At 44.3% G+C, this 230686-nt stretch carries 189 protein-coding genes, 7 tRNA genes, 3 rRNA genes and 1 pseudogene (1 of these 200 cut by a window edge); 59 read left to right on the forward strand and 141 right to left on the reverse strand.

Features of this window, described 5'->3' with window-relative positions:
- Together ACAY30_RS10795 and ACAY30_RS10800 are read left to right on the forward strand one after the other, a co-directional pair.
- Window positions 1-446, forward strand: the 3' end of a protein-coding gene (locus ACAY30_RS10795; RefSeq protein WP_290252018.1) for an oligopeptide/dipeptide ABC transporter ATP-binding protein. Its footprint begins 547 nt before the window's first position; the window shows 446 of its 993 coding nt (coding positions 548-993); the start codon falls outside the window, past its left edge; it ends in the stop codon at window positions 444-446.
- Window positions 443-1243: an ATP-binding cassette domain-containing protein gene (locus ACAY30_RS10800; protein ID WP_290252017.1), complete on the forward strand. Its 801-nt coding sequence runs from the start codon at window positions 443-445 to the stop codon at window positions 1241-1243. The genes ACAY30_RS10795 and ACAY30_RS10800 overlap by 4 nt, the downstream gene beginning before the upstream one ends.
- Before the next feature lie 431 nt (window positions 1244-1674).
- On the opposite strand, the gene purF is transcribed toward ACAY30_RS10800, so the two are convergent.
- From purF to ACAY30_RS10850, 10 genes are all read right to left on the reverse strand, one after another.
- The gene (gene purF, locus ACAY30_RS10805; RefSeq protein WP_290252016.1) at window positions 1675-3192 is read right to left on the reverse strand and encodes an amidophosphoribosyltransferase; all 1518 of its coding nucleotides are present in this window, start codon (window positions 3190-3192) and stop codon (window positions 1675-1677) included.
- A gap of 27 nt (window positions 3193-3219) precedes the next feature.
- Entirely contained in the window at window positions 3220-3702 is a 483-nt protein-coding gene (locus ACAY30_RS10810) for a CvpA family protein (RefSeq protein ID WP_290252122.1), read from the reverse strand.
- Between the two features lie 109 nt (window positions 3703-3811).
- The gene (locus ACAY30_RS10815; protein WP_290252015.1) at window positions 3812-4537 is read right to left on the reverse strand and encodes an SPOR domain-containing protein; all 726 of its coding nucleotides are present in this window, start codon (window positions 4535-4537) and stop codon (window positions 3812-3814) included.
- Between the two features lie 9 nt (window positions 4538-4546).
- Window positions 4547-5821 carry a bifunctional tetrahydrofolate synthase/dihydrofolate synthase gene (gene folC / locus ACAY30_RS10820; protein ID WP_290252014.1) on the reverse strand — a complete coding sequence of 425 codons (1275 nt, stop codon included), beginning with the start codon at window positions 5819-5821 and terminating at the stop codon, window positions 4547-4549.
- Between the two features lie 9 nt (window positions 5822-5830).
- Window positions 5831-6694, reverse strand: coding sequence for an acetyl-CoA carboxylase, carboxyltransferase subunit beta (gene accD, locus ACAY30_RS10825; RefSeq protein ID WP_290252013.1), 864 nt, complete (start codon window positions 6692-6694; stop codon window positions 5831-5833).
- A gap of 232 nt (window positions 6695-6926) precedes the next feature.
- Window positions 6927-7712, reverse strand: coding sequence for a tRNA pseudouridine(38-40) synthase TruA (gene truA, locus ACAY30_RS10830; RefSeq protein WP_290252012.1), 786 nt, complete (start codon window positions 7710-7712; stop codon window positions 6927-6929).
- A gap of 190 nt (window positions 7713-7902) precedes the next feature.
- A complete protein-coding gene (locus ACAY30_RS10835) occupies window positions 7903-8787 on the reverse strand; it encodes a FimV/HubP family polar landmark protein (protein ID WP_371189885.1) in 885 nt (294 codons plus the stop codon).
- A 53-nt stretch (window positions 8788-8840) separates the two neighbouring features.
- Entirely contained in the window at window positions 8841-9920 is a 1080-nt protein-coding gene (locus ACAY30_RS10840; RefSeq protein WP_371189886.1) for a FimV/HubP family polar landmark protein, read from the reverse strand.
- Window positions 9921-10095: 175 nt separating this feature from the next.
- Window positions 10096-11112, reverse strand: coding sequence for an aspartate-semialdehyde dehydrogenase (locus ACAY30_RS10845; RefSeq protein WP_290252010.1), 1017 nt, complete (start codon window positions 11110-11112; stop codon window positions 10096-10098).
- A 37-nt stretch (window positions 11113-11149) separates the two neighbouring features.
- Window positions 11150-12262 carry a 4-phosphoerythronate dehydrogenase gene (locus tag ACAY30_RS10850; protein ID WP_290252009.1) on the reverse strand — a complete coding sequence of 371 codons (1113 nt, stop codon included), beginning with the start codon at window positions 12260-12262 and terminating at the stop codon, window positions 11150-11152.
- Between the two features lie 274 nt (window positions 12263-12536).
- Here ACAY30_RS10850 and ACAY30_RS10855 point away from each other — a divergent pair, with 274 nt between their 5' ends.
- Window positions 12537-13187, forward strand: a complete 651-nt coding sequence (locus ACAY30_RS10855; protein ID WP_290252008.1) for a hypothetical protein — start codon at window positions 12537-12539, stop codon at window positions 13185-13187.
- Window positions 13188-13282: 95 nt separating this feature from the next.
- Window positions 13283-13852, forward strand: a complete 570-nt coding sequence (locus ACAY30_RS10860; RefSeq protein ID WP_290252007.1) for a hypothetical protein — start codon at window positions 13283-13285, stop codon at window positions 13850-13852.
- Window positions 13853-14029: 177 nt separating this feature from the next.
- On the opposite strand, the gene ACAY30_RS10865 is transcribed toward ACAY30_RS10860, so the two are convergent.
- Window positions 14030-15376 carry a sodium-dependent transporter gene (locus ACAY30_RS10865; protein WP_290252006.1) on the reverse strand — a complete coding sequence of 449 codons (1347 nt, stop codon included), beginning with the start codon at window positions 15374-15376 and terminating at the stop codon, window positions 14030-14032.
- A 148-nt stretch (window positions 15377-15524) separates the two neighbouring features.
- On the opposite strand from ACAY30_RS10865, the gene ACAY30_RS10870 reads away from it, so the two are divergent.
- Both ACAY30_RS10870 and ACAY30_RS10875 read left to right on the forward strand, forming a co-directional pair.
- Complete coding sequence (locus ACAY30_RS10870; RefSeq protein ID WP_290252005.1) at window positions 15525-16598, forward strand: sulfotransferase; 1074 nt, start codon at window positions 15525-15527, stop codon at window positions 16596-16598.
- 10 nt (window positions 16599-16608) lie between these two features.
- Window positions 16609-17727 carry an aspartyl/asparaginyl beta-hydroxylase domain-containing protein gene (locus ACAY30_RS10875; RefSeq protein WP_290252004.1) on the forward strand — a complete coding sequence of 373 codons (1119 nt, stop codon included), beginning with the start codon at window positions 16609-16611 and terminating at the stop codon, window positions 17725-17727.
- A 183-nt stretch (window positions 17728-17910) separates the two neighbouring features.
- Here the strand turns inward: ACAY30_RS10875 and ACAY30_RS10880 are convergent, their stop codons facing one another.
- Window positions 17911-19479, reverse strand: a complete 1569-nt coding sequence (locus ACAY30_RS10880; protein WP_290252003.1) for a tetratricopeptide repeat-containing sulfotransferase family protein — start codon at window positions 19477-19479, stop codon at window positions 17911-17913.
- 62 nt (window positions 19480-19541) lie between these two features.
- Window positions 19542-20024, reverse strand: coding sequence for a YajQ family cyclic di-GMP-binding protein (locus tag ACAY30_RS10885; RefSeq protein ID WP_290252002.1), 483 nt, complete (start codon window positions 20022-20024; stop codon window positions 19542-19544).
- A 139-nt stretch (window positions 20025-20163) separates the two neighbouring features.
- On the opposite strand from ACAY30_RS10885, the gene ACAY30_RS10890 reads away from it, so the two are divergent.
- Together ACAY30_RS10890 and ACAY30_RS10895 are read left to right on the forward strand one after the other, a co-directional pair.
- On the forward strand, window positions 20164-20520 hold the full coding sequence (locus ACAY30_RS10890) for a VanZ family protein (RefSeq protein ID WP_290252001.1): 357 nt from the start codon (window positions 20164-20166) through the stop codon (window positions 20518-20520).
- Complete coding sequence (locus tag ACAY30_RS10895; RefSeq protein WP_290252000.1) at window positions 20517-21458, forward strand: ketopantoate reductase family protein; 942 nt, start codon at window positions 20517-20519, stop codon at window positions 21456-21458. Before ACAY30_RS10890 ends, ACAY30_RS10895 begins: the two co-directional genes overlap by 4 nt.
- A gap of 31 nt (window positions 21459-21489) precedes the next feature.
- Here ACAY30_RS10895 and ACAY30_RS10900 read toward each other — a convergent pair whose 3' ends face one another.
- Together ACAY30_RS10900 and ylqF are read right to left on the reverse strand one after the other, a co-directional pair.
- Window positions 21490-21939: an HIT domain-containing protein gene (locus ACAY30_RS10900; RefSeq protein WP_290251999.1), complete on the reverse strand. Its 450-nt coding sequence runs from the start codon at window positions 21937-21939 to the stop codon at window positions 21490-21492.
- A gap of 11 nt (window positions 21940-21950) precedes the next feature.
- Complete coding sequence (gene ylqF / locus ACAY30_RS10905; protein ID WP_290251998.1) at window positions 21951-22898, reverse strand: ribosome biogenesis GTPase YlqF; 948 nt, start codon at window positions 22896-22898, stop codon at window positions 21951-21953.
- Window positions 22899-23265: 367 nt separating this feature from the next.
- Between ylqF and ACAY30_RS10910 the strand changes: the two genes are divergently transcribed.
- Together ACAY30_RS10910 and ACAY30_RS10915 are read left to right on the forward strand one after the other, a co-directional pair.
- Window positions 23266-23520, forward strand: coding sequence for a uroporphyrinogen decarboxylase (locus ACAY30_RS10910; RefSeq protein WP_290251997.1), 255 nt, complete (start codon window positions 23266-23268; stop codon window positions 23518-23520).
- 625 nt (window positions 23521-24145) lie between these two features.
- Window positions 24146-25306, forward strand: a complete 1161-nt coding sequence (locus ACAY30_RS10915; protein ID WP_371189889.1) for an IS256 family transposase — start codon at window positions 24146-24148, stop codon at window positions 25304-25306.
- Between the two features lie 196 nt (window positions 25307-25502).
- Here the strand turns inward: ACAY30_RS10915 and rrf are convergent.
- From rrf to rluD, 8 genes are all read right to left on the reverse strand, one after another.
- Window positions 25503-25617: ribosomal RNA gene (rrf, locus tag ACAY30_RS10920) — 5S ribosomal RNA — on the reverse strand.
- 263 nt (window positions 25618-25880) lie between these two features.
- Window positions 25881-28765: ribosomal RNA gene (locus ACAY30_RS10925) — 23S ribosomal RNA — on the reverse strand.
- Window positions 28766-29339: 574 nt separating this feature from the next.
- Window positions 29340-29416: transfer RNA gene (locus ACAY30_RS10930), tRNA-Ile, on the reverse strand.
- A 32-nt stretch (window positions 29417-29448) separates the two neighbouring features.
- Window positions 29449-29524 (reverse strand) — tRNA-Ala (locus ACAY30_RS10935).
- Between the two features lie 76 nt (window positions 29525-29600).
- Window positions 29601-31140: ribosomal RNA gene (locus ACAY30_RS10940) — 16S ribosomal RNA — on the reverse strand.
- Together the 16S, 23S and 5S rRNA genes with 2 tRNA genes alongside form the textbook arrangement of a ribosomal RNA operon.
- Before the next feature lie 693 nt (window positions 31141-31833).
- Entirely contained in the window at window positions 31834-34407 is a 2574-nt protein-coding gene (gene clpB, locus ACAY30_RS10945) for an ATP-dependent chaperone ClpB (protein WP_290252801.1), read from the reverse strand.
- Window positions 34408-34518: 111 nt separating this feature from the next.
- Window positions 34519-35271, reverse strand: coding sequence for a peptidoglycan editing factor PgeF (gene pgeF / locus ACAY30_RS10950; protein ID WP_290252802.1), 753 nt, complete (start codon window positions 35269-35271; stop codon window positions 34519-34521).
- 70 nt (window positions 35272-35341) lie between these two features.
- The gene (rluD, locus tag ACAY30_RS10955; RefSeq protein ID WP_290252803.1) at window positions 35342-36316 is read right to left on the reverse strand and encodes a 23S rRNA pseudouridine(1911/1915/1917) synthase RluD; all 975 of its coding nucleotides are present in this window, start codon (window positions 36314-36316) and stop codon (window positions 35342-35344) included.
- 130 nt (window positions 36317-36446) lie between these two features.
- Between rluD and ACAY30_RS10960 the strand changes: the two genes are divergently transcribed.
- Window positions 36447-37211, forward strand: coding sequence for an outer membrane protein assembly factor BamD (locus tag ACAY30_RS10960; protein WP_290252804.1), 765 nt, complete (start codon window positions 36447-36449; stop codon window positions 37209-37211).
- Window positions 37212-37376: 165 nt separating this feature from the next.
- On the opposite strand, the gene ACAY30_RS10965 is transcribed toward ACAY30_RS10960, so the two are convergent.
- The 8 genes from ACAY30_RS10965 to ACAY30_RS11000 form a co-directional block, all read right to left on the reverse strand.
- Window positions 37377-38525 (reverse strand): formate dehydrogenase subunit gamma, encoded by a 1149-nt coding sequence (locus tag ACAY30_RS10965; protein ID WP_290252805.1) that lies wholly within the window; start codon window positions 38523-38525, stop codon window positions 37377-37379.
- 27 nt (window positions 38526-38552) lie between these two features.
- Window positions 38553-39116 (reverse strand): formate dehydrogenase FDH3 subunit beta, encoded by a 564-nt coding sequence (gene fdh3B / locus ACAY30_RS10970; RefSeq protein ID WP_290252806.1) that lies wholly within the window; start codon window positions 39114-39116, stop codon window positions 38553-38555.
- A gap of 25 nt (window positions 39117-39141) precedes the next feature.
- On the reverse strand, window positions 39142-41997 hold the full coding sequence (locus ACAY30_RS10975) for a molybdopterin-dependent oxidoreductase (RefSeq protein ID WP_290252807.1): 2856 nt from the start codon (window positions 41995-41997) through the stop codon (window positions 39142-39144).
- A gap of 12 nt (window positions 41998-42009) precedes the next feature.
- Window positions 42010-42201, reverse strand: coding sequence for a hypothetical protein (locus ACAY30_RS10980; RefSeq protein WP_290252808.1), 192 nt, complete (start codon window positions 42199-42201; stop codon window positions 42010-42012).
- 28 nt (window positions 42202-42229) lie between these two features.
- Window positions 42230-42835 carry a molecular chaperone gene (locus ACAY30_RS10985; RefSeq protein ID WP_290252809.1) on the reverse strand — a complete coding sequence of 202 codons (606 nt, stop codon included), beginning with the start codon at window positions 42833-42835 and terminating at the stop codon, window positions 42230-42232.
- A gap of 59 nt (window positions 42836-42894) precedes the next feature.
- Window positions 42895-44583 (reverse strand): 4Fe-4S binding protein, encoded by a 1689-nt coding sequence (locus tag ACAY30_RS10990; RefSeq protein ID WP_290252810.1) that lies wholly within the window; start codon window positions 44581-44583, stop codon window positions 42895-42897.
- Window positions 44584-44784: 201 nt separating this feature from the next.
- The gene (locus ACAY30_RS10995; RefSeq protein WP_290252811.1) at window positions 44785-45516 is read right to left on the reverse strand and encodes a DUF3306 domain-containing protein; all 732 of its coding nucleotides are present in this window, start codon (window positions 45514-45516) and stop codon (window positions 44785-44787) included.
- Between the two features lie 156 nt (window positions 45517-45672).
- The gene (locus ACAY30_RS11000) at window positions 45673-46113 is read right to left on the reverse strand and encodes a DUF3305 domain-containing protein (protein ID WP_290252812.1); all 441 of its coding nucleotides are present in this window, start codon (window positions 46111-46113) and stop codon (window positions 45673-45675) included.
- 285 nt (window positions 46114-46398) lie between these two features.
- Here ACAY30_RS11000 and ACAY30_RS11005 point away from each other — a divergent pair, with 285 nt between their 5' ends.
- Window positions 46399-46953, forward strand: a complete 555-nt coding sequence (locus tag ACAY30_RS11005; protein ID WP_290252813.1) for a GspH/FimT family pseudopilin — start codon at window positions 46399-46401, stop codon at window positions 46951-46953.
- A gap of 514 nt (window positions 46954-47467) precedes the next feature.
- Here ACAY30_RS11005 and ACAY30_RS11010 read toward each other — a convergent pair.
- The 12 genes from ACAY30_RS11010 to glnB form a co-directional block, all read right to left on the reverse strand.
- Entirely contained in the window at window positions 47468-47806 is a 339-nt protein-coding gene (locus ACAY30_RS11010; protein ID WP_290252814.1) for a TapY2 family type IVa secretion system protein, read from the reverse strand.
- Between the two features lie 2 nt (window positions 47807-47808).
- Window positions 47809-48210 (reverse strand): type IV pilin protein, encoded by a 402-nt coding sequence (locus ACAY30_RS11015; RefSeq protein ID WP_290252815.1) that lies wholly within the window; start codon window positions 48208-48210, stop codon window positions 47809-47811.
- A gap of 2 nt (window positions 48211-48212) precedes the next feature.
- Window positions 48213-51707, reverse strand: coding sequence for a pilus assembly protein (locus ACAY30_RS11020; protein WP_290252816.1), 3495 nt, complete (start codon window positions 51705-51707; stop codon window positions 48213-48215).
- Between the two features lies 1 nt (window position 51708).
- On the reverse strand, window positions 51709-52239 hold the full coding sequence (locus tag ACAY30_RS11025) for a hypothetical protein (protein WP_290252817.1): 531 nt from the start codon (window positions 52237-52239) through the stop codon (window positions 51709-51711).
- Window positions 52233-53198 carry a PilW family protein gene (locus ACAY30_RS11030; RefSeq protein ID WP_290252818.1) on the reverse strand — a complete coding sequence of 322 codons (966 nt, stop codon included), beginning with the start codon at window positions 53196-53198 and terminating at the stop codon, window positions 52233-52235. The genes ACAY30_RS11025 and ACAY30_RS11030 overlap by 7 nt, the downstream gene beginning before the upstream one ends.
- 5 nt (window positions 53199-53203) lie before the next feature.
- Complete coding sequence (pilV, locus tag ACAY30_RS11035; RefSeq protein ID WP_290252819.1) at window positions 53204-53749, reverse strand: type IV pilus modification protein PilV; 546 nt, start codon at window positions 53747-53749, stop codon at window positions 53204-53206.
- 690 nt (window positions 53750-54439) lie between these two features.
- Window positions 54440-56239 carry a bifunctional molybdopterin-guanine dinucleotide biosynthesis adaptor protein MobB/molybdopterin molybdotransferase MoeA gene (locus ACAY30_RS11040; RefSeq protein WP_290252820.1) on the reverse strand — a complete coding sequence of 600 codons (1800 nt, stop codon included), beginning with the start codon at window positions 56237-56239 and terminating at the stop codon, window positions 54440-54442.
- The gene (locus ACAY30_RS11045) at window positions 56232-57038 is read right to left on the reverse strand and encodes an energy-coupling factor ABC transporter ATP-binding protein (RefSeq protein WP_290252821.1); all 807 of its coding nucleotides are present in this window, start codon (window positions 57036-57038) and stop codon (window positions 56232-56234) included. Before ACAY30_RS11045 ends, ACAY30_RS11040 begins: the two co-directional genes overlap by 8 nt.
- A gap of 1 nt (window position 57039) precedes the next feature.
- Window positions 57040-57747: an ABC transporter permease gene (locus ACAY30_RS11050; RefSeq protein WP_290252822.1), complete on the reverse strand. Its 708-nt coding sequence runs from the start codon at window positions 57745-57747 to the stop codon at window positions 57040-57042.
- Entirely contained in the window at window positions 57744-58544 is an 801-nt protein-coding gene (locus tag ACAY30_RS11055) for a substrate-binding domain-containing protein (RefSeq protein ID WP_290252823.1), read from the reverse strand. The genes ACAY30_RS11050 and ACAY30_RS11055 overlap by 4 nt, the downstream gene beginning before the upstream one ends.
- A 222-nt stretch (window positions 58545-58766) precedes the next feature.
- Entirely contained in the window at window positions 58767-59714 is a 948-nt protein-coding gene (fdhD, locus tag ACAY30_RS11060) for a formate dehydrogenase accessory sulfurtransferase FdhD (RefSeq protein ID WP_290252824.1), read from the reverse strand.
- Between the two features lie 264 nt (window positions 59715-59978).
- The gene (gene glnB, locus ACAY30_RS11065; protein WP_290252825.1) at window positions 59979-60317 is read right to left on the reverse strand and encodes a nitrogen regulatory protein P-II; all 339 of its coding nucleotides are present in this window, start codon (window positions 60315-60317) and stop codon (window positions 59979-59981) included.
- A 196-nt stretch (window positions 60318-60513) separates the two neighbouring features.
- Between glnB and nadE the strand changes: the two genes are divergently transcribed.
- Window positions 60514-61344: an ammonia-dependent NAD(+) synthetase gene (gene nadE, locus ACAY30_RS11070; protein WP_290252826.1), complete on the forward strand. Its 831-nt coding sequence runs from the start codon at window positions 60514-60516 to the stop codon at window positions 61342-61344.
- 353 nt (window positions 61345-61697) lie between these two features.
- On the opposite strand, the gene ACAY30_RS11075 is transcribed toward nadE, so the two are convergent.
- Window positions 61698-64505, reverse strand: a complete 2808-nt coding sequence (locus tag ACAY30_RS11075; protein WP_290252827.1) for a pitrilysin family protein — start codon at window positions 64503-64505, stop codon at window positions 61698-61700.
- A 371-nt stretch (window positions 64506-64876) separates the two neighbouring features.
- Here ACAY30_RS11075 and pdxH point away from each other — a divergent pair, with 371 nt between their 5' ends.
- Window positions 64877-65530 (forward strand): pyridoxamine 5'-phosphate oxidase, encoded by a 654-nt coding sequence (gene pdxH / locus ACAY30_RS11080; protein ID WP_290252828.1) that lies wholly within the window; start codon window positions 64877-64879, stop codon window positions 65528-65530.
- Window positions 65531-65691: 161 nt separating this feature from the next.
- Here pdxH and ACAY30_RS11085 read toward each other — a convergent pair whose 3' ends face one another.
- Window positions 65692-67002: an IS4 family transposase gene (locus tag ACAY30_RS11085; protein ID WP_371189897.1), complete on the reverse strand. Its 1311-nt coding sequence runs from the start codon at window positions 67000-67002 to the stop codon at window positions 65692-65694.
- A gap of 135 nt (window positions 67003-67137) precedes the next feature.
- The gene (locus tag ACAY30_RS11090; protein ID WP_290252800.1) at window positions 67138-68772 is read right to left on the reverse strand and encodes an electron transfer flavoprotein-ubiquinone oxidoreductase; all 1635 of its coding nucleotides are present in this window, start codon (window positions 68770-68772) and stop codon (window positions 67138-67140) included.
- Window positions 68773-69121: 349 nt separating this feature from the next.
- Here ACAY30_RS11090 and ACAY30_RS11095 point away from each other — a divergent pair, with 349 nt between their 5' ends.
- From ACAY30_RS11095 to ACAY30_RS11105, 3 genes are all read left to right on the forward strand, one after another.
- A complete protein-coding gene (locus ACAY30_RS11095) occupies window positions 69122-69871 on the forward strand; it encodes an electron transfer flavoprotein subunit beta/FixA family protein (RefSeq protein ID WP_290252792.1) in 750 nt (249 codons plus the stop codon).
- Entirely contained in the window at window positions 69871-70797 is a 927-nt protein-coding gene (locus tag ACAY30_RS11100; RefSeq protein ID WP_290252791.1) for an electron transfer flavoprotein subunit alpha/FixB family protein, read from the forward strand. Before ACAY30_RS11095 ends, ACAY30_RS11100 begins: the two co-directional genes overlap by 1 nt.
- Before the next feature lie 113 nt (window positions 70798-70910).
- Window positions 70911-71246, forward strand: coding sequence for a stress response translation initiation inhibitor YciH (locus ACAY30_RS11105; RefSeq protein ID WP_290252790.1), 336 nt, complete (start codon window positions 70911-70913; stop codon window positions 71244-71246).
- 112 nt (window positions 71247-71358) lie between these two features.
- Here the strand turns inward: ACAY30_RS11105 and ACAY30_RS11110 are convergent, their stop codons facing one another.
- From ACAY30_RS11110 to ACAY30_RS11120, 3 genes are all read right to left on the reverse strand, one after another.
- Entirely contained in the window at window positions 71359-71970 is a 612-nt protein-coding gene (locus ACAY30_RS11110; protein ID WP_290252789.1) for a fumarylacetoacetate hydrolase family protein, read from the reverse strand.
- A gap of 88 nt (window positions 71971-72058) precedes the next feature.
- Window positions 72059-73792 (reverse strand): thiamine pyrophosphate-binding protein, encoded by a 1734-nt coding sequence (locus tag ACAY30_RS11115; RefSeq protein ID WP_290252788.1) that lies wholly within the window; start codon window positions 73790-73792, stop codon window positions 72059-72061.
- A gap of 39 nt (window positions 73793-73831) precedes the next feature.
- Window positions 73832-75373: a sigma 54-interacting transcriptional regulator gene (locus tag ACAY30_RS11120; protein WP_290252787.1), complete on the reverse strand. Its 1542-nt coding sequence runs from the start codon at window positions 75371-75373 to the stop codon at window positions 73832-73834.
- Window positions 75374-76018: 645 nt separating this feature from the next.
- Here ACAY30_RS11120 and ACAY30_RS11125 point away from each other — a divergent pair.
- Window positions 76019-77233: a PLP-dependent aspartate aminotransferase family protein gene (locus ACAY30_RS11125; protein ID WP_290252786.1), complete on the forward strand. Its 1215-nt coding sequence runs from the start codon at window positions 76019-76021 to the stop codon at window positions 77231-77233.
- Between the two features lie 195 nt (window positions 77234-77428).
- Here ACAY30_RS11125 and ACAY30_RS11130 read toward each other — a convergent pair whose 3' ends face one another.
- The 5 genes from ACAY30_RS11130 to ACAY30_RS11150 form a co-directional block, all read right to left on the reverse strand.
- Window positions 77429-78289 carry an RluA family pseudouridine synthase gene (locus ACAY30_RS11130; RefSeq protein ID WP_290252785.1) on the reverse strand — a complete coding sequence of 287 codons (861 nt, stop codon included), beginning with the start codon at window positions 78287-78289 and terminating at the stop codon, window positions 77429-77431.
- A 47-nt stretch (window positions 78290-78336) separates the two neighbouring features.
- Entirely contained in the window at window positions 78337-78990 is a 654-nt protein-coding gene (msrQ, locus tag ACAY30_RS11135; RefSeq protein ID WP_290252784.1) for a protein-methionine-sulfoxide reductase heme-binding subunit MsrQ, read from the reverse strand.
- A complete protein-coding gene (gene msrP / locus ACAY30_RS11140) occupies window positions 78987-79988 on the reverse strand; it encodes a protein-methionine-sulfoxide reductase catalytic subunit MsrP (protein ID WP_290252783.1) in 1002 nt (333 codons plus the stop codon). Before msrP ends, msrQ begins: the two co-directional genes overlap by 4 nt.
- Before the next feature lie 348 nt (window positions 79989-80336).
- Window positions 80337-80705 (reverse strand): glutaredoxin, encoded by a 369-nt coding sequence (locus ACAY30_RS11145; protein ID WP_290252782.1) that lies wholly within the window; start codon window positions 80703-80705, stop codon window positions 80337-80339.
- A gap of 74 nt (window positions 80706-80779) precedes the next feature.
- Window positions 80780-81328 carry a DUF2058 domain-containing protein gene (locus ACAY30_RS11150; protein WP_290252781.1) on the reverse strand — a complete coding sequence of 183 codons (549 nt, stop codon included), beginning with the start codon at window positions 81326-81328 and terminating at the stop codon, window positions 80780-80782.
- A 225-nt stretch (window positions 81329-81553) separates the two neighbouring features.
- Here ACAY30_RS11150 and ACAY30_RS11155 point away from each other — a divergent pair.
- Window positions 81554-82711: pseudogene (locus ACAY30_RS11155) on the forward strand (chorismate mutase); the annotation flags it as partial.
- Window positions 82712-82759: 48 nt separating this feature from the next.
- Here ACAY30_RS11155 and yqfB read toward each other — a convergent pair.
- The 3 genes from yqfB to ACAY30_RS11170 form a co-directional block, all read right to left on the reverse strand.
- The gene (gene yqfB, locus ACAY30_RS11160) at window positions 82760-83074 is read right to left on the reverse strand and encodes a N(4)-acetylcytidine aminohydrolase (protein WP_290252779.1); all 315 of its coding nucleotides are present in this window, start codon (window positions 83072-83074) and stop codon (window positions 82760-82762) included.
- 150 nt (window positions 83075-83224) lie between these two features.
- Window positions 83225-86305, reverse strand: a complete 3081-nt coding sequence (locus ACAY30_RS11165) for an efflux RND transporter permease subunit (RefSeq protein ID WP_290252778.1) — start codon at window positions 86303-86305, stop codon at window positions 83225-83227.
- Window positions 86306-86308: 3 nt separating this feature from the next.
- Window positions 86309-87370, reverse strand: a complete 1062-nt coding sequence (locus ACAY30_RS11170) for an efflux RND transporter periplasmic adaptor subunit (protein WP_290252777.1) — start codon at window positions 87368-87370, stop codon at window positions 86309-86311.
- A gap of 280 nt (window positions 87371-87650) precedes the next feature.
- On the opposite strand from ACAY30_RS11170, the gene ACAY30_RS11175 reads away from it, so the two are divergent.
- Window positions 87651-88472 (forward strand): hypothetical protein, encoded by an 822-nt coding sequence (locus ACAY30_RS11175; RefSeq protein ID WP_290252776.1) that lies wholly within the window; start codon window positions 87651-87653, stop codon window positions 88470-88472.
- Window positions 88473-88545: 73 nt separating this feature from the next.
- Here ACAY30_RS11175 and ACAY30_RS11180 read toward each other — a convergent pair whose 3' ends face one another.
- The 4 genes from ACAY30_RS11180 to acs form a co-directional block, all read right to left on the reverse strand.
- Complete coding sequence (locus ACAY30_RS11180; RefSeq protein ID WP_290252775.1) at window positions 88546-89079, reverse strand: thioredoxin family protein; 534 nt, start codon at window positions 89077-89079, stop codon at window positions 88546-88548.
- Between the two features lie 3 nt (window positions 89080-89082).
- Entirely contained in the window at window positions 89083-90207 is a 1125-nt protein-coding gene (tyrA, locus tag ACAY30_RS11185) for a bifunctional chorismate mutase/prephenate dehydrogenase (protein WP_290252799.1), read from the reverse strand.
- Window positions 90208-90212: 5 nt separating this feature from the next.
- On the reverse strand, window positions 90213-91295 hold the full coding sequence (locus tag ACAY30_RS11190) for a 3-deoxy-7-phosphoheptulonate synthase (RefSeq protein ID WP_290252774.1): 1083 nt from the start codon (window positions 91293-91295) through the stop codon (window positions 90213-90215).
- Between the two features lie 298 nt (window positions 91296-91593).
- Window positions 91594-93534, reverse strand: coding sequence for an acetate--CoA ligase (acs, locus tag ACAY30_RS11195; protein ID WP_290252773.1), 1941 nt, complete (start codon window positions 93532-93534; stop codon window positions 91594-91596).
- Between the two features lie 305 nt (window positions 93535-93839).
- On the opposite strand from acs, the gene ACAY30_RS11200 reads away from it, so the two are divergent.
- Window positions 93840-95018 (forward strand): M14-type cytosolic carboxypeptidase, encoded by a 1179-nt coding sequence (locus ACAY30_RS11200; protein ID WP_290252772.1) that lies wholly within the window; start codon window positions 93840-93842, stop codon window positions 95016-95018.
- A gap of 335 nt (window positions 95019-95353) precedes the next feature.
- Here ACAY30_RS11200 and ACAY30_RS11205 read toward each other — a convergent pair whose 3' ends face one another.
- From ACAY30_RS11205 to rpsP, 9 genes are all read right to left on the reverse strand, one after another.
- Entirely contained in the window at window positions 95354-96838 is a 1485-nt protein-coding gene (locus ACAY30_RS11205) for a DASS family sodium-coupled anion symporter (RefSeq protein WP_290252771.1), read from the reverse strand.
- Window positions 96839-96900: 62 nt separating this feature from the next.
- Entirely contained in the window at window positions 96901-99903 is a 3003-nt protein-coding gene (locus tag ACAY30_RS11210) for a TonB-dependent receptor domain-containing protein (RefSeq protein WP_353958592.1), read from the reverse strand.
- Between the two features lie 146 nt (window positions 99904-100049).
- Window positions 100050-100409 carry a FecR/PupR family sigma factor regulator gene (locus ACAY30_RS11215; protein WP_290252770.1) on the reverse strand — a complete coding sequence of 120 codons (360 nt, stop codon included), beginning with the start codon at window positions 100407-100409 and terminating at the stop codon, window positions 100050-100052.
- On the reverse strand, window positions 100409-100984 hold the full coding sequence (locus tag ACAY30_RS11220; RefSeq protein ID WP_290252769.1) for an RNA polymerase sigma factor: 576 nt from the start codon (window positions 100982-100984) through the stop codon (window positions 100409-100411). The genes ACAY30_RS11215 and ACAY30_RS11220 overlap by 1 nt, the downstream gene beginning before the upstream one ends.
- 86 nt (window positions 100985-101070) lie before the next feature.
- Window positions 101071-102477 carry a lyase family protein gene (locus tag ACAY30_RS11225; protein WP_290252768.1) on the reverse strand — a complete coding sequence of 469 codons (1407 nt, stop codon included), beginning with the start codon at window positions 102475-102477 and terminating at the stop codon, window positions 101071-101073.
- A 173-nt stretch (window positions 102478-102650) separates the two neighbouring features.
- Complete coding sequence (rplS, locus tag ACAY30_RS11230) at window positions 102651-103001, reverse strand: 50S ribosomal protein L19 (protein ID WP_290252767.1); 351 nt, start codon at window positions 102999-103001, stop codon at window positions 102651-102653.
- A gap of 36 nt (window positions 103002-103037) precedes the next feature.
- Window positions 103038-103793, reverse strand: coding sequence for a tRNA (guanosine(37)-N1)-methyltransferase TrmD (gene trmD / locus ACAY30_RS11235; RefSeq protein WP_290252766.1), 756 nt, complete (start codon window positions 103791-103793; stop codon window positions 103038-103040).
- A gap of 4 nt (window positions 103794-103797) precedes the next feature.
- A complete protein-coding gene (rimM, locus tag ACAY30_RS11240; RefSeq protein WP_290252765.1) occupies window positions 103798-104319 on the reverse strand; it encodes a ribosome maturation factor RimM in 522 nt (173 codons plus the stop codon).
- A gap of 34 nt (window positions 104320-104353) precedes the next feature.
- Window positions 104354-104596 (reverse strand): 30S ribosomal protein S16, encoded by a 243-nt coding sequence (rpsP, locus tag ACAY30_RS11245; RefSeq protein WP_290252764.1) that lies wholly within the window; start codon window positions 104594-104596, stop codon window positions 104354-104356.
- Window positions 104597-104844: 248 nt separating this feature from the next.
- On the opposite strand from rpsP, the gene ACAY30_RS11250 reads away from it, so the two are divergent.
- Window positions 104845-105807 (forward strand): DMT family transporter, encoded by a 963-nt coding sequence (locus ACAY30_RS11250; RefSeq protein ID WP_290252763.1) that lies wholly within the window; start codon window positions 104845-104847, stop codon window positions 105805-105807.
- Between the two features lie 294 nt (window positions 105808-106101).
- Here the strand turns inward: ACAY30_RS11250 and ACAY30_RS11255 are convergent, their stop codons facing one another.
- Together ACAY30_RS11255 and ffh are read right to left on the reverse strand one after the other, a co-directional pair.
- Window positions 106102-107214 (reverse strand): hypothetical protein, encoded by a 1113-nt coding sequence (locus ACAY30_RS11255; RefSeq protein WP_290252762.1) that lies wholly within the window; start codon window positions 107212-107214, stop codon window positions 106102-106104.
- Between the two features lie 134 nt (window positions 107215-107348).
- Window positions 107349-108734: a signal recognition particle protein gene (ffh, locus tag ACAY30_RS11260; RefSeq protein WP_290252761.1), complete on the reverse strand. Its 1386-nt coding sequence runs from the start codon at window positions 108732-108734 to the stop codon at window positions 107349-107351.
- A 229-nt stretch (window positions 108735-108963) separates the two neighbouring features.
- Between ffh and ACAY30_RS11265 the strand changes: the two genes are divergently transcribed.
- From ACAY30_RS11265 to ACAY30_RS11275, 3 genes are all read left to right on the forward strand, one after another.
- Window positions 108964-110031 carry an SO_0444 family Cu/Zn efflux transporter gene (locus tag ACAY30_RS11265; RefSeq protein WP_290252760.1) on the forward strand — a complete coding sequence of 356 codons (1068 nt, stop codon included), beginning with the start codon at window positions 108964-108966 and terminating at the stop codon, window positions 110029-110031.
- A 171-nt stretch (window positions 110032-110202) separates the two neighbouring features.
- The gene (locus tag ACAY30_RS11270; RefSeq protein WP_290252759.1) at window positions 110203-111003 is read left to right on the forward strand and encodes an inner membrane protein YpjD; all 801 of its coding nucleotides are present in this window, start codon (window positions 110203-110205) and stop codon (window positions 111001-111003) included.
- Window positions 111004-111054: 51 nt separating this feature from the next.
- The gene (locus ACAY30_RS11275; protein WP_290252758.1) at window positions 111055-112329 is read left to right on the forward strand and encodes an HlyC/CorC family transporter; all 1275 of its coding nucleotides are present in this window, start codon (window positions 111055-111057) and stop codon (window positions 112327-112329) included.
- Window positions 112330-112482: 153 nt separating this feature from the next.
- Here the strand turns inward: ACAY30_RS11275 and ACAY30_RS11280 are convergent, their stop codons facing one another.
- On the reverse strand, window positions 112483-113100 hold the full coding sequence (locus tag ACAY30_RS11280) for a hypothetical protein (protein WP_290252757.1): 618 nt from the start codon (window positions 113098-113100) through the stop codon (window positions 112483-112485).
- A gap of 1014 nt (window positions 113101-114114) precedes the next feature.
- Entirely contained in the window at window positions 114115-115683 is a 1569-nt protein-coding gene (gene gshA, locus ACAY30_RS11285) for a glutamate--cysteine ligase (RefSeq protein ID WP_290252756.1), read from the reverse strand.
- A gap of 359 nt (window positions 115684-116042) precedes the next feature.
- Between gshA and ACAY30_RS11290 the strand changes: the two genes are divergently transcribed.
- Together ACAY30_RS11290 and ACAY30_RS11295 are read left to right on the forward strand one after the other, a co-directional pair.
- Window positions 116043-117389 (forward strand): Na+/H+ antiporter NhaC family protein, encoded by a 1347-nt coding sequence (locus tag ACAY30_RS11290; protein WP_290252755.1) that lies wholly within the window; start codon window positions 116043-116045, stop codon window positions 117387-117389.
- Window positions 117390-117403: 14 nt separating this feature from the next.
- Complete coding sequence (locus tag ACAY30_RS11295) at window positions 117404-118081, forward strand: TIGR01621 family pseudouridine synthase (protein ID WP_290252754.1); 678 nt, start codon at window positions 117404-117406, stop codon at window positions 118079-118081.
- A 363-nt stretch (window positions 118082-118444) separates the two neighbouring features.
- On the opposite strand, the gene fabB is transcribed toward ACAY30_RS11295, so the two are convergent.
- Window positions 118445-119656: a beta-ketoacyl-ACP synthase I gene (gene fabB / locus ACAY30_RS11300; RefSeq protein WP_290252753.1), complete on the reverse strand. Its 1212-nt coding sequence runs from the start codon at window positions 119654-119656 to the stop codon at window positions 118445-118447.
- A gap of 173 nt (window positions 119657-119829) precedes the next feature.
- Here fabB and mnmC point away from each other — a divergent pair, with 173 nt between their 5' ends.
- Window positions 119830-121863: a bifunctional tRNA (5-methylaminomethyl-2-thiouridine)(34)-methyltransferase MnmD/FAD-dependent 5-carboxymethylaminomethyl-2-thiouridine(34) oxidoreductase MnmC gene (mnmC, locus tag ACAY30_RS11305; protein ID WP_290252752.1), complete on the forward strand. Its 2034-nt coding sequence runs from the start codon at window positions 119830-119832 to the stop codon at window positions 121861-121863.
- A 35-nt stretch (window positions 121864-121898) separates the two neighbouring features.
- On the opposite strand, the gene ACAY30_RS11310 is transcribed toward mnmC, so the two are convergent.
- From ACAY30_RS11310 to ACAY30_RS11320, 3 genes are all read right to left on the reverse strand, one after another.
- On the reverse strand, window positions 121899-122177 hold the full coding sequence (locus ACAY30_RS11310; protein ID WP_290252751.1) for a YfcL family protein: 279 nt from the start codon (window positions 122175-122177) through the stop codon (window positions 121899-121901).
- A 65-nt stretch (window positions 122178-122242) separates the two neighbouring features.
- Window positions 122243-123382, reverse strand: a complete 1140-nt coding sequence (locus ACAY30_RS11315) for an ATP-NAD kinase family protein (protein ID WP_290252750.1) — start codon at window positions 123380-123382, stop codon at window positions 122243-122245.
- On the reverse strand, window positions 123366-123953 hold the full coding sequence (locus tag ACAY30_RS11320; RefSeq protein ID WP_290252749.1) for an elongation factor P hydroxylase: 588 nt from the start codon (window positions 123951-123953) through the stop codon (window positions 123366-123368). Before ACAY30_RS11320 ends, ACAY30_RS11315 begins: the two co-directional genes overlap by 17 nt.
- A gap of 166 nt (window positions 123954-124119) precedes the next feature.
- On the opposite strand from ACAY30_RS11320, the gene ACAY30_RS11325 reads away from it, so the two are divergent.
- A complete protein-coding gene (locus ACAY30_RS11325; RefSeq protein WP_290252748.1) occupies window positions 124120-124590 on the forward strand; it encodes an Lrp/AsnC family transcriptional regulator in 471 nt (156 codons plus the stop codon).
- A gap of 79 nt (window positions 124591-124669) precedes the next feature.
- Here the strand turns inward: ACAY30_RS11325 and cysS are convergent, their stop codons facing one another.
- The gene (gene cysS, locus ACAY30_RS11330) at window positions 124670-126049 is read right to left on the reverse strand and encodes a cysteine--tRNA ligase (RefSeq protein WP_290252747.1); all 1380 of its coding nucleotides are present in this window, start codon (window positions 126047-126049) and stop codon (window positions 124670-124672) included.
- 250 nt (window positions 126050-126299) lie between these two features.
- On the opposite strand from cysS, the gene ACAY30_RS11335 reads away from it, so the two are divergent.
- A complete protein-coding gene (locus tag ACAY30_RS11335; protein WP_290252746.1) occupies window positions 126300-126791 on the forward strand; it encodes a peptidylprolyl isomerase in 492 nt (163 codons plus the stop codon).
- Window positions 126792-127523, forward strand: coding sequence for a UDP-2,3-diacylglucosamine diphosphatase (locus tag ACAY30_RS11340; protein WP_290252745.1), 732 nt, complete (start codon window positions 126792-126794; stop codon window positions 127521-127523).
- A 98-nt stretch (window positions 127524-127621) separates the two neighbouring features.
- Here ACAY30_RS11340 and ACAY30_RS11345 read toward each other — a convergent pair whose 3' ends face one another.
- Window positions 127622-129508 carry a DUF885 family protein gene (locus ACAY30_RS11345; RefSeq protein ID WP_290252744.1) on the reverse strand — a complete coding sequence of 629 codons (1887 nt, stop codon included), beginning with the start codon at window positions 129506-129508 and terminating at the stop codon, window positions 127622-127624.
- Between the two features lie 163 nt (window positions 129509-129671).
- Window positions 129672-130436, reverse strand: a complete 765-nt coding sequence (locus ACAY30_RS11350) for a tRNA isopentenyl-2-thiomethyl-A-37 hydroxylase MiaE (protein WP_290252743.1) — start codon at window positions 130434-130436, stop codon at window positions 129672-129674.
- A 222-nt stretch (window positions 130437-130658) separates the two neighbouring features.
- Between ACAY30_RS11350 and ACAY30_RS11355 the strand changes: the two genes are divergently transcribed.
- The 4 genes from ACAY30_RS11355 (at window position 130659) to ACAY30_RS11370 (ending at window position 133979) form a co-directional block, all read left to right on the forward strand.
- A complete protein-coding gene (locus ACAY30_RS11355; RefSeq protein ID WP_290252742.1) occupies window positions 130659-131009 on the forward strand; it encodes a carboxymuconolactone decarboxylase family protein in 351 nt (116 codons plus the stop codon).
- Between the two features lie 232 nt (window positions 131010-131241).
- Window positions 131242-132609, forward strand: a complete 1368-nt coding sequence (locus tag ACAY30_RS11360; protein ID WP_290252741.1) for an aldehyde dehydrogenase family protein — start codon at window positions 131242-131244, stop codon at window positions 132607-132609.
- 96 nt (window positions 132610-132705) lie between these two features.
- Complete coding sequence (locus ACAY30_RS11365; protein WP_290252740.1) at window positions 132706-132975, forward strand: hypothetical protein; 270 nt, start codon at window positions 132706-132708, stop codon at window positions 132973-132975.
- Window positions 132976-133376: 401 nt separating this feature from the next.
- On the forward strand, window positions 133377-133979 hold the full coding sequence (locus ACAY30_RS11370) for a Yip1 family protein (protein WP_290252739.1): 603 nt from the start codon (window positions 133377-133379) through the stop codon (window positions 133977-133979).
- Window positions 133980-134111: 132 nt separating this feature from the next.
- On the opposite strand, the gene ACAY30_RS11375 is transcribed toward ACAY30_RS11370, so the two are convergent.
- From ACAY30_RS11375 to ACAY30_RS11420, 10 genes are all read right to left on the reverse strand, one after another.
- The gene (locus tag ACAY30_RS11375; RefSeq protein ID WP_290252738.1) at window positions 134112-136025 is read right to left on the reverse strand and encodes a SurA N-terminal domain-containing protein; all 1914 of its coding nucleotides are present in this window, start codon (window positions 136023-136025) and stop codon (window positions 134112-134114) included.
- A 172-nt stretch (window positions 136026-136197) separates the two neighbouring features.
- Window positions 136198-136470 (reverse strand): HU family DNA-binding protein, encoded by a 273-nt coding sequence (locus ACAY30_RS11380; RefSeq protein ID WP_290252737.1) that lies wholly within the window; start codon window positions 136468-136470, stop codon window positions 136198-136200.
- 284 nt (window positions 136471-136754) lie between these two features.
- Window positions 136755-139103 carry an endopeptidase La gene (gene lon, locus ACAY30_RS11385; RefSeq protein ID WP_290252736.1) on the reverse strand — a complete coding sequence of 783 codons (2349 nt, stop codon included), beginning with the start codon at window positions 139101-139103 and terminating at the stop codon, window positions 136755-136757.
- Between the two features lie 194 nt (window positions 139104-139297).
- Complete coding sequence (gene clpX / locus ACAY30_RS11390; RefSeq protein WP_290252735.1) at window positions 139298-140575, reverse strand: ATP-dependent protease ATP-binding subunit ClpX; 1278 nt, start codon at window positions 140573-140575, stop codon at window positions 139298-139300.
- A 142-nt stretch (window positions 140576-140717) separates the two neighbouring features.
- The gene (clpP, locus tag ACAY30_RS11395; protein WP_371190277.1) at window positions 140718-141284 is read right to left on the reverse strand and encodes an ATP-dependent Clp endopeptidase proteolytic subunit ClpP; all 567 of its coding nucleotides are present in this window, start codon (window positions 141282-141284) and stop codon (window positions 140718-140720) included.
- 175 nt (window positions 141285-141459) lie between these two features.
- Window positions 141460-142764 (reverse strand): trigger factor, encoded by a 1305-nt coding sequence (tig, locus tag ACAY30_RS11400; protein ID WP_290252734.1) that lies wholly within the window; start codon window positions 142762-142764, stop codon window positions 141460-141462.
- Window positions 142765-143302: 538 nt separating this feature from the next.
- Window positions 143303-143379, reverse strand: a tRNA-Pro gene (locus tag ACAY30_RS11405).
- 12 nt (window positions 143380-143391) lie between these two features.
- Window positions 143392-143467: transfer RNA gene (locus ACAY30_RS11410), tRNA-His, on the reverse strand.
- Between the two features lie 7 nt (window positions 143468-143474).
- A tRNA-Arg gene (locus ACAY30_RS11415) sits at window positions 143475-143551 on the reverse strand.
- A 59-nt stretch (window positions 143552-143610) separates the two neighbouring features.
- Window positions 143611-143687: transfer RNA gene (locus tag ACAY30_RS11420), tRNA-Pro, on the reverse strand.
- A gap of 336 nt (window positions 143688-144023) precedes the next feature.
- Here ACAY30_RS11420 and folD point away from each other — a divergent pair.
- Complete coding sequence (gene folD / locus ACAY30_RS11425) at window positions 144024-144878, forward strand: bifunctional methylenetetrahydrofolate dehydrogenase/methenyltetrahydrofolate cyclohydrolase FolD (protein ID WP_290252733.1); 855 nt, start codon at window positions 144024-144026, stop codon at window positions 144876-144878.
- 298 nt (window positions 144879-145176) lie between these two features.
- Window positions 145177-146109 (forward strand): DUF808 domain-containing protein, encoded by a 933-nt coding sequence (locus ACAY30_RS11430; protein ID WP_290252732.1) that lies wholly within the window; start codon window positions 145177-145179, stop codon window positions 146107-146109.
- A gap of 140 nt (window positions 146110-146249) precedes the next feature.
- Here the strand turns inward: ACAY30_RS11430 and ribBA are convergent, their stop codons facing one another.
- The 14 genes from ribBA to trmJ all read right to left on the reverse strand — a co-directional run bounded on the left by ribBA (window position 146250) and on the right by trmJ (window position 158373).
- Window positions 146250-147359, reverse strand: a complete 1110-nt coding sequence (gene ribBA / locus ACAY30_RS11435) for a bifunctional 3,4-dihydroxy-2-butanone-4-phosphate synthase/GTP cyclohydrolase II (protein WP_290252731.1) — start codon at window positions 147357-147359, stop codon at window positions 146250-146252.
- A 4-nt stretch (window positions 147360-147363) separates the two neighbouring features.
- Window positions 147364-148026: a riboflavin synthase gene (locus ACAY30_RS11440; RefSeq protein ID WP_290252730.1), complete on the reverse strand. Its 663-nt coding sequence runs from the start codon at window positions 148024-148026 to the stop codon at window positions 147364-147366.
- A gap of 38 nt (window positions 148027-148064) precedes the next feature.
- Entirely contained in the window at window positions 148065-149177 is a 1113-nt protein-coding gene (ribD, locus tag ACAY30_RS11445; RefSeq protein WP_290252729.1) for a bifunctional diaminohydroxyphosphoribosylaminopyrimidine deaminase/5-amino-6-(5-phosphoribosylamino)uracil reductase RibD, read from the reverse strand.
- A gap of 17 nt (window positions 149178-149194) precedes the next feature.
- Entirely contained in the window at window positions 149195-149653 is a 459-nt protein-coding gene (gene nrdR, locus ACAY30_RS11450) for a transcriptional regulator NrdR (protein WP_290252728.1), read from the reverse strand.
- Between the two features lie 128 nt (window positions 149654-149781).
- The gene (glyA, locus tag ACAY30_RS11455; protein ID WP_290252727.1) at window positions 149782-151038 is read right to left on the reverse strand and encodes a serine hydroxymethyltransferase; all 1257 of its coding nucleotides are present in this window, start codon (window positions 151036-151038) and stop codon (window positions 149782-149784) included.
- 204 nt (window positions 151039-151242) lie between these two features.
- The gene (gene fdx / locus ACAY30_RS11460) at window positions 151243-151581 is read right to left on the reverse strand and encodes an ISC system 2Fe-2S type ferredoxin (protein ID WP_290252726.1); all 339 of its coding nucleotides are present in this window, start codon (window positions 151579-151581) and stop codon (window positions 151243-151245) included.
- A 2-nt stretch (window positions 151582-151583) separates the two neighbouring features.
- Entirely contained in the window at window positions 151584-153449 is a 1866-nt protein-coding gene (gene hscA / locus ACAY30_RS11465; protein WP_290252725.1) for a Fe-S protein assembly chaperone HscA, read from the reverse strand.
- A 25-nt stretch (window positions 153450-153474) separates the two neighbouring features.
- Window positions 153475-153999 carry a co-chaperone HscB gene (gene hscB / locus ACAY30_RS11470; protein WP_290252724.1) on the reverse strand — a complete coding sequence of 175 codons (525 nt, stop codon included), beginning with the start codon at window positions 153997-153999 and terminating at the stop codon, window positions 153475-153477.
- A gap of 46 nt (window positions 154000-154045) precedes the next feature.
- Window positions 154046-154369 (reverse strand): iron-sulfur cluster assembly protein IscA, encoded by a 324-nt coding sequence (gene iscA / locus ACAY30_RS11475; protein ID WP_290252723.1) that lies wholly within the window; start codon window positions 154367-154369, stop codon window positions 154046-154048.
- A 3-nt stretch (window positions 154370-154372) separates the two neighbouring features.
- Window positions 154373-154756: a Fe-S cluster assembly scaffold IscU gene (gene iscU, locus ACAY30_RS11480; protein WP_290252722.1), complete on the reverse strand. Its 384-nt coding sequence runs from the start codon at window positions 154754-154756 to the stop codon at window positions 154373-154375.
- A gap of 30 nt (window positions 154757-154786) precedes the next feature.
- Window positions 154787-156001 carry an IscS subfamily cysteine desulfurase gene (locus ACAY30_RS11485; RefSeq protein WP_290252721.1) on the reverse strand — a complete coding sequence of 405 codons (1215 nt, stop codon included), beginning with the start codon at window positions 155999-156001 and terminating at the stop codon, window positions 154787-154789.
- 31 nt (window positions 156002-156032) lie between these two features.
- The gene (gene iscR, locus ACAY30_RS11490; protein WP_290252720.1) at window positions 156033-156539 is read right to left on the reverse strand and encodes a Fe-S cluster assembly transcriptional regulator IscR; all 507 of its coding nucleotides are present in this window, start codon (window positions 156537-156539) and stop codon (window positions 156033-156035) included.
- Window positions 156540-156748: 209 nt separating this feature from the next.
- Complete coding sequence (cysE, locus tag ACAY30_RS11495) at window positions 156749-157555, reverse strand: serine O-acetyltransferase (protein WP_290252719.1); 807 nt, start codon at window positions 157553-157555, stop codon at window positions 156749-156751.
- 65 nt (window positions 157556-157620) lie between these two features.
- Window positions 157621-158373 (reverse strand): tRNA (cytosine(32)/uridine(32)-2'-O)-methyltransferase TrmJ, encoded by a 753-nt coding sequence (trmJ, locus tag ACAY30_RS11500; RefSeq protein WP_290252718.1) that lies wholly within the window; start codon window positions 158371-158373, stop codon window positions 157621-157623.
- Between the two features lie 352 nt (window positions 158374-158725).
- Here trmJ and suhB point away from each other — a divergent pair, with 352 nt between their 5' ends.
- Window positions 158726-159532 (forward strand): inositol-1-monophosphatase, encoded by an 807-nt coding sequence (gene suhB, locus ACAY30_RS11505; protein WP_290252717.1) that lies wholly within the window; start codon window positions 158726-158728, stop codon window positions 159530-159532.
- A 1027-nt stretch (window positions 159533-160559) separates the two neighbouring features.
- Here suhB and ACAY30_RS11510 read toward each other — a convergent pair.
- The 3 genes from ACAY30_RS11510 to ACAY30_RS11520 form a co-directional block, all read right to left on the reverse strand.
- Entirely contained in the window at window positions 160560-161513 is a 954-nt protein-coding gene (locus ACAY30_RS11510) for a hypothetical protein (protein WP_290252716.1), read from the reverse strand.
- A 25-nt stretch (window positions 161514-161538) separates the two neighbouring features.
- Window positions 161539-162339: a hypothetical protein gene (locus ACAY30_RS11515; RefSeq protein ID WP_143579692.1), complete on the reverse strand. Its 801-nt coding sequence runs from the start codon at window positions 162337-162339 to the stop codon at window positions 161539-161541.
- A gap of 450 nt (window positions 162340-162789) precedes the next feature.
- Window positions 162790-164820 (reverse strand): winged helix-turn-helix domain-containing protein, encoded by a 2031-nt coding sequence (locus ACAY30_RS11520; protein WP_290252715.1) that lies wholly within the window; start codon window positions 164818-164820, stop codon window positions 162790-162792.
- 786 nt (window positions 164821-165606) lie between these two features.
- Here ACAY30_RS11520 and ACAY30_RS11525 point away from each other — a divergent pair.
- Entirely contained in the window at window positions 165607-167511 is a 1905-nt protein-coding gene (locus ACAY30_RS11525) for a hypothetical protein (protein WP_371189916.1), read from the forward strand.
- A 128-nt stretch (window positions 167512-167639) separates the two neighbouring features.
- Here ACAY30_RS11525 and ACAY30_RS11530 read toward each other — a convergent pair whose 3' ends face one another.
- On the reverse strand, window positions 167640-168986 hold the full coding sequence (locus ACAY30_RS11530; RefSeq protein WP_290252713.1) for a M24 family metallopeptidase: 1347 nt from the start codon (window positions 168984-168986) through the stop codon (window positions 167640-167642).
- A 115-nt stretch (window positions 168987-169101) separates the two neighbouring features.
- Here ACAY30_RS11530 and cobA point away from each other — a divergent pair, with 115 nt between their 5' ends.
- Window positions 169102-169947 carry a uroporphyrinogen-III C-methyltransferase gene (gene cobA / locus ACAY30_RS11535; RefSeq protein WP_290252712.1) on the forward strand — a complete coding sequence of 282 codons (846 nt, stop codon included), beginning with the start codon at window positions 169102-169104 and terminating at the stop codon, window positions 169945-169947.
- Between the two features lie 82 nt (window positions 169948-170029).
- Here the strand turns inward: cobA and secF are convergent, their stop codons facing one another.
- The 6 genes from secF to ACAY30_RS11565 all read right to left on the reverse strand — a co-directional run bounded on the left by secF (window position 170030) and on the right by ACAY30_RS11565 (window position 176327).
- Entirely contained in the window at window positions 170030-170977 is a 948-nt protein-coding gene (gene secF / locus ACAY30_RS11540; protein WP_290252711.1) for a protein translocase subunit SecF, read from the reverse strand.
- A 16-nt stretch (window positions 170978-170993) separates the two neighbouring features.
- Window positions 170994-172841: a protein translocase subunit SecD gene (secD, locus tag ACAY30_RS11545; protein WP_290252710.1), complete on the reverse strand. Its 1848-nt coding sequence runs from the start codon at window positions 172839-172841 to the stop codon at window positions 170994-170996.
- A 9-nt stretch (window positions 172842-172850) separates the two neighbouring features.
- Entirely contained in the window at window positions 172851-173183 is a 333-nt protein-coding gene (gene yajC / locus ACAY30_RS11550) for a preprotein translocase subunit YajC (RefSeq protein WP_290252709.1), read from the reverse strand.
- A gap of 55 nt (window positions 173184-173238) precedes the next feature.
- A complete protein-coding gene (gene tgt / locus ACAY30_RS11555; RefSeq protein ID WP_290252708.1) occupies window positions 173239-174372 on the reverse strand; it encodes a tRNA guanosine(34) transglycosylase Tgt in 1134 nt (377 codons plus the stop codon).
- A 118-nt stretch (window positions 174373-174490) separates the two neighbouring features.
- Window positions 174491-175552, reverse strand: coding sequence for a tRNA preQ1(34) S-adenosylmethionine ribosyltransferase-isomerase QueA (gene queA / locus ACAY30_RS11560; protein WP_290252795.1), 1062 nt, complete (start codon window positions 175550-175552; stop codon window positions 174491-174493).
- Between the two features lie 595 nt (window positions 175553-176147).
- Window positions 176148-176327: a hypothetical protein gene (locus tag ACAY30_RS11565; RefSeq protein ID WP_290252707.1), complete on the reverse strand. Its 180-nt coding sequence runs from the start codon at window positions 176325-176327 to the stop codon at window positions 176148-176150.
- Between the two features lie 594 nt (window positions 176328-176921).
- On the opposite strand from ACAY30_RS11565, the gene ACAY30_RS11570 reads away from it, so the two are divergent.
- The 7 genes from ACAY30_RS11570 (at window position 176922) to ACAY30_RS11600 (ending at window position 183376) form a co-directional block, all read left to right on the forward strand.
- Window positions 176922-176998: transfer RNA gene (locus ACAY30_RS11570), tRNA-Trp, on the forward strand.
- A 346-nt stretch (window positions 176999-177344) separates the two neighbouring features.
- A complete protein-coding gene (locus tag ACAY30_RS11575; RefSeq protein WP_290252706.1) occupies window positions 177345-177815 on the forward strand; it encodes a DNA polymerase III subunit psi in 471 nt (156 codons plus the stop codon).
- Between the two features lie 9 nt (window positions 177816-177824).
- Window positions 177825-178271, forward strand: a complete 447-nt coding sequence (gene rimI / locus ACAY30_RS11580; protein ID WP_290252705.1) for a ribosomal protein S18-alanine N-acetyltransferase — start codon at window positions 177825-177827, stop codon at window positions 178269-178271.
- Between the two features lie 257 nt (window positions 178272-178528).
- Entirely contained in the window at window positions 178529-180109 is a 1581-nt protein-coding gene (gene prfC, locus ACAY30_RS11585; protein ID WP_290252704.1) for a peptide chain release factor 3, read from the forward strand.
- A gap of 41 nt (window positions 180110-180150) precedes the next feature.
- Window positions 180151-181890, forward strand: coding sequence for an arginine--tRNA ligase (gene argS, locus ACAY30_RS11590; RefSeq protein ID WP_290252703.1), 1740 nt, complete (start codon window positions 180151-180153; stop codon window positions 181888-181890).
- Window positions 181891-182086: 196 nt separating this feature from the next.
- Window positions 182087-182329 (forward strand): YdcH family protein, encoded by a 243-nt coding sequence (locus ACAY30_RS11595; protein WP_290252702.1) that lies wholly within the window; start codon window positions 182087-182089, stop codon window positions 182327-182329.
- Window positions 182330-182620: 291 nt separating this feature from the next.
- Window positions 182621-183376 carry a TatD family hydrolase gene (locus ACAY30_RS11600; protein WP_290252701.1) on the forward strand — a complete coding sequence of 252 codons (756 nt, stop codon included), beginning with the start codon at window positions 182621-182623 and terminating at the stop codon, window positions 183374-183376.
- On the opposite strand, the gene ACAY30_RS11605 is transcribed toward ACAY30_RS11600, so the two are convergent.
- Together ACAY30_RS11605 and ACAY30_RS11610 are read right to left on the reverse strand one after the other, a co-directional pair.
- Entirely contained in the window at window positions 183354-184223 is an 870-nt protein-coding gene (locus ACAY30_RS11605; protein ID WP_290252700.1) for a polyphosphate kinase 2 family protein, read from the reverse strand. The genes ACAY30_RS11600 and ACAY30_RS11605 overlap by 23 nt on opposite strands.
- Before the next feature lie 26 nt (window positions 184224-184249).
- On the reverse strand, window positions 184250-184873 hold the full coding sequence (locus ACAY30_RS11610; RefSeq protein WP_290252699.1) for an AhpA/YtjB family protein: 624 nt from the start codon (window positions 184871-184873) through the stop codon (window positions 184250-184252).
- A gap of 112 nt (window positions 184874-184985) precedes the next feature.
- On the opposite strand from ACAY30_RS11610, the gene serB reads away from it, so the two are divergent.
- From serB to ACAY30_RS11625, 3 genes are all read left to right on the forward strand, one after another.
- Window positions 184986-186002, forward strand: coding sequence for a phosphoserine phosphatase SerB (gene serB / locus ACAY30_RS11615; RefSeq protein WP_290252698.1), 1017 nt, complete (start codon window positions 184986-184988; stop codon window positions 186000-186002).
- Window positions 186003-186122: 120 nt separating this feature from the next.
- A complete protein-coding gene (gene radA, locus ACAY30_RS11620; protein ID WP_290252697.1) occupies window positions 186123-187484 on the forward strand; it encodes a DNA repair protein RadA in 1362 nt (453 codons plus the stop codon).
- A 231-nt stretch (window positions 187485-187715) separates the two neighbouring features.
- Window positions 187716-189974 (forward strand): S9 family peptidase, encoded by a 2259-nt coding sequence (locus tag ACAY30_RS11625; RefSeq protein ID WP_290252794.1) that lies wholly within the window; start codon window positions 187716-187718, stop codon window positions 189972-189974.
- A 92-nt stretch (window positions 189975-190066) separates the two neighbouring features.
- Here ACAY30_RS11625 and ACAY30_RS11630 read toward each other — a convergent pair whose 3' ends face one another.
- Window positions 190067-190924: an MBL fold metallo-hydrolase gene (locus tag ACAY30_RS11630; protein WP_290252696.1), complete on the reverse strand. Its 858-nt coding sequence runs from the start codon at window positions 190922-190924 to the stop codon at window positions 190067-190069.
- A gap of 161 nt (window positions 190925-191085) precedes the next feature.
- Window positions 191086-192147 (reverse strand): DNA polymerase IV, encoded by a 1062-nt coding sequence (gene dinB, locus ACAY30_RS11635; protein ID WP_290252695.1) that lies wholly within the window; start codon window positions 192145-192147, stop codon window positions 191086-191088.
- A gap of 239 nt (window positions 192148-192386) precedes the next feature.
- Between dinB and ACAY30_RS11640 the strand changes: the two genes are divergently transcribed.
- Window positions 192387-193178: a MaoC/PaaZ C-terminal domain-containing protein gene (locus ACAY30_RS11640; RefSeq protein WP_290252694.1), complete on the forward strand. Its 792-nt coding sequence runs from the start codon at window positions 192387-192389 to the stop codon at window positions 193176-193178.
- A gap of 186 nt (window positions 193179-193364) precedes the next feature.
- Window positions 193365-193718, forward strand: coding sequence for a hypothetical protein (locus ACAY30_RS11645; RefSeq protein ID WP_290252693.1), 354 nt, complete (start codon window positions 193365-193367; stop codon window positions 193716-193718).
- A gap of 104 nt (window positions 193719-193822) precedes the next feature.
- Here ACAY30_RS11645 and ACAY30_RS11650 read toward each other — a convergent pair whose 3' ends face one another.
- The 3 genes from ACAY30_RS11650 to ACAY30_RS11660 form a co-directional block, all read right to left on the reverse strand.
- Window positions 193823-195271 (reverse strand): aldehyde dehydrogenase family protein, encoded by a 1449-nt coding sequence (locus ACAY30_RS11650; RefSeq protein ID WP_290252692.1) that lies wholly within the window; start codon window positions 195269-195271, stop codon window positions 193823-193825.
- A 63-nt stretch (window positions 195272-195334) separates the two neighbouring features.
- Entirely contained in the window at window positions 195335-196297 is a 963-nt protein-coding gene (gene ltaE, locus ACAY30_RS11655; RefSeq protein ID WP_371190279.1) for a low-specificity L-threonine aldolase, read from the reverse strand.
- A 41-nt stretch (window positions 196298-196338) separates the two neighbouring features.
- A complete protein-coding gene (locus ACAY30_RS11660; RefSeq protein WP_290252690.1) occupies window positions 196339-197454 on the reverse strand; it encodes a trimethyllysine dioxygenase in 1116 nt (371 codons plus the stop codon).
- A gap of 516 nt (window positions 197455-197970) precedes the next feature.
- Between ACAY30_RS11660 and ACAY30_RS11665 the strand changes: the two genes are divergently transcribed.
- A complete protein-coding gene (locus tag ACAY30_RS11665) occupies window positions 197971-199506 on the forward strand; it encodes an alkaline phosphatase (protein ID WP_290252689.1) in 1536 nt (511 codons plus the stop codon).
- A gap of 138 nt (window positions 199507-199644) precedes the next feature.
- Here the strand turns inward: ACAY30_RS11665 and ACAY30_RS11670 are convergent, their stop codons facing one another.
- Window positions 199645-200790 (reverse strand): alcohol dehydrogenase family protein, encoded by a 1146-nt coding sequence (locus tag ACAY30_RS11670; RefSeq protein WP_290252688.1) that lies wholly within the window; start codon window positions 200788-200790, stop codon window positions 199645-199647.
- Between the two features lie 342 nt (window positions 200791-201132).
- Here ACAY30_RS11670 and ACAY30_RS11675 point away from each other — a divergent pair, with 342 nt between their 5' ends.
- On the forward strand, window positions 201133-203010 hold the full coding sequence (locus ACAY30_RS11675) for a BCCT family transporter (protein WP_290252687.1): 1878 nt from the start codon (window positions 201133-201135) through the stop codon (window positions 203008-203010).
- Window positions 203011-203535: 525 nt separating this feature from the next.
- Window positions 203536-205569, forward strand: coding sequence for a polysaccharide lyase family 1 protein (locus tag ACAY30_RS11680; RefSeq protein ID WP_290252686.1), 2034 nt, complete (start codon window positions 203536-203538; stop codon window positions 205567-205569).
- 378 nt (window positions 205570-205947) lie between these two features.
- Here ACAY30_RS11680 and ACAY30_RS11685 read toward each other — a convergent pair whose 3' ends face one another.
- The 3 genes from ACAY30_RS11685 to ACAY30_RS11695 all read right to left on the reverse strand — a co-directional run bounded on the left by ACAY30_RS11685 (window position 205948) and on the right by ACAY30_RS11695 (window position 210702).
- A complete protein-coding gene (locus ACAY30_RS11685) occupies window positions 205948-206313 on the reverse strand; it encodes a diacylglycerol kinase (RefSeq protein ID WP_290252685.1) in 366 nt (121 codons plus the stop codon).
- Between the two features lie 541 nt (window positions 206314-206854).
- On the reverse strand, window positions 206855-209308 hold the full coding sequence (locus ACAY30_RS11690; protein WP_290252684.1) for a TonB-dependent receptor: 2454 nt from the start codon (window positions 209306-209308) through the stop codon (window positions 206855-206857).
- Window positions 209309-210453: 1145 nt separating this feature from the next.
- Window positions 210454-210702 carry a hypothetical protein gene (locus ACAY30_RS11695; protein ID WP_290252683.1) on the reverse strand — a complete coding sequence of 83 codons (249 nt, stop codon included), beginning with the start codon at window positions 210700-210702 and terminating at the stop codon, window positions 210454-210456.
- Between the two features lie 329 nt (window positions 210703-211031).
- Here ACAY30_RS11695 and ACAY30_RS11700 point away from each other — a divergent pair, with 329 nt between their 5' ends.
- Window positions 211032-212417 carry a lyase family protein gene (locus ACAY30_RS11700; RefSeq protein WP_371189920.1) on the forward strand — a complete coding sequence of 462 codons (1386 nt, stop codon included), beginning with the start codon at window positions 211032-211034 and terminating at the stop codon, window positions 212415-212417.
- Window positions 212418-212611: 194 nt separating this feature from the next.
- Here ACAY30_RS11700 and nhaA read toward each other — a convergent pair whose 3' ends face one another.
- Window positions 212612-213946 (reverse strand): Na+/H+ antiporter NhaA, encoded by a 1335-nt coding sequence (gene nhaA, locus ACAY30_RS11705; RefSeq protein ID WP_290251620.1) that lies wholly within the window; start codon window positions 213944-213946, stop codon window positions 212612-212614.
- Between the two features lie 461 nt (window positions 213947-214407).
- Here nhaA and ACAY30_RS11710 point away from each other — a divergent pair, with 461 nt between their 5' ends.
- Window positions 214408-214800, forward strand: coding sequence for a hypothetical protein (locus ACAY30_RS11710; RefSeq protein ID WP_290251619.1), 393 nt, complete (start codon window positions 214408-214410; stop codon window positions 214798-214800).
- Between the two features lie 265 nt (window positions 214801-215065).
- On the opposite strand, the gene ACAY30_RS11715 is transcribed toward ACAY30_RS11710, so the two are convergent.
- Genes ACAY30_RS11715 through csm6 form a run of 6 tightly spaced genes read right to left on the reverse strand, consistent with a single transcriptional unit; the run spans window position 215066 to window position 223013 of the window.
- Window positions 215066-216910 carry a hypothetical protein gene (locus ACAY30_RS11715; protein ID WP_290251618.1) on the reverse strand — a complete coding sequence of 615 codons (1845 nt, stop codon included), beginning with the start codon at window positions 216908-216910 and terminating at the stop codon, window positions 215066-215068.
- 3 nt (window positions 216911-216913) lie between these two features.
- Window positions 216914-218758, reverse strand: coding sequence for a hypothetical protein (locus ACAY30_RS11720; RefSeq protein WP_290251617.1), 1845 nt, complete (start codon window positions 218756-218758; stop codon window positions 216914-216916).
- Between the two features lie 7 nt (window positions 218759-218765).
- Window positions 218766-219410 carry an OmpA family protein gene (locus ACAY30_RS11725; RefSeq protein ID WP_290251616.1) on the reverse strand — a complete coding sequence of 215 codons (645 nt, stop codon included), beginning with the start codon at window positions 219408-219410 and terminating at the stop codon, window positions 218766-218768.
- On the reverse strand, window positions 219400-221328 hold the full coding sequence (locus ACAY30_RS11730) for a MotA/TolQ/ExbB proton channel family protein (protein WP_290251615.1): 1929 nt from the start codon (window positions 221326-221328) through the stop codon (window positions 219400-219402). The genes ACAY30_RS11725 and ACAY30_RS11730 overlap by 11 nt, the downstream gene beginning before the upstream one ends.
- Window positions 221328-221771, reverse strand: a complete 444-nt coding sequence (locus tag ACAY30_RS11735; RefSeq protein WP_290251614.1) for a hypothetical protein — start codon at window positions 221769-221771, stop codon at window positions 221328-221330. The genes ACAY30_RS11730 and ACAY30_RS11735 overlap by 1 nt, the downstream gene beginning before the upstream one ends.
- A 39-nt stretch (window positions 221772-221810) precedes the next feature.
- Window positions 221811-223013, reverse strand: coding sequence for a CRISPR-associated ring nuclease Csm6 (gene csm6, locus ACAY30_RS11740; protein ID WP_290251613.1), 1203 nt, complete (start codon window positions 223011-223013; stop codon window positions 221811-221813).
- A 205-nt stretch (window positions 223014-223218) separates the two neighbouring features.
- On the opposite strand from csm6, the gene ACAY30_RS11745 reads away from it, so the two are divergent.
- Window positions 223219-224367, forward strand: coding sequence for a Card1-like endonuclease domain-containing protein (locus ACAY30_RS11745; protein WP_290251612.1), 1149 nt, complete (start codon window positions 223219-223221; stop codon window positions 224365-224367).
- Between the two features lie 230 nt (window positions 224368-224597).
- On the opposite strand, the gene ACAY30_RS11750 is transcribed toward ACAY30_RS11745, so the two are convergent.
- Window positions 224598-225137, reverse strand: coding sequence for a hypothetical protein (locus ACAY30_RS11750; protein WP_290251611.1), 540 nt, complete (start codon window positions 225135-225137; stop codon window positions 224598-224600).
- A 995-nt stretch (window positions 225138-226132) separates the two neighbouring features.
- Between ACAY30_RS11750 and ACAY30_RS11755 the strand changes: the two genes are divergently transcribed.
- On the forward strand, window positions 226133-226705 hold the full coding sequence (locus ACAY30_RS11755) for a recombinase family protein (RefSeq protein WP_290251610.1): 573 nt from the start codon (window positions 226133-226135) through the stop codon (window positions 226703-226705).
- A 253-nt stretch (window positions 226706-226958) separates the two neighbouring features.
- Here ACAY30_RS11755 and ACAY30_RS11760 read toward each other — a convergent pair whose 3' ends face one another.
- From ACAY30_RS11760 to ACAY30_RS11790, 7 genes are all read right to left on the reverse strand, one after another.
- Window positions 226959-227282, reverse strand: a complete 324-nt coding sequence (locus ACAY30_RS11760; protein WP_290251609.1) for a hypothetical protein — start codon at window positions 227280-227282, stop codon at window positions 226959-226961.
- 110 nt (window positions 227283-227392) lie between these two features.
- The gene (locus tag ACAY30_RS11765) at window positions 227393-227764 is read right to left on the reverse strand and encodes a hypothetical protein (RefSeq protein ID WP_290251608.1); all 372 of its coding nucleotides are present in this window, start codon (window positions 227762-227764) and stop codon (window positions 227393-227395) included.
- Between the two features lie 55 nt (window positions 227765-227819).
- Window positions 227820-228413, reverse strand: coding sequence for a hypothetical protein (locus tag ACAY30_RS11770; RefSeq protein WP_290251607.1), 594 nt, complete (start codon window positions 228411-228413; stop codon window positions 227820-227822).
- A 173-nt stretch (window positions 228414-228586) separates the two neighbouring features.
- A complete protein-coding gene (locus ACAY30_RS11775; RefSeq protein WP_290251606.1) occupies window positions 228587-229159 on the reverse strand; it encodes a hypothetical protein in 573 nt (190 codons plus the stop codon).
- A gap of 80 nt (window positions 229160-229239) precedes the next feature.
- Window positions 229240-229557 (reverse strand): hypothetical protein, encoded by a 318-nt coding sequence (locus tag ACAY30_RS11780; RefSeq protein ID WP_290251605.1) that lies wholly within the window; start codon window positions 229555-229557, stop codon window positions 229240-229242.
- A 71-nt stretch (window positions 229558-229628) separates the two neighbouring features.
- On the reverse strand, window positions 229629-229928 hold the full coding sequence (locus tag ACAY30_RS11785; protein ID WP_371189822.1) for a hypothetical protein: 300 nt from the start codon (window positions 229926-229928) through the stop codon (window positions 229629-229631).
- Window positions 229929-230085: 157 nt separating this feature from the next.
- On the reverse strand, window positions 230086-230379 hold the full coding sequence (locus tag ACAY30_RS11790; RefSeq protein WP_290252680.1) for a hypothetical protein: 294 nt from the start codon (window positions 230377-230379) through the stop codon (window positions 230086-230088).
- Window positions 230380-230686 lie beyond the last annotated feature (307 nt).

The following is a 230686-nucleotide window of genomic DNA, read 5'->3' on the forward strand; positions in this document are numbered from 1 at the left end:
ACGAGCCGACCGCATCGATGGAAGCGGTAAATCAAAATCAAATATTCCGTTTACTGGCCAGTTTAAACCAGCTCAAAAATATGTCGATATTACTGATCAGCCACGAGCTAGAAAAACTGAGCTACTGGACCAAGCATTTGACGGTTATGTACTCGGGGCAATTTGTTGAGGCCGGCACAACTGAGCAAATTCTAAGCAACCCTTTTCACCCCTATACCCGCGCATTGGTGGCAAGTAGCCCCAGTGGCGGTGAAGGTTATTTACCAAAACAACCGTTGGAAACGCTACCAGGTAGTATCCCCAGCTTAAGTCATTTACCCATTGGCTGTCGGCTCGGACCGAGATGTCCCAATGCGCAGAAAAAGTGCGTCAAAGCACCGAGCTTAAAGTCGTACAAAGGTCACCAAGTCAGTTGCCATTTTCCATACACAGGTAAACAACCATGAGCAACCTACTTGAAGTCAAAAATCTTAGTAAACAATACAAAGTTAAGACTGGTTGGTTCAAGCGTGATAAGAAAACCGTTTTAGAGCCTCTATCGTTTTCGTTAGATAGCAATGAAACGCTGGCCATTGCAGGCGAAATTGGCTCGGGTAAGTCGACCTTAGCGAAATTATTGGTTGGCGCGGCAAGACCGACAACCGGCGACATTTTTCTCAATGGGCAGCTGCTTGAAACTGGCAATTTTAAACAGCGTTGCCAACATGTGCGGATGATCTTTCAAAATGCCGGATCAACATTGAACCCAAGCTTAACGATCCGCCAACAATTAGAAGAGCCTTTAAAACTCAATACCAAATGGGATGAAGCGGAACGACTTGAGGTGATCAGTTCAACCCTAGAAAAAGTAGGTTTGTTAGCTGACCATATGCACTTTTACCCACACATGTTCTCAGGTGGCCAAAAACAGCGTATATCGCTTGCTAGGGCGATTATTTTACAACCTCAAGTCGTTATTCTTGATGAAGCGTTAACTGCGCTGGATTTGTCGCTGAGAGCGCAGCTAATTAACTTGCTGCTAGAGCTGCAACAGGCGATGGGCTTAACGTATATTCTGATATCTCATGATCTTGATGTTATTCAACATTTTAGCGATAAAATTATGATTTTACGCAAAGGTAAAGTAGTTGAATATGGCACCACTGCTGAGGTACTGGCCAACCCCAAAAACTCCTTTACCCGAAACTTGATGCAAGCTCAGCGCAAAGGGCCGTCTAAAAAATCTAAAAAACACTCGCATTAAACAAGGTGAGTTCCGCTCCCTAGTTAGCGAGTTTAACCTTATTGGTTGCTGCTCTTACTCGGCACTAAATAAGATATTTTATTAGCGCCTGACATAAGCCAACGCTTTAGTCCGGGCTCCACGCGCTTTGATATCAAATGGGCCAGTCCATGATAAAACCAACCGAGATTATCGGTAATACACGGTTTAATGACAGGCTAAATTAGCGGGTATTGCTCAATCGCTGGTGTGGCAAAAAAAGGGGTGCATCGCTAATAACTACAGAAACCAATATGATTTCTATTTACCAGCAACAAGTACAGCCGTTGATGCAGCTTAGCATCGCAGCAATGGCAGTTATCGAAAAATCAAAAAAGGACCCACAAACGAGGTCCTTTTTTATTTTATTTACGCTTGCTACAAGCTGCGTTGACGCGGTTTACAGCAGGCGATTATTCAGCGCCTTCGTTGTGTAAATCGAGAATCGAATCGGCTTCTTTATCCGATTTTTCTTTACTCTCGTTATTTCTCAATGCATCGAGTTGTACAAGGTATTCGTTATCAATATCGTTGGTAATATATTGACCGTCAAATACTGAGGTCTCGAAGGTTTTGATATCAGGATTTGCTTTGCCTACCGAACTGATTAGATCAGGTAAATCTTGATAAATGAGTTTATCGGCGCCAATTAGTTCACAAATATCTTCTAACTCGCGGCCGTGAGCAATAAGCTCTGTGGCGCTCGGCATGTCAATACCGTATACGTTAGGGAAACGAACTTCTGGTGCCGCCGATGCAAAATAGACTTTCTTGGCGCCGGCTTGTCGGGCCATTTCAATAATTTGTCCAGACGTTGTTCCGCGAACAATAGAGTCGTCAACAAGCAATACATTCTTGCCCTTAAACTCTTGGTGAATTGCGTTTAACTTGCGACGCACAGACTTCTTGCGCTCGGCTTGGCCCGGCATAATGAACGTTCGGCCAACGTAGCGGTTTTTAACAAAACCTTGGCGGTATGGCAATTCGAGTTCATGTGCTATTTGCAGCGCTATATCACATGACGTTTCAGGAATTGGAATAACAACATCAATATCGAGGTCATCCCATTGACGAGCAATTTTCTTACCCAAAGCGACGCCCATTTCAACCCGACTTGCGTATACTGACATCTTGTCAATGGTCGAATCAGGACGAGCAAAATAGACAAATTCAAAAATACACGGGTTGTAACTTGGATTTTCTGCACATTGGAACGAATGCAATTGTCCTTGTTCGGTAATGTAAATTGCTTCACCAGGTGCGACATCGCGAATGAATTCAAAATCACACGCATCAAGGGCTACCGACTCTGAGGCGACCATGTACTCTGTGCCCTGTTCAGTCTCACGCTTGCCAAATACCAACGGACGAATGCCATTTGGATCTCGAAATGCAACCATACCATGGCCAACAATCAACGCCACACTCGCGTAAGCGCCACGTACCAGTTTGTGAACTTTGGCAACGGCAGTAAAAATATCTTCAGGGGTTAACTGCAGATTGTCACTTTGACTTAATTGATGGGCAAACACATTCAATAACAGCTCTGAATCAGAGGTGGTATTTACGTGGCGGCGCGCTTCTTTAAACAACCAAGAGGCCAATTCGTCGGCATTGGTTAAGTTACCATTGTGCGCTAGAGAAATACCAAATGGAGAGTTAGAGAAAAACGGTTGAGCTTCTGATGAGCTCGAGGTACCCGCTGTAGGGTAGCGAACATGGCCGATGCCAATATTGCCTTGTAGACGCAGCATATGACGCGTATGGAAAACGTCCTTTACCAAGCCATTGGCTTTTCTAAGACGAAATTTGTTGTCACTGATAGTAACAATACCAGCAGCGTCTTGGCCGCGGTGTTGAATAACTGTTAAACCATCATATAAAGCTTGGCCTACCGGTGACGTACCTACGATGCCAACTATACCACACATGAATTTTCTCTCCGCAAGAATACCCGTTTAGCTTAGAAAGCTTGAAGAGTTTTTCAAATATTCAAAAAACCATTCAATTACAACTCTAAACTCCGGAATTAATAGCGCTTGCTGCCACCAAACGGTTGTCGGAGCTGGCGTAAAGGCATCCATAAAAAATAGTATTGCACTGACAATCAGTGCGCCACGTAATGCGCCAAATGCCAACCCCAGTACTCGGTCGGTACCAGACAGCCCTGTTTTTGAAACGAGTTGCCCGATTAAATAGTTAATCAAAGCACCAAATACTAAGGTCACTACAAACAATATCGCTATTGATGCGGCATTTCTTAACATCGTATCGTTAATATTGGTTAAATACGCTGATAATTCTTGATAAAACGTACTGGCGACAAAAAACGCACAGATCCAAATTGCAAGAGATACAGCTTCTTTAACGAAACCACGTACTAAACTGATTAAGGTTGAAATGCCTATTATGGTTAAAATAGCGTAGTCAATCCAAACCATCATTTGTGTTCCCTATTTTATGGCGCGCATTCTAACAGAATCGACGTCCTAGTTACTACTGATTTATTATTTTTATCTGCACTTGTAAGGAGTGTTTTGCTCGAGCCTTTTAGTTGCTAATTGGCTCAAATTTAGCCAGTTTACCTTGAACACCGGTAAGTGCTTTTAATTTACCAATTTTTGCTTCGAGCGATTTGGAATTTAGCTCTGGACCGATAAACACTTTGGTCAAATTTCCCGCTTTGGTTTTGATCGGGCGAGTGAAGGCGGTATAGCCTGCTTGCTTTAGTTTAGACATCAGGGTATTGACATTGTTTTTGTTGGCAAAGCTGCCAAGCTGAATCACGTACGCCTGAGCGGATTGGCTAGCATTGCTCACAGCCGAGGTCACTTCTGATGCCATCGCAACGTTCTGAGCGCCAAACGCGGTGGCAGTGGTCACAGTACTCGTGGTCGCTGTCGTCTTGGGCTCAGTCTCTGGCACATCGCTTTGCTTGTTCTGTTTGTTCGCTTGCTCTGTAATCGCTGCCGACTTTGCCACAACTTCAACCTGTTCACCCTGCTCTGTAGCAACGCTTTTCTCGACAGAAGTGAGTTGGTCATCCGCCGGCTCATCGGTACTCAACGTCTCAGGCTTATTCAGCTCTGCCGCAAAATCTTGATGATCAAAATCTTTAATTTCAAGTGCGTTGACCGCACCGCTATGAGTAGGTATCGACTCAAACTGTGCTTGATAAGCCTTTTTTTCGCCGTCAAAAAAACTGGGTAAGAAAATGACCGCGGCGGCGGCAACAATAACCGTTCCAACTAAGCGATTTTGCAAAGGTGTAGACAAGATGACTCCTTAAGTATCCAACAAAGGCAAGTTTTTATTAATTTCGGCCACCGTGAAAAAGGATCCAAAAATTAGAACCATATCGTTTTTACGAGCGTCTTTTAAAGCCATTTTAAAGGCATCTTTGACATTGTCAAAGCTATTCACTAACTGACTGTCTTGAGTTAACACGGCAGACAGTCGCTGAGCACTTTCACCCCGAGCTCCAGGTAGCGAAGCAACGTACCATTGATCTACTTCACTGTACATAGCTTTTAAGGTGTTTTCGATATCCTTATCTTTGAGCATGGCCGTCACCGCCAGCACTCGCGCCTGTCGGTTGGCATGCACAAATGAGGCTAAATAGCGCGCAGCATGAGGATTATGAGCAACATCAACGATGACGTGTGGTGCCTTGCTCAGTGTTTGTAGTCGGCCTTCGAGTTGGCACTCACTCAGCCACTGATTTACCTTGTCGATGTCAAATCCGACATTGAGTAAGGTTAATACCTGCAGTGCAGTAGCCACGTTATCTCGTGGAATTTTGGCCATGCCAAGACCTGACAGCGTCTGCGTGCTACTCACCCAAGTCCACGGTTGCTGCAACGATTGTCCGACAATATCAAAATCAATGCCGCGTAGATAACAACGGGCATTGATCGACGCTGCGAACTGCCGAACACTTTCTGGGCAATTGCCGTCGCCGATGACCAAAGGCGTATCGGCACGGGCGATACCGGCTTTTTCATAGCCAATGGCATCACGTGTATCACCGAGAAACGCTTGATGGTCAAGGTCAATACTGGTGATCACAGCAATATCGGCATCAATGATGTTAGTAGCATCTAAACGCCCACCCAAGCCAACTTCCAATAAGATATAATCGGGTCGTTGTTGCTGACAAATCATTAACGCCGCTAACGTTGTATATTCGTAATAGGTTAATGAAATATCACCGCGCGTAGCCTCTATCGTCTTAAACGCGTCAATAAGCGGTGCATCGTCAACCAAGGATTTGTTTATGCGCAAGCGTTCGTTAAATCGCTCAATATGGGGGGAACTGTAAACCGCCACGCTGTGACCGATGTCGAGCAGAGCGTGTTCTAAGAAGGCGCACGTGGTGCCTTTGCCATTGGTGCCTGAGACGGTGATAACGTTCGATTTAGACAAGTCAATTTGGAGCTTGCTTGCCACCTTTGATATTCTGTCCAAGCCCATATCAATCTCAGTGCTATGGATAGACTCCAAATAAAAAAGCCATTCATCTAGGGTGACCAAGGATGAATGACTATTTTGATTATTCATAGTGAATTCTTAAATGCTCGGTTCTGGGTGTCCCATAAATTTAGCAATTTGTCTGGCTAAGGTCGAGCGCATTTGTCGACGATCGACGATCATGTCAATCGCACCATGCTCAAGTAAGAACTCTGAACGCTGAAATCCTTCAGGTAACTTTTCCCGTACCGTTTGCTCGATAACTCGAGGACCAGCAAAGCCAATTAATGCCTTTGGTTCGCCGACGTTGATATCGCCTAACATCGCTAAACTCGCCGATACACCGCCCATCGTCGGGTCGGTTAATACCGAAATAAACGGCAAACCACGCTCACTCATTTTCGCTAACGCAGCACTGGTTTTGGCCATTTGCATCAGTGACATTAGCGCTTCTTGCATGCGTGCGCCACCACTTGCCGAAAAGCACACAAGTGGCAAGTTGTGTTCTAGACAATGCTCAGCTGCTTTGACAAATCGAGCACCAACCACAGATGCCATTGAACCACCTAAGAACGAGAACTCAAAAGCGACTGCGACGATCGGCATGCCAGCTAATTCACCGCGCATAGCGACCAACGCGTCTTTTTCACCGGTGGCTTTTTGGGCAGCTGCAATGCGATCTTTGTAGCGTTTCGAATCTTTGAATTTGAGCTTATCTTGTGGTTCTAGCTCGCCGCCGATTTCCGTTCTTTCACCTTGATCTAAAAACGAGTCAAGGCGCTTTCTTGCAGACAAGCGCATATGATGATCACATTTTGGACAAACGCCGATCAAACGCTCGAGTTCTGCTTTATACAAAACCGCACTACACGACGTACACTTCGTCCAAACGCCTTCTGGAATATTGCGCTTACTCGACGATGATTGTTTCGGTTTTGGGAGAATCTTTTCAATCCAGCTCATAGTTTTGCTATACCTACGTTATTGGTAATAGGTGACCGCTCAGCTTTAGGCCATCACCTTCTTTAGTTATTCGGTAAATTTATAGCATTGTAAACAGACACACTATAAATGTAAAAATTAGCGTCAATTTAACCACATTTCACTAGACCATTTACAGCAAAAACTGGTCTGTTTTGTCGATGTTTTCCACCTATCGATGCCAATTTGTCTATTTTCGCTACATCATTATTGGCTAAACAGTTAAGAACAATGGCCCTGGTTCGGGTTTGGGGATGTTAAACTGCTCTGGGTAATCAACGTCAACAAAATAAAGTCCCCCGGCAGGCGCTGTCATGCCCGCTTGACAGCGATCGCGTACCGCCAGCACTTTTGCAATCCAATCAACGGGTTCCAAACGTCGCCCTACCCGCATTAAGCTGCCGACGATATTGCGTACCATGTGATGTAAGAACGCATTGGCCTTTATATCGACAATTACATACGGTCCGACTCGGCTGACATTGCAATGTAACACGGTGCGCAATGGCGAGTTAGCTTGGCAATGCACGGTGCGATATGAGGTAAAGTCGTGGGTACCAACCAAGTGCTGAGCAGCTTGATGCATAAGCGTTTCATCAAGTGGGTAATAGCAGAAGCTCAAGCCTTTGTGGAATATCGCCGGGCGATAAGGGCCGTTGTAGATAATGTATTTATATCGACGCGCGGTGGCACTAAATCGGGCGTGAAAATCATCGTCAACTTGCTTGCCCCACTTAACCACGATGTCTTTAGGTAGCTTGCTATTGACCCCTAAAGTCCAACCTCGCTCTTGGCGATCGACCGGTGAATCAAAATGGACCACCTGCCCAGTGCCGTGTACACCGGTGTCGGTACGTCCTGCACAAATCACTTCGGTAGGTTGATTAACAACTTTAGAGACTGCTTGCTCTAACTCTTGTTGGACACTGTTGACATGGTTTTGGCGTTGCCATCCACAGTAGTTGCTACCATCATACTCAATGCCTAATGCAAAACGCATAGAAATTCCTCTGTAAAATAAACGCGCGTACTATAGCAAGTAAGTTTATCAAATACCATTTGTCTGCTTGTATACGCGTTGGCCGTGTTGCCGATCAGGTAATTTAGTATAGAGCAAGGTAAGGCGACTGTTTCAAAGCGGGCTGAGGGGGTAAAAAAAATGCCAGCGTTCGCTGGCATTTTTCAATGGTTTACTTAATCGAATATAGCAACTGTTGGGCTTGTTGTTGCTGCGCCGAGTTACCGAGCTTCATCACACTCTTTAGAATTACCGCCGCATTATCTAAATCGCCAATATCGATATATACCTGAGCGAGGTCTAACTTGGCATTGACGCCGTGTCGGTCATCGTCAACATCTATGTTATTAACATTGCCGGTAAATTCTTCAAATTCGTCAAGACCGACGTTGATATCGTATGCGGCAAGTTCTGAATCATCCAATTCTTCGGCTTGTTGCGACTCTTGTAGCAATTGCTCTACCGGTACGTATTGCTGTTCATCGCGCTTATCAGCTTGAACTGATGGTTTAACCGCTGCAGATTCAACTGTTTGCTTTGTCGATACTGAATCAGCAGCTCGAGTTTGCTTAGGCTGAGGCGTTGTGGCCGCTGGTTGCGACGATATGTCGGCCAGTAATTGATCGAACTCGACTTCGTCATAGTTGTTAATTTCATTGTCTGGCGCCATAGCATCACTCGCATCCGAACTGTCGTCATGCTGAGGTTGTTTGGCTGAGCGAAGTTGTGCCGGCTTAGATTCTTGGTCAAGCATCTCATCAATAATGTGCTCAATGTCTAAATCAGCTTCATCGGGTAACTCAATGTCATCACTCGCCAATTTATCCAGATCAGCAGACTTGCTATCGCCAGCCTCTGCCACACTCGGTTCGATTACCGCATCATCTGCTGTTTGTGCGGTTTCTGTCAACTCTCTGTCACTGGTCTCGTTTGCGCGCATAGGTGCATAGTTTGTCTCGGTTTTCGCTTGTGGCAGCGTCGATGTCGACGGTTCATTAACCACATCGTTAGTCGCATCATTATCCGAGGGTACTGCCGAAATTGGTTGCTGCTTCACCGGTTTGGCCACTGGCTTAGTGATACTGGGAACCTTACTTGACGTGGTTATAGCTAACTGATTAGCGACACCTGATTCATTTTTTTGCGGCGCGAAATTAAGAAGAACAAAACACCAACTAGCACCAATAAAATTAAGTTACTCGACCAGATAACCATTGGGTTAGAGAAAAAGCCTTGCTTTTGCTCCGCCAATTTTCTTTGCTCGGCCAATAATTGTTGCTCACGGCGCTTGGTTTGCTCTAACAGCTTCTGCTGCTCCGCTAACTTGCGATCCATCAGCTCTTGCATTTCACTTGCTTTGGCCACTTCGTATTGCAAATACGACAGCTGATCGTCAACCGCACTCAAACTGCTCTTAAGCTCTTCATTTTCTGACGCTAAAGTCGTTTCGTCGATATTGGATTGGGCTACTGAAGGTTCCGGTTGTGTGCTGGGCTGTTGCTCTTCACTTGCGGTTTGTTCCGCATCCGCCGCACTGAGGTCCTGATTATCAGTTTCGCTTTCACTAACTTGGCTGCCTTTTGCCTCATCAGCTTTTGCTTTTTGCTCATTGGCTAAAATCGAATCGCGAAGATCAATATCACCCGATACAGGCAGAGCTTCTGAGTTAGCTAATTGACCATTGCTAACACTGGTCTCTAACGGCTCAGCCGTTACAGTGTCAGGCGTCGACGGCGATTGTTGTGTCGCAACGACATCCGATCTCACTGGCGTCTCACCTGCGTCTGTAACTTGTGGTGTTTGCTTGTTTTTCTCACCGTAAGGATAAGGTGCCACTTGGCGAATTTCAGCGATTGACGGTATGCGTAAATACTGTCCCTCAATCATGGTGTTGATATCGTTGCGCAAAAACGCTTTGGGGTTTGCGTTAAACAATGCCATCATCACTTGATAATTTGACACCGAGGTATCAGGTCTGTGGGCAACAGCGATCTTCCACAGCGTATCGGTCTTTAAAATGGGTCCGTAAACATCAGCTTTTTGCTCAGCACTAGATGATGCGATTGTTGAAGTGACAGGGGTACCATTAACTGCATCATTAGCCAATACAGCATTGGCAAACATAATAGCTAGTACAGCAGGTATTTTACAACGACGTACGTAACCTGAGTTATTATTATTGGCTACCATGAATGTGATCCTTCCTTACTCGGCAGTGTTTTTATATTCGGGGTTTACACAGATACTTAAAAGAGCTCATAATTTTGACATTATGAGCTTATCCTATTCGATACTATAAACTAGAACAAGGTAAGTTACTACCGATAAATTTGCCTTGTTACTATAACATCACTGGGGTGGGCAATTACATGTAATCTCGGATCAACAGCTCGGCGATTTGAATGCTGTTGGTTGCCGCACCTTTACGCACGTTGTCCGCCACCACCCACATATTGATACCAAATGGATGAGAGATGTCTTCGCGAATTCGGCCAACAAAGGTGTCATCTTTACCACTGGCATCGCTCACCTGGGTAGGAAAATCTTCATCGTTGTCACAAACCACCACACCAGGCGCGTTTGCCAGAAGAGCTTTAACCTCTTCAGCGGATGTTTGTTGGCGTGTTTCAATATGCACCGCTTCGCCGTGACCGTAAAACGCAGGCACGCGAACGGCAGTAGGATTAACCATAACCGATTCATCTTGGAGAATCTTTTGTGTCTCCCAGACCATTTTCATTTCTTCTTTGGTGTAACCGTTATCGAGAAATTCATCGATTTGTGGAATGCTGTTAAATGCGATTTGGCGGCTGAACTGCTCTATTTTAACCGGTCTTCCAGATAACAATGCCGCACACTGTTTCGCTAGCTCTTCAATGGCCTCTTTACCCGCCCCTGACACTGACTGATAAGTACTGACATTAATGCGCTCAATACCCACTGCGTCGTATATCGGCTTTAATGCCACCAACATTTGGATGGTAGAACAATTTGGGTTGGCGATAATATTCCGGTTGCGATACTCGGCAATAGCATGAGGGTTCACTTCGGGTACCACCAATGGAATGTCAGGCTCATAGCGAAAATGAGAGGTATTGTCGATCACAACACAGCCAGCTTCTGCCGCTATAGGCGCATACTTGGCCGAGGTTTGCCCACCAGCAGAAAAGAAGGCCAAATGCGCTTGGCTAAAATCAAAGGTTTCTGCATCAATTACTTCAAGGCTTTGCCCATTAAACTCAACCACTTCACCCGCACTGCGCGCACTGGCCAATGGGTATAGGTTATTGACCGGAAACTTTCGCTCTTCGAGGATTTCCATCAAGTGTTTGCCAACAAGTCCTGTCGCGCCTAATACGACTACATCAAATTTTTGTGCCATGAGTGATCTCTGTTTATTTACATGTTTGTATATTTGGTTATTGAAAGCCTAACAGCCGATACATAGGTGAGCGCCTATGTATCTCGTCAGGTAAGTGTAACGCACTAAACTCGCGTCGAACAGGGTAGTTTTTACGCAGTCCATCAAACGATGCTTGCGACAGTTGTTGACGAAATATGGTATCGTCGCGACGCACGTCATAGACTCGAAACACGGTGTCTCGTATATGCTCTAATGTATCATCAATACCGTGTTTGTCATCCGCAAACTGCTGCTTTGGTAAAAAATCTGGCAATTGTTTGTTGCCTTTGCGCCCCAAGTGCTTACACAACGCTTGGTACAACATCTCAGTGCCCCGCGCCTTACCCTCTAAACTGTAACCGGCGATATGCGCTGTGGCGATTTGGCAATGATCAATAAGCTCAGTTAATATGTTCGGCTCATTTTCCCACACATCAAGCACTAAATGCGGCCCGCCGCCTTGTTGCTTTAAACGCAACAGCGCATGATTATCAATAACTTCACCACGGCAGGCATTAATTAGAATTTGTTGTGGGCAGAGCTGCTCAAGGCGTTGTTGATCAAACATGTGGTAGGTCGCAAATTCGCCAGTTAACGTTTTTGGCACGTGCAGCGAGATAACATCACATTCACATATTTGTTCAAGACTGACAAAATCACGAGCGTCGTCAGTTTTAGCGAGTAACGGGTCGCACAGTTTGTATTGCACCCCTAACGCAGCTAATTTTTTTGCCAAGGCTGAGCCTGTATTACCGGCTCCGACAATACCTACGCACTTATCTGCCAACTGAAAGCCCAAACGTTGGCTCAAAACCATAATTGAACTCAGTACATACTCAGCCACAGATACCGCATTGCAGCCCGGCGCGTTGGTAAATGCTATATTTTGGCTTGATAAGTAATCTCTATCGACGTGGTCAAATCCTATGGTCGCGGTACCAACAAATTGAATCTGCTTATTGTCTGCGAGTAATTGTTGATTTACTTGGGTAATTGAGCGAACCAGTAATACGTCGGCCCGTTTTAACGCATCAGCGTTTACGTCGCGTCCAGAAAAAGCGTGAAGTTGACCAAACTCAGCAAAGAATTGCGCCGCGTAAGGTATGTTTTCATCATAAAATATGTGCACTGATGCCTCTGTTCTGAGGTTATGTTATCCGCTTATTATAATTCAGCTAGATCGCGATAAAAACCCAAAATACCCGGTATTTATTTACAGACCGGTGAATTGCGTATGAATAGGATGTTCGATTAAAGGCTCAAAAACATCGCCAGCCGACCTTGCTGTTAGCGAGTAGCGAACTTTAGCGACAAAACGTCAGTTTAAGGCAACTAAATATTCGGTAGCAATCGGATAAGAAGATGACTAAAGTATTGTTTTATTTGTTGAAAAGGACATTGCTTTGAAAATCATTAGAGCTATCTTGTTATTGTGCGTGAGTTTTCCTACTTGGGCTAGCAATCAGTCAATGGTCGATATTTCTATTGTAAAGTCTGATGACGGCAAATGGACATTAACGTATCAAACCAAGCAGCCGGCATCGCGATTGAGCTTTATTAGAAACCCCGATCGATCTCGAATTGAGCGCTGGAAGCCAGTATCGTCAGATTTCGCCATTGTTTCTTCTGATGAGCAGGAGTATATCATTAAAAAAGACGGCTCTGCTTTTACCGAAGTCAGTTTGCTGTTAACCCCAACATATAAACACCTTGCCAAAGATTATGCTCCGTTTTCACCGTATTCTAATGATGGTGTACTTATATACACTGGGCGCTTATTTGCCTGCATTAATACGTGTATTGATAACGTTAATCAGTGGCATATTTCTATGCAAGTACCACAGGGTGAGCATATCATCGTGGCTAGCCAAGTGTTTAAACACACGACGAGCTGGACAGACGGTAACGACGGTATGAACATTTATGTTGGCTCACAGCAACCTATTGCAACTCAGAATGTTGTAGCCGTAATCGACAGCGGGTTACCTGACAAAATAAAGCGTTCATTAAATTCTGATATTCCTAGTTTATTAAATACTTCGAGCAGAGATTAGGTACACTCAACGGGGTAAAACCAACCTTATTTGCTTCTTATGCGAATATTGATGGTCACTCATCGCAAGGCGGCACCTTACCCAATCAAATTTTTATGCACTGGAATTTAAATAATCTCAATGAACGAGTGAGCGATAATAAGTTTGTCAATGACACCATTTGTTTTTTTGCTCATGAAGTGGCTCACTTATACCAAAATAGCCGTATTGGAGATATTTATGGGGAAAGCGATGAGTCATGGCTTCACGAAGGGCATGCCGATTGGTTGGCAGCTTCGGCTTTGCAAGAGCTTTATCCTGATACACGCGAATATGTCGCCAATAAAATAGATCGATATCGAAATCATTGCGCAAAAGGATTGCGTCAGTTTCCACTTGTCGAGGCGGCTGATAAAGGCCGCTTCGACTTGTACTATAGTTGTGGTTTACTTATTCATCAGGCCATTGATCTAGCATTGCAAAAACACGCTAAAAAGGACATTTATTCTCTGTGGGTAGACTTTCGTAAACAAGCCGAAACAGGCGATACAAAAGGCAGTAAAGTGTTCTTGGCACACACTGAAAAGTGGACGTCAAAAGCGCTTGTTAACAGAATCAACGAGGTGATTGAAAGTAAGCTGTCAAGCCCTGAGAACACTCTCAACCAGCTTGCGACGAGTAAGTGATACGCTAACCCAAATTTGTTGATTTAAATACCGTGTCATCAACACGCAGAGTTAACGTCAATGGGCGCCTGATTGCAGGTGCGCTTAACCTAATCAGCAATATACGCACATTGTCACAGTGAAACTAAAAAAGCCTACATATTGATGTAGGCTTTTTGGTGTCGGTTGCAAGTACAACTACAGCGAATGTAGAAATACCATGAGTATCGCCACGGGACAAACAAACTTAGTGTACCAAGGCCATATCTTCCAAAACCATGACGACTCTACGTCTTCGTTGCCATGTTTAATTTCTTCAAGTAAGTCAGAGCGATTAAAAATCCAACCAACAAAAACACAGCACAACATGGCGATGATGGGCTGACCATATTCGGTTGCGATCATCGCAATAAAGTCCAACATGAATTCAATATTAAAGATGATCAGTGCACTCATGGCAAAAATCAGTAAGCCGATGGCCGTGGTAGCCTTGTTGCGCTCGATATTATGACGTTCGACCGCATAAGAAACAGGACCTTCTAGCATCGAGATTGACGATGTTAACGCTGCAATACTCATCAGTACGAAAAACGCGAATGCGACAAACAAACCGATTGAGCCCATGCTATTGAACAGAGCTGGCAACACATCAAATACCATAGTCGGGCCAGAGATAAGCGACCCGTCGGCGGCAAAGATTTCTACTCCTTGATATTGGGCCACATACATAGCAGGAATAATCAACAAACCCGCCATAAACGCAATAGTGACATCGATTAAGGTGACTTGTGCTCCCAATGAGACAAGATTCTCTTTTTTCGCAATATACGAACCGTAAATCACCATAACACTGGTGCCTAGTGACAAAGAGAAAAACGCTTGGCCTAGAGCGCTAATCAACAAGTCAGGCTCTAACACGCGACTCAAGTCTGGGTTTAAGTACGCGCGTAAACCATCTATAGCGCCATCGAGAGTAATGACATAAAGGATCAGCATGAGCAACAGTACAATCAGCACTGGCATCAAGCGCTTTGACCATTTTTCAATACCCTGTTCGACCCCTTTGCGGATAATAAAAATGGTGAAAAACATAAATAGCGCGGCAAATAGAATATTGCGTATATCTCCTTGGCTGACCACCCAGGTCGCCACGCCGCGCATACCGAGTAACTCGGCGGCTGGCTCAATAGCATATGACATCATCCAACCGGCGATAATACCGTAGAAGCTTAAAATAAGTCCTGCGCAAATGACCCCGCCAAATCCAACGATAAAGGCGAACTGTTTTTGCCAGGTTTTACGCGACATCTTTTGCATTGAGGTCACTGCATTAGCTTGTCCGTAGCGACCAATAACCAACTCAGCCATGAATGCAGGATAGGCAAGACAAAATGCTAGCACTAAATAAACCAATACAAATGCGGCGCCACCATTGGTTGCCGTTTGTGTTGGAAAACCCCAAATGTTGCCTAAGCCAACCGCCGAACCCGCAGCGGCCAAAATAAATCCTAATCGAGAGCTGAACTCTCCACGAGATGTCGCCATAAACTACTACTTATTATCATTATAAAAAATCCTGCTTTACCTTAACCAAACACAGCGAGGTTGGCAAACAGATAATTACCTTGATATCGCTAGTGCGGATAATTTACACTGAGGCGATAACAACAACTTAACATCAGCCTAACGAGTCATGAGCAGTATCCATTTCGACCGTCCAATTATTATCTTATCAGCACCGCGCTCTGGCAGTACGCTATTATTTGAGACACTGAAAAGGTCACAACAACTTTGTACCATTGGCGACGAAAGTCATGCGGTTATCGAACAAATAGGCAAGTTTAGTACCGCTTATCGAGGCTATGTATCCAATCACTTGGCCGCCGCCGATGCAGATCCCGTGCACAGTGATTTATTAAGGCAGCGCTTCGCTGAGCGGCTACAAGACCGCGACGGCAATCCACTCGATATTGGGTACGAACAATCGGTTCGCTTTTTAGAAAAAACCCCAAAAAACGCATTGCGCGTCGACTTTTTAAACAAAGTATTTCCAGATGCCCTATTTGTCTATTTAGTGCGCGACCCGCGTGAAAATATCGCATCAATTATGGATGCGTGGTTCAGTCAGCGCTTTAGAACATACCCTAATTTACCGGGCTTTGATGGTAAATGGTCGCTGTTGCTGCCGCCTAACTGGCAATCAATGCGCGGCAAAACACTGGCACAAATAGCGAGTTTTCAATGGTGCAGTGCAAATCAACACATCATAAACAGCTTAAAACAAATCGCGCGACAACGATGGACATTGGTTAATTATCGCGAACTGGTAAGCAATCCTCAGCGCGTTGTCCAATCAATATTAGATTTTTGTCAACTGGCCGACGAGCCGCAACTATTGACATCGCTGAAAAGTGGTATGCCCCTCTCGCAGTATACGTTAACCGCACCAAATGCCAATAAATGGCATAGTAAAGCCTCGCTATTAGCTGATGAGATGCCGAATATAGAGCCGACCCTAGAGCAAATAAACCAATTGCTTTTAGCCGAACAACTCTCACCATTATCAGATCACATAAGTCGTCAATTGATCGAGGCTGCAGACGATAAAAAATACGACATAACCATTGGCCAACAGCTTGCAGCAACGGTTCATCACGGGGTTAGTGACCGCAGTGATAATCAATCGAGAAAACCGCTCTCCCGCAATGCCCCGTGTCCCTGTGGGTCTGGCCAACGATACAAGTCTTGTCATGGAAAATTAACTTAAGATAAACACTATGAAATTAGCGCACGAATTTTACCAACTTCCTCTTAGCTTTGATGTTGAGCGACTACAGCAAGAAGTATTACAGCTCGATGAAACCTTTTGGCAAGCTCACCACGAAGGCTTTAAAGGCAATATTGCCGTGCCTTTACTCAGCGTTAACGGCAGTGTAAACAATGACTTTAAAGGTCCGATAAAAGAAACCCAAGCTCTGCAACAATTGCCGTACATCCGTCAGGTCCTCGCCTCCTTTAACCAGGTTTTTGGTCGTTCGCGATTAATGGCATTAGAACCGGGCTGTCAGGTACCGGAGCACACCGATATCAATTATCATTGGTACAACCGAGTTCGTATTCACATTCCTATTGTAACCACTGAGCAAGTGATCTTTTACTGCGCAGACAAGCAAGTGCATATGGGGGCTGGAGAGTGTTGGATTTTCGATTCATGGAAGCAACACAAGGTTGTTAATAACAGCAACGTGCGACGAATTCATTTAGTAATAGACACCCATGGTGACAGCAAGTTTTGGCAACTGGTTAATAAGTCGACAATCCCAGGTGTACAACAGGCTTTAGTACCACATAAACACCTACCATATAGCGTTAACAACACAGCCGTTATCGCCACAGAGCGCTTCAATTTACCGGTTGTTTTATCACCTGGCGAGTTGGACTTTATGCTTGGTGAATTAAAGCGCGAAATAGAGCTAGCCAATAATGACACAACTATAACTGCTAACTTGTTTGCCAAACTCGATGCGTTTGCTCAAGACTGGCGCCAACTGTACAGTTTATACGGCCAAAGCGAAGCGGGATGGGAGCGCTATCACCAACGGCGTGACCAACTATTCCACTCGGCAAGAGAATTGGCCAGTCAACTTAGCTTGACCAATCACACCAGCGCGTTACAGATGCTAATTCACTGTATTATCGATCCCGCTTTAAACGTCGAGGTCGCCCAAAATCAGCTTGATGCGACGGCCCCAGTCGGCGGCGAAAAAAGCGCATTAGCAAAGCAAGCTAAAGCCGCAAATGATCTACCCAGACCGCCTTCAGCCATGGTAAGTCGCAACAGTTTGTGCCATTGTGAGTCGGGAAAAAAATTCAAGCATTGTTGTGGTGCGTTATAAAAAAAATCCTCTGCCAAATATTGGCCAGAGGATTAAATTTAGCATGCCTAGTACGTCCTAACTAAGATGCAATCTAGATGCAAAATATGTAACTAGCTTGCTCTGCTTAGGCGTGCTCATCTTTGCTTAATAATACAAAAAAGCTCAACGCCTTCTCAGATCAAGAACTTGCTGCGATATTTACTATTTTGCTAGTTGTGCCGCTTTTTGCTCAATTTGTTGCCAGGTGGTTTTATCTTTAAAAAACGACCAATAATGTTGACCAGATCCAACTGAGCGTCGGTTAATAGGTTGTTTTACTTGACTAACACTGGGTGTTAACACGGCTTTATCCGATTTATAAAATGTTAAACACTGTTGCTCAAACGGCAACTCACAATAGTCAACGAGTTGCTTTATTTGTTGTTCCGAGTCTGCCGTAAGCTGTTCGTAGCTAACGTGATACAACTGTTTACCAAGTAAATTTTGCCAATGAAACATTAGCGTTAAATACCCCTGCCAATAAAAACTTATCGCCCCTAAGTGATAGGAATAATCGTGGCCATTAGCAAAATATTGCTTGTACACGCTCATCGCGTTATCGATGGGGTTGCGCACAAGGTTGATGATTTTAGCTTCCGGAAATAGGGTTTTTATCAGACCAATGTGTAAATAGTTATTCGGATTTTTGTCGATAAACAGCTCAACATCGCCATCAAAATAATCACTCACTTGCTGTAAGTATCGCTGTCGATAGTTGTTTATCTCTGTTGGCGTTAATCGCTCTATCGCTTGGGCATAGCTCGGCCCTTGAATGTCTATGGCAATGCGTTCGATAAAAGGTAACTCGTCGGTGGTTTCAACCTGACTGTGGGCAGCGAGTATTTGCTCGACTAGTGTCGTACCAGAACGTGGCATACCGACGATAAAAATAGGTCGTGGCTGCTTGTTCTGATGAGCAATAGCGCTTGCCTTGACGTCCTTTACCCGCATCAGATCCGAGATCAGTTGATGATAGGCTTGTGCCTTAAAGGGGCGTAACGCGTGCATTAAGTCATTGCCTTGTTGCATATAGCGGAAGGCTTGCTGATAGTCGTTTTGTTGCTCGAAGCTACGCGCTATAGCAAAACACAATAAGGCTTTGTTTTTGTCGTTTTCTGCAAGCTTGAGCTCAGTCAATAACTGTTGCTGCTCATTGCGATTAAAACGGTAATCTTTTAAATCCGCCAAACTCCAATAACCAACCCCAGTGGCATGTGTCGCTTTACTGATAAATTGGTGATAGTAGTCGGCGGCGGTTGCCGACTCCGCTAACGCTTTGTGTACATGGCCTAAATTCAATAACACATTAACATCTTCGCCTTGTTCGGATAGCAGCGATTGAAAACACGCTTTAGCCGCTAGGATTTGCCCCGAGCTCAGTAACGCCAACGCTTTTTGGTAGCGCTGAGTAAACGACGCGATCTCGAGCTGCTCTAGCTTATTGCACAAAGCCACCACATCAAAATGATGTTCCTTGTTTATCGCCAGTTCTAACTGGTAACTCAACGCCTCAACGTTTTGCTGATCTAAGGCGAGTATATTATTGGTGGCCTCGGTGAGTTGTACCATATCACCTTGGCGCTTAGCTATCTCTGCCATAATCAACAGTGCATCAATATTCCCTTTGTCCTTTCTCAACACTTTTCGAACCGCCATCAGCGCAAATCCCGATTGACCGCGTTGCATATAATCCTGTGCTTGTACTAATTGTTGTTGTATCAGCTGTTGCATAGATAACTCCCAATAAAAAAGCTTATACAAAGGTATAAGCTTTTTTAATATCTGTGGCGGTATTAATCTTTAAAGTTATTGAACTGAAAACTTTGTTCTAAATCCGCGTCGCGAACCAACGCCATGACGGCTTGCAAGTCGTCGCGTTTTTTACCTTGGACTCGCACTTTGTCACCTTGAATAGACGCTTGTACTTTGATCTTTGAGTCTTTTATCAACTTAACCAATTTTTTGGCAACAGCTTGCTCTACACCTACTTTAAATGAAATAGGCTGAGTGTAAGTTTTACCGGTGTGATCCATTTTTCCTACCGTCATCGCTTTGGCGTCAATTTGACGTTTAGCCAGTTGCGCACGAAGCATATCGAGCATTTGCTTAACTTGGAAATCACCTTCCGCTTTTACCGTTACATTTGGGTTTTTGTACTCAAATGACGCTTCAACACCGCGAAAGTCAAAACGAGTTGCTAATTCTCTTGAGGCGTTCTCGCTTGCATTGCGGACTTCTTCCATATTAACTTCAGAAACAATATCAAATGATGGCATAGTTATTTCTCTTGATGATCAATTTGCACTAAGGATATCAAAGCCCTAACCACTATGGCTAGGCGATTATGGAAATAATTCTTTTTTCGCGCTAACTCGTGTTACTATCAGACAACATTGGGTGCGTTTATTGTGATTTATGTTGCTCAAAACAAAACATCGCTACTTGACCTATGTCGGTATTTTGATCATTACCGTTGTGTTGACAAATGCCGATGAACTGTCGTTGTGGCTAACAAAAAAATTACTGCTCGACAAAGTTGGTCATTTTATTAGCTTTTTCCTGCTTACCTGGTTACTCGATAAAATCATTAGCCTACCTCGTGCAGTGCTTGTGCTAAGCGTCATTTGTTACGCCGGATTTACCGAGCTTTGCCAATGGTATTTGGGCTTTAGAAGCCCACAGTTTTACGACTTTATTGCCAATGCACTGGGTTGTCTTAGCTATTATATCGTCGCAACTGCACTGTCGTTAGATATTAGTAAAAAATCATGATCAATATAGCAGTTTTAGGAAGTGGTGCGATAGGTACCTTGATTAGTGCGTTGTTAGTTGACCATCAAGCCAGTGTGGGTCAATCCAATTACCGGCATCAGGCGGCTATTCGGCTTATCACTAAAGAGCCTTCTGCAAAAGTACACACATTTTCGTTAAAGTCGCTGCAAGGCGAGGTTAAATCTTACTCCATAGAGCGTGCTAATGAGCCGTTTTTACAACACTGCGATCTGTTGATTTGTTGTGTTAAATCATATGACGTGGTTAGCGCATTGCGGCCATTAATGGCGCTGCTTTCTGATCGATGTCATATAGTACTATGCCACAACGGTATGGGTACACTCGAGGCAATCAATCGCGAACTGAAGCTAATACAACCCGTTTATGCGCTGCTAACCACCATGGCAGCCAAACGAATTGACCGTAATTACACACAGCACACCGGCTTGGGAATCAATAATTTAGGACACCTGCAGGGGGCTACGCGACAACCTTACCCATCGTCTGCAGTACTAGACGCGCTTATCAACGCTTTGCCAAATACGACCTACTGTGACGACATCGGGTTAAAGCAGTGGCAAAAATTAGCGATAAATTGCGCGATCAACCCACTGACTGCGATTGACGATATCTGTAATGGCAAGCTGGCGAGCGCTAAGTATCAGTCCGCCATAAAACAATGCCTTAGCGAGGTGGTTTGCGTTGCCAATCGGTGGCAGATCAATTTACAACTCAATGACTTAATTACACTGGTAAATCAAGTCATTGAGCAAACTGCTTTAAACAGTTCTTCGATGCGGGAAGACGTGCGCCATAATCGACGCACTGAAATTGACTATATTACCGGTTACATTTGCGAGGCAGGTCGTAACGCTGGAATTTCGACACCGGTTAACAATGACCTTTATCGGCGAGTGAAAGTACTAGAGCCACACTAAATCCGCGCGGCTTAGCAAATCTGCAATGTGGTTAGTCTAGACGCTGATCTGAGTTAGGTACCACAATAGCCTGTAGCGCGGGTAAAATAGTCGCTTTCAATGCCGCAAGAGCTTCTGCAGTGTATGGTTGTAACGAATGAACGCCCCAAATCGGTTTTGGCCAAGCAAGGTCATTAGTGAACCGAACCACGTGGTGAATGTGTAATTGCGGTGTCACATTACCCAATGCAGCAACATTCATTTTGTCGCCATTGAATACCTGCATTAATATTTCACAAAGTGCGCTTGATTCATTCAAAAACTGTTGCTGATCTTGCCAGTCCAGCTCATACAAGTCTTTTACCCCTTGACGCTTAGGCACCATAATAAACCACGGGTATTGGCTATCATTGCACAATAGCAATTTACACAGCGGAAACTCAAAAAGTTCGATACCGTCGCGCTGTAAATCTTTGTGTAACTGAAAATCATCACTCATCATAATATTCCTTGTTAACGCTTTTTCTTTTTCGGTTTGTTTTTTCGCCCTCTGCCGCGCGCGAGCTTTTTAGCCTCGCGTTCGGCCAGTCTATCGGCTTCGAGTTGAGTAAAGTAAACCTGCTCTTTGGCAACCATCTCAGGAGTCTCGAACGTTATTGGCCCCAGCGTATTGTCTCGAATTTCATTGATCAATATTTCTGATGCTTTATGAAAGTCAACATGGCCTCCGGCGCGAACGCAGCCGCGCTTTCGTCCAAGCTCTTCTAAAAATAAATAGTCTTGCTCTGGCAATTCTTCTATTTGATATCGTCGCTTTAATCGCTCAGGATAAGCTTGCAATAAATACTCTGCTGCGAAACAGGCTATTTCCTCATGCTCAAAGGCAGTATCTTTAACCCCACCCGATACCGCCAAGCGATAACCGCTATTTTCATTAGCTATTTTAGGCCACAACATGCCTGGAGTATCAAATAAGTATAAGCCATCTTCTAGGCGAATACGCTGTTGAGATTTAGTCACGGCGGGCTCATTACCCACCTTAGCTTTGACCTTGCCAACCAAGGTATTTAGTAACGTCGACTTACCTACATTGGGAATGCCCATAATCATCGCATTGATCTGCTTGCCCGGTTCATCCTTATTCGGCGCGAGCTTGCGGATAAGATCAGGGATCAGCTTAGCCCCTTGAGGCTCTTGGGTAGTTAATGCAAGTGCCTTAACATTGTGCTGAGACTCTAAATGCGCAATCCATACTTTGGTTAGTTCGGGATCCGCGAGGTCACTTTTGTTGAGTATTTTAATCAGCGGTTTTTCCCCTCTGATTTCGGTGATCATCGGGTTCTCGCTACTAAACGGTAGACGAGCATCACACACCTCAATCACCACATCAATTTGGTGGATTATTTCTTTTATTTCTTTTTGGGCTTTATGCATATGCCCAGGAAACCAGTTAATTGCCATATGAATCTATAAATCAGATGAAGTAACAACATTCTAGCAAGTTAACCGCGGATATACATTATTAAATGTCGGTGAGACATTATGATTACTTGGTATTAAAAATCGCAAAATGCGCCCTCTGTAGCGAATAACCACTTGTTATAGTTAACTAGTATCAGTTTTCAATTGAAGTGCCTATAAATCGCAGTTTAACAGTTAAATTTACGTTAACTTTGTGTAACAAAGGTAAATATTGGTTGTAAAATGTACATCCACTTCCGTTTAACATTAAACGTGGTAATATCCGCCTCCGTTAAATATTACAAGCTATAGCAGGACGCTTGAATCGTTCAAGATGAACACGATAGTGTTAATACAAGGTGATGTTATGGAATTTATTGAATTATTTGGGTTTGTCGCATCGGTAGTCGTTGCTGTGTCATTGATGATGAAAAACATCGTGCATTTGCGCATTGCCAATATGATTGGTTGTGCTATGTTTTCTGCATATGGCTTTATCATAGGCTCCCTGCCTGTAGGCTGCATGAATGCCTTTATAATGTTTGTCAACATTTACTATTTAACGAAGATGTATATTAACTACACACACAGTAAAGCAACGCCTGAAGGCTCCCTCGCTTAGTAATATTTTTACTGCTTATCGTTCACTCTGCAAAATGACATTGCAGAGTGAACCGTATATCATTTCTTAGCATTACACTTCAATTAACAGATAAACATCATCCTGGAATCGCAGAGCGATTGCGGGACCTCCTTGAGCGCGCAGAGATTTCTTTATACGCACACTCACTTTTCCAGAAACAGATAAACGTCATCCCGGAATCACAGAGCAGTTTCCGGGAACTCGTTGAGCGCGCAGAGATTTCTTTATACGCACACTCACTTTTCCAGAAACAGATAAACGTCATCCCGGAATCGCAGAGCGATATCCGGGAACTCGTTGAGCATGCAGAGGCTTCGTTAAACGCACACTCACTTTTCCAGAAACAGATAAACGTCATCCTGGAATCGCGCAGCGATGTCCGGGACCTCCTTTAGCGCGCAGAGGCTTCGTTAAACGCACACTCACTTTTCCAGAAACAGATAAGCGTCATCCTGGAATCGCGCAGCGATGTCCGGGATCTCCTTGAGCGCGCAGAGTCCATACCGTCCCAAAAAGTGTGTCCCACTAGACAAATAAAAAAGTCTCTCTTAGTTTAGTTGAAAGTTTCGACCAAAAAACAATCAACAACAAACGGAGAGAGACCATGACTAATTTAACGCTGAATAGTAAACAAATTCAAGCAGCATTGGATTCATTAATCGAAAAGCCTGGAGGGCTCAATCAAGTACTAGAGCTGGCTCTAAACTCATTTATGAAAGCAGAGCGCACAGAATACCTAAGAGCATCACAAGGAAACAAAGGCAATGGTTACAGACAAGTGTCCGGCCTAGGTATTGGTAGTGCTTTATCATTACAGGTTCCTCGAGATCGACTGAATCAATTCAAGCCTTGGATCCTCAATGTAATGAAGGAGCAAAGTGATACATTAAATGAGCTTTGCTTCGAACTTTATGCTAAAGGTTTGACAACCCGAGATATCGAATCTGTAACCGAATCGATTTACGGTCAGAAACTGACGCGTAGCGCGGTATCACGCATCACCAAAAGTCTTTATAAAGAAATGGAGGACTTCAGAAAGCAGAAGCTGTGCGAGTACTATCCCATCATTTATCTCGACGCGACATTCATCAAGACAAAGCGTGAAACAGTTTCCAGTGAAGCTTATTACATTGTGCTGGCCGTTAAGCATGATATGACTCGCGAGGTTATCGGTATCTACAATGCGCCAACGGAATCGGCGTCAAATTGGGATGACATCTTATTAGACTTAAAAGCTCGAGGGCTCGCACAAATCGACCTCGCTGTGATAGATAACTTAGCCGGTTTAGATTCAGCCATTGAGCGCCATTATCAATGCCGAATTCAAAAATGCGTGTTGCATATGAAACGCAACATCTTAAAGAAAGTGAAAAAATCTCATCGTAATGATGTTGCTGAGGATTTAAGGTTTGTATTCAACTTAGAAGATCAATCGGATGATCGAGAGGAGTTTCTGCTCCGAGCGACGTGGTTGTCTGATAAATGGGGTAAACGATATCCTAGCTTCAAAGTGTTTATAGATGAAGTATACATGTACTATTACGCGACCTATTTAGACTTTGAGCCGATGATCCGAAATATGATTTATACTACCAACTGGATCGAACGATTAAATAAATCATTCAAACGTACGCTCAAAATACGAAACTCTATGCCAAGCGTTGACTCAGTGTTAACCATTCTGAGTAAGGTTGCATTGGATATGAATCAAACGACTTACCAATACCCAATAAGTCGTTTTGAGAAAAGTAACTTATTTAACTAGAAAGTTTGAAACTGAAATTGAAATAAGAGAGACACACTTTTTGGGACGGTACCTAAACGCACGCTTTTACCACAGGAGGTCCCAGCCAAAAACATGCTGGGATGACGGTGCTAATTATCTAATTTCATTAAGGAGTATTTACACGGATGTAAAACGTAAAAAACCCGTCACTAAGACGGGCTTTTCTTAATTGGAAGCCTGGCGATGACCTACTCTCACATGGGAACTCCCACACTACCATCGGCGCTACTTCGTTTCACTTCTGAGTTCGGCATGGGTTCAGGTGGTTCCAAAGTGCTATTGTCGCCAGACAAAAAACTTTTATACATGGATGTATTTATGTCGCGATGCCATGGATGGCTTGGAGCGACGTCTCCACGTAATTAATAATCTGGAAAGCGATATTTACTCAATTCTTAATAATGCGCGACTTATGTCAAACATCTTCAGTCGATGTTGAGAGCAGAATTAACAACGCTATAAAAACTAAGTGTACACTCTGTACTCGTGTTTTTATAAGGCCGGTAATTTTGGTGTCAACAAGACTTACTCTACAAAACCTCTTGGGTGTTGTATGGTTAAGCCTCACGGGCAATTAGTATCAGTTAGCTCAACGTCTCACAACGCTTACACACCTGACCTATCAACGTCGTAGTCTCCGACGACCCTTTAGGGGACTCAAAGTCCCAGTGAGAACTCATCTCAAAGCCTGCTTCCCGCTTAGATGCTTTCAGCGGTTATCAGTTCCGAACATAGCTACCCGGCAATGCCACTGGCGTGACAACCGGAACACCAGAGGTTCGTCCACTCCGGTCCTCTCGTACTAGGAGCAGCCCTCTTCAATTCTCAAACGCCCACGGCAGATAGGGACCGAACTGTCTCACGACGTTCTAAACCCAGCTCGCGTACCACTTTAAATGGCGAACAGCCATACCCTTGGGACCGACTTCAGCCCCAGGATGTGATGAGCCGACATCGAGGTGCCAAACACCGCCGTCGATATGAACTCTTGGGCGGTATCAGCCTGTTATCCCCGGAGTACCTTTTATCCGTTGAGCGATGGCCCTTCCATACAGAACCACCGGATCACTATGACCTACTTTCGTACCTGCTCGACGTGTCTGTCTCGCAGTTAAGCTGGCTTATGCCATTGCACTAACCGTACGATGTCCGACCGTACTTAGCCAACCTTCGTGCTCCTCCGTTACACTTTGGGAGGAGACCGCCCCAGTCAAACTACCCACCAGACAGTGTCCCCAAGCCCGATTAGGGCCCTAGGTTAGAACATCACGCATACAAGGGTGGTATTTCAAGGATGGCTCCACGAATACTGGCGTACTCGCTTCAAAGCCTCCCACCTATCCTACACATGTAGGAGCAATGTTCACTGTCAAGCTATAGTAAAGGTTCACGGGGTCTTTCCGTCTAGCCGCGGGTATACGGCATCTTAACCGCAAATTCAATTTCACTGAGTCTCGGGTGGAGACAGTGTGGCCATGATTACGCCATTCGTGCAGGTCGGAACTTACCCGACAAGGAATTTCGCTACCTTAGGACCGTTATAGTTACGGCCGCCGTTTACCGGGGCTTCGATCATGAGCTTCGCTTGCGCTAACCCAATCAATTAACCTTCCGGCACCGGGCAGGCGTCACACCGTATACGTCATCTTACGATTTAGCACAGTGCTGTGTTTTTAATAAACAGTTCCAGCCACCTGGTTACTTCGACTGGCCTCAGCTTAGGGAGCAAGTCCCATCACCAGAGCCAGCGTACCTTCTCCCGAAGTTACGGTACTATTTTGCCTAGTTCCTTCACCCGAGTTCTCTCAAGCGCCTTAGTATTCTCTACCTAACCACCTGTGTCGGTTTGGGGTACGGTTCCTTATAATCTGATGCTTAGAAGCTTTTCCTGGAAGTATGGCATCAACAACTTCAACTCCGTAGAGTCTCGTCTCGTATCTCAGCCTTAAGGAAATCCGGATTTACCTAAATCTCCAGCCTACATACTTTCACATGGACAACCAACGCCATGCTTGCCTAGCCTGCTCCGTCCCTCCTTCGCAATTATAAGAAGTACAGAAATATTAATCTGTTTCCCATCGACTACACCTTTCGGTCTCGCCTTAGGGGCCGACTTACCCTGCCCTGATTAACATGGGACAGGAAACCTTGGTCTTTCGGCGTGGGGGTTTTTCACCCCCATTATCGTTACTCATGTCAGCATTCGCACTTCTGATACCTCCAGCATGCTTTACAACACACCTTCAACGGCTTACAGAACGCTCCCCTACCACTTAATCCTAAGATTAAATCCGCAGCTTCGGTGCTATGTTTAGCCCCGTTACATCTTCCGCGCAGACCGACTCGACTAGTGAGCTATTACGCTTTCTTTAAAGGATGGCTGCTTCTAAGCCAACCTCCTAGCTGTCTGGGCCTTTCCACATCGTTTCCCACTTAACATAGACTTTGGGACCTTAGCTGGCGGTCTGGGTTGTTTCCCTTTCCACGACGGACGTTAGCACCCGCCGTGTGTCTCCCGGATATCACTCACTGGTATTCGGAGTTTGCAAAGGGTTGGTAAGTCGGGATGACCCCCTAGCCTTAACAGTGCTCTACCCCCAGTGGTGTTCGTCCGAGGCTCTACCTAAATAGATTTCGGGGAGAACCAGCTATCTCCCGGCTTGATTAGCCTTTCACTCCGACCCACAAGTCATCACCGCATTTTTCAACATACGTGTGTTCGGTCCTCCAGTTGATGTTACTCAACCTTCAACCTGCCCATGGGTAGATCGCCGGGTTTCGGGTCTATGCCCTGCAACTAAACGCGCAGTTAACACTCGCTTTCGCTACGGCTCCCCTAATCGGTTAACCTTGCTACAGAACATAAGTCGCTGACCCATTATACAAAAGGTACGCAGTCACCCGAAGGCTTCCACTGCTTGTACGTATGCGGTTTCAGGTTCTATTTCACTCCCCTCACAGGGGTTCTTTTCGCCTTTCCCTCACGGTACTGGTTCACTATCGGTCAGTTAGGAGTATTTAGCCTTGGAGGATGGTCCCCCCATATTCAGACAGAATTTCACGTGTTCCGTCCTACTCGATTTCACGGTAAGGTCATTTTCGTGTACGGGACTATCACCCTGTATCGTCAAGCTTTCCAGCTTATTCCACTAATTCACAAACCGCTTAAGGGCTAATTCCCGTTCGCTCGCCGCTACTAAGGAAATCTCGGTTGATTTCTTTTCCTCGGGGTACTTAGATGTTTCAGTTCTCCCGGTTCGCCTCGTTAAGCTATGTATTCACTTAACGATACCCGCCTTATGACGGGTGGGTTTCCCCATTCGGAAATCTGTGCCTATAACGCCTTTTATCGGCTCAACACAGCTTATCGCAGATTAACACGTCCTTCATCGCCTCTAACTGCCAAGGCATCCACCACATACGCTTAGTCACTTAACCATACAACCCCAAAAAGTTTCGCTTGGTCTTTGGTGTTTATACTGCCTTGTCTTCGTTAATTGTTTGGTCATTACCAAAAGGTAACTCCCGGCACAATAAACTCGACGGCGTTGTCTAAACCTCAAATCCCTACGCGAAATCGCGTATTTGGATAACCCAGTGACAAAACTGGGTTCAAATGTATGTCTGACATTTTCACGCATTCATTAAGAATGTTCCAAACAAGGATGTTTGGATGTCGAATTGTACACGGATGTACTTAATTCGACCCTTGAGTAAGTAATAATCTTTCGATTATTACCAAATGAAAACACAAGGAATATGTTTTCAAGTTTTGGTATTTATATCTTATGCAACACCGTGCGACACGTTGTTGCCAATATAAACACCGGGTTTAATATCAGCTTTCCAAATTGTTAAAGAGCAGTGAGTCAAAAAACTCAAAGGTAAGCATCACTTTGCTTAACTTTAAGTTCTCTTAAGAAGTATTTATTTAATTCTTATTTACGTTATATTGATGACGCCGTGTACTCCAGTACACAAGTTATCAAGATGACTTAAAGAAGGATTAAAATGGTAGGTCTGAGTAGACTTGAACTACCGACCTCACCCTTATCAGGGGTGCGCTCTAACCAGCTGAGCTACAGACCTACTACGTAGGTATTACTACCAAATTCAGTAGATGGTGGAGCTAAGCAGGATCGAACTGCTGACCTCCTGCGTGCAAGGCAGGCGCTCTCCCAGCTGAGCTATAGCCCCACTACTGAGTACTTCTTTCACGTTCGTTATCGATGCAATTTGTGTGAACACTCAAAAGACAGTGTTTTACTTAAGGTAAGGAGGTGATCCAACCCCAGGTTCCCCTAGGGTTACCTTGTTACGACTTCACCCCAGTCATGAATCACAAAGTGGTAACCGTCCTCCCGAAGGTTAAACTAGCTACTTCTTTTGCAACCCACTCCCATGGTGTGACGGGCGGTGTGTACAAGGCCCGGGAACGTATTCACCGCGGCATTCTGATCCACGATTACTAGCGATTCCGACTTCATGGAGTCGAGTTGCAGACTCCAATCCGGACTACGACGGACTTTATGGGATTCGCTCCACCTCGCGGTCTCGCTGCCCTTTGTATCCGCCATTGTAGCACGTGTGTAGCCCATCCCGTAAGGGCCATGATGACTTGACGTCGTCCCCACCTTCCTCCGGTTTATCACCGGCAGTCTCCTTAGAGTTCCCGCCCAAAGCGCTGGCAAATAAGGATAGGGGTTGCGCTCGTTGCGGGACTTAACCCAACATTTCACAACACGAGCTGACGACAGCCATGCAGCACCTGTCTCAGAGTTCCCGAAGGCACCAAACTATCTCTAGTAAGTTCTCTGGATGTCAAGGGATGGTAAGGTTCTTCGCGTTGCATCGAATTAAACCACATGCTCCACCGCTTGTGCGGGCCCCCGTCAATTCATTTGAGTTTTAACCTTGCGGCCGTACTCCCCAGGCGGTCAACTTAGCGCGTTAGCTACGCTACCCACGAATCAAGTTCACAGACAGCTAGTTGACATCGTTTACGGCGTGGACTACCAGGGTATCTAATCCTGTTTGCTCCCCACGCTTTCGTGTCTCAGCGTCAGTATTTGTCCAGGTGGCCGCCTTCGCCACTGATGTTCCTTCCAATCTCTACGCATTTCACCGCTACACTGGAAATTCCACCACCCTCTACAATACTCTAGACAGCCAGTTCGAAATGCAGTTCCAAGGTTGAGCCCTGGGCTTTCACATCTCGCTTAACAATCCGCCTACACACGCTTTACGCCCAGTAATTCCGATTAACGCTCGCACCCTCCGTATTACCGCGGCTGCTGGCACGGAGTTAGCCGGTGCTTCTTCTGCGAGTAACGTCACAGCTAGCAGGTATTAACTACTAACCTTTCCTCCTCGCTGAAAGTGCTTTACAACCCGAAGGCCTTCTTCACACACGCGGCATGGCTGCATCAGGGTTTCCCCCATTGTGCAATATTCCCCACTGCTGCCTCCCGTAGGAGTCTGGGCCGTGTCTCAGTCCCAGTGTGGCTGATCATCCTCTCAAACCAGCTAGAGATCGTCGCCATGGTAGGCCATTACCCCACCATCTAGCTAATCTCACTTGGGCTAATCTAAAGGCGAAAGGTCCGAAGAGCCCCTCCTTTGGTCCGTAGACATTATGCGGTATTAGCAGTCGTTTCCAACTGTTGTCCCCCACCTTAAGGCATATTCCCAAGCATTACTCACCCGTCCGCCGCTCGACGCCTTCTAGTAAACTAGAATCGTTTCCGCTCGACTTGCATGTGTTAAGCCTGCCGCCAGCGTTCAATCTGAGCCATGATCAAACTCTTCAATTAAAAATTTAATCTACTCAATGAATTCTGTTGCATTTGACATATGTCGTTTGCATGAACCTCATTAAGATTTTGAATAGTGGTAAAACTACGCATCTTATGAATGCCCACACAAATTGCATGATAACTATTTGTTAAAGAGCCGATTCTTAATGAATCGAGCCAATCAATCGCACTCGTTGTTGGCGTTGCTTTTCGTTGAAAGCGGATGCGCATTCTACGCATCTGAGTTTTGATGTCAACCGCTTTTTGAAAGTTTTTTCAAAAACATTTTCAAGCGTTTTGTTGACCGTTAAGCTCGATGTTCTCTGACTTAACTTATCAAAACCGACCTTATCTCAATTTGATTCGGTCTAGTAGGTATTTCCTACTGTTTACCCCGTTGGCCTGTGCCGTTGAAGTGGATGCGCATTTTAGGGATTTTTGCGAAGGGGTCAACTGTTTTTTTGCAAAAACTTAGCACAAAAAAGCCGAGCGATTACTTTTTAAGCAAAAAGTACGAATTGCAACACTGTGTACACGATAACCCTACCTGGTTATTACAAATAGGTCAGTACTCCCCTGACACGCTCTGCCTATATCATCGCATACCATCGTTATGGTACATCGACAACGCTAGTCATGTGACTTAGCGTTGTCGAATGTTTGTCACCACTGCCATTTGGCTATAACATGTAATAGTACAGACAAGCGCGGTTAGTGGATATGTAATTCGCCGTGCTCATCAGTGGTCACATGAATGGTGCTTTCTGGCGCAAACTTACCAGCCAATATCTCCTCGGCCAAAGGATTCTCAAGTTGATTTTGAATAGCCCTTTTCAACGGTCGCGCACCAAACACAGGGTCAAAACCAACCTCAGCGACTTTCGCCAATGCATCATCACTAACCTCAAGTGTTAATTGTTTATCTGCTAGACGCTTAGCAAGTGAGCGTATTTGAATACTCGCAATTTGCTTGATTTGCTCGGCGTCAAGTGGATGAAATACCACCGATTCATCAATGCGATTGATAAACTCGGGTTTAAAGTGCTGACCTACGACGCCCATCACAGTTTGTCGCAACTGTTCATAATGTGCTTCATCCGCCATTTCTTGAATAATATCCGAGCCCATATTCGACGTCATGATAATCACAGTATTGCGAAAATCTACGGTTCGTCCTTGACCGTCTGTTAATCGCCCATCGTCTAATACCTGTAATAAAATATTAAACACATCGGCATGTGCCTTTTCTATTTCATCGAGTAATATCACCGAATAGGGTTTTCGACGCACAGCTTCGGTTAAGTATCCCCCCTCCTCATAGCCGACATAGCCAGGAGGCGCACCAATTAATCGTGCAACAGAATGCTTTTCCATAAACTCAGACATATCGACGCGAATTAGAGCATCCTCGGTATCAAATAAAAAGTGAGCCAGCGCTTTAGTTAGCTCTGTTTTACCAACCCCTGTAGGCCCTAAAAACATAAAAGAACCTATCGGTTGGTTCGGATCTGCTAAGCCCGCACGCGAACGTCGAATGGCACTGGCGACTGCCCGTAACGCTTCTTCTTGTCCTATTACTCGCTTCTGTAGCTCTTGCTCCATATTCAGTAATTTGTCTCGCTCTCCTTCGAGCATTTTGGCAACGGGAATTCCCGTCGCTTTTGATAATACCTCTGCTATTTCAACATCGGTCACTCTATTTTTTAGTAGAGTTAGGTCGCTTTTTTCGGCATTTGCTGCATCTTGTAACTGACGCTCTAATTCAGGAATACGACCGTACTGTAATTCCGACATCCGATTTAAATCACCGGCGCGCTGTGCCATTTCTAAATCAAGACGTGCTTGTTCCAAATCGGCTTTGATAGTTTGAGTGCCATACAGCGATGCCTTTTCATTTTTCCAAACCTGCTCAAGCTGATCATAATTGGTTTGCAGTTTGGCTATTTCTTCTTCCATTAACTGCAACCGTTTTTGCGAAGCGGCATCGGTTTCTTTCTCTATCGCCTTTTGCTCGAGCTTCAATTGAATCAAACGTCGGTCAAGTCGGTCTAATTCTTCTGGCTTTGAATCCATTTGCATGCGAATGCTCGACGCAGCTTCATCAATCAGATCAATCGCTTTATCGGGTAACTGTCGATCACTGATATAGCGATGCGATAAGCTGGCTGCTGAGACAATCGCCGGGTCGGTTATGTCGACATTGTGATGTAATTCATAGCGTTCTTTTAAACCTCGCAATATCGCTATGGTATCTTCAACACTGGGTTCATCGACTAACACCTTTTGGAAGCGACGCTCTAACGCAGCATCTTTTTCGACATACTGGCGGTACTCATCTAAGGTAGTGGCGCCGACACAATGTAGTTCACCGCGAGCAAGAGCCGGTTTAAGCATGTTACCAGCGTCCATCGCTCCGTCTGTTTTTCCCGCACCAACCATCGTGTGTAATTCATCAATAAATAAGATGACTTGCCCTTCTTCCTTGGCCAGTTCATTTAAAACCGCCTTTAACCGCTCTTCAAATTCACCGCGATATTTTGCACCGGCTATCAAAGCCCCCATATCAAGTGATAGCACTTGCTTGTTCTTCAGCCCTTCGGGTACTTCGCCATTGACGATGCGCTGTGCTAAGCCCTCGACGATAGCGGTTTTACCAACACCTGGTTGACCGATAAGGACCGGGTTATTTTTCGTTCTGCGTTGCAACACTTGTACGGTGCGGCGTATTTCTTCATCGCGGCCAATTACCGGGTCAAGTTTGCCTTGTTCAGCCCGTTCGGTTAGATTCACCGTGTATTTCTCTAACGCTTGGCGGGTATCTTCGGCATTAGGGTCGTTAACCGACTGGCCTTTTCTCGCTTGTGCTATAGCCTCTTTAACTTGACTATCTTTGAGGTTTATTTGACGCAGATAGCTGCCTAATGGTCCTTTGTCTTGAAGGGCTGCAAGTAAGAACATTTCAGATGAAATATAATTATCGCCCTGCTGCTGTGCAAACTTATCACATAAGTTTAACAACGTCCCCAGTTGAGCTGACACTTGTACTTCACCGCCAGTTCCCTCGACCTGTACCATCTGTGACAGCATGTCATTTAACTTATTGCGCAACGCGCTTACATCGACAGACGCGGCTTTTAAAATAGGTAATATACTGCTACCCGTTTGATTTAGCAGTGCCACAAGTAAATGTGCAGGTTCGATAAATTGATGATCTTTTCCCAAAGCTAAGCTTTGTGCATCAGCTAGCGCTTGTTGGAACTTTTGTGTGAGTTTATCTATTCGCATACGCCCCCCAATAAATAACATTAATACCTGTAAGGTCTTACCTATTTAAATAAGAGTAGAATGACGCGATTTCAAGGTGTATTGTTAATTTTTTGAACAATTAGACTCTGCTTATTCGTCTGCAATGGCGATGCAACTGGCCATCCGTCCAGTTTGTTTATCGCGACGATAAGAGAAAAATTGATCAGCGTTGGTGACAGTACAATGATTGTCGTCATAGATGTGGCGTACACCAAGATCGCGTAACTGTTGACGAGCAATTGCCGCAAGGTTGGCGAGAAACTTAGCAGGGCCTAATGGTGTTTTGTCGGTTATAGACTTAGCAATAAAAAAACGCTGACTATCAGTTACCACTGATTCAAATGCGCTGACCACATCGACGCCAACTTCAAAGTGTTGAGGGCCGATACAAGGCCCTAGCCACGCATATATATCACTGGGCGAACAGCTAAAATACTCCAGCGTATTTTTGACAATTCCCGTTGCCAGTGGACGCCAACCGCCGTGAATCGCCGCAATTTCACTACCGTGCTTATCAATTAGCAAAATAGGTAAGCAGTCAGCGGTTAAAATAGCCAAAGCAACGTTGCGATTTTGACTATAGGCGGCGTCAGCGACAATGGGATCGGGTGTGACATTATCAATCTTGACCACGCAATTGCCATGAACCTGCTCAAGCCATTGTACCGGCTTGTTATTAACATGTTGACAAAGCACCCGTCGATTGCGATCAACGCGATCGGCGCAATCACCAACGTGTGCGCCCATATTGAGACTGGCAAACGGCGCCGCTGAGTAACCGCCTTGGCGCGTTGTACTGACAGCATGACACAAGTGCGATACGGGCCAGCTCGGTTTAATCATGTTTTAATACCGCCTTATTATTGTTAGCGTAACTCAGTGAGTATTTAGCTCTTGGCACCAGTAATGAGGATTAATATTCTTCTTGGTGATGCAATTTTGCATCAGCTTTTAACGCATCGCAAATTGCCACCATATCTTGTGGAACTGGGGCATGCCAAGTCATCAACTCACCTGAAATAGGGTGATATAACGACAGCATGGTGGCATGTAACGCTTGCCGTTTAAAACCTCGCAACAAATCAAGCAGCTCGGCAGATGCTCCCTTGGGAGGGCGAGGTCTACCGCCGTATACAGGATCTCCGACTAGCGGATGAGATATATGTGCCATGTGTACGCGAATTTGATGGGTTCGTCCGGTTTCAAGGCGCAAGCGCAAGCGAGTGTGATTACGGTACTTTTCCATGACTCGATAATGCGTTACTGAAGGCCTTCCAGACATGGTTACTGCCATATGGGTGCGCTTGGTGGCATGACGACCGATTGGCTCATCAACAACGCCGCCTGCCGTCATCACCCCGTTGGCAATCGCTTCATATTCACGGGTAATCTCACGCGCTTGCAGCGCTTCAACTAAGGCGGTTTGCGCGGCTATCGATTTCGCTACGACCATTAAGCCTGTGGTGTCTTTATCCAGACGATGGACAATCCCTGCACGCGGCAGTAACTCAAGATCAGGACAGTGGTGTAAAAGCGCATTTAATACCGTGCCATCAGGGTTACCCGCTCCAGGGTGAACGACGAGTCCAGCCGGTTTATTGATAACCAGAATGTCGTCATCTTCGTAAACAATATTAAGTTCAATATCTTGCGCTTCAAAATGAACTTCGGGTTCAATCTGCGCACTAAGATGTATAGATTCACCACCGAGCATTTTTTCGCGGGCTTTGGTTATCACCGCACCATTAACTTTGACATTCCCTTGGACAATCCAATCTTTTAAACGAGAGCGCGAGTACTCCGGAAAAAGGCTGGCTAGCGTTTGGTCTAAACGCTTACCCAAGCATGAATCAGGTACGATGTGCTGGTGTTCTATTATTTCAGTCATTAATATCTCTTTAAGTTTGTGAAAAACACAAAAGCTAGGTTAGAATGCAAACATAACAAATATGTAGCGCTATTTTACCCGTATAGGGCACCGCTGCCATAATTATTTTTAAGGTTAATATCCTATCACTATGAACAAGTTTACATTAAAAATTGCGACTCTCTCGCTATTCCTTGGATTAGCCGGTTGCTCTTCATCGCCAAAAGATGTTGAAAAGGTTCCAGATAAATCAGCGCAGGCACTGTATGAAGATGCCCGTAGCGCATTAAATAATGGCCTGTATTTAAAAGCGATCCCTATTTTATCGGCGATCGACTCGCGCTACCCATTCGGTGCGATATCTCATCAGGTACAACTCGACCTTCTTTACGCGTATTACAAATCAGGTGACGCTGCACAAGGTATTGCACTGGCCGACCGCTTTTTGCGTTTAAATCCCAATCACAAAGACGTTGATTACGTATACTACATTCGCGGCCTAATTAATTTATCGCAACAAGAAAACTTATTCCAAGAAGTTGCCGGTATCGACCGTTCTGATCGCGACCCACAACATGCACGAGCTGCCTTTAATGACTTTAAAACGATATTAATTCAATATCCGAACAGTAAGTACGCAACCGATGCACATCAACGCATGCTAGCGATCAAAAGTCGTTTAGCTGACTACGAATTAGCGGCCGCTCGATTTTTCATGAAACGCAAAGCCTACGCAGCTGCAGCTAACCGCGGTCGCTATGTAGTAGAGAACTTTTCACCAAGTCCACAAGTTGAACTAGCATTAGAAATAATGATCGATGCTTATGGTGAATTGGGATTAACTGAATTGCAAACTAATGCGCGTCAAGTGATGGTGTTAAACTTCCCAAATAACAAAAAAGTGAAAGGTTTGTAAGCAAACAACATCGATGCGCTTAGCTGTGCGTCTAATTGGCGCACTAGCCTCCCGCGCTACGCGCGTTACTAAATTCCGATGATTAAGCCGACGTTGAACACCTCTAGTCGGCTTCAGTATCGCCTCGATGGCTAATCATTACAACAGCACCATCTTCTCAATTTCTCAATGCTCTGTTTTAGCGGTTTTACCCGTTACTTTTTCATACCAAAGATTGTGATGCTGCTTTGCCCAGTTCTCGTCAACATATCCTGTTGTCATCGCAGATAACGTGCCCGGAGCGAGCACGGTAGCCATAAATATGTGTACTATCGCAAATGCGGCAATAATTAAGGCGGAGCCTGAATGCACTAACAGCGCCCACACGCTCATCGTTCTGCTCGCATCGAGTTGCGCCGGAAACATCAGCACCGCGCCAGAAGCAATTAAAAATATTCCCGCAAGCACCAAACACCAAAACCAGACTTTCTCACCGGCGTTGACGAATCCCGAATCAGGGTGTTTGCCTTTAAATGGCCCCATATTTATGTAGCCACCGGCGGCCTTAAACCAACTCCAATCATGGCGTTGTGGCCACTGCTCTTTTAACCAACTGACACAAATCAACAACCAACCAGCAAAAAACGGATAGACGAGTATATCGTGAGAGCTTTTTGCCAAATAAATAATGCTATTCCACAGTGAGCCACTGACGTTAGGCTCTATGTAATAGCGGCCAGTAAGCAACACCATGCCTGAGATAATCAGCAAAATACAAGGTACGGCGCAAAGCCAGTGGATAAATAAATCATAAGCGGACCAACGCTTCATTTTTTTACCGCTAAAGCCGGCTTCTACCTTCGAGCTGCCATTGATTAGCGAAAATAAAGTGAACAAGATAATCATGCCAAAAAAAGCAACAATAAACCCTGGCGCGATTAAATCACTGCGCATATTGATCAAGCCGAGGTCGTAAGGGTTGATTGCTTGTGGATGAAACTTACTGGTTGATACGGTATAACCCGATGTTTGTTCCCCTAATGCTGACCAGTCCTGTACTGAGGTTACACCGGTACTTTCAAGTACTGCCCGAACATCTGCTGGTATCACTTGCTCGACACTGCGCGCTGACGTAGCAGCAGATTTTGTGGTGGACTGTGTGGTGGATTGTGCGGCAGCTAATAAGACATAAGGCGTTGACTCGGTTTTCGCGTTGTCGGTACGGGCATTTGCCGCAGAGACAAACAACAGTAACAATGCCAAATACAGATACTTCAAAACGTTGGCCAAGATATACTCTTGTCCGTTGAAAATGCTTTTAAAGTATGCGTTCATAGACCCTCCAAAACGCATTTGTTTCGGTTATCCGACGTTTTTGGCATTGCGCAGGTTAACTCGATTAGTGAATATATCGCCGATAATATTGGCATCACCGGCGAGCAATGCTTTGGTTGCACAAAACTCAGCACACAAGGGAAGTTTTCCTTCGGCAATGCGGTTTGCGCCGTATTTTTCACGTTCTGCTTGACTGTGATCTTGTTCGGGCCCACCTGCGCAAAATGTGCATTTATCCATTTTGCCGCGTTTACCAAAGTTACCGTTTTGTTCAAATTGTGGCGCGCCATAAGGACACGCATACAAACAATAGCCACAGCCAATACAGCCATCTTTGTCGTGTAAGACAATGCCATCATCGGTTTTATATATCACTTTTGCAGGACAAACTTGCATACATGGCGCATCGTCACAGTGCATGCATGAAATACTTAGCGATGCCTCTCCTGGCTTGCCTTCGTTTACCGTGACAACGCGACGCCGTTGGATCCCCCACTGAAGCGCGGTGTCATTTTCATTTTTACACGCCGTAACACATCCGTTGCATTCAATACAACGTTCAGTGTCACATAAAAACTTCATTTTGATCATAGTTTAACCTTGTCGTTACGATGTATTACGCCTTTTCTATTTGGCACAACGAACATTTTGTTTCTTGCATTTGAGTGACGGGATCATAACCGTACGTCAGTGCCGTATTGGCTGACTCTCCTAACACATACGGAGCCGTTCCTTCGGGATATTTGTCAATCAAGTTTTCTCCACTCATCACACCAGCAAAGTGAAATGGCATCCACGCCAACCCTTTGAGAACACGAGGCGTTACCATTGCTTTTATCTTGATACGCCCACCCTCAGCGCCTTCTAACCAAACGTCATCCCAATGTTTGATATTGCGCTGGGCTGCATCTTCTGGGTTGATCTCAACAAACATTTCCTGTTGTAATTCGGCTAACCATTCATTGGTTCGAGTCTCTTCGCCGCCGCCTTCGTATTCGACTAAGCGACCGGAACTGAGCTGTAAAGGATAGCGATCAGTAAAGTCTTGTTCTTGGATTGACCGATACAAAGTCGGTAAGCGATGCACGCGCATATCGTCGTAAGTTGGGTATTTCGCTACCAAGTCGCGGCGCGGCGCATACAAAGGTTCACGGTGAATGGGGACTGGGTCGGGGAAGGTCCATACCAAGCAACGTGCTTTTGCATTACCGTAGGGAGAACAACCGTGCTCTAAGGCGACGCGGATAATGCCCCCAGACAGATCGTTTTTCCAGTTGCGCCCTTCTGCTTGTTGTTTTTCTTCGTCACTGAGCTCGTCCCACCAACCGAGCTGTTTGAGCATTTCACTACTAAACTCTGGATAGCCTCCTTTGATGTCAGAGCCTTTAGAATAGGTACCGTCAGCTAACAAACTCTCGCCTTGATATTCAACTCCAAATCGCGCGCGAAAATTGGAGCCTCCCTGTTTAACGTGTACGTTGGTGTTGTACAGTATCGGTGATCCAGGATGACGCATTTCTGGTGTGCCCCAACAAGGCCAAGGCAATCCGTACACTTCACCTTTGGCCTCACCGCTCGTAGCTACTAAATCTTTTACACTGAACTCGCCCCAGTGCATGGTGTGATACTTAAGTCGTTCTGGACTTTGTCCTGACATGCCAATAGTCCACATGCCGCGATTGTATTCGCGACAAATATCCTCGATTGAAATCCCGTTAGCGGTTTTGGCGATGTTTTTAGTCAGTTGCTCAGCAATGCCCAAATGCTGAGCTATCAGATACATGATATCGGTATCGGCTTTGGCTTCAAATAACGGCTCTATAACCTGCTCTCGCCACTGCATCGAGCGGCTGGTATTGGTCACACTGCCGTGAGATTCATAGCAGGTGCCCGCGGGAAGGATGTAAACCCCGTCACTGCGATTGTGCAGCACGGCAGCCATTGTTGGATAGGGATCGACAACGACGATGGTTTCCAATTTATCGAGTGCGTCTCGCACTTCATTTTGACGTGTTTCGGTATTAACCGACTGTCCCCAAAAAAACGCTAAGCGAATGTTGTCTGCTTGGGCAACGTCTTTTTTATCCTCGAGCACACCATCGTGCCATCGAGAGCAGGGAATACCGGGACTGGTCATCGGTTGTCGACCTAAATATTCCCCCTGATCAAAGTTGGCTTTGACCCACTCGTAATCTAAGTCCCATACCCGACACCAATGCTGCCAAGCCCCCGTCGTCAGACCGTAATAGCCTGGTAGTGTGTCGAATAAGACGCCAACATCGGTGGCACCTTGCACATTATCGTGACCGCGCAGTATATTGGCGCCGCCGCCACTGACACCGATATTGCCCAGTGCCAACTGCAAAATACAGTAAATGCGGGTATTGGAATTACCGATGTGATGTTGGGTTCCACCCATACACCAAACAATACAGCCGGGCCGATTATCCGCTATTGTTTTTGCCGCCTGAAAAAGCGTTTGTTTGTCGACACCGGTAATATCACTAACGGTATCTGGGTCAAATTTCTTCACCTCTTCGCGAATGTTTTCCATGGCAAAGACCCGCGACTTTATAAACTCTTTATCTTCCCAGCCATTGTCAAAAATATGCCACAACAAGCCGTAAATAAACGGAATATCAGTACCAGGTCGCAAGCTACAATACAAATGAGAGTGGGCGGCGGTGCGGGTATAGCGCGGATCTGCGACCACCAGTTTGGCGCCCTTTTCTTTGGCTTGCAAAATGTGTTTCATCGCAATCGGGTGTGCTTCTGCAGGGTTTGCACCGATCAATAAAATGGCCTTTGAATTGTGCAGGTCATTCAATGTATTGGTTTGCGCACCATAGCCCCAGGTATTAGCCACTCCGGCAACGGTAGTCGAATGGCATATACGCGCCGAATGGTCAATGTTATTGGTTCCCCAAAGCGCCGCCAACTTTCGATATAAGTAGGCGCTTTCGTTGGAAAACTTGGCACTGCCCATAAAGTACACCGAGTCGGGACCTGACTCCTTGCGAATGGTTTTCATTTTACCGGTTATTTCACCAAGAGCTTGTTGCCAAGATAGTCGTTGCCACTTGCCATCAACCAATTTTAGTGGATAGCGAACTCGGCGTTTGCCTTGGCCGTGTTCCCTTTCAGCAGCCCCTTTAGCACAGTGACTGCCCTGAGAGATCGGGTGATCAAACGCCGGCTCTTGCCCGGTCCAAACGCCATTTTGCACTTCCGCATATATCCCGCAACCAACGGCACACGCACTGCATATGCTTCGTTTTACTGTGGTTGGCACGTTTTTGTCTATATATTCGCTAGCCTGAGTTTTGCGCATCATCGCCGGCCCCAAAAGACCGGCTGACGCCACACCCGTGGCGGTCATACCCGCGGTTTTTAAAAATTGACGTCGCGTTTGCTGATGCTCACAGTGAGCGGCTTGCTCGGTGGGTAAATGCTGTTTACGAGTCAACTTCATCACGTATATCCTCTAGTCTCTCAAGGTTTGATAAAATTGACGAATGTGTGCCGTTTCTCGATAACCACTCGACGTTTGCTTGTCGTCGCGGGTCGTATCGTCAGCTTTGGGAACTGCAACAGTTGGTATCACCACGCCCGTTGCACTGACAACGCCCAATAGCTTTAACACGCGTCGACGTTGAGGTTGGTGGAGTTTTTTCATACGGTTACTCAGCCTCTAAAGTGGTGCTTTAGCGCTGTGACACCGCCACATTTAAGCGTTCAAACAGCGCTTTTTCCTGCTGTAAAAACGCGCGCATAACACGTCCGACATTGGCGTAAAATGAACTTATTTGGTTGTCGATTAACGCCTGACATAAGCCGTCATACCAAGTACCAACAAATTGTTCAAAAAACACTAATTGCTGATGTTGGCTGTCATTGTCAATAAGTATAGCCATAACTTCACAAAGTGCAGAGATATGGTCTTCAGGCTCTTTGATCTCAGTCTGTCTGGTAAAACCAATAGTGCTTAAGTAGTGACGCAACTTGGCTAAGCTGTGCGACATTAATTTTTGCTCGTTATACCACCCCGCGTACAAGTAAATGTCACCGAACGACAGACCGATAAACAAATTAAAGTAAGCATCGTTTAACTGAGTAGGTGACGCCTTGTTCGCTTCTTGCTTTAACTGTAAAAAGGCCGTTAATAACTGACGATTATCCGCCTGCTGTAGATCTACGTCTAACGAACCCAGTAGCTCGAGTAATTCGGCTTTAGGTGCATCGCGCAGTAACGCAGCGAGTAATAAATAGACATCACGTCTAAACGAGTCACTCTCTGTTGGTAAGGCCATTTGATTCTCCGTATGAATACGTGTGATTAACAATATCTATCGACGTGCGCGTTTAGCCGTTACTTGAGTTGCTTACTTGGATTGGCAATCACCTCACTGACCATATCTTTGACTCGACAATCGGCACACATTTTAAGGCGTTCACTGTGACCTAAAAATGCGCTGTGCTCGGCTAGTGTCGATAACATGCGCTCGACCATCGACTGGGTGGCAAATGGTTGACCACAAGTAATACACAAAAATGGCGCTTCCTGTTTTAGCACCACCGGTTGATTGCGCTGATTCGCATTTAAATTTACCCGACTGTTTAGGCTAATGACGTTTTCGGGACACGCTGCTTGACACAAGCCACACTGGATGCAGTCCCGCTCAACAAAACTGAGTTGAGGAGACGCTTCATCAGCGATTAATGCTCCTGTTGGACAGGAAGCAACACAGCCCATGCACAAGGTACAATCATCTGCCACGCTAATTGCCCCTTTATCTAAATTATCAGCGAAGAAATGATCAATCTGGGTTATCTCTGTATCACTTTGAGTAATAGCCAATACCGACTCAGTTAGATGATCAAGAGCGTGATAGAACAAGGACTGTTTGTGCTCGCTGCTAAAGTCAGCACTGGCAATAGCAGCAATGTGTTGGTCTTGCCGGTAAAAGCTCGCTAGCTCAGCCAGCTTGTCATCGAGCAACTGGTGCTCAGCTAATACGTTGATAGAAGTTGGTAACTGGATGTGAGCCATCAATGCATTAGCCAAGTTGACTTGGTCGTTTAATTGCGCTTTTGCCGTCTCACTTAGCGCCGTTGACTCAATCAACAAAACTCGCTCTGCTCCCCAAGCCATAAAGGCCAGTAAATGTGGAACCGCAATTATGGGTACCTGCTCTAGCGACAGCGATAAAAAGTGTTCCGGTAAATCGGCTAACAATTTGTCCTGTTCAAAGCTTGTATCGTGAATCACCAACACAGGTTTATAACGCGTTTGCTGAAAGTACTCCCTTATCACCGCCCGCGTGTTGTAAAGCATTGACTCTGCAGGAGGCAAATCGTAACGTATTGATTCTGTCGGACACGCACTGACGCATGTGCCACTGCCATGACACAGATACGGATCAATATCGATGTTATTGTCGACGACTCGAATTGCATCAGCAGAGCAAACATCGACACATCGCGTACAACCTGATAAATCATTGCGCGAATGAGCACAACTTTTGTGCTCGACCGATACGTAGCGTGGCTTTTCAAACTCACCGATGTAATCATCAATACTGTCAATAATTTTTTGCAGCGCTTGGTCATCACTTGCCGGATGAAAATAGCCTACAGGTAACAGTGGCGCTTGGCAGTAGACACTTTGCCCCAAATCAATAATCAAATCAAAATGGGGTTTTTGTATGCTGCCTTCGGCCAAATTGAACAGCGAACCTTGTTGCTCGACCAACACGTTAAACTGTCCTAAAAAACCACTGATTGAATGCAATTTTGCATAATATACCGTTTGCGACTGACTTTGCTGCATAACGTGTTCTAAGTACGCTTGTTGGTTACGGCTTATCGGCTCGGTAGCCAATAGGGTAACCCTTTTCCTGCTGTCAAACTGACCGCTGGCCAAACGGATCAGATCTTCTGGACCAATAATAAGAATAGTACCAGTCGTTTGATAGGATACCGTTACTGGAATTAAGTTGTGATACGGTGGGTGTTTTCGGTAAAGTTGCTGACGAATCTTTCGGTAATCGCTGTTCATGCGCATGTCCATGTATTATCGATATCAACACAGCCCTAGCTAACTGTGATTACTTTATTCTAAGCTATTGAAATTTAAGTATAGGCACGCTTGTAGTAATTCTCTACAATACATGTGGCGCTAGTTGTAAAGGCAATAATCATCAATCTGAAATAGGGCTTAGCGCGGTGGGGTAAACACACTCCTCCATCATCAAAGCCATTACCGCTGGGCTTTATCACGCCCGAGCTCAACGTCTGGGTTTTGCTCACTATCGAGGTGTTGTTCGACGGTACTGCGGTCTGTGTTCTCTATCGGCTTTGCATCGGTTGTTAGATCACCTGCTTCGCCATCGTCAATATCAGCTGTACATCTCGCGCTCTCGTCTTCCTCTAAGTGTTGATCATCTTTTACTAAGTGACGGTAGACTTGCTTTATTAGCTGTTGCTTTTCTGAGTCTAACAACCTAGGTTGATTAGAAAAGTCTTGATCGCATTGTTCTAGACCATCCAACACCTGATAATGAGGTTGCTTCCACAACATTTGCAGGGCAGATGTTTGACTTTTTTGATCAACATCATCCGCTAAAAAACGCGCAAAACTGCCACCAATCTCGATCTCATTAGGGTCGGGCAAAGGGTCGCTGCTCACGATATTAGGCGAGTTTTTTTGGGCAGATTTTTGCTGGGCTAGTGTTGGTTTATCGCCTGGTTGACTATCACCACCTACTCTTGGGGCTGAGTTTAGAGACGACGTTTTCTTATCTATCACCGCGCTGTCGCTGTGTTCAATATTTACAACGGTGGTTTGATTGCAGCTCTGGCGTAGATCATCGCCGCGGTGAGTCGCTGTTGCCCGAGAGTCTATTTGCTGCGGTTCATCTGTTGTATCTCGCACAGGATTTTTCGCCAAGTAGGCGAGCCAACGACGGTATACGCGAGTAAAAATCATCATTTTCTGCTATCACTTCTATTGCTAGTAGGGCGAGAGAGTTACGAGCAATGTCTTGGCATCTCGCCATGTGCTAATCGCAAACGATATAGCCATCTCGACAATTATAGTCATCGCTAAAACGATTCCTTTGTTGCTGAATGAGCGCTCATTGTGCACTTACTTGCGTTGTTCCTTTTTTCTATCCACGTGTTTGCGTCGATGAGCGCAAATAGCAACCTCGCCGTGAACACTAATAAAACGCTCTATCCAACACGCAATAGCGGTTGGCATATCAATTGAAATAACCGGTGTATCGGACTCTAAGCAGGCAGTGGCGATACTTTGCTCGGCAGTGACCGACGTGGGAAGCCAACGCCCATCGTCGAGTTGATCACAAATAATAAACAATTTCGGGTTGTCGAGATCGAGGTTCAAGCGATAACTGGCCCGCTCATCTAAGAACAGCTCAAGAAACACCAAATGGGCATCTTTGGGCCTCGGCTGTGTCGCACTGAGAAACTGAGTCACTGCCCACTGCTCACTTGACCACCCGTCAAATTGCTTGGTGTGTTTCTCTATAGATACATACAATGGCCAAAGATATTGATTTCGCTGCATGATTTTTCCACTTTAGCATACGTGAACCGATCAATAAGATAAAAAACGCGTCGAGGCGATGTTAGCGACACAGATAGCGATGATAAACTCACTCAGCCATCGAGTATTGATAATAAAGCGCCGATACCATCAGTATAGTCAAGGCACGGCGTATCTCAGATAAAATAGCGTTTGACTGGTAAAACTTACTATTAACGATTAATTTATCAACAAAAGCAGTACAATATGGCAACATTCATTTTCTCTGCTATAGTGAAAAGACCAATAATAACAAAGATATAAAAAATGAAAGCGATTCGTGGTATGACGTTAATTGAATTGATGGTTGTCGTGTCAATTATTGCTATTTTAGCTTCAGTTGGGGTGCCAAATTTACGCGATTTTATCGTTAAAACGCGTGTTGATAATGAGGTGTCTCACCTACATCGACTGTTACTTACGGCGAGAAATGCCGCTATTTCGGCTAATCAGAATGTCGTTATTTGCCCTCTGACCGGTTCAGGTGTGTGTTCGGGCAATTGGGCTGGTGAAATTACCGTGTTTACCGATAATGACGGTACGCAAACATACTCGCCAGAATATGACGACATCATTAGTATCAAGAACCCAATCGACAGCAAAGATACACTGGCATTTTCTGCTGATAGTATTTTATTTGCATCAAATGGCAGCCGTATAGATAATCAATCACGGGTATTTGCTTATTGCCCATCCGATGGCAGTAAATACAATCGCGGTGTTGTTACCTCGTTTTCAGGCTCGGTATACCAAACCACGGATATTGATGGCGATGGTATTGATGAAGACAGAAATGGCAATGAAGTGAGTTGTGGAGGATAACGGTTAACGCCTTGTCAGCTTACGTCAACTCGACCACATTGCCCAGTCGGTGCAAAACAACACTGAGCCCTTTAGTGTTGTCGATAGGCAAAGCTAACCGCTACCAGCGGCCTTTATGTGCTTTTCCAAAATGATCATTTCCAGTACGCATTTAATCGTGCATACTTTTGTGTGCCATCAATGCGCAGAGTTATTGCGTATTGCCATCGATATCTAGCGTTGAGTCAACGCTGCAATTCAACTAATGTCGCTAACAAGGTATTTTAACACCGGCATAGCGGGTTTATCGCCAGTCGCAAACAGCGAATTAAGGTCATATTCATTTAGCTATGACGACCTTTGACGCAAACAGTGACAATAAATGGATTAGCAAAGGAAGGTTTGTCATTGATGACGATGTAAATAAGCGAGGTTGTAGATTATGTTACCTTACACAAAACGGTGCCCTCATCCACCTTACAAGGCATGATGTTTGAACGGTTAAAGCTGGTGTTACTGCGCTGTTACGCCAGCCTTAACGGCCTGTCTTCGCATCGAGTTCGCGACTTAACCGCGCCGAAAAGGGCTCTTCAAGAGGCACGCATTCAACCACGTCTTGTACATGAGTGCGCTCGTACGCTCGTTTGGTTGGTACGCCCTTGTTTTGCAATCTACTCGGTAAACTTTTCACTTCCTTTTTAGGAAGTGCGGCAAAATACAAGCGCTCGCTGTTATCCGCCAAGACAACATGACATTTCATTTCAACCCGAGGGTTCGAGGCACTGTATTGTGGCGCTGTATTGACTTGCTTGGCCAGTGCGCCACTTGCCGTAAACAAAGACAGTAAACTCATTGAAAGCAAAGTTATTTTCATGATTAATTCTCCCAACATTGTGGCGAACTTGCCAAACGCTTGCCGGTATCAGTTATCGCTAATGATTGACACTGTGTATCTCGACTTTGTTGGCTGCCGAGTGGCACAGCGGTTAAGGTAAAGCCACCATTAGCCACAGTAGCATCAATCTGATACAAATTATTTTCAGTGACATAAGAGTCCGCTGATAATCCCAGTGAGCTCAACGACGCTGTATATTTCCTGTGATCGACATAGTACTGCTCCTGTAAGTTAGCGATGCGGATTAATTCCCGATGTGCCTCCGTGCGGTTTGTTCGCGTCACATATTCTGAATAGCTCGGCAGGGCAATCGACGCTAAAATACCGACAATTGCCACGACTACCATGAGTTCAATTAATGTAAAACCGCCCTTATGGCCCATTATCACTCTCCAACATATAGGTAGGTACGCATTGTTTTCAACGAAATACCCTGGGTTTGATCACAGTTTTTGGCGTTACACAAGGTAATGGTTCCCTCGCCATCGCCTGAGCCGACGCCAACAAAGCGAATTTTACTCACTGTTTGATTGGTGTCGGTAACCGGTGGAATAATAACCGTTGGCGTATCTGGAATACTGCTACCAACATAAAGTTGACGCCAGTTGTACACGGTTTCGCCGGTTTCTAAGTCTACAGCGTATAAATAACCGTTTCCGGTTTCAAGTTGACATTGCATGATCTCGCCATCGGCAGCAGACGAATCTTCTGCTGGAACAAACGAGTTAAAATAGGCAACACCAGACACGGCAATTGCCGCCGATAAGCTTTTCTCACCACTTTCCTCAAGGTCTATGTACCAACCGTTTTTACTGGAAACGGCCAGATCAAGTGCGTCTAAATTACTGGTATCGGCGTATGGGTTATCGCTGTAATCGTATAAATCATCAATCGTCACTATCGGTGGCGCATTAACCCCACTCATTGATTGAGTAAACAAATTGTGATCCTTGATCATAAACAGCTTGTTATCGGTGTCGTCATTTACCGGATCAGCCCGATCCCCACTGCCAACTAGCAACACGTCATAGGGTTTTTCCTTTCGGGTGATGACGGTGTTACCATCAATGGTGGTTTGTTCGGTCAGAGTCAATAAACTGCGAGCCACTGACGGCTCAGCGAAGAAACGCCGATCGTTACTGTCGGAGTCACCTCCGAGTGCGGCAATTTTATTGACCGTCCACGGCGTCTCTGAATCATTGGGTTGATCGCCCGGCATATCAACTCGCCATAGATTTGCGCCAGTATCTGCCGCGTAAAGGCGATCAATAAAACCGTCGTTGTCACTATCCATAATGGCAATGGACGCTGGAATACTGTCGGTTGCACCAGTAAAGGTCGTGTGCTGACCCACGCTATTCACATTTGGCGTCGCACTCCATAACAAGGAGCCAGATTCGGCATCGAGCATATAAATTGCCCGTCCTTTACTGTCATTGCTACCTGGGCCTTCACTGTCTTTGTTTGTATCGTAACCACCACCGATAAACAACACGGGTTTACGCGTACCATCGGCGGCCAAGTTGATACGAGAGTACCCCGTTCTCGGCTGTGACCACGATTGCGCAAGCTCGTTAAACCCCGAGGTTTGATTATTAATATGCCACATTAATTTAGGCATATCAGGGTCAGAGACATCCAAGGCGTAATAGTCCGAACCACCGCGACGAGAACCGATAAACACCCAGACTTTATCGCCGTCTGACGCGGTTATCGTGCCATCGCCATTTTTGTCGTAAATGTATGACGTGGCGCTGCCGTCAATGCCGTACACCTTATCGTCTAATGAGCTATTGGTCATCAATCGGCTCACATTACCAAAGTATTCTTTTGGTAAAATCGCCCACGTTTCATCAACGGTTAAACCGCTGTCCTGGAACATGTGGATGGCGCCTGAATTGGTACCGACAATGATGCGGATGTCTTGGTTGGTGGCAGAGCCCCCATAGTTAATAACTAACGGCTTTGAGTGCAATGGGTCGCCCATCACGCTATCGCGATATTCACTGGTGATATCATCGTCGTCCTCGTCGAGTACATCTAATCCCTTGTGCCAATCGAGCGTACCTTGCAGCGACGCAGGGTCGATATTCATAAAGCTGGCAAGGGTTGCTTGATCGCCAAAGCTCGATGTTGCAGTGCCCAGTGTTAACTCGACTAAACTATCAGCCGGACCGACGTTACTGAGTACTTTACGCGAGGTTTTGCTGCGCATCATGTCTGCCACGCCACCTTGGTTCACATTCGGGCCATCGGGCTCGGTTGATGTTGACCAATAGGTTTTTGCCATTGGCCGAATGTTACCTGAGGTATCTATCGCATTGGCACCGTCGCGATCGACTTGTCGGTCGTCAACAATTTTTAACTTTTTAATATTGCCAGACCAGCGCGCACCGCGTTCGGGTAAAAACATCGCATAATAAACCGAGTCGAGTGTTTCGGTGCGGTCAAAGTTGTTTGATGAAATCGACGGCGAGGTAAAACTGGTATTCATTTGCAAAATATCGAGTAGCGCCGACTGTAATGAGGCAAGCAATTTATCTGCGCTTTCTGCGGCGAAGTACTTACCACCGCCGGCCTCAGCGGTTAGGGTGAGTAACTTACCTGCTTTGTCAACGGCGTCTTGACCATAACCAACGGTGTACGTGGTGGCAATTTGCTTCCCTGGCAAGGTGGCGTTGATATCGTTGTTGCGCATCCAGTAGGCGAGCGATGGCATCATGTTGTTAGTGCCACCGTCGTTGATATATTTGTAACCGTCTAACACTTTCACTAGATTATCAGCATCTTTGTCGCGAGTTGGCGCCCCATCGGTGACTAAAATGACAAACACTTCATTGGCACAATCGCGATAAGGGGGGTTGTATTTAGAATTGTCAACCACAGTTGAATCTAATTTAGGTGAGCGTTCCGGCTCTAACATGCCAAAGGTGACCGGCTTGCCACCTAAGTACATCGCCGCTTCATACAAGGTTTCACACAGCGGCGTCCATCCATCGGCGACAATTTCGTTGTTAATCATACTAATTAAACTGTCGCGATTGGCGTTGGTCATATCGTCGATACCAAATACCACTCGCCCACCATCGGAAATGCCATTGGTGTCATTCTTGTTGAAGGTCATTAAGCCAAAGTCTACCGATGGCGCCGACGATATCAGTTTAGTCGACACTTCTTTGGCTATCTCTAAGCGCGACTTAGGTACGGTCTCGCCAAGCGCTAACCAACGTACATAATTGCGTGAGTACAAGGTAACACTGTTGGTAAATCGCACAGGATTCTCGACATCTTTTTCACTTGTGTAAGGAACCGGTGCACTTTGATCTTCTAATAGCGCCGGACTCGCACTGGGGTAACCTTGTACACCAACGGCTGGGGCGTTGTTGGGATTTGAATAGATCAGGTCATCCTGACAATCTATGATAGCCGAGTTTAAGTCGACGTTATTTTTAATACCAAGCCAGATTCCGTTGCGGCTAAACGTGTCTTCAGTACCTGGTGGTCGGTAATATGACACACTACCTAAATAGATGCCTTGACTGTCCAAAATGGTTTGCCCGTGAGCACAGCTGTTGTTATTTTTGAGAAATTTGCGCGTATCATTAATACTTGGATCGGCGCCGCCTTGGCGAGAAAAGTAAATATGCTCTTCAGCCGGCTCATTCGCTAGCGGTGGGTAGACCACATTGGGATCATAAGGTGGCTTAGCCACCAACTCTTCAGTTTGCATACTGCCAGACGTGTCAAAAATCAACAGCACTTGCGGCTTTTGCGCTTGTCGATGTGTGTTGTCACCAACATACAGCTCGATATCTTCTGCCTGTATCGCAGATATAGGCAGCAAGAACACCATAGATATAAATGAGATCATTCGTTTCATGCTAGTTCCCCAAATTTAATAACTGTTGCGCAATACCCGAAGTGACTTCCACCTTGTGATATTTGGCCTGTTCAAGTTGTTCAGTACTCGGCGTATCTTCTTCTACTCGTCGACCATAGGCTTTTAGCGCTTTGACGCTGAGCAAATTGCATTTAAATACTTGAATTGACGATGCCGCTTGTGAATACGGGCAGTCAAATTCAATTTCATCGTCAGTAGTTCGATGAATGCTGGCTTTGACATATTCGCCATCTACAACCACATCAATACCATTTTCTTTGTCATATTTACCCAACTGATAGGTAAAACCGTTTTGACCATCAGCATTCATGTAATTGATTTGCTGATAGATCACCTCATCGTTAGCGCCAATCGCTTCTTGCGTCGCAATCACTTTTTCTTGACTGGCGCCCGACATTTTCATGTCCATCGTCGAATTGAGTAACATCAACGAGGCAACCGACGTCAAGGCGATTAACAATACGATTGCCACCAGTAATACTACGCCCTGCTGTTTGTGTTTGGTTACCATTGCTCAACCCTTGCATTAAACAGATTTATTGTTGTTGAAAACAATAACCGGCGATAATTGTCGCCATTAAAGGTTAATGTTCTGTTACCTAGCTGATAACTGTTGTTGTTACTGTAATCGCGGTCTTGGTATACATCCCGAGCCAGAACATACAGTTTGACGGCAATAATCTTACTATCGTTTTCGTGATCCCACAGCGCATCGCTCATGCTTTCAGTAGGAATAAACATATTGACGTTACCGTCGCTATCGGTATCGATACCAAATTCAAAATGTAAATGCTCAATCCCATCAACAATGGGATCAAAACGCATAACGCCGTTATCTAAACGGCCTTGCATTAATACAGGTACGGATTCACCGCCTATCTGATCGTCGCGAATGTAATAGACCAGATGTTGATACGGCCAAATTTTTGCTCCCGTTAATTCAGGCTCTGGATCACTACCTCGAAACATCGCACTGAAAACCATGCTCGATTTTACGTAGTAATCGCTAGCGACAACCTCAGCGCTTAACACCGGTTCAGATTGAGCGCGTTTAATTTGAATAACATCGGAGCCAATCTTGGCATCCGTAATGCAGTTCATCGGCTCTTGGCTTGCCGGCAGTGTTGCCCAAAGGGAGCGAAAATAACCAAGGTTCGAGGGAATAGAAGCGTTATTAACACCGCCGCCAATACAATCATTTGCCACCGCTACGGGTGCGGGCAACGATTTAAATTCGGTTGATGAAAGCGTTGTCCCCATCTCCCCCCAAAAGCCTTGTCGCAATAAGTCACTGGTTAGTACTGACACCGCAAAGCGACCATTTTCTTGTAGCGAGCCTAGGCTGGTGGTCTCTTTGGTAGTGGCGCGTACGCTAGAAAAAACACTTAACGCGCCCGCAACCAAAAACAAGCCAATGACCATAGCTATCAATAATTCAATCAAGGTAAAACCGCGTTGGCTGTTCATCATCCCCCCTAAATCACATACGCCTCGACAACAACTTGCCGACGTTTTGTGCTAGCACTACCACAGGCAGTGTCTTGGGCGCCATCGCTGACGTCGATACGTCCTTGCCAACTGATCACCACTTTTACTTGATTGTCGGTAACCGAAATACAGCCTTTGACATCGGTAAGGCCACCGAGGTTGTTACCACTGTTGGTCACGTTGCGACCCAATAAGCGCTGATCCCACTCGTATAAATCCACTGCAAGAACATCATTTGGCGTACATCCCGCGCCTTCGGTGTTGCACATTTTGCTCGGTAACGGAATTAATCCGGCGCCAAATTCGCCAGCATACTGTGCCATAAATAGAGGAGTAGATTGATTGGCGCGCATGCGTTCCATAATATCTTGCGCTAAAGAAGAGGCGACAGAGCGTTGCATCGCATCAAAGCTTGCTTTACTGGCTGACGCTTGCATCGCAACCACACCAAGGATCCCAAATGCCAGAACGAAGAAGGCAACGAGAACCTCGATAAAAGACATACCTGATTGTTTGTTAATACGCGAATACATGAATCATTCTCGCTTACTTATTATTGTTAATTGAAAAAATGTCAGCGCAACGAGACTAATAACGAAGTTTTGTTAGAGAAGGAGTGACGTTTGTGAGATCGACCAATGCCTTTACTACCTCAATGAGCCAATTTTTATGTCACACCACAATGTCTGGATTGGTGTTAACGCCTTTAGGCTTCATTTTCGGATGCTATTAATTGATGTGTCCTGATAATTCAAACTCGCGTCACCTAATCGGAGTAAAACCCAACTCTGTGGAACGACTTATTCAGTACATATTAATGAATAGCAAGGCATCTGTTCGGTAAACGTGCACACTGCATCAATACCCTAACCATAACACTTGTTATGGCAGCGCTTCCTTTGTATCGCCGAGTAATATCCTATAACCGCCACCTGCGCCACCTGCTCAACAAACAACCGAAAAGCGAACAAAATGACACCAGTACATTTTCAAGCTTAGCATTAAAAAAATTTTACGCAAGTTTAAAGTAAAAATAATTTTCAGTTTAAACTCATGCACTTAGAGTAATAACACTACATATTAAAACAACAGTAAACGCCTAGTAGCGTTGAATAAACACACAAGCCCAAATGACTTATGCTACTGTTGTTTAAAGACCGAGAGCCCGCTGAAATTTGTCGCGTTAGGCAACACAGTAGCGCCAGCCGTGTTGTCCGATTTGCTCATACAAATTCCGATAGCAAAATCACACTCACTTGATCGCCCACCGAGACGTCAGCTGTATCGGCTGGGATAGCGATAAGGCAATTTGCTTGTACCATCGAGGATAAAACACCAGAGCCTTGCCGCCCTGTTAAAGACACGTGCATCTGACCGTCATCACCGACACGGCATATTCCCCGTAAGTACTCACTGCGACCCACACGGCTGTTCATCTGAGACGTTGCCCGCGCGGTTAACACCTTGGGTTGCCAGGTCGTTTGTGCAGATAACTTTCGCACCGCCGGTGCGACAAATAAGATAAAGCAAATCATCGACGCTACCGGATTACCGGGCAGCGCAAAAACTAATGACCGATTAAGCGAACCAAAAACCAACGGCCGCCCCGGACGCATTTGCACCTGAGAAAACACGATATCACCTAACTGGGCAAGGCAGGTTTTAACATAATCGGCCTCGCCCATAGACACGCCTGCCGAGGTAACAATGACATCAGCCTGAGCGCTTGCCGTTTGCAAAGCGCTAGATATCTGCTCAGCCGAATCAGGCAAAATGCCCAAATCGATCACTTCGCAATTTAAGCGTTGCAACATCGCTTTTAAAGCAAATCGATTAGCATCGTATACTGCGGCTTTTTTTAATTGTTCACCCGGTTCGGTGATTTCATTACCGGTAGAGAAAACCGCTACTTTGGGCGGACAATAAACCGTTAACTGCGCAATCCCCAATGAGGCAAGCAAGGCTAATTTTGACGCATTGAGACGTTCTCCCTTAGCTAAAACAGTTTGATTTAGCTTAATGTCTTCACCGCATTGTCGAACATTTTGTCCCACCTTAATCTCGGTGTTAATGTCAATATAACAGCCGTGTTTAACCACCCACTCACGGGCGACAACGGTGTCAGCGCCAGCTGGCAAAGGAGCACCAGTCATAATACTCAGCGCTTGCCCGGGCGCTAACTCGTCGTCAAATACATCACCTGCCATAACCTTATCAACGACCTCGAGCTTAGCTATTCTCCCTCCACGAGCGAGTAATGCGCTGGCATTAAAGGCATAGCCATCCATGGCCGAGTTGGTGTGTTGCGGTACATTAATTGGCGCCACGACTGTCTTTGCCAACACGTTATCAAGACAGTGTTCAACGGCCATGACTTGGGTGTTCACAACAGCATTGGTATGGGACAAAATAAGGCTTAGCGCGTCTTCAACCGACTTACTGTCACGATCAAACGGTCCACAATTAGACGCGGTAGGCAATGACCTATCACGAGTTTGGATTAAGCTGAGAATAAAATCGCCAATTTGCTCGATATCATCGATATCTAATCGAGTTAACTCCGTGTCAATTTGCGTCTGCTTGCAACAAGCGATGGCCATAACGCTATGGTCGTTTGGGTATATCAACGGCTGCTTGCAACTGGCTCGATGTAACTCAATTTTACTGATCGGGTGATGTTTAAACCCTTCAACCAAAATCAACTGAACCGTTCGCGTATCAATTTGCGCTAAGAGAGGTTGCAGCTGGATAGGACTGTCGACTTGCCGTTCAACGAGATGGGCATAACGCCGACTCGAGGCGATGAGTACTTGCTGAGCTCCTGATTGACGCAATACAAAGCTGTCTTTGCCCGGTTTATCGAGGTCAAACTGATGATGAGCGTGCTTGATGACGGCAACGTTGATGCCCTTATTTTTTAACCATGGGATCAACGCCGATAACAACGTGGTTTTGCCCGTACCACTGTACGCACAAATCCCGATGACTGGAACCTTGTTTATGTGGGTTAGTCGCTCAGTCATAACGCTGTGTCCTGTTGTCGGCATGCTGCTGTTGTACCACACTCGTACCGTCACTGACTTCGCGAGGGCGACCGCAAATGGTGAGCTGTTTATCTGCGAGTAACCAATGTTGCTGACACAATTGGGTCACTTTATTACTTTGATGACTGACCACCATAATACCGACGCCTTGGTGATGGAGCTGTTTGATCATAGTGTAAACTAACTGCTGGGAAGCTTGGTCCATATTCGCAGTGGGCTCATCGAGCATTAACAGCGGCGGTTGAACTAAAAATACCCGAGCTAATGCCAAGCGCTGTTTTTCACCACCGGATAATTGAGCGGCATCCTGTGTTAGCAACGGCCCTAATCGAGCTTGCTCAATTGCTTGTTCTAAGCGGATTTTATAGGCTTTAGACAAGCGCTGCATTGGCGGTGTCGCAATGGTTAAATTGGCCTTCACGGTACCTGAGTACAAATAAGGAGATTGATGCAGATACGCCGCTTTTCCAAGTACAGCGCTAGATTTAGAAGACAAAAAATTAGGCCACTTTAGCCACTTTGCCGACGCAAAACCACTGGCTTTAACACGACCAAATTGCGGTGTTAATAAGCCAGCTAAAATTTTCATTAACGTGGTTTTACCGGCCCCATTTGCACCACTTAGTAAAATACTGTCACCCTGGATAAACGCTAGGCGATTAATGTGAAATAACACTTTATCCTGGTATCGAAATAACAAATCGCTGCCATCGATTCGCGCATTAGTGGTGGTTAAAGGCGATACAGAGCGATAATGACTCGGGCTATGACCAACCATATTAATAGCTCCGTATCATCGCATTACCGCGCAAAGCGGCCAAACACAAGTTCAATGTTAAGCTCAACAGCAACAACACCATACCCAGCGCAATGGCTTGTGAAAACTCGCCTTTATTGGTTTCTAATGCTATCGCGGTAGGGATGTTACGAGTAGCATTTAAAATATTACCACCAACCATCATAGAGCAGCCCACTTCGGTGATGATTCGACTAAACGCGGTAACCACGGTGAGTAACAATGGCACTTTTAACTCGCGACAACAGAGCAACAGTGTCGCCGTCGAGCTGCGACCCAGTGTTCGCGATGTCTCCCACCCGCGTCGATCAATATGAGTAAATGCCGCTTGTGACAGTGACACCAAAATGGGAATGCAAATTAACATTTGCCCTAAAATCATCGCTTTTTGGGTAAATAACCACTGCAGATCGCCAAACGGCCCTTGTCGGGTCAATAAGATATACACCAATAAGCCGATCACGACAGTGGGGATTGATTGCAGTGTTTGGATAATGGTGGTGAGCAACCAACGCCCTTTGAAGCGCGCAAATGCCAAGCTAAAACCGAGTAATATCGACGGGACCAAGGTGATCACTAACGCCAATAGAGAGACGCTAAACGATACGAATATGATCGAATACAAATCAGCATCGAACGCCAGTAACAAGGTAATCGCATGAAAGAATATTTGTCCCCAGCCCTCACTCATGATTGATAATCTGCCTTAAATAACGGTAGTTGTTCTAGCCGATAGCTGTTAATCAGGCGCTGTCCGTCATCGCTGATCAACCAATCGCTTAACGCCTTTGCACCAAGGTGATTTAATTGTGGATATTTATCGGCGCTGATCAATATCACCTGATAGGGGTTATTTAGCTGGTCACCGCCTTCAAAGACGATTTGCAAATCAAGTTTGTTGCGATAGGTAATGTAAGTTCCTCGATCCGATAGTGTATAGGCTTGTAACGAATCGGCCATCAGCAGCGTTCGTCCCATGCCCTGCCCCACCGACTTGTAACCGTCAAACGTCGGCTGTACTCCAGATAAGAGCCAAAGCTTGAGCTCTTTTTTTTCGGTTCCAGAATCGTCTCCGCGTGAAATAAATAGCACATCCTCGGACGCTATGTGTCGAAAGGCTTGCACTATGGTGGATACGCTTTGTACCTTGGCAGGGTCATCTTTAGGCCCCAGTAAAACAAAGTCATTTTGCATAAATTGCCTTGGCAATACGCCAAAGCCTTGTGCGATAAACTGCGCTTCAGCATCAGGGGCATGAGTCATAACCAAATCGACATCACCTGAGCGCCCTAAGCGCAATGCATTACCTGAGCCAGTTGCAATAACGTGTACGTTATAGCCCGTTTGTCGCTCAAACACAGGTAAGATATGCGCCAGTAAGCCTGAGTTTTCCGTACTTGTGGTAGTGGCCAGTTTGATAATTTGCTCACCGAACACATGAAACGACAGACTGTACAAGGCTACAAAGATTAGCTTAATGCATCGCATCACTGCCTCCGCAGCGTACCCGTTTAGGTACTAACCTCAGGTACATTATTTTTATTCACGTTGCGATTAAGTATGATAGCGGTTAAATAAATTGCCAACTTGCCATTACTTTGTTGTCGGCGGGTAGATGAGTTGATAACGGCGCCTGGTCTCAACTCAATTCATATCAAGTTACAACACCGTGATTGGTGTCATCATTGATAGACATTGTAGGCTCGGTGGTTATGGCGTTTGTTTGATTAGTCGCCAAGCGCCGTGATAAACGTTAAAACCTTTGCCGGAGACAAAACCGATTAACGTGATATTAAATCGCTGAGCAACCGATATAGCCAATGAGGATGGAGCGCCAACCGCGACAATCACCGGGAAACCGGCCATCAGTGCTTTTTGTACTAACTCAAAGCTAATACGCCCGCTGAGCACCACTACGCTTTGTGGACTGTAATATTGCTCATCGAGATACATATGTGCACCAATTAACTTATCCATTGCATTGTGGCGCCCAACGTCTTCTTTAACCAGCAACAACTCGCCAGCGGCATTAAACAGCCCGACCGCATGCACGCCTCCGGTTTGGGCAAATTGACGCTGCTGTTTACGCATGATCTGGCTGACTGACAACACGGTGCGGGGATCTAACCAATGGGGTTGTTGATCGAGGTCTGGTGGCGTTTTTAATTCGAGCGATTTGAGCGATGTTTTACCGCAAATGCCACAACTTGATTGCATTGTTAAGTGGCGCTGATACTGCTCCCAGTCGGGTATGATACCAGGCGTTAATTCGATATCAATTTGATTGCCATTAATGCCTTGTTCTGTGCGTTGATGCACAGCCATGACCACATCATCAGCGGTGCGAATGATCCCTTCACTGTGCAACAAACCGATTGCCAATTGAGGGTCATTACCCGGCGTTCGCATGGTAATGGTAAACTCGCGTTCTTGTGGCTGACCCTTGTTATCTTGCCACAGTAAATTGATTTGCAGCGGCTCTTCCACGCTGACTAAGTCTTGGTTCGCCGACTTGTTTAAGCTGCTAGCGTCAACGCTGTAACGAATTTTATTTACCGTGTGAATACCATCGTGAGTGTCAGTCGCAAATTGATAGTTGGTCAATGGCGACTGTTCACTGTCGGTGTTAGCTGTCGTTAATGCGTGTTTTGTCGTCATAAAAGCGTTGACCCTGTTCTAGCAATTGACCGCAACGATCATCGTTATTAAGGCGTGTTGTTCTGTGCTGCGTGACAGCTATTTTGATCAGAAACCATTTAGGGTGAACAAAATTTGTAGCGCAAAGATCAACACGCCTTAGCGCGGTAACTTATATTCAGTGTACTATATAAATCAATGGCCGCTATAAAACTCGGATATAAAAAGAGGACCCATACGGATCCCCTATTGTTATGGACAGGACGTTTAAAAACCGTCGTTACACTAAATTGCGGCTTCGTCTTCTTCACCGGTGCGAATGCGAATCACTCGTTCCACGCTGGTGACAAAAATCTTACCGTCGCCAATTTTTCCGGTTTGGGCTGTCTCGACTATCGCGTTGACACAACGCTCTACATCGTCATCGGCAACTACGATTTCTAATTTGACCTTTGGTAAGAAATCAACCATGTATTCGGCGCCGCGATATAACTCGGTATGCCCTTTTTGACGACCAAAGCCCCTTACTTCGGAAACTGTCATACCCGTTATATTTACTTCAGCCAATGCCTCACGAACATCATCCATTTTAAATGGCTTAATAATCGCTTCGATCTTCTTCATCTTTGCTCTACCCGATGTTGTTTTTAAGAATTTTTATCTGTTGTCAAACTCTCTAAAGTGTAACTGTAAACCACCTCGCTAGGCTAGTAATTTTGATAATTGCAGAAAATTAGCGAAATCACAGTCGCATATTAGCTGAGGTATTGATAAACTAACTTTTTTTGACGTTTTCATTATTTTTCTGCAGAGGGTAGATATGGACCGCCAGGCGATTATCGATGAAATGAGAGTATTACCATCCATCAATGCAAGAATGGAAATTACTCGACGCGTTGACTTTATCAAAGAGCAACTGCTAAATTCAGGCTTGAATCATCTTATTTTAGGCATCAGTGGCGGAGTCGACTCCTCGACCTGCGGCAAGCTCGCACAACTTGCCATCAACGAGTTAAATGAAGAGCACGGCGGCGGTTATAAATTTGTTGCGGTGCGTCTTCCCTACAACGTGCAAGCGGATGAAGACGATGCGCAATTAGCACTGAGCTTTATTCAACCGGATGTTCAATTATCGACCAACATCATGCAAGGCGCCGACGGCATTCACCAAGAAGCGGTGACGGTATTGGAACAGCAAGGATTGCTTGAAGCCAATAATCATCGCCTAGACTTTTCCAAAGGCAATGTAAAAGCGCGCTCACGTATGGTCATGCAATACCACTTAGCCGGTATTTTGGGTGGCTTAGTTATCGGTACCGATCACAGCGCTGAAAATATTACCGGCTTTTATACCAAGTGGGGTGACGGGGCATGTGATATGGTGCCGCTGTTTGGCTTGAATAAGCGTCAAGTACGTCAGCTTGCTGCTGAGCTTGGGGCTCCTGAAAAATTAATCACCAAAGCGCCAACGGCCGATTTAGAAGAACTTGAACCGGGTAAGCCGGATGAAGTCGCTTTGGGCTTGAGCTATGATCAAATTGACGACTTCCTCGAAGGCAAACCGGTTAGCGAAGCTGTGGAACAACGCTTGATAGATATTTTTGTAAAAACCCAACACAAGCGCAAACCGATCCCTACTGTTTACGATTAATTCAACCGCTTGTCGCGATGTTCCTTTTACAACGGCACCAAGCGGCAACCCACGCAGTGACACAGTCGCGTGACATTAAAAACAAGCCGCTATGTACGACAGGACAGAGCGGCTTGTTTTTGATACGGATAAATTGGCCAACAACAGCCCTCTCAGCAAAAAAAACATTTGCTTACACAACCGTTTGCACAACGAAATGAACGCAATACGACCGACATCAGTACCGGCGCTAAAGTCTTTTGCTGTTATAGTAATGAGCCAAGCCCCAGTGAAGCAGGGGCTGGGCAGATGCGTTGAGATTGTGTTGATAATACCGGTGACCATAGCCACCGGTAATAGAGTTAGCGCAACAACTATTGAGCGCCAACCGACTCTTCTATCGCCTCTTGTTTGGCAAAATCACCGGCCATAAACACATTAAAGTCCAAGCTGGCAATGTGTTTGACAAACGCTGCTTTCACATCATCAGTGGTCAGAGATTTCGCCGCTTCAATTTGTTGATCGTAAAAGGCTAAATCAACCTCTTCTTTACTGGCGTTATTAATCACTCCTGCCACCGTTGCGTCATTAGCCCAAGAGCGAGTGCGATTGCTGATAAAGCCTTTTACCGCTCGCTCAAGCTCCTCATCGCTAAAACCGTCGTTCACGACTTTTGCCACTTCTTCTTTAAACGCATCGACAACTGCTGGCATATTCTCAGGAGCGGCGATGGCGACGGTAAAAAACAGCCCCGTATCGTTAAACATATCCGCCTGAATACCCGAGCCAACCGAATAACTGTAGCCCTCTTTTACCCGAATTCGCGCGCCAATGCGCGATGTAAATGCATCGCCACCAAAAATAGAATTGGCAATGTACAAGGCGATATAGTCTGGATCATCAACTTTCATTTCGATCGGATTAACAATGTATAATTGTGCATTGGCTTTATCCGGCGTGTTGGTCTTGACGACGGCGCCGGCAAGCGGTTTGAGATCGCGCTTGATCCGTTGATACGGCGTGTTATTGCTATACGGGCTCAATACTTGACGCAACAAGTCTGAGCTTTGTTGTACATCGACGTCACCAACTACGGTGATATGACCGTTGTTGATATTAAAGTGACTGTTATAAAGCGCCACTAACTGCTCTGGCGTCACCTTGTTGATCATCTCAATTTGCTGATCAAGCGACAAATGCGCATAGGGGTGTCCCTCGGGGTAATTATACAGGGCCTTTCTAAAGCTATTCGACGCAATCGAACGTGGCTCATTGCGCTGAGTTTCTATAGCCGCAATAGCCGAACGACGCAACACATCCAACTCTTGTTGGGCAAATGTTGGCGCAGATAGCAACTCCCCTAAAAACAACACGGTATCGCTAAAATGGCTTTTATCCGTGGTAATCGCGATTGACGTTTGACCAGCATCAGTACTTATCGCTATTGAACTTTTGAGTTGATCGAGTCTGGTAGCTATTTGCTCTTTGCTGTAGTTTGCATTGGCAAGCGGTATTAAGCTACCGATAAAGCCGATGGCTTGACCTTGATTGGTTAGTGAGCGAGCACTACCCGACGGAAAGTTCATGGTGATGATAACCTCTTCGCCACGTAGCTTTTTTGGGTAAATATTTAGCTCAGTTCCTTCAGGCCACTGACTTGTGCGCAGACGCTGTTTAATATTGGCTACCGAATTATCGTAGACCTCACCCGCGGCAACAACGGCTTTGCCCTTGTAGTCTTGCAACACCTCAGTAAGATCTGGGGCCTGGGGAATTTCTGCGCGTACAGGTTTTTGCGTTGGAATAAAACGCCCCAGCGTTCGATTAGAGGCAACAAAGTATTTTTCGGCTGCCGCCTGTACCTGATCAGCGGTTACGTTTTCAATTTGATCGCGAAAATAAAACGCGTGTCGATAGTCCCCTTTGGCAATGTATTCGGACAACTCCATACCCACCGCGGTTACGTCGCGCATCGCTTGTTCGGCCTGTTTTGCCAATTTCAGCTTAGCCAAGGTGACTTCTTCCTCAGTAATTGGTTTCTGAGCGATATTTTCAATTAGCTCAATAAGCTTTTGTTCCATAACATCGGTTGGCTTGCCCTTTTCTCCTTGTGCAAACAGAAAGTATTGCGAACTGTCTTTGAGCATAAAGCTCAAATTAAATGCTGCCGTCGCTATTTTGGTTTCGACTAAGTTCTTTTGCAAACGGCCGCGGGTGTAGTCGCCCATAATTTCTTGTAACACGCGCAGTGCTGCTGCATCTGGGTGTAACCCACTGGGAATGTGATAGGCCAAACCAATATAGGGAACGTCGCCAACGCGGCGTAAGTTAACTTCTCGTTCGCCGTCTTGAGTTGGCTCAACCGTGTATTGCGCTTGCATCGGTTTTTCCGGTTTGGCAATGGCACCAAACGTTTGTTCAATACGTTCGATGGTTGCTTGTTTATCAAAACGCCCCGCAATGGTTAATACGGCGTTATCCGGTCGATAATGCTTTTTATAAAAGGCCCTTAATCTGGCGAACGGAAAATTTTCAACATCGGAGCGCGCACCAATGGTCGAGTTGCCGTAGTTGTGCCATAAAAAAGCCGTAGATGACATCCGCGATAACAACATCCGGATCGCATTGTTTTCATTGCGTTCCATTTCGTTGCGCACCACCGTCATTTCACTCTGTAATTGCTGTTCGTCAAAGGTGGCATTGACCATGCGATCGGCTTCCATTCCAAGCGCCCATGCCAACGTATCTTCGTTGGCATCAAACACTTCAAAATAATTGGTGCGGTCTAACCAGGTTGTGGCGTTAGTTTGCATACCGCGCTTTTTAAATTCGGTATCTATTTGCGGGTAATTAGTAGAGCCTTTAAACAACATGTGCTCCAACAAATGCGCCATACCGGTTTCGCCATAATGTTCATCAACAGACCCCACTCGATAGGTAATATTAACTAAAGTCTTTGGTTGTGAAGCATCGGCAAAAAGCAATACTTTTAAACCGTTTGTCAGTTGGTACTCTTCGATCCCCTCTACCGTTCTCAGATACGTCAGCTTATGTGCCTGAGCTGATGCCGTCGATTGCGTAACCGCTTGGTTTTGTGAGTCAGCATTTACTGTGCACCCTGACAAGCCCAATGCCAAGGCCACCGATACGCTTACCATTGTCAGTTTTATATTTTTCACCATACCCCTTTGTCTCCCTTCGATCCCTTTGTTCACCACTTGAGGTGTCTTGCCAATAACCGCGACTGTTATTTGATGTTAATCTAGCTGCGCAGCTTGAGCGAAAATTAATTGTTAAAAAATATTAACCTAGCACACAACTGTGTTACTGCATATCACAAATATCAGCGCGCTTTGGCACGACCTTTAATTTACCGAACAGCAACGAGGTATTTTTTCAACCAACCGATTAAAACGAGCATGGTCAACGACATAAAAATAGCGCATGGCGATTGGATGGCTTTGTTTCGCGGCAAATAACGCTAGAGAAAGGGTTTTGTTGAACGTCATTAAGTTGCTACAATTTACACTTCACCAACGATCAACAAAACACTATGACGCTATTGGAAAAGTTACGCTGCCTTTTTACCTTTGGACAAGGTGTGGCACTGCCATTACCGCCGATTCCCGACGATAAGAACCCGTTTGATTTGTTTGCAACGTGGTATGACGATGCTCAAAAGTCGGGAATATTACTACCCGAGGCAATGTCAGTATCGACCTGTGACGCCACCGGACAACCCTCATCTCGCATGGTGCTGATGAAATCATTTGATCGAGATGGCTTCGTTTTTTACACCAACTACGGTAGTCGAAAAGCCCAAGAGCTAGAGCAAAATCAAAAAGTTGCCTTGTTGTTTCACTGGGGGGTATTACAACGTCAGGTGCGCATTGAGGGCACGGTTGAAAAAACCACGCAACAGCAATCAGAACAATACTTTCACAGTCGAGGCCGAGGCAGTCAGATTGGCGCTTGGGCGTCGAAGCAAAGTCAACGCATTCAATACGAGGGTGAATTAAAGCAACGCGAAGCCAAATTTAGTGAGCAATTTAAAGACCAAGAAGTGCCTCTACCCGAATTTTGGGGGGGTTATCGCATCAAGCCGAGCTATATCGAATTTTGGCAAGGCCGTGCAAATAGATTGCATGATCGCATTTGCTTTGAACGCGGTGACAACGACTGGCACACCTACTCACTTCACCCATAAATCAGTGCCCAATACCATTCACGGCAAACGGGTCAATCGAATAATCCAATCGTAGCTTAGTCTTGATTTTGTTTTGGCTTAGTTTTGACTTAGTTTTGGCTTAGTCGCTGTTTAAGTTGATTTTGTCAGATCAAAAAAGAGAGCCGAAGCTCTAATGCCGTTCACTTAAGGTGAGCGGCATCTTTATTTTTAGGGTACCGTGTTGGTCTTGGTTTCACGGTTCTTGGAAATGTTCTCCCCCGCCGTGGCTCCAGTATTAGGCTATCAGCCATGGAGTAGAAGTGCTTAAGCTGGCGTGGAATCGCTCCTGGTGAAGAGTACGGTAATCCGACGAGTAGCCGCATTACATGCGCCAAACTTCCGTTGAAGCTCAACTGGTATGGAAGATAATTCCCTTTGAGCGTTTGACACATTTTTACCATCTGATATCGAATTAGGTTGTAAGTCAGAAGTATTCCCCAGAGCTCTTGCTTTACAAGCTCTGGCAACCTGCTTCTCAGCGTTAACCTATTGCCAAGCATATATTGTTTTTGCTCTCGATATCCAAGTTCAATCTCCCATCTATGGCTATATAAATCGCCGATATCGGCTGAAGGATATCGCATAGGGTCAATCATTGACGTGAGTACACTTTCACTTTTGCCGTTTATTTTTCGCGTAATCAACCTTACTTCAATATCGTTCGGAAGCTCTGGCCACAGCTTCCTCGCTCTGGGATTTGAGGTCAGTCGAGCCAGTTTGTCATTACGACCAAGGCTTCTGATAACGTCATATTGAAGGTTCTTCTTCAGTGGTATTAGCCAGTGTCTTTCATTTCCTGTAGATTGCCATTTATGCAATAACCCAAGAGAATAAAACCCTCTATCAAATAATGTCAGACTGTTATCGGGTGTCGATTCTATTAGCTTCTCGGCTAATACCATCTCATTCACGGTATAATCATCAAACGCGCTTCCTGTAATTAAGTGGCTACTTAATTCCATTTGGCACACCATTCTCACTTGAGGGTATTGTGTGTTAGTCGGTTTCGTATATGCGCTGTTGTTTTCTTTTGAGTCGTCTGTCCGCCATACAACACCATCGACTCCAAGCAAGGTTAATCCATTCCAATGAGGGTGCTTAGCTTCTTTGTTCCAACATTTTTGTGTACAGTCAAATAAAGCTTTCATAGCTGCTTCGCCAAGATTCTTGCGACGCTGAGTCAAAGCGCTAGGAGCAACAAAAGGTTTTCCATCTCTATCTACTATATCTAGCATGTTTACAACGTCAGCCATCGATTTATCGTTGTATATAGCCATTCCAATCAATAACCACGCCATAGACTCTAGAGTGAGCTTACGTTTTCTTAAGGTGACCGTTTCTGTCAGTTCATATGCTTCTTCAATTAACTCAAGTGGTAATAAATCAGCTAATGTTTCGACTTGGCTAGGCCTAAAGTGGTTAATTGAGTCGAGAGCGGTAGAAAGTTGCATAAAAAAATCCGTAATCAGAAAACTGATTACGGATTTTGCATGATCGTTTAGATCGGTCAACCGATCATTTTCTTAACTGATCGGCATTAGAGCCGAAGCTCTCTTTTTCTTATCTTAGCGATGGTGTCCTGTCTACTACATATTCGGGTAGTTCGGACCGCCCGCCCCTTCCGGTGTCACCCACGTAATATTTTGGCTCGGATCTTTGATATCACAGGTTTTGCAATGTACGCAGTTTTGCGCGTTAATGACAAATTCCGGCTCTCCGGCATCGTTTTCAGCCACTTCGTAAACACCTGCAGGACAATAGCGCTGTGCGGGTTCATCGTATTGGCTTAAATTGACTTTAATGGGAATGTCTTTATCGGCCAGTTTTAAGTGGCACGGTTGCTCTTCCTCGTGATTGGTATTGGATAAGAACACACTGCTCAACTTGTCAAAGCTGAGTATTCCATCGGGTTTGGGGTATTCGATTTTAACCGATTCACTCGCCGGTTTTAGTTGCGCGTGATCTAAGCTGTCATCTCTAAACTCGAACGGTAGCTTTCCTGCAAAGATATTTTGATCAACGGTGTTGTATGCGCCTCCCCAGAAGGTACCCAGCTTGTGCATTGCCCCACCGAAGTTACGAGTGCGATATAACTCATCGTACAACCACGAATTTTTAAACTTGTCATCGAATGCCGTTAGCTCATTGCCGCCTTGATCATTATTAGCTAACGCTTCAAAGATAGTCTCTGCTGCTAACATGCCCGATTTCATCGCGGTGTGGTTGCCTTTTATTTTGGCAAAATTAACCGTACCCGCTTCACAACCAACCAGTAAACCACCTGGCATGGTCATTTTAGGTAGTGAGTTAAAGCCGCCTTTAGCGATCGCTCTCGCTCCGTAAGACACGCGCTTGCCACCTTCGAGATACTGGGCAAATTTTGGATGGTGTTTTAAGCGCTGAAACTCATCAAACGGGCTTAAATATGGATTTGAGTAATTTAAATCAATAATTAAGCCAACAAATACCTGGTTGTTTTCGGCGTGATATAGATACCCGCCCCCGGTAGTATCACCGTCTAGTGGCCACCCAGCAGAGTGAACTACCAAGCCTTCTTGGTGTTTACTTGGGTCAATATCCCAAATTTCTTTAAAGCCAATGCCGTAGTGCTGTGCTGATTTACCTTCATTAAGGTTAAACTGACTGATCAATTGTTTGCCGATATGACCTCGACAACCTTCAGCAAACACAGTGTATTTAGCGCGTAGCTCCATACCCGGCATAAACGAGTCTTTCGGTTGACCGTCTTTGTCAAGACCCATATCACCAGTGATAATACCAGCCACTTTTCCATCTTCAATAATGGCTTCTTGTGCGGCAAAGCCAGGGAAAATTTCAACTCCCATGCCTTCGGCTTGCTCTGCTAACCAGCGACATACATTGCCCATGGATACGATGTAGTTGCCTTGGTTGTGCATGGTTTTCGGTACGGCAAACCCCGGTAGTTTGGTGGCTGTTTCACTGTTGTTGAACAGATAAATATCATCGCCTGTGACTTTGGTATTTACTGGCGCATTGAGTTCTTGCCAGTTTGGAAACAGTTCGTTAAGTGAACGAGGCTCAAACACAGCGCCAGACAAAATGTGAGCGCCTACTTCAGAGCCTTTCTCTACCACACAAACCATCAGTTCTTGATCTTGTTCTTGTGCTAACTGCATTAATTTACAAGCAGTTGATAAACCTGACGGTCCGGCGCCAACGATGACTACGTCAAATTCCATCGATTCACGTTCCACGCTAATCCCCTTGTGCTGTTACTTATTTTACCTTTTAAAAGGCTTATTTTATTTTCGCCCTAGTTATACCACTAATCATACTTAAAGCCTATGACGAAACAACAATAGTTTACTCAGTTTAACGTTAACTATTGCCTCACACATCGTTAACATGTAGTAGGTTGGCAAATATTGTGTCCACTTAGCGAATGACAAAAGCCACATTTTTCAAACATCTGTTTGACTCCTCATCGCAAATGGGGTAATTAATATGCCCCTCCTCGGTAAATTATTATTAACAAATACCTAACGACAACAAGAATTCTCGATTACGGGAATAAAACAAGAGGTTACAATGAAAATACTTGTTCCTATTAAACGAGTTATCGATTACAACGTAAAAGTACGAGTAAAATCGGATAATTCTAACGTTGACCTAAACAACGTCAAAATGGCGATTAATCCATTTTGTGAAATCGCGATTGAAGAGGCTGTTCGCTTAAAAGAAGCCGGTGTTGCCACCGAAGTAGTTGCCGTATCAATTGGCGACAAAGCCTGTCAAGAGCAGTTGCGCACGGCATTAGCACTTGGCGCAGATCGCGCCATTCAAATTGACACCGATAAAAACCTAGACTCGCTAAACATTGCCAAACTATTGCAAAAGGTTGTCGAGCAAGAGCAACCGCAAATTGTCTTATTGGGCAAGCAAGCCATCGACTCGGATAATAACCAAACGGGACAGATGCTGGGTGCGTTAACTGGTATGGCGCAGGGTACGTTTGCCTCAAAAGTAAACGTCGACGGCGACAGCGTCGCGGTAACTCGTGAAGTAGACGGCGGGTTGCAAACCGTCGCGTTAAAGCTACCGGCAATTATTACCACTGACTTGCGCTTAAACGAGCCTCGCTACGCCTCGTTACCCAACATTATGAAGGCAAAGCGCAAACCATTAGACGTGCAAAACGCAGAGGACTTCGGTATTGACTTAAGCCCTCGTACCACGCTTATCAAAGTCACCCCGCCACCAGAGCGTCAAGGTGGTGTTGTGGTAGAAAGCGTTACCGAATTAGTCGAAAAATTAAAAACTGAAGCGAAGGTGATCTAATGTCTATTTTAGTTATTGCAGAGCACGAAAATTCAACGCTTAAAGCGGAAACGTTAAAAACCATCGCTGCGGCAAAACTCATTGGCGACAACGTTGATGTACTGGTCGCTGGCTATAACTGCCAACAAGCGGCTGAACAAGCAGCAAAAGCGACAGGCGTAAATAAAGTATTAGTTGCCGATAACTCGGCTTATGAACATCAATTGGCTGAAAATATTTCCTTGTTGGTTACTGAATTGGCAAGTGACTACAGCCACATCGTTACCAGCGCCTCAACCACGGGTAAAAACTTTATGCCACGCGTTGCCGCCCTGCTCGATGTGACTCAAATTTCCGATATTATCGCAGTAGAAAGCGCCGATACCTTTGTCCGTCCAATATACGCGGGCAATGCCATTGCAACGGTACAGTCATTAGATAGCAAAAAAGTTATCACCGTTCGCGCGACCGCGTTTGATGCGGTTGAATCCAATGGTTCTGCAGAGATTGTTAGCTTATCCGTTGCTTGTGACGCTGGTACGTCGAGCTTTGTCGAGGCTCAATTGACCGAATCAGAGCGCCCTGATTTAGGCGCGGCACGTGTGGTTATCTCTGGTGGTCGCGGTATGCAAAACGGCGAAAACTTTGCTTTACTCGACGGTATTGCAGACAAGCTAGGCGCTGCTATCGGCGCATCTCGTGCAGCGGTTGACGCGGGCTTTGTTCCAAATGATATGCAAGTGGGACAGACAGGTAAAATTGTAGCGCCTGAGCTGTATATTGCGGTTGGTATTTCAGGTGCGATTCAGCATTTGGCGGGGATGAAGGACTCTAAGGTTATTGTTGCTATCAACAAAGATCCGGAAGCGCCAATTTTCCAAGTAGCCGATTACGGTTTGGTTGCCGATTTATTCGAAGCACTACCTGAGCTTGAGCAAGCACTTTAATCGCGTTTTCACGTCAAAATAATGGTAAAAGCCAACTCTTTGAGTTGGCTTTTCTATATATTCACAACCGCTTTTGTTAAAATTATCAGTAACGCGTTTTAAGAGTATTGTTTATGTCATCACTACAGGATCAGTTATCACAGTTGGTGTATTCCACCGATAAAGGCCGAATTGAGCCCGAGCAGCAGCAACCGCAAGTCACACCAAGCGATGGTTTTGCCTATGTCAGACGCGAGACCAAAGGCCGCAAAGGCAAAGGCGTTGTGACCATTACCGGCTTGGGCTTAGAGGCCAAAGAAATGAAAGCCTTAGCGAAAAAACTCAAACAAACCTGTGGTACGGGTGGTACGGTGGTTGGCGAAACCATAGAAATTCAAGGTGACAAACGCGAGGTGATAAAAGCCGTGCTCGAAAAACATGGCTATAAAGTAAAGTTCATTGGCGGTTAAATAGCAGGCCAACCGCACTAGGTACCAACTCGTTGTCGACTGGGTTAGTGGGTTAGTGAGTTTGTCTCACCCTACTAGCCCAGCTCCCCCGTTGGTTGGCTCTGCCGTATTGCTACAGCGCTTGCCAAGTAGCCGAGACCAAAACGCTTTTTCCATCGCTAACACTGCCCTGATAGCGACTTCCACTTTGCACCGCACCAACGCCTTTTGGCGTCCCCGTCATTACGATATCACCGTCGGATAAACTGATAAATTGTTGCAAGTTTGCCAGTATTTGTGCCGGTTTGTAGATCATTAATGGTACCGCAGCCTGTTGGCTAATGCGATCGTCGATGGTCAAGGTTAATGCCAGCTCGTCGATGTTATCAAAGGGCACAAAGGTTGAAAACAAGGCGGCTCCGTCAAAGGCTTTGGCGCGCTCCCACGGCAAACCTTTTTGCTTGAGTTTACCCTGTAGGTCTCGCTTGGTTAAATCCAAACCAAAGGCAACCGCAACAAATTGGCCTTGCTGATATAAAAAGCACAACTCGCCCTCATAGTGCAGTGGCTCTTGGTCAAAACTTTTTAGGGTTTGGCCAATGGCAGAGTTGGGTTTGCAGAAAACCACCATATCATCGGGTACTTCATTGCCTAGCTCCTCAATGTGGTCAACAAAATTTCGGCCAATACAAATGATTTTTGACGGGGTTATCGATTGTTGTGCATATTGAATAGCGTTGGGCATAAGAGCAATACCTTGTTTAAATTGAGCGATTATAACGGTTTATACCGCCAATGATAAAATCAATCTCAGCATATGAAAAGCGCGCTTATTAAGACCGTTTATTTTGCTTAAGCACAAGCGCGTTGTAATCACTGCTATCAAACAGTGCTTCAACGATAATGGGTTGCTGCATGGCAAATGCCTTATTGAGTTCAATCGCAAAGCTGTCGGTATCGGTTACCGATACCACAGGGACACCAAATATCGATTGCGACTGCGGGTCTATACGCGCACTTTGACAGACCCCGTAGTGGTTCGCTTGGCGTTTGTCTTGTTTAATCCGAATCAGCGCCAGCTCACTATCGCTGAACAAAACAAACACGATAGCGAGGTTTAAACGTTTGGCCACGGTGAGTTCGTTAGCGGTCATTAAAAAGCCACCATCACCGATCACCGCACAGACCTGCTTTTCAGGCTGACAAAGTTTGGCTGCGATAGCACTCGGGATAGCGTATCCCATGGATGACCAACCATTGCTCATCAATTGTACCAAGGGTTGGTTAACAGACCAATATTGACCGATGAGGTGAGTGTGAGCACCAACGTCACAACTCATAATGCCATCTTGAGCAAGTTGCTGACGCAATACCCGCAGTGCACTGACCGGCCCAAAGTGCTCAGTTTGTTTGGCAAAGTGCGCTGCCATTGTCTCGCGCACTCGGTTAAAATCCGATAACGTCCACTGGTAGTGGCTATGTGCAGACTCCAGTGCATCGGCTAACGCGTTTAGCGTACTTGCGATAGGCGCTTGATATTGAACGACATCGCAATTCTCTAACGCGCTTATTTGCATTTGGACACAGTCTAAGGCGATTAATCGAGAGCTAGTTACCCATTGCCGATAATTAAATTCAACTTCGTCATAACCAACGGCAAAAACCAGATCTGCTTGACTGTGTAACTCAGCCACACAATCACTCAAGGCATGAAACAAGACCCCGACATAACAGGGATGATCGTTGGCAATCACCCCTTTTGCCATTGGTGTTAACACCACCGGTAAACAATACCTTTGGGCGAAAAGCGCTATAGCTGTACAGATGTCCGGACTCAGTGCTCGCAAGCCAACGGCGATTACCGGTCGCTTCGCTTGTGTAAACTGTTTGCATAGTGCGTTGAGCACCTCGGTGTTCACTGCCTTATTACTGTCGTTGTCCTGTTTGCTTTGCGTACCACCGGTGACAGTGTGGCAACGGTTATTCAGATCAACTGACGCGCGCTGTTGGGCAGATAAACTTAAGTTAGTTGGCGTATATGCAGGGGTTGACGAGGCGGTAACGCTATCGGCAATGTCTACAGGCAAGCCAATGTGCACTGGCCCACAAACGCCATCACACGCATAGTCAAATGCCCGTTGAACTTGATGGTCAACATCGTCCTTGACCAAGCGCCATGTGTGCTTGGTCAAGGGAGCAAACAGCGCTTGATGATCTATATTCATCTGTACAACTTGCCCTATGTCGGCATCGCTGACTTCATCGGTTAAAGCGATCAACGGACTTCTGTCTAACAGGGCGCTGCCGACACCTGTACTAAGATTCGTTGCGCCTGGACCAAAGGTGGCAAAACACACTCCTGGTGTACCGGTTAACTTGCCAACGGTGGCCGCCATAAAGGCAGCACCACCTTCATGTGCGGTCAATACAAATTCAATGCCATCAACCTCTTCAATCGCTTGCAAATACGGTAAAAAACCACCGCTAGGAACACCAAAAATATACTTTACACCACGTTTTTGTAGGGCGGATATAAGCTGATATGCAACGGTTAATCTGTTTGTCATAGGGATTCTTTAGTCATCTTGTTATGTCGAAATAATCGCTCAGCATTGAATATTGTATTGGCGCAGTTTGATTGCGATTTTATTGTGCGATACGCCCAGTCTTTGCGCCAATTTGCGAGTACTGGGATAGAGCGGATACAAGCGGCTTAACAAACTCTTCTCAAACGCCTGTTGCGCGTCTTGCCACGAGTCGGCTTGGCTTATATCACCAGCGAGTGAGTGAATCTGAGCCATCTTTGATACTTGCTCTGAATATGAGCTTAGCAAGTCGTAATCAGAGTCAATCAAGGTACTGTCACTTTGCGCGGCTAAGCGATAGATGACGTTTTGTAATTGACGTACGTTACCTGGCCATGGGTAGTTTTGCATTTTTTCGAGTACGGCTTCTGACAAGCGCAATGGCGACTTGTTCACATGTACGCTTGCGTGCTGTAAAAAGTGTTCTATCAACAAAAGCACGTCGTTATTGCGCTCTCTGAGCGGTGGCATATCTAATTGCAAAACGTTTAACCGATAGTACAAATCCTCGCGAAACAATCCCTTGCTGATCATAGCCAATAAGTTTTGATGGGTTGCACTGACAATACGCACATCAACGCGCTTGTCTTTGACGCCACCAAGTCGCCTTATTCTGAAGTCCTGTAAGAAGCGTAATAATTTAGCTTGCAGCGGTAACGCCATTTCACCGATTTCATCGAGTAACAACGTACCGCCATCAGCGAGTTCAAATAACCCTGGTTTGCCACCTTGTTTAGCGCCAGTATAAGCGCCCGATGCGTAGCCAAATAACTCTGCCTCGAGCAAGTGTTCAGGCATCGCCGCACAGTTTATTGCTAAAAACGGTTTACTCGCGCGTTGTCCGTGATCGTGTAAGGCGCGAGCGATGAGTTCCTTTCCCGTTCCCGTTTCACCGGTGATCAACACCGGCAAATCAATACTGGCAAACTTGCGGGTTAACGCTTTTACCCGCTCAATGACTTCACTTTCACCAATGATGCTGTCAAAACCGCGATGCATGCCTTGTTGATATTGACTGATATGCCGCCCGACGTTGAGTAAACTGCGCAACACGATAACCGCGCCACTCACCTCGTGCTCCGAACGCACAGGGGTAATATCGGCGTAAAATGGGTTACCAGCAAACGTCACTTCTTGCGTGGTCGACTGCCCACTTAAATAAATTCTCAACCGCTCTTCTATAAACGATTGCAATGCTCTGTTTATAAAACGCTCAGAATCGACTCCAGCTTGTTCTATCGCCGCTCGATTGGCGTTAATTATTATACCTCGGTGGTCGACGTCAATAATAGGCTCTGGGATATTGGTAAGCAGCGCTTGTAACTGTTGAGTGGTTTTCTCGCCCGGTAATAACGCGACTGGGTTGATCTCGTGGACGCCGTCTATGGCGGCTATTTTTGTCGCAATATCGGTAAACGACATCGCATTTGGGTTAATGTGCAAATAGGTGTGATTGTGCCGTACTTCCATAGCGATGATGTCGCATTGCTCGTTGGCAATAACGGTAAGTATTTGCTGAGCTATGCCGAGCCGGTCAGTTGAAACCACATCTAAACGCATCATCTATCGTCACAAAAAAATTACATGTAACATTTTTATTACAAAAAGCAGAAATAATCAATATCTTGCGCAAAAATATCAGCGCGAATATATGCCTTATTGCCTAGTTATCGCCGTTCGATGAATCATCTCAGGTATGTTCATTCGCCTTTAATATGAGAATAAAGCGATAACAACAAGCATCAGCTGTAATAATAATATGACATCTTGATTGATTCGTGTTTTTCGAGAGCTATTATTGCTGTCGCTGATCATTGACCGCTGGTTTTAGCGATGCGGTACAGACAAATAGCTTCAAAGCAAAAATATGCTAATAAGCCATTACCGTCGAGATTTTTGTTTATTGTGGCAAGAGTTTTGCTTTAGTTTTTGCACCATGTTTATTTTTTCTTTAACAAAACCCTCATATTGGCGTAACGTATGGCGGATAGACGGTATACACAATGTGTTGTTCGTTTTTGTTAACAAAAAATAGATCGACCAAGAAAAACAATAACCCGGGTCTGTTGAACTTTGTGGTGTAGATTTTGTTCGAATTAAAAGGGACTTTATCGAGGCGCAGTGAGACATATATGGATATTCCATAGCAACACACTGCAAAAACCTACAGCAACGTTCAATAGCCTTTAGTCAAAGCGAGATTAGGCAATGAAAGATACAGCAGATATAGCGACGAAAGTCATCCACGCAGGTAAAAACGACAACGATCAATACGGCAGTTTAGCAACACCGTTATATCAAACATCAACGTTTATCTTTGATAACGCCGAACAAGGAGCCAAGCGATTTGCTGGCGAAACACAAGGCTATATCTACAGTCGACTGGGCAACCCGACTACGCGAGAGCTTGAGTTAAAACTTGCTTCTTTAGAAAATATGGAAGATGCGGCGGCAACCGCAACTGGCATGGCTGCCGTGTCGGCGGCGTTACTCGCCAACTTAAGTGCCGGAGATCACCTCATTGCGTGTAAAGCGCTGTATGGGTGTAGTTACGCGTTTATTAAACACCAATTAAGCCGCTTTGGTGTTAGCGCCAGTTTCGTTGATATGTCGAACAAAGATGAGATCGAAGCCGCTGTGCGACCCAATACCAAAGTGATCTTTTTAGAGACACCGATCAATCCAACAATGGAGGTGATCGATCTACAGATGATTGCCGACATCAGTCGTCAACACCAGTTAATCTCTATTGTCGATAACACCTTCTTAACGCCAATATTGCAGCAACCTCAGAAATACGGCATTGACATTGTGGTCCACAGTGCCACTAAATACCTCAATGGTCACGGTGATGTCGTAGCAGGAATTGTATGTGGCTCTGCATCAATGATTGAGCACATCAAATCGGCTGTGTTAAAAGATTTTGGTGGTACCATCAGTCCGCATGATGCTTGGCTGATTATTCGGGGGTTGAAAACTCTCGCCATTCGCATTGAACGCCACTGCGCTAGTGCGCAGCGGGTAGCAGAATTTTTACAGCAACAGCCTTGGGTAAAGACCGTCTATTACCCCGGACTTGCCAGCCACCCAGGACACGGTTATGTCGGCTCGCAAATGAAAGCAAGTGGTGGTGTTATCGCCTTTGAACTGGAAGGTGATATCAAAACCGCAGAGCAATTTATTAATCACACTCAACTATTTAGTTTGGCGGTCAGTTTGGGCGATGCCGAATCACTGATTCAACACCCAGCATCAATGACCCACTCGGCTTATGATCAACACGAAAGACAAGCCGCGGGGATCAGTGATACCTTGATTCGCATGTCGGTTGGATTAGAGTGCGTTGACGATCTGATAGAGGACTTAATCGATGCTTATCAACAGAGTACCATCACCTCAATACGCTCGGTGAGCAATCAGTAAAGCAAGGTTACAAGTAGACGCGATAACAGCCGCTAAAGCGCGATTTAGCGGCTTTGAGTACATCGCCAATCAGCATTGAGTCAGAGCGATAATAACGCAGTAAAGGTCCCTCGCCAGGTGTCACAGCCAGTCGACAAAATTGGTCACGTCAAGCGTCACCCATACGCTATTGCACGAACTCAGCAAAGAGCAAGCTCAACTTAGGTGTAAACACTGTTGTTTTGTCAATTGATAGTGGTGGTTTCTACCGTCAAATGGAAACTGCAAACGCACCGCTCTTAGTTGCAGATCGCATCGCTGTTGAACCGCTGTGTCAGGGATTTCAAATTGTTGCTGTCCATATAACCGGTCACCAACAATAGGTATGCCTAAACTAGCCAAGTGCTTGCGAATTTGATGTTTACGCCCCGTTTCAATATCGACAGATACCAATGCTCTATTCGCCACGCGATCATTGGCAATCAAGGTTACATGACTTGTCGCGTTTTTTTCATCAATCGGCTCAGTTACGCTAATTTGTGGCTGTTTAAACGACCAAGCTCGGGAAACAATTGCTTGATAGGTCTTTTCTGTTAATCGCTGTTCAAACGCCGACGATAACTGACGTGCCGCCGCTTTGGTGTGGGCGACGACAACTAATCCCGTGGTTGCCTTGTCAAGCCGGTGAACGATAAACGCAGGGCGCTGCGGTTGTAAATACTGTTCAGCAAAACGATTAATGGTGGTGTGATCGCCCCACTTTGAGCCTTGGCACACCATGCCATAGGGCTTAAACCAGACGCTGAAGTCGCCTTGATCATCAACTAGTAACGCGGGCTCAACCTCAGTTGCCAATACGCGAGGGTTGTAATAGCAATGAACAACGTCTCCTCGCTGTAGCTTTTTCTTACTGCGACGCAAGCGCTGAGTGTGCTTACCTCGGCTGTGCCATACGCAGCCTTTTTGCATCGCTTGCTTGATGGTTTGATGAGATAAGCCGCTTTCATCGGCAAGTATCGCTACAGGATTAGCGTCCTGCTCGGTTACCTCGATATGCCATTGATTTGTCGAGTCCATTTTGCTCACCGCTAGATTGAAAACTTTACAGCAACAATTCTAACCTGCTAGCAACGGTTATGCGAGCGCAAGCGACGTACAAGACGGTTGAAACCACGTTTAAACTTAGGCCAGCGAAAGCAAAGCAAAGCAAAGGTGATCAATATGTAGATAGACGGCTCGACAATTTCTGATTTAACCGACCAGTAGAAGTGAATGGCAACCAGTGTGGTAAGTAAATAATTGTAGTTGTGCAAGGCTTGCCAACGCCGGCCCATTTTACGCCGCAACACCGACCACGAGGTGATCGCCAATAAGGTAATTAGCACAAAGGCTGCCATGCCTACGGTGATGTAAGGTCGCTGAACAATTTCATCAATAAACAATGCCAAGTCCAACTGCAGTTCAAACAGCACAAAGCTGCTTACGTGAAGTAACGCATAGAGCGCAGCGTAAAGTCCCAGCAAGCGACGCACATGTACCAGCCAATGCAGAGAAAATATGCGACTGGCTGGACTGACACTGAGCGTCAGTAACAGTAAATTGAAACCGCCAATACCGGTAAAATGAAGTATCGCTTCAACGGGATCGGCGCTTAACTGATCATTAATGGCCAAATAATAATAGTAAATGACCGGCAACATTGCCGATAGGTGAATCACCAGCTTTACCAGCCAAACCCTGTGTTTATTGGCGATTGCAAACACGTCGATAACCGTCAATAGTAAGTCGCAAGATCCATGCCTTTATACATGTGGGCCACCTGCTCAGAGTAACCGTTAAATAACTGTGTTTTTATCCGGTTGCGACTGAATAAGCCACCTGTGGTTAAGCGCCTTTCACTGCTTTGCGACCACCGCGGGTGATCCACCGCTGGATTGACATTGGCGTAAAAGCCATACTCGTTCGGCGCTAACATATTCCACGTTGTCTCGGGTTGCTGCTCAACCAATTCTATTTCGACAATCGATTTGATGCTTTTAAATCCGTACTTCCACGGCACAACTAAGCGAATTGGCGCCCCGTTTTGCGGAGCTAGCGTCTTGCCGTACAAGCCCACTGCCAGTATGGTCAAACTGTTACTGGCTTCGTCAATGCGCAGGCCTTCGCGGTAGGGATAATCGATACCACCGCCAACGATGCGATTGTTCTGACCGGGCATTTGTGCCGGATCATAAAGCGTTTTAAAGCGCACAAATTTGGCGTTACTGGTCGGTTTAACCATCCGCAACAAGTCGCTAAGCTCAAACCCCAACCATGGGATAACCATAGACCACGCCTCCACACAACGCAGTCGGTATATGCGCTCCTCGATGGTAAAACGGTTAAAGAGATCGTCGTAATCTAAGGTGATCGGGGCTTCAACCTCACCGTGGATTTTTAGTTGCCACGGGTTTACCACAAATCGCTGTGCCAGCTCGGCAGGTTGATGCTTTTGCGCTCCAAACTCGTAGAAGTTATTGTGGGTCAGCACCTTCTGTTCTGGGGTTAATTTATCATTGATGGAATCGCGGTTACTGCCAGTGAACGACAGGGGCTGGCGGTTAAACGTCGGATTAGGCGCGTTTGTGGCATGCGCCAAATGACTGTAAGGGGCGAGTAACATCGACGCGCCCATGTAGCCCATCGCCTTGAGTAAGTCACGACGATTGCGATAAAGGGCTTCGTCAGTTACCTCGGATTCTTTGAGGTTGAAACCTCGTTTGTTAGAATATGTCATTAAACGCCTCGATTGATATCCCAGTGCTTGCACGCGTTATCTTGCTGACCGTGTCGCCTCTGTGAGTAAATATAGACTGATGCCGACCACACACGCCTGGTAAGCAACATGTCAGCGCTACTGTAAAGAATTAGCCGGTTGTGATATATGACAGGTAATACGAACTTGTTATTGCAGCGGTTCACCCATTTTTAGCCACTCTAGTTGCGCGTATTTAGTAGCTAAGCCGTCAATATGTATACCCCTTTGACCAACAGCACCTTGTCAAAAGCATTAAAAAAGGGAGCTGATTTTCAGCTCCCTTTTTTATTGCGGCAGTACGGCCTATGTGTACGAGCGAACGCGCGTTTAGGCTACCTTGGCAGCCACTTCGTCGAGGTAGCGAATGATATCTGATGATTCGTACATCCACTCGGTGGTGCCATCGCTGTTATCAATGCGCAAACACGGTACTGTGCGCTTACCGCCATTGTCGATCAACTGCTGAAGGTTGTTATCTCGTTTAATATCTACCAATTTTATCTGCATATTCTGGCGCTTCATAGCCCGGCGCACTTTTACACAAAATGGGCACGCATTAAGTTGATACAAACTGAATCCACTGGTTAGTTGATCGAGTTGTTGCTGTGCATTACTATCTCGAGCTACCGATTTAGGCGTAAAAATAAAATTGAACAACAAAATAAGTTGCCCTAAGACAAAGCGAATTACCGCCATTACCTACTCCTTATAAACTGAGGCATTTGATCAGATATTATCTGAAATTTGATTCTGTAATCTAAAACGGGGAATTACCACATTAAATCATCTGGGATTTGGTACTCTGCATACGGGTCATCTTCATCAATATCACTATCGACCTTATCGTTACTGACCAAGATGACCTGCGAGTCGATTTGCGCTAGCTTGTCAGCGGTTTCTTTGGTTACCACAAACGCACTACCCGACAGAGCACAGATTGCCAAACGTCCATTGATTAGTGCTTGCTGCGTTTGCTCATTGACAAACAGCTTTTTGACCTTGTTTTGGTCGGTGTAATTGTAGGCAATGTCACCATCAATATCGCTAATGTGGTGATGCTCTAAAATTTGCTGTATGCGGTTGTGTTGTTCCTTGATTGCTAACTCTTGCTGACGCTGCTCGTTGAGAGCCTTATCACGTGCCGCTTTTTCTGATTTAGCTTTGGCTAAGTCCTGCTGTACTTGCTCTTGCAAGGTCGCTTCAACTTTCACTCCGCTTTGTTTTTGCTTTTTCTTTTTGCGCTTATCGGTATTGGCTTGACGTGCTTTTTGCTTGGTAGTCAAACCCGCTTTTAGTAATTGATCCTGTAATGAAGACATTGTACAAACCCAAAAAATTAATTTAATTTCGTCAACACGACGTGCAATATCGCTATGGTAGCAGATTTCAAGTTTTTCGTTGACAGTTTTCGTTATGGTTAATAGAGTAAATTGATAATAAAAATAACTAGCCATACCTTTGCGACCAGTTTCTCGATTTCGAATCAATTTAACGACAGCTCCAACAGCCGTTATTGCCCGTGGTCGCAACCCTAGGATATTTCCATGACCGATAGCTTAGATTTAAATGAAATACGCGAACAAATAACCAGTCTCGATCAACAGTTACTCGCATTGTTTGCCGAGCGACGCGCGCTCACCCTTAACGTTGCCAAAAGCAAAGCCGATAACGTGCGTCCGGTACGCGATCAGCAAAGAGAGCAAGAGTTATTAGTGCGCTTAATACAACTGGGTAAAGAAAAAGGTCTCGATGCACATTACGTGACCAATATTTTTCAAACCATTATTGAAGATTCGGTATTGAATCAGCAAGCGTATTTGCAGCAATTGAAAAACCCCAATCTCAGAACTCCGAAAGTGAGTGTTGCGTTTTTAGGTGATAAAGGTTCGTACAGCTATTTGGCCTCTCATCGATATTTTTCCCGTCGAGCTGAGCAAATTATCGAATTTGGCTGTGACAACTTTCAGCAAATTTTAGAGCAAGTCGAGTCGGGCAACGTCGATTACGGTATGTTACCCATCGAAAACACGAGCTCGGGGTCAATTAACGAGGTTTATGATTTACTACAACATACCAATTTATCCATCGTTGGCGAGCTATCACAACCCATCGATCACTGTTTACTCACCAGCGTCAACAGCAAGCTTGACGATATAAAGGTAATTTACACCCACGCCCAACCGGCGGTACAGTGCAGCAACTTTTTACACAAACAACAAAACATACGTATCGAATACTGTGATTCAAGTGCACAAGCAATGCAACAAGTCTATGCCAAACAAGATAACAGTATTGCCGTTATTGGTTCAGAAGAAGGCGGAGCACTGTATCAGTTGATGCCGTTGGTTAAGTCGATTGCCAACCAACAAGAAAACCACAGCCGATTTATTTTAGTCGCGCGAAAACCGGTTAATGTCGCTGAGCAAATTCCTGCAAAAACAACGTTTATTATGGCAACTGGCCAAAACCCTGGTGCGTTAGTTGACTGTTTAATGGTACTTAAACAGTTTGGTATCAACATGACCAAACTTGAATCACGTCCTATTCAGGGCCGCCCTTGGGAGGAAATGTTTTACATTGATGTCGAGGCCAATTTACAAAGCTCGGTAATGCATCATGCCTTGCAAAAGTTAACGGATTTAACCCGATTTATCAAAGTTCTCGGCTGCTATCCAAGTGAGCACATAACGCCAACGCAGGTACCTATTGACAGTTAATGACTTGTTGTTAAGCTCCGATTAACGATGAGATCAACTCACCAACTCATAATAAATGACGTAAAATTGCTGCTCACCGGGGTAAATGTCAGTAATAACGCGTTTGAGCTCGGCAAGTGTCATGTTCTCTTGCTCGGCGTGTTGTTGCGACAGTTGATCCAATGTTGTCGGTACGACCCGCTTAATGCGCAAGGTACAAAAGTATCGCCCCGTTTCATATGTTGCCACCGAGACAAGGCTGTTTGGTAAGAAATCTTTTTCGCTGCTATCGCGAATAGTAATCGTTTTTTTCCCCGACAGGATGTCGTTTTCAAAACGCTGGTAAAAGGTCATTGTCGTTAACGCCATTTACACACCTCGATAAGATAACGTTTATCTTTTCAGCATAGCTAACGCTGGCCACAGATGCTCAGTTACCCGCACAAATAAACAAAAACGCCGTACTGACCAAACGGTTAATACGGCGTTGTATTGATAATGGGTTATCGCTATAGCTAATTAGTGCTGCGCTTCAATTTGTTTAGCGATGTACTCTGGTGACTTGGTCGCTCTGCACAACCAATAGTAAGCGCCAGGGACGATAAACAAGGTGAAAATGGTTGCCACACTTACTCCAGCAAAGATCACCACCCCCAGTACCATGCGACTTTCGGCTCCAGGTCCGATGGCAATGACTAATGGGATAGCACTCATCACCGTGGTAAAAGAGGTCATAACAATAGGACGCAAGCGCTGTTGTGATGCCTGGATGATTGCATCGGTGTAGGCAATACCTTTGTCGCGTAACTGGTTGGTAAACTCGACAATTAAGATACCGTTTTTCGCCGCCAAGCCAATTAACATCACAATACCGATTTGACTGTATATGTTTAAGCTCATCCCCATGACGTACAAGCCGAGTAAGCCGCCGACCAACGCCAGTGGTACGGTTAACATAATCACTAAGGGGTGAATAAAGCTCTCAAACTGTGCCGCCAACACCAGGTAGGTAATTAGCAGGGCTAAAGCAAAGATAAACAACATCGAGTTAGCGCCTTCTTTTAGCTTTAACGATTCGCCGGTGTAATCAACCGATGCCTCAACCGGTAACTCATCTTTCACCACGTTATTGAGAAACTCCAACGCTTCGCCTAGCGTATAACCTGGGGCCAAGTTACCCGACAGGGTGATACTGCGCAATCGATTGTAGCGATTAAGTTGCTTGGCGCGGGCGTTTTCACTGAAGCTGATCAGGTTGGACATTGGAATGAGCTCAGAGGTTGCCTGTGAACGCACATAAATATTTTCAATCGCACTTGGACTGCGGTAATCGCGTTCATCGCCTTCTAAAATCACGTCGTATTCTTCTCCGCGATCAACATAGGTGGTAACACGTCGGTTGCCCAACATGGTTTCTAGCGTTTTACCGATATCACCAACCGAAACCCCAAGGTCTGATGCACGGCTGCGATCAATATTGACCAGGAGCTGTGGAGAGGTCTCTTTATAATCACTTTCCAAGCCGATAATGCCTGGGTTTTCTTGCGCTCGCGCCATGATAATATCGCGCCAGCGAGCCAGTTCGTCATAGCTATTGCCTTGCAGAACAAAACCAATCGGGCGCCCGCCTCCACTTCGACCACCTAGGCCTCCGCGACTCATAACAAACGCGCGCACGTCGGTTACTGACGCCAACTCGCGATTAAAGCCACTGATAAACTCTTGGGTTGAGATATCGCGCTCTTCCCAAGGTGGTAAGCCGATGATCGCAACGCCACCAGTACCTCGAAATCCGGGGACTCGGACAATAACACGCTCAAGTGTTCCCTCTTCGTAATGACGCAATAACTTGTCTTCAATCTTACGCATGTTGGCAGCATTGCTTTCATAGCTCGCGCCTTCGGCACCGCTCATGATCAAAAACGCGCCGCCACGGTCCTCTTTCGGCGCATACTCACTTGGCAATTGATTGAACAAGCTAGCTAATAAAGCAAACGCCAACACCATAACAATGGTCAACATCAACGGCTGCTTAATCGTTGAACGCAGGGTATTGCCATAACTCGCTTCCAATTTGGCAAAGCCTCTATCTAACAACTGCCCCAGCGAAGAGGTGCGTTGACGGTGTTTAAGCAGCTTTGAACACATCATCGGCGTCAGTGACAAAGCGGTTAAACTGGAGAATATCACCGCTGCGGCAATCGCTAATGCAAACTCGGTAAACAAGCGACCAATATCACCACTCATAAACACCAGAGGTACAAACACCGAGACCAATACTAACGTTGTGGCAATAACGGCGAAGGCTACTTCACGGCCTCCGTGGTAGGCAGCCATCAATGGCTTTTCGCCATTTTCAATACGGCGATAAATGTTTTCCAAAACAACAATCGCATCGTCAACAACAAGACCGATGGCAAGTACCAACGCCAGTAGCGTAAGTAAGTTGATTGAAAAGCCAAAAGCGTTGAGGAGCATCATAGAGCCAATCAAGGCAACAGGTACGGTAACCGCGGGGATTAACGTCGCACGAACATTACCCAAAAAGATAAAAATCACTAACACAACCATGACCATGGCGATGCCTAAGGTTCGATACACCTCATCGATCGACTCTTTAATAAAAATCGACGAGTCATAACTGGGAACAATGGTGGTGCCACTTGGCAAATTTTGCTTAATTAATTCCATCTCTGCGCGCGCAGCATCGACCACGGCAATGGTGTTGGCGGTTGATTGTTTAATAATCCCCAAGCCAACCATGTTACGTCCGTTGCCTTTAAACATGGTTTCATCGTCTTCGGCCATCACGTTTACACTGGCAACGTCAGACAACCGCACCAGTGATTTGTTTTCACCGCGGGCAATGACCATATTGGCAAAGTCTTGTGCACTTTTATAACTTCTCGCCACGCGAACGCTGAAATCGCGGTCAACCGATTCAATTTCACCGGCGGGTAATTCAACGTTCTCGGCGCGCAGCGTGTTCTCAATATCGGTAACGGCTATGTTGCGCGCAGCCATGGCTTGCCGATTGAGAACGATTTTCATCGCATAGGTGCGGCCACCACCAACCATAACTTCGGCAACGCCATTTACCGTGGCAAATCTGTCGGTGATGTAACGATTGGCGTAATCGGTTAGTTCGAGCGTATTAAACACCTCACTTTGCAAAGTAAACCAAGCAATGACATCGCCATCGTCATTGGCTTTTTGCACTTCAGGTGGATCAGCTTGATCAGGCAGGCGACGAGCTTCTGAGGCTATTTTATCTCTGACGTCATTAGCGGCGCCGTCGATATCTCGGTCGAGTTCAAATTCGATGGTGATCCGCGAACGGCCATCGCTTGAGGTAGACGATATCGACTTCACCCCTTCAATACCGCTAATTCTATCTTCTAAAATTTGCGTTATCTTGGTTTCGACAATAGCGGCTGAGGCGCCGGGGTAATTGGTTGACACCGTTACCACTGGCTTGTCGGTATCGGGGTATTCACGCAGCGGTAGTGTTAAGAAAGCGACAATACCAAAGGTGACAATAAGTAAATTCAATACGGTGGCAAACACCGGACGTTTTACTGATAAGTCAGATAAAATCACAGCTTATGACTCCGCGTCTAGTTGAGTTTTAATCGCTGCGCCATCGCGCAGCTTCAGCGCACCTTCGATTACGACCTGCTCACCTTCTTGCAAGCCACCAATCACCTCAACGGTACCGGGTTTACGGCGGCCAATTTCAATATTCATACGCTTGGCCACGCCATCTTTGGCGACAAACACAAAATGTGTTTCTTCAAATGGGATAACCGCACTTTCAGGAATTTGTAACAACTTCTCGACGTCTCGTTGGAGGATGATACTCATCAACATACCAGGTCGTAATTTTCCGTTGTCATTTGGTATTTCTGCGCGAACTTGAACGGTACGCGTGGTCGCGTCAACCCGAGGCGAAATACTGGTGACTTTACCTACAAACAAAGTATCGTTAAATGCAACATTGCGAGCGCGAATACTTTGCCCCACCTCAATCGTGTTGATAAAGCGCTCAGGAATACTGAAATCGACTTTGATCAAGCTAATGTCATCAAGCGAGGTAATCTTATCGCCATTTGAAACTAAAGCTCCGGTAGATACTTGGCGGAAACCCAACTGACCGTCAAAAGGGGCTTTAATGGTTAAGTTGTCTAACACCGCAGTTGCACTTTTTAGCTGTGCTTTCAACGCTTTGGTTTTGGCTCGCTGCTCATCTCGCTGAGATACTGAACTAACTCCGCGGTTGACCAGCTCTTCAAAACGCTTGAGTTGAGCCTGAGCGATATCAAGGTTAGCTTGTAATTCGGCAATACGCGCCTCTTCTTCATCTTTTGACAATTCGACTAAGACTTGGCCCCGTTTGACCTGATCACCGTCGTTAAAGTGAATTGACTCGACAATATCGGTGTATTGAGCGGTTAGGATAACTTGTTCGTTGGCCCTAGTGGTGCCAAGAGCTTCGAATTCATCACTGAAATCAGCCATGAGCACCGGTGCGGTAACAACACTTGTGACGCGCGCGCTACGCGACAATTTGTTCTGTTCTTGTGGCCAGTTTAAGTAGGTGAGTACAGCAACGAGCGCCGTTGCTAAAAGGAGTAACGGCCAACGAGATGAATTGGTATTTTCCATGAAATCAAGTATCCAAAAAGGTTGCGAATTTACACTGCCGGCACTATATACGAATTTTGCACGGGTTACGATTTGTATTCGTTAAAATACCGATTTTTCAGGTTAAATTAATCGAACTCTAGGTCTATAATGGGAAGGTTATTTGATCAATTCGAGTAACGCTGAACAATTCGCCATCAATCAGCCAAAAAACAAACAAATCAACAATCTATTAGACGTCTGTTTGGTAGCAACGATTTTTCGCTGGCGATAATAACAAACCAAAACACTGGGACTGGATATGAATAAACTTGCTCTTTTGGCAGCCACATTACTGTTACTTTTTGGCGGAGCCTTATGGTTTCTTGCATCAATCGACTGGAATGGTTACGTTCGCAGTCAAATAGAAATCGTCGGAAGCAAGCTCACCGACAACCCCGTCCGCGTTGAGCGAGTAGACTTAACACTCAAAGAAGGCGCCGGCAGCGTTTATGGGGTAACCTTTAGCAACCCTGAACAATATCAACAACCTCACGCCCTAGTCATCGATGAGACAAATCTTGATATCGTTATAAAAAGTTTATCGAATCAACCGATTATCATTGAAAACGTACAATTATTAGGTTCACAAGTGTTTGTTGAATTTAACAAAAATGGATCGAGCAACATTTCAGAGTTACTGCAAAATATCAATGCCAAATTCGATCAAAGTGGCGAGCCGAATGACGAAGTAAAAACCGAACCACCGCGAAAACAACGAGAATCACAAGAAACACAAGAAACACTGTTGATCGTTGAGAATCTCGAACTTAAGGACATCGCCCTGACGCTCGACTTGACCGAGGTCAATGGCAAGGTCATAGAACTGTCTCTACCGAGCATACAACTGGGTAATATTGGTGGAGAACAAGGTGTGGAAGCCAGTAAACTCGGTGCTATTATCGTCCAGCGATTGTTTAAGCAAATCAGTGTTAATGCAAAACAACAATTTGAGCGGGCAGCCAAGCAACGAGCCAAAGAGAAACTAAAGCAAAAAGCGAGCGATTTATTCAATAAACTGGTCACTGACGACAAACAGCAAGAAGAAACAAGCGAAACAAGCGAAAATCAGCCTAACAATTGAGTCCGGGCGTCGCACCATATAAAAAAGCCGTTGGTGCTAAGCGCTCCAACGGCTTTTTCATATCCTTACCTAGTTAGCGGTTACTGGTTTCGACAATCGCAATGATATCTTCGTTTATCGTTGTCGTAGCACGCTCAACCACTCGCCCTATTTCTGTCCCAGACTGGCTGATCACGAATGTCGGAGTATAAGCAATATCAGCAGCTTCAGCTAATCCTTGCGGATCAGTTTTTTGCATGTCCAGGGCAATTAACCGCACCTTATTGGATGCCAAGCCAATAGCCTTTAAAAATTTGGGTACCTCTCTAACGCTATCATGGCACCAAGTGCCAAAGTATACATCGACCCGCATATCCGACTGCAGTTTAGCGTAAATTTCCCGCTCTTCATTTGACGGTTCATAATCCTGATAGACTTGATTGAATTTGGGGTAATTTTGCAGTAATTGTTGTTCACTCACGGGGCCGACCAATACGGTTTTAGAGGCAGTTAGTTGGCTACTGCAACCCGCAGCGCTAAAGAGCAATAATGTGGTCGTTATAAGTAAAGTCAGTAACCTTGAAATAGGTAATGCGGTGCGGCGGTACTTAACAGTAATTTGAGTCACGAGTTAACCTTTTTGTGTTTTTTCTAACATAATAGATGATTCTGCCAAAAACTTATCCGCATCAATACCAAACCAAACTGAAACCTGCCTAAACTTATTGATAAAACCCTGTTTATCATTGTTTTTTATATCATTTAACATATCGCTAAAGCGGTCGCTAAAACGTCTCATCATAGCAAGGTTTTCAGGCTCAGCAAAAATGATATCGGCATATAGTTGCGGATCTTGCGCAAACAACCGGCCGACCATGGCCAGCTCAAGGCGGTAAATAGGTGAACTCATTGCCAACAGTTGTTGTAAATTAACGTCCTCACTCATTAAGTGAAAACCATAGCAGGCGGTTGAAAAGTGTCGCATCACCTGAACCATCGCCATCGCCTCATCGTGTTCTTGTGCCGCCACCTCAAACAGCTCGGCTCCCCACACCCGAAACTGCTGTAGTAGCCAATGGTATGCCGGCTCACCTCGGCCGTGACAGACAATGATGGTTTGTTTGATAAAACCGGTCACATCGGGACCAAACATAGGGTGCAAACCAACGACAGGCCCCTGATGTACTTTCATCATTTGCTTTAACGGCCGGACTTTAACACTGGTGATATCGGCTAGCACACAATGTTTTGGTAAGTTAGATAACTGCGCTATAACATCATCGGTTTGATTTATCGGAACCGCAACAATCACTAAATCCGCATTAGACAAAACCAAATCAGCATTTTGCCAGGTGTGCTTTTCAATCACCGAGACACTGTACCCCGAGCGCTGAAACAAATCGACAAATAGCGAACCGAGTTGACCTTGCCCACCAATGACCACCACATTAGCGATATCGGGATTAACGCAGCGATACCCCTGTTCGTCTTGAGAGACGTATGAATCTTGCATAATACGGCGAAACACGTCTTCAATTAATTGTTCGCTCACTTGGTATTGCTGGGCTGAAGCTTTGAGTTTGGTTAATAGTTGCTGCTCTCGTTCAGGGGCAAATATAGGTACTCCTACTCTGCTTTTTAATTCACCAACCCGCTTAGTGACCTGTCGACGCTGAGCGATCAACTCCAGTAATTGTTGATCAATGTTATCTATTTGTTGTCGACACTGCCCCAGTTGCTTATCGAAATCTTTCATCATCACTACTCGTTTGTAAATCGCGAGGCCAACACCGGTTTCAATTTGTGGTAGGTGTCATCTAACAATTGCTCAGTTGCCTGCCAGTCGATACAACTGTCGGTAACCGATACACCATATTGCAGTTGGGCTTTAGGTAACTGGCTGCTTTGACTCCCCGCGTTTAAATGACTTTCGAGCATTAACCCGATAATAGACTTGTTGCCCTCTGCAATCTGGTTAACCACATTATTGGCAACCAATACTTGTCTTTTGTAATCTTTCGCCGAATTGGCATGTGAACAGTCAATCACCAGCGATTGGGGTAATTGCGCGTGTTGCAACTGTTGCTCACATAAGGCAACGTTGACAGAATCGTAATTAGGCTGTTTGCCACCGCGTAAAATGATATGCCCATCGGGGTTACCCGATGTGGTAATTAACGCTACTTGACCATGTCGATTGATCCCCATAAACCGATGGGATGAAGCGGCGGATTGCATGGCGTTAACAGCCACATCCAGCTCGCCATTGGTCGCATTTTTAAAACCGACAGGCATCGACAAGCCACTGGCCATTTCTCGGTGCGTTTGCGATTCGGTGGTTCTGGCACCAATAGCAGACCAACTAAACAGTTCAGCTAGATACTGTGGGGAAATAGGGTCGAGCGCTTCCGTTGCCAGCGGCAGGCCAATTTCAGTCAGATAAAGCAGTAACTCTCTGGCGATTTCGAGACCGGTTGTTACGTCAAAGCTACCATCCATATGCGGATCGTTAATCAACCCTTTCCAGCCAACGGTAGTTCGCGGCTTCTCAAAGTAAACGCGCATGACAATATACAAACTTTGCTGATACTTATCGTGTAATGCTTTCAACTTTCGCCCATATTCTTTGGCTGCCTCAATATCGTGTACCGAGCAAGGACCGCTAATCACTAACAAACGGTTATCGCGTTTGTGAATAATATCGGCAATGGTTTGCCTCGCTTGCAAAATAAATAGCCTATTGGCTTCACTCAAAGGCAATTTGGCTTTTAGCTGATTTGGGCTGACCAATACTTCTTCACTGTTTACGTGAATGTCACTTAATTTAATTGATGTATCAGTCATTACGCGATCTCTTAGTGTGTATAGTCAATTATTTGCTGTTGCATAATACGGCGAGGCACATCAGAAAGTGGCGGATGGAGAAAAGTTCCGCAACAAGGTATAAAACAGTCGCTATCGCCGCCAAACTTCAGAGTTCATAGACAAAAACGTTAAAACAGGTGTCAATACGCTAAACCATGCATGCCTTAACTGTTATTTGTAACAGCTAAGGCATTAGCAAGCAATGGTTAAGTGGTAACTCTGCACTAACCAAAGTGCTTAGGCATAGAGTTAGGTTAGTACCAGTTTACCTTGTGATTTAACGTATTAAACGCTTATCTATCAAGTCCGCTACCACACTCGGATCGGCGAGCGTTGTGGTATCGCCAAGATCGTCGAGCTTATTTTCAGCGACTTTTCGCAAAATACGACGCATAATTTTACCGGAGCGAGTTTTCGGCAACCCTGGCGCGTATTGAATAAGATCTGGTTTAGAAAAACTACCGAGTTCATGTGCGACCAGATCCATTAATTCACTTGTCAGTTGCTCATTCGACTGTGCGCCCTTCATCAAGGTTACGTATGCGTATACACCTTGCCCCTTGATCTCGTGCGGATAGCCGACAACCGCAGCCTCAGACACTAATGGGTGTAATACTAACGCACTTTCTATTTCAGCGGTCCCCAAGCGATGACCCGATACATTGAGCACATCATCTAGGCGTCCTAAAATCCAATAGTAACCATCGGAATCGCGCATTGCACCGTCTCCGGTAAAGTACACACCGTCGTATTGACTGAAATAGGTTTGATAAAAGCGATCGTGGTTACCGTACACCGTGCGCATTTGCCCAGGCCAACTTCCACTCATCACTAGCGCGCCACGTCCTTCACCTTCGACGATGACACCGTCTTTATCAATTATTTGCGGTTGAATACCAAAAAACGGTAAGCCTGCGGCACCGGGTTTCGTTGCGGTACACCCTGGCATCGAGGTAATTAATACACCGCCAGTTTCTGTTTGCCACCAGGTATCTACGATAGGACAACGCTCGTTACCAACCACTTTATAATACCAAAACCAGGCTTCTGGGTTAATCGGCTCTCCCACCGTACCTAACAAGCGCAGTGAAGACAGATCCTTGCTGGTGACATATTGATCCCCTGCGCCCATTAAGGCGCGAATCGCGGTAGGTGCTGTGTAGAATATATTCACCCGGTGTCGCTCCACCACATCCCAACACCTCGATTCATCAGGGTAATTTGGCACGCCTTCGAACACTAACGTCGTTGCGCCATTGGCAAGAGGCCCGTAAAACACATAACTGTGCCCGGTGATCCAACCGGCATCGGCAGTACACCAATAAATATCACCGTCGCGATAATCAAATACGTATTTATGGGTCATCGCTGCATACAACAAGTAGCCACCACAGGTGTGTAACACCCCTTTAGGGGTACCGGTTGATCCCGATGTATAAAGGATAAACAACGGGTCTTCTGCATCCATAGGCTCTGGCGGGCAGTGGGCATCGACCGTTTTCACAAGCTGTTGGTAACAAACATCAATGTTCTCATTCCAAGCTACATCTGCATCGCGATGATTAAACACCAATACCGTGTGCACATTCGGACAATCGGCAACAGCAGCATCAACACTGTCTTTGAGGGGGATTACCTTGCCGCCGCGTATACCTTGGTCCGCGGTGATCACCACTTGACAATCAGCATCGAGAATACGCGATTTAATCGACTCACTGGAAAAGCCACCAAACACCACCGAATGGACAGCGCCGATACGAGCACAAGCAAGCATCGCGTAACCGGTTTCAGGGATCATTGGCATGTAAATACACACCCGATCACCTTTTTTTACGCCACGGGCTTTTAGCACGTTAGCAAACTTACAAACCTCTTGGTGCAATTCGTTGTAGCTGATATGGCGAGTATCACCGGGTTCATCGCCTTCGAAAATAATCGCGGTCTGCTCGCCGCGCTTTGCTAAGTGACGATCGATACAATTGTGGCTCACATTGAGTTTACCGCCGGCAAACCACTTAATTTGTGCTTGCTGTAAGTCAATGTCGCTGACCAGATCAAACGGTTCAAACCAATCTAAGTGTTTAACCGCTTGCTCGGCCCAAAAGGTATCGGGGTCGTCAAGTGATTGTTGATACATGGTTTGATAGGTGTCTGGGTCGAGATAGCTTTGCTTAGCCGCATCCGCTTTAATCGGATAAAATTTTTCTAGTGGTACCATAACGGGGCCTGTTGTTCGCTTTTGTATTATTTACGTTATTGTTTTTATTTCAATTTTATTATCAATGATAGTTATCGCTAACTTTTGCGCTGTTTGCAAGTATTTGCTTGCCATTACTCGCACGACGTATTGACTAAATAAATAGCGCAATATGTTCTATTGCGCCGTGTTTTGGCTTACAAGCCCGAATTGCCAACAACCTCCACATAGGCTTTCCCTAAGGCGGGCAATATCTTACGAGCAGCGGGTTACAACATCGGCAAATGTTGTTAGAGTGTAATGACTATCAAGTGGTAAGGTGCATTATGAAATTATTGTTTAGACTCTGTTACTTACTGTGTTTTTTTCAGGTAACAGCAGATGCCTGTGAAGCGGGCGGTATTAAGGTAAATACCGACTTTGACGGTGCGAGTTCCGCAAACCTTCTTACTGAGTGTATGATTGATATTGAAAATCAGCATATTCGCCTCACTTTCCAACCTGAAAACACGCCGATTAATAACAGTCCTTGGTATGCCTTTAAAATATCAAGTCAACAACCACAAAACGTAAGTGTCAAAATTTCGATTGTAAATGGTAGCCATCGCTATCATCCTAAGTACAGCGTTGATGGCAAACACTGGCTACCGTTAACATTTACAACGTCAGATGAATACCTTGAGTTTAAGCTTCACTCTGCAAAACACCCCGTATGGTTGGCAGCTCAAGAACTGATAACAAACAACGATTATCACCTCTGGGCAAAAGAACTAGCAACGCATTTTGATATCAAAACAAGCGTGCTTGGTTATTCGGTGCAGCAACGACCAATATTGAAACTGATCAGCGATATACCGCAATCAAATAAATGGGTTATCTTAGTCGGTCGCCAACACCCGCCGGAAGTGACCGGTGCTATGGCATTATTTAGCTTTGCTGAAACGCTGTTATCGACCTCGACTTTGGCACAATCATTTCGTCGTGAACATAACATCATGATTTTGCCAAACATCAATCCAGACGGTGTCGCGCTGGGCTATTGGCGTCATAATGCCAATGGTGTCGATCTTAATCGCGACTGGCAAGCGTTTAAACAACCGGAAGTAAAGGCGGTTGACGATGCCTTGTCAGAACTAACAACCAAAGGCCACCATATCGTTATGGCGGTAGATTTTCACTCCACCCATAACGATATTTTTTATACCATGCCGCACGATTACGGGATTAAACAACCTTATTTAGTTAAAAATTGGCTTAATTTGCTCGACTCAAAGTACGTCGACTTTAATGTTATCCAGCGTCCTGGGAACAATCCTGATCGCGGTGTGTTTAAGCAATATATCGCCGATACCTATAAAGTGCACGCCATTACCTATGAGATGGGTGACCATACTGATAGAGCGTTTATCAAGCAATTTGCTGTTGATGCGGCAAACACCTTTATGCAGAGTATGTTAACGGCACAGCACGATCAGCTACATCTAATAGCCAAACCCAACGACTAACAAGCAGACCTTGAACAGAGTGTTAGACACGGGCGAGTAGTGTTCGCGGTATAACCCGCGAGCGCGGGCGAATTATGAGCTTTGGAAAACCGTGCCAAAGCCGCCAAAGGAGGCCTGTGTTTGCCAAGGTGCGCGCCCGATAGTAGCGATGAGCCACTTGCTAATTGGAGACGATGCAGTCTGAACCACAACGCGAGAAAATACATTTCACCGTAAAAAGTAAAAAGCTCAGAGTATTTTTACTCTGAGCTTTTTATCCGTGCCTAACGAGGTCACTGGCTTCGCCAATAACTGATGGCATTATTATACAGACTACAACCCGTTATCGAGTGTATCTACAGTAATATCAGTGGTGCCCACCAAACGGCAATTACGGTAATTAATAGCAAACCAATGATATTTAGCATCACCCCTGCTCGCACCATTTGCGGAATACTGAGCTTGCCTGAAGAAAACACAATGGCATTAGGTGGGGTCGCAACCGGTAGCATAAATGCGCAACTTGCAGCTAAGGTGATTGGCACACACAACAACAACGGGTTGATGTCACCTTGAACAGCAATGGCTCCCATCACCGGTAAAAAGGTTGCCGTGGTCGCTAAGTTACTGGTTATTTCCGTCAAAAATATGACTAAACCCGTTGCCGCAATAATCAATATAACCACGCTCCAGAGCGCGATAGGTGAAATACTCTCACCTAGCCACAGTGCTAACCCAGATGATGAGAACGCCGACGCTAAGCTTAAACCGCCGCCAAACAAGACCAATACGCCCCATGGCAAGCGATTAACATCATGCCATGTCATCAATTGAGCCTGAGATTGAGAGCCACTGGGCAAAATAAATAACACCATAGCGGCAGCCATCACAATACCTGCGTCGGATAGACCTTCAATATTAAAGTAGCTGGTCAGCGGGCGCCGCAACATCCACAATACCACCACGAGGCTAAATACTATTGCAACGCGCTTCTCCGGCGCTGACATTGGCCCGAGTTCAGCCTTCAACGATTTGATATGCGCGTTCACTTTATCATTTGCCGGAATCGCCACGCGATATAAAACCCGAGTTAATGCCCACCAACAAATAGGCAGCATGACAACCATCACAGGCACGCCAACTAGCATCCAACGAGCGAATGATACTTCGATACCGTAATTATCAACCAAAAATGCCGCTAAAAGAGCATTCGGAGGCGTACCTACCAAGGTCGCTAAACCGCCAATGGTGGCGGCATAGGCCAAGCCAAGTAATATCGCGATTTGAAATTGGGCTTTTTGCTTATCAGACAGCTGCGGGGTATTTTCGATAATCACCGTTGCAACAGATAACGCGATAGGCATGAGCATCATTGTCGTTGAAGTGTTGGTCATCCACATCGATAACAGCGCGGCAACAACCATAAAACCGAGAATGAGCTTGCGTCCATCAGTACCCGTTTTTTCCAAAATTAACAAGGCAATTCGCTTGTGTAAATTCCAGCGCTCTACCGCTAGCGCCAAAATAAAGGCACCTAGAAATAAATAAATGATCGGATTTGAGTATGGCGCAGCGGCCTCTTTAAGCGAGGCTATATCTAGCATTTCAAATGTTACTATGGGTAAAAAGGCCGTAATCGGCACCGGCACCGCTTCGGTTGACCACCACGTGGCCATCCACAAAGCTACGCCGGCGGTATTCCACGCCACAGGTGACATGGTGGTTTGAGTATCTGCGCTAAGCATCATCAAAACAAAAAACAAAGGCCCGAGTACGAGGCCATAATTTTGATAATTAGCGCGTTCAGCTGAATACGCTAGATGGGTAATTTTTTCGGTCATATGAAACACCAATGGAAATAACAATCAGGCTCCACAGGAGCCTGATTTAACGGAGAGAATGGTTAAAATGCCGCTTTAACTTCTACGTAGTAACCACGACCATAATCATTATGGGCATCTGAGAAGAAGCCAAAGTAACGGTCGGCAAGAGGTGCTCTCTCATCGGTTAAGTTGTTAATACCAAACCGAATTCGCGAATCAACTCCTGATACGGCAAATTTATAATCAATACTGGTGTTATATGTGGTCATTGATGGAATCACATAACGCGTTTCATCAGCAAGGGTCAGTGAGCTTTGATAAAAGCTGCCGATCTTGAACATATTTAATGAAAAGCCCCAGTTATCATTATACCAGCGGAATTTCGCTGAATGGCGTTCATCTTGATTGCCATCTTTGCCAACGAGGTCGGCAAAACCGTCAACAGGGTAATTCGCAGGCAACAGACCAGAAGCTTGAGCATCAACTAAACGCTGTGCCAAACCACCTGCTTTTTGCTCATACTTATCTAAGAATGCGCCGTTGTATTTAAAGTCAAACGTACCAAACTCAGTATCGATATTGTAATACACGCCAATATCGTGACCTTTTACCGTGCGCTTATCGAGATTCGCGTACTGATCGTTAACAAATTTTATCGGACCTGCGGCGCAAATGCCCGCCGCTTGATAAAATTCAGCTTCACCATCATCAACCGCTTCGCGCTGAACCGCATCGTTAAATCCAGCGGTGTCACAACCTTGGTTGCCTTGTTCTAAACGGTACACTAGATCTAACAAGGTGTGATTCTCTTCACCGAACAAACCGATGGTATCTTCTTTTTCAATTGACCAGTAATCTAAGCTCAGCGTTAAGTTTGCTGTCGGTGTCCACACTAAACCAATTGAGGTGTTTTCAGATTGCTCTGGTTTTAATTGATCGCTACCTTGCGCGGTACGCTGAATAGAATTACTGCAATCAAGAGTATCTTGTTCCGGGTCGCCACCAAAATCGGCTGCGTATTGACACACCCAGTCGTTGCGCGTGTTGGTACGCGATACGATATCCTCGTTTACGGTTACCAAATTTGGCGCGCGAAATGCTTCAGACCAAGAGCCTCTCACTAAGACTTGCTCAAGTGGGCGATAACCAAACGCAAACTTACCAACCGTCGCGCTATCATCGATATCGTCAAAGTCTTCATGACGCAGGGCAACTTGCACATCTAAGTTTTCTAATACCGGAACTTGTAACTCGGTAAATAATGACCAGACTTGGCGTTCGCCTTGATTATCTGGGGTTGGGCTTGAATTGACCACATCAGAAACAAATGGGTAAGTATCACCTTCACCGTCGGTAAAGGTTATGGTACCGTCTAAGCGATCATCGCGATCATCTTTAAACGTTTCTTCGCGCCACTCAAAGCCGGCAACAAACGCAACCGAGCCCGCTGGTAATTCGAATAAGTCAAAGTTCGAAAATTTGAAATCAAACGTGGTAAGTTCGGTTTCGCTGATCCGTTTAACATCAATCAAGGCGCGTTCAATATTGCTGTTCACGCCACCTGAGAATGGGTTATAAGCAGCTTCAGTGGGGTCATTCAACGCCTCTTGCATCAAGTTATTTGATACCCTATTGCGGGTAATATCTTGTTTTTCCGCTTTTGAATAAGACACCGCTGTTTCCCAGTCCCAATCGCCAACCATACCGCGCAAGCCTTGCAAAAGGCGATAGGTTTTACCATCGTTATCAACAATCCGCGGTACCTCTGCAAAGCGATAATTGTCAATCAGTAAGTCAAAACCTTCTTCTGGAAAATCACCGGTTAGCTCGCTAGGTAAGCGATTAGGCGACCCTGCCACACCAAATGGGTTGTAGTAATTCTCCGCCGGTACCAATAACTTAGAGCTTGAAAATGAGGCCGTTGGATGACGGTACATATTGGTTTCTGATTTATAGTAGGATAATTCGGTAAAGCTCTCCATACCGTTGTCTAATTGATGATTAACAAATACGAAGGTGTTATAGCGTTGTAGATCAGAACGTAAATCCCTATTTTCATTTAAGTTATATCGGTAAGTTCCTTGACCATCTTCAGCAGCACATGTGGTTTCATTAATCACATACTGACAGCGTTCATCACCAATTGGGTAGGTTTCAAATTCACCGCGTGAGTCAACGAGGCCGTTATCATCTAAGTCGCCTTCATTGTTGGGAACAATGTCAAATTGACCAAAGTTTGAATTGGCGCTGTTGTTGCGAAAACGGGTATCGCCAAACCACAAGGAGTCTTCAGATAAACGATAGCGAAAATCCGAATCAGCCCAGCGTTCGTCGTCTTGTGAATTTATGCGATCGCGATCGTATAAATTGACGAAAGCGCTAATATTGGTTTTGCCACCATTGAAGGTTTTACCCGCTTCTAATGTAAAACTTTGACTACCGCGATCAAAATTATCGTATTCAAAGCCTTTAACTTTTACCGTTACGCCTTCAAAGTCTTTTTTAAGTACGTGGTTAACGACACCTGCAACTGCGTCAGCACCGTAAATCGCAGACGCACCATCACGTAACACCTCAACTTGCTGTAAACCAACAACCGGTATGGTATTTGAGTTAACCGAATTTACCGGAACAAAACTACCGCCAACCTCTTCTGTTTGATACGATGCTGAGTTGACTAAGCGACGGCCATTGAGCAATACCAGGGTATTGCCCGTGCCCAAGTTACGCAAGTTAAACGCACCAATATCACCGCGAGCAGAGTTCACACCCCCGGAAATATTTTCCGCTTCGTTAAAGAAGTTTTGACCATTTTCCGGGATCAAGCTGAGTAACTCATCCCCTGAGTCGACGCCCATTGTTTCAATATCATCACTGTTAATCACTGATACTGCGAGCGCTTCACTGATAGCACCACCGCGAATTTGGCTACCAACCACGGTTATTTTTTCAAGATCTTGTTGAGATTCGGTTGATTGTTGTTCAGCTGTCGCTGTCGACATGTGTAACGCCGTACTGAGCAGTACAGCATTTCGAATCGAAGTTGTTAACTTCGAATATTGGAATGACGTATTTCGAGACATAGCTCTCCCCTGTGAATTTTTCGTTATTATTTTTTTATGGACAGCATAGCCATCAGGCTTTTATCCAATTAACGTAGACGTATCAACGACTAATTCCCCCTATAGGGTGTTTGAATATTTTTCAATCAGTTAGGATGTGGCTGATCTCACAGTGCTGCGAGCGCACCAATTAGACACAGTACTAAACTAATAGTGGCGTAAGTTGGATAGCGACTATTGCTGTGTGTTGGCTGTTGCTGCGGCTCTGTAGACTCCACAGAAACGTGTGGCTGATTATTAAACGCCAGTAACGATAGTGCATCGCCATCGCCAAAATGTGACTTGGCCCAAAATTCTGACAATTCTTCGAAAGCCCATAAATGTGTTGGGTCTTGCTCAATCCACAACTGAAATTTCTGATGTTGCTGTTGCGTTACCTGATCAGAGTCAAATATCGCAATCCAAGTCATTGCTTGATCCGCAATCTCATCAGGAACACCGATAACTAGCCATTCTTCTAACGACACTAAGAGACCTTTTTACTGGTTACCTTGTTTTGTGCACGGGCGTTATTAACTTCCTGCTTATAATGGTTGAAGATAAATTTACGGCATCGTTTGAGCGCTTGGCTAATGTGGTTTTCAACAGTCTTGGTTGATATTGACAGAATCTGAGAAATTTCGGCGTGACTTTTATGTTCGAGCTTGCGCATCATAAATACTTGTTTACAGGCGGGTGGCAGCGTATCAATGGCTTGCATCAATAATTGCTGTTGCTGTTGTTGCTTTAGTTGTTCCTCTGTATCCAGCTGTTCCAATCGAAGTGCATCAGCATCGTACACGGCGCGCAAAGACGAACTAATAACATTGTAATGACGTAGTTTGCTAATCGCCGTATTTCTTGCCATTCGAAACAGTAACGCCTTAGGATAGGTTATTTGCTTACCGCTGTTAACCATTTCCAAAAGTTTCAAATAACACTCTTGCATCACGTCTCGCGCATCATCCTTATTCAGGATAGACATTAATGATGAGAGCAAAGCCGGCTCGACTTGCTTTATCAGCTGCTCAAGCCGTACTTCACCTTTATCACGCTTACCCATTTTATTTAACATTCTTATTATTATCAGCTAGTTAAAAACACTAAAACAAGGCCGTAGTGTTTCTTTATCTGCTCTATATTGACAAACTAATTCAGCATTGGCAAACGTCGCTGTTCTTTGTCGCGTTGCTGATAACAATAATCGATAACGGCTTTGGCCTGTTGTCGGGCCAAACCTAAGTAGGTAGAGGCATCAAAGATATCACTCAACTGTTGTTCGCTTAGCAATGATGCGTGTTGCGATTGCTTGAATGTCGCAGATAACGTCTGTTTAGTTTTTAATGCCGACGTAGCAAGTTGATGCACAAATTTATCGGCGTTGGTTTTACCCAATTGCGGTGCCAATGCAAATGCAAGTCGCTGTGACATGATAAGTCCCTGAGTGCGGTCAATATTGGCTCGCATGGTCTGCTCATTAACTTTTAAATTTGAGATCAGTTTAAATGCATCACTAAGCATTTTTTCACTCTGTATAGATAAGTCTGCGAGGTACTGATTAGTTCTCGACGTGTTGTCCCGCTCAAACGTATTGATCATATCATCAACGATGACTTCAGCCATTCGAGGGATAACGCGCGCATTAAAAATTAGCGCTTCTGACTTACTGGGATTATGTTTATGTGGCATCGTACTGCTGCCTACGACCGACGCCTTTCGAACTTCTTGTGTCTCGCCGATATCGGTCATTTGCAATAAAAATAATTCATTACCTATTTTACCGTAGGTCTTACTTATTAACGCAAGCGTTGTGGCATAATCGGCAAATACGTCACGACTGCCATGCCAATCGTCGATATAGGGTGACGCAGACAATCCGAGCTCGCGGGCGAACTGCTGCTCTAATTGTATAGCTTGATGACCAAGCCCTAAATAGCTACCCACCGCTCCTTTTAAGATCGCTGAACGTTGTAAATCGTCATACACATCGAGCATGCGCTCTATATGACGCCTATTCTCTCCTAGCCAACTCGCCACTTTTTTGCCGAAGGTAATGGGCAATGCGTGCTGCCCCAAGGTGCGACCAATCATCAAGGTATCAAGATGTTGCTCTGCAAGAGCGATCATTTTTAACTCTAAGGCTCGTAAGTCGTCAATAATCAGTAGTGTCGCTTCACTCAGTTGCAGTACTAAGGCAGTATCGTATACATCAACCGTGGTTGCGCCGAAGTGCATATACTGTTCAGCACCGTTATCTAAACGTCGTTGCCAGACGTTCAGCAAGGCAACCATGCGGTGTCGGACTTTTTCATACTCGATTGCGAGCTCTTCCTGGGGAACGTATTGAAGCTCAGCCTTTTTGCTAAGCTCTGCGGCAGCCCATTCGGGAATGATGCCAAGACTCGCCTGAGCTCTGGCAAGCGCACTTTCAATGTTTAAAACAGTTTGAGTCTTGTGGTCAGCGGAAAATACCATGTCGATACTTTGTTTTGCTTCACCTGCCGTTACCTGTCCTGTAAAAACAATGGCTACATATAAAAGTACCCGACTAATCATCTAATGCCTCGCTGTTATAAAAATTATCAATGTTAATGAGCTTAACATGAGACGTTTACCGAATCTTGTTCCCCTATGCACAATATGATTTTTTCTTAATACCCAATACGTTATATCCCAGATCAAAAAAGGCTGCCCGAGGGCAGCCTTTTTCAGTGAGTAAGTAATATAAATTACTTAGCCAACTTTTCTTTGATACGCGCTTTCTTACCAGATAGCTCACGTAGGTAGTAAAGTTTAGCTTGACGTACATCACCGCGACGCTTAACAGTAATTTCCGCTACTAACGGGCTGTGTGTCTGGAATACACGTTCTACACCTTCACCGTTTGAAATCTTACGAACAGTGAAAGAAGAATGCAAACCGCGGTTTTTCTTAGCGATAACAACACCTTCAAACGCTTGAAGACGCTCTTTGTCACCTTCTTTTACTTTAACTTTTACAACTAAAGTATCACCAGGGCCAAACGCTGGTACATCTGATTTCATTTGCTCTTGTTCTAGAGCTTTAATGATATTACTCATAATATTCACCTTTTTTCCTAGATTACACCGAACCGATCACGAGTTATGTTCGGCTTTAATAGCCTGTAACATTTGCTCTTGCTCCTCGGTCAGAGCTAGGTCTTTTAAAAGTTCAGGACGTCGATGCCATGTTCTTGCTAAAGACTGCTGCATGCGCCATTGACGAATGTGTTCGTGATTACCGCTAAGTAGCACTTTCGGTACTGATTTACCATCGAGTACCTCGGGCCTAGTGTAATGAGGGCAATCTAACAACCCATCAGAAAATGAATCCTGCTCGGCTGATTGATTGTGACCTAATACACCTGGCACAAAGCGCGCTACGGCATCGATTAAGGTCATCGCTGGCAATTCGCCACCGGTTAACACAAAATCGCCAACTGACCATTCTTCGTCTACTTCAGACTCGATCAGTCGTTCATCTATCCCTTCATATCGGCCGGCAATTAACACCAACTTTTTATGTTGTGATAGTTCACGTACACCCGCCTGGTCAAGCTTTCGTCCCTGCGGTGAAAGGTAAATTACATGTGCGTCATCACCAGCCGATTGCTTGGCTGCGTGAATGGCATCGCGTAACGGTTGAACCATCATTAACATCCCCGGTCCGCCGCCGTATGGTCGGTCGTCTACCGTGCGATGTTTATCATGGGTAAAGTCCCTTGGATTGATACAATTAAAATCAATCAGGCCTTTGCGAATCGCCCTACCTGTCACCCCAGACTCAGTGATTGCAGTAAACATTTCAGGAAAAAGGCTAATCACCTCTATCCGTAAGTTACTCTCACTCATTGAGTTAGAAACCTGGATCCCAGTCCACGTTAATCTGTTTCGACTCAAGCGACACTGTTTTTATCACTTGGTCTTCTAAATAAGGAATCAAACGTTCCTTCTTGCCAAACGCATCATTGCGATTAGCTTTAACAACAAGTACATCATTTGAGCCAGTTTCCATGATGTCAGTAACGCTGCCAAGGTTGTAACCCGACTCGTTAATAACATCCATACCGATCAAATCACGCCAATAAAACTCACCTTGCGGCAGTTCTGGTAGGGCGTCACTTGCTACCGTAATTTCAGCTCCAGTGCGTAACTGGGCATCATTGCGATCACTCACATCAGTAAATTTGGCTATTAAACCGTTATTGTGACGGCGCCATTCACTAACTTCGACGTTTTGTTGTTTGCCATTGAGGTTTAACACCCAAGGGCTATAATCGAATATTGCTTCAGGATTTTCAGTATAAGAATGAATCTTCAACCATCCCTTGATACCGTAAACAGCACCAATTTTTCCTAGGATAACGTTGTTTTCCATCGCGACTTAATCTCCGTCAACAAATGCTAATTAATTAAGCTTGCGCGTCTTTAACTAGCTTAGCAACACGATCTGAAAGGTTTGCACCTTGACCAACCCAGTGGTTGATGCGATCAAGATCTAAGCGAAGCTTTTCTGCATTACCTTGTGCAGTTGGGTTGAAGAAACCTACTTTCTCGATGAAACGACCATCGCGAGAGTTGCGGCTATCTGCAACAACTACTTGATAAAATGGACGCTTTTTAGCGCCACCACGAGCTAAACGAATGGTTACCATACCGTCCTCTATATATAAATTATAAAACGAATTTTCCAGACACTTTCCTAACCCTTGGGGTTGGAAAAGCTCGCAGATTTTACGCCTTTGTCGAAAAATTGCAACCTAAATAGAAAGATTCAATTAAATTAATCAAAAAAAACACAAGATAAACGGCCAATTCTGAGCTAAAATCGCGCTCCATTTACAGGTTAGTGTCTAATTACTACCAAATTTTAGCAAATTGCTACATATAGGATACAACATCAATGCAAGTCTCTCGCGATAACATAGCAGGCTTACTTCTAGCGTTAAACACGGCGATCATGTGGGGCGTACTGCCGTTAGCGCTGATCAGTGTGTTACAACTGATGGATGCATACACCATTACGTGGTATCGATTTATATTTGCCACGGCATTCGTTTCCCTGATGCTGTACAAACGAAACAAGATACCCACCTCGTTGCTACAAAAAAAAGGCCTACTCAAACGCTTGTTTATCGCCAGCGTGTTTTTATCGCTTAATTATATTTTATATTTGTCGTCTTTGTATTTCATTCCCGCTGAAACGGCGCAAATGCTTATTCAAATGGCTCCGTTCATGATGTTGGTCGGATCCGTGTTTTTTTTGAAAGAGAGCTTCAGTCGTGGCCAAATGGTTGGTTCACTGCTGTTGATTACAGGTCTACTGCTGTTCTTTAACCAACAGTTTAGTCAAGCAAGTCAAATACCGCGTAGCGACTTTATCACCGGTTTTATTATTATGCTGGGGGCCGCTTCAACTTGGGCCGTTTATGCCATCATTCAAAAACAAATGCTGTCACATTATTCATCGAATCAAATCATGTGGGTGTTATACGTTTTTGCCAGCTTGTTCTTTTTGCCTTTTGCCAGTCCTTCGGCAGCGACAGAGCTTAATCTCATCACTTTATTACTACTGTTGTTTTGCTGCGCGAATACGTTAATTGCTTATGGTACGTTTGCTAAAGCGATGGAATATTGGCCGGCCAGTAAAGTCAGTGCCGTACTGGCAGTAACACCGTTGCTGACCGTGTTGTTTGCCGCCATCGCCGAGTCCATCTGGCCGACGCTGTTTCAAGCGCAACAACTCAATACGCTAGCGTATGTTGGCGCAGGCTTGGTGGTCATCGGTTCAATGCTTACTGCATTGGGTAATAAACTATTAAACCGCAACACACTGCGTTACATTCGACGTTTGGTGCGTCTGTAAACTGCCGTAGCTTCGAAGTATTCGTGGTCGTATCAAAGAGCAAAAATTAACTCGTGCTCGGTAGGTATACAGAATAGTCTAAACACCCCCGCCGCTGCGTTTAAATCACTTAGTGGCGGGTATTAGTGGCGTGGTAATGACAAAGACCGTCATTAGTTAACTACTTGGCGAATAATGTGGGTGGTTAAAAACGGTTGCAGGCAGTAATACTCTTATGCTCGGCGCACTATGCCAACGCTCGCGCCAGACAGTCAGCGAAACAGAGCGCCCGAAGACAGCTCTGTATCGCTATATTTAGTTTGCCCAATCGACGTATTTAGGATGTGAATTGAGTGCACGCTGAGAGCCTTTTAATGAAAAGCGATAGCCACACAGGGTAAAGTTGCCTCTCAGTGCCAACAGCTCAACCACTGTCGCGCTGTCAAGCGGTGAGAAGTTTGCGTAATAGTCGCCTTTATTTTCTATCACCACGTTTAAGGTGCGCACCGTTTCGCCGCTATTAAACTCAATAAACTGACAACTGTCATCGCCTTTAGCAGTGTGCTGAGACCAAATTTCACCATCGTTTAACCGATCCGCCTGCCAGTGAATAATCAAGCCGTCATATTGATTCAACAACAGATAGTAATCGTCGGGCATTGCCAATTTATGATCGTGCTGATAGTCAATGGTCGACTGTTGTACATTCGTGTTGGCGGTGTCGTCTACAACCACTTGCTGAACTTCAGGCTGGGTGATTTTAGCAACACTAAACGAAAGCATTACAAGGGGTGATAACCACAAAATGACAGCCAATAACACCAGTGATTTTAACAAGGTGTGCTTGCTTTGCCCCCAGTTATACAACCTGTTGGCAAATTCATTATTGGCCATTTCAACGGCTAATGAGGCGCTACTTGCCCGGTTTACCGTATTGGTTTCAAAGCTCGCTTGAGGTTGTGCTTGGCCGAAAAAGTTTGGCTCAACGCGCTGATTCAATGAGCGTTGTACCGGTTGTTGCACCTCAACAAGCTCGGTTAAATCAATCGGACCGCTATACCCAGTGATATAAGCGCGCGGCTTGGTCGACGGCAGTGCAAATAAGTACAGTACCAACATGAGTGGCAAGGCTAAGCTTGCCACTGCCAAGGCGTGATCACTAAAACTGACCACCAGCATCGCCACGACAACTGAAACGAAAGCTCCACAAGCAACACCTAAACGCTTGTCACTATCTCGACTTCGTCGCACTGCTGAGGCGAGCACAACACTGGCACAGACAACAAGAGTAAATATTTTGATTGCGACAGACTCAACGACAAGTGTATTGATCAGATAGGTTGCGAAAATGCTGGTCATTGCCAACGCGAGAAATCTATCGGCGTTATCATGACCCTGAAAGCAAAACAACGACTTAATAAGTTGCACTAAGGTTACCCTTTATCATTATTGTTAGTGAATATAGCTATTGCCATAAATCCATGTTACTCAAACACCTTTATCAGCACAATAAAAAGCCAGACTTTTCTGGCTTTTTATTGTGCTGATATATCTGGCGCTTGTTATTTGCGGAACATACCACCCATACCGCCCATACCACCAGGTGGCATCATGCCCTTCATCGAACGCATCATTTTTTGCATGCCGCCCTTACCAGACATTTTTTTCATCATTTTCTGCATTTGAGTAAACTGCTTAAGTAGCTTGTTTACATCTTGTATCTGGGTACCTGAACCAGCAGCGATACGACGCTTACGCGACCCTTTAATGATGTCAGGGCGCTGGCGCTCAGCGGGTGTCATTGAATTGATGATGGCTTCCATGCGCACCGCAAGTTTGTCATCTAGCTGACCTTTGACTTGGTCTAACATATTACCCATACCCGGTAATTTATCGATAAGTCCCATCATGCCCCCCATATTTTTCATCTGCACCAGCTGCTCGCGAAAATCTTCTAAGTCAAATCCCTTACCCGATTTCACTTTTTTAGCCAGTTTTTCAGCCTTCTGCTTATCGACCTTTTGTTCGACTTCTTCAATAAGCGATAACACATCGCCCATGCCTAAAATACGGCCGGCAATGCGATCTGGATGAAACGGCTCTAAGGCATCGGTTTTTTCGCCGACACCCATAAACTTAATTGGTTTGCCGGTAATGTGACGAATTGACAATGCCGCACCACCGCGCGCATCACCATCAGTTTTGGTTAAGATCACACCTGTCAATTCAAGCGCTTCATTAAATGCCTTAGCCGTGTTAGCCGCATCTTGACCAGTCATTGCATCGACAACGAACAGCGTTTCTACCGGATTTATATTGGCGTGAAGATCTTTGATCTCTGCCATCATCTCACCGTCGACATGCAAGCGACCAGCAGTATCGACAATAACGACGTCAAAAAATTGTTTCTTCGCATGCGAAATTGCATCATCAGCAATCGCCACAGGTTTTTGGCTGATATCACTTGGGAAAAACTCAACGCCAACTTCACCGGCCAATGTTTCTAACTGTTTAATCGCCGCAGGACGATAAACGTCAGCACTGACCACAAGAACCTTTTTCTTTTCTCGCTCTTTTAAAAACTTGGCTAACTTGGCAACTGAGGTGGTTTTACCTGCACCTTGTAAGCCCGCCATTAAAATAACCGCTGGAGGCGTTGCTTTTAAATCTAACGCTTCGTTGGCCTCGCCCATCGCGACTTCGAGTTCGCTGCGTACAATTTTTACAAACACTTGACCTGGGGTAAGGCTTTTACTGACCTCTTGACCAACAGCGCGCTCTTTAACCCTGGCGACAAAATCGCGGATGACCGGCAATGCAACGTCAGCTTCAAGTAACGCCATGCGCACTTCGCGCAAGGTTTCTTTAATATTGTCTTCTGTCAGGCGGCCTCGGCCACTGATGTTTTTTAACGTTTTCGATAAACGATCAGATAAATTTTCAAACATAAATTCTATTTGCCTATGCTAAAACTGGCTGTCAGGCGTCATAACCCATCAAATTAGCTTCATTATACTCTGACCAGTTACGAGTAAAAGCACAAATTGCCAATAAACGTATTTTACTGCGATTACGGACCGCGACTCCCCGTTCAAATACAAATGTTGGGCAGATCTATTAACTGAGTTACAATGGCAATTAGCAATAGGTTTAACATGTCATTCTTGTGGTTTATATATGGATACACTCACGGTGTTTTTCAACAATTTGATTGATTTAACCAATGAAGCTAGCCCGTGGTTACTGATGGGCTTAATCATTGCCGGATTAATGAAATCATTGGTACCGACAAACATACTCAGCCGACACTTGGGCAAGGGCCGTTTGGCTGTGGTCAAAGCCGCCTTTATCGGCGCACCACTCCCCCTGTGCTCGTGTGGTGTTATCCCCGTAGCCACCCAACTAAAACGCTCAGGAGCATCGCCTGAGGCAACCTCTTCGTTTTTAGTATCGACCCCTGAAACTGGAGTTGATTCGGTCAGCGTATCGTATGCGTTACTCGGTCCGATCATGGCGGTTTACCGTCCCTTTGCTGCGATTAGCTCTGCCATCATTACCGGCATGATAGTGAGTACAAACAAATCAACGGTAGACAACAACAGCAGCCCATCAAGTAAAAGCTGTTGCCACAGCGCTAAAAAGGTTGAAGAAAAGCCGTGTTGTAGTAAAAATCCGCCACCTGCGCCAACATTTGTCGATAAAATTAGCAGTGGCATTAGTTACGCGTTCACCCAACTTATCGATGACCTGATAAAGTGGTTAGTTATCGGCTTAGTGTTTGCGGCATTTATTCGTACCTTTGTGCCAACTGAAATGCTGAGTCAATACGGCAGTGGATTACCGACCATGCTGTTAATGGTAGCGATCTCGGTACCAATGTACATTTGTGCAACGGCATCAACCCCCATTGCGGCAGGATTTATTTTAGCCGGAATTTCTCCAGGCACGGCGTTGGTGTTTATGATGGCAGGTCCAGCTACCAACATTTCGACGCTTGGGGTGATTAAAACTGAAATGGGAACAGGTGTATTAGCTCGTTACTTACTCGGTTTGATTTCATCCGCTATAGCCTTTGGCCTACTACTCGATTACCTGCTGGCCGCGTACGATGTTAATATCATCGAGCAAATGGGTCATTCGCAGCACCTTGTACCGCATTGGCTTGCCTACATTTGCAGCGTGATATTAGTTACTGCAGCAATCAAACCTTTACGCACCGTGTTATTAAAAGTAAAACAGGCGTAATTAACATTCACTTTGATTCGAACAAAACCTATACCACCAAGATCAACACGCCCGCGAGCTGTTGACCTTGGTTAAATACACCCGCGCAAAATAGCGCTAGCGACTAACGTTAAATATTTGTTAGTATTAGCGTTGAATGAATACTAGCGCAAGCAACAAAGGAGTTAATACGTGGACTTGGTGAGCGCACTGACATTGTTATCTGCTCTACTATACGGTAGTGCAGCATTGTCGATTTCGTTAAAGCTTTTCGATGCTCAAGGACCAAACCCTAAACTTTACTTGAGTTTGGGCAGTCTTGCGGTTTTGTTTCACCTCGTGCTGTTATCAAATGATATTTACGTACAACAACAGCTCGATTTGAGTCTGCAAAACGTGGTGTCTTTGGTGGCCTTAGTGATTGCGACCGTGATTACCGTTATATCCTTTCGCTTCAAAGCTAACTTGATCTTGCCAATTGTTTATACGTTTGCCGCTTTGCTGCTCGCCGTGCTGTTCTTTTTGCCCGCATCCAAGCACCTAGTGATCAATACCAGCACCTTAGTGTTGGTTACGCACATCACCTTTGCTCTACTGTCTTATTGTATTTTGGTGATTGCAACCCTGTATTCATTTCAGGTCAATTACATCAACTACAAATTAAAGTCGAAAAACTTAACCGCGGTAAACCACCTGCCTCCGCTAATGCAAGTAGAGGGGCAATTGTTTGCAATAATGGTCAGTGGCACCATTTGCTTGGCACTGTCACAATTTATCGGGGTGATCTTTATCGATAATTTTTTTGCCAAAGAAAACTTGCATAAGACGGTACTGTCAGTGATCGCCTTGGCGATGTATTTGATGATTTTATTGGGTCATTTCTTCCTCGGTTGGCGAGGACATCGAGTGATGATTTTATCGGTTATCGCAACATCGCTGTTAACTTTGGCTTACTTTGGCAGTAGATTTGTAAAAGAAGTTCTTTTATCTTAAGAAATATTGTATATATACACCTTGTCAATTACGTAACATAGGACCCCCTTTTTGGACGACATATCGACTAGTACGCTTCTGGGCATACTCGCTGTTCTTATTTTAATCTCTGCTTATTTTTCTGGCTCTGAAACTGGCATGATGTCGCTTAATCGATATCGCTTGCGTCACCTTGAAAACAACGGTCATCGCGGAGCAAAGCGAGTCAGTGACTTATTAGACCGACCTGACCGTTTAATTGGTTTAATTTTAATTGGCAATAACCTAGTTAACGTTTTTGCCTCAATTATCGCAGGTATCATTGGTGCCCGTGTTATAGAGGGAGAAGCCGGTCCGTTCGCAGCCGGTTTAATACTGACTTTTGTGATATTGGTGTTCGCCGAAGTAACGCCAAAAACACTCGCTGCTTTGCATCCAGAGCGCGTCGCGTTTCCAAGTTCGGTTATCTTAAAGCTGTTACTCAAACTATTTTTACCCGTGGTAATCGCTCTTAACTGGATCACCAACGGTATTTTAATTTTATTTCGCGTTAACCAAAAAGACCGTCAAGAGCACAGTTTAAGCTCTGAAGAGTTGCGTACTGTGGTTAATGAAAGTACCGCTTTATTACCAGAAAAAGATCAGGATATGCTGGTCAGCATTCTCGATTTAGAAAAGGTAACCGTTGAAGATATCATGATCCCGCGCAATGAAATTCAGGGTATCGATATTAATGACGACTGGAAGCAGATCCAGAAAAAATTAACTCAAGCTAACCACACCCGAGTTATTTTATATCGAGACAGCATTGACGATGTGGTCGGCTATGTGCACATGCGCGATGCGGTAAAAATGCTGTCAAAGAGTCAGTTTACTAAAGCGACGCTGCTGCGCGCTGTGCGCGAAATATACTTTATTCCCGAAGGCACCCAACTGAACGTGCAACTGTTAAAATTTCAGCACGCCAAAGAGCGCTTGGGTTTAGTTATTGATGAATACGGCGATATTCAAGGCTTGGTTACGCTTGAGGATATCCTCGAAGAGATCGTTGGTGACTTTACCACCACCATGGAACCAACGCCAAGTGACGAAATAAGCAAACAGCCGGATGGCAGTTACCTAGTCGATGGCAGTGCCAACGTGCGCGACATTAATAAAGAGATGTCTTGGTTACTGCCAATTGACGGCCCTAAGACCATCAACGGTTTGATATTGGAGTATTTAGAAGATATCCCCGAGTCGAATATCAGTATGCGCATTGCTGGCTACCCGATGGAAATCATCGATGTGACCGATAACATGGTAAAAACGGTGCGCATTATGCCAGAGCATTATCGCGACGAGTAATCGCTGACACGTCGTTACCACGCAACTGAAAACCCCATAAAAAAATCCCTACTGAGTGCTCATATCGCGCACTCAGTAGGGATTTTGATTTTATTCAGTCAAGCCCAACGTATGCTTAAAAGTACGGTTGCTCTGTGCTCAACGACTGTGCCGTTAATAAAAAAGTACTCGCCATAACCAGCTGCTATCGAGTTCTTCTTGGCAACTCTTCAATTGTCCTGAGTAGTTTTTAGCGCGATTTTCTACTTTTCGAGCAACCGACAACAACCAAGGTTTATTTTGGTAGGTTTTACGCTTATAACCGCCCCACCCCTCGTGATAATTCAGGTATTGGTTATACGGGTCCCATTTAGATACGCCGTTTACTTTCTGCGTTTTGTAGATGAACCAGCCCATGAAGTCGATCGCATCATCAAAGTCATCTCGGTCTGCACCGCTGTTGCCAGTTTCACGCACATAATCATCCCAAGTTAAGGTCTTGGCTTGGGCAAAACCGTACGCACTACTGACCCGTCCCCATGGTATAAATCCCAATAAATAGTCTCTCGGTGGCAATGCATCACTGCGAAACGAGCTCTCTTGGTACATCATGCTCATTGGTACTTGAATAGGGACGCCCCAACGCTCATTCATATCTTTGGCGCCTTCATACCAGGCGTGATGCTGACGAAATATATCGCAAATATTATCGGGGTTATCTGGCGGTGGGGTCGCACAGCCACTTAGCGCGAGCATCAACGACGTCGTTGCAATTATTTTTGTTATATTCATGATGAATTTGCTGTTAACTCGAATGTTATTAAGTTTGCCAGATTAAATTGCGTTTTTTAATTTAATTTTGAACTTTTTTATCCTTATCTACTCCTAACTTATGAAGTTTTTATTTCTCCTTGGATTGTTTGAGTACCCGTTGTGGGTACTCTTTTTTTTTCCCTTCGCAAATATCAGTGTCATTGCTCATGACACGCCTGTAGTTAGAGTCTGTTGTAAGCTATTTACATTGCGCGTGCATTTTTGATGCGTAAATATACAAGTTAGTTTATTTTGAACGGTGTGATGATATGGACAGTGCTATTTATCGAGGCAAAAGGTTGAAACGGTGACAAAGGTCATGGAGAAAAAGACTTATTAAAAAGTCCCCCCAGAGTGGGAAAATTGATATCAGGAACTTTGGCAAATAGATTTTCTTACTCACTGCATCAAGAAGGAGATCCCAGCCTCGGCAACTGCTCCATGCGTTGCTCTACCTCCTGCATCCTTGCAGTCGAAAAACACAGTGGGATGACGGCGCTTTTTTCTATATATGTATCAGGCTTCAAATCACTCATTGCTGCCGGTGACTGAACCGACTAAGCAACTACACCTTATGTAGGTGGAAGGATATAAATGGAGGGTCTTAAACACCAGTGAGTAATCACTTACCTCGATTCTGAGGACAAAAAAAAGCGCGTTACCAATAATACGCGCTTATAAGAGTCAAAAGCAGTCCAGGGAAAAAATTGCTTTCAATATAGTAGACGTTTACCACTGTAAAAGGTTCAATAAATTTCACTAATTTTTTGGTTTTTTGGCATGTTTATCCCCTGCAATATATAACCAACTGATTTTATTTAATTTATATTATTCATCATGGTATCGGCGACATAAATAAAAGCGTTCTGTGGACAACACATAAAAAAAAACGCACCAAAGGTGCGTTTATGAAGATCATAAATAAGGAAATAAAATGTCTTACACAAGTAGGAGTGTTGCGAACGTCAAAAGTTCAAATTATTTCGGTTAAATTTATTTTGCGAAGTATTGAGCTAAGAATTGATCGAATGACAGCGTATCTGCCGCTTCTATCTGACGCTGTTTGGCAATAGATTGTTGCGCCATGTGTTGAAAGTCAGCTTCGCTAAATTGCTGATACTGATGATCAGTGATCTCGTCGACATAACGTTTTGCTTTGGCAAGTGACCAGCTGACAATATTCTCCTTCCCGGTAATTAAATCCGCTAATATACGTGCTGAAGGCGTCTTGTTGACGTCATGTATTTTATCGAGTTCACCTGACACAGCTTGGCTGTAGTCTGTCGTTTCAAATGCCGAATCAAACAGTGACGCCACCATTTGTAATTTAGCAAAAACCTCACCACCCCATTGGATTATGGTTTTCTCAATACCGCGATCATTGAGCAGTAAACCGGGCTTGCGTCCCTGTAAAATAACCGCATCTGTATTTTCAATAAAGGTGCGCATTTCACTAACGTCAGTAGCAGGACTGTCTTCTAGTGTACAGTAGGTTAAAAACACATCGAGAAATAGCATTTGTTGCTTGTCGATACCGGTACTGACAAATGGGTTGACGTCCATCGCTCTGACCTCAATGTACTCGACGCCACCTTGCTGTAAAGCTTGTGATGGCTTTTGTCCCGATTTGGCAACGCGTTTGGGTCGTATAGATGCATACAGCTCATTTTCTATTTGCAATACATTGCTATTTAACTGCTGATATTCACCGTCCACTTTAACCCCTATCTTTGCAAATTCATCCGATGGCAAGTTCATCGCTTGCTGCACTGAGTCAACATAGCTTTGCAACGAGTTATTACAAATGGATAGCGCCGATTGGGCAGAACTGGTATAGCCCAAGTCGCTCATTCTCAAAGACGTAGCATATTCCATATATAGGCACCCTTGAGCCGTTTTGCTAAAATCAAACGGTGTTTCTCTACCGTTTAAAAAGCTTGGACACACCGCCGGTGAACTGCCAAATAAATAAGGGATTAACCAGCCAAAGCGCTTGTAATTGCGGATCAAACCAAAATAGCGCTCAGAGATAAAATCTTGAAGTGGTTGGGTGTCGTTAACCAGCGTTTGTAATTGTTGAAAAAACGCTGGTGGTAATGAAAAGTTAAAGTGAATGCCGGCTATGACTTGCATCATCGAGCCATAGCGGTTTTTTAAGCCTTGGCGGTAAACCGTTTTCATTCGGCCGATGTTAGAGGAACCGTATTGAGCAAGTTGTATTTGATCTTCACTCTCGACAACACATGGCATGCTCATTGGCCAAAACCAGTCGCCGTCAATATTGGCTAGGGTAAACTTTTGAATGTCTTTTAGCTGCGCGAGTGTAGCGTCAATTGAACTGGTGGCAGGGGTAATAAATTCCAACAAGCTCTCTGAGTAATCTGTGGTGATAAAATCATGTGTTAACGCTGAGCCCAAGGCTACATTATGGGGTTGCGTTGATAATTTACCATTGTGCTGAACACGCAGCGTTTCTCGTTCTACACCACGCTTAATAGATGTTAACGAATTAAGGGTTGATTCGGATAAGGCCGAAGTAAGATCTTCAATAGTTAAAGCCAAAATTGCTCCTAGAAGCTTTGGTGACAAAAGCGACTAAAGGAAGTAATCGTATAGCTACACCCCGAAGTCTTTGTTTTGCAATTATAGTCAGTAAAATCGTATATGCGGTTAGGCATTCAAAAATTCAATTGTGGCAAGCGAATTTTTATTAACAAACAGATGAAATTGCACCAGCTAATGCATCTGCTATCTAAAAATATAACGCTTGGCTAACAACCATCATCTCATACCATTAACAGCACAATCAATTTGTAAATTGATACACTAAAACGCTAACAATGTTTTGAACTTAACGTTAGAGACTTGTACAGTAGTACGATTATTCGTTTATTATTTTGTGTTCTATGCAAGCGACCTTATTGACTTTAATCCCGCCTATCGCTGCCATTATTATCGCTATTTGGCGAAAAAATGCCACGCTGGCCTTAGTGTGCGGTATTTTTTTAAGTTATTTACTCCTCTCGTCGGGTCAGCCGGTCAATGCCGTAACCGATACGTTTTCTGCCATTGCCAATATTTTTACTTCTACCTACAACGCGCAAATCATTGGATTCAGTTTGCTTATTGGCGCCTTAATTGAATTAATGAATCGCTCTGGTGCAGTGCAAGGCTTTATTAATAACTTAGCGTCATTGTCGTTAGTTAAAACCCGCCGACAAGCCAGTTTATTACCAACTATTGTCGGCACCAGTATTTTTACCGATACCAACCTCAGTATGTTTTGTGCCGGCATGCCCTCGCAAAAGTTATTTGACCAACACAAATTAAGTCGTGCTAAGCTCGCTTTTTTACTGGATTCGACTTGCTCTCCGATCAGCGTGCTGTTTTTAATTAACGGTTGGGGTGCCTATTTACTCGGATTACTCGACGGCTATAACTTGCAAGACCCGGTGGGCGTCCTTGTGGGCACCCTCAGTTATAATTTCTACGCCATTCTCGCCGTGCTCTTTGCCTACTACACCGCATATACTGGCAAACTTTTTGGTCCAATGGCCAAAGCCGAAGCCAGAGTACTGCAACAAGCAACCTCTGAGGAGCAGATCAAACCAGCCAAGGCACGGGTAATGTGGGTGCCCATGTTCATACTACTTGGATTAACCATTGCTCTGATGTATGTCACTGGCAATGGCGATATTCGCCGAGGCTCCGGTGCCTTCGCGGTATTTACCTCGATTTGTACTGCCTTAGCCGTACTTATCGCGCTCATCGCCTACTACCGTTTACTATCATTTAAGCAGATTATTGTCTCCAGCTTTCAAGGGCTTAAAAGTATGCTCCCGGCGGTCACCATCTTAGTGCTGTCGTTTGCTTTTGGCGATGCAATCAAGGCACTTGGCACCGGCAGCTATGTCAGTAGCTTAATTACCAGCGACTTCCCGGTGATACTGATAGCGCCACTGATTTTTTTAGTGGCGGGACTGATGGCGTTTGCTACAGGTACGTCTTGGGGAACCTTTGCACTACTCATCCCCATTGCCGTGCCGATTGCACTAGATGCGCAGCTACCAGTGGCCTTTTTAGTCGCTGCGGTGCTAAGTGGCGGCGTTTTTGGCGATCACGCCTCACCGATTTCAGACTCTACCGTTGTCGCCTCAATCGCATCAGGTTGCGATCACTTTGAGCATGTTAAAACACAATTGCCTTATACATTGGTTGTGGCCGCACTCAGTATTATAGGCTTTTTAACCGTTGGTTTTATGCTGTAAGGAAGTCGCGATAAATGACAATCAACACCATCTTTGACCACCCAGACTTTATCGTCGTAAACAAACCGGCAAACATAAACTTTCACGATGAAGGGGAACTTGGCCAAGGCTTTTTTAACTCGATAAAAAAACAGCTGTCACTGTCCGAGCTTTATCCTGTGCACCGGCTAGATAAAATGACATCAGGCTTGGTGATTTTTGCCAAAAACCCGTCAGCGGCACGAGAGTTTGGCGAACTTTTCAAACAACGCACTATCGACAAGTATTACTTGGCGATCAGCAAGCAAAAGCCGAAAAAGAAACAAGGCATGATCAGCGGAGACATGCAAAAAAGCCGTCGTGGTAGTTACAAATTAATGCGCAGCAATATCAATCCTGCTAAAACTCGCTTTTTTAGTTACGCCATAGGCGACGGCTTGCGATTATTTGTACTTAAGCCACTAACCGGTAAAACACATCAACTCAGAGTTGCCTTGGCGAGTATTGGTAGCCATATCGCTGGCGATCCACTCTACAATAGCAATGATCAAAGTGATCGCGGTTATCTGCACGCTTGGGCGTTGAGATTTAACTATCACGGCGAAGAAGTTGCCCTGCTCTGTCCGCCGGTTAGTGGCGAGCTCTTCCTTAGGGCAAAGCCTGTGATTGAAGACATCGACACGCCATGGCAACTACCTTGGCCAAACACTTAACCTATTACAGTTTTGCGCCCTGATTACTGCCACCGAGATTAGACCAACACACTGGCTGTAAACTGTAAGGTTGTAAGCTGTAAGGCTGTAAGCTGTAAGGCTGTAAGCTGTAAGGCTGTAAGCTGTAAGGCTGTGAGCTGTGAGCTGTAAGCTGTAAGCTGTAAGCTGTAAGCTGTAAGCTGTAAGCTGTAAGGCTGTAAGCTGTAAGGCTGTGAGCTGTAAGCTGTAAGCTGTAAGCTGTAAGGTTGTAAGGTTGTAGAGCGTAGCCGTGTGCCTGGTCAATACGCAACCTCAAGCGGATAACAACAACAAAAAAAATCCCCGACAGATGCGGGGATTTTTGATCTAATAACTGGTATTAACTTACTTGTACTTTTTCAGTAATAACGTTGAGTTCGTACCACCAAAACCAAAGCTGTTAGACATGGCTAAGTTAATTTCAGCATCTTGCGCTTTAGTCACAATGTTCAGACCTTCAGCTTGCTCGTCAAGCTCGTCAATATTGATCGATGGTGCGATGAAGTTGTGCTCCATCATTAATAGCGTATAAATCGCTTCGTGCACACCTGCAGCACCTAACGCGTGACCTGTCATCGCTTTAGTGGCAGAAATCGCTGGCGAGTTATTACCAAAGACTTCTTGAATGGCACCTAGCTCTTTTACGTCACCAACAGGTGTTGATGTACCGTGGGTATTAAGATAATCAATGTTACCCTCTACACCTTGCATCGCTTGTTGCATACAACGCACCGCACCTTCACCGCTTGGAGCTACCATATCGTAACCGTCAGAAGTTGCGCCGTAACCGACGATCTCAGCATAAATATGGGCACCACGAGCAAGCGCGTGCTCTAATTCTTCAACGACAACCATACCGCCACCGCCAGAAATAACAAAACCATCGCGGTTTGCATCATATGTGCGCGACGCTTTTTCCGGTTGGTCATTGTATTTGGTTGATAGCGCGCCCATACCGTCAAACATCATCGCTAACGACCAATCGACTTCTTCACCGCCACCGGCGAATACGATATCTTGTTTGCCCAGTTGAATAAGTTCTGCTGCGTGGCCAATACAGTGAGCAGACGTAGCACAAGCAGAACTGATCGAGTAGTTGTTGCCTAAGATTTTAAACGGTGTGGCCAAACACGCCGAACATGTCGAAGACATAGTTTTAGGAACCGCATAAGGACCGACGCGTTTTACGCCTTTTTCACGCAATGTGTCGGCTGAAGCGACAACGTTAGCCGATGAAGCGCCACCTGAACCGGCAATAAGACCAGTGCGGTAATTTGATACTTGCTCATCAGTTAATTTAGCATCTTTGATCGCTTCTTCCATTGCGATGTATGAATAACCTGCAGCATCGCCCATAAAGCGAAAAACTTTGCGATCAATGTGCTCTTTTGGCTCGATGCTTGGCTTGCCCCAAACTTGAGAGCGCAAACCATATTCGGCAAAACTCTCTGAGCGAGAGATACCTGAACGACCTTCTTTAAGCGAAGCCAGTACTTCTTCAGCATTGTTACCAATACTTGAAACAATACCAATACCTGTAATTACGACACGTTTCATTAAAAAATAACCATGTTAGTTGAACTGAGGGTATAATACACCGTTTAGGGCTATATCTGGTCTATCCAGTGTACACTTGTACGCTGTTATACCAAACCCTATGGGCGATATCAATTTACCACCCGCTAAAATAGAAAATAATTGTTTATATTCAGTTAAAATAAGGTTGTCCCGTGCCTGATAAAACATTCAATATAACCACCGCTAGTGTTCAATTTGATAGCAGTGGCGCGCCTTTTTCCGATGCGTTTGACGATATTTATTTTGACAACAAAAACGGTTGCTTACAAAGCGAACAAGTATTTCTTGAAAACAATTTTTTGCCCGATGCATGGCACGACTGCCAACAAGCAAAATTCGCCATTGCAGAAACCGGCTTTGGCACAGGGTTGAACTTCCTCATAACGGCCACTAAGTTTATCGAATTTAAACAGCGAAACAATAGCGATTTGCGACTGCACTTTATCAGTGTGGAAAAATACCCGCTGAGCAAAGCAGATTTACATCAGGCGCTGACATTGTGGCCACAATTTGCCGCATTGACTTCGATACTTCTCGATGCCTACCAACTCGATTCACCACGGTTAGAGGTTGAATTTCCCGATAATATCAAGCTGACCATTTATTTTGAGGATGCCTTAACCGCCTATCAGCGTTTAGCCGATGAGGCGCCAAACAGTGTTGATGCCTTTTACTTAGACGGTTTCGCTCCGCGAAAAAACGCCGATATGTGGTCTACAGAGCTGTTTATCCAGTTTGCCCGGCTTGCCAAAGACAACGCTTCACTGGGGACTTTTACGGTGGCCGGTTTTGTCAGACGAGGCTTGGAAGAGGCGGGTTTTAAAGTGACTAAACGTCAGCACCGTCATCAACTGACGGCAAACGTCAATGCAGATACGGTTAAAGCAGAATCGCTCACCGCGCGCTACGTCGGTAAGGCTAAGGCCAAACCGGTAAACGGCTTTAAAGTTCGCTCGACGACCGAAGCTTCACAACACGCGACTATTTTTGGTGGAGGGGTTGCCAGTGCCTGTATGGCCTTAGCGCTGGTAGAAAAAGGTATTAAAGTTACCCTGTATTGCAAAGACGCGGATGTTGCCCAAGGTGCTTCCAGTAATGCCATTGGCGCGGTTTATCCACTACTGCATGTGCAGCGGGACAATATCAGCGACTTCTATCAGCACGCGTTTGATTACGCCATGGCATTTTATCGGCAATTATTAGATCAAGGCTACGACTTTAATCACGGCTTTGACGGTTTACTTGAAGTCGCATACAAAGCACCGCTTGAGCAGCGTCAGCAAAAATTTGCACAGCAGCAAGCCTGGCCTGACGATTTGATTCGCGCTGTCAATGCCCAACAGGCAAGTGACTTAAGTGGTGTCCCCCTGGCACATGGCGGTTTATTTATGGAACGCGCTGGTTGGATATGCCCGCCAGAGTTAGTAAACGCCATTCTTGACGCCGCATCGGATACGGGATTGTTAACAATTAAGCTCAATCGCGAATTACAACAGGTGATGCCCACTGACAACCAACGTTGGCGCATTCGTACCAACAAAGAAAGCAAAACCGTGCAAAACCTGATCTTATGTACCGGAGCTGAATCGCGTAATATTGACATATTAGCTGACCTACCGCTTACGGCCGTGCGCGGCCAAGTAACGCAAATGGCAAGTAACGCTAACATAGCGCCACTAAAAACCGTGCTCTGCCACAAAGGCTATTTAACCCCTGCAGTTGATGGCGCTCATTGCATCGGTGCCACATTTGACAAACACAATACGGATACGCTTAGTCAGCGACACGATGACCTGTTTAACTTACAAACCTTAAATACGTGTTTGGGCAATGACCTTCACGGTTGGCACGAAGGTGATATTCAAGCCAGCAAAGCGAGATTGCGCTGTTGTACCCCAGATCACTTGCCCATTGCTGGTCGATTGCCTGACATCGACGCACATCGCCAGCATTATGCACATTTGCGCTACGATAAAAACTGGTTTTTCGACACCCCTGCTCCGCTTTACGCGGGGCTCTATGTGTTAACCGGCTTAGGTGCCCGCGGCTTGTGTTCAGCGCCGTTGTTAGCCGAGATCATTGCCAGCGAAATAACCAACCAACCGTATCCTGTCGACAGTGAAATGTTGTTTAACTTAAGTGCTAACCGCTTTATTGTCAGAGATCTCATCCGTCGCGAAGTGTAATTGTACACAGCGTGTTGGCAGATGAGTGCAACGAGCTAATTAAAAGCGGGTTGTAAGGTTTGCCAAAATTGCTCGACAATGCGCTGATCAGCGCTACTTAACTCGTCTTTAGCGCGTTCGAGCTGGGCACTTACCTTATCGGCTAAACGCTGTGTCAGCGGTTGTTGCTCGTCGCCAAATTCAACTGCTTCGACTTCGATAAAGCCACGCAGATAACTGCTGGCAAACAACGCATCGTCATTGTCCAAGTCAACAATATGGTCAAAGTACTGGTCTAATTGGGCTAAGGTTTTTATATCGGTTATCGCTATCATGGTAAATCACTTCTGGTTACAACTCGTTAAGTCTGACGTTGACTTGTGTCTACATTTTTCGTTGACTAATCTAATCCTGGACTTGCCACTGGGTATAGGACTTGGTCGTGAAACCCAGTAATAACCGGTAAATAGCCCGATAATTCACTATCCAGATCTCTATCGCCAGTATCAACAATCAGTGGGCGTTGTTGTAGCGATTGAAGTTTTCGCTTAGTGGCAATAATAATGATATTTTCCTTGCCGATTGCTCGTATCACCCGTGGGCTCAATTGTTGATTACCGCGGCCAAAGATATGTCCTTGGCCTCCTATCACCGTAATCACTAACTTAACCCCATCCGTTGCGCGCTCAATGGCTTGCATGATTTGAGACTCAATGACGTCGCTGGCGATCAGCTCCTGATGCTGAACTAAATCAACGCCCAGCAATGTGTTGTCCAAGGCTAGCTCCGCCATAACTGCGCCAACCGTAGAACCTGATCCGATAATAAACAGTTGGTCTTCCATTTGTTCAATCACATCGGCCGCAATATCCATCAGAACGAGCTCATCGGACTCTTTACCGCCCGACTTTACCGCTTGAATATATTGCAGTTGACTTGGGATTTGCATTTCGCCGTAACGACGCGCTTTAACCACGCCCGAGCGAAACGCTTGTTCGTCGATATCCATGACATCAGCGTCAGTAAACGACACCAATTGGTTATTAAGCATCTGTTCGACGACTCGCCCCGCCGCCGTCGGCGTTAGCGCATAAACACCGGAGTGAATTTTACACCCCGCAGGAATGCCCAGTACCGGAAAATAGCCATCCACTTGATGGCAAACATTGCGAGCCGTACCGTCTCCGCCGGCAAACAACAGTAAATCAACCCCTACTTGCTGTAATACTTGGACAACGCGTTCGGTATCTTCAGCGGTTGTCTCGGGGTGAGTTGGGTGATAGACAACTTGCGTATTAAAACCCAGTTGCTCGGCACATAACTGCCCCATATCGCCAGCTGCGGTGTAAATGATCAATTGCTCTTTGTAAGGCAATAATACTTCCAGCGCTAACTTGGCTCGTAAATTGGCTTTAGGCTCAGCACCTAGGGCGATTGCTTTTTGTGGTGTATCTTTACCATCACTGCCTTTTAAGCCAACACTGCCTCCAATGCCTGCGACAGGATTGATCAAAAAGCCCAGTTTAAATTGTGTGCTCATCCAACATGCTCGTCTTAGTACTAGGTGTTAACGGGTTAATAAATACAAATTGCTGTGGCTGCAATTGCGAGCCCGTCTGATAAAACGCCATTAGGGCATCAATAAATTGCTGCGCGCGAGGAGGAAATCCATCCTCTAAAAATTGCATAACACGCGCCTGCACGCGACTTTGAAATCGATAACGGTCGACGTCAACGCCAGTCAAATTATCAACCGACACATTAAATTTAAAGCCACTGGCGACACAAAATGCCCACTCAATTGCCTGTGGCGTAAGTTCGACGTTTTCAAACATCGCTTGTTGCTCGGCATCGCGTCCATCTGGGGCGTACCAATAACCGTAATCTTCGAGTAAACGGCGCTGTTCTCCAGCTACACACCAGTGCGCTATCTCGTGAAAGGCGCTAGCGTAAAAACCATGCGCAAAAACGATTTGATGATAAGGCGCGCCGTGCCCTGCCGGTAAATAAATCGGCTCGTCATCACCTTTTACTAAGCAGGTGTTGTACTGCTGGTAAAACGTGTTAGCGAATAATTCGATCAAATCGCGGTAACAGTGATTTACACTCATTCTTACGACAACAAACGTATCAAAAATAAAGCCGCCATTTTAACCAAATTTACCGTCAAAATTAATCAATAATTCGGTAATAACTAAATAATTGATGATTAATTTTAAAATTTAACCGTTTTTTAGATATAGTATTGGCAATTGTTCGAGCCCGAAAAACTACCGCATGAAAAAACTTGACGATATTGACCTACAAATTTTGACGCTACTTTACAAAGACGCAGATATCACCAATAAAGACTTGGCAGCGCACATAGGTATTGCCCCGTCAACCTGTTTAGAGCGGGTAAAGCGGATGAAAGCTTCAGGAGTTATTAAGGGCTCGTATATTGACGTAAATTACAATACGGTTGGTGGAAACATTGAAGCCATCGCCGCGATTCAACTGCAGCCCTACTCAGAGCAAATCGTCAATGACCTACGAGATGAGCTGCTCCCACTGCCTGAGATCGTATCGATGTATCACATGGGCGGTGCATTTGATTTCTATATTCATATGTCGGTTAAGGACACTGAACACTTGCGCCGCTTTGTATTTTCTGCCATTACCTCACGCGATGAAGTGACAAATGTGGAAACGGCATTGGTATTTGAGCACAGCAGAAGTCCGGTTATTCCAAACTTCAGCGAGCAGTAATGCTGGCTAAAACAACAAGGCCGCGTCAAATGACGCGGCCTTGTTGTTTTGGTTCACCAAATACAGCCAAGTGTGGTTATTAACCTCGGCGCCAGGTGGTTTTGCCGGCGCTGTCTTCTAATATCACATTCATCGCTTTCAATTTATCGCGCGCATCATCAGCACTTGCCCAGTCTTTGTTAGCACGTGCGGTATTGCGCTGTTCGATTAACTGTTCGATTAACGCCGCGTCGTCGTCATCACTATCGCCAGTGAAGAAGCTTTCCGGATCGTTTTGGGCGATACCAATAATCGCTCCTAACGCGATTAACACATACGCGAGCTGAGCCGCCTTTTGTCCATCAGCTGCTTTCAAGCGATTGACTTCTTTAGCTAATTCAAAAATGACTGGCAACGCCTCTGGGGTGTTAAAATCGTCGTTCATCGCCTTTTCAAAGCGCGCCACATAGTCGTTGTCCGTTAGCTCAACTTCAACCGGTGTAATACCGCGTAACGCAGTGTAAATGCGCTCAAGCGAGGCGCGCGCTTGCGCTAAGTTTTCTTGTGAGTAATTCAACTGACTGCGGTACTGGCTCGACACGAGGAAGTAACGCACGGTTTCCGCATCGTATTGTTGCAACACATCGCGCAAGGTAAAAAAGTTGCCCAATGACTTAGACATTTTTACCTTGTCTACTTGCACCATACCACCGTGCATCCAGTAATTAACATACGGCGTATCAAATGCACAGCACGATTGAGCAATTTCGTTTTCGTGATGTGGAAACTGCAAGTCACTGCCACCACCGTGAATATCAAAATGACTGCCCAAGTGTTTACAGTTCATTGCCGAGCACTCAATGTGCCACCCAGGACGGCCCTCGCCCCAAGGCGATGACCAACTTGGCTCACCCGGTTTCGCCATTTTCCACAAGACAAAATCTAACGGGTTGCGTTTTGCATCATCGACATCAACTCGTGCCCCGGCTTGCAACATCTCCAAGTTTTGCATACTCAATTGCCCGTAATCTTTGTACGAAGACACATCAAACATGACATCGCCGTTATCGGCAACGTAGGCGTGTTGTTTGTCGATTAGGCGCTTTACCAAATCGATAATTTCGGGCATATGCGTGGTAACCGTTGGCGCAATATCTGGGCGCTCAACGTTTAATGCATCTAAATCAGCATACATTTCTGCGGTCATGCGATTGACCAATGATTCACAACTTTCGTTGTTTTCACTCGCGCGCTTAATAATTTTATCGTCAACATCGGTGATGTTGCGCACGTGAGTAACACTGTAACCCAAGTGACGCAAGTAGCGGGTGATAACGTCAAAGGCGACATAAGTACGAGCGTGGCCAATGTGACACAGGTCGTAAATAGTAATACCGCAAACATACATACCGACCTTGCCAGGAGTAATTGGTTTAAACTCTTCCTTTTGACGGGTTAACGTATTGTATATTTGCAGCATTTTATTTCTCATCTCATTAATAAACTTACGTGCTAGAGCACTTACATTATGGCCGCAATTCTACCGCAAGTTACAACAATTCACTAGCGCCTTCGCCAACATTCGTCGCTTAATAGCGGCTATTTAGATCGTTTTCTTGCGCTTTGTTAACCTCTATTTACAGGCAATTACATCATGCCTCTTTACAGCGCAGGGGAAAAGGTTACAATTTAGGCCTAAATATTTAGCAGATTTAAATTTAGGAAAAACAATGATCACATTCAAAACCAACTTAGGTGATATCAAAATTGAGCTAGATTTTGATAACGCTCCTAAAACTGCAGCCAACTTTAAGCAATATTGTGAAGACGGTTTCTACAACGGCACCATTTTTCACCGCGTGATTAAAGGCTTTATGGCGCAGGGCGGTGGCTTTGAGTCAGGTATGGGTGAAAAAACAACTCGCGCATCTATTGAAAACGAAGCGAACAACGGCTTGAGCAATGTTCGTGGCAGTCTTGCAATGGCGCGTACTAACGAACCACACTCTGCATCAGCACAGTTTTTCATTAACCTTGTTGATAACACTTTCCTAGATTTCAAAAGTGAAACAGTGCAAGGCTGGGGTTACTGCGTATTTGGTAAAGTTGTTGAAGGTATGGACGTTGTCGACAAAATGACCTTAGTAGAAACTGGTCGTTACGGCTTCCATGATGACGTGCCAAAAGAAGACATTATTGTTGAGTCTGTTGAGGTAGCGTAATTGCTCACCTACTTTATTGCTGACTTGCATTTAACCAAAGAGCGCTCAGATATTACTGAGTGCTTTTTGCGTTTTATTGAGCAGCAAGCGCCATTGGCTGAGCGTCTTTATATTCTCGGAGATTTTTTCGAGTACTGGATTGGCGATGACGATGATAATCCGTTCGTATTAACCATTGCTGACCAACTCAAACAGCTCAGCGACAAAGGTACTGAAATATTCTTCATTCAAGGTAATCGAGACTTTTTATTGGGTAAAAAGTTTGCCGACAGGGCCTCCATGACCTTACTTCCCGACAGCCAAGTGATCGATATTTACGGTCAACGGGCGTTAATTATGCATGGCGATACCTTGTGTACTCGCGATGTTGAATATCAAAAGTTTCGCAAAAAATCTCGCTCCTGGTGGTGGCAGTGGATAGTAAAAGCGTTACCGCTTAGCACCCGACGAAAAATGGCTGAAGATTACCGGAAAAAAGCCGATAGCCAAGGGCCTATGACCAATAATGACATTATGGACGTCAGTCAAGACGAAGTTGTGGCGCAAATGCGTGCTTCTGATGTGCAATTGCTTATTCACGGCCACACCCATCGCCCCAATGTGCACACGTTTGAGCTTGATGGCAAGCAGGCAACGCGCATTGTATTAGGCGACTGGTATGAACAAGGCGCTTGGTTAAAATTCGACGAACACGGATTTGAGTTACTAAACGAACCGCTGATTACCCCCTAGGCTCGTTGCGAGTGCAACCACTCACCGTCAAACACCGCGTTTAACGCAATAAAAAAGGATCTCAACTGAGATCCTTTTGCAATCGATAACGCCGTCAATTAATTCGCTGCGACTGTCTGCTTTTGAGTTTCAACCCACTGTTTGACCCGACGTTCTAATATATCGAGCGGCATCGCGCCACCGCCTAAAATAGTGTCGTGAAAACCGCGAATATCAAACGACTCACCGAGCTGCTGTTCGGCATAAGCGCGTAATTCAAGAATTTTTAGCATGCCGATTTTATAGGCTGTTGCTTGCCCCGGCCACACCAAATAGCGACGAACTTCTGAAACCACCGCTTCTTCTGCCACCGGTGAGTTGGCCTTGAAATACTCAATCGCTTGTTGCTCAGTCCAACCTTTCGCGTGTAAACCGGTATCAACAACTAAACGTACCGCACGCCAAATTTCGGTGATCAGGCGTCCAAAATCCGAGTATGGATCTTGATATGCACCCATCTCTTTGGCTAACAGCTCAGCATACAACCCCCAACCTTCGATGTAAGCGGTAAAACCGGCTTGCGTTCTAAACTGCGGTACTGAAGTTAGCTCTTGGGCGATGGATATTTGCATATGATGGCCGGGATTGCCCTCGTGATAGGCAATGGCCTCCATTTCATTTTTAGGCATCGAACGCATATCCGATAAATGCGCATAATAAACGCCAGGTCTTGAACCATCTGGCGTACCACTGCTGTAGTGTTGCGCGGCACCATCTTGCTCTCTAAACGGTTCAACGCGTTTTACCACTAAGTCAGCTTTAGGAAGAATACCAAAGTACTTCGGCAACTGCTGATTGATAAATGCTAAGTACTGCTCGGTGTCATCAATATACGCTTGGCGCCCCTCATCGGTATTGGGGTAATAAAAGCGATCATCGGTTTTAATGAAGCGAAAGAACTCAGTTAGAGTTCCCTCAAATTCAACCTGTTTCATGATCTCGCGCATTTCAGCTTGCAGGCGCGCCACTTCATCTAATCCGAGCTGGTGTATTTGCTCTGCGGTTAAGTTCGTGGTGGTACTCGCCTTCAGACGGTAATTGTAATAATCTTCGCCATTGGGTTGAGAGCCAACGCCCGATGCATTGTCTTGGCTATTAACCATATCTGCGCTAAACCAATCTATCAGTGACTGATAGGCGGGCAACCAATCCTGCTTTAACACCCGACTGGTTTCACCGAGTAATTGCTGGGCGGTTTGCTGATCTATTTTTTCCGCCTCTAGCAATGCATTCACTTTGCGCGTCGCATCACCGTATAAAGCAGATGGCTCTCCCTCTGAAAACGGCGCGCCAGTTATCAAGTTTTGCGCTTGCTCGATAATGCCTTGGTATGCAAATTTCGGCGGTCTCACCCCTTTCTCAGCGTGCAATTTTGCGCGCTCTAAGAGTACCGATATCGCATTGGCCATACCGCTGATACGCTTGTTATACGCTTGCATGTCACTTACATCGTCTACGCGATGAAAGCTGATTAAAAACTGAGCCGCCAACGCCTGCATCCCCTGCATTTGGGTGAAAATATAATTGTTGTAACGAAATGGTCGTCCCTGCTTCGCCTGTTCGTATTGATAAATCCAAATGTCATAAGAGGTTTGTGCCTCATCGGTTAATTGTGCGTAATCAAAATTAGCTTTTAACTCTTCGACAGATTGTGCCAACCAAGCGAGTTCTTTATCTTCGGCTTGCTCACTAACATCATCGATTTGATCGTATTTATCTTTGCGGCCAAGTACCGTCATTTGCAACGGACTGCGCTGGAGCTGCTGTTCAAACTTATCGGCAAACCACTGATTTAGACGCTCGCTTTCACTTGGCTTAGAATCAACGGATACGGCGCTAACTGGTGTGGTTTCAGGGGCTTGGCCTGTTACCGAGGTCATAGTTGCCTGCTCAGAGCAAGCAACTAATAAAAGACTGATGCACAAGGCGAGTGGGGTTTTGTTCATTTTTGCTCTCAATATTGTTGTTATAACCTGTTCAAATAGTAAACAAGAGTAACTTTAAAAGCAAAATAAAGATTTATGAATCATAAGCTTATTCAAGCGCGAGTCGATCAGAAATCAGTTAGCTTGAACAAAATGGGTAGCTCAAAGATCAACACGCCCTAGATTAACTGCCACTAACAGGGCAGCCACTGTGAAACTTAAAATCCTCATCAGGCGAAGATATCAGTTCTGCTTCAACTTGACCAAACAATGCGACTCGATCGCTAATGTCCTTACCAGCGATTTGTTCCGCGAGCGTTAGGTAATCTTGATAATGCCGTGCTTCAGAGCGCAGTAAACTGACATAAAATTTATGTAATTCATCATCTAGAAATGGTGCCAGTTTGGCAAAGCGCTCACACGATCTCGCCTCTATGTACGCTCCGCAAATCAATTTGTCGATTAAGGTCTCTGGCTCATGAGTTTTGACGTGGCGCATCATCCCTTTGGCATAACGACCTGCAGTGATGTTTTGATAGGGAATGTCACGCGCTTCCATGATCTCGAGTACTTGGTAAAAATGGTGTAGTTCTTCTTTTATTAACAACACCATTTTATCGATTAGGTCTTGACCATAAGCGGAATTAGCTTTCGGTACAATCGACTTGGTCAATTTATTCGCCTTGGCTAATTCAGCAAAACTGCCATTTTTCTTGTAAATAAACTCCTCAAACGGCTTTAACCAAGCTAACAAGGCATCGCCACTGGCTTTGTCTACCGCATACTTACGGATCAACCACATAGCAGTTTGCGCAGCCTTTAGCTCGCAAATCATATGATCGGTTAATAACACTTGTAGGTTTTGGGGTTTCTGCGCGTGATCGATCCACTGTTGCGGTGTTTCGCAGTGTAAAAATTGTTTGATTGGCGCCAATAAGTCTTGGTACATAACTGACTAAAAGTAAACGTAACGAAAAGTATGGCGCTAGTTTACCACAACCGAGTAAGCCAACTCTATTAACGAATTGTAGCCCGATACAGTACTAACGAATTCCTCCAGTCCAGAGCAGGCGATGGAGCTTTTACATACGAGCTCGACGTGGCAGGTTTGCTGTTTCTTGCATACTATCTAATAGTATCAATAACCGATGCCACTATGCAGGAATCCAACATGACTAAGTCTTACAAAGAGATAACCAATGCCCTATCGGCGAATTTGCAGCAACTTCGTCCTACTATCGCAGAGACAATGAAAGGCTTTTCAATGATGGCTAAGGCTGCCACAAGCGATGGTGTTTTAGATAAAAAAACCAAAGAGTTAATCGCTCTTGCCATTGGTGTATCAACCCGTTGCGATGGTTGCATTGGCTTTCATGCCAAAGCCCTAGTCCAATTAGGCGCCAGTAGAGAGGAAGTTGAAGAAACGCTGGCAATGTCAATATATATGGGTGGTGGACCTTCGCTGATGTATGCCGCCGATGCGTTACAAGCATTTGACGAATTTAAGCAAGCTAATGATTAATTACTGGAATTAGCAATCGATTTGCGCCATCAGGGCAACACCAATGAGTCGATGCGGCCAATAGCGCGTCAACATCTAGGTGTTTACTATTAAGGGTGTGCTCACGGGGAATGCACAAGCTTACGTGGTATTGCGTCACACCCGATGTACGCGAAATGTTATTTTGTGTTAACCTGCACTGTGTTAACCTCACATAGTACAGGCTATCCCAATAATAACTTGAGAGCACACAGTGACTTATCAGCAGCAACTCGAACAACAAAAAGCGTATTTTCAGCAAGGTACGACACGCAACATTGCGTGGCGCAAACAGCAACTGACTCAAATTAAAAAGCTCGTTAACGACAATGAGCAAGCTATCATTGCGGCTCTTAAGGCAGATTTAGGCAAGCCTAGCCAAGAGGCTTGGATTACTGAAATATCTTATATTACCAACGAGGTAGATCACGCGCTTAGCAAACTGAAGTCCTGGCTAAAACCACAAAAGGTGCATACACCACTGCTGGCTCAGCCAGGACAAAGCGCGATAAAAGCTGAGCCTTATGGTTCGGTGTTGATCATTGGTGCCTGGAACTACCCTTTCCAATTGGTTTTCGCACCATTAGTCGCTGTCATAGCTGCGGGTAATTGTGCGGTGTTAAAACCGTCAGAACTGGCGCCAAATATTTCAGCTTTAGTTGCTAAATTAGTACCTGAGTATTTGGATACTGAAGCAATACACGTTGTTGAAGGAGGGGTGGAACAAACATCCGCTTTGCTTGAGCTTGCTTGGGATCACATTATGTACACAGGCAATGGTCAGGTGGGGCGCATTGTGATGACGGCCGCGGCAAAGCATTTAACCCCAGTAACCTTAGAACTAGGCGGTAAAAGCCCGGTATTTGTCGATCGTTCCGCCGACCTAACGATTACCTGTCAACGCCTCGCTTGGGGTAAGTGGATGAATGCGGGACAAACCTGCATTGCCCCAGATTATATTTTAACCACCGCTGATATGGTTATGCCGTTGATCAACGAGCTGGTCTTACAGATCAAAGCCATGTTCGGTGAAGATGCCAAGCAAAGTGATAGCTATGGTCGCATAATTAACGAACGTCACTGCCAGCGTTTACAGCAATACTTAATGGACCAAGACGTCGCGTTCGGCGGTAGCGTGGATGTGTCTCAACGCTATATTGAACCGACAATTGTCATCGATCCCGATGTGACGAGCTCATTGATGACAGAAGAGATCTTCGGACCAATACTACCGATTATCAGTATCGATAGCTTCGCTCAAGCAAAGCAATTTATTATCAACCGAGATAAGCCTCTAGCAGCCTATTTATTTAGTAAAGAGAAAACTCAGCACAGTGATTGGGTTGAGCAAATCAGCGCCGGTAGCCAATGCATTAACGATGTGATGATGTTTAATGCCGTAACTGAACTGCCCTTTGGCGGTGTTGGTCCAAGTGGTATGGGTCGTTATAGCGGTAAACACGGATTTGATAATTTCAGCCATTTTAAGGCCGTGTTAAAACGTCCATTTATAAAGGACGTCGCGCTTCGATTCGCGCCATACACCGCTTTTAAACTTGCCTTATTACGCAAGCTTCGCTAACCATCGCCCCATAACTCGCTAGCCGTCATCAGATAGCCGGCTAGCGCTATTTTTGAGCCGCTTAAGATAATCAACAGCAACGCTATTGAATTCGACATGGATAAACAACGAAAACCTTTGTTAACAAAGCACCCTAACCTCAGTCAAACAGGCAACCGCAAAGTGGTTTCTCATGTACAACGCCGCGAAGGGGATTGGTATGTTAATACTCGAGGGGCTGTTGACGTCCCGTCCACATACAAGCGAACCCAGCCATATCAGTCGTTGCAAGGTTGTCGCGTCAATGTTAACTATTACCCACCGGAGCAAAGCATCGCTGGTTACACCCTAGAGTATATGAAAGTGGTTCGAGTGCGTCGCAGTTAACCGTAAATTCCCCCCTAAACCAAACAAAGCGCTACGAGCTCATCGTTACTACGCGAGTCGAGGGCAAATGCCAACCGCGATACCTATCTCACGTTACCTTCGCGCCCCCACAACCATCTTTATTCGATATTCGCTACAATTTTATCCTCGCCCTATTTTATCAATGTCGTTGCGTTGGTTATCGTCACCTTGGCTATTGGAGGCTAGAAATGTCGAATAGATCAAGTTTACCTGATTATTTTTCAAACAACTCTTGACGAATTATTCAACATGAGACATAACTAAGTTGAGCAAATCTAAAAAATAACAACAAAAACAAAACTTAAATCGCTCAAAAAACGTTCAAACAACTAAATAAGAAAGGTTTTTGAACATGGGGATAGTGAAAGAGGAAGTGAGTTATGATTTTAAACCACATTTGGGGACTTTATGCCCATCCAAAAGATGAATGGGCTGACATAGACAACCGTCACGAAAGTATGTTTTACGGCTTAAGCCACATTATGTTAGTTGCTTTGATACCTGCTATTTGTGGCTACTATGCCGCTGCGCACATTGGCTGGAGCATTGGCGCAGGTGACCCAATAAAAATTACCAAGCAAAGTGCGTTACTATTATCTATTTCGATGTACGCGGCAATCATCGCCGGTGTATTTGCGTTAGCCTATTTGATCAAGTGGATGGCTGAGACCTTCGATGCAAAACCAACCTTTACTCAAAGCCTAGAGCTTGCTGCCTATGCTGCAACCCCTGTGCTAATGGCCGGTTTAGCCGCATTGTATCCAATACTTTGGTTTGTCGCCGTGGTGGGATGCTTAGCGATAGCCTACTCGGTGTATCTGCTCTATTCAGGCGTGCCAATTATGATGCACATCCCTGATGAAAAAGGCTTTATCTATGCGAGTTCGGTAGTTACCGCAGGTTTAGTGCTACTGGTCACCATTTTAGCTTGCACGGCGATATTGTGGACCAACTTTGGTTTTATTCCAGAGTTTAGAAATTAACTCGAAGGCGTTTGTGTAAGCACAGGTAATACATCGTCAACGATTACACAACTAAAAAAAGGCCGCGAATGCGGCCTTTTTTGTTGCTCTATATAAGCTCGATTTACAATGTGTTGCACATTGTTATAGCAATTAGTAAAGCGGTGCAGGTGCGCTTTCTAAATTACGACGAACCTCAGCGTGTTCTTTTAAGTTAGCAACATAGCTTTCAAACGCAGATTGCGCTAACTGACTAACGGCAAACTGTTGAGCTCGCTCATCAATGTCGGTAACCTCGCCCTCGTTAACCGCTGTCAATTCAACCACGGCAAAGTCACCATTGCTCATTTGCGTGCTCGCAACAGACGTTGCATCATCGCCTGGGTGAGCCATGGTAAACGCTTTACTGACAATAGCGCGATCAACATCGGCCGCATTGCGAACGAGAGTTTCCACCGCAACAAACTCGCTATTGTGTGCTACTAATAGCTCACTGCTGTCGCCATTGGTTGCCACGCTGTTAAAAAGTTGTTCAGCCACTTCGCTAGCTGCTTGTTGTGCTTTAGTATTAACTAATTGTGCTTTGATCACGTCACTAACTTGCTCTAACGGTTTAATTGTTGCTTGTTGATATTCATCTAAGCGCAACACCATCACAAGCTCATCACTGACCACTTCAATAACATCCGAATTAAGTGCGTCTAAAGTGACTTGCTCTGAAAATGCGGCATCGATCAGCTGTTGATTGTCAAATGGCGCAGCATTGCCCGCACGAGTTAACCAATCGCTGGTTTTCACTTCGGTGTTTGCGATAATCGCAACTTCCTCAAGTGAATCTGGTGATTCAAATGCGATGGTCGCCATTTCACCCTGTAAGGTGTAGAACTTTTCAAGCGCTTGATCATTGATTAATTGCTGGCGAATTTCGTCGGCAACTTCAGCAAGTTGTTTGGTCTTAACTTCTTCAATGTCAGTTAGCTTAATGATGTGATAACCAAATTCAGATTCGACCACAGATGAGATTGGTTGTTCGCTGGTTAATGCAAACAGCGCATCTTCAAATGCAGCATCCATATCACCGCGTTCAACCCACTCTAAGTCACCGCCATTTTCACCCGAAAATAGATCAGCTGAAAATTGCTTGGCCAACTCGGCAAAGTCTTCACCCGCGTTAATTTGTGCAAGTAGCTGTTCTGCTTGTTGCTCTGCTGCAGCTTGATCATCGCCAAACTCTAACAAGATATGCGATGCGCGGCGGCGTTCATTGGTCGAATAAAACGCTTTATTGTCTTGGTAATACGACTCTACATCGGCGTCAGTGATTTCAACATTGGCACGTAAATCGGCCATATCAAGCGCCACGTAACGAACTTTCACTTTTTCAGCTGTGGCAAAGTTGTCTTTGTTGGCTTGGTAATAGCTGTCAATTTCTTCGTCGCTAACTTCAACGCTGTCTTTAAACGGTTGCACGGCAATAGTGGCATAGCGAATATCACGTGTTTGGTTGTTCAGCTTAGCCGCTAACTGTTGTTGGTAAGGCAAGCTAAACTCCGTTGCTAAAACACCAGATTGAAGACTGCGACGCGCCATATCAGTACGCAGATAGTCGCGAAAACTCGAGGCGTCGTAGAAACCTGCCTGATTGATCAGCATAAGGTAACGGTCGTTGTTAAACTCGCCGTCGACCTGGAATTCAGGCATTGACAGAATAGTTTGTTTGATTTGCTCATCGCTGATTTTGATATCAAGCTCTGCCACTTGCTGATCAATAAGCTCTTGATTGATCAATTGCTCAAGCACATTACTGCGCATTGATTGCATGTAAGCATCGTTGCCAGCTAACTGTGCGAACATATCGCCGTATTGCTGCTCCATGCGAGCGCGTTGGTTGCGATATGCCGTTTCAAATTGTTGCTGGCTGATCTTTTCCCCATTAACCACTGCAACCGATGTATCAACTGAATTGGTGTATGTTCCCACTCCAGCAAATACAAACGTCAAAATAACTAATACAAGAATTGCTTTTGCTGTAAAGCCCGTAGAGCCTTCTCTTATTCTTTCTAACATGTGTCTCTCGTTAAAACATCAGGACATTAATTCTAGTTGCCCGATTGTAGCAAACCCACGCGCCCCCTTGAAGTAAATTTAAGCGACAATTGCGATAAAAATGACTAGGTAAATAGGCGTGTGAAAACAAAAAAAGCTGGCGTATGCCAGCTTTTTGCTAAGAAACTTAATCTTAGTTTACAGCGTCTTTAAGTGCTTTACCCGCTTTGAAAGCTGGTACTTTAGCTGCTGAAATTTCAATAGTCGCACCAGTTTGTGGGTTGCGACCTGTACGAGCTGCGCGGTCACGTACTGAGAATGTACCAAAACCCACAAGAGCAACTTGCTCACCTGCTTTTAGTTCATCAGAAACTGCGTCGATAAAAGAATCTAGTGCACGACCAGCAGCTGCTTTAGAGATATCTGCGCCTTCTGCGATTTTTTCGATTAGTTGAGACTTATTCACTATGTCTTCCCCTTTAATTGTTATTATTTGGAGCCTGTCAAAATTGCTCGACCTTTGTTATATCAAGCATTTTTAACAACTTCAAGCCCCGAACCAGCATATTTGAAAAAAATGTTAATAAATTTACAAATCCCTTGCTATTGGTAGCCTGTAGAGGAGTTTTATTAACGTCCGACTGTCAGACTACCATAGTTTTGCGCTTTGAAAACCCCTTAATTGCGTTTTTTTCCATTTTTTTTGCGATTTTTACTAAAAAAAACCAAAAAAATAACCTCGCGCCGCTATTAGCTCGCTACAGACCACTTAGATGGCGACTCAGCAAGGGCTAATTCAAGCACTTCGTCAATCCATTTCACCGGGTGAATATCGAGATCCGCTTTCACATTCTCAGGGATTTCTTTTAGGTCGCGTTCGTTATCTTTCGGAATAACAACGGTTTTAATGCCACCGCGATGAGCTGCTAATAACTTCTCTTTCAATCCGCCTATCGCTAGAACTTCACCGCGTAAGGTAATTTCGCCCGTCATCGCCACGTCTGCTCGCACTGGGTTACCGGTCAAACTTGACACTAACGCTGTGCACATGCCAATACCGGCACTCGGACCGTCTTTAGGCGTGGCGCCTTCAGGTACGTGCACATGAATATCGCGTTTTTCATTAAAGTCGCTATTAATCCGCAAACCGTCAGTGCGACTGCGAACCACAGTAAGTGCTGCTTGAATCGACTCTTGCATGACTTCACCGAGTGAACCGGTAAAGGTTAATTTGCCTTTGCCCGGCACTGACGCCGCTTCAATGGTCAACAACTCACCACCTACTTCAGTCCACGCCAAGCCGGTCACCTGGCCTACGCGATTTTCATCTTCGGCTTTTCCATAATCAAAGCGTTGTACACCTAAAAACTGTTCTAGATTATCTTGATTAATAATCACTTTACCCAGGTCTTTGTCGAGTAAAATTTGCTTCACTGCTTTGCGACATAATTTGGAAATCTCGCGCTCTAAACTGCGCACGCCAGCCTCTCGAGTGTAGTATCGGATAATGCCGACAATGGCACTGTCTTCAATTTCAATCTCTTTTTCCTTGAGCCCATTGCGCTTAATTTGTTTAGGCATTAAATGGCGCTTGGCAATGTTTAATTTTTCGTCTTCGGTATAACCAGATAAACGAATAACTTCCATGCGATCAAGTAGCGGACCGGGAATGTTCATGCTGTTTGACGTGGCGACAAACATTACATCAGACAAATCGTAATCTACTTCCAAATAATGGTCGTTAAAGGCACTGTTTTGCTCAGGATCGAGTACTTCAAGTAAAGCTGAAGCAGGGTCACCGCGCATATCTGATGACATTTTGTCAATTTCATCAAGTAAAAACAGCGGGTTCTTAACCTCGGCTTTTGCCATTTTTTGTACCAGTTTGCCTGGCATCGAACCGATATACGTTCGGCGATGACCTCTGATTTCCGCTTCATCGCGAACACCACCTAATGCCATGCGCACGTATTTTCGACCTGTCGCGCGCGCGATAGATTGTCCCAGTGATGTTTTACCAACACCTGGCGGTCCTACCAAACACAAAATAGGGCCGCGCAACTGCGTTACTCGCTGCTGTACCGCTAGATACTCAATGATGCGCTCTTTGACTTTTTCCAAGCCATAGTGATCTTGTTCAAGCACATCTTCGGCCAATTTTAAATTGCGCTTGAGCTTGCTGCGCTTTTTCCACGGTACCGAAATCATCCAATCGATGTAACTGCGCACAACAGTCGCTTCGGCTGACATAGGCGACATCATTTTCAGCTTTTGCAATTCAGCCAGCGTTTTTTGCTTGGCTTCGGCGGGCATTTTCGCATCTTCAATTTTTTGCGTTAATTGCTCGGTTTCGTCAGGCACATCGTCCATATCCCCTAACTCTTTCTGAATCGCCTTCATTTGCTCATTCAGGTAATATTCGCGTTGGCTTTTTTCCATTTGCTTTTTAACGCGACCGCGGATCTTTTTCTCTACTTGCAACAAGTCGATCTCACCTTCCATCAGCGCCATCAAGTACTCAAGGCGTTCCGCGACATTGGTGATTTCAAGGACGTGCTGCTTTTCTTGCAACTTAAGCGGCATATGAGCAGCCATAGTATCGGCTAACTGTTCGGCATTTTCGATGGCTGAGACCGAGGTAAGCACTTCAGGAGGGATCTTTTTATTTAATTTGACGTAGCCTTCAAACTGAGACACCGCCGAGCGCACCAACACTTCGTGATTGTCTATGTCACTGTTATCAGATTCAACAAAGTCCACATCGGCGACAAAGTAATCATCGGTATCGGTAAACTGCACCACTTGGGCACGCTGTATCCCTTCAACCAACACTTTTACTGTGCCATCTGGCAATTTTAACATTTGCAAAATGGTCGCGACGGTACCCATTTCAAACAAGTCAGCTTCAGTTGGATCGTCGACTGAAGCGTCCTTTTGTGCTACTAAAAATACTCGTTTGTCGCTTTCCATCGCTTGATCTAAACAACGAATTGATTTTTCTCGCCCGACAAATAGCGGTATCACCATTTGTGGGTAAACAACGACATCACGCAAAGCGAGTACTGGTGTGTTAATTTGTCCTGAATGCTCTTTTGTCATGGGAAAATCTCTTGAAAGTGATGTGCATTATTCAGAAGTGTCGAATATATTCTGAACCTTATAATTCAGTATATGGGGATTGACGTTTGAGATTCAACAGCTAATTTCAAAAGCTGGTACCAATAAGCTGATTCGTGGAAATGTGAAACAAAAAAGCCAGCACTGATGGCTGGCTTTTGCACTGAGAGTGTCACTTACTCGTTGGCTTGTTTTTCATCTTGCGATTCAAACAAAATAATTGGCTTAGACTCGCCTTTGATCACCGACTCATCAATAACAACTTTAGTTGCATCAGTGAGAGATGGCAGTTCGTACATGGTATCTAACAGTACGCCTTCGACAATTGAGCGCAAACCACGAGCACCAGTTTTACGGACCATGGCTTTGTTGGCAATCGCCTTTAACGCGTCTTCTCTAAACTCAAGCTCGACGTCTTCCATATCAAACAATGCGGTAAACTGTTTGGTTAACGCATTCTTAGGCTGTTGTAAGATTTGAATTAACGCATCTTCATCAAGCTCGCTTAAGGTTGCAACAACCGGTAAACGACCGATGAATTCGGGTATCAAACCGTACTTAACCAAATCCTGAGGCTCGACTTCTTGGAAGCGTTCGGTTAGCGACTTCTCTGCTTCTTTGCCTTTGACATCGGCACCAAAGCCAATTCCTGTACCGGTAACCATGCGCTGCTCAATGACTTTATCGAGTCCGGCGAATGCACCACCACAGATAAATAAGATTTTCGATGTATCAACTTGCAAAAACTCTTGCTGTGGATGTTTGCGACCACCTTGAGGCGGTACAGCAGCAATAGTTCCTTCAACCAACTTCAACAGTGCTTGCTGCACACCTTCACCCGATACATCACGGGTGATCGAAGGGTTGTCTGACTTGCGAGAAATTTTGTCAATTTCATCAATGTAGACAATACCGCGCTGAGCTTTTTCAACGTCGTAATCACATTTTTGCAATAGCTTTTGGATAATGTTTTCAACGTCTTCGCCAACGTAGCCGGCTTCGGTTAACGTCGTTGCATCGGCCATGGTATAAGGCACATCAAGCATTCTCGCCAAGGTTTCCGCTAACAACGTTTTACCGGAACCCGTTGGACCAATCAGCAAAATATTCGACTTGCCTAGCTCTACACCATTGTGGCTATCGCCATTTTTCAAACGCTTGTAATGGTTGTATACTGCCACACTGAGCACTTTTTTAGCGTGATCTTGACCGATCACATAATCGTCTAAGTGCGCTCTAATTTCTTTGGGTGTTGGCAATTTACTCGAGTCAGCTTGTGGCGAGATATCTTTGACTTCTTCACGAATAATATCGTTACACAGCTCAACACACTCATCACATACGAACACAGATGGGCCGGCAATTAACTTACGGACTTCATGCTGACTTTTACCACAAAACGAGCAATACAATAACTTGTCGTTATCACCGCTACCTTTAATGTCATCGGTCATACGGTACTTACCTCAATATCTTTTCTTTCTAATTAAATTAATCACCAAAGCATACACCCATTATAGCTGGAAAACGGCTATTATAGCGTGCCAACAGAGCCTTTGTTGCTCGTGATGTTGTCGCTTAATTGATCGGTCGCGATTAACGCTGGGTTAAAATCGCATCGACCAAACCGTAATCTACAGCTTGTTGAGCACTTAAAAAGTTATCGCGATCGGTATCTTTGGTAACTTTTTCTAAATCTTGTCCGGTGTGTTCTGCCATGAGGCGATTCAGCTTGTCTTTAACGTATAAGATTTCCTTGGCATGGATTTCAAAATCTGATGCCTGACCTTGGAAACCGCCCAGAGGTTGGTGGATCATAACGCGGGAATTAGGAAGACAAAAACGCTTGCCCTTTTCACCTGCAGACAACAAAAATGCGCCCATACTTGCCGCTTGCCCCATACACACGGTGCTCACGTTAGGCTTGATAAACTGCATGGTATCGTAAATAGCCAAACCTGCCGTTACGCTGCCGCCCGGTGAGTTGATGTACAGATAAATGTCTTTTTCTGGACTTTCCGATTCAAGGAACAAAAGCTGAGCGACAATCAAATTTGCCATGTGCTCTTCAACTTGACCGCAACAAAAAATGACGCGCTCTTTTAACAAACGCGAATAAATGTCATATGAACGCTCGCCCTTGGATGTTTGTTCAACAACCATAGGAACCAATGCATTTTCAATTGGTGAATTATTATTAGAGTGAATCAATGAAAATATCCTTAAAATGTAAAAATGGCTTATATGAACACATATAAGCCATTTAAGCCACTGCCATTGACATTGTCAATGCGTGAGACGTGTAAACCGGTAATTATTGTAATTTTTCTATCAACAATTACGCTTGTGGTGTCATTACGTCTTTAAATGCAGTTTCTTTTTCAACTACGTCAGCTTGTTCAAGAATGAAGTCAACAGCTTGCTCTTCTAAAGCAACGTGCTGCATTTGCTGAAGTAGTTCTTGGTTGTTCATGTAGTAATCGATAACTTCTTGTGGATCTTCGTATGCCGATGCCGCAGTTTCGATTAACGCTTTTACGCGCGCGTCGTCTACTTTAAGTTCGTTAGTTTTGATTACTTCACCTAAAAGAAGACCTACTTTTACGCGACGCTCAGCTTGTTCAGTGAACATTTCTGCAGGTAGCTGTGGCATGTTTTTCGGATCAACTTGACCACCAAAACGCTGCATAGCTTGTTGACGAAGTGCGTCAACTTCTTGGCTTACTAGGGCTTTTGGAAGCTCAATTGCATTCGCTTCAACTAAACCGTTCAACACTTGCTCTTTTACCTTGCCTTTTACAGCTTGGCCTAATTCGCGTTCCATGTTTTTCTTAACTTCTTCGCGAAGTGCGTCTACACCGCCTTCTTCAACGCCGAATAGCTTAGCAAATTCATCGTCGATTTCAGGTAATACTGGGCCTTCAGTTTTGTGTACAACAATATCAAACTCAGCGTCTTTACCTTTTAGGTTTTCAGCGTGATAGTCTTCAGGGAAAGTAACGGTGATGGTTTTCTCTTCACCTACTTTCATACCAGTGATTTCTTTTTCAAAACCTGGGATCATACGACCTGAACCTAGTTCAAGTTCAAAACCTTCAGCTTTGCCGCCTTCGAATTCTTCGCCGTCAACGCGACCGTTGAAATCGATAGTAAGCTTGTCGCCTTTTTTGGTCTTGCGCTTGTTCTCTTTCCAAGTTTTGTGTTGGTTTTGTAACGTCGTGAACATTTCTTCTAAGTCAGCGTCAGTTACTTCAACAACAGGCTTTTCAACTTTAATTTTGTCTAAACCTGAAACTTCTAGTTCTGGGTAAACTTCGAATGTTGCTTCAAACGCTAACTCTTTGCCTTCTTCGTTGCTCTTAGCAACAAACGCAGGACGACCCGCTGGGTTCAACTTTTCAGCGACAATCGCTTCAACAAAGTGACGTTGCATAAGTTCACCAGCAACTTCTTGACGAACAGATGCACCAAAACGCTTCTGAATTACAGAAGCAGGTACTTTACCTGGACGGAAACCTGGAGCTTTATATGTTTTAGCGAATTGACGCAGACGGTTTTTAACTTCTACATCTACGGTTTCGGCAGGAACGGTAATAGAAACCTTGCGCTCCAAACCTTGAGTAGTCTCAACTGAAACTTGCATTTTTATACCTCAATTTATGGCGTGTCTCGCCTTTAATGCATCTTATTAGTAAACAAAGCGCTTACCGTCAGTCCACAGTCATACGACTGTGAATGAAAGAGCGAATGCATCACTCTCTGTAAAAGATGTTCGAGCGACCCAATTAGTTGGGTTCGATTTAAATGTGACGCGGAATTATAGCCGTGCTACTGCCCGCTGTAAACACCTGCTGGTCAACAATTACTCGCCAATTTTTAATCAGCGATTGAAAAAATAATAAATCGCTAGGTTCGGTTAAATTTGTCGGTATAGATTTTGTTCAAATGAAAAGGTATTTATTCGAGACTCGGTGACAAAATTGAGTAGTAAAGCTTTGAATAATTTAAATTTTATCTAATATAGCAACACCGTTTTGCCAAATGTGAGGTTGAACACAAAACGATAGTGAAATCACAATACGTGGCAAAACGCCATCTCGTGTTGATAAAAAAACACTAACAGAGTGATTTACACGACAAATTTAAATTTAGATATAAAAAGCGATACGCTAAGAGAAGAGTGGTCGGTGATGTAGGATTTGAACCTACGACCCCTTGGACCCAAACCAAGTGCGCTACCAAGCTGCGCTAATCACCGACGAAAGATAAATGGGGTGGCTGATGGGACTTGAACCCACGACAACCGGAATCACAATCCGGGGCTCTACCAACTGAGCTACAGCCACCACTGAATGGCACGCCCTGCAGGAGTCGAACCTGCGACCCACGGCTTAGAAGGCCGTTGCTCTATCCAGCTGAGCTAAGGGCGCATAACACCTTACAGGTTATACCAACTTATCGAACTTGAAAAGTTGCATAAGGAAGAAAGTGGTCGGTGATGTAGGATTTGAACCTACGACCCCTTGGACCCAAACCAAGTGCGCTACCAAGCTGCGCTAATCACCGACATTCTCTGCCTGTTGAATCGCTGTTGCGTCTCAACGGGGCGCATATTACCTATGTGCTTTGCGGTCGTCAAATGTTTTTTTCTAATTTTTTATTGTTCGTACAATTTTAACGCAACCACTGAGATAGGCGGTGAAAAAAACAGCAAACATACGACCGTTCACTTACTTTAGTTACGATTTTTGTGCTTTGCCAGATCAACAATGTTGCAAAATGTAATCCAATCGTTTTATTTATTTACCCAATATGCCGTCAAACACTACACGGCAGTTATAAAGTATGAGAAAATAGCGCCGTCTTTTTTGCCACCCACTTAAACACAACAGATTAAAACCTATGTCTGCAAATATTATCGATGGTAAAGCCATCGCTCAACAAATTCGCACCAACGTAAAACAAAAAGTTGAGGCTCGCCTTAACCAAGGTAAACGCGCACCTGGCCTTGCCGTCGTGCTTGTTGGTGAAGATCCAGCGTCACAAGTCTATGTTGGTAGTAAACGTCGCGCTTGTGAAGAAGTCGGCTTTATCTCTAAGTCGTACGACATGCCAGCGACGACGACCCAACAAGAGTTATATCAGTTAATTGATCAGCTAAATAACGATGATCAAGTAGATGGTATTTTAGTGCAACTGCCTTTGCCAGAGGGGTTAGATGCCAACTTAATTATTGAACACATTAGCCCAGAAAAAGATGTCGATGGTTTTCACCCGGCCAACGTGGGTAAATTGTGTTTGCGCCAACCGGGTCTGCGCCCGTGTACACCAAAAGGCATTATGACATTAATTGAGTCGACGGGTGTTGATACTCACGGCTTAGACGCAGTCGTTGTAGGTGCATCAAATATCGTCGGCCGACCAATGACCCTTGAATTGCTGCTTGCAGGTTGCACCACCACCACCACCCATCGCTTTACCAAAGATCTAGAGCAGAAGGTTCGCGCGGCTGATCTAGTTGTCGTTGCGGTAGGTAAACCTGAGTTTATTCCAGGTGAATGGATCAAACCAGGTGCCATCGTGATCGATGTCGGTATTAATCGCCTTGAAAACGGCACATTAGTTGGCGATGTAGAATTTAGCGTTGCCAAAGACAACGCGTCATTTATTACACCGGTTCCCGGTGGCGTCGGTCCAATGACCGTGGCAAGCTTGATTGAAAACACTCTGATTGCGTGTGAACAATCGGGTCGTTAATTCAACCTCTAGCTAGATACAACGCGATCAACATCACTCGTAAAACGCAGCACTAGCTGCGTTTTTTTTTGCGCTGGCCAAAATTGCGCTGTTCTTATACAAAGCTCTCATACTCGTCTCTTAAGCCAAGCTGTTGTGACAGCAATTCTCAATACTAACGTTTGGCCAAGCGAAATCTTGAGTTTGATTTATATTGACTAAAAACCCGACAAACTTGTATACACTTACTTGTATACACTCAATAATTGAGCATATGTTTCAGGATATGCATTATTGATCAAACGAAAGAGGGACTCCTATGGCCGGTACAAGCTTATTGGCATTGATAGATAAAATCGCTGCGGCATTAGACGATGTCGCTGTCTTAACCAAAGTTGCGGCAAAAAAAACGGCCGGGGTGCTTGGCGATGATTTGGCACTGAACGCTCAACAAGTCACAGGGGTTAGTGCCGACAGGGAGCTGCCGGTTGTCTGGGCCGTTGCCAAAGGATCGTTTATCAATAAACTGATATTAGTCCCCAGTGCATTAGTGATCAGCAGTGTAGCGCCTTGGCTGATCACCCCATTGTTGATTTTAGGTGGTTTGTTCCTGTGCTTTGAGGGGGTCGAAAAAATCGTTCACAGCTTTTTTGAAGACAAAGAGCAATCAGAGCAACAACATCAGCAAGATATCCAAGCTTTAGTTGATGAGTCCGTTGATATGGTGGAATACGAGCGCGACAAAATCAAAGGCGCGATCAAAACAGACTTTATTTTATCTGCTGAAATCATTGTCATCACCCTCGGGACTGTACAAGGCAAAACCCTGGTTGAACAGGCCAGTGTGGTATCACTGATTGCGCTGTTAATGACTATTGGTGTTTATGGTTTAGTGGCGGCTATAGTCAAGCTAGACGATGCTGGGTTACACCTAAGCCAGGTGAGTGATCACGCTCGTTTTGCCAAATTTAAACAAAACCTTGGACGTCGGCTGTTGTCATTTGCGCCAAAACTAATGAAAGGTCTTGCCATTGTGGGCACCGCCGCTATGTTCCTCGTTGGTGGTGGCATTATTGTTCATGGTATTCCCGCTATTCATCACGGTTTGGAATGGCTATTGGCTCAAATAAACGGTCTGTCGTGGCTTGTCTCCCCATTGTATAACGCCATTATCGGTATCATCGCCGGTGCCATCGTACTTAGCGTGGTAAAAGTGATACAAAAAATCACCAATAAACCCGTCGACGCATGACCCAAGCTTAATTCGGTTATCGCGCCTAGACTGTTAACACGGGCCTAAACACACACACCTGTGCCGACTAAAAAGCCAAGCAAATGCTTGGCTTTTGGGTACGGAGTGCACTGTTTTGGCTCACTGAGCCAAATAGAAGTTTACTCGGCGATGTATTCAACAATTTCTAAACCAAATCCGCCCAGCGAGTGATACTTTGATTGCGAAGTTAACAAGCGCATTTTACCAACACCTAAGTTGGCAAGGATTTGTGAGCCCACCCCGACATTGCGCGACCCCACGTGTTTTACCACTTCATTGATTTGCTCGCCATTGTCTTGCGCAGCGTAGTTCTTCACTTGCTCAAGTAATTGCTGTGGCGATTCGTGTTTACCGAGTAACACCAATACCCCACCCTCGTTACCAATTTTTTCTAGGGCGTTGTGTATTGGCCACGTGGTCTTGCTGTCGCGGGTTGAAAATAACAAGTCGCGAAACGTATTTTCCAAGTGTACGCGCACCAACGTTGGCTTATCTGCCTCAATCTCCCCTTTGCTCAAGGCAAAGTGGGTCATACCGTCAATGGTGTCAGTAAAGGCAACCAGATCAAACTCGCCGTATTGGGTTGGTAATTTACACTCACTTACACGGCTGATCGTCGTTTCTGTAGCGTTGCGATATTCGATTAAATCGGCAATGGTACCCATTTTAATACCGTGTTTTTTGGCAATCACTTCCAAGTCTGGACGACGTGCCATGGTGCCGTCTTCATTGAGAATTTCAACAATAACCGCCGCTGGTTCACAACCGGCCAATCGAGCCAGATCGACGCCCGCTTCCGTGTGACCGGCGCGATTTAATACCCCGCCATCTTTAGCAATCAACGGAAAAATATGGCCGGGTTGGACAATTGATCGGTGATCGGCATTGGGGTCGCAGGCAGCGAGAACAGTGGTGGCGCGATCAGCAGCAGAAATCCCCGTTGTGACACCACGTGCTGCTTCAATCGAAACAGTAAAGTTAGTGGTAAACTGAGCATCGTTTTTGTCTACCATCAATGGCAGCTTCAACTTTTCGCACTTTTGACGCGACATTGGCATACAAATTAAACCGCGACCATAAGTAGCCATAAAGTTAATCGCGTCAGGGGTTACCTTTTCTGCAGCCATAATGAAGTCACCTTCATTTTCGCGATCTTCATCATCCATCAAGATAACCATTTTACCCAGTTTTATATCTTCGATGATTTCTTGTGGGGTATTTAACGTCATAAATTTAACCTTTTATAAAGCCACTTTTGAGCAATAATTCTTCTGTTACACCGGAGCGTGCGCTCGACGGCTGTTGTTGGCAAAGCAACAAACGTTCAATATATCGAGCCACTACGTCAACTTCTAAGTTAACTTGACTGCCAACTTGATAGTCAGCAATGATGGTTTCTTCTATGGTGTGTGGCACAATGGTTAAGCGAAACTGATTATCACTCACATCGTTTATGGTGAGAGAGGCACCATCCACCGTTATTGAACCTTTTTGCGCTGCGTATTGTTTTATGTCATGCGGCATCTCAAGCCAATACTCGCTCGCATTACCGACTTTGTCGATACGGCGCACAATACCAACGCCATCGACATGACCGCTGACGATATGCCCACCAAAGCGGGTTGTTGGTAACATAGCTTTTTCTAAATTAACACGGTCGCCTGCTTGATAGTTGGCCAGCCCGGTGTGAGTCAATGTCTCCATCGACACATCGGCACTGTAACTGTGTTGGTTATAATCAACCACGGTCAAGCAAATGCCGTTGGTGGCTATTGAGTCACCGAGCTTGACGTCAGCCATATCGAGCTTACCGGTGTTCACAGTAATTCGAGCTCCTTGACCACTAACCTTGATTGACGCAATCGTTCCTATCGCCTCAATAATTCCGGTAAACATACTATTTCCTATTTAAAATCTCTATCCTAAGGTTTCGCTTATGCTTTAGCTACTTGGCAAATAAAGCGAACGTCACAGCCTATTTTGCGAACGTCATTAATAGTCAGCGAAATCGCGTCTGACAATGCCGACAGCCCAGGAATTTGTACTAATCCTTGCGCCTCATCCGACAGTAACTTGGGAGCCTGATACAGAACCAGTTCATCGACCAATCCGGCGGCGAAAAAAGCTCCCGCCAATCTACGGCCACACTCCAACCACAGTTCGTTCAAACCGCGTTTTGCCAATTGCGCCATCACGTCGTGCAAGTCGGCAAAACCCTTGCTTTGCTTAACCTGTATTTGTTCGACAAAATGCGGCCATTGTTGGTCATTTTCAAGTTCTGTGCGTATTAAAATTATTGGCGCTTCAACAGAAAATAACAACAAATCAGGTGTTAAGCGTTGCTTAGTATCAATAATAATGCGAATTGGTTGACGGATTTTAGCATCATCAGCGCTGCTATCACTATTCAACTCGGCGCCTCGCACATTGAGTCGAGCATTATCGGTAATTACCGTATCTGCGCCACTGATAATAGCACAACTTCGCGCGCGAAACGCTTGCACATCACGTCGCGCTTCAGCCGAGGTAATCCATTGACTCTCACCGCTTGCCATCGCTGTCTTGCCATCCAAACTGGATGCTAATTTACAACGCACTAGCGGCAAGCCTTGCGTATTGCGTTTAATAAAGCCGGGATTGAGCTGACGGCAGGCCTGCTCAAGAACCGGTCCGGTAACTCGAATATCAGCATTGATCAAACGCTCAATTCCTCGACCGCTCACCAGCGGATTGGGATCTTGCATACCGTAGATCACGTGTGCGACACCTGCGTCAATCAGAGCTTGAGCACAGGGCGGTGTACGGCCGTGGTGGCTGCACGGTTCAAGCGTAACGTAGGCCGTTGCTCCACGCGCTTGTGCACCGGCCTCTGCAAGCGCATTAACTTCAGCATGGCCCTGCCCCGCTTTGATGTGATATCCCTGGCCAACAATGTCGCCATTATTTACGATCACACAACCAACTCGCGGGTTTGGCGATGTGCTATACAAGCCATTACGCGCCAACTTAATGGCTAATTGCATGTAATATTCGTGGTTGTTAATCATCTCAATGACACCATTGGTTATTTTTTATCGTCGCCAAGGCGGGCGATTTCTTCACCGAACTCTCGAATATCTTCAAACGAGCGATACACCGAGGCAAAGCGCACATAAGCGACCTTATCAAGCGCCTTTAATTCATCCATGATTATGGTGCCGAGTAATTCACTACTCACCTCTCGCTCACCTGTCGCCCTGAGTTTGGATTTAAGGTTGTTCACTGAGGCTTCGATTTGCTCGACACTGACCGGTCGCTTTTCCAATGCTCGTAACATACCGCTGCGCAGCTTATCTTCGTTGAAAGGCTCGCGAGTACCATCGCGTTTAATGATTCTCGGCATCACCAACTCCGCCCCTTCAAATGTGGTAAAGCGCTCGTGACATTGCAAGCACTCACGTCTGCGTCTAATTTGGTGGCCGTCACTGACTAACCTTGAATCGATGACTTTGGTTTCCGTTGCTGAACAAAATGGACAATGCATAGCTATTCCTGCGTTCGCTTATTTGGGTTACAACCTTATATTAAATCGTGTTTTGTTAGCGATTACTACCAACTAGAAAAAAAATGGCCGCTCAAGCGACCATTTTTTTTGTTCTTTATAGCACCTGATTACGCGTAAACAGGGAATCGTGAACAAAGCTCGATAACTTTTTCACGAACCGCATCAATTGTCGCTTCGTTATTAATGTCATCAAGAATATCACAGATCCAACCGGTAAGTTCAGCCGTTTCCGCTTCGCCAAAGCCGCGACGAGTGATTGCTGGTGTACCTAAACGCAAACCTGAGGTAACAAATGGTGAACGAGGATCATTTGGTACTGAGTTCTTGTTTACGGTGATAAACGCACGGCCTAGAGCTGCATCAGCGTCTTTACCAGTGATGTCTTTATCAATCAAATCAAGCAGCAACAAGTGATTTTCGGTGCCATTTGAAACAACTTTGTAGCCGCGATCTTGTAGTACGCGGACCATAGTTTTAGCGTTGTTTAATACGTTTTGTTGGTACTCTTTAAACTCTGGTGCTAATGCTTCTTTAAATGCTACCGCTTTTGCTGCGATGATGTGCATTAATGGACCACCTTGGCCACCAGGGAAAACCGCTGAGTTAAGCTTTTTGTAAATTGCTTCGTCGCCACATGCCGATAAGATAAGACCGCCACGAGGACCCGCTAATGTTTTGTGCGTTGTGGTAGTAACAACGTGTGCGTGTGGCAGTGGGTTCGGGTATAAACCTGCCGCGATAAGACCAGCAACGTGGGCCATATCAACCATAAGGTAAGCGCCAACTTTGTCAGCGATTTCACGAAAACGCGCCCAGTCAACAACACCAGAGAATGCAGAGAAACCAGCAACAATCATCTCAGGCTTGTGCTCTAGTGCTAAACGCTCAACTTCTTCGTAATCGATATCGCCAGTTTCTGGGTGTAGACCGTATTGAATAGGCTCGTACATTTTACCAGAAAAGTTTACACCACTACCGTGCGTTAAGTGACCACCATGCGCTAAGCTCATACCAAGTACTTTAGCGCCCGGCGTACAAAGCGCCATAAATACTGCAGAGTTTGCTTGTGAACCTGCGTGCGGCTGTACGTTAGCGTATTCAGCGCCAAATAGTTCACAGGCACGTTTGATTGCTAACTCTTCGGCGATATCAACAAACTCACAACCACCGTAGTAACGCTTGCCCGGATAACCTTCAGCGTATTTGTTGGTTAGCTGTGAACCTTGAGCTTCTAATACGCGAGGACTGGTGTAGTTCTCTGAAGCAATAAGTTCAATGTGATGCTCTTGGCGTTCAACTTCTTTGGTCATTGCTTGATACAATTCTGGATCAAAATCAGCAATGTTCATATCACGAGTTAGCATGGGTTTTCCTCTAACGAAATGGTGTAATAAAAATTGGGGTTATTTTGCCCGAATGTAACCGAGATGTACACGCTATTTGTGGCAATTTTGGCGAAAAACATCAGCAAGCGCCAGTCAATTACATTTCGTTAACAGTCACTCGTCGCCTATTGTTCTGTGCATACAAAAAAGGCCCCGAAGGGCCTTTTGTCAGTTCTGAAATCACTAGTGATTTTCCGATACCATATTCACCGTGTATTTGGGAATTTCAACGACTAAGTCTTCATCTTTAATGATCGCCTGACAACCCAGTCGCGACTCGGGCTCTAATCCCCATGCCTTATCGAGCATATCGTCCTCTAATTCATCACTTTCAGGCAATGAATCAAATCCTTCACGTACGATCACATGACACGTAGTACACGCGCATACTTTTTCACAGGCGTGTTCAATATGAATGTCATTTTGCAGTGCTACATTCAAGATGCTCTCACCGCTGTTTGCTTCAACGGCCAACCCTTCAGGGCACAGTTCTTCATGGGGAAGAAATATAATTTGTGGCATGATTAAACCTCATCTACCGAATGGCCTGCTAGGGCGGTGCGAATAGACGAATCCATTCGACGCTCTGCAAACGTGGCCGTAACTTTATCAACCGCTGCTATTGCAGCCTCAATAGCGGCAGTATCCGTGGTTTGACTTACCTGTTGTAGGTCAGCCAATGCTTGATTAATTTTTGCTAATTCCGCCTCTGACAACAATGCCTGTGCATCTTGGGCAAGGGCAGCACTAACACTTTCATAAACGCGATCGGCTTCCACCTGCTGCTCTTTGAGCATGCGTGCGTCCATATCACCTTTGGCGTGTTGCATCGAATCTTGTAACATGGTGACGATGTCGTCTTCGCCCAAGCCAAACGATGGTTTTACTTGGATAGAGGCTTCAACTTTGGTTGATTTTTCCATCGCGCTGACGCTGAGTAAACCATCCGCATCCACTTTAAAAGTAACGCGTATATGGGCAGCCCCTGCCGTCATTGCCGGTATGCCACGCAACTCAAAACGGGCCAGTGAACGGCAATCGTCAACCAGTTCGCGCTCACCTTGTAGAACGTGGATTGCCATCGCCGTTTGACCGTCCTTGAATGTAGTAAACTCCTGTGCTTTAGCCACTGGGATCGTCGTATTGCGAGGAATAATTTTCTCGACCAAACCACCCATAGTCTCAATACCTAGCGACAGCGGGGTTACATCGAGTAGTAGCATGTCGCTATCCGGCTTGTTACCGACTAACACATCGGCTTGAATGGCTGCGCCTAAGGCAACAACTTTGTCTGGGTCTATCGACGTCAATGGCTGACGATTGAAAAACGCAGCCACTTGTTCGCGTACCAAAGGCACTCGAGTAGAACCGCCAACCATGACCACTTCAAGCACCTCATCTTGGCTCACGCCAGCGTCTTTTAATGAACGACGGCAGGCTCGCAATGTTGTGTTTACCAAGGGTTGAATAAGCGCGTTAAACTGAGCTCTGCTAATATCAAATTGGACAACCGTATCGTCTTCAAGAGTTAACTGGCAATTGGTTTGCTCAGCGCTTGATAAGGCCTCTTTAACCGCTTTAGCTTGCATCAACACCTGACGTTCTAAGCCGTGCGACAACGGTCGTTGTAATCCTGCTTGCTCAACGATAAGGTTGGATAACACGTGATCAAAGTCATCGCCACCGAGCGCCGAATCGCCACCGGTAGCCATCACTTCAAACACGCCTTTATTCAGGCGCAAAATGGAAATATCAAACGTACCACCACCCAAATCGTAAACGGCAACAACGCCTTCTTGACCACTGTCAAGACCATACGCTACCGCTGCAGCAGTGGGTTCGTTCAACAGTCGCAACACGTTTAAGCCGGCCAATTTAGCAGCGTCTTTAGTACTTTGGCGTTGAGCGTCATCAAAATACGCAGGTACGGTTATAACCACCCCTTGTAACTCGTCACCAAGTGACATTTGCGCGCGCTCTGCTAAAGTTTTCAAAATATCCGCTGATACTTGTACTGGGTTTTTCACCCCTTGACGGGTATTGATAGACGGATGCGACTCATCGCCAACAAACTCATATGGTAGCGACGGGTACTTTTGCTGGATATCAGCTAACGAACGACCGATTAGTCGCTTTGCCGATACAATGGTATTTTGCGGGTCTTCAATGGCAAGTGCATTGGCGCTGTCGCCTACCAGTACTTGTTTGGCCTGGTAGCTGACCACAGACGGCAAAATGTCCTTGCCATTTGCGTCGACAAGCGTCTTTGGTAAACCACTCATCACGCTAGCAACGAGTGAGTTGGTCGTACCTAAGTCTATTCCTGCAGCGAGTTTGTGTTGATGGGGAACACTGCTTTGTCCCGGTTCAGCAATTTGTAGTAATGCCATAGCTAATATGTGTTTTTTCGTTGTTCTAATCGAACAACTTGTCCTCTATTCGCTCAAGTTCTAATTGCAATTTTTGGTAAAATTTCAATTTTCTCAGAAGTTCTGCGGCTTGGTCATTATCTGCCTCAGTTGCGGTTGCGATAACGCCTTTAAACTGCTGCCACAGTTGCTGCGATTGCGTATCAAGCTCTTGCTGAGCGGCAAATAACGCGGCATCGGGATCACTGGCATGCTCAACGTCAGCCAACATTTCGCGCAGTTCCATTTGTTGCATTAAAAAACCGACATCAGCAAAGCTCTGTTGCTCAGACGGCAGCTCAACACCGCGCAACGTCAATAGATACTCACCGCGTAAAATGGGATTTTTAAGAGTTTGAAACGCGTCGTTTATTTCTGCTGACTTTTGTACCGCACGCATCTTATCTTGCGCCGATGAATGCGCAAAACGGTCTGGATGGACCGTTTTTTGTAATGCTTGATACGTTGCTGACAATTGATTGAGATTGACCTCGAATGTTGGTTCAAGGCCAAACAGTTGAAAATAATCCAAAATGATATTCTCTGTTAGTGATGAAAAAAGGCGTTAACAACGCCTATTACACACTGAAGCTCTCGCCACATCCACATTCGCCTTTGGCGTTAGGGTTAGTGAATTTGAAGCCTTCGTTCAAACCTTCTTTAACAAAGTCTAGCTCGGTGCCGTCAAGGTGAACCAGTGACTTGCCATCAACGATAATTTTTACATCGTCAATGTCAAACACTTCATCATCTGCGTTAAGTTCGTCAACAAACTCCAACACATAAGCAAGACCTGAACAGCCCGTTGTTTTAACACCAAGGCGAAGGCCTAAGCCTTTGCCTCGGTTATTTAAAAACGTCTTCACTCGCTCTGACGCCGCTGGTGTCATTGAAATTGACATAAACTAGCCTTCTTTCTTCGCTTTGTAGTCTTCAATTGCCGCTTTGATTGCGTCTTCCGCTAAGATAGAGCAATGGATTTTTACCGGCGGTAAAGCCAACTCTTCTGCGATAGCGGTATTCTTAATTTCCGCCGCTTCTTCAATTGATTTACCTTTAACCCACTCAGTTACTAACGAGCTTGAAGCAATTGCAGAACCACAGCCGTAGGTTTTGAACTTGGCATCTTCAATGATACCTTGGTCATCAATTTTCAACTGCAGCTTCATTACGTCACCACACGCCGGTGCGCCAACCATACCGGTTGCAACACTTGCATCATTTTTGTCAAATGAACCAACGTTACGTGGGTTCTCGTAATGATCGATAACTTTTTCACTATAAGCCATAATGTACCTCTAAATTCTTCTCTCGCGTTGCTAGTGAGCAACCCACTCAACTTTTTCTAAATCAACACCGTCTTGGAACATTTCCCATAACGGCGACATTTCACGTAAGTGATTAATCGCGTTTTTAATCAGGTCTACGGCGTAATCCACTTCTTCAGGTTTGGTGTAACGACCAAAGCTAAAGCGAATTGAACTGTGTGCTAACTCGTCGTTCAACCCAAGCGCACGCAATACATACGAAGGCTCTAGACTCGCAGATGTACACGCTGAGCCCGACGACACAGCTAAGTCTTTAAGTGCCATGATCAGTGACTCACCTTCGACAAAGTTGAAGCTGACATTTAAGTTACCAGGGTAACGCTGTTTGAAGTCACCGTTGACAAACACTTGTTCCATGTCTTTGATCCCAGCCCATAAGCGATCACGCATTGCCGTTACGTGCTCAAGATCTTGTTGCATCTCGTCCTTGGCAATACGACACGCTTCACCAAAACCAACGATTTGATGAGTTGGTAGAGTACCACTGCGCATACCGCGCTCGTGACCACCACCGTGCATTTGCGCTTCTAAGCGAATACGCGGCTTGCGACGTACATACAATGCACCGATGCCTTTTGGCCCGTACATTTTGTGAGCCGAAATAGATAATAGGTCGATCTTCAATTCTTGTAGGTCAACTGGAATTTTACCCACTGATTGTGCCGCATCAACGTGGAATACGATCTTGCGTGAGCGACATAATTCGCCAATAGACGCTACGTCTTGAATTACACCAATTTCGTTGTTTACGTGCATGATTGACACCAGTACGGTATCGTCGCGCATCGCCGCCTCTAGCTTAGCCAAATCGATTAGACCATCAGCTTCAGGTTCGAGGTAAGTTACTTCGTAACCTTGACGCTCTAGCTCGCGACACGTATCAAGAACCGCTTTGTGCTCGGTCTTACTGGTGATAATGTGTTTGCCTTTTTTACCATAAAAATGCGCCGCACCTTTAATCGCTAAGTTATCAGATTCAGTAGCACCCGATGTGAATACGATTTCACGCGGATCGGCATTGATAAGTTCAGCAATTTGATTGCGTGCAATATCAACGGCTTCTTCAGCCTGCCAACCAAACTTGTGCGAGCGAGATGCCGGATTGCCAAAACAACCGTCGGTGGTTAGGTATTGCATCATTTTTTCAGCAACGCGTTTATCAGTCGGTGTTGTTGCTGAATAATCAAGGTAAATTGGTAACTTCATTAAAAATTCTCTCTTACGTAAACGAGGCGTCTTACCACTCGTTGATAATGCTTTTCGTTGATATCACGGTGCCAACTGTCTTTTGCTGATGATTGCTCATATACTCAGCATCTTGGCGTTCCGATACTTTCTTCACATCGCCTTGATTAACCAGCTCACTTAATGTGATGTTACTGAGAAAATCGGCAATGCGTTCACTTAAATCATTCCATAAATTGTGGGTTAAACACTTGTGCCCACCTTGACAGTTGCCTTGTCCTTGACAACGGGTAGCATCCACTGTTTCGTCAACCGCTTTAATTACATCGGCAACGGCAATTTTTGCCGTACAACGACCTAGGCGGTAACCCCCACCAGGCCCGCGCACACTGCTCACTAGACCGTGCTTGCGCAACTTAGAAAACAGCTGTTCCAAATACGACAACGAAATACCTTGTCGCTCAGAAATGTCTGCTAACGGCACCGGACCGCTTTCGGCGTGAATAGCCACATCCAGCATAGCCGTAACCGCGTAGCGACCTTTCGATGTCAGTTTCATGTGCTCACCCTGAAAAAATACACCAAACCGCGCTTTGTATTCCTACAAAGGTCAGTTGTTAAGTAAGGATATTTAGCGCAAAATATCACGTGATTATCGTTAATGTCGCGCATTTTACTTATCCGCATAGAATAGTCAACTAAATACCCGTATAAAATAGTCAAATTAATATCTGACTATTTTACTCAGGAATTAATGATACGGCAAGTTTAAATTTTTGGATCGAATTTTTCTCGTTCGATTTGACGACGCTTAGCAGCGTCTTGCTCTGCTTCAGCGAACTCACTAACGCGGAGCTCTGGCAGCTCATCTTCACAGACGTTACCACCGAGTTTGTTAAGCTCACAGCTCATTTCTTTTAATTTTGCGTCCATCAAGTGTACGTGGTCGAGCACTCGACCAATCGCTTTGGCTACGGGGTCTGGGTTATCGCTCGACACCGCATACGCATCAAAGCCATACTTGCTAGCCAACTCGTTGCGCTTTTGCAACTCAGGATCGTTGCTGTTACTCACTACCCGGCCAGGAATGCCAACGACAGTCGCGCTGTCGGGTACATCTTTAACAACCACCGCATTGGAGCCGATCCGGGCGTTATTGCCAACGTTTAATGGCCCGAGTACTTTAGCGCCCGCGCCAATGACCACATTGTTACCCAATGTCGGATGGCGCTTGCCCGCTTTCCAGCTGGTACCACCTAAGGTAACGCCGTGGTAAACGGTACAGTCATCACCTATTTCGGCCGTTTCACCAATCACAATACCCATACCATGATCGATAAAAAAGCGCCGACCAATGGTTGCTCCTGGGTGAATTTCAACGCCAGTTAGCCAACGCAAAATGGTCGACACAGTGCGTGCCAACCATTTAAAGTTTTTTTGCCATAACCAATGCGATAAACAGTGCCCCCAAATGGCGTGTAGCCCAGGGTAGTTGGTTAATACTTCAAACGTATTACGCGCTGCAGGGTCGCGGTCGAATACACTGTTAATATCTTCTTTGATTCTGGCAAACATATAAATCCTTAACTGATAGGCTGTTAATTGAGGTTGATTATCAACAACCCTATCACTGGTGACGGTTAGTTTTTCTCGGCAACCTTATCAATTGAAGCCAATATCCCGCGTAGCATTTTGAGCTCTTTACCGTCTGGACGCGCACGATTAAATAAACGACGCACTTTACTCATAATCATGCCAGGGTGCTTAGGCTGAATAAAACCGGTTTTTTTCATTGCTGCTTCAAAGTGCTCATAAAAGCGTTCGGTCTCATCAACTAACGGATATTGTTCAGCATCGTCATCCGAGGTCTCAGGCGTCGCTTTATTTGCGTACTGAGCTGATTGCTGCTCGAGATAATTCATCCGCACTTCATAACTTAGCGTTTGCACCGCCATAGCCAGATTCAGAGAGCTGTACTCAGGGTTTGCCGGAATACACACGTGGTAGTGACACAGCTGAAGTTCGTCATTGGTTAAGCCGCTACTCTCACGGCCAAATACCAAGGCGACAGGATAGTTATGTCCCTCTTCAGTCATTTTAGCACCGCACTCTCTCGGCTCAAGCATTGGCCAAGGTAAAGTGCGAGAACGGGCGCTGGTACCAACCACTAACCCACAATCACTGATCGCTTCTTCTAACGTGTTTACCACTTTGGCGTTGGCGAGTACATCGGTTGCGCCAGCGGCTAACGCCTGCGCTTGCCCATTTGGCATTTCAATAGGATCGACCAAATAAAGGTTGGTTAACCCCATGGTTTTCATCGCTCGTGCCGCACTACCTATGTTGCGACAATCAGACGTATTGACTAAGACTATTCGAACGTTATCTAACATAATTTGATTCTGTTATTGGAAAATTGCCTCGATTTTAGCATAGCCTAAATACTGATGTCGTTAGTTTTAGTCCCATGTGGTAACAAAAAAGATCAAAAAGTAACCATGATAAAAGTGCGACTTTTACCTCTGTGCTCGATCAACTTAACCTGCATTGAGTCGTTGTGTATAAAGGCGTTCAGTTGATTATTTAGCATCTTGCACTATAACTTTATAACCAAGATTAACTGGCTTAATCGCTGTATCGCTTTTTACAATTGCTTTTGTTATACTGCGCGCCGTTTTGCACACTAGCGAATGAGCCTAGTCGAACCCGTTCTTTATTGTTCTTTCTAAAATAAGGTAGTCACACATGCATCCAATGCTGAATATCGCCGTGCGCGCTGCGCGCAGTGCCGGTAACGTTATTGCTCGTTCTTTTGAGCAGTCAGATAAAATTGAAGTTGAAGCCAAAGGTCTTAACGACTTGGTTACCAATGTTGATAAGCAAGCAGAGCAAATCATCATTGATACTATTTTAAAGTCATACCCTGAACACTCTATTGTGTCAGAGGAACGTGGTGTTATTGCCGGTTCAAATGCTGACTACCAATGGATCATCGATCCACTCGATGGTACCACTAACTTTATCAAGGGTATCCCTCACTTTGCCGTTTCAATTGCCTTAAAATACAAAGGTAAATTGGACCAAGCCGTTATCTACGACCCAATTCGCGGAGAGCTTTTCACAGCGAGCCGTGGTAAAGGTGCACAATTAAACAACAGCCGTATTCGTGTAAGTAACATGAAAGAAATCAACGGTAGCGTACTAGCAACAGGTTTCCCATTTAAGCAAAAAGCAAGTGCAGATGCTTATCTAAACATGTTTAAAGATTTATTCACCAAAACCGCCGACATGCGCCGCGCTGGCTCAGCCGCGCTAGATTTGGCCTATGTTGCCGCCGGTCGTGTAGACGGATTCTTTGAGTTGGGCTTAAAACCATGGGATACCGCTGCCGGTGAACTACTGGTCATCGAAGCTGGTGGTTTGGTTACAGACTTTAATGGCGGTACTAATCATGCAAAAAGTGGTAACACCGTAGCGGCTAACGCGCGCGTATTAAAGCAACTGCTAACCGATATTCGTCCGCACTTAACACCATCGATGATCAATCGCTAATTGACGAGCGTCATCTTGCCGTAACAGGCTACCTAGGTTGGACTAAAAGAAAACTGGAGATCTAAGTACTTAGGTCTCCAGTTTTTTTTAAATTAATTTCAATAACTTAAAGTTAAACAGCTCGCTCCCCCCTCTTTGCCAGAACAATACAAAAAACTCATTACAAAACAATGGACTAGTTGGTTTCTGCAAGCCTAAACCATAGCAATACGCTTATTTCACTGGCTGCTTTGTGCCAGACAGAGTCGCTCAAATAATTAAAACAATTCAGCGTCATCCCATCATGCTTTTGGATGGGATCTCCTTCAATTCCGATGTGCCTTGACCGGCAGCTTTGTGCCATTAAGAGTTATTAACTAAATCAGAAAAATTAAACCGTCATCCCATCATGGTTTTGGATGGGAACTCCTTCAGTTTCGATGTGTCTTGACCGGCAGCTTTGTGCCAGGAACGGTCTGTTAGCAATTGCTAATATACCAATATGTTACTACTACCAGCGAGGTAAATATTGAAGAAAAGTTCAAGAAATATTTTACGGAGTCGATTAACTGCACATGCTCAATCCTTCTCACTTCAGATATTACAATGCCCAATACCACACAATATAGCTGTACCAAAAGGAAGAATTGATATAGACCACCGAATTAGAGGATGATAACACTATTTTCTGTTTATCAGGAGCTTACGCTAGATTAGACAAGCAAACTGGGAAGAAAAAGCACTTACGTGGGTTATCGCAATTGAATTTTCGAGTCATCTACTATCAATCTGCTGGTGTAATATAGCAAGTAACTAAAAACCACCCAGTGTTTGCGTTATGCCAGATAAACTGCTTTCAGGTATACAAAAAACTAAAAAATTAAGTAGGGCGACAATAATCAGCCCCAATTTAATTCGAGCCCATAATTTAGGGGTGCCGCCCCACATTTTTACTTATTTATTTCCCTGGTAATCACCCCAAAAATACAGTACAAAGAGATAACCCCCTGTTTCTTCAGGATAGTTGCACTTCGTTCAATCTCGTTGATTAATAGAGCAAATTTTCAATCCAATCAATGTTACTTAAATATTCTAAAGAAGCATCAGTCCATTTATTATTCGTAAGATCAACTTCGGCTAGCGAAGGGTTAAACGAAAAGTCAATTTCAGTGAGATGATTTGAAGAAAGATTTAAATTCTCGATATTAGGTAATAGGCTGAGATCTATATTTCCCAACTCGTTACTTTCTAAATTCAACGTTATTAAAGACGGTAAATCTAAATCTACAAATTGAATATCACCTTCAACAATCAATTGAGTTAAAGCCTCATGATTTTTAAGAGTTAGAGAAGAAAACCTTGCTCCTGTAATAACTACTTCAGTTAGCTTCTCGTTATATTCCAATGAAAGTGATATTAAACTTCCTTCACTAACTAGCCCATTTCCGTCTTCATCAATGTAAAAAAACTTCGTATACAAATGCAAAGATTCCAGCTCACTTAAATTAATTAAATCAATTGCTTCCAGAGGACTCTCGCTAATAGTAATTTCTTTTAACTTAACCGCATTGGAAACATCGACTGTGGTTAGTAATAGGTTATTTTGCAGATCAAGTTCTACTAGGTTTTCTAAATTATTAACATCGAGATAATTCAGTTTTGAAGATGTTAGAGCGAAGTTCCTAATCCCAGGAAAGTCATATGCATTAATGATGCTGCTATTACCTACTCCATGGAAACCAACACTCGCTAGGTTTGGAAAGTTTGCAAGATCTGCAGTTGTGTCTATATACGTAGCATTACAGAAAAATTCAACTAACTCGTCCGCATAAACAAGTCCATCATCTGAAGATGATGCCAACACACATTCTTTAACGATATCTGAAGTAAAATCAATATCTTCTATTTTTAACCGTTTGTCATTGTCGTCAGAACAAGCCGACGCCAATAAGGTTGAAAGTAACAATAAATAAATTCTGTACATGTTGTTAATCGCTAGCATTAAAAGGCTAGCTCCTCCTGAAGTATTAAAGACCTGCTTGCTGTTTTAAGCTTGCGAGAGATGAAGTGTAATTTGCGCCTTTAAATTGATCTTTATATGACGAAATCAGTTGATTCTTCTTATTATTCGCTGCATTGTAACCAAACGAACCATGATGTTGGTATCTATACCAATATGTAGCGCCGTCTATTTCGTCACGTACCTTATAGTCATAACAAATGGCTCGAATTGTACAGTTTGTGGTTTGATGAGAAGTCATTCGAACTTCACCATTAATATAGCTATCCGTGTCATTCCCTGCTTGAAGGTATTTATTGTAGAGGGGTTGTAATGAAGACTCTAAGTCTTGTTGATCAAACTCCCCTGTGTTAACTAATTCCTCGAAGAAAGAAACTCTCAACCCAATAGCTACGCCAAGGTGACCAGTTAATAAATAATGATCTGTTACATTGATAGGGTTAAAAGCGGCGTGATTAACGGCGTTTGAGGTTTGATTTTCTACACTATCTAAATTGAAACCACTACTGCTTTTCGAATATACAGACATACTATCCGCAGCCGAATCAATAGTCTGTTGCAAAGCAGAGACTTGAGTTACGCTCAAAGAGCCGACAACAGTATCTTTGATCTCTTGGACTTGTGCATTAGAAAGTCCCGTATAGACGTTAACTTCAAACAGACTATTTATAATTCCAAAATTACCAGGGGAAGCAGTTACAAGATTTTCTGCAATATCATCAAATATGAAAATTGATGCGTTCGCTTGAGAAGTAAATGCTAACGATGCAGCTAAAACTACATTTTTTATTTTCGTAGACAGTTTCATTTTGATTTTTGTCCTTCAAACGTAATGAATTTTTATTATGCAAGTTGAAGCAAAGCCAACTTCAAATTCATTCTCACGTCATCAACAAAAGAATTAAAGAGGGGAGCGGCACTCCCCATAAAATCAAAATATTTTTTACTGAGGCAATATTTTCCCAATAAAAGCTCTGTGCATAGGCTAGTCCTCTTTTTCACACCAAGGTTTAGGTTGGCAAAGAGTTTCAGGATCATCAACACTCAGTTCGATATGAGCAACGACACTCGTGCTAATGCTGGCCATAAATAGACAATTTGCGGTTATCAATAATGCAAAAGTTTTTTTGATCAACATAACAATGTACTCCTAACTATGAATTCATCACAGATAGTACGCAAATTCATTAAATTATCGTGTATAAAATTCACTCTATTTTATTGGGAATTTATTGCTAGTTATTTATATAGCTTATATTTAGTGCCTTTTTAATGTGTAACTGCTTACGTGAGAGTTGTTTGCGGTATGTTTACTAAAAAGAATAGACTCATCATAAAGTGAAAAGTTCCATACCCCTTTAAATGGCAAATTTATGTTTTCTATCTCATCAGTATCCATATCAAACTTAAGAAGCGACTCCGCAGATGCAAAATAGAGCTTCCCGTTCGAATATTCCCAACTATTGTTGGAAGAGATTTCATGTTTAGCTTTGTACTTAACGACATCTTCTAGTTTCATTGAAGAGTTGAATATTTTAATTAATTGATCCCCAGTCAAGTACCCCGCATATTTATTCTCAAGACAATCACTTTTAACTAAATCCACATTGGAATTAATTAGAGATACTTTACCCTCTTGATTTAAATAAAGGTTAGTCAAGCCTTTCGAGTGAATAGTATATAATATCGCTCGACCATCGCATGCAAAAACAGCACTCATAACCTTTCCTTCAAAGGTATGAATAGGTTTAATAACTAAATTTTGAATGTTGAGTGTGAATACATTGAAATTTTTGATGAAAAGAAGGTTTTCGCCATCATTAGAAAACGATAAATTGCTTAAATTTTTATCTTCATCATAAGAGGTCAGTTGAGTTAATTTTTCTTTACTCTTTAAATAAATTTGAGAAACTCCTGTGCGGTTTGAAGTGAATGCAATTTGGTTATGTTTATTCATTACAGGTTCTTTATCTAAAAACGACGACGAAATTACTTGAGAATATGTCGCAGCGCCTTTACCTATCAGCCCATGATAGATGTTATTTTTTAAACTCCTACCTTCGACAACAAGTAACTCCTCTGGCGCGATGAGTTCAGCAAAAGAAATGCGATCATCTAATGTTAAAAATGATGACTCTTTATTCGTTTTTAAATCGAAAACCATCAACTCTTCTTTTTTAGGAAATACAATTTGATTTTCATCTAACCAAAAAGCCGAAAAAACAGGATAATCTACAGTATGAAGACTCTTTGTAACACCGTCACTAAGATTTAATTTTACTAAGGAATAAACTTTAGAATTTTCTTTCCTAACTATTAATAAATCGTCTTTATTCAAATGGTGAAAATAATTAAAATCAGTCGAATGGATATCACCAGTTTTTGATTCGATTTCACCTGTATTGATATCTAGTTCATAGATATTAATTCCGATATCTTCATTTACTTTCCCAGAAAAGTAGATCTTATTTTTCAGGTTACTTATAGGTGATGTAATGATATTAGACCCACAACTAACTAAATGTGCTGTTTCTCTAAATTCAAACTTGTTTTCGTGTGTGTAAGCTACTTTATATAGTTCACAACTATCGCTCTCATGCTTTTGAATGAATATATCTTTGGTACCCTTCGCAAAACCAACAGAAGTTATATTTTCTTCGACATCGCTTTCATAGAGTATTTCCGTACTTTTAAAATCTTTGATTACAAGTTGGAACTGCCCAGAACCTTCATGCATCCGGATATAACTAATATATTTTTTATCACTTGAAATGCTCGGATAAGATATTTGACCATCTTTATAAGAAAGAAACTTCTTGCCCGTAATTTCAATGTTCTCAGGGTGAGAATTGCCCACAAAAAAAACAAAAACCAAGAGAGTAATGAAAAATAATGATAAGGCTATAATTTTTTCTGTTAATTTATTCTCTTTGGCTACTGGAGGTTGAGATTGCTCCTTTTCAATAGTGGTTTTAATTGCCGCAACAAATGAATAGCCAATTTTAGGATGAGTTTTTATATATTTGTTTCTTTCTTTGCTGCCTTCTATGTTCAACAGCTTTCTAAGTTCAGATATTGTGGAATTGATTGTGTAATCTGAGACAATTCGTTTATCCCACACATGCTCTAGTAATTCATCTCTCGTTATAACTTTATTTGGGTTAGCCAAAAAGTACATTAGAAGCTTAGCTATTTTAGCTTCCATAATAATGGACTCACCACTTTCATGAACTAAAAGAGCCTCACGCGCCTTAAAAGTCCACTTTTCAAATAAATCTTTTTCTTCCATTAACTTAGCACAAATACAACATCTAGCTTGCTAGAACTTTAACAGATATTAGTTTACTTCAACAGACCAAGTTGTTTTTTGGGGAGCGCTATTATCAATGCAGCCCCTGAGGAATAACACGGCATGTCATTCAATAAACCGATATTTGACGAATGTTTCTAGATCGCTCATTACAGCCCCTGGCTGCTTATCCAAATTACCGGATTAAGCCTACTTAGGCAATCAACCAAATTCAGTCCTTAAGTAAAAAGGCTTAAATCACATACCTAGACGAACACGGTTGCCTATCGGTTATTACGGTAAGCAATGGAGAACTCTGTTGCATATGTTTTCATATCGAAACCTGGGCAACGTTTCTTAATTTCAGCCAAGAGAAAGGGATTATCTAGTACAGGCTTATTTTTAACCTCAGGATGTTCAGCGTATTGTCCCGAAAATACTTCACAAACAAACCTTTCCAGTTCGTTCCGAAGAGTATTTATCGTCGCTTGCTTCTTAAACTTTAGATTTTCTATGACTGCTGTTCGCTCGTTACAGCCCTTGGCTGCACTTCCAAATTACCGGATAAAACCGACCGACGCAAACATGCAAAAAAGTGATATTTTCAGCTTTAACAACCGCGTGCTTCAGATTTAATTGGCGGTGTTACTGGCGATATATCAGTTCCTGATTCACACTTATATTCACACTAAAAAACCTGATAATAACCAGAATGTTAGCAAGCAACTTGGTTACACCTAAGCGAGTTCTAGCTGATTTCAAAGGAGATAGATTGTGGTTCAAAGTATGACTCATGTTGTGCGCGTGCTGAGCTTCGTATTCGCAGCGTTAATTGGTTGCCAAGTGCACGCCTTAACCGAGCAAGAAAAACAGCAATACCTCGCTATTCGCAATAATGTGTTTGGTGGTAGTCAGCTAGCAGGTGCTTTTCAACACGCTACAATTACAGGTCAAACACCGCCTATTTTCGCTCTAAATGCTGCCCAACGAGGTTTATTGGTATGGCAAATCAATGCCAATCACTTAGACGACTTCAGTGCATACATCAACTTACCGCAACACCTACAACTTACCCAGATGCCTGCTTTAACCAGCTTTAACAACAACGCCAATACCGACACATCAAGTGGTCCCAAACAGCAACTATCGTATTACCTGATCGCAGACATCGCTGAAACCAGTCGCGCCGAACAAGGTTTAAAAGTGGAGTTTAAGACCTTTGTCAGATTACCCGATAACAACATCGCCACGTATCGATTTGCCAGTTATAAAGCCACAGTGGGTACTGACTTAGTAGAAATTGCAGCGACATCGGCAACAGACATTTCGCTAATGTCTAACGATTCGCATTGGCAAGGTCAGATGCACACTGAAAGTGGGTCCTTGGTATGGCAAGCCGACAAACTACAGCCGAAAAAATCAACACCGCTAAGTGGTCAGTATAAAAAGCAAGGAGGTATCAATGTCACCTTGTCTGAAGCATTTATCAAAGCCAGTGAACAGGTTGTCGCACCGAGCGGTAGTGCCAGTCGATATTTTTATGATGGTAGTTTGGTCAGTGCTCGGTTGCTAAATATCAAGCCCACACAATTGAGCGTGCAAAATAGCTTTGCTTGGGGAAACTATATTGAAGCCGGCGCCGAATTATTGCTATTTAGTGATCAGGTAGAATACTTGGTACAACCTCAAACCGTGCCCGTCAACGAGCAAACCAACCCCAACAGTGAACAAACGAAACAGTTGTTCAGTTCGTTACTGGGAATGGCACTGAGTGGTCAACCTGCGCAATCAGTATTTGGCGTGTTATTTTCAACCGCAGCGAACCAACCTGAGGTATTACCGCCACAAAATATCGCCACGGTTTACTATGGCTTACTTGATGTTTATCAGAGCTTACAACTGTTTGCAGGTATCGAGCCACCCAAACTATTTTTTAGCTTAGAAGAACAGCCGAAAACACTGTTTGTAAACTTTGAAATACCCGCTGATAAGGTAAAAGCATTTGAACAGCGATTTTTACCCGAGCACTTTAGCTTGGCGAAAATCCGCTTTTATCCACAGCAAAAACAACCGGTTTATGCCATTTCACTCAACGTATATCAATCCAGAGGACAAAACTTAACCGGCTTTCGAGCGGAGTGGTCTACCTATATACTCAATTTTGACGAACCGACACCAAAACCCCGCTTTTTCATTCTTGAAGCACAAAGCAGCAGCGCAGGCTTTGATCCTATTATTGCCATGGAGCGTTACTCACCAGATCTTGATTTAACCGACCCTGGTGATGTGGTGAAGTTAATCGAACCGCCTGCCGAAGTGTTTCAATTTGATGTTAATGAACAAGGTAGTATCCGTGTTAATCTAATTGACGTTGCTGAATCGATTAATGTGCAAATCGACATTGCCTATCCGACAGCTGATAGCATTTTATCCACTAGGCCGTTGAAGCAGTGGATGCAAGCTAACGATTTAGTCTATTGGGGCGAAGTCGCCGATGTACTGAAATACGATGAAAATGTGATGTTTGCCGATATCTTGGTATTTGATGCCAAAGACTCTGACGTCATTATAGATTCAACATTCAAAGACTATGTAAACCCCAAACCACTCCCGATTATTTTATGGGATCAAATCCAAGATATTGCACTAGAGCCTTGGGGTAATTTAGACACCATAAAAGTGCGTGATTAAAAACGACGCTCTTGTCATTACAGAGACATTCAATAACCCGGATATCGGCACCAACTGGCACACCGTGCGGCTGGTGCTGGGTTCTGTTAGTCAGCAAGCGAGTTGCCATTGGTGCCAGATTTTTCGGCTTATAAGCGCGGTTTTATTAATATTAACTGGGTTTGTCTCGCTGCGAGGTAATCAACGCCTTGTTCAGTAAAAATAGCGTTTTCCTCAAGCATAATAACCACTGGCTTTTGCCAAGGCGCCGCATAACTGGTATTGCTTAATTCAATGGCATAAGCGCTATTGTGCACCAGTCGATGCTCACCAATACCTTCCAGCCCGTGCTGTGCATCCCACCGGCCAATATTCATTCCCGCACCATGACCGTGATAACCAATGGGGTGGCTGTATATTTTCGGTTGTAAACCGGCCGACAATGCTTGTTTTCGGCTACGGGCTAATATGTCATTGCCCGTGCGATTTAATGCAAACTGTTCGACTAGCACATCCTGTAATCGGTTAGCCCGCAAAAGCGCCTGTTGCAAAAACTCAGGTGCCGTTTGCTCATTTTCAGTCAACACGTAGGCATGTTGCTGGATATCACTGTGCATCCCTAAATAACTCAAGCCAAAATCGACGTGTAATAAGTCACCCGGCATGATCACTAAATCTGCTTGTTGACTGATATTAGTGGGCAAATTTTTGCGCTGCAAGCGGATAGCAGGCTGAAACCAAGTAGTCAGGTGCAACTCGCTGGCTTGTTGTCGAAACCACCACACCAAATCACCGAGTGTTGTTTCTCCCGCAGTGATAACCTGGTTAGAAAAGCCAGTTTTAATAACCCGCTTGGTCAGCTTGCTCAACTGACGCAGAATCGCGACTTCCTCATCAATCCGAGTTTCTAACCAAGCGACCGCGAGTGGCTCAGCGGATACCAGTCGTTCAGCTACTGCTGGCGCTAACGATTTAACTAGCAACTGCTTATCGGTTGCCGACAAGCCATCGGCTAAACCAAAATGTTGCGATGTGTTAATGCCAATTCTCTGCGGTTGGTATTGGGCAATTAACGCATTCAAAGCAGCCATCTGTGATGTGTGTTTGGATTTGTCCCAGCCGCGTTCAAATACGTCGCCCATATCGTAATCGGCAATGACGTAGCTTTTTACCCCGTCCTGTTTGCCCAGATCGATAAACGCCAATACCGTTCGCCGACGAGCGCTAAACCAGTCACTGGGTAGCATAGTGGACAAAATAGGATCTTCGTTGTACTCCCTCCCCATAACAATCCACATATCAATATTAGTATCGCGCATTAACTTGGGGAGTAACTGTTTAACTCGCTTTTGCAATATGGCATCAGACAGTTGTGCACGCTGACGTTGGTCAAGCAAAACAAGTGATGCTTCAGCGTCCATACTATGAGCAAAAGAGGCGAATGAAGTCAGACAAAACGCTAACAGCCAAAATAACTTTCTGATATATAAAAGCACAAACAAGTCCTTCTAGGTTATAAAAGAGGCGATATAGTTAATGACAGACTACGCGATTAATGAAATAACGCAACCGTGTTACACAACCACTTTAGTTCGCCAGTACTGAGATAAAATGACAGAATTTGCCCATATCAAAGCCAAGTATCAATTATTACCCGGCGACGTTGCCTTGATCGGGGCCGGTCCGGGTGATGCTGAGTTATTAACCATTAAAGCCATGCGCTTTATGATGCAAGCTGACGTCATTGTCTATGATCGTTTGGTCAGTCGTGAGATTATCAGCCTAAGCCCTCGGGGATGTCAGCGCATCTACGTTGGCAAAGCCGTACACAAGCAATGCGTCAGTCAAGATAACATCAATCAAACACTGCTTGAAAAAGCACAACAAGGACTTCGGGGGGTGCGCTTAAAAGGTGGTGATAGTTTTATTTTTGGTCGCGGCTCCGAAGAAATTGAATTTTTACTGAACCGCGGTATTAATTGTCACGTCGTGCCTGGTATAACAGCTGCAAGTGGCGCCACGAGTTACGCCGGGATCCCGCTTACTCACCGAGACATCGCGTACAGTTGCAGCTTTATCACCGGCCATGTAAAACACGACCATCCACTAGATCTGCCATGGCAAACATACGTTAACCATAAACAAACCTTGGTGTTTTATATGGGCATCGGTAATGCCGAGTTAATTCAGTCTAAACTGTTACAACACGGCAAAGACAAACACACGCCTGTGGCGATTATTTACCGTGGCACACAAAGTAGCCAAACAGTGTGGCGCTGTGAACTACAAAGTCTCATAGTTACGGTAAAACAACATGCGATTAAGTCGCCAAGCCTAATTGTCGTCGGCGAGGTGGTCAAGGTACTTGAAGGGTGCGTACAAGCCACACCCGAGTTGGGCTATTTTAGCGCCGCCAATAGACGACGCACTACAACGGCACAATCGGCATCAGGTTAATCAACACAACGCTATGTGCTGTAACACGTATAAAAAAACAGCGCCTATAGCGCTGTTTTTGTTATCGAATAAGAGGGTTTCCCTACAATGGAAACGGCTCTTGATCTTCACCTTCTTTTTCAACCACTTCAGGTATTAGGTCTTCTTTCGATATACCCAAGCCTAAGGCGACTGTTGAGGCCACGTAAATTGATGAATAGGTACCAATGATAATACCGAACAATAATGCCGTGGCAAAACCGTGAATTAATGCACCGCCTTTAAAGAATAAGGCGAGTAACACCAAAAACGTGGTTAACGAGGTGATCATGGTACGAGATAGCGTCTGCGTTAATGAGATATTAATGATCTCTTCTGGCGTGCCTTTGCGCAACTTGCGAAAGTTCTCGCGAATGCGGTCAGAGACAACGATGGTATCGTTAAGCGAGTAACCAATAACCGCTAGTACCGCCGCCAACACCGTTAAGTCAAATTCTAAACCAAGTACTGAAAACAGACCCAAGGTTAGAATGACGTCGTGCGCCAACGCGGTGACAGAGCCCAAAGCAAAACGCCACTCAAAACGAAATGCCACGTAAATCAGGATACAGATCAGCGCTGTTAGCATCGCCAAGCCACCTTGCTCGGTTAACTCTTCACCAACTGCGGCACCGACAAACTCAATACGGCGCATTTCTAATTGTTGACTGGTTCCCTCGGTCAGCATGCTAAGAATTTCATTGCCTAGCATTTCCGCTTTTACATCATCGCGATGAGCTAAGCGAATCAACACATCTTTAGCACTACCGAACAGTTGTACCACCGCATCGTCGTAGCCACCTTGTGCTAATACCGCGCGCACCTGCTTAAGGTCCGCATCTTGCTCAAAGCCAACTTCAATAAGGGTACCACCGGTAAAATCCAGTCCCCAGTTTAGCTTGTTAACCGATAATGACACCAATGACGCAATAACCAAGATAATACTAATTATCGAGGTAATTTTGCGTACCGACATAAAGGCTATGGTATTGTTTAGTTTTAAAAATTGCATAACTCTTACTCCAGCCTTAAATCGATAATTTATTCAAACGTTTGCCACCCCAAATTGCGTTGACCACTGCACGGGTACCAACAATAGAGGTAAACATTGAGGTAATAATACCGATTGACAGGGTTACCGCGAAGCCCTTGATCGGACCGGTACCTACTGCAAATAAAATAATGGCAGCGATTAACGTGGTAATGTTGGCATCAAAAATAGTGGAGAACGCACTGTCGTAACCGCGATGAATCGACTGTTGTACCGACTGCCCTTCTCTTAACTCTTCGCGAATACGTTCAAATATCAGTACATTGGCATCAACCGCCATACCAACAGTTAATACAATACCGGCCATACCAGGCAAGGTAAGTGTTGCGCCAGGGATAAGTGACATAACGCCAACGATTAACACCAAGTTAGCAGCGAGCGCTAGGTTAGCTACCAAGCCAAACTTCTTGTAATACATGATCATAAAGCCAAGTACTAAGACAAAGCCCCACATGATCGCTTGCATGCCTAATTCAACGTTTTCAGCACCGAGTGAAGGACCTACTGTACGCTCTTCAACAATCGCAATAGGCGCAATCAAAGCACCTGCGCGAAGCAATAGTGCTAAGTTGTGCGCAGCAGCTGGCGATTCTTGACCTGTGATGCGAAAGCTCTTACCAAGACGCGCTTGAATGGTCGCCACACTGATGACTTCCATTTCTTTTTCAAACTTGATACTGCCATCAGGGTTGGTTCCAACCGCTTTACTTTCAATAAAGACGGTGGCCATAGGCTTACCGATATTATCTTTGGTCGCATTAGAAAACAGACTACCGCCTTTGTTATCAAGGTCGATATTAACTTGCGGTTGGCTGGTTTCAGGGTCAAGTGACGACTTGGCGTTCACTATGTGTTCACCGCGCAACATAATGCGTTTTTTCAGTAGCTGAGGGCGTCCATCTTGGTCATTAACCAAAAACGAGCCTGGCGGTACACGACCGTTTACCGCATCAATCACGTCGTGGTCTTGATCGACCATATGAAATTGTAAGGTTGCGGTTGCACCCAAAATTTCTTTGGCACGTGCGGTGTCTTGAATACCCGGTAGCTCAACTACTATGTGCTTTGCACCTTGACGCTGAACTAGAGGCTCTGCAACACCTAGCTCATTTACGCGGTTGCGAATAATAGTAATGTTTTGCTGTAGCGCGTACTCTCGAGTCTCTTTTAGTTTGGCATCACTCATGGTCACCTTTAACGACATGCGCTCTTCGTTGTCGTTAAACAAATAGTCACCATACGTGCGCTTTAGCACGTCTTCTGCGCGGTCGATATCTTCAACGTTGCGAAATACAATTTCGACTCCGTCGCCAGATTCCTTAACGCTGCGATAGCGGATTTTCTCATTGCGCAACTGAGTGCGAAAATCGCCGACCATACTCTCTTGTGCACGGCTCATTGCCGTTGCCATATCCACTTCCATTAAAAAGTGAACACCGCCCGACAAATCCAAACCCAATTTCATCGGTGTACCACCTAGTCCCGCTAACCAATCAGGCGTCGCCGGCGTTAGGTTCAGTGCCACAGAATATTCACTACCTAAGTGATTGGCCAGCGATTCATTGGCGCGTTGTTGTGCTTCATAGTCAGCGAAGCGCACCAAGACTTGGCCGTCTTTTAGGGCGATACTGGAATAGTTAATACCTTGTGTTTGTAAGTGCTCGGTAACCGTATCAAGTGTACCAGCATTTGCCTGTACGCCTTTGGTTCCCGATACTTGAACCGCTGGATCTTCACCGTAGTAATTTGGCAAAGCATACAAAGCGGCAATGGCGATGAGCAACACCACCATTACATTTTTCCATAACGGATATTTATTTAACACTACGAGTCCTTATAGCGACTTCATCGTCCCTTTTGGTAATACGGCTGAAACGGCTGCTTTTTGTACGGTCAACTCTACAGAGTCAGAAACGCTAACAACGATGAAATCCTTTTCGGCTGAAACTTTGGTGATTTTGCCAACAATACCGCCTTGAGTCAGTACTTCATCGCCTTTAGATAATGCTTCCATTAAGCTTTTGTGCTCTTTTACTCGTTTCGCTTGTGGGCGATAAATCATAAAGTAAAACACTACACCAAAGATCAACAACATAATAAGCATTTCAAAACCACCGCCTTGTTGCGGTGCACTTGCTGCGTGCGCTTTGCTAATTAAAAAGTCCATATATTCCTCTTACAACTGTTAATTAAATAAAATTTTAGTGCCTGTAGTATACCGGCTATTCTTGTTCTTCTTGGCCTTTGAGTGGTGGCACTGCCATACCGCGTCGAGCGTAAAAGTCGGCAACAAACTCGTCGAGATTACCGGCTTCAATCGCATCTCTTAAGCCCTGCATCACGCGTTGATAAAAACGCAAGTTATGCATTGTATTTAACTGTGAGCCAAGTATTTCGTTACACTTGTCTAAGTGATGTAAATAGGCTCGAGAGTAATTCTTACACGTGTAGCAATCACACTCTGGGTCTAAAGGTCCTGTATCCGTTTTGTTTTTTGCGTTGCGAATTTTAACCACACCGTCGGTGACAAACAAGTGACCATTGCGCGCATTGCGCGTTGGCATAACGCAATCGAACATATCGATACCGCGGCGCACACCTTCAACTAAATCTTCCGGCTTGCCTACTCCCATTAGATATCGGGGCTTATTTTCTGGAATCAAGTCAGGGGTGTGATCTAGGATGCGAATCATATCTTCTTTCGGCTCTCCCACCGACAAGCCGCCGATAGCATAACCGTCAAAACCTATGTCCTTCAAGCCAGCAGCTGAAATTTCTCGCAAGTCTTCATACATTCCTCCTTGAACGATACCAAATAAGGCATTGGGATTACCTTGGTGTTCATTTTTTGAGCGTTTAGCCCAACGCAGCGATAACTCCATCGAGTCTTTGGCTTCTTGATGGGTTGCAGGGTACGGTGTGCATTCGTCAAAAATCATCACAATATCAGAACCCAAACTGCGTTGAACTTGCATTGAGCGCTCAGGCGTCAGCATGATTTTTTCGCCGTTTACGGGAGAGCGAAATTCAACGCCTTTTTCAGTAATTTTGCGCATTTCTCCTAAGCTAAACACTTGGAAACCGCCTGAATCGGTCAAAATCGGTTTGTCCCAATTCATAAAGTCGTGTAAGTCACCGTGTTGTTCAATAATATCGGTGCCAGGGCGCAACATTAAGTGGAAAGTATTGCCCAATAAGATATGCGCGCCTGTTGCTGCCACCTCTTCGGTGGTCATGCCCTTAACGGTACCATAGGTGCCAACGGGCATGAATGCAGGCGTTTCAACAACACCACGGTCAAAAATCAATCGACCGCGACGCGCTTTGCCGTCTTTGGTGATCAGTTCGTATTTCATATTAAGATCCTTAGTTGCAGCGAAACAGGCCACAAACATTAGAGGGGGTTAAAGACTTAGAAACAGTCTAAGTATTAACTATATTTTCGCTTTTTCTTAACGAGCCACCACGCAGTTATTACTGGCTATCTACGACTTGCTGTTGGCGAGTTAAGAACATCGCATCGCCGTAGGAGAAAAAGCGATATTTTTGCTCAACGGCAACCTTATACGCGTGCATCATGTGCTCATACCCCGAAAACGCACTGACCAACATCAATAACGTTGATTCGGATAAATGAAAGTTAGTAATCAATGCGTCGATCAATTCAAATTGATAACCTGGGGTGATAAAAATGTCAGTATCACCGTAAAACGCCGATAGCGGTTGGTTGTTCGCTTTGGCGTGCTTGGCTGCACTTTCTAACGAGCGCACTGACGTGGTGCCTACCGCTATAACTCGTTTGCCCGCTGCTTTAGTGGCTTTTATTTGCTCGACGACCTCGTCGCTCACCTCAACGTATTCGGCGTGCATCACGTGATCAGCAATGTTATCAACGCGCACCGGCTGAAATGTTCCAGCGCCAACGTGCAACGTAATAAAGGCCAGGTTTACGCCTTTGTCTTTTAACTTATCGAGTAGCTGTTGCTCGAAGTGCAGTCCCGCCGTTGGTGCGGCAACGGCACCCGGCTTTTCGTTATAAACGGTTTGATAGCGCTCTTTATCCGAGTTTTCATCTGGGCGATCGATATACGGCGGCAATGGCATATGACCAATGTCATCCAATACGTCTAGCACACTGGCTTCGGTATTAAATTGCAATTCAAATAGCGCGTCGTGACGGGCGAGCATGGTCGCTTTAACCTTGCCTTCTAACAGCAGTTCGGTACCGGGCTTTGGTGACTTCGAGGCGCGAATATGGGCCAACACGCGATTGTCTTCCAGTAGGCGCTCGATTAAAATTTCGACTTTACCGCCACTGGCTTTGGTGCCGAATAATCGAGCGGGGATCACCCGTGTGTTATTAAACACCAATAAATCACCGGGGTTGATCTTATCGAGAATCTGATTGAATACGAGGTGTTCTATCTCCCCGTTGTTACCATCAACACTCATCAACCGACTTGCTGAACGCTCAGCTTGTGGGTAACGAGCAATTAACTCGTCAGGTAGATCAAATGAAAAGTCTGAAACTCGCATCATTATTAACGCAACCCTTATATCCAACGTATTAAAAAATCGGCTAATTTTAAAACTGGCATGGCGATTAAGCAAGGGAATTCACTTATCTGCTCAGACTAGATATTGACAAGTTATCGCTAAATTATACCAAGTGACGTTTCATCATGTAGATAACTTACTGAAATAAAGACGTTTACTATCGCACATTGGGGGATTGGTTACGTTGTTATCTAAGACTAAATAAGGTCAAACAATATCGCGATAACGCAAGTGGCGTAGCTTTAACAAGCTAAGTGACGTTTTAAGTGGTATGTCGTATGTGAATTGTTAGTGACTCTAGGCTACAGATGAGTGAGGCGCTAAGCCTGCGCTAGAGCCGTTGACCTGGCTCCATTAACCTGGCGCCATTAACATTAGTGGCAGAGATAAACCGGTAAAAGGTTGGCCGCTGTATTTTGTGTCAACATCATTGAACTGCTGGCAGTGGTTTGTAAATCAAAGCAAGTGGCCAGTGCCAACACCGACACTAACGGCCTATCATTATAACTGCATAAGCTAGCCATCAATGTTGTGAACAATCATGATCACTTATTGATTGTGACAATTGCCAAGACTATCTTACTTTGCGCGGCGTTGATTGTTCAGTTGCACCATGGCGATCATCAGTCGTATGAAAAATATCACCAGCCTTGGTTTGGCTGTAACTAACATTCAGATCAACATCCACTTTATCTGTTTTACAGCGGTATTGATTAACACTAAACCACGATTTTACTCGGTGTATTATATTCATCCCCAAACTCCCTTTTACACAATTGATCATTCAACGCAAGCCCAGCTGTTTTCTCAGCCGGATAGATTGATTATCAGCAACATACTTTCTCTTGCCGTAAACTCAGTCCGCAGTTAAAAGCAGTGGTTAATACCGATACTGCTGAGCTTAAATTATTCACCGACATTGAAATGGCGATTCGGTGGATCGGCGTTGTGGTTTATTCCCTGTCACGACCTAAAAGCCATGCCTTTACCAAAACAACTATACTGAGTTCATTTTGCGAAATTTTATACTAATCAGCATCTGTTGGAATTTCAACCACTCGAGCACACTTTGTTAATTAAATGTTGCCGCACTTGTAAATTTATCAACACAATAGATACCAGCGGTCGCCATGTCGGTTGGTAAATGACCTTAACGGCACAGACATCATGTCGCGTTGTGAATACAAAAACAGTGCTACCATAGCGCAGTCGTTGGGTAAAACGCGGTGAACACACTGCCAAAACGATGTTTTTATCGGCTATTCGGTCATTCCTTAAGCAATCGGAAATTTTTTTTAATTTTTTGCTTTACAGCCAATCAAGCATAGGTATAATGCACAGCCATTGCAGGGGTGTAGTTCCAATTGGTAGAACGGCGGTCTCCAAAACCGACGGTTGGGAGTTCGAGTCTCTCCACCCCTGCCACTTTCCCTCTTCTCTTAATACACTTTCTTTAGCATCTATATCTCTTATATCTCTTTGTCATTCATCATTTATCGATATTCACAGTCTTAACTAAAACCTCGTACTAATTTTTATTCATTAAAAACTTGCAAGCGTTAACCAGCCAATTGTGTTAGTAGCTGTCAGGTTGACTATTTGCTCATCGCAATTGAGTCATGACCGACAATCTGTCATCATAGATATAAGTTTGTAAAGTAACGTTGAAAGTACCGTTGAAAGTACCGTTTAACCTAGCGAGTAGTCTCATCAACAGCAAACTGTCACCCTTTGTTCACTAACACAACGAGTCGCTAAAGCGTATATAAACATGACGTTAACACGTAAACAGTTTACACACCTTCAACACATGGGCATCACCGTTTGGCAGCGCCGAGCCGATGTATTTAGCGACGCCAACAATGCCGAGTCGCTAACAAGCGTCGATTCAACGGCACCTAACACCAGCGCATTAGCAAATGACATAAGCGCGGATACCAAACAACAACCACAGACAGTGCCACCAAAGGCCAATCGCATCGAGGCTGTACGCGTCGACGATTACCCGATGTTTAATGATGTATTGCTTGCGTTAAGCGTTAACCCGGATCAAGTGACCCAAAGCGATGACATCATCACTTTACCTAATTTGACTTGGCGATTTGATCAACAAGCAGACATTAGTTACCGAGACGGTGTGTTAACCACCCCAAATCTGGCGGCACTACAGGCATCACCAGCATTAAAACGTCAGCTGTGGTTCGCTTTGTGCGACTACTTACCCCAGGTAACCGCTAACTGAGGCCACGTGATGAGTGATTACCGCATTGTCGACTTCAACTTAGCCGATGTGGATAGCGTTTACGCTATCGAGTTAGCGAGTAACCACTACCCCTGGAGCAAAAACATTCTCACCAGCTGCATTGGCGGTCGCTACATATCGCGTATGATGTTGCACGAGCAGTCGGTTTGTGGCTTTTATATCGTCGATAAAGTGATCGATGAAATGACCTTAATGGAAATTTGCGTTCACCCACGTTTTCAAGGGCAAGGTTTAGGACACCTACTGATGTCAGATCTGATCAGCATCGCTGCCGAGCATGATATCAAACTCATCCACTTAGAGGTTCGCGCCAGTAACCAAAACGCTCAACGGTTATATGCGAAGCACAAATTCAAACAAATTGCACAACGCGATAACTACTACCCCACAGACAATGGCCATGAACACGCCATAATTATGCAACGAACGTTTTAACCGAACACTCCACCCATTTTCATCAGCCTATAACGAGCTGTTGCTAAGCGCATAAAAGTGCAACTTTTATCAGTAAAAATAATGTGTTTAGCGATTGTTTTCTGTATAATGTTGCGCCTTTATAAGCGTATAAATTTTAACCGGCAACAGCATATTTTTTTCCACTAGCTATTATTGTTAAGCGATGCCCAAAAATAATGGCTATAGTCGATGCAAGCGGTTAATAGATTAATATAGATTTAGGTAAACAGTAGCGTATGTCAGTCCAACAGCAGGAAGTAAATAAACGCCGAACGTTTGCGATCATATCGCATCCGGATGCGGGTAAAACCACCATCACCGAAAAAGTACTTTTATTCGGTCAAGCCATTCAATCAGCTGGTACCGTTAAAGGTAAAAAATCAGGGCAGCATGCGAAGTCAGACTGGATGGAAATGGAAAAAGACCGCGGTATTTCAATTACTACCTCGGTGATGCAATTCCCGTATGCCGATTGTTTGGTCAACCTACTCGACACCCCTGGTCACGAAGACTTCTCAGAGGACACGTACCGAACGTTAACTGCGGTTGACTCGTGTTTAATGGTTATCGACACCGCCAAAGGTGTTGAGGATCGCACCATTAAATTAATGGAAGTCACCCGTTTGCGCGACACGCCAATTATCACCTTTATGAACAAAATGGACCGCGATGTGCGCGATCCCATCGAGGTCATGGATGAAGTCGAAGAAGTATTAAAAATAAAGTGCTCGCCGGTAACTTGGCCTATTGGCATGGGTAAACAGTTCAAAGGCGTATACAACCTTCTAACCGACGAAACCATCTTGTACAAAACTGGCCAAGGTCACACCATTCAAGAAAAAGTCGTAATTAAGGGCATTGACAACCCCGAACTGGACGAGAGAATTGGTAGCTATGCCGAAGAACTGCGTGATGAAATGGAGCTTGTACAAGGCGCTTGTCACGAATTTAACTTAGATGAGTTTTTAGCTGGCGAATTAACACCAGTGTATTTTGGTACCGCTTTGGGTAATTTTGGTGTTGATCACATGCTCGATGGGTTAACCCAATGGGCCCCACCGCCACAGCCGCGCCAAACCGACAGCCGCGAAGTTAGCGCAACTGAAGAAAAATTCTCAGGTTTTGTATTTAAGATCCAAGCCAATATGGATCCTAAGCACCGTGACCGCATAGCCTTTATGCGCATCTGCTCTGGCCGTTACACAAAAGGTATGAAAATGCGTCAAGTTCGCATCGGTAAAGATGTGCGCATTGCTGACGCGGTAACCTTTATGGCCGGTGATCGATCGAACGTTGAAGAAGCCTATGCCGGAGATATCATCGGCTTACACAACCACGGCTCAATCCAAATCGGTGATACGTTTACCGAAGGCGAAGAAATGAAGTTCAGTGGTATTCCCAACTTTGCTCCGGAAATGTTCCGTCGCATTCGATTGCGCGATCCGTTAAAAGCCAAGCAGCTACAAAAGGGCCTCATTCAATTATCCGAAGAAGGCGCGGTGCAGGTATTTAGACCATTGGCGAATAACGACATGATTGTTGGCGCCGTTGGTGTGTTGCAGTTTGAAGTTGTTGTTCACCGCTTAAAGACCGAATACAACGTTGATGCGATTTACGAGCCCATTTCAGTTGCCACTGCTCGTTGGGTAAGTTGTGATGATGCCAAGATCATGGCCCAATTTGAAAAGAAAGCATACGACAATTTAGCCCTAGACGGTGGTGATAACTTAACCTACATCGCACCAACTATGGTTAATTTAAACTTAACTCAAGAGCGTTATCCCGAAGTTCAGTTTAATAAAACCCGTGAACACTAACACGCTAGTCATCTACACGTATTAAGAGATAATTTGAAACAATGAACATTCGTCACTTATTAACTGAAAAAGTACATGCAGCGATGATAGCTGCCGGTTTGCCTGAAGATACCAACCCTGCGGTAAGTATCTCTGCACGAGCGCAATTTGGTGATTATCAAGCCAATGGTGTGATGGGCGCAGCGAAAAAACTAAAAACTAATCCTCGCGAGTTGGCCCAAAAAGTTGTTGATAACTTGCAACTTGACGGCATTGCCAAACAGGTTGAATTAGCGGGTCCAGGCTTTATCAACATTCATCTAGACCAACAGTGGTTAGCCAATCAATTAGAAGCGGCAAGCGGTGATGACAAGCTCAGCGTGAGCCAAGCGACTGAACCTAAAACAGTGGTCGTTGACTACTCGGCACCTAACCTAGCCAAAGAAATGCACGTCGGTCACTTGCGTTCAACGATTATCGGCGACGCGGTTGTGCGTGCATTAGAGTTTCGCGGTGAACATGTTATCCGCCAAAACCACATGGGTGACTGGGGAACGCAATTTGGTATGCTTTTGGCTCACCTTAGCGATAAGCTTGCTGGCAATGAGGTTGCCGAAACCGCACTTGCCGATCTTGAAAACTTCTATCGCGAAGCCAAAGTTCGCTTTGACAACGAAGACGGCTTTGCCGATCGAGCACGCGACTACGTGGTAAAATTGCAAGGTGGCGATGCCGACTGTCTTGCGCTTTGGCAACAGTTTATCGATATTTCAATTCATCACTCAGAAGAGATTTACGATAAGCTCAACGTCACGTTAACCCGAAACGACATCATGGGTGAAAGTGCCTACAATGAAGACTTACCGAAAGTTATTGATGAACTTGTCGCTAAAAATATCGCGGTAGAAGATCAAGGCGCCAAAGTCGTCTTTATTGAAGAGATGGCCAATAAAGCCGGTGAACCTTCGGTATTTATCGTACAAAAATCAGGCGGCGGTTACCTATACGCGACCACCGACTTAAGCGCATGTCGCTATCGCGCTGGCCAACTTGGCGCTGATCGCATCATCATTTTCACCGATGCGCGTCAATCACTGCACTTTAAACAAGTAGAAATTACTGCTCGTAAAGCGGGCTTCTTACCAGAGACCACCGCTTATGATCACTGCCCGTTTGGTATGATGATGGGCGACGATGGCAAGCCGTTTAAAACGCGCAGTGGTGGCACCGTCAAGTTAGCAGAGCTACTTGATGAAGCGATAAGCCGTGCCGAACAATTAATGGCAGAAAAAATTGCCGATTTTTCTGAAGCTGAGCGCAAGGATATTGCCCGCAAAGTCGGTATTGGCGCGGTTAAGTTTGCTGATTTATCTAAAAACCGTACCTCGGATTATATCTTTAACTGGAAAACCATGTTGAGCTTCGAGGGGGCTACGGCACCGTATTTGCAATACGCCTATACTCGCGTGCAAAGCTTGTTCAAAAAAGCAGGTATCAACGCGACAAGCATCGAGCAAAACATGCTTATTGACGCACCACAAGAAAAAGCTCTTGCGGTCAAATTATTGCAATTTGAAGAAGTGCTTGATCAAGTCATTGCCGATTGTACGCCAAATTTATTGTGTAGCTACTTGTATGAACTCGCGAGCTTGTACATGAGCTTTTACGAGGCCTGCCCTATATTAAAAGAGGACGTTGACGACGCGGTTAAATTGTCACGCCTGCGTTTATGTGATGTTGTTGCTCGTACTTTGAAGCAAGGTTTAGATTTACTCGGTATCGACGTAATGGATCGCATGTAAGCCTGTGTAAATACACTGGGAATACAATTACGTCACCGACAAAAAAGGTAAGTTGTGAGTAACTTACCTTTTTTTATGGGCAAAAATTGCGAGCTATTTACGCGCCATATTCGGTAAATAAGCAGGGAGAAAATTTTGTGCTAGTGTTATAAAGAGCAACCGCTAATATTGAAAAGACCAGCAACAAGGAGCCGCCATGTTAGGTGAAAGCCACTCGCTAAGAAATGAATTTCCCGAATTAACTGATACCCTCAAAAGCCTTCTCAAAAACGATGAGCAATTTGCCGATAAAGCCAAGCAATACGATAGGCTCGACAAGGAAATTCGCGAGTTAGAGCTAAACGCAGCACCTATTGACGATGAGTCAATGCATCAGCTAAAACACGACAGAGCAGTACTAAAAGATCTATTATACGCCGCGTTAAAAGACGCGTCATAAGTTAATCGCAACACGCAGTAATCGATAACGCGCTGCACCACGTATCTCTGGTAAACAATCAGCGTAACCACTGATTTGGTGGTGTGCTAACGACAGCTAAGCACTGCGATACATGAAGATACTGGGCTTTATAGTATCAATGCTATTCATTGGCGTTTGTACAGACTAGTGAATAGCACAATACACAACCAAGTGCGCGCATCACTCACTGTTCACCTTGTGCGGTAATTGATATCCTCAGGTGAGCCTAAGCGATTTAGTATCATCGCAACCACTGAATAACAATAAATTATGTTTACCGATAGCCATTGCCATTTAGATTTTCAAGAATTTGACAGCATCCGCGACGACTTAATACAGCATTGCCATAGTTTGGGTATTGAGCGCTTTATTGTGCCCGGTATTACTTCTAAACGCTGGCCTCGAGTGTTAAGTCTTGCTAAACAATTCCCGCAAGTCATACCCTGTTTGGGATTACATCCTTGGTGGATTGACAAAGCCAGCGACCAAGACTTGTGGCTACTTGAAGAACTGGCCATCGAGCACTCAATTGCCGCCATTGGCGAAATTGGCATTGATGGCGTGATCGATGATATCGAAACGCAAACGAAGTACTTTACCGCCCAGCTAGAGATTGCCAATAAACTCGACCTACCGGTGATCATCCACCATCGAAAAAGTCACCACCTTATTGTTCCTGAGCTCAAGCGTATTAACCTTGCCCGCGGAGGCATTATTCACGCGTTTTCAGGAAACTATCAACAAGCCAAAGCCTATATAGATTTGGGCTACCGTTTAGGCGTAGGCGGCACGATAACGTACCCAAGAGCAATTAAGACACGAGAGGCCATAGCCAAAATTCCGCTCAGTGCTATCGCGCTAGAGACAGATGCTCCGGCAATGCCCTTGAACGGATTTCAGGGGCTGGATAATTCACCCAAATACTTGCCCAAAGTATTTGCTGAACTGTGTCAATTGCGCAGCGAAAGTGAGCAACACATCGCGCAGCAAGTCGAAGACAATATCAATGCGTTTCTTCAAGGCTAATACCGAGCTTTTGCTTGGCCAATTTGAGTAAGTCTTGATCAATTTTCGGTTCACTGATGTCAATACCGGCAGACAGGGTGTCAACCAAGTATTGCAACACCGATAGACGCGCATGCCACTTGTGATTAGCGCCAATCACGTGCCAGTTGCTGTGGTTAGTTGAGGTAAGCTGAAGCATGTCGTTAATAGCGCGTTCGTAATCAGACCACTTTTCGCGGTTGCGAATGTCCTCTTCGGTTAACTTCCAGCGTTTGTGAGTATTGTTTAATCGCTCGGCAAAGCGCTTGAGCTGCTCGTCTTTGTCAATGTGCATAAAGATTTTAACAACGCGGGCACCGTCATCCGTTAGCAGTCGTTCGAATTCGTTAATTTCTTGGTAGGCTCGTTGCCATTCTCGCTCGGTCGCAAATTGCTCTATGCGCTCGACCATCACCCGACCGTAGTAGGAGCGGTCAAAAATGGCAATTTTGCCAGCGCTGGGCAGCTTTGTTTGAAAGCGATATAGATAATGCTTACTCTGTTCCTCTTTACTCGGTGCGGCTATGGGGTGCACTTGAAATGAGCGAGGGTCTAAGCGTTCAGTGACACGGCGAATTGCACCGCCCTTACCCGATGCATCCCACCCTTCAAAAAGAATAATCGCGCGTCGCCCTTGATGAAAGTACGCCTGTTGAATAAAAAACAGTTTCTTTTGTAGTTTTTTCTGCTGCTTTTCATAGTCTTTTTTACTGCCGCTGAACGACAAGTCAACATCGACATCGTTAAGCTGCGTAGGGTTGTCGGTTAAAATGATAGGAGATGGTTTATACACGTTACCCTCGTCTGAGTTGGCACCTATATAAACCATAGCAGTCAAATACCTATAGCTGAAATTTAGCTTGCTCTTTTTTGTGGTAAACGAATGCCGTGTCGAGAAAACCGGCTGAGTCCACGCGTCAGTAAAAAGCCAGTAACGAGCGCAGTTAATAACATCAGTCGATACAATTCAAACTGTTGACTGACTTGTTGTTGTATTCCCTCTACCACCGTCGATTTAACGATATTTAGGCGCAGATAACCGCGCAATTCAGGCGTTCTAATTTCATCGATGAAGGGGACATAAGAATCCGCTTTGAACGAATCATTGCCAGTAACGCCAAACAGCTCATTTATGGTCGAATGTTGGTCTGCATTACTGGCCGAACTGGCAACGATATCACCGCGCTTATCGTAGATGATCGCTTGCTCAATAAAGTCATTTTGCACCAATGCATTGACAAATGACTGCAACTGCCCTGGGTCGCTATCAAGAATGACTTTACTGCTATTAATCGCTTGCGCTAACTGTTGCTTGGCAACGGTGTCAAAGTGCTGCTTTAAAGCGCGGTCGCTATCGCCTACACTCATCACCGACAAATTTAAAATCATAAAAAACAAAATAACCGCGACGCCAATTTGCAATAATTTGACATAAACAGGGGTTACTTTTGGGTAAATTATTTGCTTGGAAACATCCATTAATCGTACACAGCCAAAAATTTAAAATTATTTTATCAAAGCTCTATACACTATAGAGGGTTATTTGCGATTATAGAATTACTTTTTATCGACCCAACCAAGTTACTCGTAAATGTCTAATTCTTCCATTACGTCCACTTCGCACCTTAACCAAGGCGCCAGCCTAGAGCAATTAGCAACCACGCCTGAGTTGTCTTTACCGCAAAGCTATTGCATCAACGCTAAACAACAACTGTTCGCCACCGATGCAATTGCTGATTACGACGAAGCAATGCCCGAGTTAGTTGTATTTAGCGACACGTCGATACAACAATTGACACAGCTGCTGGTGATTATCGAGCAAACACAGCTCACCTTAACGGCGATTAATCACCGTGCTGGACGAACGAGTTTGCGCTTTGCCATTGCCAATCAGGTCCTCAATAAAAAGGCCCTGCTCAATGAATTTGCCATTGAACAAGGAATCGAATTGGCGTTAATTGACGCCGCGCCGAGTTTATCCCGTCCAGGCTTGTTGGTAATGGATATGGACTCTACTGCCATAGATATCGAGTGTATTGATCAAATAGCCAACTTGGCAGGGGTCGGTAAAGAGGTCAGTGAGGTAACTGAGAGGGCAATGCAAGGGGAACTTGATTTTGCCCAAAGTTTGCGCCAACGAGTGAGTAAACTCAGTGGTGCTGAGGCTGACATTTTAGCGCGTGTTGGCGAGCAGCTGCCGTTTATGCCAGGACTGAAAACACTGGTTAGTACCCTGCATCAACACCAGTGGAAAGTGGCGGTTGTTTCCGGTGGTTTTACCTATTTTACCGACATTTTAAAACACCAATTACAACTCGACGCTACCCAAGCAAACGTGCTCGAAATCGTTGATAACAAACTCACCGGTAAGGTGTTGGGTAATATTACCGATGCCCAAGCCAAAGCCGATACCTTGCGCAGACTGGCAACTGAGTTTGCCATTAACGATAGGCAAACAGTTGCCATGGGAGATGGTGCCAATGATCTATTAATGCTCAATGCTGCGCATTTTGGCGTCGCCTACAAGGCTAAGCCCGTAGTCTTACAGCAAGCGTCAGCCGCGATTAATACCCGTGGTTTAGATACCTTGCTGCACTACTTAAAATAAACTGTCGAAAAGACTCCAACAGGCAACGCGTAATGAGTCGCCTGTTTAGTTAATGGGTTGTAATTGTGCAAGCCCAACATTACACTGTACATATATACATAACTCGTAACCAGTAATATTATGGCAAAAACAAAAACTGCATTTGTTTGCAACGATTGTGGCGCAGATTTCCCGCGATGGATGGGACAATGTACCGAATGCAAATCATGGAACACCATTAGTGAAATCCGTTTAGCGAAAGCGCCCAGCCGCGGTGGCAACTTCAGTGGATTTGCCGGTCAAACCGAGGCTAAAGTACAAGTACTCAACGCCATTGATCTCACTGACTTACCGCGTTTTAGCTCGGGTTTTACTGAATTTGACCGAGTTTTGGGTGGTGGTATCGTTCCCGGCAGTGCAATATTAATTGGTGGCGAGCCCGGCGCCGGTAAATCAACGTTGCTATTACAAACAATGTGTGAACTGGCCAAATCCATGGGCGCTTTATACGTAACCGGTGAAGAATCCCTACAACAAGTAGCGATGCGCGCCAATCGCCTAGGTCTAGAAACCGATAAATTAAAAATGCTATCGGAAACATCGGTGGAGAACATTTGTAACATTGCCGAAAGAGAACGGCCTAAGATAATGGTTATTGACTCCATTCAGGTAATGCATATGAGCGATGTCCAGTCTGCGCCGGGCAGCGTATCGCAAGTGCGCGAGTCGGCGGCATTTTTAACGCGTTTTGCCAAACAACATCACGTGGCAATGCTCATTGTTGGCCATGTCACCAAAGACGGTTCGCTCGCCGGCCCTAAGATATTAGAACACTGTATCGATTGCTCCATTATGCTTGAGGGCAGTACGGATTCTCGTTTTCGCACGTTGCGAGGTCATAAAAACCGCTTTGGTGCGGTTAACGAATTAGGCGTGTTTGCAATGACAGGCCAGGGGTTAAAAGAAGTGAAAAACCCATCAGCGATTTTCCTATCGCGACAAGACGAGCAAACACCCGGTACGGTAGTCTTGGTATTGTGGGAAGGCACCCGACCGCTTCTGGTTGAAATCCAAGCATTAGTCGACTATTCAGCATTGGCTAATCCTCGCCGAGTGGTGGTCGGTGCTGAGCAAAACCGTTTATCCATGTTACTTGCGGTGTTAAATCGACACGGTGGCTTGCAAATGAATGACCAAGACGTGTTTGTTAATGTGGTAGGCGGGGTAAAAGTGACAGAAACCAGTATCGACTTGGCGTTGATTTTGGCATTGGTGTCCAGTTTTCGCGACCGCGCTTTGCCACACGATTTAGTGGTGTTTGGTGAAATCGGTTTGTCGGGTGAAATTCGCCCAGTGCCATCGGGGCAAGAGCGCATTAATGAAGCGGCGAAACACGGCTTTCGCAAAGCGATTGTGCCTAAAGCTAACATGCCTAAAGACCCCATTGAGGGTATGGAAATCATTGCCGTTAGCAAGTTAAGTGAAGCGCTCGAAGCTATTTAGCAAAATCTATCATTGTCTATAGTGATGGCTTGTTTTGATGGCTCGCACAACGGATACAACGGACGTCGCACACCTTCAGGCTACAATGACCTGTACACGGCTAATCTTTAGTCATTATCGGCTAATCAGGTTTCGACAGTACCCGTAGAACAAGGTAAAATACTCGCCATTAGATAACAAGACGAGAGTTTTACCTTGGCATTATTTCACACAGGTCAGCTTGCTAATGCTATGCGCGGCATCCTAGCAACCATTGCACTTTGTACCTATTCCGTTTCAGCGCAACAGAATGTCACCGCCACTGAGCCTGAAAATGACACCAGTAACTCACTTACTATCGAGCGTATTTATTCAGCGCCATCATTACACGGCCCCGGTACTAAACAACTAAAATACAGCCCTAATGGCAGTACCATCACCTATTTGAAAGGCAAAGACAGTGATGCAAACCGCTATGACTTATGGCAATACGATATCGCCAGTGACGCTCATTCACTATTAGTGGACTCGGATTCCATTTACACTGGCAAAGAAGAGCTAAGCGACGAAGAAAAAGCGCGTCGTGAGCGCATGCGCGTTTATGGTTCCGGTATCATGGAATACATTTTGTCGTCAGATGGCAAGCGCATTATCTTCCCTATTGCCGGTGACCTGTATTTATACGACCTTGATAAACGCCAGTCTCGACGTTTGACCGATGACGTATCGTATGAAACAGACATCAAATTTTCGCCAAAAGGACGCTACGTATCGTTTATCAAAAACCAAGACATTCAAGTCATTGACCTTGATAAGAACAAGCTTTACAAGTTAACCAAAGACGGTCGCGGCCTAATAAAAAATGGCATGGCTGAATTCGTAGCACAAGAAGAAATGGATCGCATGACTGGCTATTGGTGGTCGCCAGACGAAAAGCATATTGCCTTTTTAAAAGTCGATGAAACACCCGTAAATGTTGAACTGAGAAATGAGATCTACGCCGACGAAATTAAACTTTACGAGCAACGCTACCCAAGCGCAGGCAGTAATAACGTGCATGTTTCTCTGCACAGCGTTGAGCTAGCCAATGGCAAGATAAGCGATTACAGCCTAGGTGAAAATCAAGATATTTACATCGCTCGCGTTAACTGGACGCCTGATTCAAAATACATTGCTTATCAGTGGCAAGATCGCGCTCAGCAAAACCTAAAGCTTATTTTTCAGCGAGTTAAATCTAAATCGAAGCGCACGGTAATCGAAGAAAAATCAGCGCATTGGATTAACTTAAATCACGACTTACACTTTTTAAGCAAAACAGATTCGTTTATTTGGGCTTCTGAAAAGGACGGTTTTAAACACCTTTACCTATACGATTATCAAGGCAAACAACTGGCCCAACTCACCCAGGGTGAATGGGTGGTTGATCAACTGCTTAGTGTTGATGAACAACAAGGGTTGGTGTACTTCACGGGGCGCGAAGACACGCCACTAGAGAAACACCTGTACAAAACCACACTTGATGGCAAAGCACCAAAACACGTGATTCGCATCAGTAAGCGCGGTGGTTTCCACAACGTGACCTTTGCTAAAGACAACAGCAGTTATATCGATCACTTCAGCAATATCAATACCCCGCCGCAAGTGAGCGTGCACGATATCAATGGTCAGATAAAAACCTACCTACAAGAGAATAAACTGGATAACAGCCACCCGGCATTTGCCTACCTCAAAGACAAAGTACAACCTAAGTTTGGCTCAATAAAGGCCAATGACGGCACTACCGATTTGTATTACAAGCTGTATCAACCTAGCAACTTGGTACCGGGCAAAAAGTATCCAGTCATTGTTAAAGTATACGGCGGACCGCATGCACAACGCGTGACCAACAAATGGGAAGGTATCGACTTCACCCAGTACTTAGTGCAACAGGGGTATGTGGTATTTCAATTAGATAATCGCGGTTCGAACTATCGCGGTACAGCGTTTGAATTTGCTATTCACAAACACTTGGGTAAGGTTGAGTTAGACGATCAAATCAGCGGTGTTAAATTTTTGCATAGCTTGCCATTTGTCGACCCTCAACGCATCGGCATTTACGGTCACAGCTACGGTGGCTATATGACACTCATGGCGTTATTTAAAGCCTCAGATTACTTTAAAGCCGGTGTCAGTGGCGCCCCTGTTACCGATTGGATGTTATACGACACCCATTACACTGAGCGCTACTTAGCTCATCCGAAAGACAATGCACAAGGCTATCAAGCCAGCTCTGTTTTTGATTACGTCGCTGATTTTGACGATCAACGCAGTGCCTTATTCTTGTACCACGGTATGGCGGACGACAACGTGTTGTTTACCAATACCACCAAGCTTATCAAGGCGATGCAAGATCAAAACAAACAGTTTGAGCTAATGACTTACCCAGGCAGTAAACACAGCATGCGCGGTAAAAAAGTTAAAACGCACTTAAACCACGCTATCGTTAACTTTTTTGATCGTCGATTAAAATAACCCAGAACATTGCCAACAATAAAAAAGCGCGACACCTAATGTCGCGCTTTTGCTATCTGTACTCGAGAGTCTCAGGGTTTTGTCTCACTGGGCTATGGCGCCAACTCGGCAAGAATGGTATTGAGCCAACGCTCTTCATCAATAAATTGCCAACTCCACGCTTTGTACTTCTCGCCTAGTCCACTGGCAATGATCTCATCCTTGCTTTTCCCCGACTTTAACGCCGCATCTACCGACGCGATCGAATACTCTATCATCTCAATGACTTGTTGAACGCCCTGCTTGTTACTCAATTCACCGTGGCCAGGAATGATCACCACATCATCGGGATAGGTATTAATAATAGACTTAATATTGGCGAGGTAGCCTTTAACACTGCCTCCCCCGTTTAAATCGATAAACGGGAATCGCCCTTGAAAGAACAAGTCGCCCATGTGCAATACATTCGCTTGCTTGAAGTAAACAACCGAATCGCCATCGGTATGGCCCTTAGGTAAATGCGATAAACTAACCTGCTCGTCACCGATATAAATAGTTACCCCATCATTGTAAGTAACCACGGGTAAATCCGCTGCACTTTGCTTATCATTGGCAGCGACGCGTTTGCGCACATTGTGGTGAGCAAATATCGGTGCTGATTTACCAAAATGAGCGTTTGCTCCGGTGTGATCACCGTGATAGTGAGTGTTGACCACATACTTTATTGGCACGTCTTTAATGTCTTTCATCGCCGCTTCAATCTTATCGGCCAGTGGCGCGAATTGGTCATCAACGAGAACAAAGCCATCGTCGGTTGCCAGCAGGCCAATATTACCGCCCATGCCCTGTAACATATAAACATTGTCAGCCACTTTGTTGGTGCTAATTTCAACTTGGTCAAAATCGGTGGCACTGTGTGCACTGACGCTAAGCAACGAACAGCACAATGCTATTAATGATAGTTTTTTCATTAACTTACTCCCCTATAATATGAATCATTAAATATGACGGGTTGTTACAAAAAGATCAAAGTCTGTCGGATATTTTAACGCTGACTAAAACGATGGTAGCTTCAACTTAAGGGACAAGTCTGCGCAAGGTGGCTATTGTACAAGGTTTGCAAAGCAAGTGATTAGCTTAAGTCTAAACTCAGCTGTGGTTTGGTGTCGGTTGCTCTATCAACAGACTTGAACATCACATGTAACCCCAACAACCGCACCTTTTTTCCCGATCCTCGTGCCAATGCCCGTTCAAGTTGCTCAGCGAGCATCGCTTTATCTAAGACATGAGTGGTGTTTTCCACAGTCGTTTGACTGAAATCATTAAACTTTACTTTAACTCCCTGAGATTTTATTTGTCTGTGCGTCACCCTTGACAGCCGCTGTTCAAATTTAGGTATGAGCTGATTAACGGCGCTTAAACACTCGCTCAAGCCACTGATGTCATCCATTAATGTAGTTTCTAGGGCCAGAGACTTGCGCTCTCTCGATGGTTGTACAGGCGACTCATCTATGCCATGCGCCCGCTGATACAAGCTCATACCAAACTTGCCAAATAAGCGGGTTAGCTGTTTCACTTCACACGCCCGAACGTCAGCGCAGGTCTGCAGGCCATGACGCTGTAGCTTGGTTAACGTTTTTGGGCCGACACCGGGAATTTTTGCCAATGGAAGCTGCTCAACAAATTGGCTTACGTCTGCTGGCGCGATAACATACTGACCGTTGGGTTTGTTTTCATCCGAGGCAATTTTGGCTAAAAACTTGTTTGTCGCAATGCCCGCAGAGGCGGTCAACGATAACTCGTTTTGGATATCTCTGCGAATTTGCTGGGCGATCAAGGTTGCGCTACCGCCACATTGTTGGCTATCGGTGACATCGAGATACGCCTCGTCTAACGACAGCGGTTCGACAAGCTCGGTATAACGATAAAAGATCGAGCGCAATTGCTCTGATACCTGTTGATAAACAGACATTCGAGAGGCAACTAAGGTTAAATGCGGGCACAATTGTAGAGCTCGCTTAACCGACATAGCGGAGCGCACGCCGTATTCGCGCGCGATATAATTGCACGTAGAAACGACACTGCGTTCACTGCGACCGGCAATTGCAATGGGAATATTTCGCAAGCTTTCATCATCACGAGCCTCAACGGCGGCAAAAAAGCAATCCATATCGATGTGAATTATTTTACGCATGGTAGCTACCCAACAACGCAACCTCAAAAAAAAACAACTGTACGAGTGTACAGTATAATAAAGTTAATCTTGTCAATGCAAGTGAGTTAATTCACTTGTTGAGATTAAGATAATTTGTGACTATCTGTGCGCTTTCACATACAATAAAACTATAAGCAGTTATGCGATACCAATATGCCTCAATGCGACTCAACCTTGTCGATCGCACCACAGGCACCAATCAAGGCTAAACACTGAACATGTATCATTACTTTAAGTTGCTCACCAAAAGACGCCGAAGTCAGTTCTTCAATGAATTCAGTGTTAGCTATGATATTGCACCAATTAAACAGCAGAAAATAGATGCCTTTCGCCAGTTTTACGATTTAGCTGATGACCAACAGCTACCGGCGAGCTACGCCTTTATTGCCGGCTTTGAAGCCATGTTGAACACACTTAGTCACCAACATTTTGCGTTTGCACCACTGGGGTTAATTCATCTGAGTGCCGAGTTTAAGCAGTTCGCGCCCATCGATTATCAGCGACCGTTTAGCGTGGACATTAAAGTAAAGCAAAACCGCCGCCATCCGCTTGGCAAGTTAGTACAGCTGGAATCTAAATTTTTTCAAGATCACCACTTGTGCCTCATTAACACCAATTGCATGTTAAAAAAACTCACATCTGCGAGCACAGACAGCAGAGTAAAAGGCCAACAAACGTTTAGTGGCACAACTGACACTTGCGTTAACGCAGATACCGCGCGTGCTTACGCAAAAGTCAGTTACGACTACAATCCCATTCACATCAGTAAGCACTTAGCTAAGCTATTTGGTTTACCCGGTGCGATTATGCACGGCATGTATTTTGCGCACTGGTTATTGATCCGCGAAAACATACACCAACAACGGGTTAAGTTTGAATTTAAGAAGCCGTGCTTGTTGCCCACCGAAGTGGGTATCGCTCAACGTGATAACCACTATCACATATTCTCCGGTAGTGACGACTTACACCTGGTGATGAAAACATTTGATAGCGCCGCTCAAGAGGCGTAAATACCCTCAACAGAAACAAGGGTGTCGTTTTCAATCTACAGTGTTACAATCTAGCCAAGCGTTTTAGCTCGGCCTGAGAACACGTAGCGCACACCGCTTGGAAAGTCTGTTGCCGTCAAATTCCGATGCCGTAATCGTGCTAAACTCGCTTGTATATTGATTTGCTTTAAACACTGAGGAAATACTATGAAGTTTATTCGCACCTTAATTATTGCTGCAGCCAGTGCAGTCCTCGTTGCGTGTGGTGGTCATGGGTTTGAGGGGGAATATAAAATTGCCTCAGCATCAGAAGATGATATTTTGGGAAGCTTAGCCGAACAGTTCGCTTCTGATACCGTTATTGTTATCGGTGCCGATTTCGTCGACACCAATGGCAAGCGAGAGAGCTATGATAAAATTATCGTCCGCGAATCCGGCACCAAGCGTTATTTAGTGCTGATTCGTCAAGACCAAGAACAAGCTTGGGAAATTATCGACAACGATACCTTAGTGCAAGGTTCTGGCTTTTTAAAAATGACGTTAAAACGGATAAAATCCTAGCCCGAAAACGCCTCATTGAGTACCCTGTCTAGCGTGCTTAATTACGCTCGACAGACAGGGTAAGGTCAACGATATTTGCCTTACCCTGCCCGCATGTCAGTTAACTATGACGGCCTATCCATATCGCTTGTCTGACAAAATATCGCTTGTAATTCAATATATTCGCGCAACCCTTCAACGCCCCACTCTCGACCATTACCCGATTGCTTAAAACCGCCAAACGCACCATAGGTGTTAAAGTAATGCCCTTGCAGATAACACTGACCGGCGCGCAACTGCTTGCCGATATTTAGTGCATCAGCGGTGTTCGCCGCATATACCGCCGACGCCAACCCATATGCGCTGTCATTGGCTATTTCAATCGCTTGTTGTGTTGACTGATAGCCAATGATACACAATACAGGACCAAAAATTTCTTCTTGAGCAATCGTCATATCATTACTGACATCAGCAAAAATGGTGGGCATAACATAGGCACCATGTTGCAGTTCGCTAGGTAACTCAACGCCTCCCACAATCAACCGAGCGCCTTCATCGATGCCGCGTTGAATGTAATCGATGACGCGCTGTTGTTGCTGGGTCGAGCTCAGCGGCCCCATGGTTGTGTGCTCACTACGCGGATCGCCGACTGTGTAAGAATTAGCGATATCCCGAGCAATATCTAACACCTGTTGGTAGTGGCTAATCGGCACCAGCATACGGGTTAACGCACTGCACGTTTGTCCACTGTTGGTCATCACGTCATGAACCCCAAAGGCGACTGCCTGCTCAAGATCGGCATCATCGGTAATGATCAAAGCCGATTTACCACCAAGCTCTTGGCAAACTCGTTTTACCGAGGGCGCTGCGGCTTGGGCAACGCTGACGCCGGCGGCAGTCGAGCCAGTAAACGACACCATATCAACATCGGGATGTGAACAAAGGTGTGTACCTATTTGGCTACCGTAACCGGTAAGTAAGTTAAATACCCCCGCAGGCAAGCCAACTTTGTCGCATATCTCGGCAATGATCAGATCTTGCAATGGTGTTTGTTCAGACGGCTTAACAACCACGGTGCACCCCGTTGCCAGTGCGGGACCGAGTTTACCGACCAACTGTGATAGCGGGTAGTTCCACGGATTTATCAACACACAAACACCAATGGCATGTCGATGGTGTTGGCCACCTGGAAACGCTTCTGTTTGTTCGACATAATCGGTCATATCGGCAAATTGTCGAAACGCGTCAATACTGTCTTGAACTTGCATTTTACGAGTTAAATTATACGGGCAGCCCATACTGTCGCTAATGGCTGCGGTGAGCTCCGCTGCACGTTGCTGCATTTCATCGGCTATGGCGTTTATAAAATGCCGACGCTGTGCCGCCGAGGTTGTTGACCAACTGGCAAACGCCTGTTTGGCTGATGCCACTGCGCGATCGACATCATCGGCACTGGCACTGGCCGTAATGGCGATGCATTTGCCATTTGCCGGGTTGGTTACCTCAATGCGATTGCCATTTGTTACCGGTAATTGCCATTGTCCATTGATATAAAAGTGTGAATAGGTGTTCATAGAATATTCCGCGTACCGGCTGTGCTTTGTTAATAACACTCAATAACTCTAACAATGTTTAAGTTATTCAGCGCACTGTTGAAATAATTCAACAATCGCATCTATCGCTTTATCGTCAATATTTAAGTGAGTCACCAAACGCATCGACTCGCCTTGAGGTAATACGATATTCGCAGCCTGAGCGTTGCTCTCAAGTCGCGCGCGCATGTCGCGGTCAACCTTTACGTAAAGCATATTGGTGTACGCCTTTGTCAACGGCAGCGTTACACCGGCAACTTGACTAAGGCGAGTGGCCAACTGCTCTGCGCGTTGATGGTCATCGGCAAGGCGCTTAACATTTTCCGTTAGAGCGTAATGACCAGCCGCCGCTAAAATACCAGACTGACGCATACCACCACCGAGCATTTTTCGCCAATGACGGGCTTCGTCAATCAATGTTTTTGAACTGACTAACAGTGATCCAACTGGTGCCCCCAACCCCTTGGATAAGCAAATTGACACGCTGTCAAAGTCTGCAGCTAACTGTGCCGCACTGCACTTGGTATCAACCGCTGCGTTAAACAAACGCGCCCCATCTAAGTGCATGCGCAAATTGTAGTTATTGGCTATATCGCGAACGGCCGCGGTGTAACCGGGTGGTAAACTGCGTCCGCCATGGGTGTTCTCTAAGCAAATTAACTTGGTTCGCGCGTAGTGTACATCTTTCGGTTTAATCGCATTTTCAAGTTCGGTCAAATCCATTGTCGCATCGTTGGCCAAGGCCACAGTTTGCGGTTGTATGCTGCCCAGAACGGCCGCTCCGCCACCTTCGTAAAGGTAGGTGTGTGCGGCGCTGCCAACAATGTACTCATCTCCTCGTCCACAATGCGATAGCAAGCCTAGCAAATTGCTTTGTGTACCTGTTGGGCAAAATATCGCAGCTTCTTTATTGAGTAACTCTGCGGCATACGCTTCAAGTGCATTAACGCTAGGGTCTTCGCCGTAAACATCATCGCCAGTGGGTGCTTGAGCCATCAAACGACGCATGTTTGCACACGGTTGGGTAACGGTATCGCTGCGCAGATCGATTAGTTGTGCCACGGTGTTTGACCTCGTAAAGTAAGTAACTTGCTGATGTAATCTTCGCGGTTGGTATAACCACCGGCTAAGTGTCTAAAGCCGCTAAATCCAGTGCGAGCGTGTAATGCTCGCCAGTTATCAAACCATACGGCTCGACCGGGTTGTAATTGGAAGTTAATTTGAAAAGCGGGATCGTTGAGTAATTTTTGAAACAATCCATAGGCGTGATAGAACGCTTTTTGCTGTTCGTCGCTCAACATAAATGGACTTCGGTCGTAATTATTGAAACAAATTTGCTCAAAATCGCCGGCGCTATTTTCGGTGATCACAGGGTGCTGACCGCGCAACTGGATGCCTGGCTCAATATAATGAGCCGGAACTTTCACTTGGGTTAATGTTTGGTACGCACTCGGATCTTCATCTTTTATCACTTGTGCTATTTTAAAGCCGTCAGCAAACTGATTAAAACCGCCCTCACCATCAAAAGCCAAACAGTGCAATAACTGTAACCCCGGAGGGTCAATGGTATAAGTTCCATCGGTGTGTAAGCCAATGCCAACACTTGTATATGCGCTGTCACTATGAGCTTGATTGTTAGAAAAATCCCATAACCCGCCGAAAACCGTTTCGCGAATATAACCGACTTGCTCTAGTAATTTTTTTGTCGCTTGCATGTCCGAAGGCATGCCTGAAAACGTCACCACGCCATACGCTTCTATGGCTTCTAAAACGGCGAGAAAAGACGCTTCGCTATCAACAACTTGTTGGTAATCAAAATCGGGCACATCGTTTTGTAATTCGCTAGCCCATAATCGATACGCCGGCTTAGACGCAGGCGTTACCGCCATTTGGTACAGAAAGTCAGCGCGGTATTCACTGACAATGTCATCATCAGTCCAAAGAATACGCAAAACTGCACCGTCGTCGCTTGCTGATACTCGAGTGGCAGCAGTCGACGGTGGTAGCGAGAATGTATCGACATCGCGCTGCATGGTACTTGGATTGAGACTGGTTTTATCGGTACTGTGATCGCGTAGCCAAAACAAGCTAAATTGTTGGGTTTGATTATCGGCAAAAGTGATGCTAACCGCATCTCCCGCGCATTCACATTGCTTAATATACATAAAAATTCCCTGAAAAAATTTACTGCACCTTGTCGTCCGCTAACAATAAACATTCGCACCCGATAACAAAAACGCTCCAACGACTGAGCTGACAGAGGCAAAATTTACCAAGCTAGTTCAATCCATTACGTGACGTTTGAGCTAATTTGCAGCACCGTAGGTGCATCAAAGTAAACAATATGACGACGTTTCTAATTAGTCCCACACTGTAACAAAGCAAGATTTGCATTTCCATTACAAATCAAACTAAAACACAATTATCACAAGGTCTTACCTACGGTTGTAACAGCGACGACAAAACCGTTAGAGCCCGTTCACTGGAGCCACCAAAACCCGCTCTTATTCGTCAACAAAGGCAGGCCAGTAAGCCCGCTTAAAAACGACAATCAACATCAATGCATTAACCTAGACAACACTGAGAATACAACTGGCATGGTTAAACTCAAGAGGGTGAAAGCATCATCAATCACTGGTACAATCGAGCGCAATATTACTCGTTCAAACCATAAAACAATAATGAAACGCATATCCCTGTTACTGTTAGCCAGCGCCCTCACCACATCCATATCGTTTAACGCTTTTTCGCAAAATATTAAAAATGTGATTTTGCTTATTGGTGACGGTATGGGACCACAACAAGTGAGTTTACTGGAAACCTATGCCCGCTTTAGTGAACAGTCCATTTACCAAAATCAACCAACGGCATTAAAAACCCTCGCCGACAACGGTGTTATCGGCATGTCGCTTACCAACCCCAAGGAAGCCATTGTTGTTGACTCAGCTTGCTCAGCCACGATGTTAGCGGGTGGAATAATGACCGCATCAGAAGTGATTGGTATTGATGCTAATGGAAATTATATCGAAACCATTTTAGAAAAAGCTCAACGCCTAGGCAAAGCAACGGGGTTAGTGTCGGATACGCGCTTGACCCATGCTACGCCGGCGGCATTTGCCGCACATCAAGCACATCGCTCACTGGAAAACAGTATTGCTGAAGATATGATTAACATCGCCCCTGATGTGATGTTGGCCGGTGGTTTACGCCATTTTATTCCTCAGTCCGTGAACAACAACCAGCAAATTCATCGCTCGTTCAGCGAGCTAACGCAACACAGCTTTGAGATAAAATCTAAGCGCACCGATGACAAAGATCTCTTGTTGCAAGCGCAACAGCAAGGATATCAACTGGCCTTTAACCGCCACATGCTCGAGCAGGCTTCAGGCGACAAGTTACTGGGCTTATTTGCCAATTCGGCGATGATGGATGGCATAACTTACAGCCAGCGCAAGCACGACGAACAGCGACAACAACCGTCGCTAGCAGAAATGACCAATAAAGCGTTAGATGTTTTATCGAAAACAGACAAAGGTTTCTTCTTAATGGTCGAGGGTGGCCAAATTGACTGGGCTGGACACAGTAATGATGCCGGCACTATGTTGCATGAGCTAATCAAGTTTGACGAGACCATAAAGCTAGTATACGAATGGGCTAAACAGCGAACTGACACGCTGGTTGTGGTTACCGCCGACCACGAAACCGGTGGTTTTGGCTTTAGTTATTCATCACACAACGTACCGAGCCCTGAAGCTCGCAGCGGCAAAGCGTTTGCCAACAGAGATTATGCACCGAAGAAAAACTTTGCATCGCTTGATATTTTAACCAAGCTCTATAACCAACAAAAAAGTTACGACAATATATTTGCCGAGTTTAAAAAACTCGACCAAGCCTCACAAACGGCGTCGACGCTTGCTTCGCTAGTAAATCAATACACTCAATTTCCGATCACCTCAGAGCAAGCAGAGCGTATTTTAGCGCGCCGCCCCGATACCACAAATGGCGATCAGTTAGACCGCATATACTCACAACACTACAACGTGCACTTACTGGGTAAGGCGCAATCGACTGAACAAAATACGGTGTGGGGAACTGGTACCCATACTCATACACCGGTACCTGTTTTTGCTTGGGGGCCTAAAGAGCTCATTTTACCGCTGTCAACACTGATGCATCACGCGACACTTGGGCAATACCTGCAAAGCCAGATAAAGTAACCAGTGATGGTGCTAATGGTGACTTAGAGTGAGTAAAATCTAACCGCGTGAAGCGCGCATCGGCTTTCGCCAAGCCGCTTGCTGCGCTACGGCTTTTGTTGCGACTACCCTGTTATGTGATCAGAACAGCAACGATGTTCAGCTCTCAAGGTCTATCGCGCTCGGGGGGATCAGCACAAAATTACCAACGTGTTTTTTTTGCATGAACTCCCGTTGGGCTAATTCTATATCTTTTAGTGGGTACGTTTTTGCTAGTAGCGGTTTAATTTGCTGATTTTCAATGTAGCTGATCAGGTTAGTAAACACCGGCTCATCCCAAACAGTACAACCTATCAAGGTTAAATCCTTCAAGTAGAAGTCTCGCATGTCAAAGGTCACAATGGGGCCAGCTATGGCTCCTGATGATACGTAGCGCCCACCGCGTACCAATAATTTGAGTTGCTGTTCAAAGTCAGCGCCAGCAACATTGTCGATAATAACAGTAACGGCAGACTCACCGAGCTCACTGAGGAGATTGGTGCCTCGAGTGAAGACAACGTCGGCTCCCAAGTGCTGCACCGCGCTACATTTTTCTTTGCCTACAACAGCGATAACCCGAGCACCTCGCCTCTTTATCAGTTGTATTAAAGCCGAGCCAACGCCACCGGAAGCCCCTGTCACCAGCACCACATCTTCAGCCGACACCTTGGCTCTGTGCACCATATTTTCGGCGGTGCCATAGGAGCACGGAATCGTTGCCAGTTCGGCATCGGTCCAATCGCTTCGAACCGCAAAGACTTCACTTGCTGGCACGGTGACATATTGCGCGAAGGCACCATCAAAATCAGATGCCATCCAGATATTATCAAGTGACTCAAAACCTGATACGCGCATACACGATCGCACTAACACCCGTTGACCGATATCTGGGCTCTGTGCCCCTTCGCCATAAGCGACAACTTGACCGCAACAGTCAGTGCCTTGAATTAACGGAAATGGGGTTTTGTCATTCCAACCGCCATCTTCTACAACACTATTTTTCGGCACTGTTGAAACGTCTTTAGTGCTGTTTTTTACTGACGATGAATACCAGCCCAAGCGCGTATTAATTTCGGTATTATTCACACCTGCTGCGAGCACTTTGATTAGCACCTCGTTGGCTCTTGGCGCGGGGATCGGTACGTCAGCGTACTGCAACTTATCGTAGCCACCGTTGCCAGTGGTCACGACCGCTTTCATCGATGGATGCGTGTTATTCAATTCAAATCGATCAGGTTCGCTGTTTTGTAAGTAACTAAGGTTCATTATTTCCCCTTCACTATATCTGCAGGTACGTGCAACTAACAGACAAAAGACTTGTACTCACGGGTCAACCGAGAATTTTGACTGAAGACAATTAGCGACAAACTATTAACGACAATTTGTCGAACGCGCGATACCACGGTGCTGGCTATCGCCTCCATTAACTATAGTGGCTTTTAACTACCTGCCACTAATATCTAAAAACCCATGATTGGTGCTCTTTGCATGCTAGAGCTCAATTAGGTCACGAGGTGCTCTTACCAAAACCGCTATTTATAAACTAGGCTTAAGGCATGCTGAAATCACAAACGGGTAGATAAACACACCGCTAAGGAGTCATAGGCTATGCCACTTCCACACTTAGAACGGATTGATCGCTTTACGTTTTTGTCTGCAATAGGTCTACTGCTCATCGTCACCATTCCACTGATTATTTGGCCAACTCAAGGGGCATTGTGGGTGGCTCATGCCAGATCATTTATGACAGACCAACTCGGTGGTCTCTACCTTTTATTGGGCTTGGCGTCGGTGTTATTTATGCTCTACGTTATTTTTAGTGATATTGGCAACATTCACTTAGGCGAGGTCGGTGAACGCCCTGAGTTTGCAACTGGTAGCTGGGCAGCCATGTTATTTTGCGGTGGTATTGGCGCCAGTATTTTATACTGGGCGCCATTAGAGTGGGTTTACTATTATCAAAATCCGCCATTTCAGGTAGAACCGGCTAGCGATGAGGCGGTGCGCTGGGCTGCAACCTATGGCATATTTCACTGGGGGTTTATCGCTTGGTCGATATATTTAATTCCAGCGATTCCCATTTCTTACTTTTTTTATGTGCGCAAAAATCCGGTACTGAAAATATCAACCGCTTTAATGCCAGTTATAGGTGAAAGCAGAGCCAACTCAACGTTGGGTAAACTGATTGACGTACTGTTTATATTTGGCTTGCTTGGCGGTGGGGCTACGACACTGGGTTTGGCGGCGCCATTAATTACTGAAGGGTTGAGTAACCTCACCGGTGCGCCGAAAACTATCGGTGTGCAAATTGGTGTGCTGCTGGTGTGTACCGCCCTGTTTGCTTATTCTGCCTATGCGGGGCTATCCAAAGGTATCAAGCTGTTATCTAATTTCAACTTTTGGGGAGCCTTGGCGTTACTGGCGTTTATTTTTATTGTCGGTCCAACGGTGTTTATGTTTGAAACAGGGCTAGACGCATTTGGTCGAATGCTCACTAACTTTTTTTCGATGGCGACATGGACCGAACCATTTGGCGGATTAGCGCAATTTAACAACACCCACTTTCCGCAAGATTGGACCATATTTTATTGGGCGTGGTGGTTAGTATTTGCGCCTAGCATGGGCTTGTTTATCGCCCGTATATCCCGGGGTAGAACTATTAAACAGATGATTGTCGGCTCGATATTTTTTGGCTCGATGGGCTGTTTTGTGTTTTTTATGGTGTTTGGTAATTACGGTCTTTACTTACAACTCTCTGGTGATCTGGATATGGTTGGTATACTCAACGAGCAAGGTCCCACTGCCGCCATTTTTGCCATGCTTGAAACGCTGCCGTTATCGACCTTAGTGATAGCGGTCTTTACGTTACTTGCTATTGTCTTTACCGCAACCACCTTTGACTCAATATCGTATATTCTCGCTTCTGTTGTTCAATCTGATATCGGTGAAGAGCCAATGCGTTGGAACCGCCTATTTTGGGCGTTCGCCTTGTCTTTTATGCCGGCAACACTGTTGTTCTTAGGTGGCCTAAACACCCTACAAACTGCCGCCATCGTCGGCGGTTTGCCGTTACTGTTGATTGCCGTTATGCTCGCCTGGTCTGCTGTCAGCGCTGCGCGCATTGATTTAATGCACCACCCGGAATACCAGGATCCGGTAATAAATATCGAAGAATTACCCGATATATCACCTTGGTCAGACGAGGGCATTGCGTTAAAACGCTTTGAAACCAGCAGAGACAAAGCAACGGAAGCGGCACAAGCTCAACGCGATGCGCTTGACGCATTAATGGCATTTAAAGCTGAGTGCAATCAAGATGTTGACAGCCAATTAACCGAGGCACAAGAAAAAACCTTGGCTAAGCTTGAGGCTGATGTTTTAGCCGCAGCGGAAAATAAAGCCGAGGCAACGCGTCGATCGCAAACGGCTTGGAGCGACTTTATGCAAGCCAACGTTGAGCGCGATGCCAAATTAAAAGAACAATAAAACCCAATTCGAGCACGGCGCAACCAACTCAGCACATGGTTTCGTTGCGTCGCCTATTACCCCAATCGCAGTGCTAACTGCATCTGTATCTAGAGTAACAGTGCGATAACAGGGCTACTACCGAATAAACCTACTGATAACGAATGGAGTGTTTTTTTAAACGCTTTATCGCCTAGTAACTTCCTTCCCACTTAAAAATAGATACCCTTTACATATCATCCACATACACATTAATGGTGCTGTGTAGCTGCATTCAGTGACAACGAACCATGAATAGACGCTGAGCCGAGGTGTTTCAATTTGTTACAAACTGGGCGGTTGAAATAAGAGATACTTTTTGTCCAAAAAGCTTAATAGCCTCGCGATGAAGGCGAATTTCAGAGGCTGCGTTAGAGGGGTTCTGGTGTTGAAATTATTTGCGGTCGATGACAACGACACGCGCCCTATCAACGGTTATTAGCCCACTAATCTAGCCCGAAGTTTTATAAATTAAGCCAATTGAATAAAGTTTTGATAAGGTAGTTTATGTTTACAAAAATTATACGCTCGACACTGTCGTCGTTGTTGCTGGTGTTAGCCGTCACGGCGTGTTCCAGCGACGAACCAACAAGCGAAGATAATCTCGCGCGAAAAGTTGACGCTTTTTCATTTACAGCGCAGTACGAGCAACCTCTTAATACGCTGGTATCATCAAATCCTGTGGTTATATCGGGTGTTAAGTCAAAAGCCAAACTCAGTATTAGCAATGGTGAATACGCCGTTAATGGCGCAGCCTTTACTAATAAAAGTGACTTTATCAGTAACGGCGATACGTTAGTGGTACGCGTATTAAGCGCAAACGATTATGAGCAGACCACATCAGCATCGGTCGCTATTGGTGGTACCAAAGCAACATTTAAAGTAACAACGCGATCAAATCCACAACAAAGCGTTGTCGATACAACGCCAGATGCGTTTAGCTTTATCAATGCCACTGAACAAACACCATCATCGCAAACCACATCAAATAGCATTACCGTTACCGGTATTAACAGCGCCACACCTATAAGCATCACCGGTGGTCAGTACAGCGTTAATGACGGTGCGTACTCAGCCACACAGAGCACCGTGAACAATAACGATAAGGTAACCGTGCGGGTATTAAATTCAAGCGAATTCAATACTGCCGTTACGGCAACCTTGTCTATTGGCGATATCAGTGCAACGTTTAAATCAACCACGAAGAGTGAGCAGCCTGTTGAGATTACCGATTCAAGCTTTCAAGGGTTTGTAGGTAACACAACAGGTGGCGCAGGTGGCCAAGTCATTAAAGTGACCAACTTAAACGCCAGTGGCCCAGGTAGCTTGCAATATGCCGTTGATCAGCCTGGTGCGCGTATTGTCGTTTTCGATGTATCTGGTGTTATTGATGGTGATATTACCATTAGTCACGGCGATTTAACCATTGCAGGGCAAACGGCACCTGGTAATGAAGGGGTGACTATTCATGGTCACTTGTACACCCGCTATATTGCCGACCCGAATAACAGCTTTGGCAACATCATCGTCCAACACATTAGAGTGCGTCCTCCTATTGGTCGAAAGTCGCCATCACAGCACGATGCCATTCAATTTACCTCGAACAACCACATCATCCTTGATCACGTAAGTACCTCGCATGCAATTGATGAGAATATTGATTTTTACACCGGGGCAAAAAACATTACCGTGCAGTGGTCTATTATCAGCTTTCCGCGCTATACCAGTCTTCACCCTAAAGGACTTGGTCACAATTACGGTATGATCAATGGGCCTGACGGTGGCGCAATTTCAGTACACCATAACCTATTTGCCCACAATAGACGACGTGCTCCGGCCATCGCTTATGGACCCGCTGATATTCGCAACAACGTGATTTACAACAGTCGAGAGGCCACAGTACACCACAACCCAGCAGATGGTGACTTCAATATCATCGGTAACTATTACATCGATGGCCCTAGTGAGACCTTGCTACCCCTGTGGTTAGATCCTGAAAACTCAAATCCACAACTGTCTTACTATTCGTTTGATAATTATGTGGATGATCCAAATAAGCCGTATACCGGTTCGTTTGCTAACCCATTTGTCGAACTAACGGATTACTACTTTTATAAAAAAGGTGTGGTAACCGAAGATATGTTTAACAACCAGCAGCCTATCGACTTTACTAATCTGCCGGGTTACGAGCCAATTACCACCCATAGCGCGGATATGGCGTATGAAAAAGTACTGCGTTGTGCTGGCGCATTTCCTCGTGACGCAACCGATCTTGCCGCTATCGACGATGTGATCAACCGAGCGGGTGAGTACAGTAATAATGAGCCTGTTTTATCAAGTCGTTCAACGTCGCGTGATACGGCATCACAAGACAGCGATAACGACGGTATGTTAAATAGCTTTGAACAAAATAACGGTCTTAACCCAAATGACCCAGATGACATTCATACCGCAATGGGTAACGGAATGTCAGCAATTGAGGTGTTCTTGCAACAACGAGCAAAACAAATCATGGCTGACGCACCCGAATGCTTTGAATAAATAGCACAGAGAACGCTAGAAGGAGCCGCATCAATCGGCTCCTTTTGTTTTGCCCAAATAGCCTGCATCCCGATATTATCTCGACACCTCGCCTTGGCTATGCTGTATTTCTGCTCTTAGCTAAAGATAACCCTTTGATATCAAATCAGCTGTCAGGCGCTATCAGGATCGATATGAAGACTTGCCACAGTGCCTACCAGATTTTACTGACACTGAGTAATAAAAGAGAAAACAAAAAAGCAGATACGGCCGAATAAGGCTCGCAGTATTCGTATACATTGCTATTCGATTAAATTAAAAAATAGCAACAAAGTTCAATCAAGCAAAGTTTAAGGTAAACTCAAAGCGACCTTGTAATAACGCCAAACCGTCTAAATTTTAGATCAGTATGGCGAGCCAAGTGAGACTGGCAATGACGATACTGACCAACACCGCAGCGGAGCCTAAATCTTTCGCCAGTCCAGATAAAGGGTGGATTTCTAGCCCTATTCTATCGACCACAGCTTCTATCGCAGTATTTACTATTTCAGTAAAGATAATAAATAAAACCGCAATAATTAAAACGACCTGTTCGGTAAAACTGATATCAAACAAGAATGTGATTGGAACACAAATCACAAGAAGAAAGAGTTCTTGAACAAACGCCTTTTCATTTTGAACTAACCAACGAAATGCTCTAATCGAGTTAAGGGTAGCAAGATAAATTCGCTTCAGGCCTTGAGGTTTGTTGTCACTATCAAACATCAGTTAATTAGTTCCTTAAATTAATTGTTACAGATGAGGTAACATCACAGCCTGTTTTATTGCGCTGTTCATCCAGCCCTCGTCATAACAAACACAGTTTACTCTGCACTTTTTATAAATGGATAAATTAGCAAACAAACTAAGACGCTGACAAGGGTCACATCAGCCATGAAATTAATCAATAATGAAGATTAATTTTCTCAATAGTATATATGCCGATGGTGGTTGAAGAGCTTGGTGATTGAAAATGCTAGCAATAGTTCAGCCGTGCGTTCACCCGAATGCAAGTTACTCTAAGCTCACGTTAACTAGAGCACCAAAAGCAAAACTTAAAACCGAATGCCCGTAAAGGCAAGGGATTTTGAATTTGAGCAATTCACCGACAAACGATTCAAATTATTGATTTCATTGACATCGACATGAATTAAAAAGTAAATCTCTAGGATCACCTGCAGTTTGAATTTCACCAATTAATCGTGCAGTTTTTTAAAAAGAGAAAAGGCACCCGAAGGTGCCTTTAAAGTTCAAGGAAGCTTATTTATTAAAAACTGGCGCGCAAGCCTACGCTAATACTGCGTCCAGGTAGTGGTGCAACATCTTTTAAGAAAGATGAGTGAACTCGAGCTTCTGTATCGAATACATTATCAAGTTTTAAAAACAACACCGTGTCATTACCTATACCATCTAAGTAATAATTAGCATGTAGGTCAACCATGGTATAACCGTCGGTCTCAGTTTCTAAAGACGCTAATTTATCTTGCTCAAAGTAACGGGTAATGTTGATACCAGCATCAAAATTGTTCGCCTGATACTGCATGCCACCGCCGATGCGCAGTGGCGGAATACGCGGTAGGTTGCCACCATCAGACAATTGTGCGCGAATATAATCAGTAAACAAGTTGGCTTTTAGAGATGCATTTAACTGATAAACCAGTTCCGCTTCAAAACCGTACATGTCGACATCATCTTGGCGATACACAAAGATTGGTAGACCTTCGCCCTCATGCGCTCCTTCTTCCGTTTCTCCCGGCACAGGCTCGTCTGCATGCGCGTCATGATCGTGTAGATCGCCATCTTCAAAAATAAAGCCAGTGTCTTGTTGATAATAAAAATCATCCGAGTGGTTATAGAAAACACTGGCGACAACCCCCAGATCTCCCGAGAATTTACGCCACGTCAAATCAAGGTTATACGAGGTTTCAACCGCTACGCTCTGATCAGATAACTCAATGTGATAACCATCGCCTTCTTCGTGTAACTCGTACAAGGCACCTAACTCAAAGCTATTGGTACCAATATGAGGTCCGTTGGAGAATAACTCAGCCGCAGATGGTGCGCGCTGTGAGAAAGCAAAAGAAACCCCTAAGTTATAACCGGGTTGGTAATCCCACACTAAACCTGCCGAAGCACTGACTGGGGTGAAATCCTGCTTGCTGAGCTCGACCTCTTCGTGTTCACCCTCCTCATCGGCGTGTTCATCATGACCATGGCCGGGCTCAAGGGTAACGTGTTCAACACGAGCGCCGAGTTGCAATAATACATCACCAAAATGTTTTTCTTCCAACCAAGCAAACGCTACCGTATCGGTTTTTGATGGTGGTGTGAATGCTTCTTCACCCAGTGCCTCAAAGTCCGACTGCTTATAATGCAGCGTCCAAGCACCTTTAAAACCCTGATATTCGCGATGATAAATATCGAATTTTGCTTCCCATAGTTGATTTTTGAAGGTGGTTCCAATTTCACCACCTTCAATTTCCTGATGCTGGTAATCAGTATAAGAAACTTTAGAAGCAAGTCGGTTTACAAAATTATCATCAAAGCGAAGGTCACTTAGCATCTGAAAACGATCTTGGTTTAAATCACCAAATACCGATTCTTCTTCATGCGCCTCTTCAACTAACTCACTCTCAGCATCAGCATGCTCGTCATGTGCATGCTCATCATGTGCATGACCTGGAATACCGTATGTACGGTCAGTTCGCCCATAAGAAAAACCAATATAACCATTGTCTAACAGGTAACTGCCACCAAGGGTAAAGCCTTTGGCGTCATTTGACGTGTTGGCCAAGCGAGAACCACTCTCTTGATGAGTTTCTTCTTCATGCACACCTTCTTCGTGCTCTTCATGTTCGTTGTGTTCTAACTCAGCTAGCCCCGGAATTTTGTAATCATTAGCTTCACGCCAAAAACCATCGAAATGAACCACAAATGAATCGGTACCGGCATTAATATCGATGGTGGCTAAATCTTCATCTGCAACCGTATTGTGTTGCAATGAGAAACCGACACTTTGCTCTGACTCGGTTGGAATGCGTTTATCAACCACGTTTACAACGCCACCAATTGCACCGCTACCATAAAATAAGGTTGCCGGTCCGCGCAGTACTTCAATCTGGGTAGCTGTTGTGGTTTCTGTAGACACAATATGATCCGGTCCAACGCGCGATGCATCCCCCGCGTCTAAACCATTTTGGGTGATCAAAACACGCGGGCCATCGAGTCCGCGAATAATTGGACTACTGGAAACCGGGCCAAAATAACTAGAGTGCACCCCTACTTCGTTTTTCAGTGTTTCACCTAGCGTTGAAGCTTGCTTTAAACGCAATTCATCAGCACTTAACACATTCACAGGCAATGCTGATTCCATGGTTGATGAGTGCAGCGGCGTTGCATAAACATCTACAACATCCATTACTGATGGTGAAAGTTTGACAATGATGCTATCAACATCACTGCCAGAGATGGTTAAATTGTGATTTTTGTGAACAAAGTAGCTCGCCTCAACATGAAGCTCAACTTTACCATCGGCCACATCGGTTAGGGTAAAGTGGCCATTCTCATCGGTAACTACCCTATTTTGTGAAATGCTGACTTCGGCATTAGCAACGCCCTTGCCCTGATTGTCGATAATAATGCCGGATACGGTTGCAGCCCACGCAGGGTTTACCATAGATAAAGCCAACGCAGTGGCGGTATATAAACGATTTAAACGCATAAAAAACATCCTAAAATACTCAGTTGGAAAAAGGGCGTCGCCAGCAATACACGATGCAGACAGCATAGCCTGCATCAATTAGCGCAAAATATTAGAAAATGGGAATTGCTGATAGTACGAGCCCCGAAGAACGAGAATCAGATGATATTGGGAGGCCCGCGACAAGTAACTGCACGCGTGTCTGCTGAACTGTAAGCCGGTCGCTGTAGACATAATTGCGCGTAACTCGCAATCTGAAGCGGATGTTGTAACTCAGTTTTTTCAAGCTTATTCAGATCAGCGGCAAATTGCCAACAAACCTGACAGTGCATGTGATTCGACAGAAAGTCGTGCTCTGCCTGATGATAACTTGAAAAGATAAACGTGACGAGTAACAGCCCGGCACACAGCAGCCCCAGCGCCTTGCGGCCTGAAACGTAGCGTGTGAAATTGTGCAGTATTATTGCAGTCATGTTTACCTGTCTGTCATTAGCATGAATGCTGTCTATTAACTGGGCATGGTCTTTGTTGAACAGGCGCACATTCGCTTGCCCCAGACCTGCCAATATCAGCAATCACAAGTTGTGTTATATTATCACACTTAACTAACCAAAATGACAAGTCTACACCACAAAAATGTGTGACTCTTTTCAATGTTTATTGAAAAAATCATCGAATAGTTTAATGGATAACACAAGGAACAGTTTGAATTGTGCACAGACTTAATGATTTTTTCGCTACAGCTAAATTATCACCATAGAGTTTACCCTCTTGGCGGAGTGAATACTGGAAATGTTTTTCGAAACATAAACTCTCACGACAATTCAGGGTTATACCTATTTAGCTGCGAGCTGTGTAAATTTCCAGAAGGGAGAGGAAGCGATTACTATATGGAAAGGAATTGCGCTTATATTGAGATAGAGAACTAATCTACATAATAAGCTCTCAATGAGTAATTGAGAGCTTATTATTTGCTATCGGATACTGTAATGAGTTACATATTGATACTAGTGGCGTGTAGTGGACTACTAATTAACGTCTCCCTTAATTACATCAATTAATGAACTAAAACAAAGCATAGCTACGCATCTGCCTCTGGTTAATCAATAAACTGCGCTGGCCGCCGGCGCTAACCTTCGGTAGTTGTAATTGTTCGCGAGCATCAACTAACTCCTCGTTTGGTCATCGCTTTTTAAGCTAAGTATCAGTAGATAAACGATTGTTAGTTCAGCATCAGCAGTACGATTATTTTCTACTACATCGTTTAGCGTTACGACTTTATTCAATAGCTTTTTAGCCCAAGCTTGAGCCTTTCGTTTACTTATATCTAGGTGCTCTAGGTCATCGTACTTAAAGATGCCTGAAATAAATAATGTTGCGATAACGTCTTTATGGAATTGGCTAATTTCTTTCATGAGTAAGTTCTCTGCTCTTTTTGATGTAAGAGCAATCTAGCTCACTTAATAAATTAACAAAGCTTAAAAAAGGCTCGAATTCTGTCTAATTTTAAAGTATTCAAAATAGTCGCCGTTAAGTGACGTTAGTTTTTCATTGGCTTTTCCTGTCCCCTGCGTGACTACACGGTGAAACGCACAGATAGTTGGTAGCATTATACGATACGGTACAATATTGACCTGTTGGTAATATCACCTCCCAAGTTAAGCAAAGTTATACTGGTAACAACATTTACTGATAGTGCGTTGGCTATAATGAGGTGACAATCACCTAATAACCGAGATAGTCCATGGACGAGTTACCATCGCCGATACTTTGGGGTAAACAAACAACACTATCATTAAAGTATTTTGATATTGGTGAGCACAAGTTTTCATCCGATTTCATCTATGCATTGGTTGAAATAAAACGTGCTTGCGCTGCCGTAAACTACGAGCTAAATGTTTTATCAGTATCGCAAATGCAAGCGATAGTTAAAGCGTGTGACGAGGTATTAGCCGGAAGCTTTAACGAACAGTTTCCCTTACGAGTCTGGCAAACCGGCTCTGGTACGCAAACGAACATGAACGTCAACGAAGTACTTGCCACAATAGCAAATCAGTTGTCTCAAAGCGGAGACACCGATAACACTCATTGCAATGTGGAGCTGTTACATCCGAATGACCACATCAACCGTTCACAGTCGTCTAACGATGTTTTTCCAACAGCCATGCACATTGTTGTTAGTCAATGGACAGAAAGAAAATTACTCCCCGCAATTAACGTATTGCAGCAGCAACTGCGATTGAAACAGGGCGAATTTACCCGTGAATACTCTGTCGCGCGAACTCACTTAATGGATGCTATACCCATCGACGCAGGTGCCTTATTATCAGCCTTTGACAGTCAACTTGAATTGTCAAAAGTAGCAATAACGGATAGCTTGCAATATGTCTATCGGCTGGCCATTGGTGGCACTGCCGTTGGCTCTGGTGCTAATGCACCAAAGGCATTTGGCAAGATGGTCACCCATCAGGTTGCAGAACGTTTACAGCTCCCTTTTACACAGGATGAAAATCTTTATGCTGCGGTGAGTGGCGAAGATGTCATGATCCGCTACAGCGGTGCGTTAAAGCAATTAGCTTCAGCCTTGTTGAAAATAGCTAATGATTTTCGCCTGCTGGGTAGTGGGCCTCGGTGTGGTTTAAATGAGTGGAAGCTACCCGCCAACGAACCTGGCAGCTCAATAATGCCAGGGAAAGTAAATCCAACTCAGTGCGAAGCTCTGAGCATGGTGTGTTTTCAAGTCTTCGGTAATGACCTTACAACGTCTCTAGCGGGCGCCAACGGTCAGTTACAACTTAACGCCTGTCGGCCGGTAATTATTCATAATGTGATGGAAAGTATCTCATTGCTAACCGACGCCATATTATCGTTTGCACACAATGCAGTTATGGGGTTGGAACTCAACAGCGAACAAGTACAGCATAATATGCAGAAAAACTTATCGGTTATTACCTTACTTACCGAACAATTAGGCTATGACATGGCGGCGAAAATCGTTCAAAAAGCACAGCATGACAATACCTCTTTAGCACTATCCGCTGAGTCACTTGGGGTATGTTCAGTAACAGAGTTTGAACAGTTGATAACAACCAAGCTTAAAGAGCAAAAGCGTAGTGATAATACTAACTAAGAGCCATTACTTAGCAAGCAATCTTGGTCTACATAGTTACTCTGATACCCTAGATAAGGTTAAAATGACACACATTACCAGCTAAGTTTGGCAAAGTATTGACGAGCCACCTTACTAGCGAGGTAAACAGACCATATGAAAGCCCCCAATGTCACTGAAGCTTACAAGTATGCACTGTTTTCATGTGTAACAACTCAAGAAATTTTTTCTCTTGCGGGTAAGTACATTAACAGTAAAAGTCCAGCTAAAGCGGAAAAAACAGATGCGAGGAAAATCCCCATTTTTGCGTTATTTAAAATAGTTTCGCTAAAAGCTATGTCCGCAATAAACAGCGCCATGGTAAAACCAATCCCGGCGAGTATGCCACCTCCGGCAAGCAACCTCCAACTGAGTTCCTGAGGGAGAGTTGCAATATGCAAGCGCACTGCCAACCAACAGAACAACAAAACACCCATAGGTTTACCTAGCACAAAGCCTAAAAATATTGTTACGGTAACAGAGCTAGTGATGTCGCTTAATGTGAGTGGCAAGCCAGCGTTAGCAAATGCGAACAGAGGCATAATGATAAACCCCACCCAGGGATGCAAGGTTATCTCCAGACGCTCCACTGGAGATAGTGATTCACGCGCGGCAATCTCGGCCATCTGTAATGTTTCTCTACCTTTCGTGTCACTACTACTTTCGCTACTCGCTGGATGCGCAATAACCTGATCCAATATCAAGTACAACCGATCGTCACTTACCCATCGGCGCGCTGGCGTCATTAAGCCGAGTATAACACCTGTGATCGTGGCGTGGATCCCAGACGCATCGACTGCGAACCAAATGAGCACACCTACCAATATGTAGAGAGAGAAGCCACGAAAGCCAACCATTGCCATGATGCGTGAAATCAGTACGCCAAGCACGGCAACCAACAGCGGCCACCAGACAATATTACTACTGTAGCCGATCGCGACAACAAGGATAGCACCAATATCGTCAACAATCGCCAAAGATAGCATAAATATCCGTAAGCTGTGAGGTATACGCGAGCCAAGAAGCGCTAGGCAACCTATAACAAACGCCGTATCAGTTGCCATTACAGTGCCCCAGCCAGAACTACCAGGTTGGCCTGATTGCAGTGCTAGATAGATTGTCGCAGGGACAATCATACCGCCGATAGCGGCTGCTATTGATAGCGCAGCCATGCGAGGCTTGTTTAATTCACCGAGAACAAGTTCTCGTTTGAGCTCCAATGCAACAAGAAAGAAGAACAACGTCATTAAACCTTCATTGATCCAATCACGCCACGAACGAGTAAACTCGAACGCGCCAAAAGTAAACCCCACCTGTATCTCCCAGGCATGTTCGAACGCGTCGGCCCACGGTGAGTTGGAAAGAACCAGTGCAACTACAGTAAACAATAGAAGTATTGCCCCTCCAGCAGATTGAATGTCCAAGAAACGTACAAAGGGGTTCCTGTACCGATCAATAAACTCCTTCGGAAGTTTGGTGTTATTTGGATTAGCTTGCTGATTTCTACTCATAAAAACTTCGTTCCGGTTGTCTAGCGATAACGCCCCGTTTCTCGTCCTAGTTGAATTAGCTTTATAAGAGTATACAGTTATTTGATGAGACAGCTTATCTAGATAAAATTTGCACTCCGCAGGACAAAGAAATAGATTCCTAAGGTGTAAGCTCAATAGAACGTAGTGACCTATTCTTAATATTGCTCTAATAGGCTGTTAATTATGAATTTAATCGCACGTTTGGATCGATTGTTGTAAATTTCTAATCTTTTTTTGAGAATTGCATATCGAAAGTCTTGCTTATCAACTAAAGGTAATCCCCTTGAATCGACCAGGTTTTGGTAGACACAAAGGAGTGTTCTGATTGTTCTGCGCAACTAAATCAGTTCATGACAGCGACAGCACATTAGGAAGGAATGCCTTTTCATCATCTGTAACCTAACTGGTGCCATCAGCACCTCAATGCGCAAACACCGCTGATGGCGCTTAAAGAGCTTGGTGGTTGGAAAACGCTAGAAATGGTGCAGCGGTGCGCTCACCCGAATGAAAGTTACTTAAAAGCTCATGTTAACAACGTGCACGTAAAACAAGTTATTCAAGGTGAAGTTAATGCGCTTACTGTGGCAAAGAAAAGTGTGTCAAAAAATAATGTGTCAAAAACGGGAGAAAAGTCAGAGTGTGGCAAAAAATCGTCACACTTGGAGGTTGTCACTGAGGACTATGTGATAATTGGTGAACCCCAAAAACTAAAAAACCTGCTTAAAATCAGCAGGTTAATTATGGTACCGGAAGCCGGACTTGAACCGGCACGCCCGCAAAGGCAACGGATTTTGAACTTGACCAAGCTACCAGCGAACGATTCAACTTATTGATTTTATTGATAATGACACAGTAGTAACTGTGTCATTTTTATGTCACGTTGTAAAAAATCGTCTCACCAACATGTGAGCGATTTGCTCTATCATTTCCGGTGATTTTTGACGCATTTTTCACAGAGAATTACAAAGTAAGACAAACCGTCATAGAGTCAAAGGGTCAAATGATCAAAGAATGTTAGCCACTTCCTTTTCCTTTTCCTTTCAGTAATACTTTCGGTTAACGATAATTTGGCCTAGTTACTTCTCCGAATTTCAGCTTTTAATTGGCTGTTTTAGTTAAATTCCTTATCTGCAATTCAATGTTGCTCTTTTCCTTAAGCTTTCTCTTCTCGTTCTTAATTATTTCCTCTTGTTTCTCTTGATATATATTCCTTTCACGCCCGATAACACTCAGACCGAATATTAAGGATAATAAGCTTACGAACAGAAAAAATGACATTGTACTAAACCAAGCAAACACAGGTACGAGTTCCGTATTCATAGCTAGAACATTGGTTCCAGCCAGTACCACAGAAACGAAAATCGCTTTAACATTAAAGTTGTGATCCTTTTGCAAAGATTCTTTAGCTCTAGATAAGTCAGTTATATCTCTTTCAACATGAGAAAGTTTATTGGCTAAGTCATCCTTAAGTTCCTTAACCTTTTCCGAATTTTCATGTAGCTCTCTTAAATCTTCAGCGAGCACATCATGCATTTTATCTAGTTTAAAAACGTCTCTCCATAATTCGTGAGCCATATTATGCAATGACAATTGGCTTGGTACTAAGGTTCTGTAATTTAAACGTAACTTTAATGCATCAACATAATACTGCTGCGTTTCATCATGCGACGTAAAGTCTTCGAACTTAAAGTGTAGGGCTTTATTTAGTAAAATATATTCATGAAGATTGATCAAAGATATTGGAAAGTATGTTTTTATTGCGTGCTTATTTATGAAGCTTTCGTCAAATTGTTCATTTTCCTTGGTTGAAGAGAGCTTTACAAATAATGCGCCCCCCTCTTGTGAGCAATAATGAACTTTGTTTTTTAAATCTGAACCTTTATTACAATTTACCAATTTATCTGTGACTTGATATTTAGGGGTAAATTGTCGAGAAAATAAATTACCTAAATAATCTAACTCAGAATCTTTTACCATTTCATCTATATTAGCCGTAAAGAAAGAATGAAGACGTACTTTAGAAATAGACTCTTTATTTATTTTACTATCTAGGTTAACTAGTTGGTATGCAAGCTGGGTTAAATTGAATGCTACTGTTTGATGATTAATTTCTAAAAAACATTCTGTTTTTACTAAGTTATTTGCGAGTTGCGATAACTTTCGAGATTTAACCTTTTCCGTCAAGCTGTCATTTTTAGAGATCTCATCCCATGTATCTTCTGTAATAACTAATGGTGATACTTTCTGGGTAAGCTGAAAACCACGATTTTGTGCTGTTGAAAGTTGTTTGACACTGTGTGCTAACAAACCGAAGTTTGGACATAGACTTGTTTCTTTATCTTTGTAGGTAACATAGAAATTTATAAAGCATATGCCACTCGGAATAAGTGTCAATAAAACCTGATTTATTTGCACAGAAATATCGGAACCTTCTTGCTGTAAAGAAAGTAATGACTCCTGCTTTTGTTCTAAAATTAGAGACGGTGACATTTTTTCATCAAGCCTCAATTTTATATTGAGGCCATTTAATATATTCAATGCTCCAGAACTTAACTCTAATACTTGAATTTCGTTGTTATACAATTGGTAATTGAATAGTCCTCGAACCCTTTGGTGAAAGTCATCCAAATTGAAATACACTTTATCTTTTGTTTTTTTCCAAACGCTTGAATCATTGAACAAGTTTTTTAGTAAAATGTGTTGTTCAGCTTCAATATTCTTCGTTGTTAATAGGTTAAATAGTGAAGTTAGTGTCGGAGATTGCTGTATTTCATTACGCAAAGAATCAAATACTGAAGTGTTAAGTAACAATTCATAAAATTCGTAAAGATCTTTTTGCTTAGACAAACCTGTATCAACAGCAACGGTCACAATATGCTGATGTGATTTATTGGATTTTTTATTTGACAGATGTAGCGGTGCCGTCATTAAAACGTCTTTCATAAATTAATATCGTCCGAGTTCTTCAATTATAGATATTGTACCGATAACAGTTCGACGTATATCATGAACACCTTTATTCTTAGAATCAATAAAGCAAACAAATTTGTTTAGCTCTGGGAGAGTAAGCTCGCTTATATAAAAATTTTCACCATCCATAAGTGCTGATTTTTGTGCTTCAGTCATTGAGTTGAGACAATCGAGTCTCGCTTTAACTTTGACTTTATGGCTTCGTTCATTGTGTAAAGACTTCTTAAACGATACATAACTTATTGAGTAAGATAATTCTGTGTCACTTACCGCTTTACTCAATTCGATATCGTACATGGGTCTTTTGTATTCTCTTTGCCAGTGATAAATGTCTGCATACCTTTCAAGCTTTTCATGCTCGTTCAGTGGAGTAGGAATACCTTCTTTAACTCTTTTGTTGATTGGGACGATTTTCTTTAGCTCTTCCGAATACTTTCTAGCTATAACGATTCTTTTTACATTTCTATCGACTGCGACGTCTTGTGTTGTTCTTAGTTTCTCTTCTAGAGCGGAATGCCAATACTTCTTGTGGTCATGCTTAAACATTGGCTTCAACGTCAATATCTCATTGATATTTTTAAACCTGTTTTTCAATAAAGCCTGGCCTTCAATAGAACTTTCTAGATAAAAACGACTATTATGATAATTATCTTTTTGTTCATTAGGAATGTCTTTAGGTGCTCTAAAAACTTCAACACAAATCAGGTTCTTAATCTTAAATATTCCGACCTCAACAGACAGGTCATCTTGAAATTCAAATACGAAATCTTCGATATTTGATAGCTTTTCTTTTGTGATTTGGTATGAACTTGGTGGTAGGTAAACCACTAAATCACTCATCTGAGTTTGATAATATCCAAAGAATCTCATTCTATCAAAAAGTTGATTTCTTTCAGGTTTAGATATGTTGATATGCGACTGAGATCTACTACCTATTATATGGATGATATTTTGAAATTTTGAATAATGTGGAATGTTGCTTATTTTTGATATGTATATTGATACTTGCTTATCTAATTTTAAGCTAATTTGCTTTTCCGAATTACAATTTTCACCAAGCCAATCAGCTAAGTCATCTCCTATATTATCTTCATTAATATAAACTTTCTTGTTGCTATTCTGGTCATCATTTTTCGTGAACGGCTTTTCAGCAAAACACCAATACATATCCTTAAGAGATTGAGCTAATTCCGTGTCATTAATTTGTGACAAATGTGTGACTAGCCAAGCTGATTGTTCGTCATCCAAAAGGTTTAAATTACGTATAGTAAGTGAAACTAGCTTTTCTCTAACTTGGTTTGAAAGTAGTAATTTGGAATTTTCAAATAAATCAAAAAGAGAGCTTTTTTGATTGAGAGCAAGTTTGATTAAATCAGGCCACCTTTTCATTTGAAGAAGAAAAGCAATTCTCAAGACGACTGACATTTCATTGGCTTTGCTATTCAATCCTTTAAACGCTTGGATTAAGCTCTGAGATGGAATAGTGAGCTCATTTTCCAAAGAGCGAACAATACAACTTGCTGCTATTTGAGTGGCAAGTTTACTGTTAATTATCGCCTTCCACAATAATTCAGATGAGCTTAATTGCTCTTCTTCAGGTGTGGTTGACCATTGTGTTGGATCACAAAATAGCATAAGCCAATCAATGGGTGATATCTTATCTGTCTCCTGAGATTTTATTAAAGAGACGATAGTTTTCACGTCTCTTATCGGGAACTCGATTTCGCCTAGTTCGAACATTTCAGTATACTTTGAAGTATTTAGGTCCTTAGCAACACCACTAATTGCAGGGGGTTTAGGAATGGAAGGGATGGCAAACATTTAAACCTCACTTTAAATCAAAAAGAGTATGCAATTTTTCCAACCCTTTAAATTGAAGGCGGAACATTACTTTTCTGTCAGACCTTTCATCATTTTCTTGATTAGCATTAAACTCACCTCGCCCAGCAACCAGTAATTTATCAAGAAACTGATATTTATAATCAAAATCTTTGTGATCGATATTTTTATATACGCTGTTGGCTCGTCTTAACGATAAAAGCATATTCGCATTTTCCGAGCCGCTACTCGATGTGTGTCCTTCGATAATAACCCTGACTATTTCTTCTGAGGCTCCAGGAGTTTCAAAAATAACGCGAGCGTAGTGTGGGACGAAGTTGTCTAAAAACGACTGGCCATCCTCTCTTAGTTCATGTTCACTCAAATCAAATAAAACGGAGTCCATAATTGATATATCTCCCGTTTCTTGATTAATTTCAGCTTCAATACCGCTTTCTTTTAACATTTCACCGAGCGCCGTTATGATAACGACGCGCTGGTTAGTTTGCTCTTCTTGCTGTTCGGTGATTTTAACTAGTGTTGTTACCAACAAAAGAGCAAAAATCATCAAAGCTACAGACATAAGATCGCCAACAGATAACCAAGTACCAGATTCATCTGGTTTGGTTGAGTTGTTAAATCGATTAGCTAGCATTTTTAATCTCTCTTACCTGTGGCATATTTTCTTTATTGGATGAAACACCACCATTGCTCGCCACTACAATCGCACTTGCTGCCGCTGTTAGGTTACGCATGATTGTTGCTGTCGAGTCATCAACTTCTTTAAAGAATCTTTCTGTTCTATCAGTTGTATTTTCAAAGTAATTGGTTAAAGAAGATTCTAACTTCTCGATTGTTTGACCAAAAGCATCCGTTGCTTCTGTATAACTCTTATTAAGAGCCACAACCCCCTCATTGTTTTGTTGAGTTTGAGTGATAAGGTCAACTACTTGAGACTCATTAAAAATGGATACGGCTTGAACGAGGTTATTTAGGGTTTCAGTGCTATTTACAATTTTTTCGACTGCTTTTTCGGTTTTTTCTACGAAAATATTGCGTTGGGTGAGGTCGCTTGTATAAGCATCTTTGTATTGGTCGATCACTCTAAGTAATCCATCTTCTTGTTCACTTAACAATCCTTTTAGATTGTTATTTTGCTCTCCAAAGAACACCGTTAAGTTTTCTTGATAACTAACTCTAAATGCCTCGAGCTCTCGTTGAAGAGCATCTTTGATGTTGTTTACTTTCTCATCAATGTCACCTAGTCCTTTTTCAAGATTAATACGAGCACTGTCCATTACTTTTTCAGCTTCATTAGCACTACTAATAAATGCCTCTCGTTGGGTTTGCATTCCGGCTTGCGCATCTCTCAATGATTCAGCGATTTGCTCGCCAACCATTTCTAGAGTTCCTCTTGTTTCTTTTTGGAAGGTTTTTAATGTTTCATGCAAATCAGAAGAAAATTCTTTCATCTCCTTCAATGTATCAACTTGGAATTCTTTAATTGTTTCAATAGAAGAGCCTAAACTCTCGGTAACACTTCCAAGTTGAGAAGTTAGAGCTGAAATCGACTGATTACTTTCTTTGACGCTCAAAGAAACATCTTGGATCTGCTCAGCTACCGGCTTGATTATTTCATCACGTAAACTGCCCGTTAATTTTTCAATGATCTCTTGTCCACTTTCAGCTTTAATCTTGGCTAGAATATGAAGTTCATCAGTCATTTGACTTAATAGAGGCTTAAACTCTTCTTGCATGACATCACGAATATTAGAGCCTATTTTGTGGCCCATTACATCAGGGTTAAAATCTGATAAGGCGTTTACTACTTGGCCAAATTGTTCACCTGCGCTTTTTAATGACTCCATTGATTGTGCCTGCATATTAGCAAGCTTATCTTGCTTTTCAGGATCTAAACCTTTTAAATACTCGATTGGGCTGACCAGATATAAATAGTCAGCAAGCTCTGCTTTTTTCGCTAAGAAAAGAGACATTTTAGCTTTGGTGAAAAGGGAGTGGACGGTCATAAAAATAGCGCCACATGCTAGTCCAATTAAAGATGTACTAAATGCAGTCTTCATGCCATCAAGCAAGCCTGTAGCACCTGCTATAAGAGCATTTGAATCAGCACCACTACCTAGGTTTAAAGTTGAAAGACCAAGGCTAATACCAATAAATGTACCTAAAATACCTAGCGATGTAAGGAAAGATGGTACGAAACCGAAATTTGATTCCTTAAAAGGAGGTAATATTTGCTCGAAACGCTCAACAGCTAAAAGCTTATTGTTTCGAACTATTAAGTCGATGGTGTTTTCATCACCCTCTTCTACAAGCAATATTTGCCTGGCAAGTTCATATTTCTCTTGCTCTTCAATAGAAACGGTTACATCACCAGAAGTAGCTTTTTGCTGCATACTTTTTATGAATTCAACTCTAGAGTTGTAAGTTTTTTTCTTATTTATGAATAGTCTTATTTCTAATACTAGAAAAATCATCAAGAATGAAATGGTGGTGATCATAAAACTCATGGAAATAGTGTCTTTCCATGCTGTTTCTATAAACTCAATAAACATTATTTTAAATACTCCTTCATAAAGTCTTGAATTTCGCCTTCGAAATATTTTTTAATCTGACTGGCGGATAGTGCTTTTTTTGCTCTTGCCCAAGGTAAGTGGTCGGCATCGTCCTTACTCCCCTCGATATACTCGTAATATGCTTTTTTTAATTCATCGTTATCCATAATAATTTTTTCACGCAACTTAATTCCTAGAAGCGGGTAGTCCGGCCGACTATTGATGTCGTCATAAGCAAGGTATGTTAGCTCTGGATGATTTGTTAGGAGCTCTATTTGCAGTATGGGTTTTAATTCCCTGAGCTTTAACGCAATTAGTGAATCTCTGCCCCATTGTGATTGCGCATACTTCCATGACCTATTTACGCGATTTATTAAACGTACATATTCACCAAGGGTTAGTTTACGCCTATACTGCATTTTGTTGATTTCTGAGAGTTCCATATAAACTTGCTTATTGTATTGATAATTTGATTCGTAGGATTAGCCGATAAATCGAACAATTGACTGGTCGATGTTTATCCCAAAATAGTTGAAATTCTTATTTTTTCCGTCAGATTTTTTATATGATTTGCTGAGTGAATCGATATCGTAATGTTCAGCTATATTCTCTGGAAGTTCATTTCGAAGAGCTTGGCTTATTTGATTTTTTCTGTCTGTAAAAAAAGATTTCTTCAAGCCATGCCTTAAGCCTTCAACCTCACTGTCTTTTAAAATAAGGTGCTTATTTTCTATCACGTAAATAGCATTTTTAAGGTTTTCCAATTTGTATTCTTTGCCTTCTATTTTCAGTCGCTTCTCTATATACAAAATGGCAAGAGTTTTATCTGATGTCGAAGGACAATCAAAACCTTCATGACCATTTAATAAGTCATCGACCATTATTAAATAAAAAGCCATGTTAGCTTTGGTTAATTTGACTTTTACACCTGAGCAGATGAGTTCGCAACTTGTTACACTAATATCAAGGGATAATGGACGGTTTATGATCTCGAATACCAATTCAGTGTCTTTTATGGATATAGGGTGTGTTAGAAATCGCTTTGGTAAACTTGGCCTTAGCTGTACGTAAGGAATGTTTGATAAAGTGACATGTGCAACCTGTGAATTGAGCACACCATGTACCGTGTTTATTTTATTTTTATATGGTGTTGGATAAAAAAAGTCGCAATGTTCAAAATCAGGAGAAACGAATACATGGCTTAACGTATCTTGAGGTCTTGCAAATATACTCATGGCATAGCTTAAGTAAAATGTCATAGTCTTCCGGCCTCCAGCAAGAGAAGCATGTAAAACCTGGCTTTCACAGCTTGTCAGACGCTTTATGTTATCGAGCAAGCATTGAGCTATAGCATTCATCTCTTTCGCTGTGGTTACGTCTGATATTGTATTACCACAACTACTTTTAGGCACCCAAATATCATTTTCTTCAAACTGAATTGGAGGTAAATCATAATCTTGAGTTAATTTTTCAAGTATAGTGAAGCCATTATCTTTAGGTTCTAAGAGCGCTTTGGATATCTTCTCTTTGCAGGATGATGTTGTAACGATTTTGATATCGTTTATAACTATATTTCGGTGCTTGAATAAAGCGTAAATAGATTCGCTAACAATCTGTGGTGAACCGCCAACAAGCGCCAATAAAGTATGGCGTGTGACTCCCAAATCCTTTTGAGATGTAGGCATAAAAATACAACTTAAATCTTTATTATTGTGGTTATTTATCGTACTGACATTTTACTTAACGTCGACGCATCTTATTTGATTCCCAAATTATTGACAAGTAATTTACATAAATAAAAAAAATAAATACCATTGAAGGTATAGGTTTAGCATTTTGGGGGCACCTTTGATATCTTTAGCGAAAAAATAACAGATAATTAAAGTTGTAATGAAAACCTGCCATATTAGTTTGTTAGACGAACAACACACGAATGCTTTAACACCACTACTCGACCCAGCTATTCCTTCAACCCGAACAGTGTTTTTAATAACCACTGATCAAAAAAGACATATAGAAAACCTAAAGGCTTTATTAGAGCCACGCGGAATACAAGTTAGTTACCACGTACTTCCAGAAAGATTGAGCACTGGTGGTATGATAGATGAAATTACCGAGATTTTTTCTGGAGAGTTAAATAAAAATGAAGATGAACAGGTTGTATTTAATGCAACTTGTGGAAGTCGTCGTTTAGCCTTGATTACTTATGACATTGCTAGGACTTTGGAAATCGAGTCTTACATTATAGAGTCTGATTTAGACGCTCTTTATTGGTTATATCCTGAGGAAAAACCAAATAGTGAGCTTGCTGATAAAATCAAGCTTATAGATTATTTCAAAGTGCATGACATCCATGTTGGGATGGTTTCCAATATTAGAGGAGTTCTTCCTAAAATAAGGGAACTAGGAAAAAAATGGACTAGTAGTGCAGTACGCTACTCTGCGGCTCTGGGAATGCTAAATTATTTAGCATCTTCAGCAGATAACGGTGAACTAAAGTCAGAGCCTATGAATAACTCAATGATGTGCAACTCATCATTACAAGATTTACTTGATGATCTAGAATACATTGGCTTTGTCGAGCGTTCTGGGAAGAGTTTAATATTCTCTAGTGAGGAAACTAGATTTTTTGCTAACGGTGGCTGGTTAGAAGAATATGTTTTTGGAACTATCGTTAAGCTAAAAAAAGAACTACCAAGACTTCAAGATTGTGCTCAAGGTATGGAGGTAATTAGAAAAGTTGGAGCAAATAAAGTTCAAAATGAACTTGATGTTGTATGCCTAAAAAACAACAAGCTCCACATAATTGAATGTAAAACGAAGAAATTCTTAGGTGGTGAAGGAAACGAGGTGATATATAAACTTGATTCGATTTCTGATCTTCTTGGTGGTAGTCATAGTAGAGCCCTTTTTGTGAGTTTAAAAAAGATTCGGTTTGCTGAAGATTTACGAGCGAAAGAGTTGGATATCACCTTCATGGGGCCTGAGCAACTGCCGAATTTAGAAGGTCATCTTCGGAACTGGCTTCGCCAAGCCTAGGGATAGTAATTCTCATATTTTTATTGTTAGATTTTAATCATTTCAAAACACTAGAACGCCAATAACTCTATGAACTACCAGCTTCGCTATACAGATAATCTTATCTTAGTATAAAAAGCTTCTGAAGTTGGTAGCTCAAAAGCTGACTACATATGAACCTAATTTTTCTAATCACAGCTCGATAGTATAGCCATACTTATCAATAGATTGTCCCGTCTTTACTCTAAGATTTACCAATCGTCATTGATACCGCCAGATGAGAATGAATCATTGAACGAGTCGCTGAATGAGTCGGTTGTTCCAAAAGAATCAAAGGCATTAGAGCTGCTTGAAGAGCACGAAAAGTCATTAAGCAGATCCAATGAGGAGCAATGTGAACTCAAGTCATCTGAGTGTCGATCCGTGCCATAAGGGTTTCCTTCTACGTCTACACCACCAATTCCACCTATCATTGGTAGACCATTAGCAGGATTAATTTGCATTGAGTCTTGGTAATCATTATGTGTACCTACCATGTTATTACTTGAAATATCATTTAAGCTATTTGTCATATTTAGGTCATCACTATTGAAAAATGACGTTCCATAATCAGTAGAAGATTTGATATTGGCACTTGGCCCTGTTGTTGCTGAGTAACTACTTGAGCGGTCCGAAAGTGAACCAACTAAAAAAAACATAACGACAGCGAGTGGTAATAATATCAACCAGCCGATAGACCCAAATAAACTTAATGCCAAAATTGTTGTAGTCAATCCAATAAATAATTTCATAACGACTCCTTATTTTTAATAAGCCATTATTCTGGATCAATAGTCCGCGTTCGTCAGGATCACAAGTTTGTCTTCTAACGATGGTTCCAACTTGCGTTTGATAACTGACTGTGATGAAAATCATAACAGTTAAAAAAGCTATAAGACTTCTCTTGGGATTTTCTAGTTATGTTGTCGCTTAAAGGCATTTATTGAAGAGTACTTGGCTTGTTTAAAGCCAAAAATAAACTCACGTTTGTAGGAAAAAGGTAATAACAATACGCTTTATCGTGTTTGGTTAACCCTTTTGATTTTATTAGCTGTGCTTGCATAGTTTGTTTGTTACTGGTTACAATTAGGTGTGTCAAAACAAGGAGTACAAGTCAATGACGCGCTATGATAATTCATATAAAACAACTACCTTACCAGTGGTGCTTTGTATTGTGGTTAGTTTTGTTTCGTATCATATGAAAGTCATCTCAGGAGATGAAAACTACCTAATCATTGCTCTGTATTTTTGGGTGGCCACTCTCTATGGATATGGAGAGTATGAAAGGCGTCATAAAGATAGCCCGCCAAAGTACCCTATTTTGACAGCCCAATTTTTGTGTTTGACATACGTGCCCTGTTTAGTAATTCGCAAGTTGATAGGTAAGAAGTAGCGATTCTTTTGTTTGAGGCTCCAGTAAGGGGCTTTTTTATATCTCGCGTTTTGTATCTTTCAACATTTTTTCATTCAAATTCAGTCTCAGGGGTTAGTTTTTCTAACTTATACTGTCGATCAAAGACACCTTTTTAGGAATTCTGCATTAACATATAAACGGAAAAGCGCGTTAAAATCTCGCACTCAATCAGATCACGTCTCCTATTCCCCTCTCCAGCTATTGTCCAAAAAGGTGTACCTTTCTGGACAGCTTTCAAATCTGCGGTAACGTTGTTCAAAAAGTATTGATTCGGCTTTCGTGTACTGTACACGTTTAGCCTCAATACTTAATGAACAGTAAAGGATACCTACGATGAAAATTGGTTACGCCCGCGTCAGCAGCAACGATCAAGATCTACAACTTCAGATCGATCAACTTATGCGCTTAGGATGCGATAAAGTCTTCGCGGAAAAAGTGTCTGGAAAGTCACTAAATAGACCTAAGCTGAACGAGCTCATGAGCTTTGCCCGAGAAGGCGATACCATAATAGTCACCAAAACCGACCGTCTGGCAAGAAATACCATTGATGCCCTCAACATTGCCCAACAATTAAAGAAAGCAGCCATAGGTCTCAAGCTACTAGATCTAGGTGATATCGATATCAACAGCGATCTTGGCCATGTTATATTCACCGTCATGTCGACATTTGCTGAGCTTGAACGAAAGCGCATAAACCAACGCCGGCAAGAAGGCCAAGATAAAGCGAGAGCTGAAGGTAAGCACCTTGGTAGATATAAAAATACGGAGCTTAGAGCGCGCATTGAAAAGCTACTAAAATCTGGCCTCTCCAAGCACAGCATAGCTAAGCAACTGAATTGCAGCAGAACAACCGTGTACAGTGTTGCGAAGGAACTAGTATTAAAAACAGCTAAGCGACCGACATAATATCTTGAGAAGAATAAATCCCACTAGGCGACAACAACCTTGTCCCAAACTCATATGAAATGGCCTTTTTTTGCCATTAGCTGAAGTAAGAAAATAAGCACCGTCATTTCGGCGGAGGACGCAACCTCCAGCCGTTTCGAAGTGCCTCTGAGAGGCCGTTTTGTGCCATTAGCTGACCGTTAGCAATTGCTAATATACGATAAATTTTGAGGGCTAAAGCAATAGTATATTGTTGTAAAAAAACTATTCGCAATTAACTGAAGAAAGGGCTGAACAGCGACGCCAAATAAAAGATAGGAACAAGACTGTAAGCCAATAAACAGCCTGTAAAGCACACTTTTAAGTCTGCTATCTCATGACCATGCTTCGCCATTTTGAAGCCAACATAACTTGGGACAGGGTATGTAAGCATGATAAAGACAATAACCCAGTTCGCTATATTTTTGTCTGAACCAGGTGCGTCAAAAATAAAAACTGACATAAACAAGGAAACTGGCCAAGCTATTATCGCGATAGCTGGTACTACTGCTAAAACCAATAACGGTATTGATAATGGATGGCTATGAGTTGGTTGCATGATTCCTTGCTCTATGTCTCTAGCTCGCTCACAGCAGCCGTTAGCTACTGACCATTAATCAATAACTTACGCTATTTAGCCGACAGGCGCAAATGTGCCATAAGCGGAAATTAAGTACCGTATTTTATTTGAACCATTACTGCGATGCAGGATAAATAAATTATAAATATTGAAATAAAGGAGAAGAAATAAGTTAACTCTACTTTTCTGTTAAAACTTAATAATTGTAGAGTGTCGTTGTTTTGAACGTTTTCCCATCTCGATTTCGAAATGTAGAATTTCGCTTTCTTTATTGAAGTATTGATATCGTTATTCAAAATCCCTCTTTTCGAAAAATATTCAGGGTAAGCTTTTTCATTGTCATCCCTCATTTTATCTGCGATTTTTTTGCGATTAGCAAGAGATAAAATACCAGTAATAATCATCACAACAAATAAACATCCGATAATAATTTCTGCTATTTCAAGGTAAGCTTCGCCCATTTACAACTCCATTTTATAGGTAATAATCTATTTCTGCTTTTCGCTCTTTTCGTTCCTAGAATAAAGCGTTAGGCTGGATAAAAACAACACCTTCCTGAGTAATTTTCATTCTCCCATTCATATCCTTATCATGCCAAGTACCTTTACCCATTTTCAAAGAAGTCACTGTTTCAGAATGGACAGTCATAGTGCTCATTACATGGCCAGCCTGCTTACGCATTGTCTCATCAATCGCATCTATTGGCATCGCTTCGGGATATTCAAGCTGTTCGATTTCCACATCTTGTTCTGTTGTTTTAACTTGCCAATATTCTGACTCAGTTATCCAAAGCTGATAGGTACTGGGGTATTTATTACCTGAGGGTGTCTCTACTGATGCAATAGATAAGATTCCGCCCCCTACAGGAACTTCCATTTTTGCACGCGAGTTTTTATATAGCTGAAAGCCTCTATCAAGTGAAACTTGAGGATTCGATGAGCTTTCTTGCTCGATGACTTCGGCAGATTTTGAATCCTGAAATTCTGGAGATTTATTTTGGCTATTGATTACCAAAGGAATAAGAACCTGTATGCCGATATAAGCAATCAGCAAAAAAGCGATAGAAAATCCACTCCCAAATACAAGCCCACTTAAAAACTTTTTGAACACAACATTACTTCCTTGTATGAATACATCAGTTTATTTGAATGACTGTAGATCGCTCGCAGCAGCCGTTCGCCACTGGATCTATTAATCAATAACTTACGCTACAACTGCGACCGACGCAAACGTGCCACTAGCGGGCAATAAGCAAATTCTTTTTAAATAGAATATAAACAAAGCTATTTAGTGATATAAGTGTCTATAGAGCTAACTCGTAATTGCTCTAACCAATTATCTCTTTTCTCCATGACCTCTGTGAAATCAACTTCTTCTGAAAAAGGAATTCGATGAGAATAGAATATTGACTTAACGGAGTTTTCATCATCCCTATAGAATCTATTCACTACGTATTCATAGTGCGATTTATCTGGAGCAAGTAATAGCATTCTTAAATAGACCTCTTCCAATGTTGCCACATCGTCAGGGGCTAATATGTCAGGCTTCATTGCGAATAAAGGTTTAACACTTTTGAAGTAACTTGGTAAGACTTCTTTTAGAGCTTTTTTATTATCGTATTTTCTTACCGTAATCATCTTAGACCAAGCAGAAACCGACTCATCCTTTTGCACGAGTTCGACCGTTGAAACCCCCGCTTCTACCTTTTTCCACGCTTCGCAATAATCTTGTTTATCAAACTGAAAACAGTTATCAGCAAAAGACGATTGAGATATAAGTATGGAAACGATAAGTAAAGTCCATTTCATAATAATTCCTGTCAAAGTAATAAATTTAAATGTCTGTAAATCGCTCATTCCAGTCCCTGATCGTTAACCTAAAATTACCGGATTGCACCGACCGACGCAAACTTGTCACAAGCAACAGAACACTATAGCTATTGAACCACGTTGATATTTAGGGATTCGATTTCTTTAATAGTTTCAAATACCACTTTATGTGTCGCCTCTTTATCAGCTTGAATCATGACCGCTACTGATTCACAAGTATGCATAAGCAGTTTTTGTTTCTGATAAAGTAGCTCTTTAGAAAATTTAGATTTCCCAATTGATACTTTGTTATCAGCCGAGATTGAAACGAATATATGACCCTGCTTAACTGAACCTGAACATGCACTCACATCGGTAGTTCGATCACCACAGCCTACTACGCTGAACAAACAGAGTATGAAGATATTTAGGCTAGCTTTTTTCATAAAACTTCCTTGTTACATCTTTCCAGTTCACCGAAAATGAAGGTCTCTAGATCGCTCAAAGCAGCCCATTATTAGGCTTTTGATTTTCCCCAAGGAAGTGACTTAGATATTTTTAATCCTTGGTAATTACAATTGATAAAAAACTCAAACTTTATAAGTTTGTCGTCAACGTTAATCTTGCCAATGGCCTCGTTACAGTCGTTTGTAAAAAACGTATAACGCAAAACATCATCAACAGTAATTTTTGTTCCTTCAGGTAAATTTGCTATTAACCTACCCTGGTGACAGCAATCGCTTTGCCTTACCAATGAAACATTATAAAAGCCAAAGTTACCCTCGGACTGTTCATATAAAGCCATATCTTCAGTCAACTCAAATTCGCCGCCAACATAATTCGAATAATGGTTAGATAAGCTTTGGGAATTTACAGCGCAAGAAATGCATAAACTCGAAAACAATAATATGATTAGTATCCGCATTAGATCCCTCGACCTATCTTTACACGTCCGTTTATCGCTCAAACCAGAATTATTGAGCTTTATATTTATCGAAGACTTTGAACAGTAAAAAATAGCCTAAAAGCTGAATTGGCCACAGTTCAAAACCTAATATGTTAAAAGTTGAATCGATATACTTTCTAATAGCCAGATATATTGTCGCTGGCCACCAAATCAGTCGAGCAACAACCATTTCCAGTTGATAATACCACTCAATTTCTATAGCTGTGTCGGCACTCATTGCGGCGTGCAGAAAAAGGAAAAAGCCAGCAAAAGATAATACTAATATCGCAATAAATCTTTTTATCCATTTTGGCTGGAGCATTAACAGAATATCCTTTTAATGTTTAATTTACGGCTCGTAACCAACTTCAGCTTATCGCTCGCAACAGCCATTCGCTACTGACCATTAATCAATAACTTACGCTATTTAACCGACAGGCGCAAATGTGCCATTTATTAGCTTGTTAGGTATACAATGCCTCTAATGCTATTGCAATGAATTCTATTAAAGCAGCAGAAAAAGCCAAAGTTAAATACGAAGCCCAATATGCTCTTTGATAAAACCTAACCTTTCGAGGTTCGACAAACATCTGATTTTCATGATGCTCTTTCAGCTTACCAAATATAAC

The organism is Thalassotalea ponticola (assembly GCF_041379045.1).
GTDB lineage: Bacteria > Pseudomonadota > Gammaproteobacteria > Enterobacterales > Alteromonadaceae > Thalassotalea_A > Thalassotalea_A ponticola.

Bases quoted from the DNA above. Each gene is read 5' to 3' on its own strand.
- ACAY30_RS11715 (WP_290251618.1), bottom strand. From the start codon at position 216,910: ATGAAAGACGTTTTAATGACGGCACCGCTACATCTGTCAAATAAAAAA.
- ACAY30_RS10985 (WP_290252809.1), bottom strand. From the start codon at position 42,835: ATGGCCTTACCAACAGAGAGTGACTCGTTTAGACGTGATGTCTATTTA.
- ACAY30_RS11730 (WP_290251615.1), bottom strand. From the start codon at position 221,328: ATGTTTATTGAGTTTATAGAAACAGCATGGAAAGACACTATTTCCATG.
- ACAY30_RS11150 (WP_290252781.1), bottom strand. From the start codon at position 81,328: ATGTCTTCATTACAGGATCAATTACTAAAAGCGGGTTTGACTACCAAG.
- ribBA (WP_290252731.1), bottom strand. From the start codon at position 147,359: ATGACGTTAAATACCCCACAAGAAATCATCGAAGATATAAAACTGGGT.
- ACAY30_RS11265 (WP_290252760.1), top strand. From the start codon at position 108,964: ATGGATACACTCACGGTGTTTTTCAACAATTTGATTGATTTAACCAAT.
- ACAY30_RS11105 (WP_290252790.1), top strand. From the start codon at position 70,911: ATGTCATCACTACAGGATCAGTTATCACAGTTGGTGTATTCCACCGAT.
- rimI (WP_290252705.1), top strand. From the start codon at position 177,825: ATGAGTGATTACCGCATTGTCGACTTCAACTTAGCCGATGTGGATAGC.
- rluD (WP_290252803.1), bottom strand. From the start codon at position 36,316: ATGACTGAAATAATAGAACACCAGCACATCGTACCTGATTCATGCTTG.
- pgeF (WP_290252802.1), bottom strand. From the start codon at position 35,271: ATGATTAAACCGAGCTGGCCCGTATCGCACTTGTGTCATGCTGTCAGT.
- ACAY30_RS11630 (WP_290252696.1), bottom strand. From the start codon at position 190,924: ATGAAAAAACTATCATTAATAGCATTGTGCTGTTCGTTGCTTAGCGTC.
- suhB (WP_290252717.1), top strand. From the start codon at position 158,726: ATGCATCCAATGCTGAATATCGCCGTGCGCGCTGCGCGCAGTGCCGGT.
- ACAY30_RS11625 (WP_290252794.1), top strand. From the start codon at position 187,716: ATGCGCGGCATCCTAGCAACCATTGCACTTTGTACCTATTCCGTTTCA.
- ACAY30_RS11325 (WP_290252748.1), top strand. From the start codon at position 124,120: ATGAAAAAACTTGACGATATTGACCTACAAATTTTGACGCTACTTTAC.
- ACAY30_RS11640 (WP_290252694.1), top strand. From the start codon at position 192,387: ATGTATCATTACTTTAAGTTGCTCACCAAAAGACGCCGAAGTCAGTTC.
- ACAY30_RS11370 (WP_290252739.1), top strand. From the start codon at position 133,377: ATGATTTTAAACCACATTTGGGGACTTTATGCCCATCCAAAAGATGAA.
- ACAY30_RS11205 (WP_290252771.1), bottom strand. From the start codon at position 96,838: ATGACCGAAAAAATTACCCATCTAGCGTATTCAGCTGAACGCGCTAAT.
- nhaA (WP_290251620.1), bottom strand. From the start codon at position 213,946: ATGAGTAGAAATCAGCAAGCTAATCCAAATAACACCAAACTTCCGAAG.
- ACAY30_RS11005 (WP_290252813.1), top strand. From the start codon at position 46,399: ATGAAAGCGATTCGTGGTATGACGTTAATTGAATTGATGGTTGTCGTG.
- iscU (WP_290252722.1), bottom strand. From the start codon at position 154,756: ATGGCTTATAGTGAAAAAGTTATCGATCATTACGAGAACCCACGTAAC.
- ACAY30_RS11680 (WP_290252686.1), top strand. From the start codon at position 203,536: ATGTTTACAAAAATTATACGCTCGACACTGTCGTCGTTGTTGCTGGTG.
- fabB (WP_290252753.1), bottom strand. From the start codon at position 119,656: ATGAAACGTGTCGTAATTACAGGTATTGGTATTGTTTCAAGTATTGGT.
- ACAY30_RS10860 (WP_290252007.1), top strand. From the start codon at position 13,283: ATGCACTGGAATTTAAATAATCTCAATGAACGAGTGAGCGATAATAAG.
- ACAY30_RS11020 (WP_290252816.1), bottom strand. From the start codon at position 51,707: ATGAAACGAATGATCTCATTTATATCTATGGTGTTCTTGCTGCCTATA.
- ACAY30_RS11055 (WP_290252823.1), bottom strand. From the start codon at position 58,544: ATGCGATGCATTAAGCTAATCTTTGTAGCCTTGTACAGTCTGTCGTTT.
- ACAY30_RS10915 (WP_371189889.1), top strand. From the start codon at position 24,146: ATGACTAATTTAACGCTGAATAGTAAACAAATTCAAGCAGCATTGGAT.
- ACAY30_RS11780 (WP_290251605.1), bottom strand. From the start codon at position 229,557: ATGAAAAAAGCTAGCCTAAATATCTTCATACTCTGTTTGTTCAGCGTA.
- ACAY30_RS11310 (WP_290252751.1), bottom strand. From the start codon at position 122,177: ATGATAGCGATAACCGATATAAAAACCTTAGCCCAATTAGACCAGTAC.
- ACAY30_RS11050 (WP_290252822.1), bottom strand. From the start codon at position 57,747: ATGAGTGAGGGCTGGGGACAAATATTCTTTCATGCGATTACCTTGTTA.
- ACAY30_RS10870 (WP_290252005.1), top strand. From the start codon at position 15,525: ATGAGCAGTATCCATTTCGACCGTCCAATTATTATCTTATCAGCACCG.
- ACAY30_RS11115 (WP_290252788.1), bottom strand. From the start codon at position 73,792: ATGACAAACAGATTAACCGTTGCATATCAGCTTATATCCGCCCTACAA.
- ACAY30_RS11675 (WP_290252687.1), top strand. From the start codon at position 201,133: ATGCCACTTCCACACTTAGAACGGATTGATCGCTTTACGTTTTTGTCT.
- ACAY30_RS10900 (WP_290251999.1), bottom strand. From the start codon at position 21,939: ATGATGAGTGATGATTTTCAGTTACACAAAGATTTACAGCGCGACGGT.
- tyrA (WP_290252799.1), bottom strand. From the start codon at position 90,207: ATGAAAGATTTCGATAAGCAACTGGGGCAGTGTCGACAACAAATAGAT.
- ffh (WP_290252761.1), bottom strand. From the start codon at position 108,734: ATGTTTGAAAATTTATCTGATCGTTTATCGAAAACGTTAAAAAACATC.
- ACAY30_RS11225 (WP_290252768.1), bottom strand. From the start codon at position 102,477: ATGATTAGTCGGGTACTTTTATATGTAGCCATTGTTTTTACAGGACAG.
- ACAY30_RS11375 (WP_290252738.1), bottom strand. From the start codon at position 136,025: ATGTTAGAAAGAATAAGAGAAGGCTCTACGGGCTTTACAGCAAAAGCA.
- ACAY30_RS11355 (WP_290252742.1), top strand. From the start codon at position 130,659: ATGACTAAGTCTTACAAAGAGATAACCAATGCCCTATCGGCGAATTTG.
- ACAY30_RS11755 (WP_290251610.1), top strand. From the start codon at position 226,133: ATGAAAATTGGTTACGCCCGCGTCAGCAGCAACGATCAAGATCTACAA.
- ACAY30_RS11085 (WP_371189897.1), bottom strand. From the start codon at position 67,002: ATGCAACTTTCTACCGCTCTCGACTCAATTAACCACTTTAGGCCTAGC.
- queA (WP_290252795.1), bottom strand. From the start codon at position 175,552: ATGCGAGTTTCAGACTTTTCATTTGATCTACCTGACGAGTTAATTGCT.
- ACAY30_RS10840 (WP_371189886.1), bottom strand. From the start codon at position 9,920: ATGGTAGCCAATAATAATAACTCAGGTTACGTACGTCGTTGTAAAATA.
- ACAY30_RS10895 (WP_290252000.1), top strand. From the start codon at position 20,517: ATGATCAATATAGCAGTTTTAGGAAGTGGTGCGATAGGTACCTTGATT.
- ACAY30_RS11095 (WP_290252792.1), top strand. From the start codon at position 69,122: ATGAAAATACTTGTTCCTATTAAACGAGTTATCGATTACAACGTAAAA.
- ACAY30_RS10885 (WP_290252002.1), bottom strand. From the start codon at position 20,024: ATGCCATCATTTGATATTGTTTCTGAAGTTAATATGGAAGAAGTCCGC.
- glnB (WP_290252825.1), bottom strand. From the start codon at position 60,317: ATGAAGAAGATCGAAGCGATTATTAAGCCATTTAAAATGGATGATGTT.
- fdh3B (WP_290252806.1), bottom strand. From the start codon at position 39,116: ATGATCAAAATGAAGTTTTTATGTGACACTGAACGTTGTATTGAATGC.
- prfC (WP_290252704.1), top strand. From the start codon at position 178,529: ATGTCAGTCCAACAGCAGGAAGTAAATAAACGCCGAACGTTTGCGATC.
- trmJ (WP_290252718.1), bottom strand. From the start codon at position 158,373: ATGTTAGATAACGTTCGAATAGTCTTAGTCAATACGTCTGATTGTCGC.
- ACAY30_RS11485 (WP_290252721.1), bottom strand. From the start codon at position 156,001: ATGAAGTTACCAATTTACCTTGATTATTCAGCAACAACACCGACTGAT.
- secF (WP_290252711.1), bottom strand. From the start codon at position 170,977: ATGCAATTTTTAAAACTAAACAATACCATAGCCTTTATGTCGGTACGC.
- ACAY30_RS11510 (WP_290252716.1), bottom strand. From the start codon at position 161,513: ATGCTAGCGATTAACAACATGTACAGAATTTATTTATTGTTACTTTCA.
- folD (WP_290252733.1), top strand. From the start codon at position 144,024: ATGTCTGCAAATATTATCGATGGTAAAGCCATCGCTCAACAAATTCGC.
- trmD (WP_290252766.1), bottom strand. From the start codon at position 103,793: ATGAGTGAGAGTAACTTACGGATAGAGGTGATTAGCCTTTTTCCTGAA.
- ACAY30_RS11605 (WP_290252700.1), bottom strand. From the start codon at position 184,223: ATGGTTTATATAGGTGCCAACTCAGACGAGGGTAACGTGTATAAACCA.
- ACAY30_RS11345 (WP_290252744.1), bottom strand. From the start codon at position 129,508: ATGAACAAAACCCCACTCGCCTTGTGCATCAGTCTTTTATTAGTTGCT.
- ACAY30_RS11090 (WP_290252800.1), bottom strand. From the start codon at position 68,772: ATGGAATTTGACGTAGTCATCGTTGGCGCCGGACCGTCAGGTTTATCA.
- ACAY30_RS11665 (WP_290252689.1), top strand. From the start codon at position 197,971: ATGAAACGCATATCCCTGTTACTGTTAGCCAGCGCCCTCACCACATCC.
- glyA (WP_290252727.1), bottom strand. From the start codon at position 151,038: ATGCTAACTCGTGATATGAACATTGCTGATTTTGATCCAGAATTGTAT.
- ACAY30_RS11735 (WP_290251614.1), bottom strand. From the start codon at position 221,771: ATGGAACTCTCAGAAATCAACAAAATGCAGTATAGGCGTAAACTAACC.
- yqfB (WP_290252779.1), bottom strand. From the start codon at position 83,074: ATGGCGTTAACGACAATGACCTTTTACCAGCGTTTTGAAAACGACATC.
- ACAY30_RS10800 (WP_290252017.1), top strand. From the start codon at position 443: ATGAGCAACCTACTTGAAGTCAAAAATCTTAGTAAACAATACAAAGTT.
- ylqF (WP_290251998.1), bottom strand. From the start codon at position 22,898: ATGGCAATTAACTGGTTTCCTGGGCATATGCATAAAGCCCAAAAAGAA.
- ACAY30_RS10845 (WP_290252010.1), bottom strand. From the start codon at position 11,112: ATGGCACAAAAATTTGATGTAGTCGTATTAGGCGCGACAGGACTTGTT.
- ACAY30_RS11210 (WP_353958592.1), bottom strand. From the start codon at position 99,903: ATGTCTCGAAATACGTCATTCCAATATTCGAAGTTAACAACTTCGATT.
- ACAY30_RS10890 (WP_290252001.1), top strand. From the start codon at position 20,164: ATGTTGCTCAAAACAAAACATCGCTACTTGACCTATGTCGGTATTTTG.
- fdhD (WP_290252824.1), bottom strand. From the start codon at position 59,714: ATGACGACAAAACACGCATTAACGACAGCTAACACCGACAGTGAACAG.
- ACAY30_RS11000 (WP_290252812.1), bottom strand. From the start codon at position 46,113: ATGCAGCGAAATCAATATCTTTGGCCATTGTATGTATCTATAGAGAAA.
- ACAY30_RS11100 (WP_290252791.1), top strand. From the start codon at position 69,871: ATGTCTATTTTAGTTATTGCAGAGCACGAAAATTCAACGCTTAAAGCG.
- ACAY30_RS11200 (WP_290252772.1), top strand. From the start codon at position 93,840: ATGAAATTATTGTTTAGACTCTGTTACTTACTGTGTTTTTTTCAGGTA.
- ACAY30_RS10910 (WP_290251997.1), top strand. From the start codon at position 23,266: ATGGAATTTATTGAATTATTTGGGTTTGTCGCATCGGTAGTCGTTGCT.
- ACAY30_RS11645 (WP_290252693.1), top strand. From the start codon at position 193,365: ATGAAGTTTATTCGCACCTTAATTATTGCTGCAGCCAGTGCAGTCCTC.
- yajC (WP_290252709.1), bottom strand. From the start codon at position 173,183: ATGGACTTTTTAATTAGCAAAGCGCACGCAGCAAGTGCACCGCAACAA.
- ACAY30_RS11120 (WP_290252787.1), bottom strand. From the start codon at position 75,373: ATGATGCGTTTAGATGTGGTTTCAACTGACCGGCTCGGCATAGCTCAG.
- ACAY30_RS11025 (WP_290252817.1), bottom strand. From the start codon at position 52,239: ATGGTAACCAAACACAAACAGCAGGGCGTAGTATTACTGGTGGCAATC.
- ACAY30_RS11600 (WP_290252701.1), top strand. From the start codon at position 182,621: ATGTTTACCGATAGCCATTGCCATTTAGATTTTCAAGAATTTGACAGC.
- ribD (WP_290252729.1), bottom strand. From the start codon at position 149,177: ATGATTAACAACCACGAATATTACATGCAATTAGCCATTAAGTTGGCG.
- ACAY30_RS11045 (WP_290252821.1), bottom strand. From the start codon at position 57,038: ATGGTTGGTCATAGCCCGAGTCATTATCGCTCTGTATCGCCTTTAACC.
- ACAY30_RS11010 (WP_290252814.1), bottom strand. From the start codon at position 47,806: ATGAAAATAACTTTGCTTTCAATGAGTTTACTGTCTTTGTTTACGGCA.
- purF (WP_290252016.1), bottom strand. From the start codon at position 3,192: ATGTGTGGTATAGTTGGCATCGTAGGTACGTCACCGGTAGGCCAAGCT.
- ACAY30_RS10980 (WP_290252808.1), bottom strand. From the start codon at position 42,201: ATGAAAAAACTCCACCAACCTCAACGTCGACGCGTGTTAAAGCTATTG.
- ACAY30_RS10975 (WP_290252807.1), bottom strand. From the start codon at position 41,997: ATGAAGTTGACTCGTAAACAGCATTTACCCACCGAGCAAGCCGCTCAC.
- rimM (WP_290252765.1), bottom strand. From the start codon at position 104,319: ATGGAAAACAACGTTATCCTAGGAAAAATTGGTGCTGTTTACGGTATC.
- ACAY30_RS10875 (WP_290252004.1), top strand. From the start codon at position 16,609: ATGAAATTAGCGCACGAATTTTACCAACTTCCTCTTAGCTTTGATGTT.
- radA (WP_290252697.1), top strand. From the start codon at position 186,123: ATGGCAAAAACAAAAACTGCATTTGTTTGCAACGATTGTGGCGCAGAT.
- iscA (WP_290252723.1), bottom strand. From the start codon at position 154,369: ATGTCAATTTCAATGACACCAGCGGCGTCAGAGCGAGTGAAGACGTTT.
- ACAY30_RS11575 (WP_290252706.1), top strand. From the start codon at position 177,345: ATGACGTTAACACGTAAACAGTTTACACACCTTCAACACATGGGCATC.
- ACAY30_RS11320 (WP_290252749.1), bottom strand. From the start codon at position 123,953: ATGAGTGTAAATCACTGTTACCGCGATTTGATCGAATTATTCGCTAAC.
- nadE (WP_290252826.1), top strand. From the start codon at position 60,514: ATGGACCGCCAGGCGATTATCGATGAAATGAGAGTATTACCATCCATC.
- cobA (WP_290252712.1), top strand. From the start codon at position 169,102: ATGACAGAATTTGCCCATATCAAAGCCAAGTATCAATTATTACCCGGC.
- ltaE (WP_371190279.1), bottom strand. From the start codon at position 196,297: ATGCGTCGTTTGATGGCTCAAGCACCCACTGGCGATGATGTTTACGGC.
- ACAY30_RS11685 (WP_290252685.1), bottom strand. From the start codon at position 206,313: ATGTTTGATAGTGACAACAAACCTCAAGGCCTGAAGCGAATTTATCTT.
- ACAY30_RS11315 (WP_290252750.1), bottom strand. From the start codon at position 123,382: ATGAGCACACAATTTAAACTGGGCTTTTTGATCAATCCTGTCGCAGGC.
- ACAY30_RS11565 (WP_290252707.1), bottom strand. From the start codon at position 176,327: ATGAATATAATACACCGAGTAAAATCGTGGTTTAGTGTTAATCAATAC.
- ACAY30_RS11595 (WP_290252702.1), top strand. From the start codon at position 182,087: ATGTTAGGTGAAAGCCACTCGCTAAGAAATGAATTTCCCGAATTAACT.
- ACAY30_RS11335 (WP_290252746.1), top strand. From the start codon at position 126,300: ATGATCACATTCAAAACCAACTTAGGTGATATCAAAATTGAGCTAGAT.
- ACAY30_RS11660 (WP_290252690.1), bottom strand. From the start codon at position 197,454: ATGTATATTAAGCAATGTGAATGCGCGGGAGATGCGGTTAGCATCACT.
- ACAY30_RS11170 (WP_290252777.1), bottom strand. From the start codon at position 87,370: ATGGAAAATACCAATTCATCTCGTTGGCCGTTACTCCTTTTAGCAACG.
- ACAY30_RS11520 (WP_290252715.1), bottom strand. From the start codon at position 164,820: ATGGAAGAAAAAGATTTATTTGAAAAGTGGACTTTTAAGGCGCGTGAG.
- ACAY30_RS11525 (WP_371189916.1), top strand. From the start codon at position 165,607: ATGACTCATGTTGTGCGCGTGCTGAGCTTCGTATTCGCAGCGTTAATT.
- argS (WP_290252703.1), top strand. From the start codon at position 180,151: ATGAACATTCGTCACTTATTAACTGAAAAAGTACATGCAGCGATGATA.
- ACAY30_RS11075 (WP_290252827.1), bottom strand. From the start codon at position 64,505: ATGGTGAAAAATATAAAACTGACAATGGTAAGCGTATCGGTGGCCTTG.
- ACAY30_RS10865 (WP_290252006.1), bottom strand. From the start codon at position 15,376: ATGGCGACATCTCGTGGAGAGTTCAGCTCTCGATTAGGATTTATTTTG.
- ACAY30_RS10880 (WP_290252003.1), bottom strand. From the start codon at position 19,479: ATGCAACAGCTGATACAACAACAATTAGTACAAGCACAGGATTATATG.
- ACAY30_RS11515 (WP_143579692.1), bottom strand. From the start codon at position 162,339: ATGAAACTGTCTACGAAAATAAAAAATGTAGTTTTAGCTGCATCGTTA.
- ACAY30_RS11670 (WP_290252688.1), bottom strand. From the start codon at position 200,790: ATGAACCTTAGTTACTTACAAAACAGCGAACCTGATCGATTTGAATTG.
- ACAY30_RS11745 (WP_290251612.1), top strand. From the start codon at position 223,219: ATGAAAACCTGCCATATTAGTTTGTTAGACGAACAACACACGAATGCT.
- lon (WP_290252736.1), bottom strand. From the start codon at position 139,103: ATGACAAAAGAGCATTCAGGACAAATTAACACACCAGTACTCGCTTTG.
- folC (WP_290252014.1), bottom strand. From the start codon at position 5,821: ATGAATAATCAAAATAGTCATTCATCCTTGGTCACCCTAGATGAATGG.
- ACAY30_RS11030 (WP_290252818.1), bottom strand. From the start codon at position 53,198: ATGATGAACAGCCAACGCGGTTTTACCTTGATTGAATTATTGATAGCT.
- ACAY30_RS10960 (WP_290252804.1), top strand. From the start codon at position 36,447: ATGAACAAGTTTACATTAAAAATTGCGACTCTCTCGCTATTCCTTGGA.
- ACAY30_RS11190 (WP_290252774.1), bottom strand. From the start codon at position 91,295: ATGACTGATACATCAATTAAATTAAGTGACATTCACGTAAACAGTGAA.
- clpX (WP_290252735.1), bottom strand. From the start codon at position 140,575: ATGACCGATGACATTAAAGGTAGCGGTGATAACGACAAGTTATTGTAT.
- rpsP (WP_290252764.1), bottom strand. From the start codon at position 104,596: ATGGTAACCATTCGTTTAGCTCGTGGTGGCGCTAAAAAGCGTCCATTT.
- hscA (WP_290252725.1), bottom strand. From the start codon at position 153,449: ATGGCATTACTACAAATTGCTGAACCGGGACAAAGCAGTGTTCCCCAT.
- tig (WP_290252734.1), bottom strand. From the start codon at position 142,764: ATGCAAGTTTCAGTTGAGACTACTCAAGGTTTGGAGCGCAAGGTTTCT.
- accD (WP_290252013.1), bottom strand. From the start codon at position 6,694: ATGAGCTGGATTGAAAAGATTCTCCCAAAACCGAAACAATCATCGTCG.
- csm6 (WP_290251613.1), bottom strand. From the start codon at position 223,013: ATGCCTACATCTCAAAAGGATTTGGGAGTCACACGCCATACTTTATTG.
- ACAY30_RS11250 (WP_290252763.1), top strand. From the start codon at position 104,845: ATGCAAGTCTCTCGCGATAACATAGCAGGCTTACTTCTAGCGTTAAAC.
- ACAY30_RS11125 (WP_290252786.1), top strand. From the start codon at position 76,019: ATGAAAGATACAGCAGATATAGCGACGAAAGTCATCCACGCAGGTAAA.
- ACAY30_RS11280 (WP_290252757.1), bottom strand. From the start codon at position 113,100: ATGAATATAACAAAAATAATTGCAACGACGTCGTTGATGCTCGCGCTA.
- ACAY30_RS11440 (WP_290252730.1), bottom strand. From the start codon at position 148,026: ATGTTTACCGGAATTATTGAGGCGATAGGAACGATTGCGTCAATCAAG.
- ACAY30_RS11365 (WP_290252740.1), top strand. From the start codon at position 132,706: ATGGATAAACAACGAAAACCTTTGTTAACAAAGCACCCTAACCTCAGT.
- acs (WP_290252773.1), bottom strand. From the start codon at position 93,534: ATGGTACCACTAGAAAAATTTTATCCGATTAAAGCGGATGCGGCTAAG.
- ACAY30_RS11040 (WP_290252820.1), bottom strand. From the start codon at position 56,239: ATGACTGAGCGACTAACCCACATAAACAAGGTTCCAGTCATCGGGATT.
- nrdR (WP_290252728.1), bottom strand. From the start codon at position 149,653: ATGCATTGTCCATTTTGTTCAGCAACGGAAACCAAAGTCATCGATTCA.
- ACAY30_RS11750 (WP_290251611.1), bottom strand. From the start codon at position 225,137: ATGAAATTATTTATTGGATTGACTACAACAATTTTGGCATTAAGTTTA.
- pdxH (WP_290252828.1), top strand. From the start codon at position 64,877: ATGACGCTATTGGAAAAGTTACGCTGCCTTTTTACCTTTGGACAAGGT.
- dinB (WP_290252695.1), bottom strand. From the start codon at position 192,147: ATGCGTAAAATAATTCACATCGATATGGATTGCTTTTTTGCCGCCGTT.
- ACAY30_RS11760 (WP_290251609.1), bottom strand. From the start codon at position 227,282: ATGCAACCAACTCATAGCCATCCATTATCAATACCGTTATTGGTTTTA.
- ACAY30_RS11695 (WP_290252683.1), bottom strand. From the start codon at position 210,702: ATGAAAGAAATTAGCCAATTCCATAAAGACGTTATCGCAACATTATTT.
- clpB (WP_290252801.1), bottom strand. From the start codon at position 34,407: ATGCGAATAGATAAACTCACACAAAAGTTCCAACAAGCGCTAGCTGAT.
- ACAY30_RS11295 (WP_290252754.1), top strand. From the start codon at position 117,404: ATGACAATCAACACCATCTTTGACCACCCAGACTTTATCGTCGTAAAC.
- ACAY30_RS10965 (WP_290252805.1), bottom strand. From the start codon at position 38,525: ATGAACGCATACTTTAAAAGCATTTTCAACGGACAAGAGTATATCTTG.
- tgt (WP_290252708.1), bottom strand. From the start codon at position 174,372: ATGAAATACGAACTGATCACCAAAGACGGCAAAGCGCGTCGCGGTCGA.
- ACAY30_RS10810 (WP_290252122.1), bottom strand. From the start codon at position 3,702: ATGGTTTGGATTGACTACGCTATTTTAACCATAATAGGCATTTCAACC.
- ACAY30_RS11350 (WP_290252743.1), bottom strand. From the start codon at position 130,436: ATGTACCAAGACTTATTGGCGCCAATCAAACAATTTTTACACTGCGAA.
- pilV (WP_290252819.1), bottom strand. From the start codon at position 53,749: ATGTATTCGCGTATTAACAAACAATCAGGTATGTCTTTTATCGAGGTT.
- ACAY30_RS11145 (WP_290252782.1), bottom strand. From the start codon at position 80,705: ATGGCGGTAATTCGCTTTGTCTTAGGGCAACTTATTTTGTTGTTCAAT.
- ACAY30_RS11015 (WP_290252815.1), bottom strand. From the start codon at position 48,210: ATGGGCCATAAGGGCGGTTTTACATTAATTGAACTCATGGTAGTCGTG.
- ACAY30_RS11720 (WP_290251617.1), bottom strand. From the start codon at position 218,758: ATGTTTGCCATCCCTTCCATTCCTAAACCCCCTGCAATTAGTGGTGTT.
- ACAY30_RS11765 (WP_290251608.1), bottom strand. From the start codon at position 227,764: ATGGGCGAAGCTTACCTTGAAATAGCAGAAATTATTATCGGATGTTTA.
- ACAY30_RS11790 (WP_290252680.1), bottom strand. From the start codon at position 230,379: ATGCTCCAGCCAAAATGGATAAAAAGATTTATTGCGATATTAGTATTA.
- fdx (WP_290252726.1), bottom strand. From the start codon at position 151,581: ATGCCACAAATTATATTTCTTCCCCATGAAGAACTGTGCCCTGAAGGG.
- ACAY30_RS11650 (WP_290252692.1), bottom strand. From the start codon at position 195,271: ATGAACACCTATTCACACTTTTATATCAATGGACAATGGCAATTACCG.
- msrP (WP_290252783.1), bottom strand. From the start codon at position 79,988: ATGACATATTCTAACAAACGAGGTTTCAACCTCAAAGAATCCGAGGTA.
- ACAY30_RS11220 (WP_290252769.1), bottom strand. From the start codon at position 100,984: ATGGGTAAGCGTGATAAAGGTGAAGTACGGCTTGAGCAGCTGATAAAG.
- ACAY30_RS11710 (WP_290251619.1), top strand. From the start codon at position 214,408: ATGGCGCTTAAAGAGCTTGGTGGTTGGAAAACGCTAGAAATGGTGCAG.
- ACAY30_RS10990 (WP_290252810.1), bottom strand. From the start codon at position 44,583: ATGAACAGCGATTACCGAAAGATTCGTCAGCAACTTTACCGAAAACAC.
- ACAY30_RS11700 (WP_371189920.1), top strand. From the start codon at position 211,032: ATGGACGAGTTACCATCGCCGATACTTTGGGGTAAACAAACAACACTA.
- iscR (WP_290252720.1), bottom strand. From the start codon at position 156,539: ATGAAACTGACATCGAAAGGTCGCTACGCGGTTACGGCTATGCTGGAT.
- ACAY30_RS11430 (WP_290252732.1), top strand. From the start codon at position 145,177: ATGGCCGGTACAAGCTTATTGGCATTGATAGATAAAATCGCTGCGGCA.
- cysE (WP_290252719.1), bottom strand. From the start codon at position 157,555: ATGTTTGCCAGAATCAAAGAAGATATTAACAGTGTATTCGACCGCGAC.
- truA (WP_290252012.1), bottom strand. From the start codon at position 7,712: ATGCGTTTTGCATTAGGCATTGAGTATGATGGTAGCAACTACTGTGGA.
- ACAY30_RS11110 (WP_290252789.1), bottom strand. From the start codon at position 71,970: ATGCCCAACGCTATTCAATATGCACAACAATCGATAACCCCGTCAAAA.
- ACAY30_RS11610 (WP_290252699.1), bottom strand. From the start codon at position 184,873: ATGGATGTTTCCAAGCAAATAATTTACCCAAAAGTAACCCCTGTTTAT.
- ACAY30_RS11130 (WP_290252785.1), bottom strand. From the start codon at position 78,289: ATGGACTCGACAAATCAATGGCATATCGAGGTAACCGAGCAGGACGCT.
- ACAY30_RS11725 (WP_290251616.1), bottom strand. From the start codon at position 219,410: ATGCTAGCTAATCGATTTAACAACTCAACCAAACCAGATGAATCTGGT.
- ACAY30_RS11690 (WP_290252684.1), bottom strand. From the start codon at position 209,308: ATGCGTTTAAATCGTTTATATACCGCCACTGCGTTGGCTTTATCTATG.
- ACAY30_RS11775 (WP_290251606.1), bottom strand. From the start codon at position 229,159: ATGAGCGATTTACAGACATTTAAATTTATTACTTTGACAGGAATTATT.
- cysS (WP_290252747.1), bottom strand. From the start codon at position 126,049: ATGCTGCAAATATACAATACGTTAACCCGTCAAAAGGAAGAGTTTAAA.
- ACAY30_RS10995 (WP_290252811.1), bottom strand. From the start codon at position 45,516: ATGATGATTTTTACTCGCGTATACCGTCGTTGGCTCGCCTACTTGGCG.
- rplS (WP_290252767.1), bottom strand. From the start codon at position 103,001: ATGAGTAATATCATTAAAGCTCTAGAACAAGAGCAAATGAAATCAGAT.
- ACAY30_RS11175 (WP_290252776.1), top strand. From the start codon at position 87,651: ATGAATAAACTTGCTCTTTTGGCAGCCACATTACTGTTACTTTTTGGC.
- serB (WP_290252698.1), top strand. From the start codon at position 184,986: ATGTCTAATTCTTCCATTACGTCCACTTCGCACCTTAACCAAGGCGCC.
- clpP (WP_371190277.1), bottom strand. From the start codon at position 141,284: ATGGTTGTTGAACAAACATCCAAGGGCGAGCGTTCATATGACATTTAT.